Consider the following 228,773-nt stretch of genomic DNA (forward strand, 5'->3'; position numbering starts at 1 on the left):
TCAGCGCAGCAACGATATCGCGCCGCTCCTCATAGGCAATCATCGCCTTCTTGCCCTTGAGCGCGTTGAACTCATCCGTGGAAACCCCAACGATGAGCCGATCACTCATGCCGCGTATGCGTTCGAGTAGGCGCAAGTGGCCAATGTGGAACATGTCGAAGGTGCCGTACGTAATAGCCGTCAAAGGCATACCATTCTCCCAGTCAGGATTGAGCCTTCAACTCGCTTGGCAGCCATGCTCGCCACCCTCGATATCGGTCCAGTCAGTAGGCTCACCCAACAAGGCGGCGCGGGCTGCCCGTTTACCGATAAGCGCATCAAGATGCTGAGGCGGCAAGCCATGCCCCGGTCGCAGAGAACGCAGATGCTCGGCGGTGATAATGTCGCCCTTAGCGATGGCCTTGACCCAGAACAGCGACCTGCGCCGAAGCCGGTCTTTTTCACTGACGCGGTAATCCACCACACCCAGCGCTTGCTCGGTCGCCCTCACCTGCTCGACCATTTGCGCAAACTCCAGAGGCTCCATGGAGAACGCCGAGTCCGGGCCTCCCTGAGCACGATCAAGAATGAAATGCTTCTCCACCATGGTCGCCCCAAGCGCAACGGCTAACGTGGGTACCAGGCTACCCATGGTGTGATCGGATATACCAACCGGCAGGCCAAAACGCGCTCGCATATCCGCAATCATGCTCAGGTTGGCCTGAGCAATTCGCGCGGGATACTCCGACGTACATTTGAGCAAGGTGATGTCATCGTTACCGACAGCGCGACAGGCGGCGATGGCAGCCCGAATATCGGACTCATCCGCGACCCCTGTAGACATGATCATCGGCTTTCCCATGCTCGCAGCCTTTTGAATCAGGGGAATATCGGTGATTTCAAACGAGGCAATCTTGTAACAGGGCACTTGTAAGCCCGAGAGAAAGTCCACCGCGTGCAAATCGAAGGGACTGGAGAAGAACAGCAGTCCGACTTCATCGGCAATGTCCTTGAGCCGGGGCTGCCACTCGTAGGGCATGGCCGCTTCGCGGTAGAGATCCCAGGGCCTGATGCCTTTCCAGGCCCCCTCGCGTTTGGGGCCGAAATATTCATTATCGACATCCAGGCACAGCGACTCGGGCTTGTAGGTCTGCACCTTGACGGCATCGGCACCGGCGTCCGCAATGGCCCTAACGGTTTTGGCTGCCACCTCGAATGAGCTGCCATGGTTGGCAGATATTTCGGCGATTATAAATGTGCTGCCATTGCGGCTTTTCATGGGGATCAGGACTTGAAGTAATTCAGGATCGCCGCCGTACTGTCCAGTAACGGTACATCCTTATCCGGCACCTCTCGCCCGGTTTCGGCTTGCAGCTCGATCAATAGGTTGAACACATCCAGGCTATCGAGCCCGTGATCACGAAACTTATCGTTCAGCCCGATCGCATCAATATCGACACTGATACCGGCTGCCCGCATGGCCGCTTTTACCTGTTCTTCAGTCAACATAATTTTTACCTTTTCAACAGCGCGGAGGCCCAGGAAAGACCCACACCGAATCCACTGATGGCCACATTCTTCCACTCGTTGCCGAACGCGTGTTTCTCCAGCAGCAAGGGTATGGATGACGAAACGGTATTACCTGTTTTCTCGATGTCCAGAATGAAACGAGAGGAGACAGTGGGGAAGCGCCTTGCAATCGCCTCGACAATGGCTGCACTGCCCTGATGCACACAAAAGGCATCGACCTGATCGGCCGTCAAACCGGCACGCTCCAGCACCTTGTTCAAATGAGGCGCCACTTGCAAGGCGGCAAAATTGAAGACCTGGCGGCCGTTCATCTGCAAGGTCTGGCCTTCTACTCGCAGGTGCTCAGCGCCTGAGCCATCAGTACCAAAGGCCACATCGCCCAATGCCCAATAAGGGTCAGTGCCCAACCAGGTCGCTGTAGCCGCATCACCGAACAATAGCGAGGTCACTCGGTCCTCAGGGTCAACGATCTTCGAATAAGGGTCGGCTGTTATCAGCACGCCGTTGGCAAGGCCGCTAGCCTGCATAAAGCCTTTCAGCACATAGAGTCCATAAACGTAGCCTGAGCAGCCCAGCGAAATATCAAACGCTGCGACGGTCTTAGGTAGGCCCAGCTTTTCCTGCACAATGGCTGACGTATGCGGCAGGCCGCTGCCATCACCGTTCTGAGTCACTACAACGAGCGCATCCACACTCGCCAAATCGAAAGCGGGCTGTTTCAGCATCAACGCGTTCACCGCGGCTGCGGCCAGATCAGATGTATCTTCAGCCTCGCCTTTACGGGGCAATTGCAGCGCCCCAATCTTGCTACGCATAAATGCCTCGTCCTCACCGAACTTGGCACCCTGCTGCAGGTTATCGATGGAAGCACTAGGTAAATAGCTGGCTATAGCCTTGATACCGATCATTAGGGTTTCCCGACGATGAAGCGAATATTGCCAACCCGCTGGTCGCCATAATAAATATCGTTGACGCTGAAGCGGTTAGCCAGCAACGAGCGCATCACGATACGTAAAGGACGTCCCGCCCTCTGCAAGGGCATTTCAAGCTGGAGCTGCCCGAACAACCAGTTCCCAGCCACCTCGGGTGAAATCGCATAGTTGAGCTGTTTGGTCAGGGCGACCACCTCACTGAGCTCATAATCACTTACAGTGCTTAACCTAATCGTGCGTTTCTCTATATCCATGCTGGAGGTAGCGACGATCTGCTCTTCATCAAATGCATATCGCTCAATGACTGGTTCTTTGCTTTCCATTAACCAAAAAAAATGCTGATTATCGGCAATTAATATTGCCCCCTCGCCGACCAGAGAGTCTGAGTTAGGAGGTTGCCTAACGACATAACAAACATTTTTTGCAAGACGCCGAAAAGACAGTCTATTCACGTATGCGTTGCTACCAAACTCGACAAGGCACCACTGCGCGAGGGCCTGATAGATATCACTCCCGCGTAGATAGGACCTAGAGCCTTTAAAAGCCAGCACTAAAGGCACACTCATTCAGATAGCTCCACTATAAAATCAAACAGCACGTCTAGCCGGGTTACCGATCCAGGTCGAATGTGGCTCGATATCCTTGAAGGCGACAGCCCCTGCCGCCAGTACGGCGTACTCACCCATTTCCGTTCGATCCCTCAATACCGCATTCGGCGCCACATAGCCTCCCTTACCCACAGTCGCATACCCACAAAGGGTCGCATTGGGCCCTACATAAGCATAGTCACCCAAGGTCGCATCATGGCCAATGTTCGCGCCAGCGCGAATACTGCCCAGCCGGCCAATGCGCGCACCAGGCTGGCACGTCACGAATGAACAGATCATCACACCCCGCCCTATCACCACATCATCAGCAATGCAGGTTGTGGGGTGAATAAGCGTGGCAAGGCGCTCCTCGGGGATTTCCAGACTTTCAAACAGCGCGGCGCGCGCTTGTACATTACCGACACCGAGCAAGCTGCAATGAAACAGCACATCTTCGGCTAATGAGGCCCACTCACGGGTAGTCCCCAGAATGGGATAACCGCCAATGTGCTCGTCTTGCCCTTGGTGGTCATTGAGAAAACCGAGCATCTCGACTGCCTGGCCGGCACGCTGCATATCCTTGATAACTTGCGCGGCTACCAGGCCATTACCGGTTCCGCCCAGAATCACAATCGGCACGGGCTTCTGCTGTGCAGTTTCGTTCATAGACACTTTTCAACAGCCTCTCGAATGCGTTGCGCGCCTTGATTATCGGCCAGACCACGACCGCTCTCGCGCATAGCCTGGCGCGTCGCTACAGGCTGTATTTTTTCCCAGTGAGTCCGAAACGCTTCCTGGTTCAACGAACGGCCCAGCCCCATATGGATGCTAACGCCACGAGCATGCCAGGCGTGACAGAGTTCGACCTGGTTGTCCGCCATGGCCACAGAAAGAAAGGGCACCCCCTGACTAACCAGCTCGAACGTCGTTGTGCCCCCTGCACAGATGGCGAGGTCAGCGCTACGCATCAACGCGGCAATATTCTTCGGCTCAACCAACACCTCGACCTGTGCTAGTGCGGTAGCGCGCGCCATCAGCCTTGGCATGCCCGGATTTGACCTTGTGGTGACCACACAGACAGTGATGGTCACGTCACTCAACCAGTCGATAAGTTTCTCGGCGAGACCCGCGTCATCGCCCCCACCCAGCATGATCAACACCCGGCGTAGCGGCCCTACGGCCAAGGGCTCAGGGTTGATGAACTCCGCTCGTAAAATGGCGAAACGAGGCCCCAGCAACAGCGTACAGGCAGGTTCCGTGAGTGGGGCATAGTCCGCCTCACGGGCACAGGGGGTGATATTGACGACCCAGCGTGCCTGAATAGCAAACGCATGCCGGTAATCGAATTGCAGCCAGGGCACGCCCAAAGACTGCAGCATCTGCTGATAAGCGGGTGTGGCACGGTAGTGATCGATCACCAATAGGTTCGCGCCGATGTAGGCAACCCACTCGACCAGTTCCTGTCGCTCCTGCTCTGGGGAGAGCTCCAAAACTCGCAACTCGATTGATAGCGGCTGAAAAAGCGTCAGGTCGACGTGGCCATTGCACAGGATAAATGCCCGCCCGCCTCCGTCGACAAAGGTTTTGGCCAGCACCATGCAACGCTGCAAATGCCCCAGGCCTTTCTGCGCAGACGCATCGCAACACAACAGAACGGCGGGCAAACTCATTGCAACTCGCCCATTTCCAGGAGCACACGCATCATCAGCTCGGCGCGTGCCCAGTCTTCCTCAGTGTCGATATCCTGAACCAGGTGGCCCGGCAAAACGATCGGTAAGCTCCCCTCGCCGAGGTAAGGTGCGTCGTCTGCGTCATGCCCCCATAGCTTGCTCAAATAGAGCTGACCCGCATCATGGTAGACAGGCTCAAGGTCCTGCGAGCGAGTACTCAGGTGCTCTGCAAACAGCATTTCTGGAGAGCCATCGCGGCTCAGGCGAAATCCACGTTGCACCGGGTAATTGAAGGCGCAGACCAGAAATGCACGCTGCTTATCGCAGGCTTCAAGCATTTCGATCGCCTTACGAATGCGCTGCGCGCTGATAAAGGGTGAGGTGGCCAAGAGCGCACCGATCAGCTGATGGGAGTTGCTGTCGTTCGCTTGCAGCCACAGGCGCGCATGGCGAAGCACGTCTCGCATTCCCGTATAGTCCCCGCTCAGTTCGGCAGGGCGTACAAAAGGCACTTCAGCCCCCCACGCCTTGGCCACGGCGGCGATTTCCGGGCTGTCCGTAGAGACGATAACTCGGTCAAAGCATTGGCTACCAAGCGCGGCCTCAATGGACCAGGCGATGATTGGCTTACCGCAAAAGGGGCGGATGTTCTTGCCCGGGATTCGCTTGCTACCGCCCCGGGCGGGGATCACCAGGACACTCATTGGCCGAGCGCCTCACGCAGGGCATTGACGACTCGATCCTGCTGCGCCTCTTCGAGCGTTTGATACAGGGGCAGGCTGATCGCCTCGTGGTAATAACGCAGCGCCTCAGGGAAATCAGTCGCGGCAAAACCCATCCGCTGATAATAGGGCTGTATATGAATAGGGATGTAGTGCAGGTTTACCCCTATACCGGCAGCACGTAACGCCTCGAATACCTCGAGGTGAGTACGTTCAACCTCGTTGAGTTTCAGGCGCACCACATACAAGTGCCGACCAGAATAACTATCAGGGTGCTGCCAAGGCAGCGTCAGCGGAAGATCCGACAACAGCTCATCGTAACGTGCAGCAAGCGTATGCCGGCGCGCAACATAGTCGTCGAGTCGCGTCATCTGGCTTACGCCCAACGCGGCTTGCAATTCTGTCATGCGATAGTTGAAACCCAGCTCGACCTGCTCGTAATACCACGGGCCGTGAGCGAGGCCCTGCATGTGCTCAGGATCACGGGTAATGCCATGACTGCGCAGCAGGTTCATGCGCTGAAAGAGCTCAGGGTTATTGGTTACTGCCAGGCCGCCTTCGGCGGTGGTGATGATTTTCACAGGGTGAAAACTAAACACGGTGATATCGCTGTAACGCCCATCACCGATGAATGAGCCCTGATACTTGCCCCCCACGGCATGGGACGCATCTTCAATCACCCTGAAGCCGTATCGCTGGGCAAGCGCGTGGATGGCCTGCATGTCACATGGCTGACCAGCCAAGTGCACAGGTACCAAGACTTTGGGTAAGTGGCCACTCAGTTCGGCAGCCTGCAGTTTGCGCGCCAGCGCCAATGGACACAGGTTATAGGTACGCGGATCAATATCGACGAAATCCACACGAGCGCCACAGTAGAGGGCGCAGTTGGCTGACGCCACGAAGGAAATTGGCGTCGTCCAGAGACTGTCTCCAGGCCCTAATCCGAGCGCCAGGCACGCGATGTGAAGGGCGGATGTGGCGCTATTGACGGCTACTGCATGGGTCGCCCCCACATGCTCGGCCACGCTTAGCTCAAACCGAGGCACCATTGGCCCCTGAGTCAGAAAGTCAGATTGCAGAACCTCGACGACAGCATCGATATCCGCCGTTGTAATGTCCTGCCGCCCGTACGGGATAATAGCCATTATTCATAACACATCAGAATGGCGTCTTTTTCTCGCAACAACGGCATACCGTTGATCTTCGGGTAGGCATACCCCGCGGCGCTCCACAGATAGCCACCTCGATCATCGAGCACGCTCCCTGAGACGGGACAGATGAAGCGAGTGGAGGCAATTGTCGAGCTGCTCTGGCACTCAGCTTTCTGTATGACATAACAAAACGTCGGGTTTAACGGGTTGGCAATATTTTGCATGGCAACCTTATCAAGCAGAACACCACCCGCCGCTGCGACATGCTCTGCCAGCCCACGAATATAACCGAGCTCGCGCATTCGCTGCTGCCCCTGCGCAGAGTTATCTTCGAACGATGGCTCGAACAGAATCAGTTTTCGCCGGCTAACGCGCAGCATCTCGCGCAACAACTGCACCTCTCGCCCAAAGTTCGGCTCAAGCGCATGATTGCTGGTAATGATATCCACGGCATTATCGGGTAACGGGATGCGCTCCATGGCAGCGACAAAGACTTCCAGACCTGCGAAGAGATCGCTTCGCATGGCCCGCGCAGCAAAGCGTCGGCCGATATTCAAACGGCTGGGTGACAGATCGAATGCCATGAGCTTGATACTGGCGGGTAGTTTCTGGCTGGCACATGACAGCGTTGTCATTTCACCTGTACCGCAGTCAAGGACTACATCAAGCGGACGAAGGTGGTTGCACAGATGCAGCGCAAGCTCTTGCGCACGCAGTGAAAGCTGGGCGTAATTGTTAAGCGCACCCTGACTATAACTGCCTGCCTGTAATTCGTAAGCGATTTCAATGGTGTCAATATCATTGACGCCCTGAGGACTTTCATAGGCATCCCTGAGTAGCTTTGTAATGTTTTCACCACGCTCATAGGCTTCTTTGAGAAGCCGCAAATCAAACTTAGCTTTCCCTGAAAACATCTTGCCCGACATACGTTCGCTCACAGCGAGGTCTCACCACGAGCTGCCTCGTACTTACTCAGCCAGCCTTTTAGTGCCTCTGTGCTCATCCATTCGCTATTGGTTTCACTCGAATAAACGAACCCTTCAGGCACCTTTCGACCATCCTTGATCCGTTTTTTACAGGTATTCCAACTATTGATTGCCGGAAGAATTTTATAGAAGCCGTCGTACTCGTAAGTATTATAAGAGTCCTCAGTGCCAATCATCTGCTCATGCAGCTTTTCACCCGGACGAATGCCGATGATTTCATGACGAGCACCTGGCGCCAGGGTATCCGCAATATCCGTCACTCTCATTGAGGCAATTTTCTTTACATAGATCTCGCCGCCTTCCATATCATTGAAGGCCTGCCATACCAACTCGACCCCTTCTTCCAGCGAGATCATGAAGCGTGTCATGCGCTCATCGGTAATGGGCAATACACCACTGCCTTTCAGCGACAGGAAAAGCGGAATAATGGAGCCTCTTGAGCCCATGACATTGCCATAGCGCACGACGGAAAAGCGGCAACCATGCTCACCCGAATAAGAGTTGCCCGCTACGAACAACTTATCCGACGCCAACTTCGTGGCCCCATACAGGTTAATCGGGCTACTGGCTTTATCAGTAGAGAGTGCAACCACACCTTTGACACCTTTATCAATGCAGGCATCAATAAGGTTCATCGCGCCGATGATATTGGTTTTGACGCACTCGAAGGGATTGTACTCCGCCGTCGGAACTATTTTGGTAGCGGCCGCATGCACCACATAATCAACGCCATCCAAGGCCCTGTAAAGGCGTTCCTTGTCGCGAACATCACCAATGAAGAAGCGTACCCGCGGATCTCGATCGAAGCCCTTTGCCATCTCCCACTGTTTCATCTCATCACGGGACAAGATGATAATTTTCTTGGGGTTGTAGCGCGCTAGCGTCATAGGGACGAACGTGCGTCCAAAGGAACCTGTGCCGCCGGTTATGAGGATGGTCTTGTCATTGAACATTCGAGTCTCTTTATGTCTTCTGTATAAAGAAGCAGACCGAGCATTAGCAGGGCGATCTGGGGCAATACTGAGTTTAGAGTAACCTGATCGCCCACCCGCACAGCAGATAAAAAATCACATCTTGCTGAACAAATTCAAACTGGCAATCTTCACATAACTCTGCTGTGACGCTTCCAGGATGATCGACTGGAAAGACAGTCGTGACAAGGCTTCAGGATAGTCCAGCTCACGCAGGTCGGCCTGGATGCCTTTGTTCACCAGAGCAACGTCCTCGTTGTCAGTGAGGGTGGTATCGATCACATTGCGCCGCGCACCGATTTCACCGCGTACGCTGTCAACGTTGACCATGCCGTTATCCAGGTTGGTGAGCCCCACCGCAACGCTATCGCGGATCTGCGCTTCGGTGCTGGCGGGATCTTCCAGGGTGCGGCGCAGGGTGGCGATGGTATCGAGAATGCCTTGCTTCTGCCGCGTCGGGTCGACCGTGACCTGCAGGCTCTCGCCCCCCACAGCGGTGCCGTCAAACAGAATGCTAACGCCACGAAAGACCAGTTGATCACTGGTGTCCGGGTCATCGTCGAGGGAACCACTGGCCAGCACCGGCGCCGGTGCGGGCGCACCGATTTCGAAGACCTCATAGCTATTGGCATCGGGGTTGCCGAAGATGATTTCGACACCGGCTTCCGGAAACGGCGGTGTACTGCCAAAAGCCACTTCATCCTGTACGAGGGGTGCCGAGGCGCTAAGCGTAGAGCCGGGTGCGCCAGTAAGATCCAGCGCGCCGTCGAGGCGGCCGGCATTGACGATGTCTTCGAAAATAGCCTTGCCGCTGTCGCTGATGGCCACCTGCAGGGAGCTGGCGATTTGCAGCTTGCGCTGGCCTTCGTCGCCCTGGTAGCTGTAGAAGCCGTCTGCATCTCGCACGAAGGCCTGTGTCTTGCCCTGAAACCCCGAGAACAGGTATTCGCCTCGCGCGTTGCGCGTGTTGACCAGCGCGAACAGCTCCTCTTCACGCTCACCCAGCTCCGCGGCGATGGATTCTCGGTCCTCCTTACTCAGCGCCCCGTTACCTGCCTGCACCGCCAGCTCGCGCACTTGCTGCAGGATAGTGTTGACCGAGTTGAGCGTGACCTCCTCCTGGGTCAGGCTGCTGTCGGCCGCAACCAGATTCTCGTTGTACTGCCCCAATACGCTCTGCTGCTGCTCGAGTTGCAGCAGACGCACGGACGCTACCGGATCGTCGGCAGGCGTGAGAACACGATTGCCGGTGCTGATCTGCTCCTGCGTGCGCGTCACGTCGGCATAGTTGCGCTGCAGGCCGCTGACGCCATTGTTGAATGCCTGGATCGTGGAGATGCGCATGAAACCTTACCTCATGGATATGCGGGCAACGCCCGCCGTCCGTTAGCTGACCATCAGTGAACTGCCGCCTTTGCCGTTACCTGAAGGCACCAATCAGGGTATCGAACAACGAGCGCGCAACTTGAATGACCTGCGCCGACGCGTTGTAGTACTGCTCGAACTTGATCAGATTAGCGGCTTCCTCATCAAGGTTGACGGCCGACAGCGAGTCGCGGTTATCGGTCGCCTGCTTGAGAATCGAGGTAGTCGCCAGGCTGTCCTGTCGCGCCTGAGCGGTCAGGGTGCCGACACGTTCGACCGTATCGCCATAGCTGTCGACAAAGCTGCTCCCCGTGCTTATACCGGTAATCGTTGGGTCAACGCCAACTGTTGCCTTACTCTGCAAGTCCGCCAGGGCCAAGGCATTGCGGTTATCCGAGACACCATTCTGGTTGAACGACAGGTTAAAGGTATCGCCGTTTTCCGGACGTCCACTCAGGGACATACGCACCCGGCTGCCGTCGCTCAGCTCCAGCTCATAGGTATTCTGCTGCCCAGACTGGAAGGTGGCCGGTGTCGCCGGCGTACCATCATTGGGGTTGATGCGTGTCAGCGTGGCGCCGGCAGGTACGGTAAAGTCAGCGGCGACGGCATCGTACGTCAGGGTAACCGGTAACGCTGCCTGCAACGTGGTGGGGTTAATGTTGCTGCCGGTGCTTTGCAAGGCAGGCTGGCCAATAGTCGCGGTCCCGCGGTTCTGCACGTTGGCGTCAGATCTCACTGGCGCAGCGAAGGCCAACTGGTCGGGCTGATCGAGCACCGCGGTAATCGCGGTCGCCCCACGCCGGGTGGGCTGCAGCAAGTAGCGATCATCGGCTGCTGGCGCAGAATCCAGAGCGATCTGAAAACCTTGGTCACGGCCGCTGGAATCGGTGAAGCTCAGCGCTGCCGGATAGGTCGCTGGAGGGTTGGGGTTGACGGTCAGGGTTGCGCCATCACTCAGGCGCCGGGCCGAATATTGGGTGCCATCGAACTCCAAGCGGTAGTCGCTGGTCGTCAGAATGCTCGTATCGGTGATATTCAAGGCCGGTTGTACGTTGCTGGTGTTGGTGCTGAACGCACGTACCCGCAGTTGCGCCGTCGCCGGATCGTTGTAATCGCCGAACAGTGCTGCGCCCACCTGGCCTTTCAAGTCCAGCCCCTGCCCCAGCTGGCTATTGACCTGATCCGAGACACCCAGGGCCAGGCGGCCGATGGAGTTGAGTGTTGGGTCGAGGGTTTCGCTGCGGTAGCGGATCAGGCCGCCCAGTTCACCGCCGGTCAGCAACGAGGTTACGCCCTGCCGCGAGCCGCCACTGACGAACTCAATCTCGAAACGCGTGGGGTCATCGCTGCCGGCGACAGCCTCAAGGCGACTTGCCGCACTACCGACAACCAGTGGCTGGCCAGAGCCGACAAACACGTTGATCGCGTTATCGTCCTGCGCCACGACCGTCACACCCACATAGGTAGACAGCTGTCGAACGGCCTCGTCACGCGCATCGAGCAGGTCATTGGGCTGCTTGCCGTTGGCCGCTGCAATGGAAATGGCATCGTTGTAGCTGGCGATCGAGGTGGCCAGGCGATTGACCTGCTCGGTCACGGCCGTCATCTGCTTGTTGATGAACTCGTTCTGCTCGCTGACGCGGTCGTACACCACGTTGAAGCGCTTGGCCAAACCTTCGGCCTCGGAGAGCACCAACTGCCGCGCCGGAATGTTGGCAGGATCTTCGGCAGCGGTCTGCAGGGCCGAGAAAAACGACTGCAGCGACGGTGTAATACCGGTGGTCGTCCCTGCCAGCAAGGAGTCGAGCTGTTCGATCTGCGCTTTGTAGGCTTCTACATCGGCACTCAGTGCTGTACTGCTGCGCACCTGGGTGCTGAGAAACTCACTGTAAGTGCGGCGGATATCAACCAGGGTGGTGCCGGAGCCAATATAGCCCACACCGCTGAACTGCGGCACGCGCGTGGCCTGCACGGCATCCTGGCGCGAGTAACCCGGCGTGTTGACGTTGGTGATGTTGTGGCCGGTGACCGCCAGCGAAGTCTTGTTCGCGGCCAGCCCGGACAGGCCAATATTGAGAAGGTCAGCCATGATTCATGTCATCCCTGGGTAGCGGCCACGCCGTTGGCGGCGATAGTCTGGTAGGTCGACATCTGCCGGGCGATCTGCGCGACCTTGCGGGCGTACTGCGGATCGGTGGCGTAACCGGCCTTCTGCAGTTCACGAGCGAACTGTTCGGGGTTTTCGGTGCTGGCCAGCGCTTTCTCATAGCGCCCGTTACCCTGCAGGAAGCTGACGTAGTCATCGAAACTGTGGGCGTAGGACTCATAGGCGCGGAAGGAGGCGGCCTCTTTTACCGGTTTGCCGTCCTTGTACTCAGTGGTGAGCACCCGAGCGGAGTCACCGTCCCAGCTGTTATGGGTCTTGATGCCGAACAGGTTGTGGCTGCTGGAGCCGTCCTGCTGACGAATGATCGACTTGCCCCAGCCAGTTTCCAGCGCCGCTTGTGCCACCAGATAGCGCGGGTCAACGCCGATCTTCTCGGCTGCCTGCTCAGCCATCGGCAACATCGCCGCGATGAAGTCATCCTTGGAGGTGAACGCGGATTTGCCCGGAGCCAGAGGTGGCTGCGCCACGCGACGACCGGTTATGGCGTCGCTGTCGGCCAGGCTTAGCGCCTTGTCACTCGGTGCGGCATACGTTTTGGCAGGCACCCAGTCAGCTTGGGCGAGGCCTGATGGCGATGTTGTGGCCTCCGCAGAGGGCACGATACCGGCCAGCAGACGGTCAGTGAGCTTGCCCGGCAGAGCCAAGCGCCGCTGATTGATCACACCGCTGTCATCACGCGAGGCATCGACCTTGGCCAGAGGCTTGCTCGGTGCCCGCGGTGCTGCTTCATCAACCTGGGCAAAAGGATTCGCACGCGGAGCGGCTTCAGTCATCTTGGACATCTGCCGGGCCAGCACCTCAGCCAGACCGATGCCGTTACCATTGTTCGACAGGGTCACCGACAGCTGCTGGTCATACATGTCCTGGTAGGTCTTGCTCTCGTTGCTGTTCATGAAGTTGCCTTCACCGAACACTTCGTTGGCCGAGCGCATGGCCTTGAGCATTTCGTTGAGAAACAGCGACTCGAACTCCTTGGCGACCTTGCCAATGTTGCCTTCGCTGTCACCGCCAACCTTGAGTTGGTTAAGGCGATTGAGGTCACTGTAGGCGCCGCTGTCCAGGGTGCTGGTACCGGCAAGGCCTGCGGAGAGTCGAGAGTCCATGATGGCGGCTCCTTAAATCACAATCAGGTCGGCCTGCAGAGCGCCGGCTTGCTTGAGCGCCTCCAGGATGGCCATGAGGTCCGAGGGGGCTGCGCCCACCTGGTTAACCGCGCGTACGATCTCGTCCAGCGTGGTGCCTGGGCCAAACTTGAACATGGGTTTAGCCTCCTCATCGGCATTGACCCGCGAACGCGGCACCACTGCGGTATCGCCGCCAGCGAGCGCATTCGGCTGGCTGACGATAGGATCTTCAGTGATGGTCACGGTCAGGCTGCCATGGGTCACTGCAGCCGGCTGCACGCGAACGTTCTGGCCGATGACGATGGTGCCGGTACGCGAGTTGATGATGACCTTGGCGACTGCCTGGCCGATTTCTACTTCGAGGTTTTCCAGGATCGACAGGTAGTCGACCCGCTGGTTGGGGTCCAACGGTGCGCTGACCCGAATCGAGCCGCCATCGACGGCCTGGGCGACGCCCGGGCCGAGCAGGCCATTGATCTGGTCGACGATATTCTTGGCCGTGGTGAAATCCGGGCGATTGAGGTTCAGGGTCAGGGTATTGCCCTGATCGAAACCGCTCGGCACTGGCCGTTCGACCATGGCGCCACCGGGAATACGACCTGCCGACGGCACGTTGACGGTGATACGCGAACCATCAGCGCCACTGGCATCGAACCCGCCCACCACCAGGTTGCCCTGGGCGACAGCATAGACATTGCCATCGATGCCCTTGAGCGGCGACATCAGCAAGCTGCCACCGCGCAGGCTCTTGGCGTTACCGATCGATGAGATGGTCACATCAATGGTCTGTCCAGGCTTGGCAAACGCGGGCAAGTCGGCATGGATGGAGACGGCCGCGACGTTCTTCAACTGCACGTTGCCGCCCGCCGGGACCTTGATGCCGAACTGCGCCATCATATTGTTGAAGGTCTGTACGGTGAACGGCGTTTGGGTGGTCTGGTCACCGGTGCCGTTGAGCCCCACCACCAGGCCATAACCGATCAACTGGTTGCTGCGCACGCCTTGAATCGAGGCGAGGTCTTTCAGACGCTCGGCCTGAGCAGCAGCGCTCAGCAGCAAGGTCAGGGCAGCGATAAGCCAAGTGCGAAAAGTCATGGGGTCAGCCTCAGAATGGCCACAGCGGGCTGATGAAGAAACGGTCGAGCCATCCCGGCTGACTGGCGTCGGCGAAGGCGCCGGTACCGGAGTAGGTAATACGGGCATCGGCGATACGTGTCGAGGCTACAGTGTTATCGGTGGCGACATCATCAGCTCGCACCAGGCCGGCAATGCGTACCAGCTCATCGCCGGTATTGAGGGTCATCCACTTCTCACCGCGCACGGCAAGAATGCCGTTAGGCAGTACTTCGGCCACAGTCACGGTGATCGAGCCGGTGAGGCTGTTGCTCTGGTCCGCCTGGCTGTTGCCCTGGGTATCACGCGAGGCGTCGTACTCGGCGCCCAAAGACAATTTGTTGTCGGAGAACGGGTTGGCCGCCGAAACCGCGCCACCGAACAGCGATGTCAGGCCAATATTGGCGGTACTGTCTTTCTGGATTTGCGAGCCGGCATTCTTGCTGGCCTGGGTACGCTCGTTGAGGGTGATGGTAATCATGTCGCCCACCCGGTAGGCCTTGCGGTCACCAAACAGGTTGTTCTCGAACCCGGCCTGATAAATCGAGCCGTTGTTCTGCGCCGCCGGCAACGGCGTACGCGGCAGTACAGGCGCGTAATAAGGGTCATTGGGTTTGGCCGCCGGGGCCACGCAACCGCTCAGGGCGATCAGGCCGGACAACAACAACAACGGATAGACGAGCCGGTTCATAACCACACCCTCACAGCGTTACAGGTTCTGCGTCACGAAAGCCAACATCTGGTCGGCCGTCGAAATCACTTTCGAATTCATTTCGTAAGCGCGCTGGGTCGTGATCATGTTGACCATTTCCTCGACCACGCTGACGTTGGAGTTTTCCAGGGTGTTCTGCAGCGTCGGGCCCAAACCATTGAGACCCGGGGTGCCGACCTGCGGCGCACCGCTGGAGGCGGTTTCCAGGAACAGGTTATTACCGATCGCTTCCAGGCCACCCGGGTTGATGAAGTCAGCGGTCTGCAGGTTGCCGATAATCTGCGGCTGCGGATTGCCAGCCGTGGTGACGGAGACCGTACCGTCTTCACCCACGGTGAAGGTACGCACCTCGTTCGGCAGCACGATGGCCGGCTCCAGAGCGAAACCCTGAGAGGTCACCACCTGACCGTCGGAGTTGAGGTGGAAGCTGCCGTCACGGGTATAGGACACCGTGCCGTCCGGCATCAGCACCTGGAAGAAGCCGCGACCATTGATGGCCATGTCCATGGGCTGCTCGGTGGTCTGCAGGCTGCCGGCGGTGAAAATCTTCTGCGTGCCGACCACCCGCACACCGGTACCCAGCTGCAGACCGGAAGGCAGTTGGCTGTCCTGAGTGGTTTGGCCACCCGGCTGACGACGGATCTGGTACAGCAGGTCCTCGAACTCGGCGCGATCGCGCTTGAAGCCGGTGGTGGACACGTTGGCCAGGTTGTTGGAAATGGTCGTCAGGTTCATGTCCTGGGCGGACAGACCGGTCTTGCTGACCCATAGTGCCGGAAGCATAGTTAGTCTCCTGTGGCGTCGTTTTCACGGCGCGACGTGGTGGTAATCAGCTCATCTGCAAGACACGCGCCATGGCAGAGGAGTTGTCCTCGGCGGTGCGCATCATCTTCACTTGCAGCTCGAACTGACGGGACAGCGAGAGGATGGCGGTCATCTCCTCAACGGCGTTGACGTTACTGGCTTCGAGAAAGCCCGAGGTGACCTGGACAGTCGCATCGGCCAGCAATGGCTCCGCCCCCTTGAAGCGAATCAGGCCATCGGTGCCCTTCTCCATCTGCTTGAGATCGGGATTGACCAGCTTGATCCGGTCCACTTCGGCCAACACGTTTGGGGCTTCACCGAGGGCACGAATACTGATGGTGCCGTCCTGGCCGATTTCGATTTTCTGCTCCGGCGGCACGGCAATCGGCCCGGCATTGCCAATGACCGGCAAGCCATTGCCGGTACGCAGCACACCCAGGGCATCGACATTAAGGCTCGCCGTGCGCACATAGGCTTCACCGCCATCCGGCGCCTGTACCGCAACCCACCCCTCACCCCCAATCGCGACATCAAGATCACGACCGGTTTCCTGCATGGCGCCCGGGGTGAAATCCGTACCAGGACGCTCGCTCATCGCGTAGACCCGTGCCGGGAAACCATCACCGAAAATCGGCATCGAACGCGCCTGCTCAAAATCACGACGAAAGCCTGAGGTGGAAATGTTCGCCAGGTTGTTGGCGTGGGCACGCTGGGCCAGGGTGTTGTTGTGGGCACCAGTCATGGAGACGTACAGCATCTTGTCCATGGTTCTCTCCGCGATGCCTAGGCATCTGCTTGCTCTATTGCAGGTAATAAAGCAAGCCCTGTGCCAGCGCTCAAAAAAACACTCAAGATATTGATTTAATTGAAATTAATAAAACAAAAAGGCTCCCGGAGGAGCCTTTTTGAAAGGGTGCTGGCGAGTTATTGCCGCTGCCGGCAATAGCCCGGCAAGGGTTACGCCAATGTTCCGGCGTTAACGCAGGTTGATGATGGTCTGGGTCACCGCACTCTCGGTTTCAATGGTCTTGGCGTTGGCCTGGTAGTTGCGCTGGGCCACAATCAGGTTGACCAACTGGTCCGACAACTCGACGTTGGAGTCTTCCAGCGCACCAGCTTGCAACGAGCCCAGCGTGCCACTGCCAGGCGGGTTGCGCACCGGCTCACCGGACTCGAACGACTGTACCCACTGGGTCTTGCCGACCGGAGTCAGCCCCTGGACGTTGGCAAAATTCGCCAGAATCACCTGCCCTTGCACCTTGGATTGGCCGTTGGTGTAACGCGCAAAGATCACACCGGTCTCATCGATCTCCAAGCCCGCCAGCTCACCTGTGGTGTAGCCATCCTGGCTGACACGATCGACTGCAAAGGCACTCGCGACCTGTGTCGAGCCGCGAATATCAAAGGTGAAACCACCTGGAGCACTTTCGGCGCCGTTAAGCGACCAACCGGTTGCAGAGCCCGTATCCGGCGCGGCCGGGTTCCAGTTTGCGATAGTGAACTGACCAGCCGGGGTGATGGGAGCACCCACGGTGGGCGGAACGGTGGTTATGTCAGTGATCTGCGCCAGCGAGCTGATTTTACCCGCAGCATCGAAGTCCAGTTGATAACGGTCCGGCTCGGTGCCTGCCGGCGCTGCGGATGCCGGATCGGAAGGACTGCGGCCATCAATCAGGATATTCATCTGCCATTCGTTCGGACCACTCTTGACGAAATACTGCGTCAGAACGTGAGCATTACCCTGAGTGTCATAGATATTGGTGGATGTCGACGCGTTGTACGTGGTCGGATCTGTCGGATCGAACGGCGTATTAGTTGGCACTTGGTTGGTCGAATTCAGCTTGAACCCCTGGCTGACAGTCGTCGTTGCTTTGGGCTCCTGACTGGCAGTCTGCACCTGCAAATTACCCACCACGCCCTGCTGCAACACGCCATTGGCATCGGTCGTGTAACCCTGCAGGTTGTAGCCGAAGTTGTCGACGATAAAGCCGTCGCGATCCGTACCGAAATAACCGGCGCGGGTGTAGCTCAGGGCGCCGTTGTTGTTCACCTGGAAAAAACCATTGCCATTGATCGCCAGGTCCAGTGCGTTCTGCGTGTAATTGATGTTGCCCTGGTTGAACAGCTGCGACACATCCCCCAGCAATACACCGCTACCCTGGGGGTTGCTGCCGGTACCCAGCACCGAAGAGGCGTACACGTCTGCGAACTCGGCGCGCGACTGCTTGAAGCCCGCAGTGCCGGCGTTGGCGATGTTGTTACCTGTCACGTTTAGATCATTGGTCGCTGCACGCAGGCCGCTAAGACCGATATTGAACGCCATGGATGTCTCCTTTGCCGGCACACCGGCGGCTAAGCCTGTAAGTTATTGACCAATGACCTGCACTTGAGACAACGGCACACTGCCGAGCCCAGCCAGGTTGAGCATCAGCTCGCTACCACCGAGAACCACACTGTCGACGTTGGCAGGCAACAGGGTGTAAAGCCCTTTGGGCTTGGCCTCACCTTCGTAAGTCGCCTGCGCTTCAAACTTGTAGGTACCGGGCGGCATCAGGTTGCCGCTGCTGTCTTTGCCGTCCCAGATGAAGCTAACGTTACCGGCCTTCTGCTCACCCAGGTTGACCCGCGAAACCACTGCCCCAGCACTGTCGTAAACATTGACGTAGACGTTGCTGCTACTGGTAGGCAGAACCAGGCTCGCCTTGAAGCTCTCACTGGTATCGACCACTGCCTTGTCAGTCGGCACGATGACCTTGCGACCCACCAATGACGAGGCCTGCAGCGCCTGGGACGACTGATAGCCGGTCAACAGGGACGACATACTGGTATTGAGCTTTTCAATGCCTTCAACTTGGCTGAACTGCGCCAGCTGAGCGATGAATTCGCCGTTACCCTGGGGCTCCAGCGGGTTCTGGTTGTTCAACTGCGCAACCAACAGGTTGAGGAACTCATTCTTGCCAAGCTCCTTGTTCTGCGTCGTGCTGCCTTGCTGCATCTGGTACTGATCCAGAACCGAGCTGGTGCCGCTTACTGTACTCATCGTCATCGTCCTCGCTGGGTTACTGGCCCAGGGTCAGCACACGCTGCAGCATCTGCTTGGCGGTGTTCATCATTTCCACGTTGGTCTGGAAGGCACGACTGGCGGAAATCATGTCGGCCATCTCCTCGACCACGTTGACGTTGGGGTAATACACGTAACCCTGCTCATCGGCCGCCGGATGATTGGGCTCATAACGCGGCATCAACGTGCTGTCGTCCTCAACGATGCCGCGCACCTCTACGCCACGCCCGGCTTCGTCCTGCTCGGCGAATAGCGACCCGCCACCACCCTGGGCCTGTTGGAACACCGTGGCGAACACCGGGTGGCGCGCCCGATAGGTCTGGTCGAGGCTCGACGAGACGGTTTCGGCGTTGGCGATGTTGCTGGAGATAGTGTTCAGGCGAGTGCTCTGGGCGCTCATCCCGCTACCGGCAATATGAAAGACACTGGCTAACGACATGATCGAGCTCCTTATTCGCCGCGCAGGGCACTGACAAGCCCTTTGAACTTGCTGTTGAGCAGAGTGAAACTGGCCTGGAACTGCACTGCGTTCTCTGCATAGTTCGATTGCTCGATCTGCAGGTCGACGGTGTTCTGGTCAATCGAGGCATGCAATGGGTTGCGGTACTCGAGGCTGGCATCACCCGTGGACATACCCTCGGCAGCAATGTGCCGGGTGTCGGTGAGTTTTAAATTCACCGGCCCACGCTGAGACTTGGCGCTCTGCTCAGCCAGAACATTGGCAAAGCTGAGATCACGCGACTTGAAATTCGGGGTATCGGCGTTAGCGATATTGTTGGCCAGCACCTCGGCGCGCTGTGCGCGAAAGCCGAGGGCCTGTTCGTGAATGCCGAGTGCGTTTGCGAAACTGATGCTCATGAGCAGGAACCTTTGCCAAGTGGCTTGCCTGTTTGCCGTGCAAGACATTTAGCAAAGTGCATGCCACTAAATTTATCTCAATAATTTCAATTAGTTAGAGATAAATAAAAGCCCTAGACGGCAAAAGCGGCAAGGCCTTACCGCAAGATGGCAAAGCAAAGCGGCAAGCTTGACCTGACCTTGCCGCCTGCCGCGACGACATCGGTGACTTAGACAAAGGCCATGCCCCCATTGGCTGCTGCCCCTGTAGGAGCGAATCTATTCGCGATAATCACGACGCAATCGCGAATAAAAGCTAGGCGCCCCCCTTCACGGCTGCACACGCCTTATCAGCGTAGTAACAACCAATTGCTAGATAAAAAGCGATGAATAGGCGCGGGACAAGGCAGCGAGACACTGCCAGAAAGAAGGACCAACGGCTCATGCAGAGCCGTTGTCAGGCCGCTTACTTGGCCTTGTAGATAATGCCCGGACTGCACTGCACCATCTGATAATGGTTGGGCAGCCCATTGAGCGCCTCGGACGCCCCGAGAAACAAGTAGCCGCCTGGCTTGAGCATGGCGTGCATGCGCGTGAGGATGTCCTTCTTCACATCGGCGGAGAAGTAGATCAACACGTTGCGGCAAAAGATGATGTCGAATTTGCCCAGGCTCGCATAGCTGTCGAGCAGATTCAGCGGACGAAACTCAACCCGATTCTTGATCGGCGTCTTGACCACCCAACGGCCCGGCCCCTTGGGGTCAAAGTAACGCTGCAGGCGCTCCTGCGAGAGCCCACGACCCATCGCCAGACTGTCATATTCGCCCGACTTGCAGTTGGCCAGCATCGAAGGTGACAGGTCTGTCGCGACGATCTGGATACCCGCCTTGAGCTGCCCCAGGTTGCTTTTCTCGAACTCGTCGATGCTCATCGACAGCGAATAGGGTTCCTGACCCGACGAGCAGGCAGCCGACCAGATGCGCAAGCGCTGAGCAGGGTAGGCCTTGATCAATTCCGGCAATACGCGAGTCTTGAGCACTTCGAAGGGGTAGGTATCACGAAACCACAAGGTTTCGTTGGTGGTCATGGCATCCACGACCTGCTCACGCAAGCCACTGCGCGGCTGGTTCTGCATGCGCTGCACCAACTCACCCAGACTCTTGATGCCGTTCTGTTCCATAAGCTTGTTCAAACGGCTGGAAACCAGATACTGCTTGTTGGCCCCCAGCAGGATGCCACAGGCCTTTTCCAGGAATGTGCGAAATTGCTCGAAATCCAAATTGCCTGAAGACACTACTGAGGCCTCACCCGCCATAATCATTACCTAGGGACCTGCCATCAGCCCCTGTCAGTTTCCTTGATCCGCTCGACGACACGCGAGGCTAGGTCATCGGGCCTAAATTTGGCGAGGAAGTCATTGGCACCGACCTTCTTCACCATCGCCTGGTTAAACACCCCCGAGAGCGAAGTATGCAGCAGGATGTGCAGTTTCTGCATGCGAACATCGCCACGAATTTCTGCCGTGAGGGTATAGCCATCCATTTCCGGCATCTCGATATCGGAAATGATCATCAGCAGCTCCTGCTCCACGGCTTTGCCTTCATCAGCCATCTGGCGCAGATAATCGAGCGCCTGGCGTCCGTCGTTAAGCGCAGTCACCTCCACGCCAACCGTCTCCAGGCAGCGAGAAACCTGCTTGCGCGCAACCGAGGAGTCATCAACGATCAGCACACGCTTGCTGACCGCCTTGCCCTGGGTTTCAACGTCGATCACGCCTTCAGAAATGACTTCCGACATGGGCGCCACCTCGGCGAGGATCTTCTCCACGTCGATGATTTCTACCAACTGCTGATCGAGCCGCGTCACTGCCGTTAGGTAATGATCGCGCCCGGTCCCCTTGGGTGGCGGGTGAATCTCTTCCCAGTTCATGTTGACGATACGTTCGACCGAGTGCACCAAAAAACCCTGCACCTTGGTGTTGTACTCAGTAATGATCACGAAGCTGTTCTTCAGGTCACTGAGGGGCATTCTGCCGGTGGCCATGGACAAGTCGAGGATGGGAATAGTCCCCCCACGAATGTTCGCCACCCCGCGCACCACTGGACTGGAGCGCGGCATGATGGTGAGTTTGGGGCATTGCAGCACCTCCTTCACCTTGAATACGTTGATCCCGTAGAGCTGCTTGCCCTCGAGACGGAACAACAGCAATTCGAGACGATTCTGCCCCACCAGCTGCGTGCGCTGGTTCACCGAATCCATTACACCTGCCATGCCCAAACTCCTCTGTTTGAGTAGCGCATCTTTTGTTCAAGCGTAGCAGGCGGCACGGGCCTTGCTATTTACTCGACATGAACGCAAAAACGACAATATCCCACCGCCTACTAGCAAAACGCCGCCTGTTAACGGCTGTTCTACCCGCTTTGCTCGCATTCGGCTATAGCACCAACGCATCGGCCGTTGCCACGCTGCCCGAACAGCTTATCGGCGCCAGCCAGGAGTTTCTTGAGCAGGCCGTTGCAGAGTATCTGCAACGCGGCGACATTCAGGGCCGAGAAGAGATCCAGATTAGCCAACTCGACCCGCGCCTACGCATGCCGTTATGTGATCAAGAGTTGATCGTAGCACTGGAAAGCCCAGCCCAACCGATTGGCCGCGTGACCTTGCGTGTGCGCTGCGCCGGTAGCGCACCCTGGACAGTATTCGTACCCGCTCAAGTCAGGCTGTTTCGCGAAGTGGTAACCGCCAGCCGACCACTCAAACGCGCAGCCGTACTCGGCGAAGCCGATCTGACCATGGCTGAACGCGATGTCGGGCAACTCAATCAGGGCTACCTATCCGCCCTCCCCCAGGCCATCGGCAAAAAATTGACGCGCCCCCTGATGCCTGATCAGGTACTGGCTCCACAGCACGTCGAACAAGCCGAGCTAATCCGCCGCGGCGACCAAGTCGTGATCACTGCGCGAACGGCTGGTATAAACGTACGCATGCCCGGTGAGGCCTTGTCGGATGGGGCTTTAGGCCGGCAGATCAGCGTACGCAACCAACGCTCACAACGCGTGGTCAGAGCTAGAGTAACCGGCCCAGGTCAAGTAGAAGTGGCCATGTAAGAGGCGCGCCTGGTTTATCATTGCCCCGGCAAAGAACGACCGTTCATCAGCACTGACTTAGCGATATAAATTTGTTCTAAAGTTTTTTTGACGATGGCCGAAAAGCTAGGCAAGCGTCCACATACCGTCAGAGGTTTTCACCATGGTTATCGACTTCAACCGGCTCAACAACGCCGCCACGCCCGCTAACACGGGACGTACCGGCAATGCTCAGTCGAGCGGCAAGGCTGAGACCATCGCCCCGCAGACCAAGCAGCCCACCGAGGTTGCAGCAGAACAATCAGCCAATACCGGCAAGAGCGGTGAATCCGTTCAGCTGAGCCGGGAGGCACAGCAATTGCAGAAGGTTGGTGAGAAGCTGCGCGATGTACCAACCGTTGACAAGGAGCGCGTCGCCCAGCTCAAGCAAGCGATTGCCGACGGCTCCTACCAAGTGGATGCCAACCGCGTCGCCAGCAAACTGCTCAACTTCGAATCCCAGCGTTAGTCCACGGGCTACGCTGGGGGTGTTGGACGCCTGACGGCCTACGGCTGTCGCCCCCAGAAGAGCCCAGACCATGCACGATGCAACGCTGCTTGACCTTTTCTCCCAAGATATCGGCCACGCCACCCGGCTACTTGAGCTGATCGACCTCGAATACCAAGCGCTCGGCGAGCGCGACCTCGAACGCTTGCAGTCTTTTCTCGCCGACAAACAACCGCTACTTGCTCAACTTTCCCAGCATGGCAGCCAGCGCAGTCAGTTACTCGGCAGCCTGCAACTGAGTGTCGACCAGGCCGGGCTTGAGCAACTGGCGCAGCGCTCCCCCTTGGGCGCCGAACTTCTGGCGCGAGGGGACGAATTGAACAAACTGCTTGAGCGCTGCCAGGCTGCAAATCTGCGCAATGGTCGCCTGATCCGCTCCAGCCAGGTCGCGACCGGCAGCATGCTGAGCATCCTGCGCGGTGGCGAAACGCCAAGCCTCTATGACAGCCGCGGCAGTGCAGCTAGAATCGGCGGCCAGCGCCCCCTCAGCCAGGCCTGATACCGACAACACTACGCGCACGGACATACCGGCTGCAGGCCAGTATGCTAGCGCACTGCCCATGCTCGGAGAGTGACGGACCGTGTCCAACCCCTTCATCCCGGACGAAGGTCCACAACCACCCAGGGTGCTTAAGGCGCCACTGGAGATTTTTGCCAACCTGCGCCTGCTGCAACAAGGCCATGACCCGCTGGTGATCGCCTTTCATGAGCGCAGCCAGCGTTTCCAGAGCTACCTGATCGATATCGATCGCACCACCAATCGGGTGATTCTCGACGAGATGATTCCCAGCGACGGTGAACGCTTCCTGCAAAATGGCGAACCGTTCCGCGTCGAGGCATTTCATGACGGTATTCGCATCGCCTGGGACTGCCTGAACCCGGTGACGATTACCGATCATGACGGCGCCCGCAGCTATATCAGTGCAATCCCGCAGGAAGTGCATTATCACCAGCGGCGTAACGCCTTCCGCGCGCCACTCAAGCAAAGCGAACTGATCAAGGCCGAATTGGCAGGCGACAAGCTGCGCACTGCCCTGCAGGGCCAGATGCTCGATATTTCGGCTACCGGTTGCAAATTACGCTTCCAGGGCGATATCACGCAGGGGCTGCAATCTGGTCAAGTGTATGAGCGCCTGTCTCTCCACCTGCCGTTCGGGCAGATCACCACACCAGTCGAAGCCCGGCATATTCAGTATGTCGAGAAGCTCGACATCACGTTTATCGGCGCGCGCTTTCATCGTATGACCGGCCTGGTGCAGCGTCAGGTTGAACGCTTCGTCTATCAGGTCCAGCGTGAAGCCAGACGCATGGAAGGAGACGGCTTCTTCTGAGGTTGGCCCATAATCGCGGCCGCTAGCTGTCGAGCGTGATGCCCAGACTGGCTAGCCGCGACAGGTCCTCAGGACGGTCCACATCCCAAAGCTCACTGAGCAACTGCAGGCCCCAGCCCAGTTGCTCGACCCGCTGACGCGTCAGCGCCAGCACCTGATCGGTCCCCCAAGGCAGGTGGCTGAATAGCGTGGGATCGATCTGACGCAGGCCCAGCAACACATAGCCACCATCCTCAGCCGGACCGATCACCACTGGCTGCAGGTGCAACGCCTCTCGAGCGGCTTGCAGGTAGGCACCATCCAATGCGGGGCAATCGTTGCCAATCAGCACCACCGCATCGCTTGCGACCAGCCCCAGGGTGGCGATGCGCCGCATACGTTCCCCCAGGTCACCGGCTGGCTGCTCCACCAAGGTCCAGCCATGTCGTTCGGCCTGCTCCTCCAGCTCCGGATCAGGCAAGTCATCCAACCAGACGAAGCGTTGGCTGAAACCGGTAGCCGGTAATGCCAGGGCGCGGGCCAAGAGACGACGCTGCATATCGCAGGCACCCTCCTCGCCCAAAGCCGGAATCAACCGCGTCTTGACCCGCCCGGGAATTGGCGAACGAGCCAGCATGTGCAGGGAAATCGACAGAGTCATGAGGAGGATCCTCCGCTGTAGCGGCGCGCCAGTTCTGCTGGATCGGCACCGCAGTAGTAGGCGAGCCGCAAGCGCCACATGAGCCAGACAGTACGCCAGATGCCATGGCGCTCCCAGCGTCGACTGGAGGTCAACAGCGGCGGACGCAGGCAGCGAGGACGAGCCTTGAGTTTGAGCCGGCGGCACAGCTCGATATCTTCCATCAGGGGCAGATTCGCATAACCACCCAGCGCCTCGAATACCCGCCGCGCGACGAAGATACCCTGATCGCCCGTGGCGATACCAGTGACACGCGAGCGCAGGCTGATCATGCCCCCGATCAGGCGCAGCGCCAATCCACGCCCGGATAGACGGACATCGAAACGCCCCCACAGCGGCGCCTGATCCAGCACCGCCAGCAGACGGCGCAGGGCAGGCTCACCGACGCGGGTGTCGGCGTGAACAAACCACAAGTATTCGCCTTGCGCCTGGGCAGCGCCGGCATTCATTTGCCGAGCACGGCCGCTACCTGCCTGCAATACGTGATCAGCCTGCAGCAGGGCCAGTTCAACCGTAGCGTCACCACTGCCGCCATCCACCACAATCAGCTCGGCCCCCGCCTGCCGCAGAGGCGCGAGGTCAGCCAACAGCAGCGGCAAGGCCTGAGCTTCATTGAGCGCAGGGATAACCACGCTCAAGCGCATGCTCATGCCGCAGGTGCCTTCTCATCCGGTGCTGCGGGCTCGTCACTGGCGGGCAGTGGGTCGACCATCTGTTCTTGCACCACTTGCTCGTCGACTCGCGGATCGAGCGCGGCCACCAATGGCGAGCTGGTCATGTTCACCGGCATGGCGATGTGATGCAGCGGCGCGTCATCGACCTGGTGCAAATGGGTCACATTGGCCGGCCGCACACGCCATACCAAAATCAACCCGCAGACACAGGCGAAGGCATACAGCATGTTCGCACCCAGCAGGCGCATGAGCACGCCTGCCAGCAACGGACCGATACTTGCGCCCACCCCGAAGGTGACCAGCAAGGTCGCCGTCAGCGATACACGTCGATCACCCTCGACATGGTCATTGGCAAAGGCCACAGCCAAGGGATAGAGACTGAACATCAGCAAACTGACCAGAAAACCGCCACCGACCAACACTTCCAGCGGCGCCACCGGCATCAGCGCCAGCGGCAATGCAGCAATCGCCAGCAGTGCCGCGCAGCCACGGATCAACCAGACCCGATCATAGCGATCAGACAGCCAACCCAGCGGCCACTGGCCAACCAGCCCTGCCAGAATGCAACAGCCCATAAACAGACCAACCTGCTCGGTCGTCAGCCCCATACGCGTGGCGTACAACGGTGCCAGGCCATAGAACGAACCAATCAACAGACCAGCCACGACAATGGTGGTCAGCGACAAAGGCACCCGCTTGATAAAAAAGCGCAACTCCATCGGTGCTGGATGCAGAGGCGCCGGGTGCAGGCGCCGCGTCAGCGCGACAGGCACCAGGCACAAGGCAAAACACAGGGCAACCAGCATCAGCAGCTCAAGTCCCAGGGTCGGATGGATCACCAGCACCAACTGGCCAAGAATCAGGCCCAGGTAAGACGCCCCCATGTAACCGGCGAAGACCTTGCCACGCTGGCGGGACTCAGCCTGCTCGTTGAGCCAGCTTTCGATGACCATGTACTGACTCATCATGCCCAGACCAACCAGCATGCGCAGAAACAGCCAGCCCGGTAACCACTCGGTCAAACCGTGCCCAAGCACCGCCGCAGTCACCACGCCAGCGCAGGCAACATAAGCGCGGATATGCCCCACTCGGGCAATCAGCCGGTGTCCGACCTTGCCACCCAACACCAGACCCAGATAGTTGGCGGCCATCAAGGCACCCACCCACAAGCCATCGACCGTATCCGCCAGACGCAGTGCCAGGTAGGTACTCAACAGCCCGGACCCTAGCAACATCAGCAGAGTGGCAACATACAGCGAACTAAAGGATTTCCAGATCATGCGCATGGGATAGCGGAGGGCTCCTTGAAATAAAAGAGGCCGCCTTGCGCGAGCATGGCGGCCCTTGACCTAATTGAGATGAAACAGGCGGGCAGTCTGACCTCGCATCGCGTACTTGTCGCCCCTTGTGTGCGACAACCCAGACCCGTTTATGGTCACGTTGCAGCCTCAGTCTGCACTGCGAGCACTACAAGAGAATGACCTCACCGGCACATCATTGGGCGTCAGAGCATTGCTGGTGACCTAGCATTCGAGGAGTCCGACACCTAACAGTTCCAATACCCCTATCAGGCCCTTACTCACTCAGCGCAGCAGGCAAGTTACAGGGTAGCTGCAGTCCTCGGGTACTTCGAGCCTGTACGGCAGCAGGCCAGTTGTCTGTCTGGCGCTACGCCAGGCCGGGTGTGGAGTACCCACGAATTTGCCCCATGCACACAAACCAACCGAGTATCCAAAATTCCAAGTAAAGGGCGATCAACCGCCGCTCGATGACATATCCCGACACATCAATCAATTTAATCGATAGTTAGAATCGAGAAACCCAGTGTCATCGCAATATGGAATCAACCTGAAAAACCAGCCAAACCCCTTATCTAAAGCGGCTCAAGCCACTATCGACAGCATCGATTATTACCATTATCTATCAGAACTTCTTCATCGAATTTTCATGAGTAACATGGGCCCCGTACTCACTAATCGCCCCCACGAGGAGCCCGAGATGAAAAAGCAAATTCTGACCAGCCTGATCCTGGCCACCCTGTCCGCAAGTGCCCTGTCCTTCTCCCTGACTGCAGCAGCAGAAGACGGCTTCGATCGCACCAACATCAACCGTGTTGCTGAAGATGGCTACGACCGCACCAACATCAACCGCGTTGCTGAAGACGGCTACGACCGCACCAACATCAATCGCGTTGCTGAAGACGGCTACGACCGCACCAACATCAATCGCGTTGCTGAAGACGGCTACGACCGCACCAACATCAATCGCGTTGCTGAAGACGGCTACGAGCGCACCAATATCAACCGCGTTGCTGAAGATGGCTACGAGCGCACCAACATCAATCGCGTTGCTGAAGACGGCTACGAGCGCACCAACATCAATCGCGTTGCTGAAGACGGCTACGAGCGCACCAACATCAATCGTGTTGCTGAAGATGGCTACGACCGTACCAACATCAACCGTGTTGCTGAAGATGGCGCTGACCGTGTAGGTGCTAACCGCACCAGCTAAGGGTTTGCACACGGCAGTAAAAAAACAGGCGCCCGTTGAGGCGCCTTTTTCGTGCCTGGAATTCAGCGACCGCCCGCTTCCAACTCGGCGATGCGCGCCTCGAGCGCAGCAAGGCGTGCATCCAGAGCTGCGAAGCGCTCATCATCCACGGCTGGCACGGCAACGCGCTCAGGCTGCGCCGCACGAGCCTCAAGCAGCGCCTGCAGCTCGGCCGGATCACCCAGGGCATGGGTGTAACGATCCTCACGCTGACCGGCCTGGCGTCCCAGGTGTTGCGCAAGACCGCGACTGATAAGGCGTTCAAGGCTATGCTGAACAGCATCCAGGTCTTCGAACTCATGCAGCCTGGCGCTGCGGCTGAGCAGCTCACTGAGCGTCTGCGGGCCGCGTAACAGCAGCAGGCCGACCAGTACGACCTGCCCGGCAACCAACTCCAACGTCTTGTCTGCGCGCTGTTCCCAGCGATCCGCGCGGCTGCCCATCATCAAGCGCGCCAGGCCGCGCCCTTCGAGGCTGCGCAAGGCCTGGCCAACCGCCCCAGGCGCTAGGCTCATCAGCGGTTCGCGGCTGGTTTTCTGGTTACAGGCCAGTACCAGAGCGTTGAGGGTCAAGGGATAGACCTCTGGCGTGGCGAACTGCTTTTCGATCAAGCAGCCCAGCACCCGTCCCTCGATGGCCGACAGGGGAGATTCGCTGAATACACTGGCAGGGAGATCGGACATGGGTATTTCCTGATAGTAAGAACGCGTCTGCCATTCTGGCCCACAACTGGCTCGCTGTGCAGCCGAAGCTCTGTGACGCCACGCCCCATGCTCCACCTGCTGCCATGTGCTAGAGTCGCGCGCTGTTTTTGCCGGGCCAAGCCACTGCGCCATACCCGGCCTCGCTGCACCGCCAGCCCAGTCGTCGTTTACGACCCGCAATCCGGGCCACGTTACCGTGCAAATCACCCAGAATGATTTCACGGGCACCGGTTGCCGGGCTATTTCGCACACCTGCCGAGACACCTGTCATGCCCACTATTGCACGCCCGCTGATTGATCTACTCAACCGCACCAGCCTGGTTCTGCAGATCCTTATCGGCTTGCTCGCCGGTATCGCCCTGGCACTGTTTCTCCCAGCTGCCGCACAGTCCGTCGCCTTCCTCGGCACGGTATTCGTGTCGGCGCTCAAGGCCGTGGCGCCGATCCTGGTATTCGTGCTGGTCGCCGCCTCCATTGCCAACCACCAACGCGGCGAACAGAGCCATATCCGCCCGATTCTGATGCTGTACCTGCTGGGCACCTTCAGTGCTGCGCTGGTCGCAGTAATTGCCAGTCACCTCTTCCCCTCCAGCCTCACGCTGGCGAGTAACAGCGCCGCACTATCGCCCCCTGGCGGTATCGCCGACGTGCTCAAGACCCTGTTGCTGAATATCGTCGACAACCCAGTCAACGCCCTGCTGACCGGCAACTTCATCGGCATTCTGGCCTGGGCCATCGGCCTGGGTATCGCCCTGCGCCATGCCAGTGACGGCACCCGGCAGATGCTTGGCGACCTGTCGCAGGCGGTGACCTCGATCGTCAAGCTGGTGATTCGCCTGGCCCCCCTGGGTATCTTCGGCCTGGTCGCCGCGACCCTGGCCGAATCCGGCATGGGCGCCCTGCTCGACTACGCCCACCTGCTCGCCGTACTGGTCGGCTGCATGCTGTTCGTCGCATTGGTCGTCAACCCGCTGATCGTGTTCAGCAAGCTGCGCCGCAACCCGTATCCGCTGGTGTTTATGTGCCTGCGCGAGAGCGGCCTGACCGCCTTCTTCACGCGCAGCTCGGCGGCCAATATCCCGGTCAACCTGCAGCTGTGCCAGCGCCTGGGCCTGCACAAGGAAACCTATTCGGTCTCCATCCCGCTGGGGGCCACCATCAACATGGCCGGCGCCGCCATCACCATCACCGTGCTGACCCTGGCCGCTGTCGAAACTCTGGGTATCGCCGTGGACCTGCCCACCGCCCTGCTGCTCAGCCTGCTGGCCTCGATCAGCGCCTGCGGTGCATCCGGCGTGGCCGGTGGCTCGCTGCTGTTGATTCCACTGGCGTGCAGCCTGTTCGGCATCCCTAATGAAGTGGCCATGCAGGTAGTCGCAGTCGGCTTTATCATCGGCATCGTCCAGGACTCGGCAGAAACCGCCCTGAACTCCTCCACCGACGTGCTCTTCACAGCGGCCGTCTGCCTGGACGAGGCGCGTACACAAAACGACTGAGGTCATACGCAAAACGAAAAAAGGCTTACGCAGTGCGTAAGCCTTTTTTGGTTATGCCGTAGCTGGGAGCTGGCCTGTGTAGGAGCGAATTTATTCGCGATTGGGTCGCGAACATCGCGAATAAATTCGCTCCTACAGAGTGTTCAACAGTTAGCTCAGACATAACCTTTATGTGTGGTGTCCCCTGCTGGAGTCGAACCAGCATCTAGCCCTTAGGAGGGGCTTGTTCTATCCATTGAACTAAGGAGACAAAGGGCAGGACGCGCTTCGGCGTCAGCCGGGCGGCATGTTACCCAGCCGCGCTGGATTTGTCATGCCATCGCCCCTTCGATCCGTTGGCAGTTGCCAGGGCAGCGCCAGGCTGTTATCTGTATATAAAACCAGTACTCGACCCCGCTATGCACCCGACGCTCGACCCGGCCTTTTATTACCTCACCAACTTCCACAAGGTCCTTGCCTGGCTCACCGGCCACCATGCCGACCTGCTGGCGGCTGACGAGCAGGCGTTCGTGGCGGCCTTCCAGACCCAGCCCGTAGTGTCCCAGGCATTGCTGGTGCGCCTGATCATGCGCAAAGGGCCACACTTTCGCCTGAGCAAGCTGCAGTATCCGGAGATTGGCTGTTGCGCCGCCGCGGCCGAGCCACTGATCGCCGCCGGCTGGCTGAGCACCCAGGCACCCCTCGAGATCGAAACGCTGTGCAAGCTGCTGCGTAAAGAGGAGCTGCTGAGCACTTTTGCCGAGCAACTCGACAGCCCGCGCGCCAGCAAATCACAGGCGCAGGCCCTGCTGGTCGAGCAATACCCTGAATCGCGTTCGTTTTCTAACTGGTGCCCAGGCATCGACGAGCAGTTACTGAGCCTGACCATCGAGGCGCTGTGTGAGCGCCTGCGCCTGATGTTCTTTGGCAACCTGCGCCAGGACTGGAGCGAATTTATCCTCGCCGACCTCGGCATCCTGCGCTACGAGCCGGTCGAGTTGACCGCCGGCACCCGCGCCCTGGTCTGCCGCCAGGACCTGGACGACTACCTGTACCTGCAGCGTTGCCGGGAAGCGTTCGAGGCCGGTCAGCCGCTCGATACGCTGCTGGATGCCATCTTCGCGTGCCAAACGAACAGCACCTACGTGCTCCAGCGCCGTGCCAAACTGCTGTTTCGCGTGGGCCAGCAACTCGAGCGCGAGGCACGCCTGGAGGCGGCGCTGGCGGTGTACCAGGCCTGTGGTTATGCCGCAGCACGCCCGCGCCAGGTGCGGGTACTCGAACGTGCCGGGCACTACCATGACGCCTATAACTTGGCCTGTGCGCTGCTGGCAGAGCCTCATAACGAAGCCGAGGTGCAGGCGCTGCAGCCGGCCATCACCCGCCTGCAACGCCAACTTGGCCTGACCAGCGCCGCTCGGCGGCGGCGCGAAGCCAGCAGCCGTATCGACCTCAGCCTGCCCTACGCTGAAAACCAGCGGGTGGAGTACGCCGTGCGCGCCCACCTGAATGAGCCCCACGCGCCGGTGTATTACGTGGAAAACAGCCTGATCTGCAGCCTGTTCGGCCTGCTCTGCTGGCCGGCGATCTTCGCGCCGCTGCCCGGAGCGTTTTTTCACCCCTTCCAGAGCGGCCCGGCCGATTTGCTCAATAGCGACTTCTACAGCCGCCGCGCGGACTTGTTCGACAACTGCCTGGCCTTGCTCGACAGCGATGTCTACCAAGCCCGCATCCGCCAGACCTACGCCGAAAAATTCGCCATCCAATCGCCTTTCGTCTACTGGGGCGCGCTCAGCGAAACTTTGCTCGACCAAGCCCTGACCTGCTTACCGGCGGCGCACCTGCGCGCCTGGTTTCGCCGCCTGCTGAGCGATATCGCGGCCAACCGATGCGGCATGCCCGACCTGATCCAGTTCTACCCGGCGCAACACCGCTATCGGATGATCGAGGTCAAGGGGCCAGGCGACCGCCTGCAAGACAACCAGCGGCGCTGGTTGGCCTTCTGTGCCGAACACGGCATGCCGGTCGACGTCTGTTACGTGCAATGGGCCGAGTGCGCCAAGCAGGCCGAGGCGTGAGTTACCAGGTTGCAGTGCGCGCGCTGTGCGAGTTCACCGCCAAAGTCGGCGATCTCGACCTGCGCTTTACCCCTTCGCCAACCGCCCAGGAGGGCATGGCCGGGCACGCCATCGTGGTTGCCCGGCGCGGCCCCGAGTACCTTGCTGAGGTGCCCCTGAGCGGCGAATACCGTAGCTTGCGTGTACGCGGTCGGGCTGATGGCTATGACCCCCAGGCCAATCTGCTGGAGGAGATCAAAACCCACCGGGGCGACATCAGCCGCATTCCCGACAACCACCGCCAGTTGCACTGGGCTCAGGCCAAGGTCTACGGCTGGCTGCTGTGCAACGAACTGCAGCTGACGGAAATCGACCTGGCGGTGGTCTACTTCAATGTGCTGAGCCAGAAGGAAAGCGTGTTTCACGAGCACCACCAGGCCCAGGACCTGCAGCGGTTCTTCAACCAATTGTGCGAGCGCTTTATCGTCTGGGCCGAGCAGGAAGTCGCCCACCGCCAGGTCCGCGACCAGGCCCTGGCTGCCCTGACCTTCCCTCACGCACAGTTCCGCCTGGGCCAGCGACAACTGGCCGAGGCGGTGTACCGCGCAGCCCGTGACGGCCATAGCCTGATGGCCCAGGCCACCACCGGCATCGGTAAAACCCTGGGTACGCTGTTCCCGCAGCTCAAGGCCTTTGCCGAACAGGGCTTGGACCGTCTGTTCTTCCTCACTGCCAAAACCCCTGGCCGGCGCCTGGCCCTGGAGGCGCTGCAGACCTTGCGCCGCAGCGCCGGGGAAGCACAGCCGGTGCGCATCCTTGAACACGTCGCCCGCGACAAAGCCTGCGAGCACCCGGACAAAGCCTGCCATGGCGAATCCTGCCCGTTGGCCAAGGGTTTCTATGATCGCCTGCCCGCGGCGCGCCAGGCCGCCCTCGACCGCCAGTGGCTGGACCAGCAGGCAGTGCGCGAGACCGCCCTGGCCCATCAGGTCTGCCCCTATTACCTGAGTCAGGAGCTAAGCCGCTGGGCCGATGTGGTGGTCTGCGACTACAACTATTATTTCGACCTCAATGCCCTGCTCTACAGCCTCACCCAGATCAACGAGTGGCGCGTTACGGTACTGGTCGATGAGGCCCACAACCTGGTTGAGCGGGCGCGCAGCATGTACACCGCCGAACTGAGCCAGGCCAGCTTCGGCGCCTTACGCCGCATTGCACCGGGCGGACTGAAAGGCGTGCTGGAGCGAGTCAACCGCCACTGGAACCAGCTACATGCCGACCAGCAACTGCCCTACCAGGTCTACCCGGCGGCGCCGGATCTATTTCTTATGGCGCTGCAAAAAGCCGTCAGCGCTATCACTGACCACCTGACCGACCAGCCCACCGGCAACCACGGAGAACTGCTGCGCTTCTACCTCGACGCCATGCTGTTCTGCCGCCTGGCCGAAGCCTTCGGCCCGCACTCGCTGTTCGATATCAGCCGGCATGACAGCGAACAGGGCCGTCCGCTCTCGACCCTGTGCATACGCAACCTGGTGCCGGCGCCGTTTCTCGCCCCGCGCTTCGAGGCGGCCCACAGCACCACGCTGTTTTCCGCCACCCTGAGCCCGGCGCGCTACTACGCCGATCTGCTCGGCTTGCCGGCAGGTACGCCCTGGCTGGACGTGCAGTCGCCATTCAGCGCCGAGCAACTGCAGGTGCAAGCGGTGCGCAACCTGTCCACCCGCTACGCGCACCGCGAGCAGTCGCTGGGACCAATCGCCAGCCTGATGGCCCGCCAGTACAGCGAGCAGCCTGGCAACTACCTGGCGTTTTTCAGCAGCTACACCTACCTGGAGCAAGTGCTGGCGGTGTTTCGCGCGCGTAATCCGGGGGTGCCGGTCTGGGTGCAGTCGCGGCAGATGGATGAAAGCCAGCGCCAGCAGTTTCTCGAGCAATTCGTCCGCGGAGGTCGTGGCATCGGCTTTGCCGTGCTCGGCGGTGCTTTTGGGGAGGGTATCGACCTGCCGGGAGACCGCCTGATCGGCGCTTTTATCGCAACCCTCGGCTTGCCGCAGATCAACCCGATCAACCAGCAGGTGCGCGAACGCATGCAGACCATGTTCGGCAGCGGCTACGACTACACCTACCTGTATCCGGGTTTACAGAAAGTGGTACAGGCGGCCGGACGGGTCATCCGCACCCTGGATGACCGCGGCGTGGTCTACCTGATGGACGACCGTTTTACCCTGCCCGACGTGCAACGCCTGCTGCCGAGCTGGTGGACGGTGGATAGCTGCAACCTGCCGGCCGAGCCACCCGAACAACGCGCCACGAAAGTGCTCAGCGCGTTGCCGGGGCAGTTGTTCTAGTGACGCATCACAGGTCATCTGTCGCTCTCTGTAGGAGCGAATTTATTCGCGATAATCCTTGAAAGCGCCGACAGCATCGCCGCCCGGCCCTCCCACAGGCCTGGAGCTCACCGATGGGTTAGGCGTGACGAGGCACTAGACCGGTTTCGAGGCGTGCATCGAAGGCCGCTGGGCAAACCCCTCGTAGAACGCCGCCAGGTTCGGACGGCCTTCACGCCAGGCCAGGTCGGCAAAGCGAAAATCCAGATAACCCAGGGCGCAAGCGACGCCGATCTGGGCGATATCCAGCGGCCCGTGCAAGCGCGCATGCTGCTGCTCCAGATGGTCCAGTGCGCGCTCGATCTTGCTCAGTTGCCCCTCCAGCCAGGCAGGCCATTGCAGCTCGGCGGGTCGTGCGCTGCCTTCGTAGCGCGCCAGCAAGGCCGCGTCCATCAGCCCATCCGCCAAGGCTGCCAGCTGCAATACCGGCCAGCGCTTGGACGGCTCCAGCGGTAACAGACGCTCACCGTGGTGCAGGTTGTCCAGGTATTCGCAGATCACCCGGCTGTCGTACAGCGCACCGGCGTCGCTGGTCAGCAGCACGGGGATCTTGGTCAGCGGGTTGGCCTGGCTGACCTCGGGGTTATCACGCGTTGGCAGCACGCTGCTATCGATCAGCACGATGGCATCGAGCAAACCCAGCTCGCTGGCCATGACGCGGACCTTGCGGGCAAAGGGGGAAGCGGCGGCATAGAGCAGTTGCATGGAGATCTCCAGGGTGGGCAAACGCGCTCAACGAGTCGGGCGCAGGGAATCGGCCATGGCCAGGGCGACGTTCAGCACCTGCCGGCCTAGCAGCGCAGCGCGGGCGCCGTTCCAGCCGGTCGCAGGTTCGGGGGCGTCGTCATGGTCCTTGAACGGCATTTCGAGGGTGAAGGCCAGGCAATCATGGGCCTGACCCACGGCATTGCAGGCCAGCGTCAGGTTGGCTTGCCCTGGCGCGCTGATCGGGTAGCCATGGCGCGTCTGATAAGCCGCGCCGCTGGCCAGCAGGCGCTGCTTGAAGTCTGCATCCAAGGCGGCCAGGCGCGGGCTGTAGCCGGGGTTGCCTTCGCAACCGGCGGTGAATACCTGGGGGATGGCTTCATCACCATGAATGTCGAGAAACAGATCAACGCCATGGGCCAGCATCTGCTGCTGGACGAACCACACCTCTGGCGTTTGCGCCTCGCTGGCCGACTGCCAGGCGCGGTTCAGGTCGTGACCGGCGGCATTGGTGCGCAGATGGCCGTGGTAGGCGCCATCGGGGTTCATGTTCGGCACCAGGTAGAGGTTGGCCTGTTGCAGCAGCGCGGCCAACTCCTCATCCGGCGCAGCGACAGCCTCGATCAGCCCTTCCATAAACCACTCAGCCATATGCTCGCCGGGATGCTGCTGGGCGATGATCCACAGATTGCGGGTGGCCTGGGGATTACGCTGTACACGCAGCAGTTCGATGGCGCGCCCTTCCAGGCTGCGGCCGACGGCCAGGCACTCGATGCCGGCCGCTTGAGCACGGCCGATCAGCCTGTCATGGCGCGCCCGGCTATAGGGCTCGAAATAGGCAAACCACACCTGCGCCTGCTGCACCTGCAGGCTAAAGCGCAGGGCGCCGTCCTCGAAGCGGCTGGGCACGCGAAACCAGGTCTGCTGATCGTAGGAGGCTACGGCGTGGTAACCCTCCCAGGCATGCGGATAGGACGACTGCGCGGCATTGTCCAGACTAAAGCCGTAGGTCTGTCCCGGCGTCAGGTCCTGCACCTGGAAATGAAACCACTGAAAATGCCCGCTGCGGCTGTCGGGGCGAATAGCCAGGCGAACGTGGCCAGGATCACGGGCGTCAAGCACCTCGATATTGCCACTGTCGAAATCTGCATTGATCTTCATGGAGTACCATCTGGGCCACTGAAACGAGTCGCCGAGCATCGCAGGTTTGCCCCTGCTCCCGCCAGCCATCCACGGATGCCATTTGCAGCACGAAGGCAACTCCCTGACACTGTCGCTCTGCACGTATGCCCTATAAGGAGACCGCAATGCCGTCCGAACATTCCCTGCAACACCTGCACGCCCGCGCTGCCCTGCTGGCCGACCCACAGGCCCAGGACTGCACCTTATACCGCCCCGACGAGCAGGACCCCGAAGCCGAGGAAGTCGACCTGGGCGATGCCAAGGTTGTGTTCACCGGGACATTCGAGCCGCCCCAGGACTGGGACGCACCAACCCGTGAGGCCTATTACGACGACCTCGACCCCGCACTGTTCGTGATCGCCTATGTCGAGAGTGAAGCCGCGCCGGGCAACCGCGGCTACTTCGAGCCGGCCGAGGGCGATTACCTGGCCGCACAGCCCGGCCTGGGCGAGGTGGTGATGTACTACGTCAGCGAATGCGAGCGGGACGAGCGCGGCCTGCGCTGCGTGCTGATCCGCGACGAGGAAGAGCTGGACTGAGCGCCACGCTCTCAGCTCTTGGCAATCCCGGTAATGGTCACGCCAAAGCGGGTCAGCAGGCGCACCGCGGGGATACTCGGGTCGTCCTGACTGTCGCCGAACTCGCCGCGCTCCAGGTGCGTTTCAGCCCAGTCGAGGAGGAAGGCCACCGCCTCGTCCATGCTGGGTTGTTCGGCCGACTTCATGTCGACGGTGGTGGTGGTGTTGTCCCGGTTGTAAGTCAATGTCCAGTGCGCCATGAGCGACTCTCCTGTGCTGGGCAAAATGCTGAGTTACCTGTTAGACAGGCGCAGGTCTCGGCGTTCGAGAAGTTTTCGCCGTTTCACACAGCAGGCAGCCCAATCACTTAACTCGCCAGCAAGTGCGCCATACCCGCGAAGATCTGTGTCATGGCCTGCGGGTCACGTCCTGGCCCGCCGGCGCAATGGCCCCAGTCCGACTGCAGCACACGCAACTCGGCGCCTCTGATCAGGCTGGCCTCGTGGCGCGCATCGTCAACGGTAAAGTACAGATCACTGCTGCCCGGCATGATCAACGTGCGCGCCTCAATGCAGCCCAGCGTGCCCGCCAGCTCATCGCCCAGCCAAGCCCTCTGCCAGGCGTGCAATACGCAGAGCAGGTCATTGGCATCCTGTTGCAAGTGGTCGTCTTCCCAATAAGCCAGTAACGCCTCGATCGTGTCGAAACCCAGCTCACGGTAGAGGCCGTTGCGGTAGAACGCCTGGGAATAGGCCCAGCCAGCGTACACCCGGGCGAAGGCGCGCAGACCGGCGACGGGCGGTTGCTGGTAGCGCCCCTGCTGCCAGGCGGCATCGGCGCAAAGCGCAGCTTTTACGCCATCGAGGAATACACGGTTGTGCGGCCAGCACTGCGCCGTGGCGCAGATCGGCAGAATCCGCGCGACCCGCTGCGGGTGGGCCATGGCCCAGGCAAAGGCCTGCATGCCGCCCATCGACCAGCCTGCCACCAGAGCCAGGTGCCACTCACCGAACAGCGCATCAAGCAGGCGACGCTGCGCCTCGACATTGTCCACCAGAGCGATCTGCGGGAAGTCCGCCCCACCCTGCCCCGCGCCGGCCGTACTCGGTGAGCTGGACCAGCCAGCGCCGAGCATACTGGTCAGCACCACGCAGTAGTCGCCGCTGGCCAGGGGGCTGCCCGCACCAAGCAGGGGCAGGTTGCCCCAATGTGTACCACCGTAGTAGCTGGGCAGCAGCGCGATATTGTCCCGCGCCGCGTTCGCCTGGCCGACCACCTGGTAACAAAGCTGCGCATCACGCAGCACCTGGCCATTCTGCAGCGGCAGGTCGCCGAGCTGCATAAAGTTTTTTTCTTTAATCAATTCAATCATCTAGCAAACCCTCGCAAAACCTCGAGAAGAACCGCGTGTCTCGCCCACAGCGTCGCGGCGCCATTTTATATACACGCTGGCATGTATGTTGAATGAAGGATTCGTGCCAGGGCGCCCCGCGCCACGACCTAATCCATGGAGACGCCAGTCATGAGTCACAACCCCGCAGCCGAGAACCTGAAACACAGCCTGCAGGCCAAAGGTGTGAAATACGCCATGGCCAGCTACGTCGATATCCACGGCGTGATCAAGGGCAAGTTCGTGCCCCTGTCGCACCTTGGGCAGATGCTGGGTGGCTCCGAGCTGTACACCGGCGCAGCCCTGGACGGCGTGCCCCAGGACATCAGCGACAACGAAGTGGCCGCCATGCCCGACCCGGCCAGCGTTATCCAGTGCGCCTGGAACAAGGACCTGGCCTGGTTCGCCAGCGACCTGTACCTGGATGGCAAGCCCTTCGCCGCCTGTTCACGGGGCGCACTGAAGCGCCAGACCGATGCCGCCGCCGCCATGGGCTACACCTTCAACCTGGGTATCGAAACCGAGTTCTTTATCTACAAAGACAGCGCCGATGGCGGCTTCGAGCCGATCAGCGCCCGCGACGACCTGGCCAAGCCCTGTTACGACCCGCGCGGCTTGATGGACAACATGCACATCATCGGCGAGCTGGTCGAGGCGCTGAACGACATCGGCATGGACGTCTACTCCTTCGACCATGAAGACGCCAATGGCCAGTTCGAGACCGACTTCAAATACGCCGACGCCCTGACCATGGCCGACCGCTTCGTGTTCTTCCGCATGCTGGCCAACGAAATCGCCCGCAAACACGGCGCCTTCGCCAGCTTTATGCCCAAGCCCTCGGCCAAACGTACCGGCAGCGGCGCGCACTACAACATGTCGCTGGCCGACCGCGAGACCGGGCGCAACCTGTTCGAGCCCGACGGCGACGACCTGCACGACTGCGGCGTGAGCAAGCTCGGCTACCACTTCATCGCCGGCGTGCTCAAGCATGCCCAGGCGATCTGCGCGGTGATCGCACCGACCGTCAACAGCTACAAGCGCCTGGTGCGCAAGGGCAGCATGTCCGGCTCCACCTGGGCGCCGGTGTTCGTCTGCTACGGCAACAACAACCGCACCAACATGCTGCGCATCCCCTCCCAGGGCGGCCGGGTGGAATGCCGCGCTGCCGACATCGCCAGCAACCCCTACCTGGGCGCGGCGATGATCCTCGCCGCCGGCCTGGAAGGCGTGCGCGAGCAGTTGGAGCCCGGCTTGCCGCACCGCGAGAACATGTACAACTACAGCGAAAAGCAGGTCGCCGAGATGAACATCGAGTGCCTGCCACGCACCCTGAGCGAAGCCATCGATGCCTTCGAGAAAGACCCACTGAGCCGCGAAGTCTTCGGCGACAGCCTGTTCCAGGCCTTCGTCGACTTCAAACGCGACGAATGGAATGCCTACCACACCCACGTTTCCGACTGGGAAATCCAGCGCTACCTGAAATTCTTCTGATGCTTTTCTCGATTGCACAAGGAGCCACCCCATGCCGTTCAAGACGCTGAAAACCCTGCTCTGCGCCACCAGCCTGGCCTGCGCCAGTTTGCTGCCAATCGCCGCGCACGCCGAGCAAAAGCAACAGTTCAACCTGGCCTGGACCATCTACGCCGGCTGGATGCCGTGGAAGTACGCCGATGAGTCGGGAATCATGAAGAAGTGGGCCGACAAGTACGGGATCGAGGTGAAAATCACCCAGATCAACGACTACGTCGAGTCGATCAACCAGTTCAGCGCTGGGCAGTTCGACGCCGTGGTGCTGACCAGCATGGACGCCCTGTCGATTCCCGCTGCCGGTGGTGTCGACAGCACCGCGCTGATCGTCGGCGATTACTCCAACGGCAACGACGGCATGGTGATGAAGGACAGCGCCGACCTGAAAACCCTCAAGGGGCAGAAGGTCAACCTGGTCGAGCTGTCGGTTTCGCATTACCTGCTGGCCCATGCGCTGGACAGCGTCGGCCTCAGCGAGCGCGACGTGCAGGTGGTCAACACCTCGGACGCCGACATTGTCGGCGCCTTCGCCAGCCCGGACGTGCGCAATGTAGTGACCTGGAACCCGCTGCTCGATGAGGTCGCGGCCATGCCCGGCAGCCACCGGGTCTTCGACTCCAGCCAGATCCCTGGCCATATCAAGGACCTGACCCTGGCCAATACCCAGACCCTGGCCGACAACCCGGCCTTCGGCAAAGCCGTGGTCGGCGCCTGGTACGAAGTCATGGGCATTCTCGCCAGCAACACCGAAGCCGGGGCCAAGGCCCGCGCGTTTCTCGGCGAAGCCTCGGGCACCGACCAGGCTGGCTACGAGTCGCAGCTCAAGGGCATGAAGATGTTCTGGACCCCCGCCGACTCCCTGGCCTTTATCGAAAGCCCGGAGGCGCTCAGCGCCATGGACAGCGTACGCCAGTTCTCCTTCGCCCACGGCCTGCTCGGCGAGGGTGCTTCGAGTGTCGATTTCATCGGCATCAGCCTGCCCAAGGGCAAGTTGCTGGGCGATGCTGATAACGTCAAACTGCGCTTCGACACCACCTATATGCAGATGGCCCACGACGGCAAACTCTAACGTCAGGCCCGCGGCGTAAACCTCGCGGGCCACCATCGCCGACTGAAGATCCGCATGCGCAGAACCAAAGAAGACGCCGAAAAAACCCGCCTGAAAGTCATCGAAGCAGCCCTTGAGCTGTTCAGCAAACATGGCTACTCGCACACCACCCTGGCGATGATCGCCAGTGCCGCCGGTTTTAGCCGTGGCCCCATCTACTGGCACTTCAAGAACAAGGACGAACTCTACGAGGCCGTTCTGCACTACTCCCAGGAACCGCTGGAGCAACTGGTGGCGCAGAGCATGGCGCTGCAGGCCACACCTGTGCAGGCCATCCAGTACCTGTGCCAGCACTGGTTCAGCCTGCTGCTGGAAAATCCCTGGCACCGCCAATCGTTCGAGATTCTGCTGAACAAGACCGAGCTGACCGCCGAAATGGCCGGCACGGTGCGCCGCGAACGCAAACTCACGCGGCTGATCGTGCGCAGCCTGAGCAGCCTTATCGATCAGGGCAAAACCCTCGGCGAACTCCCCGAACAGGACAGCGAGCAGAGCGCGATCCTGCTCTATACCGCACTGATGGGCGTCACCCACACCTGGCTGCTCGACCCCAAACTGTTCAGCCTGAAAAAAACTGCCGACGCCTTCAGCGCGCGCCTGATCAAACTGCTGGCTTAGCCGCCTGGGCCTGCTGGAGCAGATCGCACACCCTGTGTAGCAGCGCGTCGGGCGCATAAGGTTTGGCTAACAAATTGACCTCAGGGGCCAACTGACGGTTATGCGAAAGCATGTCGCGGGTGTGCCCCGAGGTAAACAGCACCGGAATTGGCGGCGTCTGCAGACGCGCCCACTGCGCCAGGTTGGCGCTCTTCAGATGGCCGGGCATGACCACATCGGTAAAGATCAGGTCGACCGCCAGGCCTCTGTCGAGCAGCGCCATGGCCTCATCGGCATTGCCCGCCACCTGTACCTGATAGCCCGCGTGCTGGAGCAGCTCGACCACGGTCGTGCGCACGCTCACATCGTCTTCCACCACCAGAATCATCGCCTGCTCGCACAGCGGCTCCACACACGCAGACGGCCCGTCGGGCTGCTCGCTGGCCAGGCTGCGCGGGAAATACAAATCGACCCGGGTTCCCACACCGAGCTGACTATCGATCTCGATATGCCCGCCACTCTGTTTGACGAAGCCGAACACCATGCTCAGCCCCAGACCCGTGCCGTGGCCATCGGCCTTGGTGGTGAAGAATGGCTCGAAGGCGTGCTCCAGCACCTGTGGCGACATGCCCTGGCCACGGTCGCACACCGACAGCCGCACGTACTCGCCAGGTGCCAACTCGCGCCCCTTGCAGGCCGGCTCATCCAGGCAAATGTTTTCACCGCTCAACAGGATGATGCCCTCGCCCTGCAAGGCATCGCGAGCATTGAGCACCAGGTTGAGCACGGCATTTTCCAGCTGGTTGCGGTCGACCCGAATATTCCACGGGGCCGGCGGCAACTGCACCTGAACTTCGATGGTTTCGCCCAGAGCGCGCTGCAGCAGCTCGCCCACGCCGTCGTACAGCCGTTGCAGGCTGTATACCCGGGGCGACAATTGTTGGCGCCGGGCGAAGGCCAGCAGCTGCGCCGACAACTTGGCGCCGCGCTCGACGCCGGCGATGGCCGCGTCCACCCGCCGCTGCACGGCAGGATTATCGGCTTGCTGACGCTTGAGCATGTGCAGATTGCCGCCGATCACCTGCAGCACATTATTGAAGTCATGGGCCACCCCACCTGTCAGGCCGCCGATGGCTTCGAGTTTCTGCGACTGGCGCAGGCGCTCTTCGGCCAGCGAACGAGCCTGCACTTCGTCCTCCACGCGCTGCTCCAGAGTGCGAGTCAGTTGCAGCAGGGCGGTTTCGGCCACTTTGCGTTCGTGAATGTCGATCAATACACCGGGAAAGCGCAGAGCCTGGCCATGCCCGTCGTACTCGCAACGACCACTGGCCAGGACCCACAGGTAAGCGCCATCTTCACGACGAATGCGGTATTCAGCGCTGTAGGGCTCACCGGTACGGATGGTCAGATCCACCAGGCGAGCGACCCGCTCGCGGTCGTCCGGGTGAATCGCCTCGGCCTTGCGGGCCATAGGTACACCATTCTGCGCGTCGGCCAGGACAAAGCCGAAGGTGCGAGCGAAGCGCTCATCACCTGTCAGCAAACCCGATTCGATGTCCCAGACGAAACAACCGAGCAAGGCACCGGCATTGAGTGCGAGTTGCAGGCGCTCATTCGCTACCCGGTAGGCCGTCTCGGCCAGTTGCTTCTGACGCTCGGCGATCACGTGATCAGTGGTTTCGACAACAATCGCCAGCACTCCGCCTGGCGCACCATCGTCGTCGGCAAGCGGGCTGTAGAACAGATCAAGCCAGACCGTTTCCGCCTCGCCATGGCGAAACAGCACCAGCTCCTTGCTGCGATAGACCAGCGTCCCGCCAGCTAAACAGGTATCCACTACTTCACGGTTGAAGTCCGCCACCTCGGGCCAACCCAGCTCAACCGGTTTGCCAAGCAACTGCGGGTGACGTCCGCCGGCAAATACCGCGTAAGCATCGTTATAGATCATGTAACCAGCCGGGCCCCAGAGCATCACCATCGGCTGGGGTGAGCCCAACAGCAATTGCACGGCAGCACGCAGGCTTGCGGACCAGGTGCCCAGCGGCCCTAAATCCGTGGTCGACCAATCGAAAGCGCGAATACGCTCGGACATTTCGCCACGCCAACCCTGGCAGCCGTGACTTTGGGAAAGAAAAGGCATCACTGAATACTCTGCAAGAACGGAGCTGTCATCGCCGGCTCAATCTGCCTTTGAAGGGTAGTAGCGCAAATGGTTGCAGTGATCATTCTGGCATGACGGCAAAATGCGACCCAGCACAGAAAATACCGGCGATGCGTAGAGGCTGCACAAATATCGCCAGCTCTCAGGGTGCCTAGGAGCCTGTCGGACTTGACCGTTCGTAGCGAGGGAAAGACCGGTTTGCGACAGTTTTGCTGCTTTACCGAGGCGAATAGCGAGCTATTTAACGAGGGAAGGCAGCAAAAATGGCCAAATCCGGCTTTTCCGCAGTAGAACAGTGTTAAGTCCGACAGGCTCCTAGAGCACAGCGCCCTCCTGCGTCCTGCTCCTGGAAAGCCCGCAAAGGCCCACTACAGCAGGCCCGGAGCGCTTTACCGCTTCGCTAAGCATCTGACTAATCAACACTTTTTCAAAAACAAAGGTTGACACAAGCCCGCCAATGCATAGAATGGGCGCCGCGGGATGGAGCAGTCTGGTAGCTCGTCGGGCTCATAACCCGAAGGTCGTCGGTTCAAATCCGGCTCCCGCAACCAGATTCAAACAATCAAGGCTACTCGAAAGAGTGGCCTTTTTTGTGCGCGCTTGTTTTTCGCTATTTAAGTATTTGATTAAAAAGCAGAAATTCATTGACAACATAACCGAGATGCATAGAATGGGCGTCGCGGGATGGAGCAGTCTGGTAGCTCGTCGGGCTCATAACCCGAAGGTCGTCGGTTCAAATCCGGCTCCCGCAACCAGATTCAAACAATCAAGGCTACTCGAAAGAGTGGCCTTTTTTGTGCCTGGGATTTGTCGATCATCCAGACAGCCCCCACTTCCCGAGAACCCAGCGCCCCACTATGCTGAGCCGCACTGCCCACGAGGTATCCGATGCGCGCCCGCTCTGCTGAAACCCCGCCCCCTGCTGCGCCCCTCACACCACTGCCCACTTCCACACGCTGGCGAGACATCCTCAGCCGCTACCGACAGCCACTCGGTGTGGCGGTCGCTTTACTGCTGTTCGCCATCGCCCTGCTGGCCTGTCGGCATCTACTCGATGAACTGGACCCAGCGGCATTAGGTGACGCACTGATATCCATTGCACCCAGCAACCTGCTGGCAGCTATCGGCATGACTGCCGTGGGCTTCGCCGCCTTGCTGACTTATGAATGGTCTGCCAGTCGCTACGCCGCTGTTCAGCTCCCCAGGCCAACCCTGGCGCTGGGCGGTTTCTGCGCATTCGCCATCGGCAATGCGGTCGGCCTGTCGATGCTCTCTGGCGGCTCGGTGCGCTATCGCCTCTACAGCCGCCATGGCCTGGGCGCTGGCGATATTACCCGGATGACCCTGTTCGCCAGCCTGTCACTGGGTTGCAGCCTGCCGCTGCTGGCCGCCATCGCGGCTTTGGTCGACTTGCCCGATGCGGCCGCCGCCCTGCGCCTGCCCGAGCCACTGCTGGCTGGCGTGGCGGTGGCCATTCTGCTGGCGGCTAGCGGTATGCTCGCCTGGCTTTATCATGGCCGCCTGGCTGAACAGCCGTTTCCCCATAGCCTGCTGACGCGCCTGCGCGGGCGCCTGCTGCGCCTGCCCAGTACCCGTCTGAGCGCCTTGCAATTGCTGATCAGCGCCATCGATGTCAGCGCCGCCGCCGCCGTGCTCTACCTGCTGCTGCCAGAAGCCCCGCCGTTCGGCGCCTTCCTGGTGGTCTATCTGCTCGCCCTGGCCGCCGGCGTGCTCAGCCATGTCCCCGGCGGTGTTGGGGTGTTCGAAGCGGTGCTGCTGGCCGCGTTCGCCGGGCAACTGGGCACCGCGCCCCTGGCGGCGGCATTGCTGCTGTACCGCCTGATTTATATCGTTGCCCCCTTGCTGCTGGCGTGCCTGCTGCTGCTCGCCGTCGAACTGCGCCGCGTGCTCGCTACTCACCAGGCGGTGCGTGCCGCCTCGGGGCTGGCGGCGCCGGTGCTGGCGCTGCTGGTGTTTATCTCCGGCATGGTGCTGCTGTTTTCCGGCACCACCCCGAGCGCCGACAGCCGCCTGGCAGATCTGGGTTTTCTGATTCCCCATCGTCTGATTGATGCCTCGCACTTCGGCGCCAGCCTGGTCGGCATGCTCTGCCTGCTGCTGGCCCAGGGCCTGCGTCGACGCCTGTCAGCAGCCTGGGCATTGACCCTGGCCTTGTTGCTGGCCGGCAGCCTGCTCTCCCTGCTCAAGGGCTTCGACTGGGAAGAGGCCAGCCTGCTGGCAATCACCGCAGCACTGCTGGCGCTGTTCCGGCCGTACTTCTATCGCCCCAGCCGCCTGACCGAGCTGCCCTTCTCACCCTGGCACCTGGCCGCCAGTGCCAGCGTCCTCGCAGCGTCGGTGTGGCTACTGCTATTCGCCTATCAGGATGTGCCCTACGGCCACGAACTCTGGTGGCAGTTCGCCCTGGACGCCGACGCTCCCCGCGGCCTGCGCGCCGCACTGGGCAGTGCCCTGTTGCTGATTATTGTGGTGCTGTCCTGGCTGCTGCGCGCCGCGCCGCCGGCCATCACCCTGCCCGACACCGCCGCCCTGGACCAGGCCGCGCAGATCCTCCGGGCCTCGAGTCAGCCCGATGGCGGCCTGGCCCTGACCGGTGACAAAGCGCTGCTGTTCCACAGTACGGGCGAGGCCTTCCTGATGTACGCCCGCCACGGCCGCAGCATGATCGCGCTGTTCGACCCCATCGGCCCCGCACTGCAGCGCGCCGAACTGATCTGGCAGTTTCGCGACCTCTGCGACCGCCACCACACCCGTCCGGTGTTCTACCAGGTACGCGCGGAGAGCCTGCCGTACTACATGGACATCGGCCTGACTGCCCTCAAGCTCGGCGAAGAAGCGCGGGTCGACCTGCAACGCTTTGACCTGGACAGCCCTGGCAAGGCCATGAAAGACCTGCGCTACACCTGGAACCGCGGCCAGCGCGACGGTCTGCAGCTGGATGTGCACGCCCCCGGCGAAGCCCCGCTGGAAGAGCTGCGCGGCATTTCCGATGCGTGGCTGGAAGGCAAGAATGTGCGCGAAAAAGGCTTCTCCCTCGGGCGCTTCGACAGCGCTTACCTGGCCCGCTTCTCGATTGCGGTGATTCGCTTCCAGGGGCGCGCGGTGGCCTTCGCCAACCTGCTGGAGACCGACAGCCTGGAGCTGGCCAGCCTGGACCTGATGCGCGTGCTACCGGATGCACCCAAGCTGACCATGGAGTTCCTTATGCTCGGCCTGCTGCAGCATTACAAAGCCCGCGGGGTGGCGCGCTTCAGCCTGGGCATGGTGCCGCTCTCCGGCTTGCAACCACGGCGCGGCGCCCCCATGACCCAACGCCTGGGCGCGATGCTGTTCCAGCGCGGCGAAAGCTTCTACAACTTCCAGGGCCTGCGCCGCTTCAAGGACAAGTTCCAGCCGGACTGGGAGCCACGCTATATGGCCGTACCGGCGGGCCTTGATCCATTGGTGGCGCTGGCCGACACCGCCGCACTGATTGCCGGTGGTTATACCGGCCTGGTCAAACGCTGAGGTTTTCCATGCAGACACGTACACCGCGCGCCGTTCTGTTGCTGCTGATCGCCCTCCTGCTCGGCGGCGCCCTGGCGGCCTGGCTACTGACCCGCAGCCCGGCACAGGCCGAACTGCGCAGCCTGCAGCTTGCCGATGGTAGCCAGTTGACTGTCGCCGAACCGGCCGGCACGCCCCGCCAGCGTGTACTGCTGGCCCTTACCGCCGAGCAAGCCATGACACCTACCGCGTTGATGGCGCTGGCCGAATCAAGCGGCGCGCGCCTGGCGCAACTGCAGTTGCCAGCCAACGACTGCGCCCTGCAAGCCCAGCGCCTGCAGCAAGCCAGCACAGCCTTGGATGGCCCGGTCGATCTAATCGCCGGTATCGGCCCTGGCGCCGCATTGGCCTGGCGCTGGCTGGCCGAGCAAAGCAGCGATCAGGCCCAGGCGCTGTCCATCGGTTTCAGCCTGCAACAGCCGGACTGCGCCACGCCACTGCCCGAGCAGGCCGCGCATGGCCGCTGGCATGTGGCCTGGAACAACAACCCGGACGACGCCAGCGCCCGTTTCGCCCGCGAGCAGGCGAACGCCGATACGCAGATCAGCGATTACAGCACCAGCCTCGAACAACTGCTGCAAAGCCAACTGCAGCGTCTGCTGAACGGCCAGGCCGCCGACTTACCCGTGGTCGAAGTCGTCGCAAAACCCGCATCGGCCGACGTCGCCCTGTTCTATTCCGGCGACGGCGGCTGGCGCGACCTGGACCGCGACCTGGCGGCCGAACTGGCCAAACGCGGCCAATCAGTGGTCGGCATCGACTCGTTGCGCTACTTCTGGCAGCACAAGAGCCCCGAACAGGGCGCCCAGGACCTCAGCCGTCTGATGCACGACTATCAAGCCAAATGGGGCGCCACGCGCTTTACCCTGATTGGCTTCTCCTTTGGCGCCGACGCCCTGCCCGCCTTCTACAACCGCCTGCCCGCTGAAGACCAGCAACGCGTCGAACACATCATCCTGATCGCCGCGGCACGCAGCGGCAGTTTCGAGATAGAGGTACAAGGTTGGCTGGGCAAGGCAGGCAGCGAAGCCGCCACCGGCCCCGAACTGCGCAAACTGCCGGCGGACAAACTGCTGTGCATCTATGGCAGCGAAGAGGCCCCGCAAAGCGGCTGTACCCTGCCCAACCTGCCCGGCGAACAGCTGCAGATCAGCGGCGGCCACCACCTCGACGGCAACTACGCCGCCCTGGCCGAGCATCTGCTAAGCCTGCCTTAAACCAGACGACCGGGCGCTGCACAGGCGATTGCAGCGCTGGGTAACGGTAAAGCTGGAAAAGGCGCAGGTACGCCGCTAGAATTGCGCACTTTTTGATCAGAGGCGTCCCAGCGCCCGCTCCGTCTTAGCCCTGAGGTTCGCCCGCATGACCACCGCCACCACGCCGAAAGTCGGCTTTGTCTCCCTTGGCTGCCCAAAGGCCTTGGTCGATTCCGAACGCATCCTGACCCAGCTGCGCATGGAGGGCTACGACGTGGTCTCCAGCTACCAGGACGCTGACGTGGTGGTGGTCAATACCTGTGGCTTTATCGACAGCGCCAAGGCCGAGTCGCTGGAGGTGATCGGTGAAGCGATCAAAGAAAACGGCAAGGTCATCGTCACCGGCTGCATGGGCGTAGAGGAAGGCACTATCCGTGATGTGCACCCCAGCGTGCTGTCGGTCACCGGCCCGCAGCAGTATGAGCAGGTGGTCAATGCCGTGCACGACGTGGTGCCGCCACGCCAGGACCATAACCCGCTGATCGACCTGGTACCGCCCCAGGGCATCAAGCTGACCCCGCGCCACTACGCCTACCTGAAGATTTCCGAAGGCTGCAACCACAGCTGCAGCTTCTGCATCATCCCCTCGATGCGCGGCAAGCTGGTCAGCCGTCCCGTGGGTGAAGTGCTGAATGAGGCCGAGCGCCTGGTCAAATCGGGCGTCAAAGAGCTGCTGGTGATCAGTCAGGACACCAGCGCCTACGGCGTGGACATGAAATACAAGACCGACTTCTGGAACGGCCAGCCGGTGAAAACCCGTATGACCGAACTCTGCCAGGCGCTCTCGACCCTGGGCGTGTGGGTGCGCCTGCACTACGTTTACCCCTACCCGCACGTCGATGAGCTGATCCCGCTGATGGCCGCCGGCAAGATCCTGCCGTACCTCGACATCCCCTTCCAGCATGCCAGCCCGAAAGTGCTCAAGGCGATGAAGCGCCCGGCGTTCGAGGACAAGACCCTGGCGCGGATCAAGAGCTGGCGCGAGATCTGCCCCGAGCTGACCATCCGCTCGACCTTTATCGTCGGTTTCCCCGGCGAGACCGAAGAAGACTTCCAGTACCTGCTCAACTGGCTGACCGAAGCCCAGCTCGACCGCGTCGGCTGCTTCCAGTACAGCCCGGTCGAAGGCGCACCAGCCAATGACCTGGATCTGGATGTGGTGCCGGACGAGGTCAAACAGGACCGTTGGGACCGCTTTATGGCCCACCAGCAGGCCATCAGCACGGCCCGCCTGCAGCTCAAGGTCGGCAAGGAGATGGAGGTACTGATCGATGAAGTCGACGATCAGGGCGCCGTGGCCCGCTGCTACGCCGATGCCCCGGAAATCGACGGCAGCGTGTTTATCGCCAGCACCGCCGTCAGCCCCGGCGACAAGGTGCGCGTGCGCATTGTCGACGCTGACGAATACGACATGTGGGCTGAACTGGTGTAAACACCGCGCCTGGTCCGCCAACTGAATGCAAAAACGCCCCGCACTGCGGGGCGTTTTGCATTAACCATCTGCGGCCTGGTCACGCTCGGGAGCGGCTAGAACCTGTGCACCAGGAACCAGCCGCCGGCGTTGGTGCGCACGGCGCACCCTACGTGATGCGTCAGCACACGCCAGCCTAGGCCAGCGCGGGTTACAGGCGGAAGCGGCTGACCATCATCTGCAACTGATTGCCCAGGCGCGCCAGTTCGACCGTGGCGCGAGCGGTTTCGTCGCTGGCATTGGCGGTCTGCTCGGAGACATCGCGTACGCTGAGAATGCTGCGACTGATCTCTTCAGCCACTGCGCTCTGCTGCTCCGCAGCGGCGGCAATCTGCTGGTTCATCGACTGGATGTTGGACACGGTGCGGGTGATGCTTTCCAGCGAGCCACCGGCACGTCGGGTCAGCTCGACACTGCTTTCGGTCAGAGTACGGCTGCTATTGAGGATGCCGGCCACCTGCTGGGTGCCACTCTGCAAGCCTGCCACCAGGCCTTCGATCTCCTCGGTGGATTTCTGCGTCCGCTGGGCCAACCCGCGCACCTCATCGGCCACCACGGCAAAACCGCGCCCTGCCTCACCGGCACGGGCCGCTTCGATGGCGGCGTTGAGCGCCAGCAGGTTGGTCTGCTCGGCCACCGCCTTGATCACGTCCATGACACTGCCGATCTTGTTGCTTTCCTTCTGCAACGCACCCATGGCCTCGGTGGAGCGACCCACTTCAGCGGCCAGCCGCTCGATCTGCGCGATGGCTTCGGCGACCACCTTATCGCCGCTGCGCGCTTCATGATCGGCATCCGTGGCCGCGCGCGAGGCCTCTTCGGCATTGCGCGCCACTTCCTGCACGGTGGCCGACATTTCGTGCATGGCCGTGGCGACCTGGTCGGTCTCGCTCTTCTGGTTATTGGCGCCGGCGCTGGTCTGCGCCGTTACCGCCGAGAGCTCCTCAGCAGCGCTGCTGATCTGGCTGACGCCATCACGAATACCGCCAATCAGCTCGCGCAAAGTGCTGCCCATACGCTGCACGCCCTGCTGCAGTACGCCCAACTCATCGCGACGGGGCACCGGCATACCGGGGGTCAGGTCACCCGCGGCAATGCGTTCGACTTCTGCCAGGGTTGCCTGCAATGGGCGGGTGATCTGCCGGGTGATCAGCCAAGCCGCGAGTACGCCCAGCAACAGCGCCAACAAGGTGGCACCGAGTTGCAAGGTGCGCGCATTGGCACTTTCAATGGCCAGACGCTCAGTCTGAAAGCTGTACAGCTGCTCGCTGATCTTGACGATATCAGTGCCCTGCACCGTCATTTCCTGACGTGCCCGAGCAATGGCCTGGGTCGCATCACGCAGCGCCACGACCGCGTCGCGGTATTGAGCGAGTGTGCGTTCGATCTGCGCAACCGCGCTTTGCTGAGCGCCGCTGAAGGCGCGATCCAGATCAGCCATGCCATCAATGATGGCAGTGGCCCCCTGCATCATGGCCCGTTCATTATCGGCGCTGGGATTGTCGTTATAGACACTCACCAGGTGCTGCAACTCCAACAGGTCAGCACGGCTGTCGCTAATCGCCTGATATTGAGCGAAGCGCTGCGGGTCGAACTCGGGCAACTGGACCACGGCAGCGGAAATCTGACGAATTTGCGCCGCACCGTCGACAGCGCTCTGCTCCAGTGTGGCCTCAGCGGCGTTGGCCGACTTGTAGGCCTCACGCATAGCATTGAGAGACACCTGGTAGGCGTCATTAATCGCCCCCTGCTGCTTGAGCAGAGCTACGTTGACCGGATTCTTGAAGGAAGCCTGTAACGCCTCCTGCCGAGCGATATAGGTATCCAGCGTCGACTGCAAACGCTCGGCACTGGACAGGTCGCCACCAGCAATCATGTACTGCAAACGCGCCACGCGCAGGTTGGTCAGACTGCTGTTGAGGTGGGTGATATCGGTCATCCAGCCGGCCCGCTGGATCAGGCTGCCGAGGCTGTTCCAGCCGGTCCAGGCCATTACAACAGTGAGCGCGAGAACAACGCCAAAGCCCAGCAGAAGCTTACGGGTGACACTGATATTGCCAAACCAGGTATTCATGAACCTACATCTCCAACTTACTTTTTAGGGCCAATTCAGCAGCTGGAGTTGTTGTTGTAACAGCGCGTCTGGGCAAGGCTGCCGAGTGCTCGGCAGAGGTGCAATAGCTAGATCGGTACTACCAATGGGTAGTTCCAACTTGTAACGCTTGCAGTGTAAACGATGAATCGTTTCACCTGAATGCTCCAGCGTAGCAATGCGCCATATTTCAAGCGCCAAATTACCACCTCCCGACAGACGGACTGCTGCGACTCACGTGATGCAACGAGCTTGTGATCGGCCTGACGGCTGGTTAACGTGGCCGGCTTAGCCAGGAGATCCCCCATGCGCTTGTACCGCCCCATGCTGTTTGCCCTGCTGCCCTTGTTCGCCAGTTGCCAGGTGTTTACCGAGCGCAGCGTCGACCCAGGCGCTCACCACACACGCCTGCAGGGCGAGATCAGCCGTCAGGGTGATCAGTTGCTGCTGCGGCCTTGCCAGGAGCAACGCCGCTTCGTTATCGAGGGGAGCCAGAGCGACCTGGCCCGCGAGGCCGCGCCGCTGTTCGCCGCGGGTGCCACGCAGTTGTTTGCCGATGTGCGCGGGCAACTCGGCGGCACGCCCCAGGCTGGGGTGGACGGCTCGCTTGACGTCAGTCGCCTGTACCAACTGAACCATGAAGGACCGGGCTGCGAAGACCCCAACTTCAAGCGCCTGCTGATCCAGGCCAGCGGCCATGAGCCAGACTGGCAGCTAAACGCCAGCGGCCGTGGTCTGGTCCTCAATCGTCCCGGCCAAGCACCCCTGGCCCTGCCCTACCTGGAAGAACAGCTGCCGGACGGGCGCCTCAATCTCACCAGCGAAGCCAACGGCCAGCGCCTGGAGCTCTGGGCCGCCCCCGGCCGCTGCGTGGACAGCATGAGTGGTAACGTCCAGCACCTGACGGCCGAACTGCGCCTGGACGGCCAGGTAATGCGCGGTTGCGCGCATTTTGGCGGCGCCCGCAACGACTGAAGCTGACGGTTCGATTGGCCAGTGATCGCAGGTATAATCGCCAGCTATCACCTTGCCGGGTTGCCTCCGGCCCATTCAGGACCGTCACCATGTTGCGCATCACCGAACTCAAGCTGCCCCTCGACCACCCCGAGGAGGCGCTGCGCCCTGCCATTGTCCAGCGTCTGGGAATTGCCGAGCACGAGCTACTGGCCTTTAGCCTGTTCAAGCGCAGCTACGATGCCCGGAAGAAATCCAGCGAAATCCTGTTTATCTACACTGTCGACTGCGAAGTGGTCGACGAAGCCGGCGTGCTCACGCGCCTGGCCGCTGACGTGCATGTCGGCCCCGCCCCGGATATTGCCTACAAACCAGTCGGCCAAGCGTCTGCCGACCTGAGCGAACGACCGCTGGTAGTGGGCTTTGGCCCCTGCGGCATCTTCGCCGCGCTGATCCTCGCCCAGGCCGGCCTCAAGCCCATCGTGCTTGAGCGCGGCCAGGAAGTGCGTCAGCGCACCAAGGACACCTGGGGCCTGTGGCGCAAGAATGTGCTCAACCCGGAATCCAACGTGCAGTTCGGTGAGGGCGGCGCCGGCACCTTTTCCGACGGCAAGCTGTACAGCCAGATCAAGGACCCCAAGCACTACGGTCGCAAGGTCCTGCAGGAATTCGTCAAAGCCGGTGCGCCCGAGGAAATCCTCTACGTCAGCAAGCCGCATATCGGCACCTTCCGCCTGACCGGCGTGGTCGCGACCATGCGCGAGGAGATCAAGGCCCTGGGCGGCGAAGTGCGCTTCCAGCAGCGCGTCAGCGATGTGCTGATCAACGATGGACAGGTGCAAGGCGTGGTACTGGAGAGCGGCGAAACCCTGCACAGCCGCCATGTCGTGCTGGCGCTGGGGCACAGTTCGCGGGATACCTTCCGCATGCTGCACAAGCGCGAGGTGTTTATGGAGGCCAAGCCGTTCTCGGTGGGCTTTCGCATCGAGCATCCCCAGGGCCTGATTGACCGAGCACGCCTGGGCAAGTACGCCGGCCACCCGAAACTTGGCGCCGCCGATTACAAACTGGTGCACCACGCCAAGAATGGCCGTTCGGTTTACAGCTTCTGCATGTGCCCGGGCGGCACCGTGGTGGCGGCCACCTCCGAAACGGGGCGCGTGGTCACCAACGGCATGAGCCAATACTCGCGCAACGAGCGCAATGCCAATGCCGGCATCGTCGTCGGCATCACCCCGGAGCAGGATTACCCCGGCGGCCCGCTGGCCGGCGTGGAGCTGCAGGAGCGCCTGGAATCCCAGGCCTACCTGCTCGGCGGCAGCACCTACGAGGCCCCGGCGCAACTGGTCGGCGACTTTATCGCCGGCACCGCGTCCAGCGCCCTGGGCAGTGTCGAGCCGTCCTACAAGCCGGGGGTGAAACTCGGCGATCTGGCGGCGGCGCTGCCGGCGTTCGCCATTGAGGCGATCCGCGAGGCGCTGCCGGCATTCGGCAAACAGATCAAGGGCTTCGACCTGCACGATGCGGTGCTGACCGGCATCGAAACGCGCACTTCCTCGCCCCTGCGCATCACCCGCGGCGATGACATGCAGAGCCTCAACGTCAAAGGCCTGTACCCGGCCGGCGAAGGCGCAGGCTATGCCGGCGGCATTCTCTCGGCAGGCGTCGACGGTATCCGCGTGGCCGAGGCCGTGGCCCAGAGCATGCTTCAGGGTTAACCCAGGCGCAGGCAACAGAGCGTGGTACGCCCCGATCCCTGGGGCCGCCGCGCCGGGTCGGCGTAGCTCAGCAACTCGCTAAAGCCGGCTTTGCGCATCATCCCCGCCGAGGCCGCGTTTTCCTCGTGACGCTCGATATAAATATCCTGCAGTCCCTGCTCTGCCAGTGCGGCAATCACCTGTTTCAGCAGCGTTGAACCAAGGCCACGCCCAGCAAGCGCCCGATGGGTAACGGCCTCGCAGATATAGGCGTGGGTCAGGTCCAGGCGGGACTGGGGTTGATAGCGGGCGAACGAGTCCGTACGGATATAACTGACAAAGCCAACCACCTCACCGTCGCAGTCGGCCAGCAAGGCGGCGACCTCACCGCTGGCAATGCCATTGAGGTGCGCAACCACCTCGTCATGCGGCAGGTGATTCCAGGGGTTGGGGCCGTGCTCGAAAAGCAGCGCGCACAAGGTCGCGATATCCTCAGCAGCGGCCGGTCTGATCAGCACATCCCTCATCGCATCCCTCCCGATCAGTCGAGCACACCCGCCGGCAACGGCGTGCGGCTACGCCACTGGCTCAGCGCCAACCCGGCGAATACCAGCGCCACCGCGAGCAACTGCTCGCCCACCAGGCGCTCGCCTAAAAACAACGCGGCGAACACCAGGGTGAACACCGGGATCAGGTTGATAAACCCGGATGCCTGGCTGGCCGGCAAGCGGCTGACGCCCCAGTTGTACAGCCCATAGGCCAGCACCGTGACCAGCACACCCAGATAAACCACCGCCCCCAGGCCACGCGCACTCACTGTTTCGGGCACGGGGGCGGAAACCAGCGCCAGGGGCAAAAAGAACAGGCTGCCGACGAAGGCCACCAGGGCCGTGAGAAAGAACGCCGAATAGCGTGACGACAGGTGCTTGAGCAGCAGCGTGTAGCCCATGGCGCAGAGCATCGCGAGAAACTCGTAGAAGTTGCCCAGCAGCGCATTGCTCGCATGGACGTCGCGCTCACCCACCAGGCTCAGCCAGACAGCGCCGACCACGGCCAGGAGAAAGCCGGCCAGGGTGGTCCGGCTGATGCGCTCACGCAAAAACACAAAGGCACCCATAGCCACCAGCAGTGGCAACAAGGCGGTGATCATGCCGGCCTGGGAAGCACTGGTGTGCTGCAGCGCCAGGGCCTCGAAGATAAAGTACAGGCAGGGTTCGCAGGCGGTCATGGCCAGCAGGTATTTCCAGTCACCGGCGCGGTACTGGATGCGCCCCCGCCAGCGCCAGGCCAGTAGAAAAACCAGGCTGCCGCAGAGCATGCGGCCGAAGATCACCCACATCGCCGGTAGTTCGGCAAAGGCCAGCTTCAGGGCAATAAACGAACTGCCCCACAGCGCCATCGCGACTACCAGGCACACTACCGCGCCTACCCTGCCCCCGAACGCCATACCCAGCTCCTTTTATAGGTCGCCAGTGTAAGAGCGTCCCAAAAAGGTGCATAGATACAGCCAGGCTGCAGAAGTGTTTAGCAGGCCGTTGAAAAACTACCTGCGTTGGCAATACTGCGTTAAAAACGGCCTCGGAATGCTCATTTACAACTCGTAAACTCCGCTTCCTCGGCCGTTTTTGCCTTGTCTTGCCTGCCTCGCCTACGTTTTTCAACAGCCTGTTAGCCGGCGATCACTGCTCCCAGGGGCGACCGCGGGTGCGCTCGCTCAGGCGCAGCTTCTGCTGCAATGCGGCCTTGGCCAGCATATGGGCGCTGACTGGCGCGGTGATAAACAGGAACAGGGCGATCAACAGTTCGTGCAAGCTCAGGGTGCCATCGCCTGCGCCGAAATAGATCAGCGAAGCGATGACCATGCCACCCACCCCGAGTGTGGTGGCTTTGGTCGGGCCATGCAGGCGCATAAAGAAGTCCGGCAGACGGTACAAACCAATGGCACCGATCAGGGCGAATAGGCTGCCCAGCAGCAAAAACAGCGCAATCAGTGCTTCGATCCAGAAATTCATCGGGCATTCCTCATTCGATGATGTCGCCGCGCAACAGATACTTGGCCACCGCCACGGTGCCGACGAAGCCCATCACCGCGATCAGCAGCGCAGCCTCGAAGTACAAATCAGACCCCAGCCAGATACCCAGCAGCACCAGCAAAGCGATGGCGTTGATGTACAGGGTATCCAGCGCCAGGATACGGTCCGGCATATCCGGACCTTTGATCAGCCGTGCCAGGGTCAGCACCAGAGCCAGACCGATGATCATCGAGCACAGTGGAATTACGTAGACGAGCATGTGAATACCTCCAGCAACGGGGCTTCGTAGCGCTGTTTGATTTCGGCCACGGCAGCCGCCTCATCAACCACATTGAGCCCGTGCACGAGCAGGGTCTTGCGGTCATCGCTGAGATCGGCCGAGACCGTGCCAGGGGTCAGCGAGATCACGCTGGCGAGCATGGTCAGGGCGAGCTCGTCTTCCAGCAGCATGGGTACCTCGAAGAATGCCGGCTGCAGTTTGTCCGGCGAACCCAGGATCAATTTCGCCACCTCCAGGTTGGCGGTGACGATGTCACCCAACACCCGCAGAAAGAACAGGCACAGCTTCACCGGCTTGTGGATGCGCGGCGGGTGATCCCAGAACACCTGGGTGACCAGGGGAATCAGCACACCGAGCAGCGCACCGAGCAGCCAATGGCCCAGGCCGAAGTTGTTCATCAGCAGCAACCAGACCACCAGCAACAGCAGGCTCAACATCGGCTGGGGCAACCAGCGACGCGTGCTCATTGCGCACCTCCATTAAGCGTCTGGCGATACTGCGCCAGATCATGGACCTGAAGGGCTGCGGCATCGACGAACTCGATGATTGGCGCGGCAAAGACCACCAGCAGCGGGCTGAGCAGCAGCAACCCGAGACAGGCCAGCAGGCGCCCGCGGTCGAGTTCGGCACTGTCCAACTGATCGCGCCCGACCCGCCAGAACAGCGTGCTGCCGGCGCGGCTCAGGGCAATCAGCATACCCAGGCCACCCACCAGCACCACCGGCCAGAGGAACAGCGCCTGTACGCACGGCTCCAGCGCCCGCAGCAGCAGCAATTTGCCGATAAACCCGGAAAGTGGCGGCAAACCGGCCACGGCAATGGCGCCGAGGAAGAACAGCGCGCCCAGTACATGGGGGTTCTGCAACGCCGGCCCTTGGACCAGGTCACCGTGTTTTTCCCCACGCTGCCGGCTGATCAGGTCTGCGAGCAGGAACAACCCGCCAGCCACCCAGGTGCTGTGCACCAGATAGAACAAGGCTGCCGACAATGCCTGGGGCGTACCGATGGCTACGCCCGCGAGCAAGGTGCCGACTGACACCACCATCAGGTAGGCGACCAGGCCTTGTAGCGTCACCGCCGCCAGCGCACCGATCACCCCCAATCCCAGGGTTAGCAGGGCCAAGGGCCACAGCCAATCCTGCACCATATTGGCCAGGGAACCGGCCTCGTCACCGAAGATCAGCGTATAGACGCGGATGATCGAATACAGGCCGACCTTGGTCATGATCGCGAACAGCGCCGCCACCGGCGCCGTCGACGCCGCGTAGGCCCGCGGCAGCCAGAAGTACAGCGGCAACACCGCCGCTTTAAGGCCGAACACCACCAGCAGCAGTAAACCTGCAGCGCCCAGCAGCGGTGCCTGGTCGGCATCGGCGGCGGCAACCCGCTGAGCCATATCAGCCATGTTCAGGGTGCCGGTAATGCCATACAGCACGCCGACCGCAATCAGGAAGAACGCCGAGCCCACCAGGTTGAGCACCACATAGTGCAGGCCCGCCCGCACCCGCTGCGCCCCGCCACCGTGAACCAGCAGCGAGTAGGAAGCGATCAGCAGGATCTCGAAGAACACGAACAGGTTGAACAGATCGCCCGTGAGGAAAGCGCCGTTGATGCCCATCAACTGGAACTGGAACAGGGCATGGAAGTTATGACCGCGCTCATCGTCACCGCGTACCGCGTAGGCCAGGGCAAAGAAGCCGAGCACGGCAGTCACCACCAGCATCAGCGCGCTAAGGCGGTCGAGCAGCAGGACGATACCGAACGGCGCCTGCCAGTTACCCAGGGCATAGCTCTGCAGCAGACCCTGGTCGGCCTGCAGCAGCAGCCACAGGCTCAGCGGCACCAGCAAGCCGGCGCTGGCCAGCGACAGCAGACGCTTGAACTTCAACCGCAGGTGCGCGCCACACAGCAGCAGGCTGCCGACGAACATCGGCAACAGAATCGGCAGAATCAACGCATGGTTCATCAAGCGGACTCCCGGCCATCGACGTGGTCGGTCTGGGTTTCACCGACACTGCGCAAGGCCAGCACCACCAGAAAGGCGGTCATGGCAAAGCCGATGACGATCGCGGTCAGCACCAGGGCTTGCGGCAAGGGATCGCCATACACGTCGCTGCGCCCGATCACCGAGGCAGCACCGGTCTGCAGGCGGCCCATGGCGAAGAGGAACAGGTTGACGGCGTAGGAGATCAGCGTGAGCCCCATGACCACCGGAAAGGTCCGCGCGCGCAGCAGCAGGTAAACGCCGCTGGCAGTCAGGATACCCAGGGTTACGGCAAACAATGCTTCCATTTCAGACTACCTCGTGTCCGGCCTTTTCCTGGGTCAACTTGCCCAGGTTGGCGAGAATCAGCAGGGTCGCACCGACAACCGTCAGGTACACGCCCAGGTCAAACAGCATGGCGCTGGCCAGTTCGATCTCGCCGATCAGCGGGATATTGAAATGCCCGAAGGTCGAGGTCAGGAACGGCCGCTCGAAGACGAAACTGGCCAGGCCGGTGACCCCGGCGACCATAACCCCGGCGCCCGCCATGCGGTGGTAGTTCATCGGCAGACGCTGCTGGGTCCAGACGATACCGCTGGCCACGTACTGCAGGATCAGCGCCACAGCTGTCACCAACCCGGCAATGAAGCCGCCACCCGGCAGGTTGTGCCCGCGCAAGAAGATGAATACCGAGATCAGCAACGCCATCGGCAACAACACCCGCGACAGGGTTTCGAGGATCAGCGGATGGCGATCCCGCGCCCAACTACGGCCTTGGGCATCGGTGCTCGGGTGGACCAGGCGCAGGCCGTCGAGCATGGCGTAAATACCTACCCCGGCAATGGCCAGTACGCTGATCTCGCCGAGGGTATCGAAGCCGCGGAAGTCCACCAGAATCACGTTGACCACGTTGGTCCCGCCGCCGCCACTGACACTGTTGGCCAGGAAGAACGCCGAGATGCTCTCGTAGGGCCGCGTCAGCACAGCGAATACCAGCATCGCCACCATTACCCCGCAACCGATGGCCAGGATGAAATCGCGCAGGCCACGGATGCTGCTCGACTCACCGCGGGTCTGTGCCGGCAGGAAGAACAGCGCCAGCATCAGCAGCACGATGGTCACCACCTCGACCGACAACTGGGTCAGCGCCAGATCCGGTGCCGAGTAGCGGGCAAAGGCCAGGGCCACCAGCAGGCCGACCACGCTGAGCATCAGCAAGGCAACCAGGCGCTGACGATGGAAAACCACCGTGGTCATCGCCGCCAGAGCCAGCATCACCATGCCCAGACCGGTAATGGGATCAATCGGCGACAAGGCCACCGAGCCTGACATCTGCGGCAACGGCGCCAGGCCAACGGCCACTACCACCAGCCCCGAGCCCAGTAAAAATGCCTGGTAACGCTGCAGTGAACCGTCTTCCAACCAGTTGGTGAGTCGTGCACAACCGCGCACCAGGCCGAGCATGGCGCGCTCGAACAGCAAGCTCGCATCCAACGTCGGCAGGCCCGCGTACCAGCGGAACAGCGGCTGGCGACAGAGGTAAACCAGGATACCGCCCAGCAACGCGATCACGCTCATCAGCAACGGCAGGTTGAGGCCATGCCAGATCGACAGGCTGTACTCCGGCAAATTGCCGCCCAGGCTCGCCGACGCGGCGGCGGCCAGCAGCGGCGCCACGGTATAAGCCGGCACAACCCCCACCAGCAGGCAGAGGAACACCAGTATCTCCACCGGCACCTTCATATAGCGCGGCGGCTCATGGGGTGGGTACTTGGGCAGGTTGATCGGCTCGCCGTTGAAGAACACATCGTGGATAAAGCGCAGCGAATAGGCCACCGAGAACACCCCGGCCAGGGTCGCGGCCGCCGGGATAACCCAGTTGAAGCTGCCCAGCAGATGCTGGTTGAGGGTTTCGGTAAAGAACATTTCCTTGCTCAGGAAGCCATTGAGCAAGGGCACCCCGGCCATGGCCGAGGCGGCGACCATGGCCAGCAACGCGGTGTGCGGCATGTACTTCCACATGCCGTTTATTCGCCGCATGTCGCGGCTACCGGTTTCGTGGTCGATGATCCCCGCCGCCATAAACAGCGAGGCCTTGAAGGTCGCGTGGTTGATGATGTGAAACACCGCAGCCACTGCAGCCAGGCGGGTATCCAAACCAAACAGCAGGGTGATCAGACCAAGGTGGCTGATAGTCGAGTAGGCCAGCAGCCCCTTGAGGTCATGCTGGAACAACGCCATACCGGCGCCCACCAGCAGGGTAATCAGGCCCGTGATACTGACCAGATAGAACCACCACTCCGAACCCGCCAGCGCCGGATACAGCCGCGCCAGCAAAAACACCCCGGCCTTGACCATGGTCGCCGAGTGCAGATACGCCGACACCGGTGTCGGCGCCGCCATGGCGTGGGGCAACCAGAAGTGGAACGGGAACTGCGCGGACTTGGTGAACACGCCCAATAGCACCAGCACCAGCACCACCGGATAGAGCTCATGGGCACGAATCGCATACCCGGCAGCCAGCACCTGGGACAGCTCGAAGCTGCCAGCGATATGGCCGAGCAGCAGCACCCCGGCGAGCAGCGCCAGGCCACCGCCACCGGTGATCGCCAGGGCCATGCGCGCGCCCTTGCGTGCATCGGAGCGGGCGCTCCAGAAACCGATCAACAGGAACGACGACAGACTCGTCAGCTCCCAGAACATCAGCATCAGCAGCAGGTTTTCCGATAGCACCACGCCGAGCATCGCGCCCATGAACAGCAGCAGGAAGGCGTAGAAACGCCCCGCTGCCTCCTGCTTGGACAGGTAATAGCGCGCGTAGATGATGACCAGAATGCCAATACCCAGAATCAGCAAGGCAAACAGGAAGCCCAGGCCATCGAGGCGCAGGCTGAGGTTGAGCCCCAGCGCCGGCAACCACTCGAGTTTGACCCGCGTCACTTCACCGGCGAACACACCGCCCTGTTGCGACAGCAGCAGGATCAGCGCAGCCAGCGGGGCTATCCCAGCGGCCACGGAACAGGCCGAACGCCCCAGCCGCTCGGTGAGCAGCGGCAGAATCACGCCCAGAAACGGCAAGGCGATAATCAGCGCAAGCACCATAAAAGAACCCCTTGTGCAAGCCAGCCGCGCAATATGCAGCCGTCAATAGCGTCCAGAATATACAAGGCCGCGTAACGTTGTACGCGGCCAGTGGGACCTCAAATTAGGCAGGTCTGCGCCTGCTGTGTGGCCTAACCCCTTGTCGGCACAGCACAATCTTCCGATTATCCATACCTATCGACAAGTCGTCTTGGATAGAAGTATTACAAAACTCTCGGCAAAGGCCGAGCCCATGCGACCCTCTGTCTCACCCTGCCAACGCAAAGTTGGCACAGCCAATCACCAGGCAAGAAAAAGCCGGATCAGCCTGCACTGATCCGGCTTGTTTTACTCACTTAGTGAGAAACGCGACTGGTGCCATTGACGGTGAGAATACGTACCCGCTCACCGACGCGGAAAATCTGGTTCTCTTCCACCGCCTGGACATAGGCACGCATGCTGCCGTCGTCCTCACGCACGGTGATTTCCACACCCTGGGTACGGGTGATCCCTTCTTCAGTCGCCGCCCCCAGCAGGCCACCGGCGACTGCACCAATCACCGCAGCCACGGCGCTGCCACGTCCGCCACCAATGCCACTGCCGGCAACACCGCCGACAACCGCACCAGCACCCGCGCCAATTGGCGTCTTGGTACCCTCGATCTTGACCGGGCGCAGCGACTCGATAGTGCCCATACGCACGGTTTGCACGGTGCGTGCTTCGTCTCGCGAGTAAGTGTCACCCGTCAGGCTGGAGGCGCAACCGCCGAGGGTCAGCGCCAGGGCCGTGAACGTGGTGACGAGTAATGTAGGTTTACGCATGGAGCAACCCTCCGGGTGATTTGCCTTATTAGACAGCGCCCGCTCCGACACTGTCACGACTGTTAGACGAATAAACCGCGATGCCCCTACCCTATCAACGCTTGGCAGCCTGGGCCAAGCGCCACACCCGAGCGATGTCGCCGGCCCGGGCTCGCAGCTGCGCGGCGGCATCGGCGCAAGCCTGTTCCAGCGTGATAGGGCCAGGCGTCAGGCTGAATGCCGCATCGATACCCGCGGCATACAACTGCTCATAACCCTCGCCCAGGCTACCGGCCAACGCCACCACCGGAACACCCGCGGCTTGGGCCTGACGGGCAACGCCTACCGGCGTCTTGCCATGCAGACTCTGCTCATCCAGACGACCTTCGCCCGTGATCACCAGATCGGCACCGCGCAACGCATCTGCCAGTTCAGACAACTCGGCCACCAGTTCGATCCCTGGGCGAAAGCGCGCACGCAAAAATGCTTTGGCGGCAAAGCCCAGGCCGCCAGCGGCGCCCACCCCAGGAAACTGACTGAAGTCTTCCCCCAGCGTGCCGGACACGACCCATGCCAGGCGACTTAGCGCAGCATCGAGCTGTGCAACCTGCGCAGGCGTGGCGCCCTTCTGCGGTCCGAAAACCGCGGAAGCGCCCTTGTCGCCACACAAGGGGTTGTCGACATCCGCCGCCACCTCAACCTGGACGTCGAGCAAACGCGGATCAAGCCCGGTCAGGTCGATCTGATCAAGTTGCGCCAGGGCCGCGCCGCCGGGTGCCAGGTCGCGCCCTGCCGCATCCAGGAAACGCACGCCCAACGCCTGCAGCAAACCGGCACCGCCATCGTTGGTGGCACTGCCGCCGAGGCCGAGGATGATGCGCTGGGCGCCAGCGTCCAAGGCCGCGCAGATCAGCTCACCAGTCCCCCGGCTGCTGGCCACAGTGGCATCGCGCTGCTCGCGCGCCACCCAGTGCAAGCCACTGGCCGCCGCCATCTCGATCACCGCAGTGGCATTCTCCAGCCAGCCCCAGTGGGCCAGCACCGGCGCCCCCATTGGGCCGCTGACCTCACATTCACGGCGCTCGCCCCCGGTGGCCGCCAGCACCGCATCCACTGTCCCCTCGCCACCGTCAGCCATCGGCCGCAGGCACAACTCGGCCTGCGGGTAGACATCCGCCCAGCCGGCGGCGATAGCCTCGGCCACCTGGGGGGCGCTGAGGCTTTCTTTGAAGGAATCGGGGGCAATAACGATTTTCATGGATCAAACCTCGAAGGCAGCGACGTCGCACAACCCTCAGTCACGCTTGAGGGGCGACGGACACAGGACGAACGCGCAGCCCGTAGGCCGCGCGTCGGTTATGAGAGGGTTAGCAGGCCGTTGAAAAACGTAGGCGAGGCAGCCAGCGCAAGGCAAAAACAGGCGAAAAAGCGCAGTTTACAAGTTGTAAATGAGCATTTTGAGCCTGTTTTTAACGCAGCGATGGCAACGTAGGTAGTTTTTCAACAGCCTGTTACAGCAGCACCAGGCTCAGCAGCCATACAGTGATAATCCCGGTAACACCCTGGATCAGGGTGGCAACGGTTTGCGCACGGTAGGCCGTGGCAACCGTCATGCGGCTGAACTGGGTGACTACCCAGAAGAAGCTGTCATTGGCATGGGACACCGTCATCGCCCCTGCGCCGATGGCCATCACCGTCAGCACCCGGCCCATTTCGCTGTCCAGGCCAAGCTGGCCGAGCAGCGGCGCAACCAAGGCCGAGGTGGTGACCAGCGCCACCGTGGTCGAGCCCTGGGCGCTTTTCAGCGCGGCCGCCACCAGAAATGGCATGAACAGACCGATGCCCAGAGCCGACAGCGTGGTGCCCAGGTAATCGCCCAGCGGGGTAATCTTCAGCACCGCACCAAAGGCACCACCGGCACCGGTAATCAGCAGGATCGGCGCCGCTGCGAGAATCCCTTCGGCAACCCGATCATGCAGTTGCTGACGCTTACCGGTGCCGCGCAGCAGCGTGCAAGCCAGCGCCAGACCCACCAGTAACGCGACCACAGGCTGGCCGAGGAAACCCAGCACACTGAACAGCGCGCCCTCACCCAGCGGCTTGCTCGGGAACGCCGCCACTGAGCCCAGACAGATCAGCAGGATCGGGATAAAGATCGGTGCAAAGGCCTGGAACGGCGTCGGCAGCGTACCGTAGCGTGCCTTCAGCTCGGCGAAGTCCTGTTCGGCCGGCAGCGGCAGGCCATCGTCTTCGAGCGCGATATCCTTGCCGATAAAGCGGTTGGCCCAGAACATCCCCGCCAGCGCGGTAACCAGGGAAACCAGCAGGCCAACGGCGATCACCAGGCCCAGGCTCGATTCCAGCCCCAGGTTACCGGCCGCGGCGATCGGCCCCGGCGTCGGCGGGACGAACGTATGGCTGGCATACAGACCGGTGGCCAGGGCCACGCTCATGGCGATGACCGACACCTTCATACGTGCGGCCAGGGCATTCTTCAGCGAGTTGAGGATCACGTAGCCGGAATCGCAGAACACCGGGATCGACACCAGATAACCGATGATCGACACGGTCAGCGTGGGAAAGCGCTCGCCGAGCAGGCGAATAACCGTTTCGGCCATGGTAATGGCGGCGCCGCTGCGCTCCAGGATCACCCCGATGATGGTGCCCAGGGCAATCACGATACCGATATAACCGAGAATGCCGCCAAAGCCACTGGTGATGGTTTTGACGATTTCACCGCTGGGCACTTGGTAGGCGAACCCCGCGAGGAGAGCGGCGCCGAGCAGAGCGAGGAAGGGATGCAGTTTCAAGCGTGTGGTGGAGAGGACGATGAATGCGATCAACGCCACCAGAATCAGGACCAGGACCATGCCGAGGTCTCCTCATTGTTGTTATGGGTACGGGGTGCCCGTGGGCGAAGCATTGTCACTCTGCCTAACCCGACAACGCCTGAGACAGCCGCACAAGAAAATTACGTCTGAAGGCAGCTGTTATTGTGCAAACGCCCAGTGAAACGATTTAGTGGGTAATACCAACACCGCAACCGCTTCAGTCCACCAATCCCAGTCCAAGGGACAGCTGCAGGCGCTGATCCAGGCGCATGACCTCTACGCCACTGAGCTCGGCAATCCGCTCCAGGCGATAACGCAAGGTGTTGCGATGAATGCCCAGAGCCTGGGCGCAGGCCTGCACCTGTCCATCGTGGGCACACCAGGCTTCCAGGGTCTCGCGCAAGGTACCGTTGCCATCCTGCGCCAGCAGGCGCTTGAGCGGCGCCAGCCAGCCCTGCAGCAGCCAGCTGTGGCGCTGGGCATAGAGCAGCGTTGGCAGGCGCTGCTCTTCCAGGCGCAGCACGCGCAAAGCGGGGAAACGTGCGCGGGCATAGGCTTGCAGATCGCGCAGTGCCGCGCAGGCCTGGCGCAGCTCATTGAGGTCATGCAGCGGATCGCTGATCACCAGGCGCCTGACCGCCCACTCGCGCTCATCGGCATGGCGGAGCCAGGCCTCATCGTCCCGCACCGCCAGGGATCGACACCAGAGCAGCTCGCGGCTGCCCAGCGGCGCGCAAAGGTAATCGGTCTTGTGGTTGAGCGCGGCCAGCAGCTTGTCCTGACGTGGCAGGGGGTCGCCCTCCTCACTCAGCTCGACCAGGCACACCTGGCACGGCCAGACCAGCGTCAAGCCGATACGCTCGGCCTCGGCACGCAGGCTGCTGAGCGCCTGGGTGGGATCGAACAGCTGACGCAACCAGGCTTCCAGCTGATGCCGCTGCCAATGCCGCTCGGCCTGCAACTGACGCTGCTCGACCAGCATTTCAGCAGCCATACGCACCAGCTCGGCGTAAGGCCGGACGGTTTCAGGGTCACCGGTAATGCCTAGCACGCCGATCAACTGATCGGCATGCAACAGCGGCAAGTTCACGCCTGGCCGTACGCCGCGCAAACAGGCAGCGGCCTGCTGATCAATCTCCACCACACGCCGATTCGCCAGCACCAGCTGCGCGCCTTCATGGCGCGTGTGCAGCCGCGCCGGATCACCGCTGCCGATGATCATGCCCTGGGCATCCATGACATTGATGTTGTGCGGCAGGATGGCCATGGCGCGATCAACGATATGTTGCGCCAGGGCAGAATCGAGTTCGAGCATGGAGTGTTCAGCCTGCACGAGAGAAAAACTGCAGCAAAACCACGGATCGCCGCGCGACCCGCAGCTATCAGGGCGCCAGCCGCTCGCGCACCCAGCGCTCTGCATCAAGGCGGTAATTGAGGCGGTCATGCAGGCGACTGGAGCGCCCTTGCCAGAACTCGATACGCTCGGGCAGCAGGCGGTAACCGCCCCAGTGCGGCGGACAATGCGGCGCCTGATCGAGAAAGCGCTGCTCGGTCTGCAGCAGCAGATTTTCCAGCTCGCCGCGATCAGCGATCACCCGGCTCTGCGGCGATGCCCAGGCGCCCAGGCGGCTGCCCAGCGGGCGTACCTGAAAGTAGGCATCCGAATCGCTCGGACTGACCTTTTCCACCCGCCCTTCGATGCGCACCTGGCGCTCCAGGCTCGGCCAGAAAAACGTCATGGCAGCGAACGGCCGAGCAGCCAGTTGCTCGCCCTTGGCGCTGTCGTAGTTGGTGAAGAAGGTGAAACCGCTGGCATCCAGCCCCTTGAGCAGCAGCACGCGGCAGTGCGGGCGGCCATCGGCATCCACGGTAGCCAGGGTCATGGCATTGGGCTCGACCGGCGGTTGCTCGGTCTTGACCGCATCGGCAAACCACTGGCTGAACAACGCCAGGGGTTCGTCGGGGGCCTGCGCTTCGGTCAGGCCATCTCGGGTGTAATCGCGGCGCATGTCCGCCAGGGTCTGGGTCACGGCGAAACCCTCACATTAAGGAAGGTGCCTAGCTTACCCGCCCCACTCTTACTTGGCTTGATCCACAGCAACCACTTTGGCACCCGCTGCCGCTTTGGCCTTGGTGCCCTCGTCCTTGGCTGGCTCGGCTGCAGCGACGGCGACCGCTGCGGGTTCGGGGGTGCTGTACTTGGCAACCAGCGCTTTCATGGTCGGCTGTGCGGTCATCAGCATCTCGACACGGCGGTTGAGGGCACGACCGGTGACGCTGTCATTGGCGGCGCGCGGCATGTCCGGGCCCATGCCCTTGACCATCAGGCGGTCCTGCTTGAGGCCGCTAAGGCGGAAGATCGCCGTGAAAGCGCGAGCGCGCTCATGGCTCAACTCGCGGTTACGCTCCAAGGAGCCACTGCTGTCGGCATGACCCAGGACCAACAGGGCTACTTTGTTGTCTTTCTCCATCAGCTTGGCGATGCGGGTGATCGGCCCCAGGGTCGCCGGCAGCAACATGCCTGGACGGTCAGGGTTGAACGAAGCATCGACCGGCGCGGTGACCACCAGCAGGTTCTCGCGGCGCTCCATTTCAAAGGTGCTGCCCTTGATCGCCTCGCGCACCAGCGGCTCGTACTCGTCGAGCCAGGCCTGGGTCACTTCCGGCGGTGGCATGGGTACCGCGGCCTTTTTCGGCTCCTGCTTATCGAACAGCGAGCAGCCAGTGAGCAGGACGCACAGCGAGAGCGCAGCAATCTTGTTATCGAACATCAGTCATCCACATTCAGAGTCGGTCGGAGGAACCGGCGCAGACCTGCACCGCAGCCAAAAAAGCCAGATTGCGCGGGAGTTTAGCCGAGCTTGCAGCAAACAGGCAGCAGACCGTCAGCGAAGTTTCGCACCCATAGAGCACGGCGTGACGAACGGTTAGAGAACATTGGTAACAATACCAACCTGCACACCCTGGCCTGGGTAGCCCACGCTGCACTCAGGTCAGTGCTGACAGGCGCTTGCGCCCAACCACCGCGCCAGGCAGTTGGCAGTATTTCAACCTATCCTGACTCGGCTCGTAACGTTATGAAACTGCTGGGGAATAGCACAACGCCAGACGGATTTTCTATGCTTTTTGGGTCTGCTTCCTGTGCATGGCCAGGAGCAGTTACGAAGGTTGTCGGGAATGGCAGCCGGGGTGGCTACCGCCATAAGTGGCCCCCATGACTCGAAACAGGAGATGCGCGTGTTTTATCTGTTGTCCGTGATTGCGCTGACTGGCGTGTTGGCGCCCTGGGTGACGCGAACACTGCCGCAACGTGCCGGCTGGGTGTTGATGCTGGCGCCGCTGAGCGTGTTTATCTGGTTCGTCGCGCAGATTCCCGCCATCGGTGAAGGGGCAGTGCTCAGCACCTCGGTGAGCTGGGTGCCGGCACTGGGTATCGAGCTGGCCCTGCGCCTGGATGGCCTGTCGCTGTTGTTTGGTCTGCTGATCAGCGGCATCGGCAGCCTGATCGTGCTCTACGCCGGTGCTTACCTGCACGGCCACCATCACCTTGGCCGCTTCCACGCCTACCTGCTGCTGTTCATGCTGGCCATGCTCGGGCTGGTGCTGGCCGACGACTTTATCGCGATGTTCGTGTTCTGGGAGCTGACCAGCATCACCTCCTTCCTGCTGATCACCTTCAATCACCAGAAGGGCGAATCACGCCGCGCGGCGCTGCAGGCCCTGCTGATCACCGGCGGCGGTGGTCTGGCCCTGCTTGCCGGCCTGATCCTGCTCGGCGGGGTCAGTGACACCTGGCGCTTCTCCGAACTGCAAGCGCACCTGGTCGAAGGCCATGTGTTGCTGCCAGCGATCATCGGCCTGGTGCTATTGGGCTGCTTCACCAAGTCTGCACAAATCCCCTTCCACCTGTGGCTGCCTAACGCCATGAATGCGCCGACCCCGGTGTCGGCCTACCTGCACTCGGCGACCATGGTCAAAGCCGGCATTTACCTGCTCGCGCGCCTAAACCCGGTACTGGGCGGCTCGGTCGGCTGGGGCACCCTGTTGATTACCTTTGGCGCGGCCACTGCCGTGCTCGGCGCCTTCCTGGCGTTCCGCCAGACCGACCTCAAGCGGCTGCTGGCCTACACCACGGTCACGGTGCTGGGCCAACTGACCATGCTGATCGGCACCAATACCAGCTACGGGCTGCAGGCCTTTGTGCTCTACCTGGTCGCCCACTCGCTGTACAAGGGCGCGCTGTTTATGGCCGTGGGCGCCATCGACCACGCCACCGGCACCCGCGAGATCGCCCGCCTGGGCGGGTTGATCAAACTCATGCCACTGACCGGCGCCGCGGTGGCCCTGGCGGCGTTTTCCAACGCCGGGCTGCCACCGTTTTTCGGCTTTATCGCCAAGGAGTTCAAATACACCGGGCTGATCGAGATGGGCACAATCGGCTGGGCCGTGACCCTGGTGATGATCCTGACCAACGCACTGCTGTTTGCCGCCGCCTGCCTGGTTTTCATCAGCACCTTTCTCGGTCGCCGCGGCGACTACCCCAAAACGCCCCATGAAGTCTCGCTGGCGATGTGGATCGGCCCGATGTGCCTGGCCATCGGCGGCTTCCTGCTCGGCGCCTGGAATGCCTGGCCGGAGACCTGGCTGGTCAACACTGCCGTACAGGCGGTGGCCAGCGGCCCGGTGGACGTGCGCCTGTATCTGTGGGGCGGGCTGACCCCGGCGGTACTGGCCAGCTTGCTGACCATCGGTTTGGGCATCGCCTTCTACTGCGTCCGCGACCGCTTGCGCGCCCTGCTCAACCGCATCAATAGCGCCTGGAACATCAGCGGCGATCTGCTCTGGGATCGCCTGCTCAAGCGTGTCTTCCTGTTCGCTGGGTTGCTTGCTGCACGCTTCCAGCACGGCTCCCTGCGCCAGCATCTGGTGCTGCTCAGCCTGACCATCGGCGCGGTGCTGCTGTTCAGCCTCTGGCCCGCGACCCAGACCATTGCCGATGCACAGTTCAGCCCGCCGACCCTGCTCGGCGTAATCGGCTGCCTGATCGCCCTCGCCGGCGCGGCCGCAGCAGCTTTCCTGCCAGGGCGCCTGACTCTGGTGGGCGCGCTCAGCGCCTGCGGCCTGGGCCTGGCGCTGTTCTTCGTCTCGGTGAATGCGCCCGACGTGGCCATGACCCAGTTGATGGTCGAAACCCTCAGCGTGATCTTCCTCGCTCTGGTCTTCCGGCGCATGCCCAGCATTCCCGCCAGCGGCGCGCGGGCGCCCTGGAAACGCCGCCTGCATGCCGGCGCGGCGATCCTCTTCGGCGCCAGCGTGACCGGTGCACTGCTGTTCGCCGTCAGCCAGCCGCTGCCGGGCAACCTGGCGGACTGGTACCTGGCCAATAGCCTGGAGGGCGGCCACGGCGCCAATGTGGTCAACGTGATCCTGGTGGACTTCCGCGCCTTCGACACCCTCGGTGAGATTCTTGTGGTCGCCCTCTCGGCCCTGGCCGCCGCCACCCTGCTGGCAGGCAGCCCGCGCCGCGCCGCGCAAAGCGGCGAGCCGGAATTCGCCTCGGTATTGCTGCGCCAGGGCCTGCGCCCACTGGCCCTGCTGATGCTGGGGATTGCTGTGCTGGTGCTCTGGCGCGGGCATAACCTGCCAGGTGGCGGCTTTATCGGCGGCCTGGTCGCCGCCTGCGCGATGACCGTGCTGATGCTGACGTTCGGCAGTGCCAATCAATCGCGCCTGGCCGCCTTCAAACCCACATACCTGATCGGGATCGGGCTGGCCTGCGCCGCCCTGGCGGGCATCCTCGCGCTGCTCGCCGGGCAGCCGTTTCTCACCGGCCTCTGGGCCTTTCCGGGGGGGCTGCCGCTGGGCACCCCGCTGCTCTTCGACGTGGGGGTATTTTTGACCGTGTTCGGTTCGGCCATGCACATGCTGACGCAACTGACGGGGGCACGCCGCTAATGGAATGGATTGCCGCCATCACCACAGGGGGCATGGCCGGCTTCGGCCTGTGGATGCTCCTGGACCGTAACCTCAAGCGCGTGGTGCTGGGCGTAGCGGTACTGGGCAACGCGATCAACCTGGGGGTGCTCACCGCCGGGCGCTTTGGCGCCCAGCAGGCGGCGTTCGTCAGCGCCGGCAGCGGCGCTGATGACCTCGCTAACCCGCTGCCCCAGGCCCTGGTGCTGACAGCGATCGTCATCGGCTTCAGCCTGTTCATCTTCGCCCTGGCGCTGCTCAAGCGCACCCGCGAACTGCATGGCGACCACTCCACCGACCTGATCAGTTCGATGACCGAGCAACCGGCACCCGATTGGCACGCCGGCGAACATGGCGCCGCGCCCGAGCGTGAACACAAGGAAACGCGCCCATGATGGCCTTGCTGGTAGCACCGGTACTGGTGCCCCTGCTGACCTTGGTGCTGTGCATCCTCTTGCGCGGTGCGCCGCTGCGCCTGCTGCAAGCCGTCAGCCTCAGCGGTGCCCTAGCGCTGCTCGCCGTCGGCGGCTACCTGGTCTGGCTGGCGGCCGGCGGTACCATCCTCAGCGGGCAGATGGGCAACTGGCAGGCGCCGTTTGGCATCAGCCTGGTGATCGACCGCCTGTCCGCCGCGATGATCGCCATCAGCGCCCTGACGGGCCTGGCGACCCTTGTCTACGGCATCAGCCGTGATGAAGACGCGCCGCTGACCGGCGACTTTCACCTGTTCGTGCATGGCCTGCTGGCTGGCATCGGCGGCGCCTTTATCACCGCGGACATCTTCAACCTGTATGTCTGGTTCGAGGTCCTGCTGATCGCCTCCTTCGCCCTGATGGCCTTGGGCGGCGGCAAACGCCGGCTCTCCGGAACCATCACCTACGTGGTGCTCAACCTGTTCGCCACGTTGCTGTTCCTGCTCGCCGCCGGGCTGATCTACGGCTCCAGCGGCACCCTGAACATGGGCGAGTTGGCGGTGCTGGTGCGCGCCGGCGAAGCGCCACCGGGCACCACCCCGGCACTGTTGCTGATGCTGCTGTCGTTCTCGATCAAGGCGGCGCTGTTCCCGGTGTTCGGCTGGCTGCCGGCTACCTACCATGTGGCTTACACCGCGGTGTCGGCGATGTTTGCCGGCCTGCTGACCAAGGTCGGCGTCTATGCCCTGATCCGCCTGGTCACGCTGCTGTGGCCGGAGTACGGGCTGATCCACGAGGGCCTGTTGTGGATCGCCTGCGCGACCATGCTGGTCGGCGTGCTGGGCGCCGCAGCGCAGACCGAGGTGCGGCGCATCCTGTCGTTCCATATCGTCAGCCAGGTCGGCTACATGATTCTCGGCCTGGCCCTGTCGACACCGCTGGCGCTGACCGGCGCGGTGTTCTACCTGATCCACCATATCGTGGTGAAGGCCAACCTGTTCTTTATCGGCGGGCTGGCCGCGCGCCTGTGCGGCTCCGAACGCCTGGCGGCGATGGGTGGCCTGTATGCGCGCTGGCCCATGCTCGCACTGCTGTTCGCCATTCCAGCGTTGTCGCTGGCGGGCATCCCGCCGCTATCAGGGTTCTGGGCCAAGTTTCTGCTGGTCAAGGCCAGCCTCGACAGTGCAGCCTGGATCGCCACCGCTATTGCGCTGATCACCGGTGTGTTCACCCTGCTGTCGATGAACAAGATCTGGAACGAGGCCTTCCTCAAGCCTCACCCCCAGGGCGACGAGCAGCTACCGCAACGCCTGGGCCTGCGCTCGGCCTGGTTCAGCGTCGCCGGCCTGGCCCTGCTGACCGTGGTGATCGGCCTGGCCGCCGGCCCGGTGATCGACTACGCCGCCGCTGCAGCCGCCCAGCTGGGCGACCCGCAGGTGTATATCCAGGGTTTTCTGCCGCAGGAGGGTGACTGAATGCTTGTGTTGCATCTCGCACTCAGCGTCGCTGCCGCCGCCTACTTCGGCCTGCTGCATGGTGCCGGCATCCTCCTGGCGTTTATCGCGCTGCATCTGCTGCTGCGCCTGCTGCCCATCGCCCGCAGCCGACGCCATACGGTATGGGTCGAGCGTGGCAGCCTGTTCAGCCTGTGGTTTATTGGCCAGGTGCTGCTGGCCAGTGTGCAGGTCGCTCGCCTGGTGCTGGCGCGTCGGGTACAGGTGGAGCCGGCCATCGTCGCCCTGCGCCTGCAGACCCGCGACGAGCGCATGGTCACCCTGATCGGTGGCTTGCTGACCCTTACCCCAGGCACCCTGGCGCTGGACTACCGCGCCGAGGATGACACCCTGTTTATCCATGCCCTCGACGCCCGTCACGAAGACGAAGTGACCGGCATGATTCGCGAACTGGAGCGCCGCCTGCTGCACTGGCTGCGCCCCGCCCCGGAGGCATCCAACCATGACCGTTGAACTCGCTGGCGCCGCCTGGGTAATCCCCATCGCGGCGGTACTTCTGGCCATCAGTGGCCTGCTGATTCTCTACCGTCTGCTGCGCGGCCCGAGCCGGCCTGATCGCGCCGTGGCGGTGGACGCCCTGACCCTGCTGGCCGTCGCCGCCATCGCCCTGAGTGCATTAGCCAGCGCCCAGGCAGTACTGGTGGATGTCGCCGTGCTGCTGACGTTGGTGTCATTCCTCAGTACGGCCGCGTTCGCCTTTCTGTTCCGCGACGTGGCACCCGGCAAGTCGCCCGACAAGGAGGCGCCATGAGCAGCCCGATCTTCGCCTGGCTGGCCTCGGCACTGGTACTCGCCGGCGCACTGGTATCGTTGCTGGGAGCCGTGGGCGTGCTGCGCCTGCCCGACAGTTACAGCCGCATGCATGCGGCAAGCAAGACCGGCGTGCTGGGCGCGGTGCTGGTGCTATTGGGCGTAGCAGTGGCAAGCAATGCCGAGGTCGCCCTGGAGGTACTGCTGGGCGTACTGGTGCTGCTGGCCACCGCCCCGCTGGCCGCCCATGTGCTGTCGCGCTCCGCCTACCACGAAGGCATTCGCCCGCACCTCGGGCGGCTCGGCGATGCTCTGCGCAGGGAAAAGCCGCCGCGCTGAATGGGCTATAAACAGGCTCTTCGCATTTCTGTGGGGATGTTGAGCTTGATACCGGACTGGCAAATTTGTGTGCAGTTCGGCAAATGACGTGGCATGGCCCATTCTCGCGTGTACTGAACGCTTGGGTTGCGCCCCTCACGGGCGCCACACCTTTCTTGCTTGCCCAAGAAAGGTGTGCCAAAGAAGGGCACCCCGACATCCGGGTTTCGCTACGCGAAACTTCCCTCGCTCCGGTGCTGCTCCGGGGGTCGGCGTACATGGGCCATCCCTGGCCCATTACGCCTCTCGCCGCATCCATGCGGCTCGTCCCCCTACGCAACACCTACGCTCGGCCTCCTGACGGGACCCGGTCGCGAGCTTGCAAGATTTCCACAAGATCAAGCACGGCGGCGTCTGGCTTTTGCCCTTGAATCGCGATCGTGCAGACGACACCCAAAGCCCCTTCAGGAGGCCGAGTGGAATCGCCGCGTAAGGGGTTGAGCGACATGGATGTCGCGAGAGCCACGCTGGGCCATGGATGGCCCTTCGTGGCGTACCCCTGGAGTGGTGATGGAAGGAGGGAACCCCGGCGCAGCCGGGGCCGGATGGTGGGGTGCCCTTCTCTTTGGTTACTTTCTCTTGGGCAAGCAAGAGAAAGTGACTCGCCCGTAAGGGGCGAAACAAGAAGCCTGAATCGACGCGCTAATGAATCTGTGGCAGCAGTAAAGAGCGCTGCTATCAGAAAACACAAATTTGCCAGTCAGGTGCCAGCCAGCACGCTCCCAACACTATGCGGAGAACCTATAAACAGCCCATCAGGCAGCGCGCCAGCCCTTGGGCACGCGGGTCCATCAGCACGTAGGGCCCGAGGTTGTTGGTGACGAAGCCGAAGGCCACATCGCGCTCCGGGTCGGCAAAGCCGATCGAACCACCGGCCCCCGGATGGCCGAACGCCCGCGACCCCATGCCATAAGTGGCGTTGGCCACCTGCGGCTGGTCGAGCATGCAACCCAGGCCAAACCGCGTAGCAGTCAGCAGGGTTTTGTCATCGCCCACGGCGTGCTCACGGGTCAGCTCGCTGAGCAGCTCGCTTTCCAGCAACTGGCCGTCGAGCAAGCCGGCATAGAAGCCCGCCAGGCTGCGCGCATTGCCATGGCCATTGGCGGCGGGCTGCTGCATGCGCCGCCACTCGGGTTTGTTGGTACTGGTCATGATCGACGGCGGGTTGGTGAACGCCCGCGTGCTCATGGCACTGGCATCATTCATCATGGTTTTCAACAGGCGCTGAGCGGCGGCGTCGCCCAGGTTGCCCTTACCGCGGCTGATAAATGCGACACGATCGAACTCGCTGTCCGCCAAGCCGACATGAAAATCCAGCCCCAGCGGTGTGGCGGTGCGCGCCACGATGGACTCACCCGGCCCACGTCCCTCAACCCGTCGTAGCACCTCACCCACCAGCCAGCCGTAGGTAATGGGCGCGTAACCGTGCCCCTCACCCAGGGCCCACCAGGGCTGCTCGGCAGCCAACGCAGTAGTCATGGTCGACCAGTCGTAAAGCGCTTCGGCCGGCAGGCTCTGGCGAATAGCAGGCAACCCAGCCTGGTGGCTGAGCAGGTGTCGCAGGGTGATGCGCTCTTTGCCTGCCGCGGCGAACTCCGGCCAGTAACGCGCCACAGGGGCATCCAGGTCCAGCTTGCCTTCGCCCACCAGTTGCAAGGCGGTAACGGCGGTAAAGGTCTTGGTGCAGGAGAACAGGTTAAGCAGGGTGTCGCTGTGCCAGGCCTGCTGGCCATCCTTGTCGGCTACACCGGCCCAGAGGTCGACTACGGTTTCGCCGCCCACCTGAATGCACAAGGCCATACCGCGCGCCTGCGGATCGTCGAACAGGGCTGCAAAGGCGTCCCTGACAGCCTCGAACTGAAGATCGAAATAACCCTGGATCTGCACGCGTTACTCCTTCGGTTTAGCGGGTGCCAACAGCGTCTTGGGTACCGCCAGGTTAGCGTCACGTACCGCTTTGACGAAGCCGTCCCAAGGGCGATCAGTGATGCCTACCAGGCCGAAGTGGCCGTTCTCGCCGTCGAGCAGACGCCCGGTCACCGGCTGGTCGAGATACTGGAACCAGTGCAACCCGACGATCTGCGGCTCTTCCAGGGCGCGCTGCAGGAAGTGCGCATAGGCCGGGCCGCGCTCCTCCTCCTTGTACACTTCGGCCACGCCACCCCAGAACGGCCCACGATCACGGGAACCGAAATGGAACTCGGTGACCATCAGCGGTTTGTCCAGCGCGCGCAATACCGCGAAGTCATAGCCGTGCTGCGGCTCGCGGGTATAGAAGTTGAAGCTCAGCACATCGCAATAGGTGGCGCAGGCGCTGACCGCCTCGGGAATACTGCTGGCGAAACGTCCGCCCAGCAGCATGTGGTTGGGCGCATGCCAGGCCAGCGAATCGGCGATGGTCTTGAAATAGGTGTCGGCGAACAGCCGCAGGAAAGCCTGCATATCACGCTCGATCGCCGGGAACTCCGGGTTCGGCAGCGGCGCCTGGAAGCCCGGGTCTTCCATCAGCTCCCAGGCATCAAGCTGGATACCCCAGGCACGCGACAGCCCCGCCTGGTTGCGGTACTGGTCACGCAGCATCTTCAGGAACGCGCGCTTGGCCGGCACGTCGGTGGTCAGGCGCAGGGTCGCGTAGGCCAGGGCATAACGCGCCTGCGGGTCCTCGGCGCGACCGGCCCAGGCCAGTTCGTTGTCGGCGAAGTAGCCCATCAGCCAGGGGTCCTCGCGGTGATCGCGCGAAGCGATGGCGATGGCGCGCTCGGCTGCCATGGCAAAACGTGGATCGAACGGATCGGGCATGCCGCCCCACCAGTCCACACCGGTGCTGATGGTCGCGTAGTCGCCATGAATCGACAGCGGGATGCTGTAAGGCATGCGCGCATCATCGGCAAAGCCGGGCTCACTCCAGTTGCCCAGGGTATTGAAACCCCAAGCCTGCAGACGGTCCTGGCTGCGGCCGCGCCATTGTTCGAGGGTCTGGCCGTCGTAAGTGCGCATCAGGTTGGCGCCGTAAAAATCGAACCAGCGGCCACTGGCAAAGGCCCGACCGCGGTTGGCGCCGGTGTCACTCTGGTTATTGCTACTGCCGTAGTTGACGGCCAGGGGATCGCCGTCAGCCGGCAGCGCGGTGAACATCGATTCGCGCCCTTCGACATAGGTGCGGCTGTTGTCGCGGGCGACGGTATTGACCCCCAGGGAATAGAACGGATTGCCTTCCGGGGTCACCAGGTACCAGCGCCCCTCATGCTTCTCGGTGCGGAAGAAGCCGGTTGCCTCGAACTGCTGAGCACCGGTCCAGCCGCCAAAGCGATCCTGGGCTGGTCGCTCGGCCAGCCAGGTCTGCAACTGCTTGTCTTCCTGACGAGCACCCTGTTTTAGCTGCTCATCCTGTTTTATCTTGTGTGGCCAATCAGCGCGCACATACTGGCCGTAGGTGTCGATGATGCCAGCGTAAACCTCGCTGAGCTGATCACCAGCGCGCACGCCGAAACGCCCCAACAGCAAATGCTGCACGGCCTGAGGCGCGGGCATCGACAGGGTCACGGAACGCACCTGGGTCGCATCCAGCTCGCCCAGCACGGTTTCGGCCAGCAACAGGCGGCGGCCGTTCTGGTTCCACGGCATCGGCGCACCAGCACGCATGCCCTGCTCCCGCGGCGAAGTGGCCCGCAGCGGGATCAGCAGGGTCTGCGCAGGCCCCGCCGGAATGGCGACGCGGGTGCTCAGGCGCTTGCCGTCCAGGCTCTCGATCTGTACATCCAGGGTCAGCGCCCAATCCATCGCACTCTGCACGCGCAGGCTCATCAGGCCCTGTTGCGACCAGTCCCAACTGCCGCTCTGTGGCAACAGGCTCAGACTGGGCTGCTCACCCGGATTGAAGGTGACTCGCCGCAGGACCTCGCCCTCCGGCGTGGCTTCGGCCGTGGTGCTGGGCAAAAAGGCACCCTCGGTCTGCACCTGGACCGCATCCAGCGGACGGACGAAATTGAACAGCACCTCTTTGTCATCCGCCTGCGCGCCGGCCGACAAGCCCAGCGCGATCAGCAACAAGGAACGACGCAGACGAAGCAGTTGCAGCCTGGCGTTGAGCATTACGACCCGCACTCCTGAAAAATAGTTGTTTGCCTGACACAGGCGGTCCCCCGAGAACGCTTCTCGGCTGGTCTACCGCCATTTAAGGGCGCCATAGTGCACCGGTTCAATGCAGCGGAACAGCCCCGCACGCAGGCTGTTGTTAGATGCAGGTTAAGGTGCCGGGGTTCAGTACAGCTCAGCTGATTTCCCGGCGAAACGGCGGCAGAGCATTGAGGATCGCCTTGCCGTAACGCTGGGTCACCACCCGTCGGTCGAGCAGCGTGATGATGCCGCGGTCCGCCTCGGTGCGCAGCAGTCGGCCGCAGGCCTGGACCAGGCGCAGCGAGGCGTCTGGCACTGCGATTTCCATAAATGGATTGCCGCCGCGCGCCTCGATCCATTCGGCCAAGGCGGCTTCGATCGGGTCATCCGGGACGGCGAAAGGAATCTTCGCGATCACCACATGCTCGCAGTAGGCGCCCGGCAGGTCGACGCCCTCGGCGAAACTGGCCAGGCCAAACAGCACGCTTTCCTCACCGCTGTCGACCCGCGCCTTGTGCTTGTTCAGGGTTTCCTGCTTGGACAGGTTGCCCTGAATAAACACGCGTTTGCGCCAGTCGCGCTCCAGGCCGTCGAAGACTTCCTGCATCTGCTTGCGCGAAGAGAACAGCACCAGGGTACCGCGACTGCCGGCCACCAGGCCTGGCAACTCGCGGATGATCGCTGCGGTATGCACCGCTGCCTCGCGTGGGTCGGCCTTGAGGTCGGGCACCCGCAGCACCCCCGCATCGGCGTGATGGAACGGGCTGGGCACCACGGCACTGACCGCCACCTTGGGCAGGCCGGCACGCATGCGGTAACGGTCGAAGGTGCCCAGCGCCGTCAGCGTCGCCGAGGTCACCAGGGCGCCATAGGCGACGTTCCACAGGTTGCGCCGCAGGGTCTCGGCCGCCAGGATCGGGCTGGCATTGACCTCGATATCGAACAGCGCGCCGCTGTCGGCCAGGGTCAGCCAGCGGGCCATCGGCGGGCTGTCCTCCGGATCATCCGCGGTGAACGCCAACCACAGCTCCCAGGTGCCCTGGGCGCGCGCCAGCAGGCTGCCGAACAGCGGGTACCATTCCTCGGCCTGATGGCTGGCGATGCCCACGGTCGCCTCACCGTCCATGGCCTCTTTAAGCTTCTCGGTCACACCAGTGAACAGCTCAGTCAGCTTGGAAAAACCTTTCTTCAACTCCAGGCCCAACTCCACCATGTGCTCGGGCACCACGCCACCGACGAAACGATGGCGCGGCCGCTCGCGGCCCTCCATGTCCTCGCCCGGCCTGAAGTCGGCGACCTGCTCGCAGGCAGTGAACATGAACTGCTGATGGGTCTTGAGCTCGCGGGCCAGCTCCGGCACCTGCTCGATCAGCCGCCCCAGGTCACCCGGCAACGGATGCTGGGCCAGCAGTTTAGTAAGGTTCTTGGCCGTCTGTTCGAGCCAGTCGGCAGTCGAGCGCAGGCGGGTGAAGTGGGCGAAATGGCCGATGGCCTTGTCCGGCAGGTGGTGGCCTTCGTCGAACACATAGAGGGTCTCGCGCGGGTCCGGCAACACCGCACCGCCGCCCAGGGCCAAGTCGGCCAGGACCATGTCATGGTTGGTGACGATCACATCGACCTTGCCCATGCCTTCGCGCGCCTTGTAGAAGGTGCACTGCTGGAAGTTCGGGCAATGCCGCCCGGTGCACTGACTGTGGTCGGTGGTCAGGCGCGACCAGGTGCTGTCCTCCAGCTCATTGGGCCAGCTATCACGGTCACCGTCCCATTTGCCGCCGGCCAGCTTCTCGATCATGCCGGTAAAGAGTTTCTGGCTCTGCTCATCGACATCGATGCGAAAGCCTTCCTCTTCGAACAGTTGCGCCGTGGCGCTTTGTGCGTGGCCCTCCTGCAGCAGCAGGTCGAGCTTGGACAGGCACAGGTAACGCCCGCGGCCTTTGGCCAGGGCGAAGCTGAAGCTCAGGCCGCTGTTGCGCATCAGGTCCGGCAGGTCCTTATGCACGATCTGCTCTTGCAGCGCCACGGTCGCCGTGGCGATCACCAGGCGTTTGCCCGCCGCCTTGGCGATGGGAATGGTCGCCAGGCTATAGGCGACCGTCTTGCCCGTACCGGTGCCCGCCTCCACCGCGACCACGGCAGGCTCGCCGACCCGCTTGCCTTCATCGTCAGTGGCGATGGTGCCCAGCACCTTGGCGATTTCCGCGATCATCAGGCGCTGGCCATAGCGCGGTTTGAGCTGCTTGGCCTCGAGAAAGCGAGAATAGGCGCCCTGGATCTGGGACTTGAGTTCGGTGCTGAGCATGGAAATCTGCGCGAAGACTGGGTAAGTTTTTCAGAAGCGGCGGCTATCATAACGCGCTAACCAGCCTCGCGCCGAACAGGGCTAGCAGCGCAAGCCCGGCTGGCGCGAAACCAGTGGCGCGACACAAATAATTGGTCGCTATCTGTAGGAGCGAATTTATTCGCGATAATCCTTGAAAGCGCTGAAGACGTCGCGGCTAAAGCGGAGCGCCGCCCGGCCCCTCCCACGCAGCCAGGCATTGACCGACATTTGCTGAATGACGCGGCACTAAAAGCGAATCACATCCACCGCGCCCGGCACACCCGCGCGCCCAGGCTGGCCGACCGTGCCGGCACGGCCATCGCGACCGCCTTCGGTGCTGTACAGCCAACAGCCTTTGCTAGCGCCACCCTCACCCGCATCTCCCGCCTGGCCCGGTGCACCACCTTCGCCACCCTCGACCCGTACGTCGATACGTTCGATCGGGAAGGCATGGGGTACTTCCAGACGCACCTGACCGCCCGGCGCACCATAAAGACCATCAGTGCCATCACGGCCATCGAAACCATGGCTGGCCTGCCCCAAGACGCAGCCACCGGACCTGCCATCGGCCCCCGCCAGGCCATCGTAGCCAGGCGCGCCACGGCCGCCGCGCACATCCACAACCAGTGTCTCGGTCACCACCTCTTCCAGCCGCAGGTGCAGGGTTCGACCGGCGCTGGCTGCTCGCTGAGCGGTGCCAGGTGCACCGCGCGCAACCAGCCTGGCGCCCTCGGCGATCTCACCCTGACGCACATGCAGGCGCAACGCCTGCTCACCGGGCGCCACACTGATGCGGGCCTCACGACCCAGGCGCAGCTCACCGATCTGCAACTCGGTCACCCCCGCGGGGATCAACAAGGTGCCGTGATCAGCCACCACCAGACGCTCGAGCACCAGCACTTGGCTGCTCACCGGGAGGCGCAGCATGCTGTGTTCATCGACATGCAATGCGTTCTGCGCCAACGCCGTGGCACTGGCAAACCAGGCCAGGAGTAGAAAATTACGCATGCTGCACCTCCCCGGCCTTTACCTCAGCAACGGCCCTAGGCAGCGTCAACAGGTGAAAAACGCCAAATATCAGTACTTGCAGGCGCGCCATGCGCGGACGTGGCAATGCGCTCAGACGCCCTCGAAACAGCAACAACTCAAGACTGTGCAGTACCAGCACCAGAACAGCGGCCAGACCGATCAGGCTGGCAAATGGATGGGCGAACGGCGTCGTAAGGTTAAGCCCCACTATTGCCCAGAACACCATCATCAGCGCCTTGCCTGCCCCCGAAACAACCCTCATGCCCATGCTCCCCTTCTCATTATTGTGCAGTGCAGCACCATACTGCCAAGGCGCGGCAGGCACCAGTGGCGTGCCTCACGCGTGCAGATACACAACGCGCTACGCCAGGCATACGCTGCAAAAAGGAAGGGGGGATTAACAGAAGAAACAGGCAGGGATAAACCACGCAACAGCCGGAAGATTCCGGCTGTTGCGCTCACACACGTCAACGCTTACGGACGGGCTTCGACCTCGGCCTCTACGCGACGGTTGATCGCACGACCAGCCTCGGTCGCGTTATCGGCAACCGGACGGGACTCGCCATAGCCAACGGCATTGACGCGATCGCCGGCAACACCATACTGGTCGACCAGTACGGAACGTACGGCGGCAGCACGACGCTCGGACAGACGCTGGTTATAGGCGTCGGTGCCCACGGAGTCGGTATGGCCTTCCACCACGGTGGAGGTTTGCGGATACTGGCTCATGAAATCAGCCAGGTTCTTGATGTCGCCGTAGCTGGCTTCCTTGACCTGTGCTTTGTCGAAGTCGAACTTGACGTCCAGCTCAACACGCACGGCTTCGGCGACCGGCTCGGCCATTACCGGCTCCTCGACCACAACCACTTCTTCAACTTCGACCAACTGCTCGCCACCGGCGCCATGCACCCAGCAGTAAGCTGCAGCCATACCAGCACCAACAACGGCGCCACCACCAGCCCAGGACGAACTTTCGATTGCGCCCAGTGCCGCACCACCTACGCCACCCACAGCAGCGCAGGTCGGCCAATCAGTTTTTTGTACACCCGCACAACCGGACAACACACCGGCTGCGAGGATCAGAGGTACCGCTTTCCTTGTGACGCTCATAGACAAGTCTCCTAATGGGATCGGTGCAAATCCGACACCTAATTATTAAAGACGGCTGTTTTAGAAACCGCCACATTGGATTTACACAGGTTTGCAGGCTACATGTCTAGGCTATATGGCCGCGCCACGCTAGTTTTTTCCGCCTTTTTCAAGGATTTTCCATGAGCCTATCGCTGTCTTCACGCACCCCTCAACAGGCCTTGGCGGCCCTGCTGGAGCTTTATGCCCCGCAGCGACTGCTGCTGATCGGAGCCCAGCAACTGCCTGCCGTCGATGCCTTTGCCGCTGCGCACCCGGCTTGCGAGATCGAATTCAGTCCGGCCGGGGCGCTCAGCGCTGATCTGGCAGCGCAGCGTTTCGACCTCGCGCTGGCGGTCGATTGCCTTGAGCACCTGCCGAAACGGGTGGGGCTGGAACTGCTGGGGGGTATCCGCAACCTCAATGCCAGCCGTATCGCCGTCCTGGTCGATCTCAAGGCCAGCCAGTGGCAGGAAACCGACTTCTTTTCTCTGGCACTGCAAGCCAGCGAATGCTTCGGCCGCGACGAGCAAGTCCTGCACCTGTTCACCTACGACCTGCTCGACTACAAGCAAGTACCGGACTGGCTCAACGCCAAGTTCTGGGCCAACCCGGAAAACTACGGCAAGTACTGGTGGTAAACATGCTGACGCCACACCCGACACCCTGCCCCTGCGGCAGCGGCGATTCGCTCGAGACCTGCTGCGGTCGCTGCCATAGCGGCCAAGCCGCAGCCGACGCCACGCAGCTGATGCGTTCGCGCTACAGCGCCTATGCACTCGGTCATATTGATTACCTGATCGACACCACCCTGCCAGCCCAGCAGAGCGACCTGGATCGCGCCGCCATCAGCGCCTGGAGCCTGCACAGCACCTGGCTGGGGCTGGAGGTGCAAGCCAGCGAGCTGATCGGCGGCCAACCCGAGCACGCCTGGGTCAGCTTCACCGCGCGTTGGCATGATGCCCAAGGCGAACATGCCCATAGCGAGCGCTCGGCGTTTGTTCAATGCGAGGGTCGCTGGTACTTCCTCGACCCCACGGTGAAGCTGCGCGCTAGCCGCAACGACCCCTGCCCTTGCGGCAGCGGCCAGAAATTCAAGAAGTGCTGCTCGGGTTACCTGTAAGCGGCACCGAGATTTACTCGGCCAGACGCAGATGGGATATGTCAGGGGCAGGGCCGGCCGACTCAGTCTTGCGCTCGCCCATGTCACTGCCCACAGGCGCCAGGCTGAACTGGCTCAGATCAAGGGCCGGTGTGGTCATCTCGGGCGGCGCATCCTGCAGATCGTCGCCAAGCGGGGCAATGCCGAAATCAGGCGCCTGCACATCGACGAACGCAGCCATGTACTCATCCCGCGGCGCCACCTGCAGGCGCCCCGGGCTCGTAGTTTGAGCGGCGGCAACAGGCGGTGGCGGGGCCAGTTCGATTTCCTCGACCTCGGCCTCCATCGCGGTGACTTCGACCAGCGCGCCAGCACGCGCCAGAGTGGCGCGGTACTTCTCAGCTCCGGCTGCGTCCAGGTTCTGCTTGATCACGATACGCCGACCGGAAAACAGCGCCTCGATGCGTGGCGCATCGGCCTGGAACAGCTTCGCCAGATTGGCCTTCACCGTCTCGATCTGCGCCCCATCCACCAGCTTGGCGGCAAAGGCTATCTCGTACAGCATGGTCATACTCCTGTCCTCAAAGTCCGTTAGGGTCCCTTGCCGATTGATGCGAAGCAGCATCAGGATCGTTATCTAGCTGTCGGCTTCACCGCAGACCGCGGGCAACGCCCGTGCAAATCTCACGCTGCGTGCGCAACCAGACGATTTCTATAGCTGCAGTATGGCGCAGGTTTTTTTCAGCTCACAACAGTGGCAGCCAAGCACTTGCTTGTTACACTGACTCGGTCCGACGGAGTATGAAATGTTTTCTCAGGCGCTAACGATAAGAATTCTCAGCCTACTGTTATGTGTTGGCCTCATTACCAGTATGAGCGGCTGCTCCACCTGGACGAGTGGAGGGTTCAAGGACCCTGACGTGCGTCTGATCAAGGTAGACGTCATTCGCGCCAAACTGCTTGAACAGCAATTCACGCTGCGCTTTCGCATCGACAACCCCAACGCCATGAGCCTGCCCATCCGCGGCCTTGACTACAACGTGCACCTCAACGAAATGAAGCTGGCCGAAGGCTCATCCGACGTATGGTTCACGGTGCCAGCCAACGGTCACTATGTCTTCGAGGTTCCGGTGCGTACCAACCTCTGGCGGCATGTTCGACAGATCGTAAAAATGCTCGAAGAGCCGGATGAACCGATCCGCTACCGCCTCGAAGGCGCCGTCAAGACCGGGTTGATGTTCGGCCGCAGCGTGCACATGGCGCGCAATGGCGAGATAATCCCCGGCGAATTTCTTCCGGAGTAGCTGTACATGACCCAACAACCCCACGTCCACGGCCCAGACTGCAACCATGACCATGACCACGCTCATGACGATCATGGCCACGTGCACGGCCCGCACTGTAACCACGGTCATCAGGAGCCCGTGCGCAACGCCCTGAAAGACGTTGGCCGCAACGACCCGTGCCCGTGCGGTAGCGACAAGAAGTTCAAGAAGTGTCACGGCGCCTGACGTGCAAATGAGCGCCTGGGGCTGGGCCCTTATCCTTATTGGCGGCGCCCTGCTGCTGGCCCTCGCTGGTTATGCGCTGATGCTCTGGCGTCGGGTTTGGCGCCTGCAGCGCGAACAGGCAGCGGCGCTGGCTGAACGCCGGGAACGTCTGGGCAACGACCTGCAGATTCTCGCGGGCAGCCTGCTCGACGGGCAGTTGCCGCTGATCGAAGGCGCCATCCGCATCAAGGTGCTGCTCGACAACTACGACACAGCCCTTAGCCTGAACCCCAACTGCACGGTGTTCCACCTGCTGTATGAGGCCACTGCTCACGTGCCCACCCATACGGACTGGAAGGCACTGGAGAAGACCGAGCGGCGCCGCCACGAAAAGCACTTCAACGAGTTGGAGCTGCAGCACAAGGCTTCTGCCCGCACGGCAGCGCGCTGGCTGCTCGACGAAGGTCTGCGCCACTGACGGCCGCCCCTTGCCAGGGGCGGTTGCGCTCTCTACCTTTAGCAGGCTGTTGAGAAACTACCTGCGTTGCCGATACGGCGTTAAAAACAGACTCGGCTGCCTAGTTTTTTCAACGGACTGCTACCCTACCCGATCAGCCCTTGCGCCTCGCCGCCTGCTGGCCGCCCTACCCTGCTCGCCTTACCCTGCGCATCTCAAGGAGTTCGCTGCATGTCATCGCCTGCCTTCCGCCCCCTGGCCAAAGTGGGCCTGCTCGCCGCCTTGAGTACCTGCCTGTTTATCAGTGGCTGCCAATCGTTTCTCAACAGCCGCTACAGCGACAGCCTGCCGCCTGAGCAAGGCATCGTGGCGATCAAGGGGCTGGCCAGCAGCGTCTCGGTCAGGCGTAACAGCCTCGGCATGCCACTGATCGAAACCAACAGTTTCCACGATGCCCTGTTTACCCTGGGCTATGTACACGCCGGCGACCGCCTCAGCCAGATGGTCAGCCTGCGCCTGATGGCCGAAGGACGCCTGGCCGAAATGGCCGGCCCTGGTGTGTTGGAAATGGACCGTTTCATGCGCGCGGTGAACCTGCGGCAGAGCGCCGAGGTGCTGTACAAAGCCGCCTCGCCGCGCATGAAGACCTTCTTCGAAGTCTATGCCCGCGGCGTCAACGCCTACCTGTTCCGCTACCGCGACAAGCTGCCGATGGACCTCGCCCAAGCGGGCTATCGTCCGGCCTACTGGAAGCCGGAAGATTCGGTGCTGGTGTTCTGCCTGCTCAACTTCGGTCTGTCGGTCAACCTGCAAGAAGAGATCGCCGCACTGGTCATGGCGCAGAAAGTCGGCAGCGACAACCTCGCCTGGCTGCTGCCGACCTACCCGGACGAGCCACTGCCGTTCGAGGAAAGCGACAAGCTCAAGGGCCTCAAGCTCGACGGACAGATTGCCGGGCTGCAGGCCGTGGCGGGTGCCAGCGCCCAATTTGCCGAGGCACACATGCTCGGCGTGGCCGCCTCGAACAACTGGGCCATCGCGCCGCAGAACAGCCGCAGTGGCAAGAGCCTGCTGGCCAACGACACGCACCTGCCACTGTCCATGCCCTCGGCGTGGAACTTCGTGCAGATCCGCGCGCCGAAATTCCAGGCCGCTGGCGTCTCCATCGCCGGCGTCCCGGCTATTGTCGCCGGCTTCAACGGCAAGCTCGGCTGGGGCATGACCATGGTCATGGGCGACAACCAGGACCTGTTCCTGGAACGGGTCAAGCGTGAAGGCAATCGCCTGCTGTACCAGGCCGATGGCAAATGGGTCGCCGCTCGCGAACGCCAGGAAACCTTCTTTATCAAAGGTGAGCGGCCGATTCGCGAAACCCTTTACGAAACCCGCAACGGCCCTTTGCTCAACTCGGTACTCGGCGCGCGCAAGCACCCGCTGCAACCCTTGCAGATGCAGAGCGGCTATGGCCTGGCGCTGAAAACCACACAGTTCGAGGCCGACAGCAGCCTCGATGCGTTTTTCGACCTGTCCCGTGCGCAATCGGTGGACGAGGCCTTTGAGGCCACCCGCGAAGTGCGCGCCATGCCACTGAACATTGTCTTCGCCGACGCCCAGCATATCGGCTGGCAAGTCACCGGACGCTTCCCCAACCGCAAGGCTGGCCTGGGCCTGGTGCCGTCGCCAGGCTGGGATGGCCAATACGGCTGGGACGGTTTTGCCGACCCGATGCTGCACCCTTACGACCAGGACCCCCAGCAAGGCTGGCTGGGCACCGCCAACCACCGCACAGCGCCGCGCGGCTACGGCATGCAGCTGTCCAACTCCTGGTTCTACCCTGATCGTTACGAGCGCCTGGCAGAGCTGGCCGGCAGCGGCAAACACGACACCCGCAGCATGATTGCCATGCAGTACGACCAGACCTCGCCGTTCGTGGCCAAACTGCAGGCCATGCTCAACGCCCCCGGCATGGCCGAGCCACTGCGCGCGGCTATCGATGCCCTGCCTGCTGCAGAGCGCAGCAAGGCGCGCGAAGCCCTCGACCGTCTGCTGGCATTCGATGGCAAGTTAGCCGCAACCTCCGCAGACGCTGCGCTCTATGGCGCCTTCCTGCATGAAAGTGCGCGGCAGATCTTCCTCGACGAGCTCGGTCCCGATAGCAGCCCCGCCTGGCAGGCCCTGGTCGCCACAGCCAACAGCTCCTACTCGGCCCAGGCCGACCACCTGCTCGGCCGCGAAGACAGCCCGTTCTGGAACGACACCCGCACCGCGATGAAGGAAGACAAGCCAGCCATCCTCGCCCGCAGCCTGGCAGGAGCCGTGACCTATGCCGAACAACGCCTGGGCAGCGAGCGCAGCGCCTGGCAATGGGGCAAGCTGCACACCTACAGCTGGACTACCGAGACCAGCAAGCTGGCGCCTTACCTGAGCAGCAGCCAGCGCGCCGGTATCCAGTCGCTCAAGGGCTACCTGGACCGTGGCCCCTACCCGGCCGGCGGCGACCACAGCACGCTCAACGTCTCGGCCTACAACTGGGGCCAGGACTTCGACACCTGGCTGATCCCGGCCATGCGCCTGGTTATCGACTTTGGCCGCGAGGAGCCAATGATCGGCCTGAACAGCTCGGGACAATCGGGCAACCCGGCCAGCCGCCACTATGCCGATGGCATCGAGGCCTGGCGCCAGGGCCAGTACATGAGTTTCCCGTTCCAGAGCCAGAACCTGGACAAGGTCTACGGCACCCGCCGATTGCTGCTGACACCGACGAAATAGCACCAGCAGGGAACTTCACCAAGGCCCTGCAATCAGAGCAGATGGACTTACTCCATCGATCATTTTCAGGGCACCTACGGGTGCCCTTTCTTTTGCCCGACAGTCGACGAGCATCATGCCTTGGCGAACTTTATCGACTCAGCAAACTCACACCTTATGCATCGATTGATTCTCCGGGCGCCCACGTGGCGCCTATTTTTTTGTCCGTCATCCCCATAAAACACCAGGCGAAAAAAAGCCGGGCAGCAAACCCGGCTTTCCATGCATCGCTGTCAGGCCCTTGGCAGGGTTACCCCCAGTTGCCCCTGGTACTTGCCGCCACGATCCTTGTACGACACCTCACAGGCTTCGTCGGACTGCAGGAACAGCATCTGCGCCACACCCTCATTGGCGTAGATCTTCGCCGGTAGCGTGGTGGTATTGGAGAATTCCAGGGTCACGTGGCCTTCCCACTCCGGCTCCAGCGGCGTGACGTTGACAATGATGCCGCAGCGCGCATAAGTGCTCTTGCCCAGGCAAATGGTCAGCACGTCACGGGGGATGCGAAAGAACTCCACGGTACGCGCCAGGGCGAAGGAGTTCGGCGGGATGATGCAGACATCGCTTTTCACGTCGACGAAGCTCTTCTCGTCGAAGTTCTTCGGGTCCACGGTCGCCGAGTTGATGTTGGTGAACACCTTGAATTCGTCAGCGCAGCGCACGTCGTACCCGTAGCTGGAGACCCCGTAGGAAATCAGCCGCTCGGCCCCGTCATTGCGCACCTGGCGCTCGACGAACGGCTCGATCATGCCGTGCTCCTGGGCCATGCGGCGAATCCATTTATCCGATTTGATGCTCATGGCGGGTTCCTGATCTGCGGGTGGTGAAAATGTGAGCGCATCTTACCGGTCCACGCGGGTCCGTTCAAAGGCTCTCGCGTCCGGTGTGGTGATCGCGACAGTGAACCAACACGCGATAATTTTGCAGAAAGCTGCACGCAGGCATCGCACTACGCGATAAAAACGAGTATGGTGATTCCACTGTGCTGCATGTGTCACCGCGAATCGCTACTTGATGCCTAGATTTCGATCCAAACATCGTCCGACTCCTAGTACTCGTTGCACTCAGTCCCGGCCTGGGCTTTTCCAGGGCTGTTAATAAAATTGTTAGGAGACATAACATGTCGAATCGTCAAACTGGCACCGTCAAGTGGTTCAACGATGAAAAAGGCTACGGCTTCATCACTCCGCAATCCGGTGACGATCTGTTCGTACACTTCAAAGCTATCCAGAGCGATGGCTTCAAGAGCCTGAAAGAAGGCCAGCAAGTGACTTTCGTGGCCACCCGTGGTCAGAAAGGCATGCAAGCAGAAGAAGTTCAGGTTGTATAACCTGCTTTAACTGTTTAGAAAGAGCCCCGCCTAGTGCGGGGCTTTTTTATGCCTGCGATTTACCACCACCTGGCCAATGATCACGCAACGGATTGGCCGTGAAGCGCCTGACACCAGGCACTTCAACGCCTTCGCCTGAACTCAGTCGTCGCTGATTTCAATGCTCGGCATGCCGGCATTCAATGAGCCGCTCTGGGCAATTCGCGCACCGACGCAGCGTGCGATCTCTTGGTAAATCATGGCGATCTGGCTTTGCGGATCGGCAATGGTGGTGGGCTTGCCGCCATCGGACTGCATGCGAATGGCCATCGACAAGGGCAGTGACGCCAGCAGATCAACGCCGAACTGCGCCGCCAGCTTCTCGCCACCACCTTCGCCGAACAGGTGCTCGGCGTGGCCGCAGCTCGAGCAGATATGCACGGCCATATTCTCCACGACGCCCAGCACCGGGATATGGACCTTACGGAACATCTCCACGCCTTTTTTCGCATCCAGCAGCGCCAGGTCCTGCGGCGTGGTCACGATCACCGCGCCGGCCACCGGTACTTTCTGCGCCAAGGTCAGCTGGATATCGCCCGTGCCTGGCGGCATATCAACCACCAGATAATCCAGATCATCCCAGGCGGTCTGGGTGATCAACTGCAGCAACGCGCCGGAGACCATCGGCCCGCGCCACACCACCGGGGTGTTTTCGTCGGTGAGAAAGGCCATGGACATCACCTGTACGCCATGGGCCTCCAGCGGCACAAACCACTTCTGATCGCGCACCTCGGGCCGCGTACCTTCAGGGATACCAAACATGATGCCCTGGCTCGGCCCATAGATATCCGCATCGAGAATACCAACCTTGGCGCCTTCACGAGCCAACGCCAGGGCCAGGTTGGCCGCGGTGGTCGACTTGCCCACGCCGCCCTTGCCCGAGGCCACGGCAATCACGTTCTTCACATTGGCCAGCGCCGGTACCTGGGCCTGAGCCTTGTGCGCCTCGATCACGCAATCGACCTGCACCTGCGCCCTGCCCACGCCTTCGAGGTTTTCCAGGGCCATCTGCAGCATCTGTGCCCAGCCACTCTTGAACAGACCCGCGGCATAGCCCAGCTCCAAGCGCACCTTGACCTGGCCACCCTGGATATCCACCTCACGCAGGCAACCGGCGCTGACCGGGTCCTGATTCAGATGTGGGTCGGTGTATTGCGACAGGGCAGCTTCGACTGCGGCGCGGGTAACGGCACTCATGGTGGGCTCCGAAAGGCTGATTCAAGCAGGCCGGCATCATAACAGCAGCGGCAAGCCACAGGCTGCAAGTGAGGACACCCGGCAGTGGCTCGTGCTTGCCGCTGGTGGCTTGCCGCTTGCCGCTGCTTTATAGTTACCGGCTTCCCTGAGTTACCAGTGCAGCCGATTCCCATGAGCGAAGCCCGCAAGATTCTCGTCACCAGTGCCCTGCCCTACGCCAACGGTTCGATCCACCTTGGCCACATGCTCGAGTACATCCAGACTGACATGTGGGTGCGCTTCCAGAAGCTGCGCGGCAACCAGGCGATCTACGTCTGCGCCGACGACGCCCATGGCTCGGCGATCATGTTGCGCGCCGAGAAAGAAGGCATCACCCCGGAACAGCTGATCGCCAATGTACAGGCCGAACACACCGCCGACTTTGCCGACTTCGGGGTCAACTTCGACAACTACCACTCCACCCACTCGGATGAGAACCGCGAGCTGTCGGCGGCCATCTACCTGAAGCTGCGCGACGCTGGGCATATCGCCACCCGTTCGGTGACCCAGTACTTCGATCCCGAGAAGGGCATGTTCCTCGCCGACCGTTTTATCAAGGGCACCTGTCCCAAGTGCGCGGCCGAGGACCAGTACGGCGACAACTGCGAAAAATGCGGCGCCACCTACGAGCCGACCGAGCTGAAAAATCCACGCTCGGCGATTTCCGGCGCGGTGCCGGAGCTGCGCGACTCCAAGCACTTCTTCTTCAAGCTGCCGGACTTCGAGGCCATGCTGAAAAGCTGGACCCGCGGCGGCGCACTGCAAGACGCGGTGGCCAACAAGATCGCCGAATGGCTGGATTCCGGTCTGCAGGAATGGGACATCTCGCGCGATGCGCCCTACTTCGGCTTCGAGATTCCCGACGAGCCGGGCAAGTACTTCTACGTCTGGCTGGATGCGCCCATCGGCTATATGGCCAGCTTCAAAAACCTCTGCGCACGCACGCCTGAGCTGGACTTCGATGCGTTCTGGGGCAAGGACTCGACTGCCGAGCTGTACCACTTTATCGGCAAGGACATTGTCAACTTCCACGCCCTGTTCTGGCCAGCGATGCTCGAAGGCGCCGGCTACCGCAAGCCGACCGCGGTCAACGTGCACGGCTACCTGACGGTCAACGGGCAGAAAATGTCCAAGTCGCGCGGCACCTTTATCAAGGCGCGCACCTACCTGGATCACCTCAACCCCGAGTATCTGCGTTACTACTACGCGGCCAAACTCGGCCGTGGCGTGGATGACCTGGACCTGAACCTGGAAGACTTCGTGCAGAAGGTTAACTCGGACCTGGTCGGCAAGGTGGTCAACATCGCCAGCCGTTGCGCCGGCTTTATCCACAAGGGTAATAACGGCCTGCTAGTGGCCGGCAATGCCGCGCCTGACCTGACCGAGGCCTTCCAGGCCGCTGCGCCGAGCATTGCTGAAGCCTATGAGGCCCGCGACTTTGCCCGCGCCATGCGCGAGATCATGGCCCTGGCCGACCGCGCCAACGCCTGGATCGCCGACAAGGCGCCCTGGTCGCTGAACAAGGTCGAAGGCAAGCAGGACGAAGTGCAGGCCATCTGCGCCCTGGGCGTGAACCTGTTCCGCCAGTTGGTGATCTTCTTGAAGCCCGTGCTGCCCAAGCTGGCCAGCGATGCCGAGGCCTTCCTTAATGTCGCGCCGCTGAGCTGGAACGACCACCAAACGCTGCTGGCCAACCATCAATTGAACCCGTTCAGCGCCCTGCTGACCCGTATCGAGCCTGCGAAAATCGACGCCATGATCGAAGCCTCCAAAGAAGACCTGGCCGCCAGCGAAGCCGCCCCAGCAGCCACCGGCAATGGCGAGCTGACGAAAGACCCACTGGCCACCGAGATCGCCTTCGACGCCTTTGCTGCAGTCGACCTGCGTATCGCCCTGATCGAGAAGTGCGAATTCGTCGAAGGCGCCGACAAACTGCTGCGCCTGACCCTGGATATTGGCGATGCCAAGCGCAACGTATTCAGCGGCATCAAGAGCGCCTACCCGGACCCAAGCAAGCTGGAAGGCCGCCTGACCCTGTACGTGGCCAACCTGGCCGCGCGCAAGATGAAGTTCGGCATCAGCGAAGGCATGGTCCTGGCCGCTGGCCCTGGCGGTGAAGAAATCTACCTGCTCAGCCCCGACAGCGGCGCCAAGCCGGGTCAGCGGGTCAAGTAAGCCTGCGACCCAATAGCGCAGCCTCTCTGATCAGGCTGCGCTAGCCTTATGGCAACACCTCAGGAAGGCTGATCCAGCTTGTATGGCGGGATCGGCTTACCGATAATAGCCAGCCTTTTCCTGCGGCCTTTGCCCGTCCATCCATGGAACCCGCAATGACCGAACTCGCCCTGATCATGGTAAGCGCCATCCTGGTCAACAACTTCGTGTTGGTGCAGTTCCTTGGCCTGTGCCCGTTTATGGGTGTCTCGAAAAAGATCGAGACCGCCATCGGCCTATCCCTGGCCACGACCTTTGTGCTGACCCTGGCGGCGATGTGCAGTTACCTGGTCCAGCAGTACATTCTGCGCCCGCTGGATATCGAGTTCCTGCGCACCATCAGCTTTATTCTGGTGATCGCCGTGGTCGTGCAGTTCACCGAAATGGTGGTGAACAAGACCAGCCCGCTGCTGTACCGGGTACTGGGCATCTTCCTGCCGCTGATCACCACCAATTGCATCGTTCTGGGCGTGGCCCTGCTCAATGCCAACAAGGCCGAGTTCACCTTTATCACCGCCACGGCCAACGGCTTTGCCGCCGGCCTGGGGTTCTCCCTGGTGCTGGTGCTGTTCGCCGCCATGCGTGAACGCATCGCCATCGCCGACGTGCCCAAGTCCTTCCAGGGTGCCGCCATCGGCATGGTCACGGCCGGCCTGATGTCATTGGCATTTATGGGCTTTACCGGGCTGATCAAGCTATGAGCCTGGTGTTGATTGCCGTGCTCGCCCTGCTCGGCCTGTGCCTGGTGTGCGGCGCGATTCTCGGCTTTGCCGCCGTGCGTTTCAAAGTCGAAGGCGACCCCATCGCCGAGCAGATCAACGCCCTGCTGCCGCAGACCCAGTGTGGCCAATGCGGTTATCCGGGCTGCAAGCCCTACGCCGAGGCAATTGCCGGCGGCGACAAGATCAATAAATGCCCCCCCGGCGGCGAAGCCACCATCCAGGCCTTGGCCGACTTGCTCGATGTCGAAGCCGAACCGCTGGACGCCGTCGAAGGCGAGAAGCCGCAGATGGTCGCCTACATTCGCGAAGCCGAGTGCATCGGCTGCACCAAGTGCATCCAGGCCTGCCCGGTGGACGCCATCCTCGGCGCGGCCAAGCAGATGCACACGGTGATCGTCTCCGAATGTACCGGCTGCGACCTGTGCGTCGAGCCCTGCCCGGTGGACTGCATCGACATGATCGAAGTGGGCAGCAACGTGCAGAGCTGGAAGTGGGAGAAGCCCCTGCCCCCCGGCCAGCTAATCGCTAGCGACCGGGAGCAGGCCGCATGAATGCACCGGTGAGCATCTGGGACATCCCGGGCGGTATCCACCCGGCCGAACGTAAAGAACTCTCCAACCACGCGCCGATTGCGCCCGCCCCCGTGCCTAAGCGCCTGGTGCTGCCGCTCAATCAGCATATTGGCGCGCCGGCCGAGCCGGTGGTCAGCGTGGGCGAGTATGTGCTCAAGGGCCAACTGATCGCCGCCGCCACCGGCGTGGTCAGCGTGCCCGTGCATGCACCGACGTCCGGCACCGTCAGCTTTATCGGCGCCCAGCCCTACCCGCACGTTTCGGGCATGCTGATGCCAGCCATCGTCATCGACAGCGACGGCCTGGACCAGTGGGGGTCGCTGACGCCCTGCCCCGATTACCGCGAGCTGGAAGGCAGCGCCCTGGTCGAACGTATTCGCCAGGCCGGTATCAGTGGCCTGGGCGGCGCGGGTTTCCCGACCTCGGTCAAGCTCAACGCCCGGCCGACGCAGAAGATCCACACGCTGATCATCAACGGTACCGAGTGCGAGCCCTACATCACCGCCGATGACCTGCTGATGCGCGAGCGCGCCGAAGCGCTGGTATCGGGTATCGAAGTACTCGCCCAGCTGATCCAGCCCGAACAGGTGCTGATCGGTATCGAGGACAACAAACCCGAGGCCATTGCCGCCGTGCAGGCCGCAGTCGGCGAACGGCCGTTTGCCGTGCGCGTGTTCCCCACCAAATACCCCTCGGGCGGGGAAAAGCAGCTGATCCAGATTCTCACCGGTGTCGAAGTACCCAGCGGTGGGCTGCCCGCCGACATTGGCATGCTCTGCCAGAACGTCGGCACCTGCGTGGCCATCCATGACGCCGTGCTGCTCGGCAAGCCGCTGATTTCGCGCGTCACCACCCTGACTGGCGAAGCACTGGCACGCCCCGGCAACGTCGAGGCGCTGATCGGCACGCCGGTGGGCGAGCTGCTGGCCTTTGCCGGGCTGGACCAGGCCAAGCTGAATCGCCTGATCATGGGCGGCCCGATGATGGGCTTTACCCTGCCGTCGCTCGATGTGCCGCTGATCAAGACCAGCAACTGCCTGCTGGCCTCGACCAAGGCCGAACTGCCGCCACCACCGCCGGCCATGCCGTGCATCCGCTGCGGCGAGTGCGCCGAAGCCTGCCCGGCCAGCCTGTTGCCGCAGCAGCTGCATTTTTTCGCCCTCGGCCAGGAGCACGAGCAGCTCAAGGCGCACAACCTGTTCGACTGCATCGAGTGCGGCGCCTGCGCCTATGTCTGCCCGTCGAGCATCCCGCTGGTGCAGTATTACCGCGCGGCAAAAGCAGAGATCCGCGACCTGGAGCACAAGCAACTCAAGGCCGAGCACTCCAAGCAACGCTTCGAGCAGCGTCAGGAGCGCCTGCGCCGCGCTGAAGAACAGAAAGAAGCCGAGCGCCAGGCCCGCGCCGAGCGCGCCGCCCAGGCCAAGGCCGCACAAGCCGATGCAGCGCCAGCCGCTGTTACGGCGCCAGCCGACGATGCGCTGAAAAAGCTCAAGATCGCCGCCAGCATGGCCCAGGTCGCCCTGAAAAAGGCCGAGAAACAACTGGCAACCCACGACACCGCCGAACTGCAGGCCCAGGTCGACGAGCTGCGCAGCGCCGCCGAGGCCGCGCAACAAGCCCTGGAAACCGCCCAGGCCGCAGCACCTGCACCCGCCGCCAAACCCGTCGGCGACGATGCGCTGAAAAAGGCCAAGATCGACGCTGCCATGCTTAAGGCTCAGCTGCGCAAGCTGGAAAAACTCGAAGCCCCCGACGCCGACCAGCAGGCCGAACTGGCGAGCCTGCGCCAGCAACTGGAAGCGGCCGAGACAGTCCTCGCCAGCCTGCAAGAACAGGCCCCTGCTGCCGCCGCTAAACCCGCCGGCGACGAAGCACTGAAAAAAGCCAAGATCGACGCCGCCATGCTCAAGGCCCAGTTGCGCAAACTGGAAAAACTCGAAGCCCCTGACGCCGACCAGCAAGCCGAGCTGGCCCGTCTGCGCCAGCAACTCGAAGACGCCGAGAAAGTCCTCGCCAGCCTGCAAGAACAGGCCCCCACTGCCGCCGCCAAGCCGGCCGGTGACGACGCGCTGAAAAAAGCCAAGATCGAGCTGGCGATGAAACGCGCCGAGCTGAAGAAAGCCGAAAAGGCCGCTGCCGACGAAGCCAGCCTGCAGCCGCTGCGCGATGCCCTGGCAAGCGCCGAGCAGGCGCTGCACGCTGCTGAAGCGGCCTCAGGCAAGCCGGCACCGGAGCTGGTACGCCGCGAGCAGCCAGGCGTGGACGACACGCTGAAAGCCCTGAAAACCGAAGTCGCCTTCGCCCGCGCCGATCTGCGCAAGCTGGAGCGTGACGCGCAGGCGGCGCCCGACGCGCTGGAGCAGGTCCGTCAGCGCCTGGCCAACGCCGAAGGGCAACTGGCCGAGCACAGCAACACACAGCCCCCCATCAGCTAATGCAGCCCGTGCCGCGCGAACACTGCGCGGACGATACCCACAACCGGAGCGTCAATGGCCCTGCCCCGCATCACATCGCCCCATGCCACGGGCAGCAACCGCACCCAGCAGGTCATGCTGCAGGTGCTGTTGGCCACGCTGCCGGGCATCTTCGCCCTGACCTGGCTGTTCGGCGCCGGCACCCTGTTCAACCTGCTGTGGGCCAGCCTCTGTGCCCTGGGCTTCGAGGCCGCGCTGCTGGCGGCGCGCAAGCGGCCGGTGCAGTTCTTTCTCAAGGACTGCAGCGCCCTGCTCACCGCCGTACTCCTGGCCCTGGCCCTGCCGCCCTACTCGCCCTGGTGGCTGACCCTGGTTGCCTGCGGCTTTGCCATCGGTTTCGGCAAGCAACTCTACGGCGGCCTGGGGCAGAACCCGTTCAACCCGGCCATGCTCGGCTATGTGGTGGTGCTGATTTCCTTCCCGCTGGAGATGACCAGCTGGCCGGCGCCGCATAGCATCGGCCTGGTCGAAGGGCTGGGGCACATCCTGGGCATTGCCAGCCTGCCCGATGGCTGGGTGCAAGCCACGGCGCTGGATGCCCTGAAGATCAATAAGAGCCTGACCATCAATGAGCTGCACGCCACCAGCCCAGCCTTTGGCTACCTCGGCGGCGCTGGCAGCGAGGCGGTCAACCTGGCGTTTCTCGCCGGCGGCCTGTACCTGCTGCACAAGCGCCTGTTCAGTTGGCACGCGCCAGTCGGCATGCTCGCCGCGCTGTTCGTCATGAGCCTGCTGTTCTGGAATGGCAGCGGCTCGGACTCCAACGGCTCGCCGCTGTTTCACCTGCTCACCGGCGCGACCATGCTCGGCGCCTTCTTTATCGTCACCGACCCGGTCAGCGGCGCCACCAGCAACCGCGGCCGGCTGATCTTCGGCGCTGGCGTGGGCATCCTGGCCTACGTGATCCGCGCCTGGGGCGGCTACCCCGATGGCGTCGCTTTCGCCGTGCTGCTGATGAACCTGGCCGCCCCGACCATCGACTACTACACGCGGCCACGCACCTACGGGCACCGCAAACCCACAAACGGCTTCAAGGTGGGGGACTGAATATGCTGCCGGAAATCAGCCGCTCGATGCTCAAAAACGCCCTGGTCCTCGGCCTGTTTGCCGTGGTCACGGTCGGCGGGGTCACCCTGATCCAGCAAGCCACTGCAGGGCGCATCGAGGCCGCCGCCCGCGCCGCCCAGGTGCGCGCCCTGGGCGAGATCCTGCCACCGGGCAGTTATGACAACGACCTGCTCGACGCCAGCATGAGCCTGCAGGACCCACTGCTTGGCGGTCGAGGCGCCCAACCGGCGTACCGGGCGTACAAAGACGGCCAGCCCAGCGCAGTGATCCTGCAGGCCACCGCGCCGGATGGCTACAGCGGCGCCATCGAGCTGCTGGTGGGCATCCGTACCGACGGCCAGGTCGCTGGTGTGCGCGTGCTCAAGCACCGCGAAACGCCCGGCCTGGGCGACAAGATCGAGCTGGCCAAGAGTGCCTGGATCCACAGTTTCGCGGGCAAGTCGCTGAACAACCCCGATGAATCGGGCTGGGCGGTGAAAAAGGACCGTGGCGACTTCGATCAGTTTGCCGGCGCCACCATCACCCCGCGCGCCGTGGTCAAGGCGGTGCACAATGCCCTGCTGTACTTCCAGGCCCATCGCGCCAGCCTGCTCGGCTTGCCGGAGACACAGCCATGACCCGTTACCGCGACATCACCGTAAATGGCCTGTGGAAGAACAACCCGGCCCTGGTGCAACTGCTCGGTCTCTGCCCCCTGCTGGGTGTGAGCAACTCCACGGTCAACGCCCTCGGCCTGGCGCTGGCCAGCGCGGTGGTGCTGATCTGCTCCAACACCGCAGTCTCGCTGGTGCGCGGGGTGGTCAATACGGCAGTTCGCCTGCCGGCCTTCGTGATGATCATCGCCGCCCTGACCACCTGCATCGAGTTACTGATGCAGGCCTTTACCTACGAGCTGTACCAGATCCTCGGCATCTTTATTCCGCTGATCACCACCAACTGCGTGATCCTCGGCCGCGCCGACGGCTTTGCCGCCAAGCACGACCCGGCGCGCGCCGCCTACGACGGCCTGATGATGGGCATTGGCTTCGGCCTGGTGCTGGTGCTGATCGGTGCCGCGCGCGAACTGCTTGGCACAGGCGCGCTATTTGCCAATATGCACCTGCTGTTCGGCCCCATCGCCAATGACTGGCAACTGACCCTGATCGCGGACTACAAGGGCTTTTTGCTGGCGATTCTGCCGCCCGGCGCCTTTATCGTTCTGGGCCTGCTGATCGCCGGCAAGAACCGCATCGACCAGGCCCTGGCCGAGCGCGCCAAGGCCGCCGCCCCTGAAGCACCCGCGCAAAGCCGCCGGGTACGGGTCACCGGGGTGATCGAATGAACGCAGCCAAACGCCTGGAAATCTTCCGCCGCCTGCACGAAGACAACCCTGAGCCCAAGACCGAGCTGGCCTACAGCACGCCGTTCGAGCTGCTGGTGGCGGTGACCCTGTCGGCCCAGGCCACCGATGTCAGCGTCAACAAGGCCACCGCCAAGCTGTTCCCCGTGGCCAACACCCCGGAGGCCATCTACGCCCTCGGCGTCGACGGCCTGTCGGCATACATCAAGACCATCGGCCTGTACAACAGCAAGGCGAAGAACGTCATCGAAGCCTGCCGCCTGCTGATCGAAAAGCACGGCAGTCAGGTACCGGACAACCGCGAAGACCTCGAAGCCCTGCCCGGCGTCGGCCGCAAGACCGCCAACGTGGTGCTCAACACCGCTTTTCGCCAGTTGGCCATGGCGGTGGACACGCATATCTTCCGCGTCAGCAACCGCACCGGCATCGCCCCAGGCAAGAATGTGGTGGAAGTGGAAAAGAAGCTGCTCAAGTTCGTGCCCAAGGACTATCTGCTCGACGCTCACCACTGGCTGATCCTGCACGGGCGCTACGTCTGTGTGGCGCGCAAGCCGCGCTGTGGCAGTTGCCGTATCGAAGATTTGTGCGAATACCGCGAGAAAACCTCGAACGATTGAGCGTCAGAGGTTTTTCCATGCCAGTCGATTGAAAAAATCTTTTTTACCCGCCCGCTGTTTCTCTATATAAGGTGCGCAATCGCCCCCGTAGCCTGGAGTGAATGCAATGAGCACCGGCAAAGAGAATCTTGAACTCGAAGACGACTTCGTCGCGGAAGACGCGGATGATGCCGAAGCACCGGTCGAAGTGGCGAAAACCAACCTGACCAAGCGCCGCATCATCGACAACTTCCTCGAAGAACGTCGCCTGCACAAACAACTGGCCGAGTACGACTTCGATATTTGAAGCCCCTCACCAACAAAAAGCCCCGTCCAGGTAGCCTGGCCGGGGCTTTTTTGTTGGCTGTGTTGCACGGCGTCAATGCTTTTCGTGAGAGCCGCGCCCCGCGGCGAATGCCATGGGCAACGCCGAAATAACTGAATGGCTGCAATCGATTCGCCCCGAGGCGGGGCTCCTACGCGCGTTCGCGGGTTCACACAGGTGCTGCGTTATGACCTGCATAGCCTTAAACAGGAGCCGATTCACTCGACTAAGTGCTGGCCGCATTCAACAACGTCAACTCATCGGCGCTCAGCACAAGATCTGCCGCCTCAACCAGCATAGGCAATTGCGCAGGGCTGGTGATGCTTGCGATAGGCGCACTGATGCCGGGTTGCTGCCTCAGCCAGGCCAGGGCAACACTGGCTTGGCTGACTGCACGCTGCTGAGCAACGCTCAGCAGGGCTGCCAGGATCCGCTGCCCGCGTGGGGTGAAGTAACGCTGCAGATCTTCAGCACGCGGGTGCCCCTGAATATCTGCGACATCTCGGTACTTACCCGTGAGAAAACCGGACGCCAAGCTGAAGTAGCTGACTACTCCGATGTGATTATCCAAGGCAAAGCCCTGGATGCTCTGCTCAAAATCGGCACGATCATGCAGGTTGTACTCTAGCTGCAGCACATCGTAGCGAGGCAGCCCCTCGCGCTCACAGGCACGTGCTGCTTGCAGTTGCTCCAGGCTGTAATTGGACGCCCCGATCGCCCTGACCTTGCCCGCGCTAATCAATGCTTGATACGCGCTCAGGGTCTCTTCGTGGGGTGTTTGCGTGTCGGGAAAATGGGAAAAGTACAGGTCGATGTAATCGGTATTCAGTCTGCGCAGCGAATCCTCCACCGCCTTGGTTATGCAGCCGCGGGACAAGCCGCCTGTACCGTCGCCTATGTCTGCACCTACTTTGGTAAATAACGTGAGTCGGTCACGCAGGCTGCGATTACGCGCGATCCAGGCACCAATCACTCGCTCCGACTCGCCCCCAACATGGCCGTCAACCCAAACGGAATACATATCCGCCGTGTCGATGGTGGTGATACCCGCCTCGAAGGCGGCGCTCAGCACCGACAGCGAGGTGCGCTCGTCAATCGTCCAACCGAATACATTGCCGCCTAGAACGACCGGCGAGATAGTGAGGCCCGTCTGGCCCAGAACCTTGGAATGCATGGCCCCTCTCCTCTTAGCAAACCGCGATATGAGAGTCGGCGCGGGGCTCGCAACCGCCACAGAGCACGCCGCTGTGCGGATCGCGAAGAATGATCTGCCCGCGCCCGTAGTCAGTAAGGTCATGGGCAATCTGCACGGCATGGCCACGGCGCGACAAGGCCATCGCCAGGTCACGTGAGGCCGCCTGTTCGATGCCCACTTGCTGGCCACCGAGCCACTGCCAGCGCGGTGCATCCAGCGCCGCCTGAGGGTTGAGGCCGAAGTCGACCAGGTTCATGACCATCTGCACATGCCCCTGGGGCTGCATGTAGCCGCCCATCACACCAAACGGCCCAAGCGGTGTATCGCCGCGACTGAGAAAACCCGGAATGATCGTGTGGAAGGTTTTTTTACCCGGTTCGAGGCTGTTGACATGCCCCTGGTCGAGCCTGAACTCCGCGCCCCGGTTTTGCAGGGCAATACCGCTGTTCGGCAGGACCACACCGGAGCCGAAACCGTGGTAATTGCTTTGGATGAACGAGACCATATTGCCGTCGTCGTCAGCGGTCGCCAGGTAAACCGTGCCGCTGGCTTGAGGATCGCCGTATTGCGGTTCACGGGCAGTGTCGCCAATCAAAGCACGGCGCTGTTCGAGATAAGCAGGGCTGAGCAACGCCTCTACTGCCACGCGCATGTGCTCAGGATCAGTGATGTGTTGAAAGCCATCGGCATAGGCCAGCTTCATCGCTTCGAGCTGGCGGTGCCAGGTCTGGGCACTGTCGCGCTGGTCGAACTCGAAGCCCTCGAGCATCTTGAGGGTCATCAGAGCGATCAGGCCCTGGCCACTCGGCGGAATCTCCCAGACATCAACACCTCGATAGTTGACGCTGATCGGCTCAACCCAGCGAGCCCGATAATCGTTCAGGTCTGTGGCGCGCAGGTAACCGCCAGTGGCACGGGCATGAGCGTCAAGACGCTCAGCCAGGGCGCCGCGATAGAAACTCTCACAATTGCTGGCTGCAAGCTCAGCCAACGTCTGTGCCTGGGCTGGATTGCGAAACAGCTCACCCGCCTTGGGGGCACGGCCATTGATCAGAAAGGTTTCGAACCAGGCCTCCAAAGCAGGGCTGCGATGCGCCGTGAACTCCTGCAAGGCTATCTGCCATTGGTGAGCGACCACCGGCGATACCGGAAAACCCTCGCGCGCCAACTCGAACGCCGGCTGTAGAAGTTCGGCAAACGGCAGACGACCAAACCGCGCGGACAACTCTGCCCAGGCCGAGGGGCACCCTGGAACCGTTACCGGCGTCCACCCGTAAATCGGCATTTGCGCGTGCCCTGCAGACACGACTGCCTCGCGACTCAACTGCGCAGGCGCATAGCCGCTGCCATCCAACCCGTACAGACGGCCCTTGACCCAGACCAGTGCAAAGGCATCGCCACCGATACCGCAACCTGTTGGCTCCACCACCGTCAACGCGGCCGCTGTCGCAATAGCCGCATCGATAGCGTTACCGCCACGACGCAGCATACTGATACCCACTTCGGCCGCCAGCGGCTGTGAAGTAGCGACCATCCCGCGCCGGGCAAAAACTGCCTGACGCTGGGACGCATAGGGGTATTGATGAGCAGAGAAATCGAACATGGACAGGTACTCAAAATAAAAAACCTGCGTGCTGCTCAGAGCACGCGACTGAGGAAAGCACGGGTGCGTGGATGTTGTGGCTGGCTGAAAATCTGTTCCGGCGGGCCTTGTTCAATCAACTCGCCCTGATCGAGGACCACCACACGGTCAGCGACCTCGCGGGCAAAGCCCATTTCATGGGTCACCACGACCATGGTCATGCCCTCCTCTGCAAGCTCCTTCATTACCTGCAGGACTTCACCCACAGTCTCAGGGTCAAGGGCACTGGTAGGCTCGTCGAACAACATTGCCTGCGGCTTCATTGCCAGCGCCCGGGCGATGGCAACCCGCTGTTGCTGCCCGCCGGAGAGCTGCGCGGGGTAATGATCGGCCTTATCGGTCAACCCCACCCGCCCCAACAATCGCCTGGCATCCTCCAACGCAGCTGCGCGACTCACACCCAGTACCTGGATGGGCGCCTCGATGATGTTTTCCAACGCGGTCATGTGCGGGAACAGGTTGAAGCGCTGGAAGACCATGCCGATATCACGCCGTTGTCGGGCGATATTGCGCTCGGTATCGCGAACCAGGCTTCCGTCAGGGCGCTCGCGATAGCCCATGGCCTGGCCATTGACGCGGATACGCCCGGCCTGGATGTCTTCGAGCAGGTTGATACAGCGAATAAAGGTGGTCTTGCCGGAACCAGACGCGCCGATCAGTACCACCACCTCCCCCCGCCGTACCTGCAAGGAGATGCCTTTGAGAATCTGCAGCTCACCAAACGACTTGTGGATACCTGAGGCTTCGATAACAAATTCATCATTCAGAGATGTCATTTCAACGCCCCCTCAACAACTTCATGGCCTGCCGACCAAACATCCGACTGCTGGCAGGAGGTGCTGACTGACTGAATCGCACCTCCAGCCAACGCTGGAAGAATCCCCACAGGGTGGTCAGAAGCAGGAAGTAAATCGCCACGACCAGGTACAGCTCGAACACCCGGAACGTCGCCGAGGTCACCATCTGGGTGCTCAGCAGCAACTCCTGCACGCCGATCACACTCACCAGCGTGGTGTTCTTGAGCATCACGTTGAACTCGTTGCCAATCGGCGGCACGATCACCCGGAACGCTTGCGGCAGGACAATGCGGCGCATCAGTTTGCCAAACGTCATACCCAGGGAGCGGGATGCTTCGTATTGGCCCTTATCAACCGCGCCAATACCGGCGCGGATGATCTCAGCCATGTAAGCCCCCTCGTTGAGGCCCAGGGCAATGATTGCCGCCTGGATATTGCCCGGCAGAATGAACCAGCCCAGATCGATATCCTCGAAACGAAAGATGCCGCCCGCAGCAAGGGCGGTATAGAGGAAAACGATCTGCACCAGCAGCGGCGTACCTCGCATCAGCCACACGTAGAAGCGCACGGGATACTGCAGCAAGGGGTTAGTCGACAAACGCATCAACGCCGCCGCCAATCCAAGGGCACACCCCAGGACCATGGCCGACACGCTGATCACGCAGGTCAGCCATAAGCCATACAAGTAGACGTCGCTAGGTTGCAGCAGGTACTGCCAGAAAATATCCCAATTGAAATCCACTGCTCAGCCCTCAATCCAGCTTGTCGCTTTCGACATGCCACTTGCGCAGCAGGGCCATATAGCTGCCGTCTTCACGCATATCCTCAAGGGCCTGTGCAACGGCAGCACTCAACAGGGCATCGTCCTTGCGGATACCAAAACCGGTCAGAATCCGGCTGAAGGCCGGGACCGCCTCCTGAAACAGATCAGGTGCCATGCCTTGGTAGTAACCAGCGGTCTCCACCGTGGTGCCATACGCATCGGCCTGGCCAATGCGCAGCGCCTGGAAGGCATCTGTATCGGTGTTGTAAGCCACCAGTTTCATGGGTGGACTGCCGGCCTCGGCAAGCTTCTTATTTTCTTCCTCGAGCAGCGTTCTGATCGTCGAGCCGTTGAGCACGGCCACCTTCAAACCCGAGAGATCAGCCAGCGCATTGACCCCCTTAGGATTACCTTTGGGCACAACCACTGACTGGCTGGAGTACATGTAATTGACGATGTCGATCACTTCACGCCGTTCAGGCTTGTCGAAAAGCTGATCGGCAATCATGTCGCACTGACCTGCCAACAACGCGGGCAGCAACCCGGAGAAAGGAATAACGCGCCAGGTTACTTGCTTGTTACCCAGATGCTCGGCCAGCGCAGTACCAAGGTCGACCGTCAACCCGGTGGGTTGTTGAGTGGCATCGAAAAATACCAGCGGTGGTGAATCCATGCCCGAGCAGTAGGTTAGTTTTGCGGCGTCCTGCAGACGCTCGGGCAGCTCAGGCGCTGCAAACACTGAAGGAACGGTTAGAGCAAGTACAAAGGCGCCGAGCGTTTTTCTGTAGTGGGGCATGACGACACTCCGATTGCGATCAGGGACTGGCAGTATTTGAATAGCGAGGAGCAAGCAGACGGGTCAGACGCCCGTTTCGAGAAAGCGCACTAGCTCAGGGACAGTGCCCTCAATGTGTTCACGGACCACACGCTCGGCTTGGTCAGGATCGCCATTGCGCAAGGCGTCGAGGATGACCGCGTGTTCCTGACGGGCACTCAGGGGTTTGTCGGCATGCTGCAACCAGAGGCGCATATGCGGCTCAATCACCGAGTACAACGCGGTGATCTGGCGCATCAGCCGAGGGCGCCCGCTCAGACTGCAGAGGTATTCATGGAAAGCCCGGTGGCGGCTGACCCATTCGGCGCTGTCGTCGCGAAAGTCATCCATGTCATCCAGCAGGCGCTCAAGCATGCTCAGGTGTCGGGCAGTGATTTTTCCGACCGCGACCCGGATCGCCAGCCCTTCGAGCGCACTGCGCATCTCGAAGACCTCATGCATTTCATCGATATTCAGGCCACTGACGATGGCGCCTCGGTTGGGTCGCAGGGTTATCAACCCCTCTGCCGCCAGCCTGCGAAACGCTTCGCGCACCGGCATACGGCTCATGCCGACTTCACCGGCGATGTCATCGGCGATTAAACGATCACCTTTGCGGTACTGGCCTTTGCAGATGGCATCGAGCAGATAGCCATAGGCTTCTTCCTCGGCGGTCATCGGTTGCTGAGCAGTATGTGCAGGTACTATTCGCATAAAGAATCCTCTTTGGATTTTTGTATCCAATTATCCAAAGTGAATGCAGAGGGCATGCCAGAAAATTAAAAGCCCTTCTAACATTCTGTTTTCAATAGAAATCGTGCTGCGAGGTCGCGCTGTGAGTACAAAGGTAGAGAGGTCTTAATGTCATAAAACGGGGCACAACACCCCAAAATGAAGCGCGGGGTTACGGCAGGTAACGCGCCAACATCCGCTCAATCAGCGAGGACGCGACGGTGCCGGTCGGCAACTACTCGGCTTGGGGCCAAAGAGGTGTCATCAAGACGCGTGATGGGGCGGGAGATACATGCTGCTGCGGGATAACCGCAGCGCAGGAGAAAGGTCCAGCACGGAGCTGGACCTTGAAGGGTTTTACTTACCGGTACGTATGGCGTTCCAGGTACGCATGCGAATGCGCTCAACGTTCTGCGGCAATGCTTTGAGCACAAACAGCGAAGGCAGCCTGTCAGCCGGTATATACATGTTCGGGTTATCGCGGACGCTGGGGTCAACCAGGGCGGTGGCATCCTTGTTGGCGTTGGGGTAGCCAATCGCGTTGCTGGCCTTGGCAATGACGTCGGGGCGCATCATGTAATCGAGAAACGCATGCGCTTCGTCACGATTCACCGCGCCCTTGGGGATGGTCATCACATCCGACCAAAGCGGAGCGCCTTCTTTGGGCAGGATCATGTCGATTTTGACGCCCTTACCGGCAGCGTCAGCCAGACGCGTTGCCAGCGCAACACCACCGGACCAACCTATACCGACGCAGATATCACCGTTCGCCAGGTCCATGCCATAACGTGACGAGCTGAAGTAGTTGATATAGGGGCGAATCGAGATCATCAGCTCTTGGGCTTTGCGGTAGTCCTCTGCACTGGTGGAGTGTGAAGGCAAACCCAGGTAGTGCAGCGTAATGGGTAAAATCTCATTGGCCGCATCGATAAAGCCGACGCCACACTTGGCCAGTTTGGCGATATTTTCTTCCTTGAAGATCAGGTCCCAGCTGTCCAGCTTCGCATCCGGACCAAGCGCCTTGCGAACCATATCGACGTTATAGCCGATCAGTGTCGTGCCCCACATATAAGGGATCGCATATTGGTTACCCTGATCACCCGTGGCCGCCAAGTTGGTCATAAAGGACTCATCCAGGTGCGACCAATTGTTTAACTTGCTGCGATCCAACGGCTCGAAGGCGCCCGCCTGAATAAATTTGGCCAGGTTGGCTGCACTGGGGAACACCACGTCATACCCGGAGTTACCCGTGAGCAGCTTGGATTCAAGCATTTCAATGCTGTCGAATACGTCGTAGACCGGACGAATACCGGTCTCGGCTTCAAAGTCCTTGAGAATGTCCCCAGGCAAGTATTCCAGCCAGTTGTAAATTCGCACCGTGCGTTGTTCTGCAACTACCGAACTGCTGACGACAGTAAGGGCTATTGCTGCCGTGATAAAACGTACCAAAGAATTCATGTGACTCTCCCGATGCACCAGCCAGACTGGTGCAGCTTCATTAATAACGATAAGTGAAATACATTTCGACAGCGGAGAAATCTTTGTCCGCCAGCAGTTGTTTGGCGGCTGCCTTGGGCTGTACCCAGTTATACGAGAACGAGGTGTACAAGCGCGGGGTAGGCGTCCAGTCGAGGTAGATCACACTTTCGTCGGCAAAGCGTCGGTCGCTGACCGGTGCGCCGAACAGATTTTTTTCATCGAGAGAGAACTGATAATGCATGGCACCCACGGTAACCGTAGGGTGTACATGGGTTTTGAGAGACCAGGTGTGAACAGTCTGGTTGCTGTTGTTGAGCAGGTAGTTACCCACCACATCGCCAATCAGCCAGGTGCCCCAGTCGATAAAGCCCTTGCTCAGCGAGTCCCAGGCTTCGCGCTTGTTATCGCCCAGGGTTTCATCGCCGGAGAAATAGGCATAGCGGTAGCCAAGCACCGGCTGCAGCGGTAGATCACTGAACGCGTACTCGGCCTTGGCATACCAGGCTTTGGCGTCATACTCGACCCCACTGCCCTCGCCGCCCTGGATCGCGTATTCGGCGTTCAGGGTCAGGTCATCAATGCCCGGCAACTTGGCGTTCAACGCACGCAGGTTGTAGACCTCCATGCCCTCGCGCGGGATCGCCAGGTTGGATGAGCGCTCCTCAGAGTCGAGTTTCATCGCCATTGCGCCAAAGGTTGCTACCTCGGGCACTGTGTAATCGACGTTTACCCCGTTCATGCGGTAATCACCGAGGTGGTCATCGGTGCGCAGGCTGAATGCCTGTACAGCCAGCGCGTCGCGCGACCAGGCGAGTACCGCTGAGTCACGAAAGGCCGTGCGCGGGCCTAACCAAAAAGCGCCATCGTTGTGAAAATCGAGGTTGCCATCCATGACGATAAAGCCAGTACCAATCATGTAATCCTGGCGCCCGGCAGTGAAGCGCCAGTTACCGGCGCGAAAGCCCGCATACGCCTCCTCTACCGAGACACGGCCATCGGAGCTGCGCGTAAAGCCGCCCGCATCACCGTCACCAAAAGTCGAAGCCGCGACGACCGAGCCCTTGGCCAGCCAATCGAAATCCGGATTCAGCGCGTAGTTGAAGCTGACCGCTGGCTTGACATAGACCTCCTGCCAGTCGGCCCGTTTACCGGTGTTTTCACCGCTGCGCGTGTCAACCCGGCCTGCGCCGAAGTTGACGTTACGCGTGCTGATGGACGCGCCACCGGCAGTAAGGTTGACCTCGCCAGAAAGGTCGCCTTCCTCGAAGGTGTAGCCGGCCATGGCGGCGGGGCTGACCAATATGGCAACAGTCAGCAATGAGGGAACATAGGGGACTCGCATCATGGGTTGCTCCTGGTTGATTGTTTTTGTGTCACAGGGCAGTTTTCAGGCGACAACCGTCGCCACCGCGCTTACAGCGCAAGGCCGACAGGCAGTGCCTGTCGGTGACTTTTTCTTGTAATAGGGCTCAGCCGGCGTAATGACGGGCCAGGGCGCGCAGCGCACGCACGTTGTCGGGGTCAAACACGCTGACGGCTTCCGGCAGCGACGACTGCTTGACGATCACCACATCGGCGTCACGATCGACAAACAGGTATTGCCCACTGATGCCGCAGGCCATTAGCGCCTGGCTGTGGTCGTTGAACACGTACCACTGGCTGCGGTACGAGGCGCCAGGCGTCCAGTTGCTGAACTCTTCGTTAGCGGCGTAGATCGCTGGGTCGCTGCCCTGCGCAATGGCGTCGACAACACGCGAATCAAGCACTCGACGCCCGTCACACAGGCCGTCATTGGCCAGCATCAGGCCAAACCGGGCGATGTCTCGTGCGGTGGCGCTGTAGCCTGCGCCGGCCACACCCCGGCCCCAGGGATCGGCCATGAAATAACCGTCACGCTGGCAGCCCAGTTGCTGCCAAACGTCGGCCAGCATCTGCGCGCACGCCTTGCCGCTTGCACGCTCCATCACCCAGGCCAGAGCTTCTGTGGTGGCGGTGACGTAATGGAAGAAGCCGCCGTGTTCGCCTTTTTTAAGCAGCGACGGCAGGTACTGATAAAGCGAGGCGTGCTTGGCGTAAGCCGCTGGCGCGGGCTGGAAGCCGCAGGCGTAGCCGAACTGGGAGCTCTCCGAGGTGGGGTCGTCGTAACGCTCGGTGTAGGCGATGCCCACGGCCATATCCAGAAGCTGGCGGACCGTTGCATCGGCAAACGCACTGCCGGCGAATTCAGGCACATAGTGGTCAGCCCGCAGCTGCGGGTTCATCACCCCCTCGCAAATGAGCTGCTCTGCCAGCACACCGATCAGCGACTTGGTCACCGAAAACATGATGTGACGGTCGCTGGGCGTCTGGCCATTGAAGTAACGCTCGTACTTGACCTGCCCACGGTGCAGCACGATGAACGCATCGCAGTGGCTGGCCAGCAGGTGCTCATCCAGGCGAACCGTCAGCCCGCAGATGCTTTCAAAGCTGAACCCATCCAGGTCCTCTGCGGCCACCGGCAACCTGCTCGGCGCGCCCTCGCCTGCCGCGACGGTGATGCTGGGGCGCAGCCTGGCGAGGTGGCGGAAGCCCCATTTGTTGAACGGCGGGCTCATCCAGTTTGCCCAGGTCACGCGTTGCGCCTCAGCGGGCGGGAAGCCCGTCATGAAGGTGTCAGGGCGAACGTCACTCAGCAGCGCCTCGTGAGCATCGGCGTAGTGCCGGGCGAGTTTTCGAGCGGTAGGCGAATCAGTGTGAAGCGACATAGAACAGGTTCCTGTCTGGAGCTCTGCGCTTGGCAGATGTGACAGAATAATTAATCGACTAAATTGCTTTAGTCAATAAAATATTTTTACAAGAAAGCGTTAGCCGTTATGCTGGCCGTCACGCACCCATGAGCTTCAGGAGCACGCCTTGACCGGACTGCGAGAACGACAGAAAAAAATGCGCCGCCAGGCCATCAGCCGGGCTGGGGTCAAGCTGTTCGAGCGCAAGGGTTTTCAGAGCACGACGATTGAGCAGATTGCTCAGGAAGCTGGGGTCTCAGCGCCAACAGTCTTCAAATACTTTGGCTCGAAACATGAAATTCTGGTGGAGATGCTGCAAGAAGGTGATCAGCGCGCCATCAGTGAGGCCCGCGCACATATTGCCGAGATGGATGACCCGCTCGACGCCCTCTGCTACCTTGAAAAAGTTCTTGTTGATCAAGCACTTGCAATGCTTCCAGCGCCTATCTGGCGTGAACTTTTGCTGCACGTACTCAGTGGCGGCCTCAACGGTTTGCCAGGCAGTTACAAGCGCATGAATGACGTCTTGCGCGGAGAGATCGCCGGGCTTTTACGCGAGTTACAAAATGCTGGAAAACTACGCGCTGACCTGGATGTTGACCTGGCCGCCTTTCTGCTCAATGACTACTCGCACTTGCAACTGCTGCGGCTGACAAGTAGCGAGCCCCTCGACCTGGAAACCCATCGCCAACAGGTTCGTCAGACCTCTGGCTTGATTCTCTATGGGATGGCCGCGCATGGCCCAGCCAAGGCCGACTAAGCCTTGCCCTGGGCGCGAGCAGCCTGGCACCGCTCAACGCCTGCCGCCTCACACGCGAAAGCGGCTCAACAACCGCACCTGAGTCGCTACCTGTTCGTCGATGGCACGGGTCTGCTGGGCCGATACACGGGCCGAGCGGGTCAGCTCATCACTGACACTCCGGATACGCTCGACAGCAGTGTTTATATGCTCAGCAACCGCACTTTGCTCCTCCGCGGCGCTGGCGATCTGCCCATTCATCTCGGCAATGGTCACCACGGCGCTGCCAACGCTGTAGAGCGACTCCACCAGTTCGGCAAACAGTTGGCCGGTCTCGCTGACCTGCTGCTGATTGATGGCCATTGAGCGCACCACCGCATGCATGTCACCCTGTAGCGCCTCGATAATGCTGTGGATCTCCTGGATCGAGTTCTGCGTACGCTGCGCCAGGCCACGCACTTCGTCCGCGACAACCGCAAAACCTCGTCCCTGATCCCCAGCCCGTGCGGCCTCAATGGCCGCATTCAAGGCTAGCAAATTGGTCTGCTCGGCAATCCCGCGGATCAGGCTTAACACCACACCAATGCGCTCGCTCTTTAGGGAAAGGGCCTTGACCTGCTCATTGGTTGCCGCCAACTCCACGCCTTGCAGGGCCACGATAGCGGTCGTTCGGTCAATCAGGTCGGTGCCGTCTTCAATGGTCCGCAAAATACCGTCAGTGGCTGACGATGCAGAAGCGGTATTGCGGGCAACTTCGTGGGCCGACAAGCGCATTTGCTGCATGGCGGTGGCCACATGGTCAATATCGCCGCGCTGCTGCTCCGTGGCGGCAAGGTTGGCGTGCACGCCCTGCACAGAATCAACCGCAGCGGTATTGAGCACCTGCATGGCTGCTTTGATGCTGGCGATGATCGGCTGCAACACATCCAAAAAGTGATTAATGCCACGACTCAACGCGCCCAGTTCGTCTTGCCGGACGTAGTTTATCCGGCGCGACAGATCACCCTCTCCCGCCCCCAACTCATCGACCATTGCGGCCATGCCACGCAGCGGGTTGACGATTGCGCGCGAGGCAAATGCCATCAAGGCCAAGCCCAAAAGACTGGCAACAACCCCCAGCACCAGCTCGAAGCGGATCGACCGCTGCAACTGCGTGTTCAAGCGGCGCTGCAAGCTGGTGATCGGTTCGAATGCCTGCTCTGCCGGGACCTGCACACGAACGTTCCAGGGCTGTGCCCCGGTAATCGGCTGAAACGCCTGCTCGGCATGAATATCCTGCAAGCCATCTGCTCGCACGGTCTTGTCCGGCGCTTGCCAGGGCTGACCAAGAACACTGGCGTCAGCCGTAGTAGCCGCCACCAGATTGGCCGAACTAAGCAGCCAGACAACGCTGTCTTGCCCTGGCAAGGCCCGTTGCGCACGCTGCGCCAGAACCTGCAACTGTTCGAGCAGGATATCCACGCCCAGAACGGCGACGACCTTGCCATCGATGCGCACTGGCACCGTGAGGCTTGTCAGCAGCAACGCTTGCCCCGATGCACTGTCGAGGTAAGGACTGAGCAGGCAGGCGGCTTGCGTACGCAGGGGGCAGTCAAACCAGGTTCGGGCCGGGCGACCGTCGGTCATCGGGGTCTCATCGACCAAGGTCTTTTCGGCCGCCGCCACCTGTTCAAGCGTCTGCGGGCCCTGACGAAACCACACGGGGGCAAAACGCCCCTGCTCATTGCTGCCGCTTTGCGTCAGGCCAACAAAGGCTGCATCACGACCGTCCAGCGCATCGGGTAAAAACACCACATAGCTGCTGAGCAGCGCCGGGTTGGCATCGAGAAGTGAGCGTACCTGGGCCGTGAGGTGCTCACGCACGACCCCCTCCTCCTGCGGCAACTTGCGCGCCAGCGTCACCACACGTTCAATTTCTGCAGCGGCCTGTTCACCGGCACGCAACGTGTCGGCAAAAAACGCCTGCACACTGGCTGTTTGCGAGCGCACCGATTCCTCTACCCGCGCGTTGATCGAAGCGCCCAGGCTCGCTGATGCCTGCAGCTCAGCCTGGCGACTTAACGCCCGCATTTCGTACACGGAGGCGACGATGACCGTCAGTGCCAGCCCTGCGAGACAGACCCCCACCAACAGAATAACTTTGGCGCGCAACGTCATCAGCGATACCCCCTCACTTAACAATAAGAAAGCCTATGTCCCGGTTCTGTGGTGCACGGCGTCGATGTTTCTCGCAGCAGCTGTACCTGGCGGCGAATAGAGGTCATTGAGCGGTATATCAGCCAGTCCCAAAGCTTCGCATCGAGGGCTTCTGCCATACATGCGTTATGGTCGGCATGCGGCTGCGCCAGCCAGGGGCACCGGCAACAAAAAAGGCAACATCCTTGTTGCCAACCCAAAGGATCTGGCTTGTCGAAGATCGAAATACTCAGGTGCGGGCCGTATTAGGGGTTGACGTTGTTCTCGTCGGTACTCAGCGCAGCCAGGCTGTAACAGTGAATGAGCACTTCACTCGTAGTGGGGTAATGCACCTGACCAAAAAAGGCGTGCTGCGTCAGCCAGCCAAGCGGCCCCTCTGCCACCTGAAAACGTGGGGTACACGTACAGCTGTACTCAGCCTCAGGGATAGGCCAGACACCGAGCGCCTCCAACTCCCGCCCACGCGCTGTCAGCGTGAGCAACCCGATATTGTGGATGTTGATCAGCACGCCATCATCGGTGCGCAATTGGTAGCGCGCATCCAGGTCACCGACGCCGTCCTGACGCAGCAAGAACCAGTCGGCCCCACCGGGCAGGACCTCGCCGCGCAGAAGCGGGCCGCTGAAATGACCGCCAATGATCGGATAGTTGACGCGGTAGCCGTCGGCACATTTACCGACAACCTCACCCTCTGCGATTTGCGCAGTAATAGTCATCACCGGATGCGGGAAAGGATTCGGCATACCACGCATGATCGATACTCCAAATGGCCGCTGGCGCTCGCCGTGACAGTCAGAGGCATCACAGCCTCCTCACCGTTTGTTGTTATGGGCAGGTGAAATGCTGGAAGCACACCTTGATTAAATATTTAATTTATTAAAAATATTAAGTCAATAAAAATAAATATCTAGCCGTCAGCGCACCGACTCAGGCGCCTTACCAGCGAACAAGCAATGGTCAAAGGGTGTTTTAAATCAGTCGCTCCAGGCCGAGAGGGGCTGGCCTGGATGCGCTGTAGCAGTCGCTGGAGGGCGCGACCAGAGAGGGGGTCAGGACATGCGAGCGAGGTATTCGTCTGTAGAAAGGACTTCGGCGTAAGCGAATGCCAGTGCAGCCATAAATGCGGCATGTACCTGTGCCGCCGGCACAGTGATTTCGCCAAACGTCTGCTCATGGGTCGCGCAAGCATCGGCAATGACGGTATTGGCATAACCATAGTCCGCAGCCGCCCGCGTGAGCGCGTCCACACACATATGGCTCATGCTGCCGACGATGGTGAGTTGCTCAATGCCCTGCTCGTCAAGGATCGACTTCAGTGGGGTATCCAGAAACCCATTGATCTGGTGCTTCACCACCACAGGTTCGCCGGCAAGGCTGGCAACGCTGCTGTGAGTCTGTGCGCCCTCACTTCCAGACTGGAAAAACGGTGCATTCTCTTCAGTGGACTCATGCCGAATGTGCACCACAAACTGACCACTGGCGCGTGCGTGCGCCAGGATGCGTGCGGCATTGTCAGCGGCAGCCTCGACACCATCAAGAGGCCATTTACCGGCGGCAAAGTAGTCGTTCTGAATATCCACCAACACAAGGGCTCGCTTACTCATGACACACTCCATCAGTTGATTGCGGCTAAGAATAAGTAGACAGCCTATGGGCTGAGCAGGTGATTCGTGGATTGGCAAAACCGACATTCTTGGTGGAAGAACTGACAATGACTGACCCAGAGCCCGCGGTGCAGGTTGGCATCCTGCTTTACCCGGGCGCTCAGCGCGCAGCCGTTTACGGCCTCAGCGACATTTTCACGGTCGCCAACCAACTGCGGCGTGAGCACGCGGCCACACACCTGCCCGAGATTCATGTTAGCCAGTGGCAACTCGACGCCCAGGAGCTTGTGGCCTGTGCCGATGCACCCACTGGAGCACATTGCCCTGCCATGGTGATCGTGCCGCCGTGCCTGGGCGATCATCTCGACGCACTGACAGCACGTCCGTTCATTGCGACGATAAAGGCCTGGCACAACAGCGGGACGCTCATCTCCTCGGTATGTGCTGGCGTCTACCTGCTGGCGGAGGCCGGCCTGCTCAATGGCCGCTCGGCGACGACGCACTGGAGCCTGGCAAGCGATCTGGCAAACTATTATCCCGCCATAACGGTCGACGCCGACAAGATGATCATCGACCACGGCGATGTCATTACCGCCGGCGGCCTCATGGCCTGGACTGACTTGGGCCTGACCCTGGTCGAGCGCCTACTCGGCCCCAGCCTCGCAGCCGAAACAGCGCGTTTTCTGGTGTTGGATCAGCCCCGTCACTCACAACAATGCTTCAAGCGCTTCGTGCCCAACCTGGCCCATGGCGATGAGGTAATTGTTAAGGCCCAGCACTGGCTGCACGCCCATGATGGGCAAATTGGCGGTATCAGTCAGTTGGCGGCATACACCCATCTGGGCGAGCGCACCTTGCTGCGGCGCTTTCGCCACGCAACCGGACTGACACCAACCGAGTACTGCCAGGCGCTGCGCATCGGCAAAGCCTGTGAACTTCTGGAGTTGACAAACCGTTCCATTGAGCACGTTGCCTGGACGGTTGGTTACCGTGATACAGGCGCGTTTCGCAGGCTATTCAACAAGGCCACCGGATTAGCGCCTGCCCACTATCGCAGGCGCTTTGGCGTGGGGCACAAAACCTGATACCCGGCTAGCGCCCATGCTTGATGCACAGGCATCCGGGCAATTGCGCAGATTTGCTGGGCAATCAGATCTGCTACTGAGGGCGCTTAGGCGGCGCCCTGGCCAGCAGTTACTTGCCTGAGGCCGCGCAATCTATTCCCGCCATACTGGATCCAAGCGAACCGGGAAATTGCTCCCTCCTCCCCCCATATAAAACCGCAGGCCGTGCCGCTGGCCTCGGCCAATGTGCTTCAGCACGAACTGATCGTGCACGGCCAGGTCAGTCTCGGGCTGTGCTAGCGGAACAATGTCTGTTCGATTACCGAACGAAGGCGGCCCTGACTTATTGAGTAATGGATCCATTAATGAAAAGTTAGTCCCGTCTTACAAAAATAATTACGAGGACTGATCGCCATGCCCTGTCTTACACCTGCTTTCTCCTGTCCACCCACTCCGCTGGTTTCTCCGTGTCGCGCCCCTGCCTCGACCCTCTGACGGAGAACCACCCATGAACAATCAACTGCGCCACGCCGTGGATGCCGGTTCGATGACCCCTTTCCAGTGGACGGCCATCGGCATCTGTATCGTCTTGAATATGATCGACGGCTTTGATGTGCTGGTCATGGCATTCACCGCAGCCTCGGTGTCCGCCGAGTGGGGCCTCAACGGTTCGCAAATCGGCATGCTGCTCAGTGCCGGGCTGTTCGGCATGGCGGGGGGCTCATTATTTATCGCCCCCTGGGCCGATCGCGTCGGCCGCCGCCCCCTAATTCTGGGCTGTCTCGCCTTGTCGGGTGTCAGCATGATCCTGTCCGCGTACAGCCAGAGCCCGACCCAGCTGGGTCTGCTGCGCATGATCACCGGCTTGGGCATTGGCGGCATTCTGGCCAGCAGTAACGTCATCGCCAGCGAGTATTCGAACACCCGTTGGCGTGGGCTGGCGGTGAGCCTGCAGTCGACCGGCTACGCGCTGGGTGCCACCCTCGGCGGCATGATCGCCATTTACCTGCTCGGCCAGTTCGGGTGGCGCGCGGTGTTTCTCTTCGGCGGTCTGGCCACCCTCATCGCCATTCCGCTGACGATCGTCTATCTGCCCGAATCCATCGATTATCTGATCGCCCGTCGCCCCGCTGACGCACTGTCACGCCTGAACAAGCTAGCCCTGCGCCTCGGGCAGGCTCCGCTCAGCGCGATACCGGTCGGCAGTGCGTCCCCGGCCAACGCTGCAGGCACCTTCAAGCGCTTGTTCGCGCCGGACCTGCGCAACAGTACCCTGCTGTTGTGGATGGCCTTTTTCCTGGTCATGTTCGGTTTCTACTTTGTCATGAGCTGGACGCCGAAACTGTTGGTCTCCGCCGGGCTGTCGGCAGAGCAAGGTGTGACGGGGGGCGTGCTCCTGAGTGTCGGTGGCATCTTCGGCTCCACCCTGCTCGGCCTCGGCTCAGCCCGTTTCAAGCTCCACCACATCCTGGCCCTGTTCATGGTGGTCACAGCCGTGCTGCTGGCTCTGTTCGTCGGCACGACATCCAACCTGACAGCGGCATTTGTCATCGGCGCCCTGATCGGTCTGTTCGCCAATGGTTGCGTAGCCGGGTTGTATGCCAGCTCACCACTGATCTATGACGCCTCGGTGAGGGCCACCGGGGTAGGCTGGGGGATCGGTATCGGCCGCATCGGCGCAATCATCTCGCCGCTGGTTGCAGGCCATCTGATTGATGCCAACTGGCACCCCAGCCAGCTGTATATCGCCTATGGCATGGTATTCCTGGCTGCCGCCTGCATCGTAATGCTCTTCCGTCTACCCGCATCCCGGCCTACGGCTGAGTTCGCCTGACGGCCAAGGTCAGGCCCCAAGCGGTTCGCGTATCGATTTGCGCTGCCGGAACGAGGTCTGAGCCGGAATGCTGCAAAGCAAAGGGCCTGCCTGATGGAACCGGGGGATCACTCTCCCGACACGACCAGGCAGACCTCGGTCATAGCTCACGACGAATGGCTTACACGCTAAACCCGTACAGATCCCACTCGACCTCAGTGACATGCAACGCAAGGCGCTGGTACTCCGCACGTTTGACGGCGACAAAGGCCTGATGCAGCGGCAGCCCTAACACCTCCCGCATGAAGGAGGAGTCTTCCAGGCGGTCGATTGCCTCCAGCCAGCTTCTGGGCAAGTCACTGATCTGGGCATCGTTGTAGCTGTTGCCCTCTGCCGCCGGCCCTGGATCGCATCTCTCCTCAATCCCCCGGAGCGCACCCGCCAGGGTGACGGCCGCCACCAGATAAGGGTTGGCATCCACCCCCGCCACCCGGTGCTCGAAATGCCGCGCCTTGCCGGATGTATTGGGCACCCGGATGGCCACCGTACGGTTCTCGAACCCCCAGGTATCGGAGGCTGGAGAATAGAGCACCGAGGCAAAACGCCGCCAAGAGTTGAGGAAGGGAGCCAACACCAGCATGGTATCGCCGATGGTCCGGCGCACACCGCCAATCGACTGCAGCATCAACGTACTCAGTGCGCCCTCTGCTGTATCGGCGTAGAGGTTTTCACCTGCCGGGTTTTCCAGCGAGAGATGCAGATGCATCCCGGAGCCCGCCTCCTGGCCAAAGGGTTTGGCCATAAAGCAGGCCTCCATGCCGAAACGCCTGGCTGCCGAACGTACCAAACGCTTGGCGATCACCAGGTCGTCGGCGGCGCGCATCAGATCACGGTAGCGGATAGTGAGTTCGTACTGGCCAACCGCGTACTCGGAGATCACCGACTCCAGCGGTATGCCCAGATGTTCGGCACCTTCGTAGATCATCTCGAAGAAGGGTGCCATTTCATCCAGCTCATCGACCGACATGGTGTTGCGATTCAGCGAACGTCGACCGGTCAAGGCATAGCGTGCAGGCTGGTAGGCACCTCGCGCATCGCGCTCACGATCAACCAGGTAGAACTCCAGCTCGAAAGCCCCCATGGGCGAGAAACCCAACGCCTGTGCAGCCTCAACATGACGCACCAGCGCCTGACGCGGATCGGCAGTGAACGGTGAGCCATCCGCCTCGAACATACTGACCAGAACCTGCCCCCGCTTGGCATGGGGCAACACCCCAAGCGTGCCGGGTATCGGCCAGCAGCGCTTGTCACCGCCGCCGTCATGCAATACCTGGCCCGTATCGCCCACATCATCTCCCGCCACGTCCTGCCCGAACATCGAAGCGGGGATGGGGCGACCGCTGAGATAGAGCGCATCAAGCTCATGCCGGCGAATGGTTTTGCCACGCCCGATGCCATGGCAGTCGGTCAGTACCACATCGATACCCTGCACATCCGGGTACTTCGCGAGGAACGCATGCACCTCGCGCAGCTCTGCCCCTGTGGGCGATTTAACGTTCATTCGAACTAACCCTGAAGAGTGGATTAAAACAGCGCCTTACTTCGCCAACCCCAGGCTACGCACATGGGCGTAAGTCAGATCGAGCACCTTGTACACCGTGGCCATCAGTTCGTCTGCCTCGGCATGAGTCAGGGAGAACGGTGGCGCAATGACCATGCGATCACCGACAGCGCGCATGATCAAACCGTTGTTAAAGGAAAAATCACGGGCCACCAGACCAATCTTGGCCGCCTCGGGGAAGGTAGTGCGGGCAGCCTTGTCGGCGGCAAACTGGAATGAACCAATCAGACCTTCCATCACCGCTTCGCCTACCAGTGGATGATCGCTGAGGGCTTTCCACTTGCTCTGCAGGTATGGCCCGATATCGTCGTGCACACGCTCTACCAGCTTCTCGTTTTGCAGAATGCGCAGGTTGGCAATGGCTGCCGCGCAGGCTGCCGGATGACCGGAGTAGGTAAAGCCGTGGGCGAACTCATCGCCAAGCTCCAACAGCACAGAAGCCACACGATCAGAGACCGCCACCGCACCCATTGGCACGTAGCCCGAGGTAATGCCCTTGGCCAGGGTCATGAAATCCGGCTGGGTGCCCATCAGCTCACAACCGAACCAGTGCCCGGTACGGCCAAAGCCACAAATGACCTCATCGGAAATCAGCAGGATGTCGCGCTGTTTGAGGCCTGCAGCAAGCTCCGGCCAATAGGTGCTTGGCGGGATGATGACACCGCCTGCGCCCTGGATCGGCTCAGCAATCATCGCCGCCACCTTGTCAGTGCCAAGCTGATCAATCAGCTCAAGGGTCTGCCTGGCGACATGGCGACCGAAGGTGTCCGGGTCCATATCGCCACCGTTCGCCCACCAGAAGGGTTGTGGCCCGTGCACCACACCCGGGAGCATGCCCTGCTGCTGCATGGCCCCGAAACCGCCCAGGGAAGCCGCTGCGATGGTAGAGCCGTGGTAACCGTTAGTGCGCCCGATGATGACCTGCTTTTCCGGCTTGCCAAGCAGTTGCCAGTAATAACGCACCAGACGAATGATGGTGTCGTTCGATTCAGAGCCAGAGCCGGTGTAGAAAAACCGCTTGAACTGGGGCGGCGTCAGCTCGGCGAGCATCTGCGACAGCTCGACCACGGGCGGGTGGGTGGTATTGAAGAAGGTGTTGTAAAACGTCAGATCCTTCAGCTGTTGCGCGACCGCATCGGCGATGTCGGTGCGGCCATGGCCAACCGCAACACACCACAGCCCGCTCATGCCGTCGAGGATGCGGTTGCCATCGGTATCGCGCAGGTAAACCCCCTGAGCCGACTCAATAACTCGAGCACCGCGTTCATTCAACGCGCGGGTATTGGTGAAGGGGTGCAGGTGATGCTGGGCATCCAGGGATTTAAGCGCTTGGGTGTTCAGAGAAGTGCTCATTGATCTACTCACTGTTCAATAAGGGGCCGTGCGATTGACGGTTTTAACGACTGAAGTGTTTACGGCTGCAACCTGTGAAACGGCATCAGCCCGGGGGCGCAGGGCCTGCATAACGTTCCGTCGGCATGTCCATCACCCGGCAAACACGTAGGAGGTTTTACTCGATGTATAGAACTCGGCCGCGGCGCGCCCTTGTTCTCGGGGGCCGAAACTGCTGCCTTTGCTGCCACCGAATGGCACGTGGTAATCCACCCCAGCCGTTGGCACATTGACCATCACCATGCCGCTCTGTACGCGACGGCGGAATTCACGGGCGTAACGCAGGCTGCGGGTACAAATGCCTGCGGAAAGACCAAACGCGGTGTCGTTGGCGACATGCAAGGCCTCGTCGAAGTCCGAGACCTTGATGACACTGGCACAAGGGCCGAAGATCTCTTCCTGACAGACCCGCATCTCGGAGCGCGCACCCAGAAATAACGCCGGGCGTTGAAAAAATCCCTGGGTCGATAGCGCCAGTCGTTCGCCCCCACGCACCTCGCAGCCTTCCGCAGCCGCCAGATCGACATACGCCAGGTTGCTGGCCAATTGTTCGGCCGACACCACAGGACCGATCTGGCTGTCAGGTGCCAGTGCATGGCCAACTTTCAGGGCGGCGACCTGCCGTGACAACTCATCGACAAAGGCATCATGGATCGAGGCATGCACGATCAGTCGCGAGGACGCGGTGCAGCGCTGGCCGGTAGAAAAGAACGAGCCATTCAGCGAGGCCGATACGGCAACCTCAAGGTCGGCATCCTCCATGATCACCATGGGGTTCTTGCCACCCATCTCCAGTTGCACCCGCTTCATGCCAGCAGCAGCGCTCTGGGCTATTCGTCTACCTGTGGGCACCGAGCCAGTGAAGGACAGCGCCTTGACATGTGGATCATCCACCAGCGCGGCACCGACACTGGTACCCGGCCCCATGACCAGGTTGAACACTCCAACAGGGCAACCCGCATCCGCAATGATGCGTGCCAGAAGACGCGCCGTACCGGGCGTCAGCTCAGCGGGTTTGAGTACCACGCTGTTGCCGTAGGCCAGAGCTGGGGCCACCTTCCAGGCAGGAATGGCGATCGGGAAATTCCAGGGTGTGATGAGCCCAACCACCCCGAGCGGCTCGCGGACCACCTCGATATCGATACCCTGGCGTACCGAGGCAATCGCATCGCCGGCAACCCTCAATGCCTCGCCGGCATAGAAGCGGAAAACCTGGGCGGCACGGCGCGTTTCGGCAATCGCCTCGGCGAGAATTTTCCCCTCCTCACGCGCCAGCATCGTGGCGACCTCGGTTTCCCGTTTGGCAATGCCTCGCGCGATTCGGTGCAGCAAATCGGCGCGCACCTGCGGCCCCGCCACAGCCCAGGCGCGTTGTGCCTCCGCAGCGGCGGCACAGGCATCGGCTACATCCTCGGGGCTGGCGATCGCATAGAGGCCGATCAGGTCATCGAGATCGGAGGGGTTACGGTTCTCCATGACCCCTGCCCCTTCCCACCAGGCACCCGCTACAAAATTACGCTGAATACGCGACATTTCAGATTGCTTCTCCCTGATATAAGCGCACCGATTCACTGTGCGGAGGTGCCGCCATCTACGGGCACCAAAGCCCCGGTCATAAAGCTGGCATCGCTGGAAGCGACGAACGCCACAGCCTTGGCCACCTCACCGACATGGGCCACACGGCCCATGGGAATGCTCGCGGCCAGGGCCTGAACCTTCCACTCGCGGTCATCGCCTTCGTAAGCCAGATCGAGCATGGGTGTGTCGGTATCGGATGGGCACACCGCATTCACCCGCACCCCTTGGGTGGCGTAATCCAGGGCCATGCAGCGCGTCAATTGAGTCAGGGCTGCCTTGGATACGCAGTAGGCCGTTGCGCCTTTGGCGCCCATCAACGCCCAGTCCGAGGCCACGTTGACGATCGAACCGGATGCCTGCTTGAGCATGCTCGGCAACACTTCGCGTGATAGACGAAACGCCGCTGACACGTTGAGATCCAACACCTGGTCCCATTGCTCGTCGGTGCACTCCAAGGCGCTGCCGTTAATCAGCATGCCGGCATTGTTGACCAGTACGTCGATGCGCCCGAAGGACTCGAGCGTGGCCTGAACGATGCCCCGCGGTGCGTGCGGATCGGTAAGGTCCGCAGCGAAAAAGAGTGCCCGTGCGCCCCGTTCAGCGAGCGCCATGGCGAGCGCATCGCCCTTCGCTTGGTCACGTCCGACCAGCACCAGCACGGCACCCTTGCTCGCCAGTTCCTCGGCAACCGCTCGGCCGATACCCGACGTGGCGCCGGTAACAATGCACACCTGATCCTGAAACAACATCGGCAACTCTCCTGGTGAAATGAATACGTCAAACCCCAAGCAATGCATCCAGCTCCGGCCGCGCGCTGTCGAGCGCCCTGGCATAGGCCTCGACGCCACGGTCAATTTGCGCACGGGTGATACTCAGGGGCGGCGAGAAGGAATTGACGTGCCCGAACGGCAACGCGCGGGTCAGCACACCCGCCGCTTTGGCATGCCGGGCGACGATACGATGGGGAGCTTGATGTGCTGCGAACGGCGTGCGGGTGGCGCGGTCTGCGATGAACTCCACCCCGACCATCAGACCGATACCGCGGATATCGCCGACATAGGGGTTGTCCCCAAGACGAGTCTGCAACGCGTCCAGTAGATAAGGCCCCAGGCATGCCGCATTCTCGACCAGCGACTCACGCTCCATCAGATCAAGATTGGCCAAGGCCACCGCACACCCCACGGGATGACCGGAATAAGTGAAGCCGTGCATAAAGGTGCCGACCGTTGGCGATGCCGCCTCGAACACGGACCACATGCGCTGCGAAACAATCGAGGCAGAAAGCGGGAAGTAGGCGCTGGTCAGCCCCTTGGCGAGGGAGACGATGTCCGGGCGCAACTGATAGGCCCCGGTGCCAAACCAATGACCCGTGCGGCCAAAACCGGTAATCACTTCATCGACAATCAGCAAGATGTCGTGCTGGTCCAGCAATGCCTGCACTTTCTCAAAATACCCGGCAGGCGGCAGCAGCACGCCGCCGGTGCCCATCACCGGTTCGGCGATAAAGGCCGCGATGCTGTCGGCACCCTCGCGCACGATTAGCGCCTCAAGATCAGCGACCATACGACTGCAGAAGTCCGCTTCACTCTCCCCGGCCTGGGCGAAGGCGTAATGATGCGGGCAGGAGGTATGCAACACCCCTGAAAGGGGCAAATCGAATGCCTTGTGATAGGACTCGATTCCGGTGAGGCTGCCACTGGCCAACGTGACCCCGTGGTAGCTGCCGATACGCGAAATGATCTTCTTCTTGGCCGGCCGGCCCCGCAGGTTGTTGTAGTAACGCACCATTTTCACCGCCGTGTCATTGGCATCCGACCCCGACGTGCCAAAGAACACCCGCGCCATCTGCGGGGCATTGGCCTTTTCCCGAAACAGGTTCAGCAGGCGGTCGGCCAGGCGGATGCTCGGCTCCGATGCAGCAGAGCCAAACAGGTGCTGGAAGCTCAATTGCTTCATTGCCTGAGAGGCCGCATCGGCCAACTCGGTACGGCCGTAGCCGACGTTCACACACCACAGGCCTGCGCCCATATCGAGCAACTCACGGCCCTGATCGTCGGTGATCAAAGCGCCCTCGGCATGGGCATAAATCGCCGGACCATCGCGCAGGTGATCGGCAATTGACGTCAGGGGATGGAACAGGCTCTGGCGATCCATCTCGGCAAGGTCGGGCGTATTAGCGAAGGGCATGGCGAAGTCCTGTCTGGATCGAGTCAAAGAGAGCCGCACACGGCTGATGATTGAAGAAGCGCACGCAGGCTGCGGATCGCGCAGCCGGGCGTGGTCAACACCGGAACACTGACCACGGTTTGCACCGCCGCAGCAGCGCGAGCCAGGGAGAACTGTCCCAGCACCAGCGCATCCACAGCACCCAGCCCGCGACAGGCCTGGGTCGCGAGCAGGTCATGACGCTCACCGTCACCGGCCTTGAGCGCAGCAAGGGCGCCTTCCGCCAGAATCGGCACCACGCTGATCGTGCGGCCACGGGCACGCCCCATCGCCAGCAGCTCATGGCGCAGAGCGTCCAGTGAAGGACCGTAGGTGACGAGCAAAGCAATCCGGTCGCCATGCTCAAGGGCTTCGTCAAAAGCGGCTTCATTCGGGCGCAATACCGGTACCGGCAAGCTCGCTTTGAGCGCATCAATGGCTGGGCCGAAGGCCGAGCAGGTGAAGAGGATCGCCTGGGTTTTGCCCGCCCGGCCATCGTGGCTCAGGCAGTAGCGGGCCAGAGTCTCAAAACGCGTCATCATTGAAGGCTCAAGTTGGCCCGCGTGTGCCAGGTCGATGGCCAGCGAGGTATCCAGCACATCGAAGCAGAAGGCTTCAGGCCAGCTCTCGGCGAACGCCTTGCGCGCCGGCAATACCGACTCTTCAAGTGCATGGATCAGCGCGATACGTACAGTCTCGGGAGCCGACATCAGCCTCTCCCCCGAGCCTGTAGCGCCTTGATCAGCAGCGCATCACGCTCGGCTTCCAACTCGCTGACCGAACGCCCCGCCGCTTCTTCATTAACGCCATGTATCAACGCCTCACACACCGCCTCCGTCAGCTGCGGCGTACCCAGCGATGCCCAGCGCCGCGCCTGGCTTGGTCCCAGGTGGCGCAGATAATGAGCCATGCCTCCCTGACCACCGCCAAGGTGATAGGTCATATGTGCGCCCATCACCGACCAGCGCAGACCTGGGCCGTGCATCAAGGCGGCATCCACGTCGCCTACCTCGGCGATCCCTTCGGCAACGATATGAACAGCCTCACGCCACAAAGCAGAAGCAAGACGATTGGCAATATGGCCAACCGCATCCTTTTTCAGGCGAACAGGCTTACGCCCAAGCGAGCGATAGAAAATCTCCGCCTGCTCGAGAGAGCGCTCGGAAATACCGTAGAGCTCGACCAATGGCACCAAGTGCGGCGGGTTGAATGGGTGAGCGGTGAGCAAACGCTCCGGGGAGCACATGCCGGGAGACAGCTCAGACCATGTGAGGGCAGATGTGCTGGAGGCGATTAGCGTATCGGCAGGAGCCTCAGCCTCAATCTCGGCATAAAGCGCTCGCTTGAGTGGAATGTTCTCGGGCGCGTTTTCCTGCACGAAGGCCGTGCCGCTTACCGCTTCACGCACAGACCCAGCCAACAGAAGACGGCCCCGAGCGCCCGGATCACAGCCCAGTTCAGCCAACTGGCTCAAAGGACGCTCAAGCTTGGCGGCAAAACCGGCCAGCACCTCAGGGGAAGGATCCCATGCCCTGACGTCATAACCATGCGCCATGAACAGAGCCGCCCAGCTCTCGCCGATCAGCCCGCAACCCAGAACCGCAATTGGACGACGTTGCTCCATCCCCGACTCCTCCAACGCCCTCTATCGGCTTGCTTCGCTCGAAAGGCGTTTTGCCAATTTCAATTTTGCGATCGCAGATCACAAATCTCATGCTAGGGTTAAATTCGTACCGATGCAAGCCCCAGGTCGCCGCTCGCCAGGTAGTCATAAACGGATGGATGACGCAGATCGGGCATTAACCTAGGCGTAGAGCGGTGAGCCACTGACTCAATAGGCAGGAATACCTTCTGCTAAACTCGCGGCTCGCCAGAAATCCCAACCGGAGCACGCATTGAAAGAGCCGAATACGCTGGGGCTGGACGCCATTGAAGCGATCCCTCTGCATGAGATCGTCTACCAGCGCCTGACATATGCCCTGATGGCTGGGCAGATCAGGCCAGGACAGAAGCTGACATCGCGCAAGATTGCCCAAGAACTCGGGACCAGCGACATGCCGGTGCGCGCGGCACTGATGAAGCTCCAGTCGCTGCGAGCCCTGGCGCAATTACCCAATGGATCGATGACCCTGCCATCGATGACCCGCGAGCGCTTTCGTGACCTCATGAACACTCGCCAACTGTGCGAGGGCGCCGCTACCGAACTGGCCTCGACACACCTGAGCAGCACCGAGCTGGAAACGATCAAGGCGGGGGCGTCTGCCCTGACACTGGCAGCTCGCAACAAGGACATTGACGATTACTTGCTACGTAATTACGAGTTCAAGTTTCTTATTTACCGGGCGAGCCACTCGGAGTCGCTGATCTTTCTTATCGAAACACTCTGGCTGCAAATCGGCCCATTCCTGCGCCAGTTCGGTAGCCATTTCAATGGCGATCTAGGGCAAATCCTTGACATCGACTTTCACGAAGAGACGGTGGAGGCCTTGGAGCGTGGAGACGGTATTGCTGCGGCTAACGCCATTCGCCGCGATATCGCAGAGGGGGCTAAGTTCCTATTGGAAAATGGCAGATTTGCCAATAACTAAAACTGGGCAAGCTCTTGCGCCCACCTGGTTGCACATTAAAAGTATGCCTAATCGCCGAGGAAAGCAGGCACCACTATTTAATACAGCCCAAAGCAAGCTCCAAGAACCACTTCCTGACCGCGCTCCCCGATGACCTCCGGTGCCAGCCTATTGAAACCTCGAACGCTTTAGGCATAGTTTCAAAAGACAGAACCTTCATTTGGCTTGCCTCGGCTACAGCTAAGGGGACAAAGGCAACCACATCGTTTAGCGCCAAGAAATTACTGAGTGCCGTGTAACATGGCAGCGTGGCTATCACGTTGCGGTTAATTTTTTGCTCTTCCAGAAAAGAGTCTACTGACGTACCAAGATGAGCAGCAGCATTTGCAAAATCAACGTGCGCAAGACCTGACAGGTCACTGATCTTTGTTATTTTCTCTGCGACCTTAGATCCCATACCGACAACGCAGCAATAATAATCAGTTCTTAACGGCACACTCAAAACACAATCATCCATGAATCCAGAAAAGCCGATCACCATATCAGCCTCGCCACTCGCTAGCTGGCGCTCATGAGCGCTTTCGTCAAAATCAACAACCGTGACGGTAACGCCAGGCGCAGCAAGCCTAAGTGCTTGAAAAAGCCTAGGCATTATCGCCAGTTGCGCATATTCATTGGCAATCACGACTATTGATCTGTGCGCCGACAATGGATCAAATGGCGCCTCCTCGAAGATCCCATCGACCTCCGTGAGTACCCGCTCAAAACGATCAGCAAGTTCCAAGGCAAAGTCCGTCGGCTGCAAACCATTGCTTTGACGTATGAAAAGCTCATTTGGAAAAATAGCTCTTAAACGCTTCAGGTAATTACTGACTGCCTGCTGAGAGATACCGGTCTCATGCGCCACTTTGGTTGCACTGCCATAGCGCACCAACTGCAAAAAGATTCGCATGTGTTTAAGGTCTATATCGTCACTCATAAAAATTGTATCCCATACAATCTATACATTATTTACATTGTACCATGCGAATCCTATGATCCCGTCTCTTTGCTTAACGAGGTCATCCCATGAAAACGGTTATCCTGATCGGCGCACAAGGAAAAATGGGCCAGGCCGCCTTGAGTGGATTGAAGCAACACAGGGTTATTACGGCTAGTCGCTCTGGAGACAGCTGTGACTTCCAGGTCGATATCACCGACAAAGACTCAATCAAACAGCTGTTCAAGAACGTGGGGGACTTTGACGCCGTCGTGAATACGGTCGGCCATTGTGAATACGCACCGTTTCAAACAATGACAGATGATCAGTGGCATACAACAATTCAGAGCAAGCTCATCGGGCAGATTAACGTGGTCAAGGTCGGAATTGACTACATCAAAGACAGTGGCAGTTTTACGTTGATTTCGGGAATCCTCAACGTAAAGCCAATCCCCCAAGCCATTGCAGACGCAACCACGAGCGGAGCAATCGATACCTTTGTTAAGTGCGTAGCCAATGAGTTACCCCGTGGTATCCGTATCAATGTTGTAAACCCGACCGTGCTTGAAGAAGCCTGGGATATATACGGTGAGATGATGCCCGGTTTTCAACCTGTACCCGGGCAACTTGTTGGAAAAGCGTTCGAGCGCTCGGTCGATGGTTTCATAACCGGACAGGTACTTTTTGTTGATGCCTAGATTGCTTACCTACCGCTCGTTCGCAGTCAGTCAGTGATCACTTTTAGTCTGCGCTAAGTCAGGCGCATTTATGGCTAGAGAAAGGCTTAGCAACTGCAAGTGCGACGAGTCGTTTGTAGATGTCTTTTTATGGCGCTCACCAACAAAGCTTAAGAGCGCACTGTGCGTCAGCTACGCAAACGGCTCTCGCCGTATCATGGCGCAGGGGTCTGTTACCGTTTCGTGGTGAGCCGCGGTGCTGTGCAAAATCTCGCCCGGCCGGGCGGCGTTCTGCTATGCGGAAGCCCCAAGGGATGGTTACGCCCTTTCCAACGCCTTCATGAACGCATTGCGAGGCTGTTCTCGAAATCTAAGCGGCCTCAAGTTTTAGCGCGACGATACGGAAACAGACCCTGGCTTTCACCCTCCAACCTAGCCCGCCACTGAAGTAGGTTCTCGGCCAATCCGCGGCCCTAATCGTTCTCGTGAAACATCAGCAGCGCCCTCGCCTTACCGATCGAAGACGTTTTTTACTACACAGGTAATAAAAACAGCGTCAGAAAAGCCCAAAAAAGCGAAGCAGATAGTCGCTCATCTGCATGATCCAAACCTGGTTGCCAGCGCCTACGAGAAGATGGCGATACATCCCAGAGAACAAGGTGCACGTGCGATCTGAGCACTGGAATGTTAAGTATCGGACTGACTTGAATGGCAACACCCGGCCTGGCCATCACCCATCTGATACGCATCACTCTCGGCTTTCTGAGTCTGTTTCGTTTTGGCCTTTCTTTCTAGAGTACCGACACTCTCGCGGCTAACGTCGCGGCCACCTGCAGAAAGGTTATGTCGATGCCAAACGCTGCCTCTCAACCGGCCTATAACTACAAGGTCGTTCGCCAATTCACATTGATGACCATCGTTTGGGGGGTGCTGGGCATGTGTACCGGCGTGCTCATCGCCGCCCAGCTGGTGTGGCCGGCGCTCAATTTCGACACCCCCTGGCTCAGCTTCGGTCGGCTGCGCCCCCTGCACACCAGCCTGGTAATCTTCGGTTTTGCCGGCAGCGCGCAATTCGCCGCCAGCTACTACGCCGTACAACGCACGTGCCAGACAAGACTGTTCTCGGAAGGGCTTACCGCTTTCACTTTCTGGGGTTGGCAGCTGACCATCCTGATCATGCTGGTAACGCTGCCCATGGGGCTGACCACGACCAAGGAATATGCCGAGATTGAGTTCACCGGCGCCGTGTGGATGGCGATTGTCTGGGTGGTTTATGCGATCGTCTTCTTCACCACCCTGACCCGGCGCAAAACACGTCACATCTATGTGGGTAACTGGTTCTTCGGCGCGTTCATTCTGGTTATTGCGATGCTGCACGTCGTCAACCACCTGGCCATTCCAGTCAGTTGGTTCAAGTCATACCCCATCTATTCCGGTGCCACCGACGCCATGGTCCAGTGGTGGTACGGCCACAATGCTGTTGGCTTTTTCCTCACCACCGGTTTTCTCGGGATGATGTACTACTTCGTGCCCAAGCAGGTGAACCGACCGGTTTACTCCTATCGCCTATCCATCGTGCATTTCTGGGCATTGATCACCCTGTACATCTGGGCCGGCCCGCATCACCTGCATTACACCGCGCTGCCGGATTGGGCCCAGAGCCTCGGCATGGTGATGTCGATCATCCTTTTGGCACCCAGCTGGGGCGGCATGATCAACGGCATGATGACCCTGTCCGGCGCGTGGCACCTGCTGCGTAGCGATCCTATATTGCGCTTTCTGGTGGTGTCCTTGGCGTTCTACGGCATGTCCACCTTTGAAGGCCCGATGATGGCTATCAAGACCGTCAACGCACTGTCGCACTACACCGACTGGACCATCGGCCATGTGCATGCCGGCGCCCTGGGCTGGGTGGCGATGATTACCTTTGGCGCGCTCTATCACCTGATTCCAAAGGTGTTCAACCGCGCGAGCATGTATAGCAATCGCCTGATTAACATCCACTTTTGGCTGGCGACAATCGGCACCGTGCTCTACATCGCCTCGATGTGGGTCAACGGGATCACGCAAGGCTTGATGTGGCGTGCGATCAACGAGGACGGCACCCTGACCTACTCCTTCGTTGAGTCGCTGGAGGCCAGCCATCCAGGCTATGTAGTTCGCCTCGTCGGAGGGTTGTTCTTCCTTGCGGGCATGTTGCTCATGGCTGCCAATACCTGGCTCACCCTGCGCAACCAGCAAGTACAAGCTATCGAAGACCGAGAACCCAGCCATGCCCACTGAACTCTGGGGGCTTATCGTTCTTGCGCTGTTCTATGTTGGCGTACAAGCCTGCCTCGCGCAGAGCGGCGCAGACTCACTCGATGAAGCGGCTATGCTTCCCTTCGCCGATGACCCCGAAGTCGCGCGTCGTGTCGAACTAGAAACAGGCCGCAGCACCACCGGATGCAGCTGCCCAGGTACTTGCACTGGAGCCTGCAAGCACTACGGTGAGCAGGTGTTCTGATTGCGCTGATACTTAATGACGCATCAGTCAAACCCATAGCATGCTGCCAAGCCCTGCTTCAGCGGGACCAAGGCAGCCCATTGGCGCGCCTGCTCAGGTAACACAGCCTGGATAAACACAAACCCCGGCGCATGGCCGGGGCTTGTGGGTCTTACCGGAGCGCTGTGGCGCTTTACAGCATCTTGCGGCCTTTGCCAGCGGCGATGCGCATGCGCAGGGCATTGAGCTTGATAAAGCCGGCTGCGTCCTGCTGGTTGTAAGCGCCACCGTCTTCTTCAAAGGTCGCGATGTTGGCGTCGAACAGCGAGTCGTCGGACTTGCGGCCGGTGACGATGACGTTGCCCTTGTACAGCTTCAGACGGACCACGCCGTTCACATTGGCCTGGGAAGCGTCGATCATCTGTTGCAGCATCAGACGCTCCGGGCTCCACCAGAAACCGTTGTAGATCAGGCTGGCGTACTTGGGCATCAGCTCGTCTTTCAGGTGAGCGACTTCGCGGTCCAGGGTGATCGACTCGATGGCGCGGTGGGCCTTGAGCATGATGGTGCCGCCGGGGGTCTCGTAGCAGCCACGGGACTTCATGCCGACAAAGCGGTTCTCGACGATATCCAGACGGCCGATGCCGTTCTCGCCGCCGATACGGTTCAGCTCAGCCAACACGGTGGCCGGGCTCATGTCCTTGCCGTCGATGGCAACGATGTCGCCCTTGCGGTAGGTCAGTTCGATATAGGTCGCGGCGTCCGGCGCTGCCTCGGGGGAGACAGTCCATTTCCACATGTCTTCTTCGTGCTCGGTCCAGGTGTCTTCCAGCACACCGCCTTCATAGGAGATGTGCAGCAGGTTGGCATCCATGGAGTACGGCGACTTCTTCTTGCCGTGACGCTCGATCGGGATCGCATGCTTCTCGGCATAGTCCATCAGCTTCTCGCGCGACAGCAGGTCCCACTCACGCCACGGAGCAATCACTTTGACGCCGGGCTTGAGGGCATAGGCACCGAGCTCGAAACGCACCTGGTCGTTGCCCTTGCCGGTAGCGCCGTGGGAGATGGCGTCGGCGCCGGTCTCGTTGGCGATCTCGATCAGGCGCTTGGCGATCAGCGGACGGGCGATGGAGGTGCCCAGCAGGTATTCGCCTTCGTAGACGGTGTTGGCGCGGAACATCGGGTAGACGAAATCACGCACGAACTCTTCGCGCAGGTCATCGATGTAGATTTCCTTGACGCCCATGGCCTTGGCCTTGGCGCGAGCCGGCTCGACTTCTTCGCCCTGGCCGAGGTCAGCGGTGAAGGTCACCACTTCACAGTTATAGGTGTCTTGCAGCCACTTCAGGATCACTGAAGTGTCCAGGCCACCGGAATACGCCAGGACTACCTTGTTTACGTCGGCCATGCCATCAACTCCAGGGTTGTTCGGAAAGCCGCTGATTCTACTGGCCCTGGCCGATGATTTACAGAGGCGCGACACGCGCGGGTCATAAGGCGACAGCCTGCAGCGTCAAGACATGGCCTGCGGCCCGCTCGGCGCTGGGGCCGGTGCTGGAGCGGCAGGTGCTTCAGCCGGTGCACTGGCGGGTTCGCGCTCCAGACTCAGGCTCACCCGCCGGTTCTTCGCCCGGTTCGCCTCACTGTTATTCGGCACCAGTGGGTAACGCTCACCATGAAAGCGTACGGTGATCTGCTCCTCCGGTATGCCATTGGCCTTGAGGTATTCCATCACCGCCAGGGCGCGGCGGCGTGACAGGTCGCGGTTGGTCAGGCGATTGCCGCTGTTGTCGGCATGCCCGTCCAACTGGATGCGATTGACGCTTGGGTCGGCCTTGAGAAAGCTGAGGATAATGTCCAGCTTGGCCTGGGCCATCGGATCGAGGTCCACACCGCCGCCCGGGAAGCCGACCTGGCTACGCCGCACCTGGTCGAAGTTGACCGGTAACAGCTTGGCCGTGCAGGCCAGGTAGTCCTCGTAGGCTTTGCGAAAACGCACCGGCAGCAGGCGCACTTCCAGCGGATCACCGCCGCGCAGGGTGCGGTGGCGCACCACCGGGCTGCGCCCTTCGAGCAGACCGGTGAGCAGACGCCCGGCCTGTTCCTGGTTGCTGTGCAGCGGCATCTCGCCGGGTGAGACGGCCACGGCGCCCAGGTTGATATCACCGCGTCCGGGCTGCCAGGGCGCGGCCGCGGCCAACAATGTCGCTGAACCGCTCCCCAGCCATTGCTCGCGCGCCTGCAGACGGAATGTGGCTTGCTCGCCGGCACGGCGCACAAATTCCCCGGCGCCAAAGTCGGTGACCGCCTGGGTCAGCCGACACTCGAACTGATCGCCGGCAACACTCCACTGAACCTGTTCCAGACGGGTCTGAAAACTGATGGCCGCGGCAGGCCCGCACAGCGACAGGCCAACGAACAGGCTGGAGAGGATAAACACTGGCTGGCGCACGGCGAGCTCCACAGGGAAAAACAGGCTTCCCTGGGGCTATCGGTGATACGCCGGAAAACTTGAGCGGCCGACCATCGGCAGGCGTGTCAGAGCGAATCTGCGGCGTGCCCTGTGGGGGCTTTTCCGGTAGCATTCGCGGCACGTTTGACCCGCCTGGAAGCTTCCATGACCGACCGTATCACCCTCCTGCGCCCCGACGACTGGCATATCCACCTGCGTGACGGTGCCATGCTGCCGCATACGGTCGCGGATGTCGCTCGCACGTTCGGCCGCGCCATCATCATGCCCAACCTGGTACCGCCGGTACGCAATGCCGAAGAAGCCGACGCCTACCGCCAGCGCATCCTCGCCGCCCGCCCTGCCGGCAGCCGCTTCGAGCCGCTGATGGTGCTCTACCTCACCGACAACACCAGTGCCGACGACATCCGCGCGGCCAAGGCGTCGGGCTTTGTCCATGCCGCCAAGCTTTATCCGGCCGGCGCGACCACCAACTCCGACTCTGGTGTGACCAGCATCGACAAGATCGCGCCAGCCCTCGAAGCCATGGCCGAGGTCGGCATGCTGTTGCTGGTGCATGGCGAAGTCACCCGCGCCGAGATCGACGTATTCGACCGTGAAAAGGTCTTTATCGACGAACACCTGACCCGGGTGGTCGAGCGCTACCCAACCCTGCGCGTGGTCTTCGAGCACATCACCACCCGCGATGCGGTGGAGTTCGTGCAAGGCGCCCCGGCCAATGTCGGCGCGACCATCACCGCTCATCACCTGCTGTACAACCGCAACCATATGCTGGTCGGCGGGATTCGCCCGCACTTCTATTGCCTGCCGATCCTCAAGCGCAACACCCACCAGGGTGCCTTGCTGGATGCGGCCACCAGCGGCAACGCCAAGTTCTTCCTCGGCACCGACTCGGCGCCCCACGCCACCCATGCCAAGGAAGCGGCCTGCGGCTGCGCCGGTTGCTACAGCGCCTACGCGGCAATCGAGCTGTATGCCGAGGCTTTCGAGCAGCGTAATGCGCTGGACCAGCTGGAAGCCTTCGCCAGCCTCAACGGCCCGGACTTCTATGGCCTGCCGCGCAACAGCGAGAGCATCACCCTGGTCCGTGAAGACTGGACAGCCCCGGCCAGCCTGCCGCTGGGCGACCACACCGTAACCCCGCTGCGCGCCGGTGAAACATTGCGCTGGCGCCTGCTGGAGAACCACGCGTGAGCGAAGATTACCTGGACGACGAAAACGAATCCGGCAACAGCGGCAGCGGCGCACGCCACCCGATGGCGGCGCGTTTTCGCGGCTACCTGCCGGTGGTCGTGGATGTCGAGACCGGCGGTTTCAACAGTGCCACCGATGCCCTGCTGGAAATCGCTGCGACCACCGTGGCGATGGATGAAGAGGGCTTCCTCTACCCGGATCACACGCACTTCTTTCGGGTCGAGCCGTTCGCCGGCGCCAATATCGAACAGGCCGCGCTGGAGTTCACCGGCATCAAGCTCGATCACCCGCTGCGCATGGCGGTCAGCGAGGAGCACGCGCTCACGGAAATCTTCCGTGGCCTGCGCAAGTCGCTGAAGGCCAACGGCTGCAAACGCGCCATTCTGGTGGGCCACAACAGCAGCTTCGACCTGGGCTTTCTGAATGCCGCTGTCGCCCGCTGCGACCTCAAGCGCAACCCCTTCCATCCCTTCTCCAGCTTCGACACCGCCACCCTCGCCGGCCTCGCCTATGGCCAGACCGTACTGGCCAAGGCCTGCCAGGCGGCGGGTATCGAATTCGACGGCCGCGAAGCCCACTCCGCACGCTACGACACCGAGAAGACCGCCGAGCTGTTCTGCGGCATCGTCAACCGCTGGAAGGAAATGGGCGGCTGGATGGAATTCGGCGACTGATCCAACCTCGCTATAGAGCCGGTGCCGAGGGCTATCCTCGGCACCTGGTTATCGCCCCGCCTTCTTTGTCATAACCGCTCGTCTCCTCAAAGCAGCGGCGATGTAAAAAAGCCTATTTCGTCTTTGACACGCATTCTCATTAACATTAGTATCCTTCGCATCAGCCATTGTCTGCGACGAGATACGCTATGTATGTCTGCCTCTGCGAAGGTGTTACCGACGGCCAAATCCGCGAAGCCATCTATGAAGGATGCTGCAGTTATCGCGACGTGCGCCAGACGCTCGGCGTTGCCAGCCAGTGTGGCAAATGTGCCTGCCTGGCCAAACAGGTGGTACGCGAAACCCTGAGCGATGTGCAAAACAGCCAGAGCGCCCTCGCCTACCCGGCCACATTCGTCGCCGCCTGAATCATCTTTTTAATCAAGCCGAGCCCTGAGCTCGGCTTTTTTATGTCCAAAATTCAAGTGCTTAGCGCCCAACCGCAGAACGCAACTACTCGTATTTATATTTATTTTCACTTAAATTTCAATAACTTAGGTTTGACAGCCAGAAAATGCCGGCCCACACTCGCCCATCGACATTTTTTGCAGGGCAGGCACATCACATGAAAGGCGACAAGAAAGTCATCCAGCATCTGAACAAGATCCTCGGTAACGAGCTGGTCGCGATCAACCAGTACTTTCTGCATGCACGCATGTACGAAGACTGGGGCTTGAAGAAACTCGGCGAGCACGAGTATCACGAGTCCATCGATGAGATGAAGCATGCCGACAAACTGATCAAGCGCATCCTGTTCCTTGAAGGCCTGCCCAACCTGCAGGACCTGGGTAAGATCCTGATCGGTGAAAACACCAAGGAAATGCTCGAATGCGACCTGAAGATCGAGCACAAGGCGCACATCGATCTGAAAGCGGCGATTGCCTACTGTGAAAGCATCGGCGACTACGCCAGCCGCGAACTGCTCGAAGACATCCTCTGCTCCGAGGAAGAGCACATTGACTGGCTGGAAACCCAGCTGAGCCTGATCGAGAAGATCGGCCTGCAGAACTACCTGCAGTCGCAGATGGACGAATAAGCGTCCACGACTGACCAGAACGGGCGCCTCGGCGCCCGTTTTGCGTTGTGCGCATTTAGCCCAAGGCGGTGCGCACGGCGCACCCTACGGGCGTGCGATAACCATGAGAAGGGCTATGCCTGAGTGGGTTGCTACAACCCTGCGCAGGCAAACCACCGAACACGCGCAGGAGCCCCGCCTCGGGGCGAATCGATTGCAGCCATTACGCTAAATCGGCGTTGTGCACGACATTCGCCGCGAGGCGCGGCTCCCACGAAAAACATTGTCGCCATGCAACCCAGCACGGGCACACAGCCATTAAAAAACCCGCCGGCAGGGCCTTGAACTTAGGTTCAGGGCACCACCAGGCGGGTTTGGCTGACGCTGTTGCGGCCCGAGAGCCGCAGGATCAGGCGTCGGTTTTCTGCGTCGCGGTCTTGATCAGGGTTTGCAGCTCACCGTTGTCGAACATCTCGACCATGATATCGCTGCCGCCGACCAGCTCACCGCCAACCCAGAGTTGCGGGAAGGTCGGCCAATTGGCGTACTTGGGCAGATTGGCGCGGATTTCCGGGTTTTGCAGGATGTCGACATAGGCGAACTTCTCGCCACAGGCCATCACCACTTGCGCCGCCTTGGAGGAGAAGCCGCACTGCGGCGCATTCGGCGAGCCTTTCATATACAGCAGAACGGTATTGTTGGCGATCTGCTCTTTGATGGTTTCGATGATATCCATTGGGCACCTCAGGGCTGGTCTTTCCCGACGCTTGGGTCGGCACGGTGGCGGCATTGTAGCGAAAAGCCGAGCGCAATGCTCGGCCTTGCCTAGGCAGCGCGCACCTGCACCGGTACACCGTTGAGCGCGGCGTTACCCGAGAGCGCATCGAGCTGGCGCTCATCGGTCAGGTCATTGGCGCTGGCGCCGGGCTGCGCCTGGGCAATGCCCATCTGCACGCCCTCGCGGCCATGGCCCCAACCGTGAGGCAGGCTGACCACGCCGGCCATCATCTCGTCACTGGCCGCGACCTCGACTTCGATCTGCCCAATACGTGACTGCACCTGCACCCGCTGCCCATCGCTGAGGCCAAGTCGCGCCAGGTCGTTCGGGTTCATCAGCAATTGATGACGCGGCTTGCCCTTCACCAGGCGGTGGTAGTTGTGCATCCATGAGTTGTTGCTGCGCACATGGCGCCGACCGATCAACAGCAGCTCATCGCTGCCGGGCACAGGCTGCGCAGCAAAGCGCGCCAGGTCACCGAGCAACAGTGAGGGGGCCGCCTGCACCGCCTGGTTGGCGGTTTTCAGGCGCACTGCCAGGTTGGGCTGCAGCGGCCCCAGGTCGAGCCCATGGGGATGTTCACGCAGCGTGGCGAGCGACAGCTTGTGCGCCGAGGCGTCGCCGTAGGCGCCATGGCGCAGGCCAAGGTCGATCATCTGCTCCGGCGCCAGTGTCGGCTTGAGGCTGGCCCCCGTGCGCGCGGCAAAGGCCTGGGCCAGGCCAACGAAGATCTCCCAGTCGTGCAGCGCACCCTCGGGCCGTGCCAACACCGCTTCATTGAAGCGGGTGACATTGCGCACGGCGAACACGTTGAAGGTGGTGTCGTAGTGATCGTGCTCCAGCGGCGCGGTAGGCGGCAGGATCAGATCCGCATGGCGGGTGGTTTCGTTGATGTAGAAATCCAGGCTGACCATAAAGTCCAGGCCGCTGAGGGCCTTGTCCAGTTGCCTGCCGTTGGGTGTGGACAGCACCGGATTACCCGCCACCGTGATCAGCCCACGAATCTGCCCCTCGCCCTCGCTGAGCATTTCTTCGGCCAATGCCGAAACCGGCAGCTCGCCGCCGTACTCCGGCAAGCCGGACACGCGGCTCTGCCAGCGGTTGAAATGCCCGCCCGAGGTGCTCGCCACCAGGTCCACCGCCGGGCTGGTGCAAAGCACGCCACCGACCCGGTCGAGGTTGCCGCTGACCAGGTTGATCAGTTGCACCAGCCACTGGCACAGGGTGCCGAACGCCTGGGTGGAGACGCCCATCCGTCCGTAACACACTGCCTTGTCGGCCGCGGCAAAGTCGCGGGCCAACTGGCGGATGCTGGCCGCCGGTACACCGCAGCGCACGGCCATGGCCTCGGCGGTAAAGCCGGCAATGGCCTGGCGCACCTCATCCAGCCCCTCGATCGCGAGGTGGCTGGTGCGCGTCAGATTCTCTTCAAATAGGGTATTGAGCAGACCGAAGAGCAGCGCGGCATCCTGCCCCGGGCGGATAAACAGGTGCTGGTCGGCAATGGCCGCGGTTTCACTGCGCCGCGGGTCGACCACCACCAGTTTGCCGCCACGGGCCTGGATCGCCTTGAGGCGTTTCTCCACGTCCGGCACGGTCATGATGCTGCCGTTGGAGGCCAGCGGATTGCCGCCCAGGATCAGCATAAAGTCGGTGTGATCGATATCCGGGATCGGGATCAGCAGGCCATGGCCGTACATCAGGTGGCTGGTCAGGTGATGGGGCAACTGATCGACCGAGGTTGCCGAGAAGCGATTGCGGGTTTTCAGCAGACCGAGAAAGTAATTGCTGTGGGTCATCAAGCCATAATTGTGCACGCTGGGGTTGCCCTGGTAGACCGCCACGGCGTTCTGCCCATGCTCCGCCTGGATGGCAGCGAAGCGCTCGGCAACCAAATCGAAGGCCGCCTGCCAACTGATCGGCAACCACTGCTCGCCCACCCGCTGCATAGGCTGGCGCAGGCGATCGGGGTCGTTCTGGATGTCCTGCAGGGCGACGGCCTTGGGGCAGATATGGCCCCGACTGAACGTATCCTGGGCATCGCCCTTGATCGAGCGGATGGCCACCTGACCATCGTCCTGGGTTTCAGTCTCGATGCTCAGACCGCAGATGGCTTCGCACAGGTGGCACGCACGGTGGTGGAGGGTCTTGCTCATGGCCGGCCTCGTTATTCTTGTGGGTCATACGCCACTTAAGGGCACCTCTAAAAACTACCTGCGTGGTCATCGCTGCGTTAAAAACAGGCCGGGACGCGGCGTCTCAAAATGCTCATTTACAACAGTAAACTGCGCTTTTTCGCCTGTTTTTGCCTTGCGCTGACTGCCTCGCCTACGTTTCTAGAGGCGCCCTGATGCGGATTGTTCGACTATGGCCACCCCGCGCGATCAGCGCCAGCAGCGTTCGTCGTGTGAATCGCCCTCCATCATGCCAGCCGATAGCGTCTGCCCTTGTGCATGTGCACACCGCCTTCTTGACCCGTGTCAATACATCGACGCCTGTCGCCTGGCACGCTATGGCCGAATGCCATTATCTGACTGTGAAAACTTGCCATGGGCCGCTGGATCCGCAATCTCTCGCTTAAATACAAGTTCTGGGGCGTCAACCTGGTTGCCCTGGTCACCACCCTGTTGCTGGTGCTGTTCGCCATGCACCTGGAGCAGCAGTCCCGCGCCCAGAGCGCCCGTGAGCAGGCCAAGATACTGATCGACGTACTGGCCGATTGGCCCGCCGCCGAGCCCCTGCCTGCGGCGAGCCGCCCGATGCTTGCAGCGGCCGAGGCCGCCCTGCTTGAGCTGCCCACGGAGGCCCGCTCCGCCCGTGGTTGGATTGCGCTCAACAGCGACCCGCTATGGGGCGAGAATCCGCTGTATGGCGTGTGGCGCAGCCCCGCGACCGAAGGGCGCGAGCTGGCTATTGCAGTCACCGCGCCAAGCCTGTGGCAGGTTTTCAGGGAGCGTGCCGGCACCTATGCACTGGCTGTCAGCCTGCTGATGCTGTTGCTGATGGCCGCGTCGCAGTTGCTGATCCGTTTTATCCTCAGCCACCTCAATAACCTCAAGGACAGCATGCTGCATGCCGCCCACAGTGGCGACCTGTCGGCCCGCGCAAGCTGTGACAGTGACGATGAAGTCGGCCAGATGGCGGGCGCCTTCAATGCCATGCAAGCGGGCTACCAGCGGGTGGTCGGTACCGTGGCCGAAGCAGCGGCACGCCTGGACGAAGGTGCCCAGCGCCTGGCCAGCGGCATGGCTCAGGTACGCAGCGGCATGCTCGGCCAGCAGAGCGAGACCGACCAGACCGCCACCGCGATCAACGAGATGTCGGCCACCGTGTTTCATATCGCCGAGCACGCCGCCGCCACCCGCGACCAGTCGACCGAAGCCGATCGCCTCAGCGGCGATGGCCGGCAGGCCGTCGAACGCACGGGCGAGGCCATCGCCGGTCTGTCCCGCGACGTACAGCAGGCCGCCGAGCGCATCCAGCGCCTGGCCGAGGACAGCCAGACCATCGCCAGCATGGTCAGCGTGATCCACGGGATTGCCGAACAGACCAACCTGCTGGCCTTGAATGCTGCCATCGAGGCCGCCCGCGCCGGCGATATGGGCCGCGGCTTTGCCGTGGTGGCCGATGAGGTGCGCAACCTGGCGCGGCGCGTGCAGACCTCCACCGACTCGATCACCCAGATGATCACCACCCTGCAGGGCAGTAGCCGCGAGGCGGTGCAATTCATGCAGGACAGCTCGGCCCGCGCTGATCAATGCGTGCAGCAAGCCGAGCACGCCGCCACCGCCCTGGGGCATATCGCCCAGGCCGTGGCGCAGATGCGCCAGAGCAATATCCAGATCGCCGTGGCCGCCGAGCAGCAGAGCCAGGTCGCCGAAGAAATGACCCGCTCAGTGGTCGGCATCCGTGACGTCACCGAGCAGACAGTGCAGCAGACCCTGATTTCCGCCGGCACCAGCGCCGAACTGGTGGAGTTAGCCGCCAACCTCAACCAGGCGGTGGGCCGCCTGAAGCTCTAAACCGCTTCCGCAGAATGCACAAAACCCCGCCGAGGCGGGGTTTTGTCTGGCTGTGTCCCTGTTGCCGCACGCAGCCCATAGCGCAAAGCCCGTAGGAGCGCCGCCCCGGCGCGAAGCGTTTGGGCTATCTGCAATACCGCTGAACGGCCGCTATTCGCCGCGAGGCGCGGCTCCTACGAGAAGCCGCGACGGCGTGCAACAACACACTGGGACATAGCCTTTTGAGCAGGCCGACTCAGGCCTTGGCCAGTTTCTTCAGCTCCTCGTCACGCAGCTCGCGGCGCAGGATCTTGCCCACGTTGGTGGTCGGCAGGGTGTCGCGGAACTCCACAGCCTTGGGCACCTTGTAGCCGGTCACGTTGGCACGCATGTGCTCCATGACCTGCTCCTTGGTCAGGGTCACGCCAGGCTTGGCGACCACGAAGATCTTGATCGCCTCACCGGAACGCTCGTCCGGCACACCGATAGCCGCGCACTGCAACACGCCCGGCAGGGTCACCAGCACGTCTTCCAGTTCGTTCGGGTAAACGTTGAAGCCGGAGACCAGAATCATGTCCTTCTTGCGGTCGACGATGCGCGTGTAGCCATCGTCCTGGATCACCGCGATGTCACCACTCTTGAACCAGCCGTCAGCATCAATCACTTCATCAGTGGCTTCCTGGCGCTGCCAGTAGCCCTTCATCACCTGCGGGCCTTTGATACACAGCTCGCCGACCTGCCCCAGGGGCAGGTCGTTACCGGCATCGTCGATGACCTTGAACAGGGTCGAGGGAACCGGAATACCGATGGTGCCAATCTGGTTGTTCTGCACGGAGTTGACCGAGGCCACCGGGCTGGTCTCGGTCAGCCCGTAGCCTTCGCAGATGGCGCAGCCGGTGACCTGTTTCCAGCGTTCGGCCGTGGCCAGTTGCAACGCCATGCCGCCGGACAGGGTGATCTTCAAGGCCGAGAAGTCGAGCTTCTGGAATTCCGGGTTATTGCACAGCGCGACGAACAGCGTGTTGAGACCGACAAAACCGCTGAAGCGATAGGTGCGCAGGTCCTTGAGCATTGCCGGCAGGTCACGCGGGTTGCTGATCAGCACGTTGTGGTTGCCGATCAGCATCATCGCCATGCAATGAAAGGTGAACGCATAGATATGATACAGCGGCAGCGGCGCGATCACGGTTTCCGCGCCCTCCTCCATATTGGAGGCCATCATTGCGCGCGACTGCAGCATATTGGCGATCAGGTTGCGGTGCGTGAGCATGGCGCCCTTGGCCACGCCGGTCGTACCGCCGGTGTACTGCAGCACCGCCACATCACCATTTACCGGGTTGGCTTCGCGTACCGCATGACCGCGACCCTGGGCCAGGGCGGCGTTGAGCTTGACCGCCTGCGGCAGGTTGTAGGCCGGCACCATCTTCTTCACGTACTTGACGACGCTGTTGACCAGCAGGCGCTTGAACGGCGACAGCATGTCGCCCACCTCGGTGATGATGACGGTCTTGATGCCGGTCTTGGGCACGACCTGCTCGGCCAGGTGGGCCATATTGGCCAGGCTGACCAGCGCCTTGGCACCGGAATCGTTGAACTGGTGTTCCATTTCCCGCGCGGTGTACAGCGGGTTGGTGTTGACCACGACCAGGCCGGCCCGCATGGCGCCGAAGACCACCACTGGGTACTGCAGCACGTTGGGCAGTTGCACGGCGATGCGGTCGCCGGGCTGCAGGTCGGTGTGCTGCTGCAGGTAGGCAGCGAATTGCCCGGACAGCTGGTACAGCTCGCCGTAGGTCAGGGTCTTGCCGAGGCTGCTGAAGGCAGGCTTGTCGGCGAAGCGTTGGCAGGACTGTTTGAGTACCGCCTGAATATTGGGGTACAGATCAGGATCGATCTCGGCAGCAATCCCGACGGGATACTTGTCCTTCCAGAAATTTTCGGCCATGCAAGCCCACTCCTAAGCAACAGCTGATCTTCACCGCGTGTGTGCGGTTGTTTGTTGTATGTTTGCTCATCTTTCGCGCAGGCGGCAGCGCGAAAACGGGCCGAGAGTAGCAGCTTTGCCAAAGAGCGACCAGCACCAAACATAGCCTTGCCGGTCATAAAAATGACCAGAAAATGGCACTCCGGTCACATTTAGAACACTCCCGACTGCGGGCTGCGAATCGCCGCCCGCAGCCGCGTATCAGGCGATGTCGCGCAGCTCGCGACGAAGGATCTTGCCCACCGGGGTCATCGGCAACGAATCGCGGAAGACAATATGCTTGGGCACCTTGTAGCCGGTGAAATTCTCCTTGCAGTAGGCCTTCAGCTCTTCAGCACTCACCCCGCCTTCGCGGGCGACGACGAACAGCTTGACCGCCTCGCCGGACTTCTCGTCGGGCACCCCGATGGCGGCGCAGCTCGCTACCTTCGGGTGCGCCATGACCACGTCCTCGATCTCGTTGGGGTACACGTTGAAACCAGAGACGATGATCATGTCCTTCTTGCGGTCGACGATGCGCACGAAACCGTCCGGGTCGATCACGGCGATATCGCCGGTCTTGAACCAACCTTCGCTATCGAGCACTTCGGCCGTGGCGTCCTCGCGGTTCCAGTAGCCCTTCATCACCTGCGGGCCCTTGATGCATAGCTCGCCACGCTCACCCAGGGCCAGCTCGTTGCCGTCGTCGTCGATGATTTTGAATGCCGTATCCGGCAAAGGAATGCCGACGGTACCCAGGCGCGCCTGCTTGCCGTAGGGGTTGGTGCTGGCCACCGGCGAGGTCTCGGTCAGGCCGTAGCCTTCGACCACCGTGCAGCCAGTCATGGCCTGCCAACGCTCAGCGGTGGCCTTGACCAGGGCAGTGCCACCGGAGTTGGTGACCTTGAGATGAGAAAAATCGAGGTTCTTGAATTCGGGGTTGTCCATCAGTGCAACGAACAGCGTGTTGAGCCCCAACAGCGCGGAGAACTGCCACTTGCCCAACTCCTTGACGAAGCCGGGGATGTCGCGCGGGTTGGTGATCAGCACGTTGTGGTTGCCGTTGACCATCATGCACATGCAGTTCGCGGTGAAGGCATAGATATGGTACAGCGGCAGCGGCGCGATCATGATCTCCTGGCCCTGCTTCATCAGCGGCGTGCCATCCTCGCCGAGTTGCGACAGGCAAGCGTCGACCTGCAGCATATTGGCCACCAGGTTGCCGTGGGTGAGCATCGCGCCCTTGGCCACACCCGTGGTGCCACCGGTGTACTGCAGTACCGCGATATCCTCCTGGCTCGCCGTCACGCGCTTGAACCCCTGGTTCTGCTTGAGCGTGGCCTTGAACGGCAGCGCCTGGGGCAGGTGATAGTCAGGCACCATCTTCTTCACCTGCTTCACCACGGTATTGACCAGCCAGCCTTTCAGGCTAGGCAGCATGTCGCCCATCTTGGCTTCGATCAGGTAGTCGATCTCGGTGTCTGGCAGCACTTCATGCACCAGCTTGCCGAACATGTTCAGGTAGACCAGCGCGCGCACGCCGGCATCCTTGAACTGATGACGCATCTCGCGGGCGGTGTACAGCGGGTTGGTGTTGACCACGATCAGCCCGGCGCGCATGGCACCGAACACGGCAATCGGGTACTGCAACACGTTGGGCATCTGCACGGCGATACGGTCGCCGGGCTTGAGATCAGTGTGTTTCTGCAGGTAACCGGCGAAGGCAGCGGACAGGCGATCCAGCTCGGCGTACGTCAGGGTCACGCCCAGGTTGCTGAACGCCGGGCGGTCGGCGAAGCGCTTGCACGAGCGCTCGAATACTTCGATGACCGATTTATAGGTGCTCAGATCGATGCTGTCCGGCACACCGGCCGGGCGTTTGTCGCTCCAGAAATCAGGTTGCATTATTTTTATTCCTCTTCCCCTGAATGGATGGGCCCGCTGCGTTGAACAGGCTGTGGCCAGAGGATTTCTGACCACAGCAGGGCTGAGCCGAACTTAGCAGTTCTGGCCCAGTGCGCAAACAGCCGCGGTAGCGTCATTGACCGCGTGAATTTCGATGCACGCGTCATACTGGGAAAACCGCCGCACCAAGCCCTACAATGCGGCACTTTCGCCGGCTCAAGGATCTGCCATGCCCCTCGCTACGCTCTGGCTGGACCGCCCCGATGGCACCGCGCTGTACGTACGCCACTGGCAGGGCGACGCAGCGCCGCGCGCGGTGCTGATGCTGGCCCACGGCATGGCGGAACACGCCGGGCGCTACGCCCGCCTGGCCGAGGCGCTGGTCGCTGCTGGCTTCGCCGTGTATGCCCACGATCAGCGTGGCCATGGCCTGACGGGCGAGCGCAGCGTGCTCGGCCACTTCGCCGACCACGACGGCTGGGCGCGGGTGGTCGATGACCTGGCCGGGCTCAACCACCACATTCGCCAGGCCCACCCGCAGTTGCCGATCATCCTGCTCGGCCACAGCATGGGCAGCTACATTGCCACCGCCTACCTGATGCAGCACAGCTGCAGCGTGCAGGGCGCCGTCCTCAGCGGCTCCAACTACCAGCCACGCACGCTGTACCGTGTCGCCCGGCTGATCGCGCGCCTGGAAAGCTGGCGCCAGGGCCCACTGGGGCGCAGCGCCCTGCTCGCCTGGCTGTCGTTCGGCTCGTTCAACCGCGCCTTTACTCCGGCGCGTACCGCCTACGACTGGCTCAGTCGCGACGCGGACGAGGTCGACCGCTATATCGCCGACCCGCTGTGCGGTGCGCGCTGCACTAACCAGTTATGGCTCGACCTGCTCGCCGGCCTGCAACAGATCACCCCCGTAGCAAGCCTGGCGCAGATCGACCAGGCGCTGCCGCTGCTGATCATCGGCGGCGCCTGCGACCCGGTGAGCCAGGGCACCCGCCTGCAACACCTGGCCGATGCCCTGCGCAGCGCCGGGCACACCCGCACCGATTTGCGGGTGTACCCCGAGGCACGCCACGAACTGTTCAACGAACTCAACCGGGACGCCGTCACGGCCGACCTGATCGCCTGGCTGGAGCATATTCTGCCCGCGCCAGCGCAACCCACCCCCCAAGGAAATGCACAATGACGCAAAGCAGCAATACCCCCTACGAAGCCCTCGAAGTTGGCCAGACCGCCCGTTACACGCGCACCGTCGGCGAGCGTGACATCCAGCTGTTCGCCGAGGTGTCCGGCGACCGCAACCCGGTGCACCTGGATGCTGCATACGCTGCCACCAGCATGTTCAAAGAACGCATCGCCCACGGCATGTTCAGCGGTGCGCTGATCAGCGCTGCCGTGGCCTGCGAACTGCCCGGCCCGGGCACCATCTATGTCGGCCAGAGCATGCGCTTCACCGCGCCGGTGAAACTCGGTGACACCCTTACCGTGCGCCTGGAAATCCTGGAAAAACTACCGAAGTTCCGCGTGCGCGTGGCCACCCAGGTGTTCAACCAGCGCGACGAAATGGTGGTCGACGGTGAAGCGGAAATCATCGCCCCGCGCAAAGCCCTGACCGTCGAACTGGCCGAACTGCCGACCATCACCATCGGCTGAGCCATCGCGTCACCCGGAGCGCGCCCATGCAAGCCTGGAACAGCGTCAGCCTGTGGATGCAGCAACTCGACGAGCCCCTGACCCCGCGCCCTGCGCTGGGCAGCGAGATCGAGGCCGACGTGGCGATCATCGGCGCCGGCTACACCGGCCTGTGGACCGCCTACTACCTCAAGCGCCAGGCGCCGCACCTGCGTGTGCTGATCTTGGAAGCCGAGATGGCCGGCTACGGCGCCTCCGGGCGCAATGGCGGCTGGCTGATGGGCAACCTGCTCGGCGAAGACCGCCTGCTCGCCCCGCTCTCGCCGACCGAACGACGCGCCAGCTAAGACCTGCTGCACGGCATCCCCGACGAAGTCGCCCAGGTGCTCGAACGCGAACGTATCGCCTGCGACTACCGCAAAGGCGGCGTGCTCTATTGCGCCGCACGCTACCCCGAACAACGCGAGCGACTGCTCACCCACCTCAAGCACCTGCGCAGCGAAGGTCTGGGCGAAGACGACTACCGCTGGCTCGACACCCCGGCGCTCAATCAGCAGTTGCGGGTCGCCTCGCCCTACGGCGCGCTCTACTCGCCGCACTGCGCCACTTTGCAACCGGCGCGCCTGGCCCGTGGCCTGGCGCAGGCGGTCGAGCGCCTGGGCGTAATGCTGTATGAGCAAAGCGCGGTGCTGGACTGGCAACCTGGCGTGCTGCGTACCGCTCAGGGTCGGGTGCGTGCCGACTGGATCGTGCCGGCGGTGGAAGGCTACGCCGCCAGTCTGCCGCCCCTGGGCCGCAATCAATTGCCGGTGCAGAGCCTGATCGTCGCCAGCGAGCCGCTGCCCGCCAGCACCTGGGCGGAGATCGGTCTGGCCCGTGGTGAAGCCTTCAGCGAGGCGAGCCGCCAGGTCACCTACGGCCAGCGCAGCGCCGATGATCGCTTGGTGTTCGGCGCCCGTGGCGGCTATCGCTTCGGCGGGCGCCTGCGCCAGGACTTCAACCTGAACGAGGCCGAACGCAACCTGCGCCGTTACCTGCTCGGCGAACTCTTCCCGCAGTTGCGCAAGGTGCGCCTTACCCACGCCTGGGGCGGCAACCTCGCCGTGGCGCGGCGCTTCCGACCACACATGCTGCGCGATCGACGCAACGGCATCGCCCTGGCCGGCGGCTATGGCGGTGAGGGCGTAGGCGCCAGCAACCTCGGTGGGCGCACTCTGGCCGACCTGATCCTCGACCGCGAAACCGCCCTCACCGCCCAGCCTTGGGTCGCCCGTGATGGCGGCCTCGACCAACTGGCGCGCTGGGAACCCGAGCCACTGCGCTGGCTGGGCTACAACGCCATCATCCGCAGCTTCGCCTATGAAGACCGCGTCCTCGCCGACCCACGCAGCCCCCGCTGGCGACGGCGCCTGGCCGAGCGTTTGGCCGATCTGATGGAAGGGTTTATGCGGTAGGGTCGGTGGGAGTGGCCGGGCGGCGTTCCACTGTCGCGTGGGAGGGGCTTTAGCCGCGACGTTTTCAGCGCGCTCAAGGATTATCGCGAATAAATTCGCTCCTACAGGCAATTGATCGCTCCCACGTCGAGGCGTCGAAGCGTCCGCGTGGGCATGCATCCGGAGACGCTCCGCGCCTCGCAACAGCGGACGCAGAGCGTCCACAGCGTGGTTAACACGCAGAGCGTGTGAACCATCAGAATTATTTGTGTTGCCCCCCTAACCCCGCCCTGGTGCACGCTGGGCTGCGCCCGCACCAAGCCTGTGCTTGAATAGTCGTACCTCACAACGAAAGCCGCTTAAAAGCGCTCTTTAACCGTGATTCATTGTGCACTATGCACAACAGGCCTTGTCAGGCTCGTGCGCGGCAGATAAATCGCCGACCTGGCACGCCCCCTGCTATCGCCGTGTGTCCTCAACCTGCGGAGCCGCGCGCCATGTCACAGCCTACCCTCGATAGCGATTACCCCTTGAGCGAGGTGCCCAGCAGCGCCCGCAAAGGCCTGTTTTCCACCGCCATCCTGCTGTTCGGTTTCACTTTCTTTACCGCCACCATGTTTGCCGGCGGCAAGATCGGCATGGCCTTCGACTTCACCACCCTGATCTGGGCCGCGGTGATCGGCAACCTGCTGCTTGGCCTGTACGCCGCCGTGCTCGGCCTGATTGCCTGCCGCAGCGGCCTGAACTCGGTGCTGATGGGCCGCTTCTGCTTTGGCGAAGTCGGCAGCAAGCTCTCCGACGTGCTCCTCGGCTTCACCCAGATTGGCTGGTACGCCTGGGGTACGGCGACCATCGCCATCGTCCTGGTAAAAATCCTCGGCCTGCCGCAAGGCCTGACCATGCCGCTGATGGTGCTGTTCGGTTTCGGTTTCTGCCTGACCGCCTTCGTCGGCTACAAGGGCCTCGACCTGCTCTCGCGCATCGCCGTGCCAGCCATGCTGGTGCTGCTGGTGGTGTCGCTGTGGATCGCCACCCGTGATATCGGCGGCCTCGCTGGCCTGCTGGCGGTGGAGCCCAAGGAGAGCATGAGCCTGAGCGTGGCCATCACCCTGGTTTTCGGCACCTTCGTCAGCGGCGCGACCCAGGCCACCAACTGGACACGCTTCGCCAAAAGCGGTCGAGTTGCGGTGCTGGCCAGCCTGTTCGGCTTCTTTATCGGTAACGGCCTGATGATCGTCGCCGGGGCCTACGGCGCCATCGTCTACCAGCAACCGGACGTGGTCGAAGTGCTGGTGCTGCAGGGCCTGTCCATGGCCGCGGTGATCATGCTGTTTCTCAATCTGTGGACCACCCAGGACAACACCATCTACAACTTCGCCGCCGCCGGCTGCAACCTGCTGCGCACCGGCAAGCGCAAAACCGTGACCCTGGCCGGCGCCGCTATCGGCACCCTGCTGGCCATCGGCGGCATGTACGAAATGCTGATTCCCTTCCTGATCCTGCTCGGCTCGATCATCCCGCCGATTGGTGGGGTGATCATGGCCGATTACTTCTACGGCCACCGCGCGCGCTACCCAACGCTGGCCGACGCGCGCTTGCCGACGTTCAACTGGGTCGGCCTCGGCGCCTACTTTATCGGTGCGCTGAGTGCCTACGCCTCGCCCTGGGTCGCGCCCCTGGTCGGCATCGCCGTCGCCGCGCTGGCCTATGTTGCCCTGTTCGAGCTGCGCAAAGCCCTGGCCGGGCGCCGTCTGGTCGTCGGTGCATGAGCCTGACCGTCGCCGATGTGCTCGCCCTGCCCGGCCTTGCCAGCATGCGCCTGCGCGCCGGGCAACGGGCGCAGGACAACCCGGTGCGTTGGCCCTACGTCGCCGAGAACGCGACCATCGCGGAATGGGTGATGGGCGGCGAACTGGTGTTCGTCACCGGCATCAACCACCCGCGCGACGAAGCCAACTTGCTTCTGCTGGTTCGTCAGGCCCATGAGCGCGCCACCGCCGGCCTGGTGATCCTCACCGGCGCCGAGTACATCCAGGCGATTCCTGACAGCGTCATCGCCGAGGCCGAACGCATCGGCGTGCCGCTGCTCGAACAGCCCTACGACCTGAAGATGGTGGTGGTCACCCAGGCCATCGGCACGGCGCTGGTGCAAGCGCAGATGCTCGGCCGCTCGCGCCAGCATGTGCTGGAGCAATTGCTCGACGGGGATTATCAGTCCCTGGAAGCTCTGCTGCAGCGCGCCGACAGCCTGCGCCTGCCGCTGCAGGTGCCGCGTCAGGTGGCGTTGTTCAAATTGCAGGGCAGCGAACGGCTGTTTCTCGAGCAAACGCCCGAGCAGGCCGAACAGACGCTGCAAACCAACCGCCAACGCCTGCAGCAACAGCTGGAGCAGGTGCTGGCCGAACGTGGCGAAGTGCTGCCGCTGGTCAGCCAGGGCGAACACTGGATCGCCCTGTTGCCGGCAGCCGAGCACGCCGACGAGGCGCACAACCGGCGCAGCCTGATGCAACTGCTGGAGGCCCTTAACCCGCATCTGGCACCGCAACGCCTGTTTCTCGGCCTCAGCGTGGGCGGCCATGGCCCGGCGCAGTTTGCCCAGGCCCTCGGCGAGGCGCGCCAGGCGCTGGTCGCCGCACAATCCTTCCCCGAGCGCCTGGGGCTGTGCTGCTTCAACGAACTCGGGGTGATCGAACTGCTCGGCGCCATCCGTGACCGCAGCCTGCTCGACCGCTTTGTCGCCGATGTGCTGGGCGCGCTGATCGGCGATGATTCGCGCCACGAACCCGTTCTGATGCCGACCCTGGAGGCCTGGTTTCAGGAGAACGGCAACCTGGCCTTGGCCGCCCAGCGCCTCAACGTCCACCGCAACACCCTGAGCCACCGCCTGCAGCGCATCGAAGCGCTGAGCGGCTGCTCGTTCACCGATCCCCACGACCGCCTGAACATCAGCATTGCCTTGCTGATCTGGCGCCTGTCGTCCCCAAGGAGTCCCGCATGATCATCCACAACGCCCGCCTGCGCGGCCGCGACGGCCTGCACTGCATCACCCTGAATGGCGAGCGCATTGCTGCCATCGAACCGCAAAACACCGCACAGCCACTCGTCGATGGCGACCTGGACGCCGCCGGCAACCTCGTGGTGCCGCCCTTCGTCGAGCCGCATATCCACCTCGACGCCACCCTCACCGCCGGCGAGCCGGCCTGGAACATGAGCGGCACGCTGTTCGAGGGCATCGAGCGCTGGGCCGAGCGCAAGGCCCTGGTCACCCATGAAGACACCAAGACCCGCGCGCGCAAAACCATCGACATGCTGGTCGACCACGGCATCCAGCACGTGCGCACCCACGTCGACGTCACCGACCCGACCCTGGGCGCGCTCAAGGCCATGCTCGAAGTGCGCGAAGAAACCCGCCACCTGATCGACATGCAGATCGTCGCCTTCCCCCAGGAAGGCATCGAGTCCTATGCCAATGGCCGCGCGCTGATGGAGCAGGCAGTCGAGCTGGGCGCTGACGTGGTCGGCGGCATCCCGCATTTTGAGAACACCCGCGATCAGGGCGTCTCGTCGATCAAGTTCCTTATGGACCTGGCCGAGCGCACTGGCTGCCTGGTGGACGTGCACTGCGACGAGACCGACGACCCGCAGTCGCGCTTTCTTGAAGTGCTGGCCGAGGAAGCCCGTGTGCGCGGCATGGGCGCGCGGGTCACCGCCAGCCACACCACGGCCATGGGCTCCTATGACAACGCCTACTGCTCCAAGCTGTTCCGCCTGCTGAAGATGAGCGGCATCAGCTTTATCTCCTGCCCCACCGAAAGCATCCACCTGCAGGGCCGCTTCGACACCTACCCGAAACGCCGCGGCCTGACCCGCGTGGCCGAGATCGACCGCGCCGGGATGAACGTCTGCTTCGGCCAGGACTCCATCGTCGACCCCTGGTACCCCCTGGGCAACGGCAACATCCTGCGCATCCTCGAAGCCGGCCTGCACATCTGCCACATGCTCGGCTACGAAGACCTCAAACGCAGCCTGGACCTGATCACCGACAACTCCGCCCGCGCCTTGGCGCTCGGCGAGCGTTACGGGTTAGAGGTGGGTCGCCCAGCCAACCTGCTGATCCTCTCGGCGCCGGACGATTACGAAATGGTCCGCCGCCAGGGCTACGCGCTGGTATCGATACGCCACGGCAAACTGCTGATGCGCCGCACGCCTGCCAGCATAGAGCGCGCCTGATCACGTTCATTTCGTCGTAGGGTGGATGACGCTTTTTTCATCCACCATTGCTTCAGTCCAAGCGGTGGACAAGCTTCGCGTTGTCCACCCTACGAACTGATGCGCCGCACGCTGGCACAGATCGAGCGCGCTTGCGCAATTTGTAGGAGCCCCGCCCCGGGGCGAACAGTGGGCGCAGCTCAATATCGATGTTGCCTGAGCCATTCGCCGCGAGGCGCGGCTCCTACAAGTCAGTTGTAGCCTGGGTCGAGCGCAGCGACACCCGGGAAGCCACTCCCCGACAGCGCAGCACCCCGCCTGCGCAACTACCAACAACCCCACATATCTCGTGGAAGGGGCCGGGCGGCGATCCCCTTTAGCCTCGACAACCTGTGCAGGGGTCGCGGCTAAAGCCCCTCCCACAAAAGCCACTCTCACAGCCCCTACCTACTCCACCACCCGCACACTGGCGGTCATCCCGGCGCTGAGCGTCAGCCCTGCGGGAAGCTCGTTCAATTTGATCCGCACCGGAATGCGCTGGGCCAAACGCACCCAGTTAAAGGTCGGCTCGACATTGGCCAGCAACTGCCCGTCCGGGCTGGCGTTGCGGTCGGTGATGCCGCGGCTGATGCTCTCGACCTCGCCGCTGATCGCCTGCCCGGCGCTCATCAGCCAGACCTCGACCGGCGCGCCGATACGCAGGCGCGGCAGTTTGGTTTCCTCGAAATACGCCACCACGTAAAACGACTCATCGGCCACCAGCGCCATCAGCGCCTGGCCGCTTTCAACGTGGTTACCCTGGGCCAGGGTCAGGTTGGTGACTTGGCCACTGCGCGGCGCCCGCAGCTCGGTACGGGCCAGGTTCAGCTCAGCCAGCTTCAGCGCAGCCTCGGCTTCCAGATACTCGCCACGGGCAATCTGCGTATTGATCTGCGCGTTGTCGAGCAACTCCGCGCTGATCGCCTGTGGCCCCAGGCGCGTGCGCCGCGAAGCTTCGTGCTCACGCAGCCTGAGCTGCTGGTGGCGGGTCTCGGCGACGGCCCGCGCCTGCTCAACCGCCGCCTGATAGCGCTCGGCATCCAGGCGCAGCAGCAGGTCGCCGGCGCGCACCTGCTGGTTGTCATGCACCGCCAGGTCGACCACCCAGCCCGAGACATCGGGCGCCATGGTGATTACATCCGCGCGCACCCGCGCATCGCGGGTCCAGGGTGAATACAGGTAGTGCTGCCATAACCAGCTACCGGCCAGCAGAGCTGCCAGCACCAGTGTCAGGGTAATGCCGACACGCAGGGTCGAACGCATGCCTTTCTCCTCGATTAACGTCCCAGCGCGGCCACCACGGCCGCCAATACACAGACATACAGAGCGCAGTCGAACAGCGCCTCGTGCCAGATCCAGCGCGCCGCGCCCACCCGCTGCAAGGCCAGGCGCACCACGCCAGTCAGCAGCAACGCCAGCAGCGCGTACAGCAACAAGGGGCTGAGCAGCACGCCGCCCAGCGCCCATTCACGCAATCCCATTGGGTTCTCCTTCGTGCAGGGCGCACCACTGCTGCCAGCCCCTCTGTACATGGGCCAGGGCCGCCAGTGCCAGGCGCCGGTCGATACTCGGCGGCGCCTGCTCCAGCGCCTGCTGCAACTGCGCCGCCACCTCATCGAGCGCCGTCGCTTGGGCCGCGCCTGCGGGCGCGCGCACCAGTTGCTCCAGACGTGCCATAAAGCGCTGCTCAGCAACGCCAAGCGGCGCATCCCCGGCGGCCAAACAGGCACGCAGGTGTAGCAGCTCATCACCCAGATCGAGGCTGAGCAGACCATCGTCCCAGCGGCTGGCGGTGCCGCCCGGCGCCACCGGATAGTGCCGCGCCAGAAGCAGCAAGCGGTCAGCCATGCGCCCACCAAACCAGTTTTCCGCACCGCCCAGGCTCTGCCGGGTCAGCCGCGCCAGGTCCCGGCGTATCGCATGCAGCACCCGCCGGCCATGCCAGGACGGGCTGCGCAGCAATACCAGGCGGAACGCCAGCACCGCGCAACCGACGCCAATCACAATCGCCAGGGCCTCGTTAAGAAACAACGCAACGTCGTAGCGCATGCTGTTTTGTGGCGCGCAGAGCACGATAAAGTGCAGGCAGAACGAGGTGGCACTCGCCCCGGTGGCAGGCGATGCCATGCCCAGCGCGCCGAAAAACAGCGGCACACCCAGCACCAGACACAACATGACAAAGCCGCTGACCTGCGGCAGCAGCACCTGGCCAGCAATAAAGGCAACCGGCAACGCGACCGCGATACCCTGCAAAAACATCACACCAATCTGCGGGGCGTTGTCGCGGCTGGCGAACAGGCTGCACACCACCGCCGCCAGCAGCAAGGCACCGGATGCCGCAGGCCAGCCGGTGGCCACCCAGAAAACCGCCAGCACGCCGAACGCCAGGGCACTGCGCAGGCCATACACCGCCGCACTCTGCCAATCCCGGTGCCAGGACAGCGCCGGCGGTGCGCGACGCGGCGCCTGCCCGGCCGCCAGCGCCTGCACGCTCTGTTCGGCCTGCGCTACGCGCTGGGCCAGCAACGCCAAACGCTCCAGGTACACCTGCTGCACACCCACCCGCGCAGGCTCAGCAGCCGCCTCGGCCAAGCGTGCGGCAAGCCCGCTCAGATCAACCGACGCCTCAGCATCCAAAGCGTGTAGCAGGATTTCCCGCCACGGCCGTAGCGCCTCGGCTTCCGTCGTATCGAGCAATTGCCACTGGCGCGCCGCCCCTCGTGCCAGACGCAGCATATTCAGCAGATCGCGGCTGAGCACCCGTACCGCCACCGCCCGCTGCCGCCCGCGCGCACCTTCAAACCAGGCATGCTCACGCTGGGCATCGACCGCCACAATACGCCCCATCACCTCCAGCAAACCCTGGCGCGCCTCGGCCTCACCAAGAATCGCCAGCCGCGCCGCCTGGCGCCCTGCCTGCCAAGCCTGCTGCGCCTGGCCGACCAGTTGCCGCTCGACCCGTTGTGGCCACAGCAGCGCGCTGACCAGGGTGGCGCAAAGAATGCCCAGGGAAATTTCACTGCAGCGCGCCACCGCCTGATCGAACACCGTCAGCGGTGCGGCAATCGCCGGCAAGCCGATAATCGCCACCGTGTAACCCGCCAGCACAAAGGCATAGGCCCAGGCACTGCGCAGCAGCGTCGAGGCCGCCGTACACAACCCCAGCCAGAGCGCCAGCACCAGCAAAAACAGCTCCGGCGCCTGGCCAAACAGCGCCATAAACACCACCGCCATCACCGTCCCGACCACCGTGCCCAGCAACCGCGCCAAACCCTTTTGCACCACCATGCCGGACAACGGCTGGGCGACGATAAACACGGTCATCAGCGCCCACTGCGGCTGCTCCAGACCAAAACGCATCGCGCACCACAACGCCAACCCGCCACCGAGCAGGGTCTTGAGAGCAAATTGAACAGCCGCCACAGAGGGCGCGAAAAAGGCGGTAAGCAAAGCAGGCATGGGATTTCACAGGCCGAGAACAATAACCCTAGCGTCCCTGCGGCAGATTGCGCAGGTAGATAGGCGAGCTAATTATTAGCGACCTATCGATATTCGTCCAGTTCCGATTTTCTTGTGCCTCAGGGGAAGGCCGCTGCCCACGGAAGGTTGCCCCCGAGCGTGCTTGAGGTGTAGGAGAAAATTTATTCGCGAAATTAGCGATCCCAATCGCGAATAAATTCGCGCCTATAACGCGGCAATCGCTAATTCAGCACGTAGCCTGGGTCGAGCGAAGCGACACCCGGGAACGACATTCGCGGATATCAGCGTGACCAGCCATTAGTGAGAGGGACGATAGGACGATTTCTGCCCGCCGCTTTTTCGGGAGAGCGCTGACCTACCTTTCTCAATCACAAACAGCACTCAAACCTGCCATTCATTCCAGGATTACTCACAAGCCAACGCTGCAAAAGCCCGCAACACCGCAAACAAAATCCCAACAGCTCCCCAAATCCCACCCACAAAAAAAGGCGACCGAAGTCGCCCAAATTGCCTTGCGTGCCTGTTGCCTGCGGACTCAGCGCAGCTTGTTGCGCTTGTGCGAGTCTTTCCAGATGAAGTAACCAACACCCGCGAAGAACGCGACCATCAGCCCGACTGTGCCGATGCCGGCCAGTACGACAGTATCGATAAACATGGGGTGCCTCCTGCTGTTGAGTCCGCTAGGGATGGCTGTAGATTAACAAGCGGCGGGCGGGCGATATTGATCTGGGTCAATGCCCTACAGGAGTCACCCGCGAGTCGCTCGCAGGGTTGATCCAGGTCAATTTTCAGAGGTGGACGCGGGCAAAACCTGCAGCGCCAGAGTCCATCCGGAAATGTCGGTGCATGGACGGGGTCGGGCTGCGCTCATCACTGAGCAGTAAGCAAGGCATTGAAAACTCGTATCGATGCGCAGTGAACGCTTGAGAAATACGAGTTTTCTTTATATAGATCAAATGATTAGGTAAAAACAAACAGCCCTATAGCAATTCGCCTAACGCAGCGGGATTAAACCCTTCCAACGCCGCATAGTTGCCATTTTCGACCTTAGCCACCCAATCCGGGTCACTCATCAGGGCGCGACCGACTGCGATCAGGTCAAATTCTTCGCGCTCCATCCGCTCAATGAGTCGGTCGAGGCTTGCAGGAGCCGAGCCTTTGCCGGCAAAGGCGTTCGTTACATCGTTATCAAGGCCAACTGAACCCACACTAATGGTGGCGGCCCCTGTCACTTTCTTCGCCCAGCCGGCACAGTTCAGACCGTTGCTGCCGTCAATTTCAGGAAACTCGGGCTCCCAGAAACGTCGTTGTGAACAATGCAGAACATCCACACCCGCCTCGACTAGCGGCAGCAGCCAGTCTTCCATCTGCTGAGGCGTTTCCGCGACGCGCACCCCATAGTCTTGCTGCTTCCATTGGCTGACTCGCATGATGATGGGAAATTCAGGGCCGACCGCAAGGCGGACGGCAGACACAATCTCGCTGGCAAAGCGAGAACGCTCCTTGATGGTCGCGCCACCGTAGCGATCGGTGCGTTGATTGGTGCCGGCCCAAAAGAACTGATCAATCAGATAGCCATGAGCGCCGTGAATCTCAACGGTGTCGAAACCCAGTCGTTTGGCATCCGCCGCAGCCTTGGCGAATGCTGAGATCGTGTCTGCAATATTTTCCTCACTCATCGCGACACCGCGCGGGTCTCCTGGCGAATCGAGACCAGATGGGCTTTCCACGGGAGCATCAGGCTCCCAGCCGTTGATATAACGCGCAGCGCCTGTATGCCAGATCTGCGGGGCCATAAGGCCGCCCGCGCTGTGGACCGCGTCGATCACGTTCTTCCAACCGGCTAACGCCGCATCGCCGTGGAAAAAAGGAATAGCGGAATCGTTACGCGAGGCAGGCCGATCAATAACGGTCCCTTCGGATAGGATCAGCCCAACGCGCCCTTCTGCCCTGCGCCGGTAATAGGCAGCACTCGCTTCGCCAGGTATGCCTTCGGGTGAGAAAAGACGGGTCATGGGTGCCATGACAATCCGGTTTTTCAGTTCCAATGAGCGGATGGAAAAAGGTCGGAATAAGATGCGGGTATCAAGGTTTGACATTGAGATGAACTCCATTGTGATTGGAGGCCATATAAATATACTTTGTAAACCTAGTGTCAATTAGGCACCTTATGTAGCCTAGGTATATCCGAGGAAACTCCAATGCTCGAACTGCAACCTCAATGCTTCTCATCGGACTGCCCTAGCCGGGCGCTTTTTGATCAAATCGCAGATAAATGGTCGATGATGGTTCTTGCTGTACTCGACAGCGGACCTCAGCGCTTCAACGCCATCAAGCGCCGACTGGAGGGGGTGACGCAGAAAGCGCTCACGCAGAGCCTGCGCAGGCTTGAACGCAATGGGCTGATATCGCGGGAGGTCATCTCATTCTCGCCCGTGGCGGTGCAATATGAGATCACTGCGCTTGGCAGGACCTTGCAAAACCCGTTTAGAGAGCTGCACGAATGGACGCTTGCCAAGTTGCCCGAGGTCGAAATCGCTCGAGCGCATTTTGACGAGATGTCGCGGCGGGATGGTGGTGGAACATGAGGCGCCTGTATGCGCTCAACGCCTGCAATCGCCCTCTGAACTGCGATTAGTTGGTTGCCACTGCCTGAGGGGCATTCCAACCGCCAGAAGGCCGAGCCGCTTCATGCCGGCAGAGCTGAGTGAAAATGCCGTCTACGCGGGAGGTGGGAGGTTTTGGGTGGTGTCGCGTTTTAGCCGGGACGTTCGCGATTTATCGCGAATAAATTCGCTCCTACAACAGCACCTAAAGCCTTGTGACGGCAGCAAACAGCCGCCGTCAGCGCTTTTTCGGCTTTTTCTTCTTGCCCTTGGTCAGGGGGAAGACTTGCTCGAAGACCTGGCGCATCTCGTTGAGCTTTTTGTCGTGCAGGTCGTGGATGCGCTTGCCGCGTTCGGCGTTGAAGTCGATCAGGTTGTCATCGTTACTCATGCGGGCGACCGGATTAGGCGGAATGTCAGGTTAAGGCGCGGCGCGCACTGGCTGCGCGTCTTCGCCACTTGGTGTTGCCAATAATGCTGCGTCGGCCCGCGCATGACCAGTAGGGAGCCGTGGGCCAGGGACAGTGAATGGGCGATGCGCGTCTGACCTTTGCGGCGCAGGTCGAAGCGCCGGGTGCCGCCGAGGTTGAGCGAGGCGATCAGCGGCTCGGGGCCTAGCTCGGTTTCGTCGTCGCTGTGCCAGCCCATGGAGTCCTGGCCGTCGCGGTAGTAGTTGAGCAGGCAACCGTTGAGCGGCTGGCCGACGGCGGCCGCTACCTGGTCGCGAATCTGTTGCAGCAGCGGCGTCCAGGGCAGCGGTTGGTGCACCAGGCCGGAGTAGCGGTAGCGCGCCTCGGGGTCGCCATACCAGGCCACCAGCCGCGGCACGGGATGCAAGCGACCATAGAGGCGCACCTGCGGCTGCTCCCAGAGCGTCTGCTCAAGCAACTGCGCCAGCCAGGTATCGGCCACGTCTGCTGACTGCCAAGCGGGCAGCAGGCACAGGTCGGCATCGGGAAGGCTCAGCGGGGCTTCGGCAAACAGGCTCACGGGGGCTCTCGTGACAGGGATGGAGGCTTATTGTGCGCGGCTCAGACTTCGACATCCACCCACAGGCCCTGGCGCGGTAGTGCCTCAAGTACGGCGGCGTCTTCTTCGCTGACTTCGCCTTCGGCCAACTCCTCGGCACTGTAGCCGCGCCGCTGCCGGCGGCGTTGCTCCTCGCGCAGGCTCTCGGCTTCTTGCGGGTGCTTGCGCGCCAGATTCACCGCACTCTCCTGCGCGCTCTCGGCGGCGGGCGTGACGGGGGGAATGGCGGGCGCCGGTTTGATCACATCCTGCTGGACGGTCACCGGCGCAACGTTGTGGGGGATCGGCGGTAGCACGAAAGCGCCTCCTGTTCTGCTCAGGCTGTCGGCAAAGTTAGCGACGACTTGAATCCAGCCTGCAGGGCTTGGACTGCGGTTATGGCGCTAAGTGCCGGCTAGGGTCTGTTCCCGCTTCGTCGCTAGCCGCGTTGCCGCGAAAAATCTCGCCAGGCTAGGCGGAGGACGCAGGGAATGGTCGTTCCCTTGCCAAGTCCTCCAACACCGCATGGCGAGATTTTGCGCGCAACCCGAAGGGCCGGGCCCGTTTTAGCGCGATGCGGCGTTTCTCGATGGCTCATTTAGCCGGCTAAACTTCGCATCTCGTGCCTTGCCTCGCGCTAAAACTGGCTCCGGCGCGGCCGCGAACGAAACGGGAACAGACCCTAAGACGAATGCGCCTTTGGCCCGGCCTGGCCTTTCCGTTAACATAGCCGGCTTTTCACGCGGGAGACACGCAGGCATGGCGCAATACGAACCGGGGCAACGCTGGATCAGTGACAGCGAGGCTGAGTTGGGTCTGGGTACCGTCCTTATGCAGGATGGCCGCATGCTCACCGTGCTTTACCCCGCGACGGGAGAAACCCGTCAATACGCCACGCGCAATGCGCCGTTGACCCGGGTGCGTTTCTCCCCAGGCGACGAGATCACCCACTTTGAAGGCTGGAAACTCACCGTTCAGGAAGTCGAAGACGTCGACGGCCTGCTGGTCTATCACGGCCTCAACGCCCAGCACCAGAATGTCACCCTGCCGGAAACCCAGCTGTCGAACTTTATCCAGTTCCGCCTGGCCAGCGACCGCCTGTTCGCCGGGCAGATCGACCCGCTGAACTGGTTCGCCCTGCGCTACCGCACCCTGGAGTTCACCAGCAAGCAGCTGCAGTCCTCGCTGTGGGGCCTGGGCGGCGTCCGTGCGCAGCCGATTGCGCACCAGTTGCACATTGCCCGTGAAGTGGCCGACCGCATCGCCCCGCGCGTACTGCTGGCCGACGAAGTGGGCCTGGGCAAGACCATCGAAGCCGGTCTGGTGATCCACCGCCAGCTGCTCTCCGGGCGCGCCAACCGCGTGCTGATTCTGGTGCCGGAAAACCTCCAGCACCAGTGGCTGGTGGAGATGCGCCGCCGCTTCAACCTGGATGTGGCGCTGTTCGACGCCGAACGCTTTATCGAAAGCGACGCCAGCAACCCCTTCGAGGACTGCCAGTTGGCGCTGGTCGCCCTGGAGTGGCTGTGCGAGGACGAAAAGGCCCAGAACGCGCTGTTCGCCGCCGGCTGGGACCTAATGGTGGTCGACGAAGCTCACCACTTGGTCTGGCACCCGGAAAAGGCCAGCCGCGAGTACAGCCTGGTTGAGCAGCTGGCCGAAGTGATCCCCGGCGTGCTGCTGCTCACCGCGACCCCGGAGCAGCTCGGCCAGGACAGCCACTTCGCCCGTCTGCGCCTGCTCGACCCGCATCGCTTCCACGACCTGGAAGCCTTCCGCGCCGAAAGTGCCCACTACCAGCCGGTGGCTGAAGCCGTACAGGAACTGCTAGACCAGGGCCGCCTGTCGCCGGCCGCACACCAGACTATCCATGACTTCCTCGGTGCCGCAGGCGAAGCGCTGCTGGCCGCGGTGAATGACGGCGACAGCGAAGCCTCGGCACGCCTGGTGCGCGAGCTGCTCGACCGCCACGGCACCGGCCGCCTGTTGTTCCGCAACACCCGCGCCGCCGTGCAGGGCTTCCCCGAGCGCGAGCTGCATGCCTACCCGCTGGCCAGCCCCGACGAATACCTGGAACTGCCGATTGGCGAGCATGCCGACCTCTACCCGGAAGTCAGCTACCAGGCCCAGGCGGATGTCGACGAAGACCAGCGCTGGTGGCGCTTCGACCCGCGCGTCGAATGGCTGATCGACACTCTGAAGATGCTCAAGAAGTTCAAGGTGCTGGTGATCTGCGCCCACGCCGAAACCGCCATGGACCTGGAAGATGCCCTGCGCGTGCGCTCCGGCATCCCAGCCACGGTGTTCCATGAAGGCATGAGCATCCTTGAGCGCGACCGCGCTGCGGCCTACTTCGCCGACGAAGAGTTTGGCGCCCAGGTGCTGATCTGCTCCGAGATCGGCTCCGAAGGCCGTAACTTCCAGTTCGCCCACCACCTGGTGCTGTTCGACCTGCCGGCCCACCCGGACCTGCTCGAACAGCGCATCGGCCGCCTCGACCGGATCGGCCAGAAGCATCGTATTCAGTTGCACGTGCCCTACCTGGAAAACAGCCCGCAGGAACGTCTGTTCCAGTGGTATCACCAGGCGCTCAACGCCTTTTTGGCCACCTGCCCCACCGGCAACGCCCTGCAGCACCAGTTCGGCAGCCGCTTGCTGCCGCTGCTGGAGGCCGGCGACGATGGCGAATGGCAAGAGTTGGTCGACGCCGCCACGGCCGAGCGCCAGCGCCTGGAAAGCGAACTGCACGCTGGCCGTGACCGCCTGCTGGAACTCAACTCCGGCGGCGCCGGCGAAGGTGAAGCGCTGGTTGAGGCGATCCTCGAACAGGACGACCAGTTCGCCCTGCCGATCTATATGGAGCAGTTGTTCGACGCCTTCGGCATCGACAGCGAGGACCATTCCGAGAACGCCCTGATCCTGCGTCCCAGCGAAAAGATGCTGGATGCCAGCTTCCCCCTGGGCGACGACGAAGGCGTAACCATCACCTACGACCGCAACCTGGCCCTGGCCCGCGAGGACATGCAGTTCCTCACCTGGGAACACCCCATGGTACAAGGCGGCATGGACCTGGTGCGCTCCGGTTCCATGGGCAACACCGGCGTGGCGCTGATCAAGAACAAGGCGCTCAAGCCCGGCACCGTGCTGCTGGAACTGCTCTACGTCAGCGAAGTGGTGGCGCCCCGCGCCCTGCAGCTGGGCCGTTATCTGCCGCCGGCCGCCCTGCGCTGCCTGCTCGATGCCAACGGCAATGACCTGGCACACAAGGTGGCGTTCGAGACGCTCAACGACCAGCTCGAAAGCGTGCCGCGCGCCAGCGCCAACAAGTTTGTGCAAGCCCAGCGTGAAGCGCTCAACACCACCATCGGTGCCGGCGAAGAGAAGATCGCGCCGCGCCATGCCGAGCGTGTGGCCGAAGCCAAACGCCGCCTGGCCGCCGACACCGACGAAGAACTGGCCCGCCTGACCGCCCTGCAAGCCGTCAACCCCAGCGTGCGCGACAGCGAGCTGGAGGCCCTGCGCCAACAGCGCGAGCAAGGCCTGGCCATGCTCGACAAAGCAGCCCTGCGCCTGGAAGCGATCCGCGTGTTGGTGGCGGGGTAAGGTAAAGCGCGGGGGAAGCACGCCGCTCCTACGGTGGCCTTGGTTAACCCCCGAAGCCCCCAGCGATACCAGGCAGAAATGCCCCGGGTGTCGCTGCGCTCGACCCAGGCTACAAGGCTGGGCTACATGCGATTTCTTTGTAGGAGCGAATTTATTCGCGATGCTTTCGAGCTGATCGCGATATTCGCGATCCAATCGCGAATAAATTCGCTCCTACAGGTGCTGCGCCTGACTCCACCTCCTCACCAAGGAGACGCCGATGTTTCCGCCTGCCGATTTCCGCCCTCGCCTGCGCGATGGCGTGCTCGAATTCCCTGTGCATCACGTGCGCGGCGGTACCTCCACCGGCCTGGTGCTCTGGGAGCCGTTTGCGCCGCGCGAGGCGCACCTGCGTGAGGAGCTATTGCGCCATCTGATGGGTGTGCCTTTGGCGGGCTCGCAGCCGGGCAATCGGCAAATCACCGGCCTGGGCCGTGGCACGCCGATCAGCAACAAGGTGTTTTTCGTCGACTGGCACAGGCATGTGGACGGCGAGCGTTTGACCAGCACCCTGGCACAGCTAGCCAGTGACCACGCGGCCATCGACTGGAGCGTCAATTGCGGCAACCTGTCCAGTGCCCTGCCACTGTGGGCGCTGGATGTCGGACTGGTCACGGTTGCCCGGGGGGCGACTCGTACTGTCGTTATTCGCAATACCAACACTGGGGTGATCAGCACCGGGCGTATCGGCCGGGGCAGCGATGAGGCCTTGCTTACGGCGTCGATTCCCGGGGTCGCGGGGGAGTTTCCCGCTGTCGATCTGTTCCTGCACGAGCCGGTGGGCGCCAAGACCGGGCAGTTGCTGCCGACCGGCCAGGTGATCGAGCACATCGACGGCTACGCCCTGTCCTGTGTAGATGTCGCGGTGCCGATGGTTATCGCGCGGGCCAGCGACTTCGGCAAGACCGCCGCTGAACCGCTCGCCGAACTGCAAAACGATCAGGCGTTTATGGCCAACCTGCGCCACCTCTGGGTGCAGGCCGGCCTGCGCATGGGCCTGCGCCGTGGTGACGGTGAGTTGATGACGGCAGATGAGCTGGCGCGCAGCGAAACCCAGCCCAAGGCGTGCATCGTCGGGCCGCCCCATGCGGGCGGCAACCTCTCGGTGCGCTACTTCACGCCGCAGGCCGTGCACCCCTCGATGGCGGTGTCGGGCGGTTGTTGCCTGGCGGCAGCTGCGTTGATTCCCGGCTCGGTGGCCTGGCAGGTGGCCGAAGGGCTCAAGGCGCCCTCAGGCGAATTTGCCGATATCGAGGTGGCCCTCGAGAACCCTGCCGGCCTCCTCGCAACCACGGTGGTGGCGCGTGAGCACCAGGGCACGCTGCAGATCCGCAGCGCGGCCTATCGGCGAACCGCGCAGGTACTGCTGCGCGGGCATATGCCGCTGTACCGCGCCTCTCCAGCGTTGATCGCGGCGCTAACCGACACCTGAGTGCCGGCCAGCGGGGGGACGTCCCGTACCGCAACACGAATCGCTTATTGCGTTATTCAGGAGGGGCCGGGCAGCGCTCCGCTTCAGCCTCGAAGCGTTGGCGATAGCGCCAAAAAGCTCGCGGCTAAAGCCCCTCCCACAAACCGAGATTTCATCGCCCCGTTCACGGCCTTACTTGGCGACAGGCGACAGCGCCATATCGGCCGCGTCTGCGTCCATCCCGGCATGCATGCGCGCGGCATCGGCGACAAAGCTGCGCGAGGCCTGGATCAGCGCCAGCATGGTCAGGACCAGGGCCACCGGGATCAGGTACATGGCGTCGTGCAGGCCAACGGCCTTGAACGCCTCGCTCATTTCACTGGCGCCAGCCGCGAGCATCGCCGCCTGGGCGTAGTGGTCCGAGAGCAGGCCGACTGCCAATGGGCCAAGGCCACCGCCAAGCAGGTACAGGCCGGCAAAGAACAGCGCCATGGCCGTGGCCCGCAGGCGCGGCTCGATCACGTCCTGAATCGCCGTGTAGACGCAGGTGTAGAAGTTGTAGGCGAACAGCCAGCCAATGCTGAACACCGCGACGAACACGCCAATCTCGATACGACCGGCCATCAGCGCGTAGCCGGTGGCGACACTGGCCACCAGCATGCTCAGGGCGGCAAACAGCAGGCGGCCACGGGCCCAGCGCTGTTGAATACGGTCGGCCAACCAGCCGCCCAGGGTCAGACCAACCAGGCCGGTAAGGCCGACGATCACCCCGGTGGCCACCGCTGCCTGCTCCAGCGGCAGCAGGAAGTAACGCTGCAGCATCGGCACCATAAAGGAGTTACACGCGTAGGTGGCGAAGTTGAATGCCAGGCCCGCCAGCACCAGCCACCAGAAGGTGCGAATCGCCAGGACCTTGCGCAACGGTTTTTCGACCGCTGCAGTGGACACGGCTACCGCCTCGGCGGCGCCGCGCTTAGGCTCGCGAATAAAGAACATAAACAGCGCGAGGATCAGCCCCGGCACAGCAGCAATAAAGAAGGGCGCGCGCCAGCTGTCGAACGCCGTGACCATGGCGCCGATGGTGAAGAACGCCAGCAACAGGCCCAGCGGCAGGCCGAGCATAAAGATGCCCATGGCCCGGGCGCGCTTGTGCGGTGGGAACAGGTCGCCAATCAGCGAGTTGGCCGCCGGCGCGTAGCTGGCCTCGCCAATGCCCACGCCCATGCGAATCAGCAGGAAACTCCAGAAATTCCAGGCCAGTCCATTGACCGCCGTCAACCCGCTCCAGGCCGCCAGGCCCCAGCCCATTATCTTGCGCCGCGAACCGGTGTCGGCCATGCGCCCCAACGGCAACCCGGCAATCGCATAGACCAGGGTAAAGGCGGTGCCGATCATGCCCAGCTGAAAGTCGCTCAGGCTCCATTCCATACGGATCGGCTCGATGATGATCGCCGGAATGGTGCGGTCGAAGAAGTTGAACAGGTTGGCGAGAAAAAGCAGAAACAGGACACGCCAGGCATTTGCCGCTTGCTGGTTTTGCTGCATGGGGCGGTTCTCTTGTTGTTATGACCGTTAGGGAGCGCGACGAACCCTGCTCCCGGCCGTCAATCTAGGGCCTTGCGCTGGTTCTGTCTGCGACTATTCGCCCAGGTTATGGCAACCGATGCACACTCCGCGGCGCATCTGCCGATCAAACCGGCGGAGCTGCGGTCGAACGCATTCGAGCAGCCATCAGGACGATCCTTCACCAGGCTGCCAGAGATGACGGGAGAAGGCCGGTGGCCGCGACACACAAGGAACATTTCATCGGTCTGGAATGGCTGCGCTTCGCCCTCGGGCTGTACATCGTGGTGTTTCATACGCTGCACAACTACCGCATTGAGGGCCAGGACAGCTGGTTGCAGGACCTAGCCGGCGTGGGCTTCTTCGCCACCAGCAGCTTCTTCGTGTTGTCGGGTTTCTTGCTGGCGCATGTTTACTGTTGGCGCGGGCAACTGCGTGAACCGGCGCTGAGTTTCTGGAGCCGGCGCTTCGCCAACCTCTACCCGCTGCACCTGTTTTCCCTGGCATTGACGGTCACGGTCATTGGTCTGATCAGCTACCTGGGTATCCCGCCGGACGACACCAAAGCGAGCCTGCGCTTTGTGGTCTACGACACCAACGAAGTCGACGGAAGGGCCTCACGCGAGCTACTGGAGCACTGGATGAGCAATGCCGAGCTGGCGTTCAACGCCCTGCTGCAACTGCTTATGCTGCACGCCTGGAACCCCTACTACCTGACGTTCAACCCGCCGCTGTGGTCGGTCTCCACGCTGTTTTTCTTTTACCTGTGCTTCCCGTTCGTCGCGCCGCGCCTGGTGCAGATCCGCCATCCGCTGCGCTGGCTCGGCCTGCTGATGCTGCTGTACCTGCTGCCGCCGTTGTGGATGATCGCCAACCAGGCCTACGGCATGCCCTTTACCGGCATGCTGCACCGTATGCCGCTGCTGCGTTTGCCGGAGTTTCTCGCCGGCATCGTGCTCTACGGCCTGTTTCGCCAGCAGCGCGACAGCGCCGCGCAACCGATTATGGGCCAACCGCTGCTGCTCGGTGTCTTTGCCCTGGCCTGTTTTCTGGCCGCGGCCTGGTTGGTCAAGGGCGCGCAGTTCTGGTACTTCCTGCTGCACAACGGCCTGCTGCTGCCGGCACAGCTGGCGCTGATCTACGCCTGCGCACAGGTCGGCGAGCCTCCACGGGCGGGGCTGGAAAAATGGGCCAAGCGCCTGGGTACCGCCTCATTGCCACTATTCATCCTGCATGTGCCGGCCTTTACCCTGTTCTCGCGCGGCGAAAAACTCCTCGCCAGCCTATGGAGCGGCTGCGACAGCGGCTGGTCGGCCTGCATTGCTCAGGCCGGCGAGTACAGCCTCTCACCCTGGCTCTACCCGCTGTTTTTGCTGCTGACCGTCGCCCTCTGCCTATGGGCCCAGCGCAATGCTGTAGTGCCGATGCGCACCTGGCTGCTGCGCCGCTTACCCGTGCAGCGCAAGCAACCTTCGGCGGCATAAGCCCGGCACAGACCGTCTGCGCGGCCTATTGCCGCAGGAATCATTTGTGCCGCGGGCGGTCGGAAAACTGATGCCGGCAGCCAACCTGCCGGACTTTTCTGACTGTTTTTAGGAGATTCGAGGCCTTGAACCCGTTCGACACCTCTGTGCACAACCGTCTGCGACAAGGCCTGCTAGGCCTGAGCCTAGCCGCTTCGCTTATGGCTGCTGGGTACGCCAACGCGTTCTCGCTTGACGATGTGGCCACCCAGGCCAAAGACCTCGCCGACCAGGCCTATGTCGCCCCCACCAGCAACTTGCCGCGCGAATTCAGCGAGATGCAGTTCGCCGACTACCAGAAAATCCAACCGCGCCCGGAGAAATTCGAGTGGCGCGAGCGCGATACCCCTTTCCAATTGAGCTTCTATCACCAGGGCATGCACTTCAACACGCCGGTGAAGATCAACGAAGTCACTGCGAGCACCGTCAAAGAGATCAAATACGACCCGCAGCGCTTCGACTTCGGCGACCTAAAATTTGATAAGGAAGCCACGCAGAATCTCGGCTACGCCGGTTTTCGGGTGATGTACCCGATCAACCAGAAGGACAAGCAGGACGAGATCATGAGCGTGCTCGGCGCCAGCTACTTCCGGGTAATCGGCAAGGATCAGGTGTATGGCCTCTCGGCCCGCGGCCTGGCCCTGGATACCGCGCTGCCCAGCGGCGAGGAGTTTCCCTATTTCCGCGAGTTCTGGATCGAGCGGCCGAAACCCGAAGACCGTCATCTGGTGATCTTCGCCCTGCTCGACTCGCCACGGGCCACCGGCGCCTACCGGTTTATTCTGCGCCCGGGTGAGGACGCAGTGGTCGATGTGCAGTCCAAGGTTTACTTCCGCGAGGCGGTAAGCAAGGTCGGCGTCGCCGCCCTGACCAGCATGTTCCTCTTCGATCCGCGCCAGCCGCCGAACGTCGCCAGCTTCCGCCCGTCGCTGCATGACTCCAACGGCCTGGCCATCCATACCGGCGATGACGAGTGGTTGTGGCGCCCGCTAAACAACCCGAAAAACCTCGCGGTGAGCACCTACCAGGTGACCAACCCGAAAGGCTTCGGCCTGCTCCAGCGCGGCCGCGAGTTCGCCCGCTATGAAGACCTCGACGACCGCTACGAGCTGCGCCCAAGCGCCTGGATCGAGCCCAAGGGCGACTGGGGCAAGGGCCATGTCGAGCTGGTGGAAATCCCCACCCCGGACGAAACCAACGACAACATCGTGGCGTTCTGGACGCCGGAGACCCTGCCGGAAAAAGGCCAGCCCCTGGAGCTTGCCTACCGCATGCACTGGACCCTCGACGAGCCGGCCCTGCACGACCCGGCCAACGCCTGGGTGGCGCAGACCCTGCGCAGCGCCGGGGAAGACAAGCAGGCCAACCTGATCCGCCAGCTCGATGACAGCGTCGCCTTGTCCATCGACTTCGAAGGCCCGGCCTTGGCCGACCTGCCAGCCGACACAGCGCTGGCCAGCCAGGTCAGCGCCAACGACAACGCCGAGCTGCTCGACACGCAACTGCGCCATAACCCGGCCACCAACGGCTGGCGCCTGACCCTGCGCCTGAAGGTCAAGGACCCGGCCCAGCCGGTCGAGCTGCGCGCTGCCCTGACCCGTGACGACGCGCCGATCAGCGAGACCTGGAGCTACCAGATCCCGCCGCACGCGGAGAGCGCACCATGAGCACCTCGACACCTGCCAGTGCGTCGCAGGTCGAGCAGTACCTCGACAGCCTCGACCTGCCCGCCGCGCAGCGGGCAGAGCTGGCCGACGCCCATGACCTGGACGAGTTGCACCGGCGCCTGGCCGGGCTGCAGGCCGCTGACGATAGCAGCGCCGACGCCGCGGTGGCGGCCTCGGCCAGCGCACGCCTGAGCCTGGATGCTGGCGCCGCCCTGCGCAGCAGCGGCCTGCTCGGCTGCGACGCGGCGGGGCGGATCAAGCTGCAGGCCACCCCGCCGCTGCGCCGCACCGCGGTGATCCCCGAACCCTGGCGCACCAACATCCTGGTGCGCGCCTGGCGCCGCCTGCGCGGCCAGCGCAACCCGCCACAGGCGCCGCGGCGGGAGTTGCCGGCCGCACGCTGGCGACAGGTCGGTTCGCTGCGGCGGATGATCCTCCTGGCGTTGATGCTCGGGCAAACCGGCATGGCCACCTGGTACATGAACAGCATCCTGCCCTACCAGGGCTGGAACCTGATCAACCTGCAGGAGCTCACCCAGCAGGGCTGGCAGCAGAGCCTGGTGCAGCTTTTGCCCTATGTCGTACAGGGCAGCATTCTGCTGCTGTTCTCGATTCTCTTCTGCTGGGTCTCGGCCGGTTTCTGGACGGCGCTGATGGGCTTCTGGGAGCTGCGCCGCGGTTACGACCGCTATGGCATTTCCGGGCGCAGCGCCGGCAAGCAACCCATCCCGACTAACGCACGCACGGCGATCATCATGCCGATCTGCAACGAGGATGTGCCGCGGGTGTTCGCCGGCCTGCGCGCCACCTACGAGTCGGTGGCGGCCAGCGGCGAGCTGGCGCAGTTCGACTTCTTCGTCCTCAGCGACACCGGCGACACCGACATTGCCGTGGCCGAGCAGCAGGCCTGGCTGGAGCTGTGCGAAGAAACCGAAGGTTTCGGGCGCATCTTCTACCGCCGCCGTCGGCGCCGGGTGAAACGCAAGAGCGGCAATATCGACGACTTCTGCCGGCGCTGGGGCAGCGACTACCGCTATATGGTGGTGCTCGATGCCGACAGCGTGATGAGCGGCGAAAGCCTGACCAGCCTGGTGCGCCTGATGGAGCAGAACCCCCAGGCCGGGATCATCCAGACCGCACCGGTGGCCGCCGGGATGAACACCCTGTACGCGCGCCTGCAGCAGTTCGCCACCCGCGCCTACGGCCCGCTGTTCACCGCCGGGCTGCATTTCTGGCAACTCGGCGAGTCGCACTACTGGGGCCACAACGCGATCATTCGCATGCAGCCCTTTATCGATCACTGCGCCCTGGCGCCACTGCCGGGCAAGGGCGCGTTCGCCGGGGCGATTCTCTCCCACGATTTCGTCGAAGCCTCGCTGATGCGCCGCGCCGGCTGGGGCGTGTGGATCGCCTACGACCTGCCGGGCAGCTACGAAGAACTGCCGCCCAACCTGATTGACGAGTTGCAGCGCGACCGCCGCTGGTGCCACGGCAACCTGATGAACTTCCGCCTGTTTCTGGTCAAAGGCATGCACCCGGTACACCGCGCGGTGTTCCTCACCGGGGTGATGTCCTACCTGTCGGCGCCGCTGTGGTTTCTGTTTCTGGTGCTGTCTACCGCGCTGCTGGCGATTCACACGTTGATGGAGCCGCAGTATTTTCTGGTGCCGGGGCAGTTGTTCCCGGTCTGGCCGCGCTGGAACCCTGAGCGCGCCATTGCCCTGTTCTCCACCACCCTGACCCTGCTGTTTCTGCCCAAGCTGCTCAGCGTGCTGCTGATCTGGCTCAAGGGCGCCCGCGACTTCGGCGGCGCGCTCAAGGTCAACCTGAGCATGCTGCTGGAGATGCTCTTCTCGGTGCTGCTGGCGCCGGTGCGCATGCTGTTTCACACTCAGTTCGTTTGCGCGGCCTTTCTCGGCTGGTCGGTGAGCTGGAACTCGCCACAACGCGACAACGGCCTGACCACCTGGGGCGATGCCGTGCGCCGCCACGGCTGGCAGAGCGCGATTGGCCTGGGCTGGACGCTGCTGGTGGCCTGGCTCGACCCGACCTTCCTGTGGTGGCTGCTGCCAATTGTCGGCTCGCTGATGCTGGTGATCCCGGTGTCGGTGTTCTCCAGCCGCCTGAGCCTGGGCCTGAAAAGCCGCCAGGCCAGCCTGTTCCTGATTCCCGAGGAATCGGACCCGCCCCTGGAGCTGCTCAATACCTACGCCTACACCCGCCATAACCGCAGCCACGCGCTGGAGGACGGTTTTATCGAAGCGGTGCTGCACCCACGGCGCAACGCCCTGGCCTGCGCCCTGGCTACCGCCCGCCACGGGCAATCGGCGCTGCTGGAACAGGCACGCGCACGGCTGCTCGACGACGCACTGCGCCTGGGCCCGAAAAAACTCGATGACGCACAGAAGCGCCAGATCCTCGACGACCCCGTGCTACTCAGCCGCCTGCACCGGCAACTGTGGCTGGCCGGCGCCCAACACCCACTGTGGCGCCACGGCTATGTACCTGGGCCACGCCCGGTCAATCCGCCGTTCCTGCCTAGTCCGGTCGTGGCACCCATGGTGCAGGCTTGAGGGCTGCGGCCATTTCGCTTGTGGCCCCGAGGTGGCGGATTCTTGGTTGGTGCGCACGGCGCACCCTACGGTGTGCGGCGTGAGATGCGTCCAGTAGGGTGCGCCGCGCGCACCGGCATCGGTCTCGGATCATTGACCCGCGCGCTCGGTGCCACGCCCACTCCCCTGCTAACGCGCTTCGATCCACCCCCGCTGCCGCCACTCGGGCAACCACGCCAAGGTGTCCTGGGTGGTCGCATCGCCGGGGCGGTATTCGGCGCTTAGCCAACCCTGGTAACCGCTGCTGCGCAGGGCGGCGATGGCGGTGGCGAAGTCCAGCTTGCCACTGCCCGGCATGCCCCGGCCTGGGCAATCGGCAAATTGCACATGACCAATACGCCCGGCCAGACGGGCGATCCCGGCCGGCAGATCAATACCTTGGCGCGCCATGTGATAAAGGTCGAACTGCGCCCGGCAGTTCGGGTGATCGACCGCATCGAGCAAGGCGGCCAGGTCATCCGGCGTGTTGATCAAAAAGCCCGGCATATACAACGGATTGATCGCCTCCACCAGCACCCCGATACCCAGCACGGCAAACGCTTCGGCGGCGCGGCGCAGATTGGCGGTCAAGGTCGCCAGCGCCTGGGCCCGCTCGACGCCCTCAGCCAGGCGCCCCGGCAATACGTTGACGGCAAGCGGGCGCACCATCGCGGCATAGCTCAGGGCCTGCTCCAGCGCTTTATCGAATGCTGCCTGGCGCGCGGGCACGGCGGCCAGACCAGGGCCGCCATCGGTCAGGTCCGCCGCCGGCAGATTGATCAGCACCAGCGGCAAGCCGGCGGCGTCCAGCGCCTCCTTGAGTACGATGGCCGGTACCTCGTAGGGAAACTGGATTTCCACCCCGGCAAAGCCGGCGGCACAGGCGGCCTGCACGCGCTCGCGCAGTGGTCGTTCGACAAACAGCATGGACAGGTTGGCGGCAATCTTCATGGTTGCTCCTCACGCAGCATTTCAATCAGGGTGGCAGGGTCACGGCCCAGGTTGCCCTGGCTGCCGTGCAGGCGCAGCAGTTGCGCAGCCAGGCCGCTCATCGGCGTGGCGCTGCCTTGTTCATGGGACAATTTCACCGCCGTATCGAGGTCTTTGAGCAGCGTGCGCACATGCCATTTGATCGGCTCGAAGGTGCTCTCGGCCATCTGCGGCGCGAGGATCTGCAGCGGTTTGGAATCGGCAAAGCCACCGGCCAGCGCCGGCGCGATCAGCCGCGCATCGACTCCTGCGCGTTCTGCCAGGGCCACCACCTCAGCAATCACCAGGGCGTTGCAGGCGACGATCATCTGGTTACACACCTTGGTAACCTGGCCGGCACCCACCTCGCCCATGCGCGTCAGGCGCTGGCCCAGGTGCGCGAGAATCGGCCGCACCTGCTCGACATCCGCCTCGCGGCCACCGGCCATAATCGCCAACGTGCCCGCCTCGGCGCCCGGCGTGCCGCCCGACACCGGCGCATCGACCCAGCGCATGCCCGTGCGCGCCAGCAGCTCGGCGGCCATGCTGCGGGTGGCGGCTGGGTCAAGACTGGAGAAATCCACCAACACCTGCCCCGGCAGCGCCCCCTCGACAATGCCGCCGGCGCCAAACACCACTTCACGCACTGCCGCGGTATCGGCCAGGCACAGCATTACCACCTGAGCCTGGACACAGAGTTCGGCAGGGCTCTGGACACGCTCGGCGCCGAGGGCCTGCAGCGGCTGGCATTTGTCCGGGTTGCGGTTCCACACCGTCAGCGGGTAACCGGCAGCGATCAGCCGGCGGCTCATGGGCAAGCCCATCAGGCCGATCCCGGCAAAGGCAAGGCGAGGCATCGAGGCAGACATCAGGCAACTCCCGATCAAGGGGTAAAAATAGGCAGGGCATGTAGGCGCGAAGGGGGCGCCCAGCCTTTATTCGCGATTGTGTCGTGAATATCGCGAATAAATTCGCTCCTACAGAGTTCTCAACAGTTAACTCATGCAAGCTGAGAAATACCGGTCAATGTTACGCAGAAAGCTGCACAGCGCCGAGCGCGTCACTATACTGCGCCCCGCTTTCCCCGCTATTGAACCGGAGAACCCACCATGTCCCGTCCTACCCTGGCGCTTGCCGCCGGTTTTGCCCTGTCCCTGTGCGCTGTATTTGCCCAGGCCGCCGACGTACTGCGCGTGTCCGCCATCCCGGACGAAGCGCCCACCGAACTGCTGCGTAAATTCAAGCCCCTGGGCGAGTACCTGGAACAGCAAACCGGCATGCAGGTCGAGTTCATCCCGGTGGCCGACTACGCTGCGGTAGTCGAATCCCTCGCCTCGGACCGCCTGGACATGGCCTGGCTAGGCGGCTTCACCTTCGTCCAGACCCGCCTGAAAACCGGCAACGCCGTACCCCTGGTACAACGCGCCGAGGACGAAAAGTTCACCAGCAAGTTCATCAGCGCCGACCCGGCGGTCAAATCCGTGCAGGACCTCAAGGGCAAGACCTTCGCCTTCGGCTCGGTGTCGTCCACCTCGGGCAGCCTGATGCCGCGCTACTTCATGATCCAGGACGGCATCCAGCCGGACACCTTCTTCAGCCGCATTGCCTTCTCCGGCGCCCATGACGCCACCGTGGCCTGGGTCCAGGCCGGCAAGGCCGATGGCGGCGTGCTCAACGCCAGTGTGTGGGACAAGCTGGTCGCGGCCGGCAAGGTCGACACCGACAAGGTCAAGGTGATCGCCACCACCCCGCCCTACTACGACTACAACTGGACCGTGCGCGGCAACCTCGACCCGGCCCTGCAAGCCAAGATCAAGGCCGCGTTCCTCGCCCTCGACCCGGCTAACCCGGAGCACAAGGCGATCCTCGACCTGCAAGCGGCCAGCCGTTTCATCGAGACCAAGCCGGAAAACTACGCCGGTATCGAGGAAGCAGCCCGCGCGGCCGGCCTACTGAAGTGAGCCTGCGCCTGGCTGGCGTGGGCCTGACCCACGCCAACGGGCAGGTGGCACTCAGCGAGATCGACCTGCAGGTGGCGCGCGGCGAACGCGTCGCCATCATCGGGCCGTCTGGCGCCGGCAAGACCAGCCTGCTGCGCCTGCTCGCCACCAGCCTGCAGCCCACCGGCGGCAGCGTGCAACTGCTCGATTGCCAGCCCTGGCAGTTGGGCAATCGCGCCCGCCAGACCCTGCGTGCGCGCATCGGCTTGATCCACCAGGCGCCGCCGCTGCCCGCGCGGCAACGGGTGGTCACGGCGGTATTGGCCGGTCGCCTGGGCCAGTGGTCGTGGCCCAAGGGCCTGCTCAATCTGCTTTACCCCCTGGACATCGACGGCGCCCGCGCCGCCCTGCAGCGTCTGGACCTGGGTGAGAAATGCTTCGAGCGTTGTGATCAGCTCTCCGGCGGCCAACTGCAGCGCGTCGGCATCGCTCGCGTGCTGTATCAAGCACCCGAGCTGATGCTCGCCGACGAGCCGGTGTCGGCCATGGACCCGGTGCTCGCCGCGCACACCCTCAAGGTGCTTAACGACGACGCCCAGCAGCGCGGCGCGACCCTGCTCGCCAGCCTGCATGCGGTCGACCTGGCCCTGGCGCACTTCCCGCGGATTATCGGCGTGCGCGAGGGCCGCGTGGTCTTCGACCTGCCGCGCGAGGCGGTCGAGCCGGCAGCCCTGGAGGCGCTGTACGCCAACGAGCAGTTGCAGCCCAGCCACAGCGAAGCGCCGACCACCGGCAGCGTGCAGATCCCACGATGCTGACCCACCTGCAGCGCGACCCGGCCACCCTGCCGCGCCTGCTGCTCACCGCGCTGGTGCTGCTGGTGCTGTGGCCCGGTATCCAGATCAGCGAGCTGAACCTGGGCGTACTGCTGCAAGCCGACAACGCCGCCAATATGGGGCGTTTTCTTGCTGACTTCTGGCCCCTGGCCCATAGCGCTGAGTTTCTCCAGCTACTCGGCCGCGCCACCCTGGAAACCCTGGCCATCGCTACCGCCGGCATGGCCCTGGCGCTGCTGCTCGCCGTGCCCGCCTCACTACTGGCCAGCCGCGCGCTGTCGCTCAGCGCCGCGCATCGCCAGGGCAACCCCAGCGCCTGGTCCAAGGCCTTGCGCTGGCCGGCACGCGGGCTGCTGATCGTGCTGCGCAGCGTGCCGGAAATCGTCTGGGCGCTGCTGTTCGTACGCGCCGTCGGCCTTGGCCCCACGGCCGGCGTGCTGGCCATCGCCATCACCTACAGCGGCATGCTCGGCAAGGTCTATGCCGAGATTTACGAATCGGTCGACCCACGCCCGGCCCGCGCCCTGCTGATCGCCGGCAGCCCGCGCCTGGCCGCGTTCGCTTACGGCGTGCTGCCCAATGCCGCGGCCGAGATGCTGTCCTACAGCGTCTACCGCTGGGAGTGCGCCATCCGCGCCTCGGTGATCATGGGCTTCGTCGGCGCCGGCGGCTTGGGCCAGCAGATTGATCTGTCGATGCGCATGTTTGCCGGTGGCGAAGTGGCGAGCATGCTGCTGACGTTCTTGCTCTTGGTACTGCTGGCCGACCAGCTCAGCCGCGTACTGCGCGAGCGTCTGCTATGAACCGCACGCTCAATTTGCTGTTGGTGCTGGCCCTGCTCGGTGCGGTGGTGCTCTCGTTTGTCTATCTCGGCATCGACCTCACACGCCTGGTCAGCGGCGACAGCCTGAGCCAGATGGGCCGCTATGCCGGCAACTTCCTCAACCCGGACTTCTCCGCCGCGCACCTGCAGGCGATAGGTAAAGGTGCCCTGGAAACCCTGGCCATGTCAGCCATGGGCACCCTCCTGGCCGCCCTGCTCGGCTTGCTCCTGGCCCTGCCCGCCGCCGGCCGCTGTGGCTGGTTTGCGCTGCAGGGCGCACGCCTGCTGCTCAACGCCCTGCGCGCCATCCCCGAACTGGTCTGGGCCGCGCTGGTGGTCCTGGCCGCCGGCCTCGGCCCCAACGCCGGCACCCTGGCCCTGGCCCTGCACACCAGCGGCGTGCTCGGCCGGCTATTCGCCGAAGCCCTGGAAAACATCCCACGCGAACCCGCCGACGCCATCCGCCTCAGCGGCGGCGGCCGTCTCGCCGCGTTCTGCTACGGCACCCTGCCCGGCGTCTGGCCACAACTGATGGCCTATTCGCTGTACCGCTGGGAAAACAACATCCGCATGGCCAGCGTGCTCGGCTTCGTCGGCGCCGGCGGGCTGGGGCAAATGCTCTATGTATCGCTCAGCCTGTTTCAGGAAGCCCAGGCGGCCACGGTGATCCTGGCGATGCTGGTACTGGTATTGGCCGTGGATGCTCTGAGCGGCTGGGCGCGACAGCGTTGGGTCAATGCGGGGTAGGTGCCCCAGCTCTGAATAGGCACTTTCCGTATGCCGCACCCATGTAGCGTGAGCAGGCGCGTAGAAGGCACCGGCCTTTATCCGCGATTTGTGCGGCAAATTTCGCGAATAAATTCGCTCCTACAGCCCGTAGCCTGGGTCGAGCGAAGCGACACCCGGGGACCGTTATCAGCCCGAATAACCACCAACCCAATGGTGGATGAAAAAGCGCCATCCACCCTACTGACTGCATTGTGCTAAAGCCCTCTAGGTCGGCGCCCTACTTTAGTGCGTAACTTAAGCACTCGCCCGTTCTTGGACCAGCACCCAGGGCGCTACCACTACGGCCCATAGCGAAGGCTGGCGCTCCGCCAGGTCTGCTGCGGTGGCATCGTCCAGCTTGCCGAGCACGCCGGCTTGCAGCCAGCGCTGGACCTGCGCCTGGTCGTTTTCGGCCAGGCCCGCGGCCATGGCGACAAGGTCTTGGGCGCCCTCGACCCACAGCACTGCGCCGCGAGCAAAGAAGGGTTGTAGCTCCTGCCAGGTAATTGAGGCGGTTTCGCCAAGCAGCTTGGCATAGAGGGTGCTAAGTTGTTCGCTCATGGTGTGCCCTGCATGAATGCGCGTTTTTTTGCGGCCGCCATGATAGCGTCACGTTGCGTTCAGGCAAGGCTGCCTGACGCTGCCGGGACCCCGCAAGACACGCCGTTTTTCTATACGTTCCTTGCAGTTAAGCGACACCTACCCGTTTTGCCCCCTGCCGCCGGCTTTCCAAGACGCAAATCCGCGCTCTACACTGTACCGGTACAGTTGCCGGGGGTATGACCGGGGGAATTGACCCCGTTCTGCTGCTTCAAGGCCGCAAGAACTACAACAACTCAAACATAAGAGTGGAGCACTATGAACAAGGCTACTAAGCAGATTTCCAAACTGTTTGCCGCCATGGCCATGGCCGGCGTTGCCAGCTACTCGGTAGCGGCTGACACCATCAAGATCGGCCTGGCGGGCCCGGTTACCGGCGCTGTTGCGCAATACGGGGAGATGCAGTTCATCGGCGCCAAGATGGCGATCGAGCAGATCAACAAGGCCGGCGGCGTCAACGGTTCCCAGCTCGAAGGCGTGGTGTACGACGATGCCTGCGACCCGAAACAAGCCGTGGCCGTGGCCAACAAGATCGTCAACGACGAAGTCAAATTCGTGGTTGGCCACCTGTGCTCCAGCTCCACTCAGCCAGCATCCGACATTTACGAAGACGAAGGCATCCTGATGATTACCGCGGCGTCGACCAGCCCGGAAATCACCGCCCGTGGCTATGAGCTGGTGTTCCGCACCATCGGCCTCGACAGCCTGCAAGGCCCGACCGCTGGCAACTTCATTGCCGACATGGTCAAGCCCAAAGCTGTTGCCGTGCTCCACGACAAGCAGCAGTACGGCGAAGGTATCGCCACTGCGGTCAAGCAGACCCTGGAAAGCAAAGGCACCAAGGTCGTCCTGTTCGAAGGCATCAACGCCGGCGACAAGGACTTCTCCGCGATGATCGCCAAGCTCAAGCAAGCCGGTGTGGACTTCGTCTACTACGGCGGCTACCACCCGGAGCTGGGCCTGCTGCTGCGTCAATCGAAAGAGAAAGGCCTGGACGTCAAGTTCATGGGCCCGGAAGGCGTGGGTAACAAGGAAATCTCGGCCATCGCAGGCCCAGCTTCCGAAGGCCTGTTGGTAACCCTGCCGCGCTCCTTCGACCAGGACCCGAAAAACCAGGCGCTGGTTGAGGCCTTCAAAGCCAAGAACGAAGACCCGAGCGGTCCGTTCGTATTCCCGGCTTACGCTGCCGTGCAAGTGATTGCCGAAGGCATCGAGAAAGCTGGCGATACCGACACCGCCAAAGTGGCCGCTGCTCTGCGCGCCAACACCTTCGACACCCCGACCGGCGCCCTGGCGTTCGACGAAAAGGGTGACCTGAAGGACTTCAGCTTCGTGGTTTACGAGTGGCACGAAGACGGCACCAAGTCCGAAGCCAAGTAACTCCCGCCTGAACCCAAAGCCCACGGTTTGCACCGTGGGCTTTGTTTATTAGAAGAACCCCGGTCTTACGCTGCGCCACGAGCGCTGTCGTGCGTGCGGACCCAGGAGTTAGGCAATGCCTGATCTTTATCACTACCTGCAACAGCTGGTTAACGGGCTGACCGTTGGCAGCACTTATGCCCTGATCGCCATTGGCTACACCATGGTCTACGGCATCATTGGCATGATCAATTTCGCCCACGGCGAGGTTTACATGATTGGCTCGTATGTGGCCTTCATCGTAATCGCCGGGCTGACCCTGATGGGCCTCGACAGCCTGCCCATCGTGATGATCGCCGCGTTCGCCGGCAGCATCATCATCGCCAGCGCTTACGGTTACAGCATCGAACGGGTGGCTTATCGTCCCCTGCGCGGTGGCAACCGTCTGATCCCGCTGATCTCGGCCATCGGCATGTCGATCTTCCTGCAGAACGAGATCCTGTTGTCCCAGGACTCCAAGGACAAGGCCATCCCCAACCTGCTGCCGGGCAACTTTGTGATTGGTGAAAGCGCCATGAACGGGGTGGTGATTTCCTATATGCAGGTGCTGATCTTCATCGTCACCTTCGTGGTGATGCTCGCGCTGACCTACTTCATCTCGCGTTCGCGCCTGGGCCGCGCCTGCCGCGCCTGCGCCGAAGACTTGAAGATGGCCAACCTGCTGGGCATCAACACCAACAACATCATCGCCCTGACGTTCGTCATCGGTGCCGCCCTGGCCGGTGTCGCGGCCGTGCTGCTGGGCCTGCAATATGGCGTGATCAACCCGCACCTGGGCTTCCTCGCCGGCATCAAGGCCTTCACCGCGGCTGTGCTCGGCGGTATCGGCAGCATCCCGGGCGCCGTGCTCGGCGGCCTGCTGCTCGGTCTGGCTGAAGCCTTCGGCGCTGACATTTTTGGCGATCAGTACAAGGATGTGGTGGCGTTCAGCCTGCTGATCCTGGTGCTGTTGTTCCGTCCGACCGGCATCCTCGGCCGTCCGGAGGTTGAAAAAGTATGATGACCAAGAACCTCAAAACCGCATTTTTCAGCGCCCTGCTGGTGATCGCCGTGGCCTATCCGGTGATCGGCCTGAAGCTGACCACCGTGGGCATCGGCCTGGAAGTCCATGGCGCCAGCCCGGCTGTGCTCTGGACCATCGCTGGCGCTGCCATCGTGATGTTCTTCTGGCAACTGTTTCGTGATCGCCTCGGCGCCGCCATGGCCAGTGCCCCACGCCTGCCCAAAGTGCCTGCCAGCGCGAGCAACTTCCTCACCCTGCCCTCGACCCAGCGCTGGATCATCCTCGGCCTGGTGCTGGTGGCCCTGGCCTGGCCGTTCTTCGGCAGCCGCGGTGCGGTGGACATCGCCACCCTGATCCTGATCTACGTGATGCTGGGCCTGGGCCTGAACATCGTCGTCGGTCTAGCGGGCCTGCTCGACCTGGGCTACGTCGGTTTCTATGCCGTCGGCGCTTACAGCTACGCCCTGCTCTCACACTACTACGGCCTGAGCTTCTGGATGTGCCTGCCGATTGCCGGCATGATCGCCGCGCTCTTCGGTTACCTGCTGGGCTTCCCGGTATTGCGCCTGCGCGGTGACTACCTGGCCATCGTGACCCTGGGCTTCGGTGAGATCATCCGTATCCTGCTGCGCAACATGACCGACATCACCGGCGGCCCCAACGGCATCAGCATCGCCAACGAGTACAAGCCGACCCTGTTCGGCCTGTCCTTCGAGCGCCGCGTGCCTGAGCACGTGCAGACCTTCCACGAGTACTTCGGCTTCGCCTACAACTCGCAGTACAAGGTGATCTTCCTCTACCTGCTGGCCCTGACCCTGGTGCTGCTGACCCTGTTCCTGGTCAACCGCCTGCTGCGCATGCCCATCGGCCGCGCCTGGGAAGCCTTGCGTGAGGACGAAACCGCCTGCCGCGCCCTGGGCTTGAACCCCACCGCGATCAAGCTCTCGGCCTTCACCATCGGCGCCAGCCTGGCCGGTTTCGCCGGCAGCTTCTTCGCCGCGCGCCAGGGCCTGGTCACGCCGGAATCGTTCACCTTCATCGAGTCGGCGATCATCCTCGCCATCGTCGTGCTGGGTGGGATGGGCTCGCAACTGGGGATCATCCTCGCCGCTATCGTGATGATCCTGCTGCCTGAGCTGATGCGCGAGTTCAGCGAGTACCGCATGCTGATGTTCGGCGCCTTGATGGTGCTGATGATGATCTGGCGTCCGCAGGGCCTGCTGCCCATGCAGCGCCCGCACCTGGAGCTGAAACCATGAGCCGCGCCATTCTTGAAGTAAGCGGCCTGTCCATGCGTTTCGGCGGCCTGCTGGCCGTCAACGGGGTCGCGCTGAGCGTGAAGGAAAAACAGGTGGTGTCGATGATCGGCCCGAACGGCGCCGGCAAGACCACCGTGTTCAACTGTCTGACCGGCTTCTACCAGCCCACCAGCGGCAGCATTCGCCTAAACGGTGAAGCGATCGAAGGCCTGCCCGGGCACAAGATCGCCCGCAAGGGGGTGGTACGTACATTCCAAAACGTGCGTCTGTTCAAGGACATGACTGCGGTGGAAAACCTGCTGGTGGCCCAGCACCGTCACCTCAATACCAGCTACCTGGCGGGCCTGTTCAAGACCCCGGCCTTCCGCAAGAGCGAGCGCGAAGCCATGGAGTTCGCCGCGCACTGGCTGGAGCAGGTCAACCTCACCGAGTTCGCCAACCGCCCGGCCGGCACCCTGGCCTACGGTCAGCAGCGCCGCCTGGAAATCGCCCGCTGCATGATGACCCGGCCGAGCATCCTGATGCTCGACGAGCCAGCTGCTGGCCTCAACCCGCGCGAAACCGAAGACCTCAAGGCGCTGATCGGCGTGCTGCGTGACCAGCACAATGTCACCGTGCTGCTGATCGAGCACGACATGAAGCTGGTGATGAGCATTTCCGACTACATCTATGTGATCAACCAGGGCACGCCCCTGGCAGACGGCACACCGGAGCAGATCCGCGAAAACCCGGATGTGATCAAAGCCTACCTGGGAGAAGCGTGATGCTGTATTTCGACAATGTCTGCACCTTCTACGGCAAGATCCAGGCGCTGCACAACGTCAGCGTCGAGGTTCGCCAGGGCGAGATCGTCACCCTGATCGGTGCCAACGGCGCCGGTAAATCGACCCTGCTGATGACGCTCTGCGGCACGCCCCAGGCCACCAGTGGCAGCATCCGCTACCAGGGTGAAGAGCTGGTCGGTCAGGAAACCCCGGCGATCATGCGCAAGAGCATTGCGGTGGTGCCCGAGGGTCGCCGCGTGTTCGCCCGCCTGACCGTGGAAGAGAACCTGGCCATGGGCGGGTTCTTTACCGACAAGGCCGATTTCCAGGAGCAACTGGACAAGGTGCTGCACCTGTTCCCGCGGCTCAAGGAGCGTTTCGACCAGCGTGCCGGCACCATGTCCGGCGGTGAACAGCAGATGCTCGCCATCGGCCGTGCGCTGATGAGCAAGCCCAAGCTGTTGCTGCTCGACGAACCCTCCCTGGGCCTGGCGCCGATCATCATCCAGCAGATCTTCGACATCATCGAACAGCTGCGCAAGGACGGTGTGACGGTGTTTCTGGTCGAGCAGAACGCCAACCAGGCGCTCAAGCTGGCTGACCGTGGCTACGTGCTGGAGAACGGCCGGATCGTCATGCAGGGCAGCGGCCAGGAGCTGCTCAACGACCCCAAGGTCCGCGACGCCTACCTCGGCGGATGAGACCCGCAATACCAAGAGCCGCCCAACCGGGCGGCTTTTTTATTCATGTGGGCTCAGGTCAGTAGCCTGGGTTGAGCACCGCGATACCCGGGAATTGATGTCCCGGGTGTCGCTTCGCTCGACCCAGGCTACGCGCTGCTACATCATCGCGAATAAATTCGCTCCTACAATGGCCGTAGCGTGCGCCGCGCGCACCAGGCATCCACCATCCCATACGGCCTTACCCGCCCGCCCCCACAATATTGACCTGAACAAAAGCGCGCGCAGCTCAGTCGGACATAAGGAACCCCTTAACCAGAGGCCTTCCTCATGTTGAAATTTCTTGGCAGCACCATCGGCATCATCTTTCTGATCGGCCTGCTGGTCGTGATCGGCTTGTTCAGTCTGATTTTCTGACACAGGCACTGATACGCCTTTGCTTCCCAAGACCTGGCCGCTCATTCGAGCGGCTTTTTCATGGCCATTGCCGCAAAGCGAGCACGCCCGAGCGCCATGGCGGTTACAATGGCGCCACTTTTTTCTGCCGATGACCTGCCATGACCGAACCCGTCCGCCTGTCCAAACGCCTGATCGAACTGGTGGGCTGCTCGCGCCGCGAAGCCGAACTCTATATCGAAGGCGGCTGGGTGCTGGTCGATGGCGAAGTGGTCGATGCGCCGCAGTTCAAGGTCAGCGAGCAACGCGTCGAACTGTTACCGGGTGCCCAGGCCACACCGCTAGAGCCCATCACCCTGCTGCTCAACGTGCCGACCGGGCATAACGTCGAGCGCACCGTCGAAGCCCTCGCCCTGCCCCAGCACTGGGCTGACGATAGCGCCGGCATTCGCCCACTGGCCAGCCATCTCAAGCGCCTCGTGCCCTGCCTGCCGTTGCAAGCCGGCGCCGACGGCTTGCATGTACTGACCCAGGACTGGCGCATTGAGCGCAAGCTCAAGGATGACCAGGCCAAGCTGGAGCAGGAGTATGTGGTCGAGGTCAGTGGCAGCCTTACCCCAGCCCAGTTGAAGCGCCTCAACCATGGCCTGGTGTTCAATGGCAGCGCCCTGGCGCCGTGCAAAGTCAGTTGGCAAAACGAAACCCGCCTGCGCTTCGCCTTGAAGAACCCCCTCCCCGGCCAGTTGGTGTTTATGTGCAACAGCGTCGACCTCACCGTGCTCAGCCTCAAGCGCATCCGCATCGGCGGCGTGCCCATGGGCAAGGTGCCGGGCGGCGAATGGCGCTACCTGGCCAGCCGCGAACGCTTCTAATCTTTTTACTGGCGCCTGCCTGCAGCAGCCCAACCTCACCCAGGAAACCCTTACATGCTCACTAACGACGTGCTGCGCAGCCTGCGCTACCTGCTCGACATCAGCGATGCCGAGCTGGCCGAACTGATCACCCTCGGCGGCCATCCTACTGGCGCCGACGACCTCACCGACCTGCTGAAAAAAGAGGACGAAGAAGGCTTCGTCGCCTGCCCGGACGAAGTGCTGGCCCATGCGCTCGATGGCCTGGTCTACCAGCGCCGCGGCAAGGATGACAGCCGCGCACCGCAACCGCTGGAGCTGCCGATCAGCAATAACCAGGTACTGAAAAAGCTGCGCGTGGCCTTCGAGCTCAAGGAAGACGACATGCACGCGATCATGAACAGCGTTGACTGCCCGGTTTCCAAGCCGGAAATGAGCGCGCTGTTTCGCAAGGTCGGCCACAGCAACTACCGCCCCTGCGGCGACCAGTTCCTGCGCAACTTCCTCAAGGGCCTGACCCTGCGCGAGCGCGGCTGACAGACGGGCTACACACTGCCGCGCCGCTCATACCCGCGGCGCCCGATAAGCGCCCATTTACGCCGACAATAGTGACTGCGTCACTGCTGCCAGCGGTTTAGGGTGCAGGCATCCCTCTGACAGGACGCTTGCCATGCACCCTTACTTCTCCCTACAGGGCCGCACCGCCCTGGTTACCGGCGGCACCCGCGGCATCGGCAAGATGATTGCCAAAGGCTTTGCCGAAGCAGGCGCCAGCGTATACATCTGCGCCCGCGACGCGGCGGCCTGCGCGGCCACTGCGCAAGAACTGTCCGCCTATGGCGTGTGCCACGGCATCGCGGCCGATCTCGCCAGCGAGGAAGGGGCAAAAGCCCTGGCAGAGGCGCTTCAGGGGCGTATTGATCAGCTCGATATCCTGGTCAACAACGCCGGCACCACCTGGGGCGCACCGCTGGAGAGCTACCCGGTCAAGGGCTGGGAAAAGGTCATGCAACTCAACGTCACGGCGGTATTCAGTTGCATCCAGCAGTTGTTACCGCTGCTGCGCCAGGCCGGCTGTGAGGCGAACCCGGCGCGGGTAATCAATATCGGCTCGGTCGCCGGGCTCACGTCCCACGGCGAAGACGCCTACGCCTATGGGCCGAGCAAGGCCGCCCTGCATCAGCTGTCGCGGATGCTGGCCCGCGAACTGGTAAGCGAACACATCAACGTCAATGTGATCGCCCCAGGGCGCTTCCCCAGCAAGATGACCCGACATATCGCCAATGACGAGGCCGCATTAGCCAGCGACAGTGCGCTGATCCCCATGAAACGCTGGGGCCGCGAAGCGGAAATGGCCGCCCTGGCCATTAGCCTGGCGAGCACCGCTGGGGCCTATATGACCGGCGCGATTATTCCCATTGATGGCGGCTTTCATCTCTGAGGCCAATGCGCGGAGCATGACCTGAACAGGCGCGCCGGTTACCATGGCGCGCATCTCTGCCGATGACCCGCCCATGTCCCATACCGTCACGCCTGTTGGTTTCGTCCGCGCCTGCTTCAAGGAAAAGTTCGCCATCCCGCGACAGCCACACCTGGCGCCAGCAGCACGCGGCGTGCTGGAACTGGTGCCGCCGTTCGACAGCGGCGAGGCCGTGCAAGGGCTCGAGCAGGTCAGCCATGTCTGGCTGCTGTTTCTTTTCCATCAGGCGCTGGAGGAGAAGCCGCGGCTCAAGGTGCGCCCACCACGCCTGGGCGGCAACCAGTCGGTCGGTGTCTTCAGCACCCGCGCCACGCACCGGCCCAACGGCATCGGCCAATCAGTGGTCACCCTGGAACGGGTGGAGCCGGGACGCCTGTGGTTGTCCGGCATCGACCTGCTCGACGGCACGCCGGTGATCGATATCAAACCCTACGTACCTTATGCCGACAGCCTGCCGGCTGCCCGCAACGACCTGGCCAGTGCCGCGCCCGCCTTGATCGAGGTGCACTGGCAGGCCAGCGCGCGTCTGCAGGCACACACCCACGGTGAGCGCCTGGGCGAACCCCTGGAGGCACTGATTGAGCAATGCCTGGCCCAAGACCCGCGCCCGGCCTACCAGCAGCCGACCCCGGAGCGACGTTACGGTGTGCGCCTGTGGGATGTCGAGGTCAAGTGGCACTACCCGCAGGCGGGGATCATTTGCGTCCTGCAGGTGCTGGACGCTTGAATGGCCTATGCTCGCAAGCAGTTGACAGCCAGCCCTGCATCAGTGACAGAGTGCCCTATCCTTATGGTGCAGCAGGCCTGCCCGGATGAACGCATGCCTTTAACCCACTCGATGCCCCATGTACTGGACCTGTTGCTCGACGCCGTCTGCGTGGTCGACAAGGACGGACGCTTCGTGTTCGTCAGTGCGGCTGCCGAGCGCATCTTCGGCTACACCCCTGAAGAGCTGATAGGCAAGCCACTCATTGACCTGGTGCTGCCCGAGGATCGGGCCGCCACCCAGCAGGTGGCTGAAGAGGTGATGTCCGGCACACTCAAGCCGTACTTCGAGAACCGCTATGTGCGCAAGGACGGCCAGGTGGCGCACATCATGTGGTCCGCACGCTGGTCGGACGACCACCAGTTGCGTATCGGTGTGGCCCGCGACATCACCGAGCGCAAGCGCAGCGAGTCCCTGCAGGCCGCGCTCTATGCGATTTCCGAGGCAGCCCACGCAGCCGGCGATATCAGCGAACTGTGTCGCCAGATCCACGGCATCATCGCTCAGTTATTACCGGCGCATAACTTCTGCGTGGCACTCTACGAGCCCGATACGGCGCACCTGAGTTTCCCCTACCACAGCGACCAGCGTTACCCGGACAGCCCGCCTACCAGCCTCGACGCCTTGCCGTTGAGCACACGGGTGATCCTCGGCGGCGAGCCCATGCTGGTAACCCCGACAACACGCTCGGCTGCACTCGAACAGGCTGCATCCCTGGAAGCCGAGGCGCTGTATTGGCTCGGAGTACCGCTGCCCACACAGGATGGCACCCAGGGCGCGTTGATCATCAAGAGCTACCAGGAGAGCGAGCGCTACAGTGAGGCCGATCTGGAGCTGCTGCAGTTCGTCTCGACCCAGGTGGCCGTGGCCATCGAACGCCAGCAACTGCTCACCCGCCTGCACTTCATGGCGCAATACGACCAGTTGACCCAGCTGCCCAACCGGCGCTTGTTCAACGACCGCCTGGAGACGGCCCTGGCCCGTGCACGGCGCGAGCAGACGCAATTGGCCCTGCTGTTTCTCGACCTGGACAAATTCAAGCAGGTCAACGACAGCTACGGGCACGCGGCCGGTGATCTACTGCTACAGCAGGTCGCCCAGCGTCTGCGCGACAGCGTGCGCGAAAGCGACACTGTAGCGCGCCTGAGCGGTGACGAATTCGTCGTATTGCTCGAACGCGGGCATGCCCTCGACGACATCACGGCCGTCGCGGAAAAGATCCGTGCCGCGCTGGACCAGCCATTCGACCTCAACGGCCAGCCCCAGCTGATACGCACCAGCATCGGCATTGCCTTGTATCCCACACACGGCGATACACCGCAGCAACTGCTGAGCCTGGCGGACCAGGCCATGTACAAGGCCAAGCACAGCGGCGGTAACCGCGTTCTGCTCAGCGAATAGATAGGCTATGTCCCAAAATCGTGTTGCATCCCGTGTAAGCCATCACGCAGCACCAGGGTGAACTACCGAACACGCGTAGGAGCCGCGCCTCGGGGCGAATCGATTGCAGCCATTCAGTTATTTCAGCGTTGCCCCTGGCATTCGCCGCGGGGCGCGGCTCCCACAAAAGCATCGTCGCCGTGCAACAGGTTACTGGGACATCGCCAATAAATAACCCCAGAATGCAAGAACCCGCCAATTGGCGGGTTCTTGCGGGTGCGGCAGGCGCTTATTTTTCGACGAAGGCACGTTCGATCAGGTAGTCACCTGGCTCGCCCATGCGCGCGGAAATGGTCAGGCCAAAGCTGTCGAGTACGGCGCTGGTTTCGTCGAGCATGCTCGGGCTGCCGCAGATCATCGCGCGGTCGTCCTGCGGGTTGATCGGCGGCAGACCGATATCGCTGAACAGCTTGCCGCTGCGCATCAGGTCCGTCAGGCGGCCCTGGTTCTCGAACTCTTCACGGGTCACCGTGGGGTAATAGATCAGCTTCTGCTTGAGCGCGTCGCCGAAGTACTCGTTCTGCGGCAGGTGCTCGGTGATGAACTCGCGGTAGGCGACTTCATTGACGTAACGCACGCCGTGTACCAGCACCACTTTCTCGAAACGCTCGTAGGTTTCCGGGTCCTGGATCACGCTCATGAACGGCGCCAAGCCGGTACCGGTGCTGAGCAGGTACAGGTGTTTGCCCGGCAGCAGGTCGTCCAGCACCAGGGTGCCGGTAGGTTTCTTGCTGATGACGATCTCGTCACCTTCCTTGAGGTGCTGCAGCTGCGAGGTCAGCGGGCCGTCTGGCACCTTGATGCTGAAGAACTCCAGATGCTCCTCGTAGTTGGGGCTGGCGATCGAGTAGGCACGCATCAGCGGTCGGCCGTTGGGTTGCTGCAGGCCAATCATCACGAACTGGCCGTTTTCAAAGCGCAGGCCCGGGTCGCGGGTGCACTTGAAGCTGAACAGGGTATCGTTCCAATGGTGGACGCTGAGCACACGCTCGACGTTCAGATTGCTCATGCAGGCATACCTCAAGGGACTAAAGGGTCGATTGCGCTGCATTCTAGGGACGCGCACAATATCTGTTAAGTGGATTATTACGATATAGGTTATCGGTTATATAGATATGCGATTTACCCTCAGACAACTTCAGGTATTCGTCGCCGTAGCCCAGCAGGAAAGCGTCTCGCGCGCCGCGCAATCGTTGTCGCTGTCGCAATCGGCCACCAGCACCGCGCTCACCGAACTGGAGCGCCAGACCGATTGCCAGTTGTTCGACCGCGCCGGTAAGCGCCTGAGCCTCAATGCCCTGGGCCACCAACTGGTGCCCCAGGCCGTGGCGCTGATCGACCAGGCCAAGGAAATAGAGCGTCTACTCGGGGGCAAGAGCGGTTTTGGCTCGCTCAACGTGGGCGCCACCCTGACCGTGGGCAACTACCTGGCCACCCTGCTGATCGGCAGTTTCATGCAGCGCCACCCGGAATGCCGGGTCAAGCTACAGGTGCATAACACCGCCCATGTGGTGCAGCAGATCGCCCATTACGAACTCGACCTGGGCCTGATCGAAGGCGACTGCCATCACCCGGACATCGAGGTTCAGCCCTGGGTAGAGGATGAGCTGGTGGTTTTCTGCGCGCCCAGCCACCCATTGGCTGCCGCTGGCCAGGCGGACCTGCAGGCGCTCAGCGAAGAGGCCTGGATCCTCCGCGAGCAGGGTTCGGGAACGCGGCTGACCTTCGACCAGGCCATGCGTCATCACCCGCGCGCGCTGAATATTCGCCTCGAACTGGAGCATACCGAAGCGATCAAGCGCGCCGTGGAATCTGGGCTGGGCATCGGCTGCATCTCGCGCCTGGCCCTGCGTGATGCCTTCCGCCGTGGCAGCCTGGTTGCGGTGGAAACTCCGGACCTGGACCTGCGCCGGCAGTTCTACTTCATCTGGCACAAACAGAAGTACCAGACTGCCGCGATGCGCGAGTTTCTCGAACTGTGCCGGGCCATGACGGCGGGCGTCAGGCGCAGTGACGAGATCGTGTTGCCGCCAGTGAATTAGCCACCTGACCATTGCGCGACTCAGCCCAGCAGAATCACCAGCCAGACACTGCCAATCAGGGTCAGCGAGACAAACTGCGCGGCGCTGCCCATATCTTTGGCGTTTTTCGACAGTGGGTGCAGTTCGAGGGAAATCCGGTCGATCGCCGCCTCAACTGCCGAGTTGAGCAGCTCCACGATCAGCGCCAGCAGGCACACGCCAATCATCAACGCGCGCTCACCACGGCTGACATCGACGAAGAAGGCCAGCGGGATCAATACGGCGTTGAGCCAGACCAATTGACGAAACGCAGCCTCACCAGTAAACGCGGCGCGCAGGCCGTCCATCGAATAGCCGGTTGCATTAAGGATACGTCGCAGGCCGGTGTGGCCCTTGAATGGGGACATGAAAGGATCATCGCAACGAGAAAGGACAGACCGCTCACGCAGCCTGCCGAAGGAAGATTAACCGACGCTTAAGCGTTCGCAGGTGCAGGAATCGACTCAAGCTGTTGCAGCAGCAGCGCCGCCTGGGTGCGGGTACGCACGCCTAGCTTGCGGAAGATCGCCGTGACATGGGCCTTGACCGTCGCTTCGGAGACGCTCAGCTCGTAGGCGATCTGCTTATTCAGCAGGCCATCACAGACCATGGTCAGCACCCGGAACTGCTGGGGCGTCAGGCTCGCCAGGCCAGCGCTGGCAGCTTTGGCCTCGGCCGACACAGTCGCCGCGGCCTCGGTCTGCACGGGCCACCAGGCATCGCCATCGAGCACCTGACGGACAGCCTGCTGGATAACCTCGAGCGAACTCGACTTGGGGATAAAACCGCTGGCGCCGAACTCCCGGGAACGGGCGACCACGGCCACATCCTCCTGGGCCGAGATCATCACCACCGGAACCTGCGGATACTGCCCGCGCAACAGCACCAGACCGGAGAAGCCGTAGGCACCCGGCATATTCAGGTCGAGCAGCACCAGATCCCAGTCCTGCTTGTCTGCCAGGCAGCTCTCCAGCTCGGCAATGCTGGCGGCCTCGACCAGACGCGTATCGGCGCCCAGGCCGAGCATCAGGGCCTGCTGCAGCGCACTGCGAAACAAGGGGTGGTCATCGGCGATGAGGATGTCGTAAGCGGCCATGGCAGGTCCTGTTCTTGTTATACGGGCAATCATCTATGGGCTGCGATCCTGCAGCCGGTGACGATCTGCACGATTATGGCACGCTGCGCACGGGAATGCGCCGCAGGCGCTATCAGCATGTGCAGCGCTGGTGGGGTGGTCAAGCGCTGTGCTTTGCGGCACAGTCTGCGCCCCTTTCACGAGAACTGCTGCATGCACCATACCGCCCTCAGAGCTGACCTGTTGATGTTGCTCACTGCAGCGATCTGGGGATTTTCCTTTGTTGCACAGCGACTCGGTATGGATGCGATTGGCCCCTTCCTCTATACCGGGCTGCGCTTTCTGTTGGCGACGCTGGCACTGCTGCTGGTGCTGCCCCTGCTCCGTGGGCGCGCCCAGCGTCCGGCAATTGAGCGCTCGTTGCTGCTATCAGGTGGCCTGATGGGGCTGGTACTGGCGCTGGGCATCAACCTGCAGCAAGTCGGTCTGCTGTTCACCAGCGTGACCAATGCCGGCTTCATTACCGGCCTCTATGTGATTGTGGTACCGCTGCTGGGGTTATTGCTTGGCCAGCGAACCGGCCTCGGCATCTGGCTCGGCGCAAGCCTTGCGGTAATCGGCATGTTCCTGCTCAGCGTAGGCGATGGTTTCAGCGTGGCAGCAGGTGACTGGTTACAACTGATAGGTGCGTTCGTCTGGGGCGTGCACGTATTGCTGGTGGGGGCCTTCGCCAGCCGTCATAACCCTTTGCACCTGGCAGTGGTGCAGTTTGCCGTATGCGCCCTGATCAGCCTGCTGCTGGCGGTCGCGCTGGAAGATATTCGCTGGGACGCCATCCTCGCCGCCGCACCGGCCATTCTGTATGGCGGACTCTTCGGCGTGGCCGTGGGTTTCACCCTGCAGGTTGTCGCACAGCAAGATGCCATCGCCTCCCATGCAGCCATCATCCTCTCGCTGGAAGCGGTATTCGCAGCCATCGCCGGAGCCTGGCTGCTCGGCGAAACCCTGCACCTGAAAGGCTACCTGGGCTGCGCCCTGATGTTTTGCGGCATGCTCCTGGCGCAACTCTGGCCACGCCCGGCGAGCGTACTCAAGGCCTCATAGAAAGGTGCGCAGTTGCTGGTGCAGTGCATCATCCAGATCGACGGCGCGGGGCGCCTTGGCTGCCAGGTAATGCTGGCTGAAAACATCCAGGTACGCATCCAGCGCCCCGGCAGCCTTTGTATCCCCTGCCAGTTCCAGGCACAGCGCCGCCACCTCGGCGGTACACAAATGATCATCGCGCTTGGAGCGGCGCAGCCGGTAACGCGAGAGCTGCTCGGGCGATAGGCTCAACACCGGCAAGCTGTCCAGATACGGGCTTTTGCGAAACATCTTGCGTGCCTCGGTCCAGGTCGCATCCAGCAAGATGAACAGTGGCCGCTTACCGTCAACCGCCTGAACCTGATTGACCACCCGCTCAGGCGCTGCATATTCACCCGGGAAGACCACAAAAGGTTGCCACTGCGGGTCGGCCAGGACGGCCAGCAGCGCCTCCTCCACCGCAGTCCGCGACCAGCCGAAAGCGCTGGTATCGGCAACAACGTCGGCGATCAGCCAACCGGTATTGCTCGGCTTGAGCGCTTCGACATCATGCATGACCAGACAGAACCCGGACTGGGTGGCGATCCGCGGCCGCCAGTCGCACAGGCAGTGTGTCACGGCCAGACGACAGCTCGCACAGCGTATGGCCCGCGAACCACGGGCCAGAAACGGTTTTTCACTGCGCGCCAGGCGCGCCTCCCGCAAACGGGCTACTGCGTGGCTCATCGCACGTTAACCGAGCAAACGGGCACGTCATACAAAACAAACATCGCAACGCCGCCAAATAGAAGGTCGCCAAGTCTACCAGTAGAGACTGCCCGGCAAGCGTTCAAGCAGTTCCCGTAAACGCATGACCGGACAAGCAGCGCCGCGCTCGGTACCATGTAGCACTGCTCGCAGCCGGCGAACGTACAGCGCGCCAGGCGGTCGAACCGAGTCAATTGCTTTCAGGAGTGTCCCATGCTGCGCCTTATTCTCCCCACGCTTGCCCTTGCCTTGGTGCTGCCTAGCGCCCATGCCGTGTCCCTGAAAGAAAACGAACTGACCCAGTTACTCGAGCAGGTCGCACGTGAAAGCAGCGTGGGCACACCACGAGCCATCAACGCCGACATTCTCGACCAGGGCTATACGGTCCAGGGCAAAGAGTTGGTCAACCATCTCAGCGTACGTGAAGGCCATGCCACACAAATGCGCGCCAACCCCGATACAGTCAGGGCGCAACTGTCCAATAGCGTCTGCACCAATCCGGGGTATCGCAAGCTGCTTAGCCAGGGCGCCGTGTTGCGTTATGAGTTCAGCGAGTACAAGAGCAATCGCCCGGTAATCAACGAGCGCTTCAGCCAGGCCGATTGCGGGCTCTGAGCCTCGCCGCCTGAACGTAAAGCGGGCTGCCATACTAGGATCTATTGTCGAATAAGGAGCCTGCCATGCCTGACACCCCTGACGACTACCTGTCCCGGCATTTCCAGACCAGCGAAATCGACCTGGGCGAGCGGATCACCGCGCTTGCCACCCAGGTCACGCCACCCGGCAGTGCCAACGTGATGCTCTACCGCGACATGCTCGCCACCGTGGCGCGCATGGCACAGGCTGACCGCAATCGCTGGGACGCCAAGATCATGCTGCAGACCCTGCGCGAGCTGGAGCAGGCCTTCAGTCTGCTCGAACGCTTCAAGCGCCGGCGCAAGGTCACTGTTTTCGGTTCGGCCCGCACGCCGCCGGAGCACCCGATCTATGCCCTGGCCCGTGAATTGGGCAGCGCATTGGCGCGCCATGACCTGATGGTCATCACCGGCGCCGGTGGTGGGGTGATGGCGGCCGCCCATGAAGGGGCGGGAGCCGACAACAGCCTGGGCTTCAATATTGCCCTGCCCTTCGAACAACGGCCCAATGCCACGCTGGCCGGCAGTAGCAACTTGCTGCCGTTCCACTTCTTCTTTTTGCGCAAACTGTTTTTCGTCAAGGAGGCTGACGGACTGGTGCTCTGCCCTGGTGGCTTCGGCACCCTGGACGAAGCGCTCGAAGTGCTGACACTGGTGCAGACGGGTAAAAGCCCGTTGGTGCCTATCGTGCTGCTCGATCAGCCCGGTGGGACCTTCTGGCAGGACGCGCTGACATTTATCAGGCATCACCTCGAAGACAACGGCTATATCCTCAGCAACGACCTGAATTTGCTGCGCCTGGTCTACAGCGCCGAGGAGGCGACCGAAGAAATTACCGCCTTCTACCGCAACTACCATTCCAGTCGCCGACTGAACGGCCGTTTCGTGGTGCGCCTGCGCCATGCACTGAGCGACCGCACGCTGCAACAGCTCGATAACGAGTTCCGCGACCTGTGCCGAGAGGACGGTTTCAGCCAATGCGCCAGTGCCGCAGACGAAGTGGACGAACCGGAGCTGCGCCACCTGACGCGCCTGGCGTTCACCTTCAACGGCCGTGATTATGGCCGTTTGCGCCAACTGATCGACCTGATCAACCGCCCCGAAAACTGGTACGACCCCACAGCCGTTGCGCTAACGGACAGCCACTGAAACGACTGAACAGCGATTGCGCAGCATGTCTAGCGGTGCGCACAGCGCACCCGACCGATGGCCCCCGCTATTGGGGCTTGTATAAGCGGTGTCACTGCTCGTGTAGGAGCGAAGGAGCGCCTAGTCTTTATTCGCGACTGCGCAGCGAATTTCGCGAATAAGTTCGTTCCAGGCGTTTATATAGTTAGCGTGTAGATCCCAAAAAACGCCCCGCTCTCTTAGAGGGCGGGGCGTTTTTATTCATCGCTGGCGCCCCGAAGAAGGCGCCCGATCAAGTCCAGTGGATAGCCGCGATAGCTAAGAAACCGTCCTTGCTGGGCCTGCTCTCGCGGGGTTTGTGGCAACTGGCCGGCGAACTTGCGCTGCCAGGTGGCTTGCAGTTGCGCCCGCCAATCGATGCTGCTGTCACGCAGCGCCTGCTCGATATCACCCCGAGCGAGGCCACGCTGGCCAAGCTCTTCGCGAATGCGCAGCGGCCCATACCCGGCCCGAGCGCGGTAGCTGATAAAGCTCTCCAGATAACGCGCTTCGCAGAGCAACCCTTCCTGGGTAAGACGCTCGAGGGCTTCATCTATCAGCGTATCGGGGGCACCACGCTTGCGCAGTTTTCGGGTCAGCTCGACCCGACCATGCTCACGGCGGGCCAGCAAATCCATCGCGACCCGCCGCACTGCAACGGGCGTATCCAGAGGCTCAGGCATAACGCGTGCGATCAGAGATCGGCGTCAGCAAGGTCATCGGCAGTCGCACCCGAGTTAGCCTTGACCGTCGGGCTCACTACCAGCAACTTCTCACGGATCAGGCCTTCAACCGTGCGGGCGACTTCCGGGTTGTCTTCCAGGTACTTGGCCGAGTTGGCTTTACCCTGACCGATCTTGTTGCCCTGGTAGCTGTACCAGGCGCCGGATTTCTCCAGCAACCCGAGTTGCACACCAAGGTCGATGATCTCGCCATTGCGGTAGATACCCTTGCCGTAGAGAATCTGGAACTCGGCCTGACGGAAAGGCGGTGCTACCTTGTTCTTCACGACCTTGACGCGGGTTTCGCTACCGACCACCTCGTCACCTTCTTTCACCGCACCTGTGCGGCGAATGTCCAGGCGTACCGAGGCGTAGAACTTCAGCGCGTTACCACCGGTGGTGGTTTCCGGGCTGCCGAACATCACGCCAATCTTCATCCGGATCTGGTTGATGAAAATCACCAGGCAGTTGGCGTTCTTGATGTTACCGGTGATTTTGCGCAGCGCCTGGGACATCAGGCGGGCCTGCAGGCCGACGTGCATGTCACCCATCTCGCCTTCAATTTCCGCCTTGGGCACCAGCGCAGCAACGGAGTCGACCACGATCACGTCGACGGCATTGGAACGCACCAGCATGTCGGTGATTTCCAGGGCCTGCTCACCGGTGTCCGGCTGGGAAACCAGCAGGTCATCGACATTCACGCCCAGCTTGCCGGCATATTCCGGGTCGAGTGCGTGCTCGGCGTCGACGAACGCACAGGTCGCGCCGAGCTTTTGCGCCTCGGCAATCACGGACAGGGTCAGCGTGGTCTTACCCGACGACTCCGGGCCGTAGATTTCGACGATGCGCCCCTTGGGCAGGCCGCCAATGCCCAGGGCGATGTCCAGCCCCAGCGAACCGGTCGAGATGGCCGGAATTGCCTGGCGATCGTGATCGCCCATGCGCATGACTGCGCCCTTGCCGAATTGCTTTTCAATCTGGCCCAGGGCAGCCGCCAATGCGCGCTTCTTATTCTCGTCCATTACAATCCTCACGTGATCAAGAGGGCCTGACGGCCGCCAACAACTGTATAAGTAGCCAGTATTATTCCACAGGGCAAGTCCCTCGCCTACCCCGCCGTGTCTTTTTCTTCGCCCATGACCCGCAATAGCCCGCGCAGCGCGGCCTCCACCGTCTGTCGCCGGACCGCCGAGCGATCCCCGGCAAACTGATGTCTCTGACTGTAGAGCCTTTCCCCGTCGGCAATTGCCAGCCAGACGGTGCCTACAGGCTTCTCCGGGGAGCCGCCGCCCGGCCCTGCCACACCGCTGACAGCAACGGCATAACGCGCACCACTATGCTGCTGCGCCCCGCGGGCCATGGCCTCGACTACCTCACGACTGACCGCGCCAACCTGTTCGAAAAGCTCCGCCGGCACGCCCAGCTGCCGGGTTTTCTGGGCATTCGAGTAGGTGATGTAACCGGCCTCGAACCAGGCAGAGCTGCCGGCGATGGCGGTAATCGCCTGACCGATGCCGCCCCCCGTGCAGGACTCGGCGGTAGCCACTTGCGCACCCTGCGTCATCAAGGCCGTGCCTAGGGCTTGGGCCAGAGCTTCAAGCGCTGTATCCGTCATAAACGACCTCTTATCGCGTACATGCCAACCCTACCTCAGCACAGGTACAGATTTCAGCAGTGCGGCCTGCATCAGTGCTGCTAGCAGTCGAGAACGGGAAAAAACTCTACTCAAGTGCGACCTAGATGCTTATTCTTTGCCCCAGAGTCAATACAACGACGCCTGCCAAAGGTTCGACATAGATCATGGACTGCCTAATCATCTATTCACGCGCGGGCGAACGCCGTGTCAGGCCCCTGAGAACCAAGCGCCTGCCCAACCTCAAGGCCGTGGAGTTCGCGGTCATCAGCGCCGAGCTGCCCGAAGGCTTGCCCGATTTCAGCCAGAACGACGCGCCCACCCTGGGCCAGTTGCTGGCGCAGCTGGATATTCAGATCATCGATGTACAGCCCGTTCAGCCTAAGTAAGCCGCTTAACCACACGCCCATTGACCACCCACGCACACAGCGCCCGGCCGCTCCCGTGATACCCTTGCCGCCATTTCATGCTGCCACCGGCCCGCTCTGCGACCGAGCCTGATGCACAGGGCTCGCCTTCGACAGCCCGTTTAAGCCGGCAGCCACGACTCACACATTTGCGCATACCCACTGACCGAAGACTATGGCCAATCAGGATCTATCCGCTCACACACCGATGATGCAGCAGTACTGGCGACTGAAGAATCAGCACCCCGACCAGCTGATGTTCTACCGCATGGGCGACTTCTATGAAATCTTCTACGAAGACGCGAAAAAAGCCGCCAAGCTTCTGGATATCACCCTGACCGCCCGCGGCCAGTCCGCGGGGCAGGCGATTCCCATGTGCGGCATTCCGTTCCACGCGGCCGAGGCGTACCTGGCGAAGCTGGTCAAACTCGGTGAGTCCGTGGTGATCTGCGAGCAGATTGGCGATCCGGCCACCAGCAAAGGCCCGGTCGAGCGCCAGGTGGTGCGCATCATCACCCCCGGTACGGTGAGCGATGAGGCCCTGCTCGATGAGCGCCGCGACAACCTGTTGGCCGCCGTGCTGGGTGATGAACGCCTGTTTGGCCTGGCGGTGCTGGACATTACCAGCGGGCGTTTTAGCGTGCTGGAAATCGCCGGCTGGGAAAATCTGCTGGCCGAGCTCGAACGCCTCAACCCGGTCGAGCTGCTGATTCCCGATGATTGGCCCCAGGGTCTGCCTGCCGAAAAACGCCGCGGCGCCCGCCGGCGCGCGCCCTGGGATTTCGAGCGCGACTCGGCGCACAAGAGCCTGTGCCAGCAGTTCTCCACCCAGGACCTCAAAGGCTTTGGCTGCGAAGGCCTGACCCTGGCCATCGGCGCCGCCGGCTGCCTGCTCGCCTATGCCAAGGAAACCCAGCGCACCGCCCTGCCGCACCTGCGTAGCCTGCGCCACGAGCGCCTCGACGATACCGTGATTCTGGACGGCGCCAGCCGGCGCAATCTGGAGCTGGACATCAACCTGGCCGGTGGGCGCGATAACACCCTGCAATCGGTGGTCGACCGCTGCCAGACCGCCATGGGCAGCCGCCTGCTGGGCCGCTGGCTGAACCGCCCGCTGCGTGATCGCCAAGTGCTGGAAGCACGCCAGGCCTCCATCAGTTGCCTGCTCGAACGCTACCGCTTCGAGACGCTGCAGCCGCAGCTCAAGGAAATCGGCGACCTGGAACGCATCCTTGCACGCATCGGCCTGCGCAATGCGCGCCCGCGGGACCTGGCGCGCCTGCGTGACGCGCTGGCGGCCCTGCCCGAGCTGCAGCAAGCGATGGCCAGTCTCGATGCCCCCCATCTGAGCGAATTGGCTCAGATCGTCAGCACCTACCCTGAGCTGGCCGAATTGCTGGCGCGCGCCATCATCGACAATCCGCCGGCGGTGATCCGCGACGGCGGCGTGCTGAAAACCGGTTATGACGCCGAACTGGACGAGTTGCAGTCGCTTAGCGAAAACGCCGGTCAGTACCTGATGGACTTGGAAACCCGCGAGAAGGCCCGCACCGGCCTGGCCAACCTCAAGGTCGGCTACAACCGCGTGCACGGCTATTTCATCGAACTGCCGAGCAAGCAGGCCGAATCTGCACCCGCTGATTACATCCGTCGGCAAACCCTCAAAGGTGCCGAGCGCTTCATCACCCCCGAACTCAAGGAATTCGAAGACAAGGCGCTGTCAGCCAAGAGCCGCGCCCTGGCGCGGGAAAAGATGCTCTATGACGCCTTGCTCGAAGACCTGATCAGCCACCTCGGCCCGCTGCAGGACAGCGCCGCGGCCTTGGCCGAACTCGATGTGCTGAGCAACCTGGCCGAACGCGCCCTGACCCTGGACCTCAACTGCCCGCACTTCGTCGACGAACCCTGTATGCGCATTGAGCAGGGGCGCCACCCGGTGGTCGAGCAGGTACTGACCACGCCGTTCGTTGCCAACGACCTGAGCCTGGATGACGACACCCGCATGTTAGTCATCACCGGCCCGAACATGGGCGGTAAATCGACCTATATGCGGCAAACCGCGCTGATCGTCCTGCTGGCGCATATCGGCAGCTTCGTGCCGGCCAAGCGCTGCGAATTGTCACTGGTTGATCGCATCTTCACCCGGATAGGCTCGAGCGACGACCTGGCTGGCGGACGCTCGACCTTTATGGTGGAGATGAGCGAAACCGCCAACATCCTGCATAACGCCAGCGACCGCAGCCTGGTACTGATGGACGAAGTCGGGCGCGGCACCAGCACCTTCGATGGCCTGTCACTGGCCTGGGCAGCAGCTGAACAACTGGCCGCGCTACGCGCCTATACGCTGTTCGCCACCCATTACTTCGAGCTGACCGTGCTGCCTGAAAGCCAGCCTGCGGTGGCCAACGTGCACCTCAATGCCACGGAGCACAACGAACGCATCGTGTTCCTCCACCACGTCTTGCCAGGCCCGGCGAGCCAGAGCTACGGCCTGGCCGTGGCGCAATTGGCGGGGGTGCCGACCCCGGTTATCCTGCGTGCTCGCGAGCACCTGGCACGCCTGGAAACCACCAGCCTGCCCCATGAGCTGCCACGCACCAGCACCAATAAAACCCAGACACCCCAGCAGAGCGACATGTTCGCCAGCCTGCCACACCCGGTGCTGGAGGAATTGACGACCATCAATCCCGATGATCTGACGCCCCGAAAAGCGCTGGAGCTGTTATACAGCTGGAAAGCACGGGTCTAACGCGCATGGACACAAGCTGTTAGAATCGCGCGCGCTTTGGGAGGTGGCGGCCTATTAGCCTGGGACCGCCGCCATTGTTCCCGAGCCGAGGAACCACTCATAAAGGGTGGTTCCCCTGCCGCCTGAGGAGAGAACTAGAATGACCTTCGTCGTCACCGACAACTGCATCAAGTGCAAGTACACCGACTGCGTGGAAGTCTGTCCGGTGGACTGCTTCTACGAAGGCCCGAACTTCCTGGTAATCCACCCGGACGAGTGCATCGACTGCGCCCTGTGCGAACCGGAGTGTCCGGCCCAGGCGATCTTCTCTGAAGACGAGGTGCCGGAAGACCAGCAGGAATTTATCGAGCTCAATGCCGATCTGGCCGAGGTCTGGCCGAACATTACCGAGAAGAAAGACGCACTGCCTGACGCTGAAGAGTGGGACGGCGTGAAGGACAAGTTGCCGCACCTGGAGCGCTAAGCCCTTCGGGCTAGCGACTAAAGACCCGCCTTGCGCGGGTCTTTTGCTTTGGCACATCCGCAGTGCCTGTGCATGTGCTTGCGAGGTACCCCCAGCGAAATCACTGACGGCTGAGTCGCATCCGTGAAAAGCATCACCCGCCTACTCTCACGTGGGCGAGCACTTTTCTACAGGCAAAAAAAAGGGGCGGTTTTACCCGCCCATTCTTTTGTCCCTACTCCCTTTATTTCCTATTTCATCGTCCTGATGAAACCACTTCCTGCGGTTTTCCTGGCTACCATCCTGGCGGCCTGTGTCTATCCCTCGACACAGTTCCAATGATAGTGATTTAGCTGATCCGCACAACGTCCCCACTGAGTGCAGATCAGCGCTCCGAGAGGCGCTACGGAAAAACTAATTCTTTAAAATCATTTAGTTGAAAACAGTCGCACTAGAGAAAGAGGGGATCTTTAGCGTATTTCTCCCGTAAACACTTACAGCATCTGTAAGCAATGGCTTACACCGCAGATGTAAAAAACCCGGCCGAAGCCGGGTTTTCCATGGGTTTCCAGCAGCTATTGAAACAGCGAGTCGCTGGACAGCCCATTTTTCTCGAGTATTTCACGCAACCGCTTGAGGGCCTCGACCTGGATCTGTCGGACCCGCTCACGGGTTAGGCCAATTTCCTGGCCCACTTCCTCCAAAGTGCAACTCTCGTGACCGCGCAGGCCAAATCGCCTCACCACCACTTCGCGCTGCTTTTCGGTCAGCTCGGACAACCACTGGTCGATGCTTTGCGAAAGGTCATCATCCTGGAGTAGCTCGCAGGGGTCGGTCGGGCGGTCATCGGTCAGGGTATCGAGTAGAGTCTTGTCGGAGTCTGGCCCGAGCGAGACATCGACAGAAGACACCCGCTCGTTGAGCCCAAGCATGCGCTTGACCTCGCCCACCGGCTTCTCCAGCAGGTTGGCGATCTCTTCGGCGGAGGGTTCGTGATCGAGTTTCTGAGTCAGCTCGCGCGCTGCGCGCAGGTAGACGTTCAATTCCTTGACCACATGAATGGGCAAGCGAATGGTGCGGGTCTGGTTCATGATCGCCCGCTCGATCGTTTGCCGGATCCACCAGGTTGCGTAGGTTGAAAAACGGAAGCCACGCTCAGGATCGAACTTTTCTACCGCACGAATCAGACCGAGATTGCCCTCTTCGATCAGATCGAGCAGTGACAGCCCGCGGTTAACGTAGCGGCGAGCGATCTTCACAACCAGACGCAGGTTGCTTTCGATCATACGTTTGCGACCCGCAGGGTCGCCCTTCTGCGCAAGGCGCGCGAAGTGAACTTCTTCTTCAGGGGTTAGGAGGGGGGAGAAACCGATTTCGTTGAGATAAAGCTGAGTGGCGTCTAGCGCCCGGGTGTAATCGATGTACTTATGCTGCTTGCTGCTTGTGGAGTGTTTGGCCTTGTTGCGAGTGGGTGGCGTTTCGGCCTCGTCACGTTGCAACTCATCCAGGACGATACCAGGCTCCATCAGGAGTACCTCATCGTCGACGTCAAACTCCGGCTCTTCTTTTTTATTGAGTGCCATTGTCGTTGTCCCTTGCTGAGTTCGACAGCAAGCTCCGGCAGCGCCCATTCCATGGCAATACCCGAGCCCGTCCTCCTATGGATGGGACAGGCTGGATACAGATCAACGGCGCGGCAGGTACTGCAGAGGATCGACGGGCTTGCCCTGTCGGCGAATCTCAAAGTGGAGTTTCACCCGGTCGGTGCCTGTAGAACCCATCTCGGCAATGGCCTGCCCAGCTTTGACCTGTTGACCCTCCTGCACCAGCAACCTGCGGTTATGGCCGTAGGCGCTTACATAGGTATCGCTGTGTTTGATGATCACCAACTCGCCGTAGCCCCGTAGACCACTCCCGGCGTATACCACTGACCCATCAGACGCAGCTAAAACAGGCTGTCCCAAATCGCCGGCGATATCAATGCCTTTATTCAAACTGCCGTTTGAGGAAAATCGCCCGATAATCGAACCATTCGCCGGCCATGACCAGCCTGACGCAGAACGCTGAACAGGCTGTACCGGCGTAGTGGCTGGTTTGTTAACAATGGGTGTAGCAGGCCGCGCCTGAGTAGGTGCCGGCACCGCTGCGCTGGGGCGCTGCGTCGGGGCGGAGGGCGCAGTCACTGGACGTGCCACTGAAGCAGACGCAGTCGAACCCTGGCCGTCGAAGCGAATGATCTGCCCAACCCGAATCAGGTAAGGCGCCACGATACCATTGCGCGCTGCAAGTGCTTTCCAGTCCCAGCCGAATCGAAAGGCGATGGAATACAAGGTGTCGCCGCGCTGCACTCGATACTGGCCGCTGGTAACCGGTTGGCGCTGCACAGCGGTAGCACGGCTGCGATCCACTACCTGTACACCACCAGAAGGCGAGCTGGCGCAGCCGGAAAGAACGGCGAAGATGACCAAACCACTCAACCAGCGCTGAGGACGGCTCCAGCAGTTACGATGTTGAATGGCGGTGAATCTCACCCGTTTCTCCCTTGGGTAGCGGTGCAGTGCGGCGTATTGTGCCGGATTTATTCGCAGCGGCCAGCGCTTTGCGCGCGCCGTGCGGCGATCCATTCCAAACCGAGCACCAGAGCGATACCAGCCAGCGTACAGAGAATAGCCAGCAGCAACTGTGGATCCTGGCCGTTAATCTGGGCGAACTGTGCAGGCAGGACATTCGCCTGCACGAACGGTACCGTCTCCCCATGTCGATCAGTTTGCCAGCTTAAGGTTTCCTTCCACGGCCAGAGTTTGTTCAGCGAGCCCAGCATCAGACCGGTAAGCAAGGCCAGGGTCAGGTCACGCCAGCGCTGTAACAGCCAGCGCAGTACGCCAGCGAAAGAGACAATCCCCACCAATGCCCCCGCGGCAAAGACGCCGAGCACAGCAAGGTCGAGTTGCTTCACTGCCGCCAGAACAAAAGGGTAGAGACCCAGCAGCAGCAGGATGAAGCTGCCTGAGATGCCAGGCAGGATCATCGCGCAAATGGCGATCGAGCCCGCGAGAAACAGCGTGGGCAGGTCGGTGCCCCACTGCAACGGTGACGCCACGGTAATCCAGTAAGCGAAACCCGCACCGCAGGCGAAACCGACTAGTCGGCTCAAGCCCCAACGCTTGATCTCACGCGCAACCAGGTGGGTGGACACGAGAATCAGGCCGAAAAAGAACGACCAGACCGGAATCGGATGGTGTTCGAGCAGGTAACTGATCAGCCGTGCAAGGCTCAGGATACTGGTCAGGATACCCAGCAGCAGGACCAGCAGAAATGTAGCATTAGCCGTCCGCCAGGCTGCCGCCACCCGCCCACGCAAAAGCTGAGTCGCGGCTTTCGGGATGCTGGCAATCGAGGCGAGCAGTTCATCGTAGATACCGCTGATGAAAGCGATGGTGCCACCGGACACGCCAGGCACCACGTCAGCGGCACCCATGGCGATGCCCTTGGCGTAGAGCAGAAGATACTTTTTCATGACAGCCTTCCAGGGCAGTGTAGGCTCAGGCCAGCGGCCCGTTGAGCAGAGGAACGAAGCGCACAGCATCAAGTACGTGGCGCGAGAAGCCGTTGTCTTCACGCACGATCAGCAGCAACTGCTGCTCATCACCGGCACCGACAGGGATCACCATACGACCGCCCGGCGCCAGTTGGTCCAGCAATGCCTGGGGCACTTCGGCGGCAGCCGCGGTAACGATGATGCCGTTGTAGGGCGCCAGCGCTGGCCAGCCTTCCCAGCCATCGCCCCAGCGAAACACCACATTGCGCAGGTTGAGCGCGGTCATGCGCTCCTTGGCGCGATCCTGCAACACCTGAATGCGCTCAACGCTGAATACGCGCTCGACCAATTGCGAGAGGATCGCCGTCTGATAGCCCGAGCCGGTGCCGATTTCCAGCACCTTGTCGAGTGGTCCGGCAGCGAGCAGCAGCTCGCTCATGCGCGCGACCATATAGGGCTGGGAGATGGTCTGGTTATGCCCGATGGGCAGCGCGGTGTCCTCATAGGCACGGTGCGCCAACGCTTCATCAACGAACAAATGACGCGGGGTCCGACGAATGGCTTCCAGTACACGGGCGTTGGACAGGCCCTCGTCGTAGAGCCGCTGGATCAAGCGCTCACGGGTGCGCTGCGAGGTCATGCCGATGCCGCGGTGCTGGGGGTCCTGTTCACGCATCATCAGAACAGCGCCTCCAGCCAGGGCGCTAGGCGCTCGGCACCGGCCAGAAAGGTGCGATCGAGCTGCAGCGGAGTAATCGATACATAGCCCTGCAGTACCGCATGAAAGTCCGTTCCCGGCCCGCCGTCCTCGGCGTCGCCAGCCACAGAAATCCAGTAGCCTTCCTTGCCACGTGGGTTGACCACCTTGACCGGTGCGGCGGCGCGGGCGCGATGGCCGAGCCGGGTGAGCTGCACGCCGCGAATGTGTTCGAGCGGCAGGTTCGGCACGTTGACGCTCAGCACCGTGCGTGGAGGCAGGTCGAGCTGCTCGTGTGCCTCGACCAGTTTGCGGGCGAAATAAGCCGCCGTGGGCAGGTTCTCCGGCGAACGCGAGAGCAGCGAGAAGGCAAAGGCCGGACGCGCCAGGAAGCGTCCTTCAAGCGCTGCGGCGACGGTGCCGGAATAGAGCACATCATCGCCGAGGTTGGCGCCCAGGTTAATACCAGACACCACCAGGTCCGTCTCGTGCGGCAACAGACCATTGAGGCCCAGGTGCACGCAGTCGGTCGGCGTACCGTTGAGGCTGATAAAGCCATTATCGAGGGTCTGCGCATGCAGAGGCCGATCCAGGGTCAGCGAGCTGCTGGCACCGCTACGGTCCTGATCGGGCGCCACGACCGTGCAATGGGCATAGTCGGCGAGCGCAGCGTGGAGCGCGGCGAGGCCTGGCGATGCCACGCCGTCATCGTTTGAAATCAGAATACGCATGGGTTATCCGTCTGCCCTGCCGGCAACAGATCGACGAGCTCACGCACCAATGCGGTGGCAAAGCATCCAGCCGGCAGGACGAATTCCAGTTGCAGAATGTCAGGCTCGGGATAATGCCACGTCAACCCGCCAATGGGGAGGCGCAGTATTCGCCGTTCGTGCGCCAGGCCCGCTTCTGCCAGCCAGGTAGCCAGTTCGGTCTCGGTTTCGCCAATCCGCTGCTCCAGGACAAAAGTCGCCTCACCGGTCGGTGACGGTCCCTCACCCCAGAGCGGCCCTGTGGGGTGCAGGTCCAGCGCAGCCAGACGCGGGTCACTGCATTCGGCCTCGCCAGCGGCAAAGAAACTGCGGCTGTCGGTGAAGGCCAGCAGGTCGCCCGGCTGGGCGCGCTGCCAGCTGCCATCGGCGACACGCGCTGCCAAGACCTGGTTGAACAGGTAGCTGCGCGCGGCCGAGAGCACTCGCGAGCGGGCGTTGCGCTGCTCAGGCAGTGTGCCGCGTTCGACGCAGTGCCGGGCATGGGCCAGGTTGCCGCCCTCGAAGCCAAAGCGTTGCAGACCGAAGTAGTTGGGAATGCCCTGGGCGGCGATGCTCTGCAGGCGTGCGTCGAGCCGCTCGCGATCAGCCTGCAAACCGGTCAGGCGCAAGGTGAAGCCGTTGGCGGCATGGGCGCCGCGCTGCAGTTTGCGCGAATGGCGGGTGCGCGAAAGGATACGCAGCTGTTCGCTTTCGGCCGCACCCAGCTCAGGGTCGGCCTTGCCCGGCAGGTGCAGGCTGAACCACTGGCGGGTCAGCGCCTGGCGGTCCTTGAGCCCGGCATAGCTGATCGCCCGCAGCGGCACGCCGGCCGCACGGGCCAAACGACGGGCCGCATCTTCGGTATTCAGCTCACGCTTTTCCACCCACAACCAGAGGTGCTCGCCGGCGCCCGACAAGTCGATATCAAGCACCTCATCGACCTGAAAGTCTTCGGCGATGGCCTTCAGCACGGCATGCCCACAGGGTTCACCATGGGCACGCGGGCCGAGCAGTTCGAGCTCGGTCATGCGCGCACGACCAGGGCCACAGCGTGCACGGCAATGCCCTCTTCGCGCCCGGTAAAGCCCAGTTTCTCGGTGGTGGTGGCCTTGACGTTGACCTGATCGAGATCGACCTGCAGGTCTTCGGCAATCAGCTCGCGCATGCGCGTGATATGCGGCGCCATCTTCGGCGCCTGGGCGACGATGGTGGCGTCGACGTTGCCAACCTGCCAGCCACGCGCCTGCAACAGCCCCAGCACATGGCGCAGCAAGGCGCGGCTATCAGCGCCTTTGTAGGCTGGGTCGGTATCGGGGAAATGTTTGCCGATATCCCCCAGGGCAACCGCCCCAAGCAGAGCATCACTGAGCGCATGCAGCAGCACGTCGCCATCAGAATGAGCAACCAGCCCGGCGGAGTGAGCAATGCGCACGCCGCCCAAGGTGATGAAATCACCCTCGCCGAAGCGGTGTACGTCGTAACCATGACCGATACGCATAAAAGAACAACGCCCTGAAAAAGTCAGGGCGTGATTCTAACCGAAAGCAGCAGGCTGCAAGCTTATGGCGTACTGCTCGACGCTGACGTCAAGGCGGCCGCATGATGACGCAAGTGGTCGTCAATAAAGCTGGCGATGAAATAGTAGCTGTGGTCATACCCGGGCTGCAGACGCAGGGTCAGCGGATGCCCCGCTGCCTGGGCAGCACTCTTGAGCGCCTGCGGCTTGAGCTGGCCGTCGAGAAAGTCGTCGCGGTCACCCTGATCGACCAGAATCGGCAAACGCTCCTGGGCCTCGGCCAACAGCGCGCAGCTGTCCCACTCGCGCCAGCGTGAGCGGTCTTCTCCCAGATAATTGGAAAAAGCCTTCTCGCCCCACGGGCAGTTGAGCGGATTGCTGACCGGGGCGAACGCCGAGACCGACTGGTAGCGACCGGGATTCTTCAGCGCACAGATCAAGGCACCGTGCCCACCCATGGAATGGCCGCTGATACCGCGCTTGTCCGATACCGGGAAGTTCGCCTCGATCAGCGCCGGCAGCTCCTGCACCACGTAATCGTACATGCGGTAATTGCGCGCCCAGGGTTCCTGGGTGGCGTTGACGTAAAAGCCGGCGCCCAAGCCGAAGTCCCAGGCTTTTTCCGGGTCATCCGGCACATCCGCGCCACGCGGGCTGGTATCCGGGGCGACGATGATCAGCCCGAGCTCGGCCGCCAGCTTCTGCGCGCCGGCCTTCTGCATAAAGTTCTCATCGCTGCAGGTCAGACCGCTGAGCCAGTACAGCACCGGCAGTTTGGCACCCTGCTCCGACTGCGGAGGCAGGTAAACGGCGAATACCATGTCGCAGTTGAGTGTGCTGGAACGGTGCCGGTAACGCTTGTGCCAGCCGCCAAAAGTTTTGTTGCTGGAAACGATTTCCAAGGTCATGAGCACTCCGTTGGGTGCGCCATGCGCACCAAGGGTTTGCGGTGCGCATGGCCTGGGCGGCCCCGCGCACCCTACGAAAAACCGTACGGCCATGAGGCCGCATGGTTTTGCCTCAGAAGTGAATGACGGTACGAATGCTCTTGCCTTCGTGCATCAGGTCGAATGCCTTGTTGATGTCTTCCAGCGGCATATTGTGGGTGATGAAGGTGTCCAGCGGGATTTCACCGGTTTGTGCCTTGGCCACATAACCCGGCAGCTCGGTACGGCCCTTTACGCCACCGAAGGCACTGCCGCGCCAGACGCGACCGGTCACCAGTTGGAACGGACGGGTGGAGATTTCCTGACCGGCACCGGCCACGCCGATAATCACCGACTCACCCCAGCCCTTGTGCGCGCACTCAAGCGCGGCACGCATCAGTTGCACATTGCCGACGCACTCGAAGGAGTAGTCCACACCGCCGTCGGTCATCTCGACGATGACTTCCTGGATCGGCTTGGCGAAGTCCTTCGGGTTGACGAAATCGGTCGCACCCAGCTCGCGGGCCACATCGAACTTGGCTGGGTTGATGTCGACGGCGATGATCCGCGAAGCCTTGGCCATTTTTGCGCCGATAATCGCCGCCAGGCCGATGCCCCCCAGACCGAAGATCGCCACGGTGGCGCCCTCCTCCACCTTGGCAGTGTTGAGCACGGCGCCGATGCCGGTAGTCACGCCACAGCCGAGCAGGCAGACCTTCTCCAGCGGCGCGTCCTTGGGGATGACCGCCAGGGAGACTTCCGGCAATACGGTGTACTCGGAGAAGGTCGAGCAGCCCATGTAGTGATAGATCGGCTCGCCCTTATAGGAGAAGCGGCTGGTGCCATCGGGCATCAGGCCCTTGCCCTGGGTGGCGCGCACCGAGCTGCACAGGTTGGTCTTGCCTGAGGTGCAGAACTTACAGGTGCGGCATTCGGCGGTGTACAGCGGAATCACGTGGTCACCGACCTGCACCGAGGTTACGCCTTCACCAATGGCTTCGACGATGCCACCGCCTTCGTGGCCAAGAATCGCCGGGAACACCCCTTCGGAATCTTCACCCGAGAGCGTGTAGGCATCGGTGTGGCAAACGCCGCTGGCAACAATACGCACCAACACCTCGCCCGCCTTGGGCGGTGCGACATCGACTTCGACAATTTGCAGGGGTTGGTTGGCAGCGAAAGCAACGGCCGCGCGCGACTTGATCATGGATGTGCTCCAGGGTTGGCGGAAATGACCACCAGTGTAGAGGACTCCTCACCAGTAAATAATCCGGCTACTTGCAAAACATTATTGCCATACAGGGATAATGCTTAACCTATTGCGAGGATACCGCCATGAACCAGTGGGATGGCCTGGACGAATTCGTTGCCGTCGCCGAGACCGGGCAATTCACCGCTGCGGCCGTGCGCCTGGGCCTGTCGTCTTCCCAGGTCAGCCGGCAGATCGCTCGTTTGGAGGAGCGCCTGCAGGCTCGCCTGTTCCACCGCAGCACCCGCCGCGTGGCGCTGACCGAAGCCGGACAGACGTTTTTGCAGCACTGTCAGCGCCTGCAGGATGCTCGCGAAGAAGCGCTGCGCGCGGTCAGCGACCTCGGCAGCGAACCCAAGGGGCTGCTGCGCCTGACCTGCGCAGTGGCTTATGGCGAGCGCTTTATCGTGCCGCTGGTCACCGACTTTATGAGCCGCCACCCACAGCTGCGCGTCGAGATCGAACTGAGCAATCGCCCCCTGGACCTGGTGCATGAAAGCCTGGATGTGGCGATTCGCCTGGGTCGCCTGCAGGACTCGCGGCTGGTCGCCACACGCCTGGCACCCCGGCAGATGTTTCTCTGCGCCGCACCGGACTACCTGCAACGCTATGGCCGTCCGCACAGCCTCTCGGAACTCAGCCGGCACAATTGCCTGATCGGCAGTTCGGACATCTGGAGTTTTCAGATTGACGGTCGCGAGGCCTCGCCACGGGTCCACGGCAACTGGCGCTGCAACAGCGGTCAGGCAGTACTGGAGGCTGCCCTGCGCGGTCTTGGTTTATGCCAGTTACCGGACTATTACGTGCTCGAACACCTGCGCAGCGGCGCCCTGATCTCCCTGCTGGACAACCAGCAACCGCCGGATACGGCGGTCTGGGCGCTGTATCCCCAACAACGCCACCTGTCACCCAAGGTGCGTCAGTTGGTGGACTGCCTCAAGGCCGGCCTGGCCCTGCGCCCGGAGTACCGCACGCAACAGATTGTCACAGGCTAAGCAGGCAAACGCCGCCGAGAATGGGCCATAGTGAGAGCGCTTCTCACTGCAGGACAACGCCTGCAAGGCGCCCTGCTAACCCAAGCAACATGAGGAAGACGACGATGCAAGTACTGGTTAACAGTGACAACCATATCGACACCTCCAGCAGCCAGGCGAGCGGTATTCGCGAGCACGTGCAGCACAAACTACAGCGCTTTGAAGATCACCTGACCCGCATTGAGCTGCACCTGAGTGATGAAAATGGCCACAAAGGTGGCCAGGACAAGCGCTGCCAGATCGAGGCACGGCCCAAAGGGCGTGACCCGGTTTCGGTGTCCCACCAGGCTGAAACCCTCAACCAGGCCATCGAAGGCGCTATGGACAAGCTCGGCACCGTGCTTGAACGTGCCGTGGCGCGGACCCGCGTGCACTAATTCTTAGGGTCAGCGCCTGTGCCAGAGCCGGGACAGGCGCTGCAAATCCTCTGGCGTGGTGACCTTAAGGTTGTCGCTGCGCCCTTCCACCAGACGCGGCGCCTGGCCAGCCCATTCCACAGCCGAGGCTTCATCGGTCACCGCCACCTCAGCCAGCAAGGCTTCCGCCAGCGCCCGGTGTAACAGCCCCAAGCGAAACATCTGCGGCGTATAGGCCTGCCACATCGCGGCACGGTCCACGGTTTTAGCCACCCGCCCAGCACTGTCGGCGCGCTTCAAAGTGTCGCGGACCGGCACCGCGAGCAGCCCGCCCACCGGGTCATCGGCCAAGGTCAGCAGCAGGTTGTCGAGATCATCCTGGGACAGGTTGGGCCGCGCCGCATCATGCACCAGCACCCAGTCATCATCCTGAGCACCGAGTTCGATCAGACGTAACAGCCCGCCCAGTACCGAATCGGCGCGCTCGCGACCGCCATCCGCCCGACTGATGCGTGGGTCACCGGCACAGGCCAGCGCCGGCCAATAGGGATCATCCTGAGCCAGACTAACCACCAGACCGCGCAGTTGCGGGTGATCGAGAAAACAGCCCAGGGTGTGTTCGAGAATGCAGCGCCCCTCAAGCATCAAATACTGCTTGGGACGATCAGCGGCCATGCGACTGCCCACACCGGCAGCCGGAATCAGTGCCCAGAAGGGCGGCGGAGTCGACATCGTCACTCCGCCAGTTGATAGAGGGTTTCGCCCTCTTTGACCATGCCCAGCTCATGCCGGGCACGTTCTTCGACGGTTTCCATGCCGCGCTTGAGCTCCAGCACCTCGGCTTCGAGGATGCGGTTGCGCTCCAGCAACTGCTCGTTCTCGCCTTGCTGATCGGCGATTTGCTGCTTGAGGTCGGTGACCTGGGCCAGGCTACCGTCACCCACCCACAGGCGATACTGCAGGCCAGCCAGCAGCAAGAGCAGTACGACGAACAACCAGTAAGGGCTACGCATCACAGAAACGGTATCCGGACGAAAAAGGGGCGACTCGCGCCGCCCCTCTTTTACCATGCTTGCACTCAACCACGGAACTCGCCGCGACCACGGTACGGTGCCTTGGCACCCAGCTGCTCTTCGATACGCAGCAGCTGGTTGTACTTGGACACGCGGTCGGATCGGCACAGCGAACCGGTTTTGATCTGACCGGCGGCAGTGCCCACGGCCAGATCGGCGATGGTGCTGTCTTCGGTCTCGCCACTACGGTGCGAGATCACCGCGGTATAACCGGCAGCCTTGGCCATCTGGATGGCTTCCAGGGTTTCGGTCAGGGTGCCGATCTGGTTGAACTTGATCAGGATCGAGTTACCGATCGACTCGTCGATGCCGCGCTTGAGGATCTTGGTGTTAGTAACGAACAGGTCGTCGCCGACCAGTTGCACCTTGTCACCGATCTTGTCGGTAAGGATCTTCCAGCCAGCCCAGTCGGACTCGTCCATGCCGTCTTCGATGGAGATGATCGGATAACGCTCCGACAGGCCGGCCAGGTAGTCAGCGAAACCCGCCGCGTCGAAGACTTTGCCTTCGCCAGCCAGGTCGTACTTGCCATCCTTGAAGAACTCGCTGGAGGCGCAGTCCAGGGCCAGGGTGACATCGTCGCCCAGGGTGTAACCGGCGTTGGCCACAGCTTCGGCGATGGCAGCCAGGGCGTCTTCATTGGAGGCCAGGTTCGGGGCGAAACCGCCTTCATCACCCACCGAGGTGCTCAGGCCACGGGCCTTCAGCACGGCTTTAAGATGATGGAAGATTTCGGTGCCAATGCGCAGGCCGTCGGCGAAGGTCTTGGCACCTACCGGCTGGACCATGAACTCCTGGATGTCGACGTTGTTATCGGCATGCTCGCCACCGTTGATGATGTTCATCATCGGCACCGGCATCGAGTACTGGCCCGGAGTGCCATTGAGGTTGGCGATGTGCGCGTACAGCGGCAGGTCCTGGTCCTGGGCAGCGGCCTTGGCGGCGGCCAGGGATACGGCGAGGATCGCGTTGGCACCCAGGGAGCCTTTGTTCTCGGTACCGTCGAGGTCGATCATGGCCTGGTCGAGGGCGCGCTGCTCAACCGGGTCCTTGCCCAGCAGGGCCGAGCGGATCGGGCCATTGATGTTGGCCACGGCCTTGAGGACACCCTTGCCCAGGTAACGGCTCTTGTCGCCATCACGCAGCTCCAGCGCTTCGCGCGAGCCGGTGGAGGCGCCGGACGGCGCACAGGCGCTGCCCACGATACCATTGTCGAGGATTACATCGGCTTCCACAGTGGGGTTGCCACGGGAGTCGAGAACCTCACGACCCTTGATGTCGACGATCTTAGCCATTCTTGTTAGCACTCCAAAAGTTGACGAAACAGTACCGCTGGCCTCGCGTTCCGACCGCTCACCCGCACACAGGTTGCAGGCGAGACGACGACTGGTCAGCTCAGGTCGGCGGCACTTTACCGGAGAACGGCCTGGTCAGGCTGTCTCGATCGGCGAAAAACCCTTGATCAGATCATCCAGCTGCTTGAGCTGGGTGAGGAACGGCTCCAGCTTGTCAAGGCGCAAGGCACAGGGGCCGTCGCACTTGGCGTTGTCCGGGTCCGGGTGGGCTTCGAGGAACAGGCCAGCCAGGCCCTGGCTCATGCCGGCCTTGGCCAGATCGGTAACCTGAGCGCGGCGACCGCCGGCGGAGTCCGCGCGACCACCCGGCATCTGCAGGGCGTGGGTCACGTCGAAGAACACCGGGTAGCGGGTCTGCTTCATGATGCCGAAGCCGAGCATGTCCACCACCAGGTTGTTGTAGCCGAAGCTCGAACCACGCTCGCAGAGGATCAACTGGTCATTACCGGCCTCTTCACACTTGGCCAGGATGTGCTTCATCTCCTGGGGCGCGAGGAACTGAGCCTTCTTGATATTGATCACCGCACCGGTCTTGGCCATGGCCACGACCAGATCGGTCTGCCGCGAAAGAAAGGCTGGCAATTGGATGATGTCGCAGACATCGGCCACCGGCTGCGCCTGGTGCGGCTCGTGCACGTCGGTAATCACCGGCACACCGAAGGTCTTTTTGATTTCTTCAAAGACCTTCATACCCTCTTCCAGGCCTGGGCCACGGAAGGAGGCCACCGAAGAACGGTTGGCCTTGTCAAAGCTGGCCTTGAATACGTAGGGAATGCCAAGTTTCTCGGTCACCCGCACGTACTCTTCACAGGCACGCATGGCCAAGTCGCGGGACTCGATCACATTGATGCCGCCGAACAGCACGAAAGGCTTGTCGTTGGCGATCTCGATGCTGCCGACCTTGATGATTTTCTGCGTCACGTTAGTCATGCCTTCTTCGCTTTCTGGGCCAGGGCCGCCTTGACGAAACCGCTGAACAGCGGATGGCCGTCACGTGGGGTCGAGGTGAATTCCGGGTGGAACTGACAGGCCACGAACCACGGGTGATCCGGCGCTTCGACCACTTCGACCAGCGCGCCGTCGCCGGAGCGACCGGTAATTTTGAGGCCGGCGTCGATCAGTTGCGGCAGCAGGTTGTTGTTGACCTCGTAGCGGTGACGATGACGCTCAACGATCACGTCCTTGCCGTAGCAGGCGTGCACTTGCGAGCCATCCAGCAACTGACAGTCCTGCGCACCCAGACGCATGGTGCCGCCCAGGTCGGAGGCATCGCTGCGCTTTTCCACTTCGCCGGTCGCATCCTGCCACTCGGTGATCAGACCTACGACAGGATGACCACTGGAGGTGTCGAACTCGCTGGAGTTCGCGTCCTTCCAGCCCAGCACGTTACGGGCGAACTCGATAACCGCGACCTGCATGCCGAGGCAGATACCCAGGTAGGGAATCTTGTTCTCACGGGCGTATTGCACCGTGGTGATCTTGCCTTCCACGCCGCGCAGACCAAAGCCGCCCGGCACCAGAATGGCATCCACGCCTTCAAGCAGCGCGGTACCTTTGTTCTCGATATCTTCAGAGTCGATATAGCGCAGGTTGACCTTGGTGCGGTTCTCGATGCCAGCGTGGCTCATGGCCTCGATCAGCGATTTGTACGCATCGAGCAGCTCCATGTACTTGCCGACCATGGCAATGGTCACTTCTTTTTCCGGATTCAGCTTGGCATCGACCACGCGATCCCACTCGGACAGATCAGCACTGCCGCATTCCAGACCAAAGCGCTCGACGACGAAGTCATCCAGGCCCTGGGCATGCAGCACACCCGGGATCTTGTAGATGGTGTCGACGTCTTCCAGGGAAATCACCGCACGCTCTTCAACGTTGGTGAACAGCGCGATCTTGCGCCGCGAAGAAACGTCCACCGGGTGGTCGGAGCGGCAGATCAGCACGTCCGGCTGCAGGCCGATAGAGCGCAGCTCTTTCACCGAGTGCTGGGTCGGCTTGGTCTTGGTCTCGCCGGCGGTGGCGATGTAAGGCACCAGTGTCAGGTGCATCAGCATCGCGCGCTTGGCGCCGACTTCCACACGCAATTGGCGAATGGCTTCGAGGAACGGCTGCGACTCGATGTCACCCACGGTGCCGCCGATCTCGACCATGGCCACATCGGCATCGCCCGCACCCTTGATGATGCGGCGCTTGATCTCGTCAGTGATATGCGGGATCACCTGGATGGTGGCACCCAGGTAATCACCACGACGCTCACGGCGCAACACGTCTTCGTAGACGCGGCCGGTGGTGAAGTTGTTGTTCTGGGTCATGGTCGTGCGGATAAACCGCTCGTAATGGCCCAGGTCGAGGTCGGTCTCGGCGCCGTCGTGGGTGACGAACACCTCACCGTGCTGGAACGGACTCATGGTGCCCGGATCGACGTTGATATAAGGGTCCAGCTTGAGCATCGTGACCTTCAGGCCCCGCGCCTCCAGGATGGCCGCCAATGAAGCCGAAGCGATGCCTTTCCCCAATGAAGAAACAACACCACCCGTGACGAATATGTAGCGCGTCATGAAAAACCCTAGAAGTCTGCGTTAGGCGGCCAGTGCCGCTGGGGAAAGCGATGGAAGGCCGGAGCCATCAGTTGTCAGATTGCAGCAACTGCAAGCCATTACCGGCTCCTGATCGCAATGCGAGGGGGAGGCGATAAAAGCTCATGTAAGACGGGAGCGTAGTCTACCGGAAAGGCCCTATCAGCTCAAACCTTGATCCTGACTCGCTGGCGTCCAGATCAGCCGCCAATCGTCACCCTGACTATCGAACCCCGGTAGATTGGCCAGTGCCCGCGGCTCATTGCCGCACAACAGCAAAGGCCAGCGCGCCCGCAGAAACGCTGGCACCTGGGCCTCATTGAAAATCCGCTTGAGATCGCGCGAACCGCGCCCCGCCCGGCTTATGCGCTCACCGCCCTGGCGGTAGGCCAGCTGCCACTGCCCTTCGGGCAAGACACCCTCAATGCGCACACTGCCATTTTCCGGGAGCGCCAACACCTGCCCCGCAAGCGGTGCAGGCAAAGGACCAGGCGGTGCTGTCTGCCAGCTGGCCGGGCACCACCAAAGCCGACCAGCGGCGCGCAGCAACGCCCCACCGTGCAACTGCCAGCGCGGCTCGGCATCCGCCCGCGCATCGCGCAGGGTCTGCCAACCAGCCCAGTGCCGGGTGTCCGGCATCAGGGTCAACGGGCGCAGCCAGTGACGCAGCGCGTTACGCTGGCGCGCCTCGCTCAGACTACGCAGCACATCCATGGACAAGTTGGGCAGCCCCAGCCAGGGCCAGGGTGCCTGCGCCGCAGCGCTGCTCAGGTCTTCCTGGGCCAGCTCATCGAGCAAGCCGGCGGCCTCCTGCAGATGCTCGGCCGTCCGCGTCGCCAGCTCGGCGGCCTGGGGCCAGCGTGCCAGCAGTGGCGGCAGCACCTGATAGCGCAAGTAGTTGCGCGAGAAACGCTGATCCTGATTGCTCGGATCCTCGACCCAGTCCAAGCCATGCGCCTGGGCGTAAGCCAGCAGTTGCGTGCGACGCACGCCCAGCAGCGGCCGCACCAACTGCCCCACCCCGAGCCCACGGCTGCGCGGCATACCCGCCAGGCCCTGCACACCGGTACCGCGCAACAGACGAAATAACAGCGTCTCGAGCTGGTCATCGCAGTGCTGCGCGCTAAGGATCACATCACCCGGTGCCAGCGCCTCAGCGAAAGCAGCATGCCGCGCCTCGCGCGCCGCCCGCTCGAGGCTGGCGCCTGGCGCGACCTGCACCCGAATGATCCGCAGCGGCACACCCAAGGCGTCACACAGACGCTGACAATGCGCCGGCCAGGCGTCTGCCGCAGGCTGTAGACCATGATGAATGTGCAAAGCGCAAAGGAGCGGCAAGGCCTCGCGTTGCGCGAGGCGCGCCAGCAGGTGCACAAGCACCGTGGAATCCAGACCACCGGACAGGGCAACCTGCCAGGCGCGGGCCTCACGCCAGGGTGCCAGGCTGTCCAGCACCTCGGCGTCCAGCCCCATGTCAGGCGATACCGTAGCTCATCAGGCGCGCGTAGCGACGCTCCAACAGGGCATCCATGCTCAGCGGCTTGAGCATTTCCAACTGCTGAGTCAACGACTGACGAACCGACTCGGCTGCTGCGGCTGGGTCGCGGTGTGCGCCACCCAACGGCTCATCGATCACCTGATCGACAATGCCCAGGCCTTTCAGACGCTCAGCCGTGATGCCCATGGCTTCGGCCGCATCCGGGGCCTTCTCGGCAGTTTTCCAGAGGATCGAGGCGCAACCTTCCGGCGAGATTACTGAATAGGTGGAGTACTGCAGCATGTTCAGCTGATCGCACACGCCAATCGCCAAGGCCCCGCCGGAACCACCCTCACCAATCACGGTGGCGATGATCGGGGTTTTCAGGCGCGCCATCACGCGCAGGTTCCAGGCGATTGCCTCGCTCTGGTTGCGCTCTTCGGCGTCGATACCCGGGTAGGCGCCCGGGGTGTCGATAAAGGTCAGGATCGGCATTTTGAAACGTTCGGCCATTTCCATCAGGCGACAGGCCTTACGGTAGCCTTCCGGACGCGGCATGCCGAAGTTGCGGCGAACTTTCTCGCGCACTTCACGGCCCTTCTGATGGCCGATAACCATGACCGGCTGATCATTCAGACGAGCAACACCACCCACCAGGGCAGCGTCGTCGGAGAAGTGTCGATCGCCGTGCAGCTCATCGAACTCGGTGAAGATGTGCTGCAGGTAATCCAGCGTGTACGGGCGCCGCGGGTGGCGCGCGAGCTGGGCGATCTGCCAGCTGCTCAGATTGCTGAAGATGCTTTCGGTCAGGGCGCTGCTCTTGTCCTGCAGGCGGGCGATCTCGTCGCCGATATTCAGCGCATTGTCGTTACCGACCAGGCGAAGCTCTTCGATCTTGGCTTGCAGGTCGGCGATCGGCTGTTCGAAATCGAGAAAATTCGGGTTCATAGGCATCCGTCTTGCGTCGACGGCCAAGCGGCCGGGGTGCGCCCTACCTTAATGGAGGGGCGCAGTCAGGTCGACACCCAAAGTGTCGAAGCTGTATCAGGCACGGTGCGTGCCCAAAATCAGCGGTAGTGCAGAAAGACGTTGTCTCGCCCGAACTGGTCACGCAAAGCTTGAATCAAGCTGTCAGCCGGGTCGATGCGCCACTGCTCGCCAAACTGCAACAACGCCTTGGCGTCGTCGCTACTGTAGTCCAAGGTAATCGGGCAGGCGCCCTTGTGCTTGCTGCAGACGTCAGCCAACCAGCGCAAGCGGTCGCCCTTGAGCGCGGCGTTGTTGATCTTCAGTCGCAGGCTGTCGGCCAGGCCAGTACGCGCTTCTTCCAGGCTCATGACCCGTTTGGCGCGCAGGCGCAGACCACCGGAGAAGTCATCGTTGCTGACCTCGCCTTCCACCACCACCAGGGCATCGCTCTGCAGCAACGCCTGGTTACTGGCGAACGCTTCGGCAAACAGTGATGCCTCGATGCGCCCCGAGCGGTCGTCGAGGGTGATGAAACCCATCTTGTCGCCCTTCTTGTTCTTCATCACCCGCAGGTTGACGATCAGACCGGCAATCGTCTGATCACCACGCGCCGGCTTGAGGTCAACGATACGCTGGCGGGCAAACCGGCGTACTTCGCTTTCATATTCGTCGATAGGGTGCCCGGTGAGGTACAGCCCCAGGGTGTCCTTCTCGCCCTTCAAGCGCTCTTTAAGCGACAGCTCGCGGGCACGACGGTGGTTGCCGTAGACGTCGGTGGTCTCGGCAAACACCCCGCCGAACAGGTCCATGTGGCCGCTGTCGTGGCTGCGCGCAGTCTGCTCGGCGGCCTGCACCGCTTCCTCCATGGCCGCCAGCAGCACCGCGCGGTTGTTGTCGATATTGGCCTTGTAGGCTTTGAGTTCTTCATGGAAGTACGGCCCAAGGCGGTCCAGGGCGCCGCTGCGAATCAAGGCTTCGAGGGTGCGCTTGTTGATGCGCTTGAGGTCGACCCGCGAGCAGAAGTCGAACAAGTCCTTGAACGGGCCGTCACGCCGCGATTCGACGATGGCCTCCACCGGCCCCTCGCCCACGCCCTTGATCGCGCCTAGGCCGTAGACGATCCAGCCTTCTTCGTTGACGGTGAACTTGAACTCCGAGGTATTCACATCCGGCGCGTCGATGCGCAGCTTCATGCTGCGGCATTCTTCGATCAGCGTGACCACCTTGTCGGTGTTGTGCATATCCGCCGAGAGCACCGCGGCCATAAACGGCGCCGAATGGTGCGCCTTGAGCCAGGCAGTCTGATACGACAGCAAGCCATAGGCTGCCGAGTGGGATTTGTTGAAACCGTAACCAGCGAACTTCTCTACCAGGTCGAAGATGTTACCCGCCAGGTTGGCGTCGATACCGTTGTTGGCACAACCTTCGATAAAGCCGCCGCGTTGCTTGGCCATCTCCTCGGGCTTTTTCTTGCCCATGGCGCGGCGCAGCATGTCCGCCCCACCCAGGGTGTAACCGGCCATCACCTGGGCGATCTGCATCACCTGTTCCTGGTACAGGATGATGCCGTAGGTGGGCTTGAGCACCGGCTCCAGGCCCGCGTACTGATAGTCCTGATGCGGGTAGGAAATCGGTTCACGACCGTGTTTACGGTTGATGAAGTCGTCCACCATGCCGGACTGCAACGGGCCCGGACGGAACAGCGCCACCAGAGCGATCATGTCTTCCAGACAGTCGGGTTTGAGCTTCTTGATCAGCTCCTTCATGCCGCGCGATTCAAGCTGGAACACTGCAGTGGTCTCGGCCTTCTGCAGCATGGCGAAGGTCGGCTTGTCGTCCAGCGGGATGAAGTCGATATTCAGGTCCGGCAGGCCCTGCTTGGCCTGCTCGCGGTTGATCGTCTCCATCGCCCATTTGATGATGGTCAGGGTGCGCAGACCGAGGAAGTCGAACTTGACCAGGCCGGCGGACTCTACGTCGTCCTTGTCGAACTGAGTCACCAGGCCGCCGCCCTCCTCGTCACAGGCAATCGGCGAGAAGTCGGTGAGCTTGGTCGGTGCGATAACCACACCACCGGCGTGTTTGCCGGTGCCGCGGCAGATGCCTTCGAGTTTGAGCGACATTTCCCAGATTTCCCGGGCGTCCTCGTCAACCTTGAGGAAGTCGCGCAGCGCCTCCTCCATCTCGTAGGCCTTCTCCAGGGTCATGCCGACCTCGAAGGGAATCATCTTCGACAGACGATCGGCCAGGCCGTAAGACTTGCCCTGGGCCCGCGCCACGTCGCGCACCACGGCCTTGGCCGCCATGGTGCCGAAGGTGATGATCTGGCTGACCGCATTGCGCCCGTATTTCTCGGCCACGTAGTCGATCACCCGGTCGCGGCCGTCCATGCAGAAGTCGACGTCGAAGTCGGGCATGGAGACCCGTTCCGGGTTGAGGAAACGTTCGAACAGCAGGTCATAAGCCAGGGGATCGAGGTCGGTGATCTTCTGCACATAGGCCACCAGCGAACCGGCACCTGACCCCCGGCCTGGGCCGACCGGCACGCCGTTGTTCTTGGCCCACTTGATGAAGTCCATCACGATCAGGAAGTAACCGGGGAAGCCCATCTGGATAATGATATCCAGCTCGAAATTCAGGCGATCGACGTACACCTGCTTCTTCGCGTCGTAATCGGGCGTGTCCTTGGGCAGCAGCACCGCCAGGCGCTCATCGAGCCCCTCGAAGGAAACCTGGCGGAAGTACTCGTCCATGGTCATGCCGGCCGGCACCGGGAAGTCGGGGAGGAAGTACTTGCCCAGCTGCACGTCGATATTGCAGCGCTTGGCGATCTCCAGGGTGTTTTCCAGGGCTTCCGGCAGGTCGCTGAACAGCTCGGCCATTTCTTCCGGGGTCTTCAGGTACTGCTGGTCGGAATAGGTGCGCGGCCGGCGCGGGTCATCCAGGCTGCGGCCTTCGCCGATGCATACGCGGGTCTCGTGGGCGGCGAAGTCTTCCTGCTTGAGAAAGCGCACATCGTTGGTCGCCACCAGGGGCGCGCCAACCCGGTCCGCCAGCTCCACCGCGAGGTGCAGGTGCTCTTCGTCGTTCACCCGGCTGGTGCGCTGCACCTCCAGGTAGAAGCGCTCAGGGAACACCGCCAGCCATTCGCGCAGCAGCGCCTCGGCCTCACCGCGGTCGCCGTTGAGCAGGGCATGACCGACCTCGCCCTCTTTGGCGCCGGACAGGGCGATCAAGCCCTCGGCGGCCTCCTTGACCCACTCGCGCTGGATGATCACCAGATCATTGCTCTGGCCGTCGGTCCAGCCGCGCGACACCAGTTCGGTGAGGTTGCGATAGCCCTTGGGGTTCATCGCCAGCAGGGTCATGCGGCTCAGCGCGCCATCTTCATCGGCGCTGGCCATCCAGATATCCGCCCCGCAGATCGGCTTGATGCCTGCGCCCATGGAGGCCTTGTAGAACTTCACCAGCGAGCACATGTTGCTCTGATCGGTGACGGCGACCGCCGGCATGCCCGCCCCTGCGACCGTCTTGACCAGGGGTTTGACCCGGACCAGGCCGTCGACCAGGGAGAATTCGGTGTGCAGACGCAGGTGGACAAATGAAGCGGTCATGGCAGTCCCATACAGACACGTAAAACAACAAGGCCCGGATTGTACCGGGCCTTGGATCAAACATCAGCCTGCACTGCAGGTGATCAGTCGCCCTTGCGGTGATCCCAGATGCCCGGCTCGATCATCGCCTGGATATCCGGGTGGGCGCTGGCATCGAAGGTCGGCACCTGGCCTGCTCGGCGCTGACGGTCGTAGTCCTGGCTCAGGCGGATCACCAAGCCAGAGAGCAGAAGAATAGCCACCAGGTTAGTGATCGCCATCAAGCCCATGGAGACATCCGCCAGGTTCCACACGAACGGCAGCGAGGCGAGCGCGCCGAACATCACCATGCCCAGTACCGCCAGACGGAACAGCAACAGGCCGCGGGCACCGTTGCGCTCGAGAAACACCAGGCAGTTTTCCGCGTAGAAGTAGTTGGCCACGATGGAGGTGAACGCGAAGAACAGGATGACCACCGCGAGGAAATACTTCGCCCAACTGCCCACCTCACTGGTCAGCGCCTGCTGTACGAGCATGATGCCCTCGGCATCGCCCGCCGGCACACCGGCCAGCAGAATGATCGCCGCCGATGCCGTGCAAATCAGCAGGGTGTCGATAAATACCCCGGCCATCTGCACGTACCCCTGAGACACCGGATGGGGTGGATAAGGCGTCGCGGAAGCGGCGGCATTGGGCGCTGAACCCATACCGGCCTCGTTGGAAAACAGTCCACGCTTGAAGCCATTGAGAATGGCCGCACCAATGCCCCCGGCGGCGGCCTCATGCAAACCGAAGGCACTCTTGACGATGAGCATCAGCACTTCAGGCACCTGCCCCAGGTTGCTCAGGATGATACCGAGCGCGACCAGCAGATAAGCGCCGGCCATAAAGGGCACGGCAATCTCGGAAAAGCGCGCAATAGAACGCAGGCCGCCGAAGATGATCAGCGCAGTGAGCAGCACCACAACCACGCCACTGAGCCAGTTCGGCAAACCGAAAGCGCCCTGCATCGCCCCACTGATGGTATTGGCCTGCACCGAATTGAAGACAAAACCAAAGGCGATGATCAGGAATATCGAAAACAGCACGCCCATCCAGCGTGCATTCAGGCCGCGCGCCATGTAGTACGCCGGGCCGCCACGGAACTGACCATTGCCATCACGCACCTTGAACAACTGGGCCAGGGTCGCTTCGACGAAGCCGGTTGCCATGCCGACCAGGGCAATCACCCACATCCAGAAAATCGCCCCTGGGCCGCCCAAAGTAATAGCCACCGCCACGCCGGCAATATTGCCCGTACCCACACGCGCAGCCAGCGATGTACAGAGCGCCTGAAACGATGAGATTCCCGCGTCATCGCTATTACGGCTGCCGCGCAGTACGGTGAATACATGGGTAAACCGGCGCACCTGGACAAACCCAAGGCGCACACTGAAATACACACCGCTGCCGACCAGCAACCAGATCAGCACCTTGCCCCAGATCAGGCCGTTGAGCAGATCGACGACCTGCGTGGCGATATCCTGCATATAGACTCCCCTGCCGCTTGTGACGGCGTAGTGGTCGGGCCCTGCAGAGAGCCCTGACAAAACGGCTGTGCATGCGGGTGGCACACCTGACCGTCATTAGAAAAAGCACGAACGGCACGGCCTGACCCGCGCGCGGGCCATCTGGGGTCAGCGTTAAGCCTCAGACCCCGAGCGGTGCGAGCTGTTCGAGCAGGTTGCGCACCGGCGCGAAGGAGCGCCGATGAATAGGGGTGGGGCCCAGACGACGCAGGGCCTCAAGGTGCACAGGGGTTGGGTAACCCTTGTGCTGGGCGAACCCGTAGCCCGGATATTGGGCATCGAGTTGCAGCATTTCACGGTCACGGCTGACCTTGGCCAGAATCGAGGCCGCAGCAATCGCCGGTACCTGGCTGTCGCCTTTGACCACTGCCGCACTGGGCACGGCCAGGTGCGGACAGCGGTTACCGTCGATCAGCGCCAGCCTGGGCGTAACGCTTAGCCCTTCGACGGCACGCTGCATAGCCAGCATGGTGGCGTGCAGGATATTCAGGCGGTCGATTTCCTCGACATCTGCCCTGGCAATACACCAGGCCAACGCCTTCTCGCGGATCTCATCGAACAACGCCTCACGGCGCGCTTCGCTGAGTTTTTTCGAGTCATTGAGCCCCAGGATCGGCCGCAGCGGGTCGAGGATCACCGCCGCGGTGACCACCGCCCCACACAAGGGCCCGCGGCCGACTTCGTCGACACCGGCGACCAGCTCCTGGACCAAGGTGAAATCAAGCCCCAGTTGCATGCCTGACTCCAATCAGCGTCAGCACCGCATCCGCGGCCTGGGCCGAGGCATCGCGGCGCAAGGCTCGGTGAATCACGTCGAAACCTTCGGTCTGGATCGCCCCATCGACCAGCAACGGCGCCACGGCATCGGCCAGGGCATCGGGCGTCGCCGCATCCTGAATCAACTCAGGCACCAGCAGACGCGCCGCCAACAGGTTAGGCAGCGATATATAAGGGCTTTTCACCAGACGCTTGAGGATGCGGTAGGTCAATGGCGCGACCTTGTAGGCCACCACCATCGGCCGCTTGTACAGCAGCGCTTCCAGGGTGGCGGTGCCGGAGGCGATCAGCACCGCATCACAGGCCGCCAGAGCCTTGTGGGACTGTCCATCGAGCAGGGTCAAGGGCAGATCGCGGCCAACCAGCAACTGCTCGATCTGCGCACGCCGCTGCGGGCTGGCGCAGGGCAGCACGAAGTGAATGCCCGGACGACGCGCCCGCAACCGCTCGGCGGCATCGAGAAACAACGTACCCAAACGCCCGACTTCGCCACCGCGGCTGCCAGGCATCAAGGCCAGCAAGGGCACACCCTGGGGCAGGCCTAACGCCTCGCGCGCCGCCGCCCGGTCCGCCTGCAGCTCGATGGTGTCGGCCAGCGGATGGCCGACAAAGCGCACCGGCACCTGATGCGCATCGTAGAACTGCGCTTCGAAGGGAAACAGGGTCAGCATCAGGTCGCAGGCGTCGCGAATTTTCAGGACACGCTTCTGCCGCCAGGCCCAGACCGAGGGGCTGACGTAATGCACGGTGCGAATGCCGGCGCGGCGCAGCTTCAATTCGAGGTCGAGATTGAAATCCGGCGCATCGATGCCGATGAACACATCCGGCTTGGCCTCGATCAGGCTACGCAACAGACGCTTGCGCCGGGCCAGCAGCTCGGGCAAACGGCCCAGCACTTCGACCAAGCCCATGACCGACAAGCGCTCCATGGGGAAATAAGAGGTCAGACCCTGGGCTTCCATCAGCGGACCACCGACACCGATAAACTCGACGTCGGGGTACTGCGCCTTGAGGGCCTGCATCAGGCCGGAGCCCAGAATATCGCCGGACGCTTCGCCAGCGACCAGCGCGACACGTATCACCTGAGCCATGCCTTAGCGGGTAATGCCGCGTTTGGAGGCCAGGATCGAGTCGCGAAAGACCGCTACTTCAGGGAACTGCTCGGATGGCTCGGCCAATTCGGTGAGCGCTTCCTCGATGGTCAGGCCCTGGCGGTAAACCGTCTTGTAGGCCCGACGCAGGGCCTGAATCGACTCGGCGCTGAAGCCGCGACGACGCAAACCTTCGAAGTTCATGCTGCGCGCTTCGGCCGGGTTGCCGGAGACGGTCACATAGGCGGGAACATCCTTGCCAATCGCAGTGCCCATGGCCGCAAAGGAATGGGCGCCGATATGGCAGAACTGGTGCACCAGCGTGTAGCCGGAGAGAATCGCCCAGTCGCCAATGTGCACATGCCCAGCGAGGGCGACGTTATTGACCAGAATGCAGTGGTTGCCCACCACACTGTCGTGACCGATATGGGCATAGGCCATGATCAGGTTATGGTCACCGACGGTCGTCTCGTCACGGTCCTGGATGGTGCCACGGTGCATGGTCACGCCTTCGCGGATGATGTTGTGGTCACCAATCACCAGGCGAGTCGGCTCGCCTTTGTACTTACGGTCCGGCGTGTCCTCGCCCAGCGAGGAAAACTGGTAGACACGGTTGTGCTTACCAATGCGCGTCGGCCCCTTGATGATGACATTGGGGCCCAGCACTGTACCCTCGCCAATTTCCACATCGGGCCCAATAATCGACCAGGGGCCGACGACGACGTCGTCAGCCAGCCTGGCGTTGGGATCGATGATGGCGCGAGGGTCAATCAAACTCATAGTTTGCGTTCCGCACAAATGATTTCAGCCGAACAGACTTCCTTGCCGTCTACGCTGGCTTTGCAAGCGAACTTCCAGATACTGCGCTTGCTGCTCAAGAACTGCGCTTCGAGGATCAACTGATCACCCGGCACGACCGGCTGACGGAAACGCAGCTTGTCGGAACCGACGAAGTAATACAACGTGCCGTCAGCAGGTTTGATATCCATCATCTTGAAACCAAGGATACCCGCCGCCTGGGCCATCGCCTCGATGATCAGCACGCCCGGCATGATCGGATGCTCGGGAAAGTGACCGTTGAAGAAGGGCTCGTTGACACTGACGTTCTTATAGGCACGAATCGACTTGCCTTCAAGGTCGAGCTCCGCGACCCGGTCCACCAACAGGAACGGATAACGGTGCGGCAAGTATTCGCGAATTTCGTTGATGTCCATCATGTGCAGAGAAAGCCCGTAATAAAAGGAAGAGAGACGGCGGTGCCGACTCAGGCATCAGATGAGGCGTTACCGCTCGAGGTCACGGCAGCGAGCTGTTTTTCCAGCTCGCGCAAGCGCCGCGCCATGTCGTCGAGCTGACGGATACGCGCCGCGCTCTTCTTCCATTCGCCAGCGGGCTGCATGGCCGTGCCGGACGAATAGGCGCCCGGCTCGGTAATGGAGCGTGTCACCATGGTCATACCGGTGACGAACACGTTGTCACACACCTCGATGTGCCCAACCATGCCCACGCCACCGGCGATCATGCAGTTGCGGCCAATCTTGGTGCTGCCGGAAATCCCGACGCAGCCCGCCATGGCCGTGTTGTCACCGATCTGCACGTTGTGCGCGATCATGATCTGGTTATCCAGCTTAACGCCGTTGCCGATCAGCGTATCGGCGAGGGCGCCGCGGTCGATGGTGGTATTCGCACCGATTTCCACATCGTCGCCAATTACCACACCACCAA

Annotated in this window: 208 protein-coding genes, 3 tRNA genes and 6 pseudogenes (2 of these 217 cut by a window edge); 89 read left to right on the forward strand and 128 right to left on the reverse strand. The window is 61.9% G+C overall.

Annotated elements, in window-relative coordinates; all coding sequences use genetic code 11:
* The 24 genes from BMW49_RS03405 to BMW49_RS03520 all read right to left on the reverse strand — a co-directional run.
* On the reverse strand, positions 1-190 hold the 5' end (the start) of the coding sequence (locus BMW49_RS03405) for an adenylyltransferase/cytidyltransferase family protein (RefSeq protein ID WP_069515896.1). The gene continues 269 nt to the left of window position 1, outside the view; the window shows 190 of its 459 coding nt (coding positions 1-190); its start codon is at positions 188-190; its stop codon lies off the left edge, out of view.
* A 27-nt stretch (positions 191-217) separates the two neighbouring features.
* Positions 218-1,258, reverse strand: a complete 1,041-nt coding sequence (pseI, locus tag BMW49_RS03410; RefSeq protein ID WP_069515897.1) for a pseudaminic acid synthase — start codon at positions 1,256-1,258, stop codon at positions 218-220.
* A 5-nt stretch (positions 1,259-1,263) separates the two neighbouring features.
* A complete protein-coding gene (locus BMW49_RS03415; RefSeq protein WP_069515898.1) occupies positions 1,264-1,488 on the reverse strand; it encodes an acyl carrier protein in 225 nt (74 codons plus the stop codon).
* A gap of 5 nt (positions 1,489-1,493) precedes the next feature.
* Entirely contained in the window at positions 1,494-2,417 is a 924-nt protein-coding gene (locus BMW49_RS03420) for a ketoacyl-ACP synthase III (RefSeq protein ID WP_069515899.1), read from the reverse strand.
* The gene (locus tag BMW49_RS03425) at positions 2,417-3,007 is read right to left on the reverse strand and encodes a hypothetical protein (RefSeq protein ID WP_069515900.1); all 591 of its coding nucleotides are present in this window, start codon (positions 3,005-3,007) and stop codon (positions 2,417-2,419) included. The genes BMW49_RS03420 and BMW49_RS03425 overlap by 1 nt, the downstream gene beginning before the upstream one ends.
* Positions 3,008-3,028: 21 nt before the next feature.
* The gene (locus tag BMW49_RS03430) at positions 3,029-3,694 is read right to left on the reverse strand and encodes a PglD-related sugar-binding protein (protein ID WP_069515901.1); all 666 of its coding nucleotides are present in this window, start codon (positions 3,692-3,694) and stop codon (positions 3,029-3,031) included.
* Positions 3,691-4,698 (reverse strand): UDP-2,4-diacetamido-2,4,6-trideoxy-beta-L-altropyranose hydrolase, encoded by a 1,008-nt coding sequence (gene pseG, locus BMW49_RS03435; RefSeq protein ID WP_069515902.1) that lies wholly within the window; start codon positions 4,696-4,698, stop codon positions 3,691-3,693. The genes BMW49_RS03430 and pseG overlap by 4 nt, the downstream gene beginning before the upstream one ends.
* A complete protein-coding gene (pseF, locus tag BMW49_RS03440; RefSeq protein ID WP_069515903.1) occupies positions 4,695-5,402 on the reverse strand; it encodes a pseudaminic acid cytidylyltransferase in 708 nt (235 codons plus the stop codon). The genes pseG and pseF overlap by 4 nt, the downstream gene beginning before the upstream one ends.
* The gene (gene pseC / locus BMW49_RS03445; RefSeq protein ID WP_069516214.1) at positions 5,399-6,559 is read right to left on the reverse strand and encodes a UDP-4-amino-4,6-dideoxy-N-acetyl-beta-L-altrosamine transaminase; all 1,161 of its coding nucleotides are present in this window, start codon (positions 6,557-6,559) and stop codon (positions 5,399-5,401) included. Before pseC ends, pseF begins: the two co-directional genes overlap by 4 nt.
* Positions 6,560-6,564: 5 nt before the next feature.
* A complete protein-coding gene (locus BMW49_RS03450) occupies positions 6,565-7,509 on the reverse strand; it encodes a class I SAM-dependent methyltransferase (RefSeq protein ID WP_139133780.1) in 945 nt (314 codons plus the stop codon).
* Positions 7,506-8,510 (reverse strand): UDP-N-acetylglucosamine 4,6-dehydratase (inverting), encoded by a 1,005-nt coding sequence (gene pseB, locus BMW49_RS03455; RefSeq protein WP_069515905.1) that lies wholly within the window; start codon positions 8,508-8,510, stop codon positions 7,506-7,508. Before pseB ends, BMW49_RS03450 begins: the two co-directional genes overlap by 4 nt.
* 114 nt (positions 8,511-8,624) lie before the next feature.
* The gene (gene flgL, locus BMW49_RS03460; protein WP_069515906.1) at positions 8,625-9,872 is read right to left on the reverse strand and encodes a flagellar hook-associated protein FlgL; all 1,248 of its coding nucleotides are present in this window, start codon (positions 9,870-9,872) and stop codon (positions 8,625-8,627) included.
* A gap of 76 nt (positions 9,873-9,948) precedes the next feature.
* Entirely contained in the window at positions 9,949-11,985 is a 2,037-nt protein-coding gene (gene flgK, locus BMW49_RS03465) for a flagellar hook-associated protein FlgK (protein ID WP_069515907.1), read from the reverse strand.
* An 8-nt stretch (positions 11,986-11,993) separates the two neighbouring features.
* A complete protein-coding gene (gene flgJ / locus BMW49_RS03470) occupies positions 11,994-13,166 on the reverse strand; it encodes a flagellar assembly peptidoglycan hydrolase FlgJ (protein WP_069515908.1) in 1,173 nt (390 codons plus the stop codon).
* Between the two features lie 12 nt (positions 13,167-13,178).
* A complete protein-coding gene (locus tag BMW49_RS03475) occupies positions 13,179-14,282 on the reverse strand; it encodes a flagellar basal body P-ring protein FlgI (protein WP_069515909.1) in 1,104 nt (367 codons plus the stop codon).
* A gap of 10 nt (positions 14,283-14,292) precedes the next feature.
* Entirely contained in the window at positions 14,293-14,991 is a 699-nt protein-coding gene (gene flgH / locus BMW49_RS03480; RefSeq protein ID WP_069515910.1) for a flagellar basal body L-ring protein FlgH, read from the reverse strand.
* An 18-nt stretch (positions 14,992-15,009) separates the two neighbouring features.
* Positions 15,010-15,795, reverse strand: coding sequence for a flagellar basal-body rod protein FlgG (flgG, locus tag BMW49_RS03485; RefSeq protein WP_069515911.1), 786 nt, complete (start codon positions 15,793-15,795; stop codon positions 15,010-15,012).
* Positions 15,796-15,841: 46 nt separating this feature from the next.
* Complete coding sequence (locus BMW49_RS03490) at positions 15,842-16,582, reverse strand: flagellar basal body rod protein FlgF (RefSeq protein WP_069515912.1); 741 nt, start codon at positions 16,580-16,582, stop codon at positions 15,842-15,844.
* A 210-nt stretch (positions 16,583-16,792) separates the two neighbouring features.
* Positions 16,793-18,139: a flagellar hook protein FlgE gene (gene flgE, locus BMW49_RS03495; RefSeq protein ID WP_069515913.1), complete on the reverse strand. Its 1,347-nt coding sequence runs from the start codon at positions 18,137-18,139 to the stop codon at positions 16,793-16,795.
* A 42-nt stretch (positions 18,140-18,181) separates the two neighbouring features.
* A complete protein-coding gene (flgD, locus tag BMW49_RS03500) occupies positions 18,182-18,856 on the reverse strand; it encodes a flagellar hook assembly protein FlgD (protein ID WP_069515914.1) in 675 nt (224 codons plus the stop codon).
* A gap of 19 nt (positions 18,857-18,875) precedes the next feature.
* Positions 18,876-19,316, reverse strand: coding sequence for a flagellar basal body rod protein FlgC (gene flgC, locus BMW49_RS03505; RefSeq protein ID WP_069515915.1), 441 nt, complete (start codon positions 19,314-19,316; stop codon positions 18,876-18,878).
* An 11-nt stretch (positions 19,317-19,327) separates the two neighbouring features.
* Entirely contained in the window at positions 19,328-19,735 is a 408-nt protein-coding gene (flgB, locus tag BMW49_RS03510) for a flagellar basal body rod protein FlgB (RefSeq protein ID WP_069515916.1), read from the reverse strand.
* Positions 19,736-20,180: 445 nt separating this feature from the next.
* A complete protein-coding gene (gene cheR, locus BMW49_RS03515; protein WP_069516216.1) occupies positions 20,181-21,008 on the reverse strand; it encodes a protein-glutamate O-methyltransferase CheR in 828 nt (275 codons plus the stop codon).
* Positions 21,009-21,052: 44 nt separating this feature from the next.
* A complete protein-coding gene (locus tag BMW49_RS03520; protein ID WP_069515917.1) occupies positions 21,053-21,985 on the reverse strand; it encodes a chemotaxis protein CheV in 933 nt (310 codons plus the stop codon).
* Positions 21,986-22,062: 77 nt separating this feature from the next.
* Between BMW49_RS03520 and flgA the strand changes: the two genes are divergently transcribed.
* The 4 genes from flgA (at position 22,063) to BMW49_RS03540 (ending at position 24,678) form a co-directional block, all read left to right on the forward strand.
* Positions 22,063-22,821: a flagellar basal body P-ring formation chaperone FlgA gene (gene flgA / locus BMW49_RS03525; RefSeq protein ID WP_069515918.1), complete on the forward strand. Its 759-nt coding sequence runs from the start codon at positions 22,063-22,065 to the stop codon at positions 22,819-22,821.
* Between the two features lie 142 nt (positions 22,822-22,963).
* Positions 22,964-23,308: a flagellar biosynthesis anti-sigma factor FlgM gene (gene flgM, locus BMW49_RS03530; protein WP_069515919.1), complete on the forward strand. Its 345-nt coding sequence runs from the start codon at positions 22,964-22,966 to the stop codon at positions 23,306-23,308.
* Positions 23,309-23,378: 70 nt separating this feature from the next.
* On the forward strand, positions 23,379-23,846 hold the full coding sequence (locus BMW49_RS03535) for a flagella synthesis protein FlgN (protein WP_069515920.1): 468 nt from the start codon (positions 23,379-23,381) through the stop codon (positions 23,844-23,846).
* A gap of 82 nt (positions 23,847-23,928) precedes the next feature.
* A complete protein-coding gene (locus BMW49_RS03540; protein WP_069515921.1) occupies positions 23,929-24,678 on the forward strand; it encodes a flagellar brake protein in 750 nt (249 codons plus the stop codon).
* Between the two features lie 22 nt (positions 24,679-24,700).
* On the opposite strand, the gene BMW49_RS03545 is transcribed toward BMW49_RS03540, so the two are convergent.
* Genes BMW49_RS03545 through BMW49_RS03555 form a run of 3 tightly spaced genes read right to left on the reverse strand, consistent with a single transcriptional unit; the run spans position 24,701 to position 27,317 of the window.
* Entirely contained in the window at positions 24,701-25,318 is a 618-nt protein-coding gene (locus BMW49_RS03545) for a TIGR04282 family arsenosugar biosynthesis glycosyltransferase (protein ID WP_069515922.1), read from the reverse strand.
* Positions 25,315-26,007 carry a TIGR04283 family arsenosugar biosynthesis glycosyltransferase gene (locus tag BMW49_RS03550; protein ID WP_069515923.1) on the reverse strand — a complete coding sequence of 231 codons (693 nt, stop codon included), beginning with the start codon at positions 26,005-26,007 and terminating at the stop codon, positions 25,315-25,317. Before BMW49_RS03550 ends, BMW49_RS03545 begins: the two co-directional genes overlap by 4 nt.
* On the reverse strand, positions 26,004-27,317 hold the full coding sequence (locus tag BMW49_RS03555; protein ID WP_069515924.1) for an MFS transporter: 1,314 nt from the start codon (positions 27,315-27,317) through the stop codon (positions 26,004-26,006). Before BMW49_RS03555 ends, BMW49_RS03550 begins: the two co-directional genes overlap by 4 nt.
* Before the next feature lie 538 nt (positions 27,318-27,855).
* Here BMW49_RS03555 and BMW49_RS03560 point away from each other — a divergent pair.
* Entirely contained in the window at positions 27,856-28,542 is a 687-nt protein-coding gene (locus BMW49_RS03560; protein ID WP_279627076.1) for a phage infection protein, read from the forward strand.
* A 62-nt stretch (positions 28,543-28,604) separates the two neighbouring features.
* Here the strand turns inward: BMW49_RS03560 and BMW49_RS03565 are convergent, their stop codons facing one another.
* Positions 28,605-29,264 (reverse strand): YceH family protein, encoded by a 660-nt coding sequence (locus BMW49_RS03565; RefSeq protein ID WP_069515926.1) that lies wholly within the window; start codon positions 29,262-29,264, stop codon positions 28,605-28,607.
* A gap of 290 nt (positions 29,265-29,554) precedes the next feature.
* On the opposite strand from BMW49_RS03565, the gene sstT reads away from it, so the two are divergent.
* The gene (gene sstT / locus BMW49_RS03570; protein ID WP_069515927.1) at positions 29,555-30,781 is read left to right on the forward strand and encodes a serine/threonine transporter SstT; all 1,227 of its coding nucleotides are present in this window, start codon (positions 29,555-29,557) and stop codon (positions 30,779-30,781) included.
* Between the two features lie 175 nt (positions 30,782-30,956).
* On the opposite strand, the gene BMW49_RS03575 is transcribed toward sstT, so the two are convergent.
* Positions 30,957-31,031, reverse strand: a tRNA-Arg gene (locus BMW49_RS03575).
* Positions 31,032-31,179: 148 nt separating this feature from the next.
* Between BMW49_RS03575 and BMW49_RS03580 the strand changes: the two genes are divergently transcribed.
* Both BMW49_RS03580 and BMW49_RS03585 read left to right on the forward strand, forming a co-directional pair.
* Entirely contained in the window at positions 31,180-32,838 is a 1,659-nt protein-coding gene (locus tag BMW49_RS03580; protein ID WP_069515928.1) for a VRR-NUC domain-containing protein, read from the forward strand.
* A complete protein-coding gene (locus BMW49_RS03585) occupies positions 32,835-35,168 on the forward strand; it encodes an ATP-dependent DNA helicase (protein ID WP_069515929.1) in 2,334 nt (777 codons plus the stop codon). Before BMW49_RS03580 ends, BMW49_RS03585 begins: the two co-directional genes overlap by 4 nt.
* 135 nt (positions 35,169-35,303) lie before the next feature.
* Here the strand turns inward: BMW49_RS03585 and BMW49_RS03590 are convergent, their stop codons facing one another.
* The gene (locus BMW49_RS03590) at positions 35,304-35,912 is read right to left on the reverse strand and encodes a glutathione S-transferase family protein (protein WP_069515930.1); all 609 of its coding nucleotides are present in this window, start codon (positions 35,910-35,912) and stop codon (positions 35,304-35,306) included.
* A 27-nt stretch (positions 35,913-35,939) separates the two neighbouring features.
* A complete protein-coding gene (locus BMW49_RS03595; RefSeq protein WP_069515931.1) occupies positions 35,940-37,073 on the reverse strand; it encodes a M14 family metallopeptidase in 1,134 nt (377 codons plus the stop codon).
* 146 nt (positions 37,074-37,219) lie between these two features.
* Here BMW49_RS03595 and BMW49_RS03600 point away from each other — a divergent pair, with 146 nt between their 5' ends.
* Positions 37,220-37,633: a hypothetical protein gene (locus BMW49_RS03600; RefSeq protein ID WP_069515932.1), complete on the forward strand. Its 414-nt coding sequence runs from the start codon at positions 37,220-37,222 to the stop codon at positions 37,631-37,633.
* Between the two features lie 11 nt (positions 37,634-37,644).
* Here the strand turns inward: BMW49_RS03600 and BMW49_RS03605 are convergent, their stop codons facing one another.
* Positions 37,645-37,872 carry a hypothetical protein gene (locus BMW49_RS03605; RefSeq protein WP_069515933.1) on the reverse strand — a complete coding sequence of 76 codons (228 nt, stop codon included), beginning with the start codon at positions 37,870-37,872 and terminating at the stop codon, positions 37,645-37,647.
* Between the two features lie 107 nt (positions 37,873-37,979).
* The gene (locus BMW49_RS03610) at positions 37,980-38,984 is read right to left on the reverse strand and encodes an alpha/beta fold hydrolase (protein WP_069515934.1); all 1,005 of its coding nucleotides are present in this window, start codon (positions 38,982-38,984) and stop codon (positions 37,980-37,982) included.
* Between the two features lie 150 nt (positions 38,985-39,134).
* Between BMW49_RS03610 and glnT the strand changes: the two genes are divergently transcribed.
* Genes glnT through BMW49_RS03625 form a run of 3 tightly spaced genes read left to right on the forward strand, consistent with a single transcriptional unit; the run spans position 39,135 to position 42,255 of the window.
* On the forward strand, positions 39,135-40,493 hold the full coding sequence (glnT, locus tag BMW49_RS03615) for a type III glutamate--ammonia ligase (RefSeq protein ID WP_069515935.1): 1,359 nt from the start codon (positions 39,135-39,137) through the stop codon (positions 40,491-40,493).
* A gap of 31 nt (positions 40,494-40,524) precedes the next feature.
* Complete coding sequence (locus tag BMW49_RS03620) at positions 40,525-41,598, forward strand: putative urea ABC transporter substrate-binding protein (RefSeq protein ID WP_069515936.1); 1,074 nt, start codon at positions 40,525-40,527, stop codon at positions 41,596-41,598.
* 54 nt (positions 41,599-41,652) lie between these two features.
* On the forward strand, positions 41,653-42,255 hold the full coding sequence (locus BMW49_RS03625) for a TetR family transcriptional regulator (RefSeq protein WP_069515937.1): 603 nt from the start codon (positions 41,653-41,655) through the stop codon (positions 42,253-42,255).
* Here BMW49_RS03625 and BMW49_RS03630 read toward each other — a convergent pair.
* Positions 42,239-44,374 carry a hybrid sensor histidine kinase/response regulator gene (locus BMW49_RS03630; protein WP_083251638.1) on the reverse strand — a complete coding sequence of 712 codons (2,136 nt, stop codon included), beginning with the start codon at positions 44,372-44,374 and terminating at the stop codon, positions 42,239-42,241. The two genes, BMW49_RS03625 and BMW49_RS03630, sit on opposite strands and share 17 nt — an antisense overlap.
* 495 nt (positions 44,375-44,869) lie before the next feature.
* On the opposite strand from BMW49_RS03630, the gene BMW49_RS03635 reads away from it, so the two are divergent.
* The 5 genes from BMW49_RS03635 to rimO all read left to right on the forward strand — a co-directional run bounded on the left by BMW49_RS03635 (position 44,870) and on the right by rimO (position 50,650).
* Positions 44,870-44,946 (forward strand) — tRNA-Met (locus BMW49_RS03635).
* Positions 44,947-45,073: 127 nt separating this feature from the next.
* Positions 45,074-45,150: transfer RNA gene (locus BMW49_RS03640), tRNA-Met, on the forward strand.
* A 133-nt stretch (positions 45,151-45,283) separates the two neighbouring features.
* Positions 45,284-47,923, forward strand: a complete 2,640-nt coding sequence (gene mprF / locus BMW49_RS03645) for a bifunctional lysylphosphatidylglycerol flippase/synthetase MprF (protein WP_069515939.1) — start codon at positions 45,284-45,286, stop codon at positions 47,921-47,923.
* An 8-nt stretch (positions 47,924-47,931) separates the two neighbouring features.
* On the forward strand, positions 47,932-49,179 hold the full coding sequence (locus tag BMW49_RS03650) for a virulence factor family protein (RefSeq protein WP_069515940.1): 1,248 nt from the start codon (positions 47,932-47,934) through the stop codon (positions 49,177-49,179).
* Positions 49,180-49,324: 145 nt separating this feature from the next.
* Entirely contained in the window at positions 49,325-50,650 is a 1,326-nt protein-coding gene (rimO, locus tag BMW49_RS03655) for a 30S ribosomal protein S12 methylthiotransferase RimO (RefSeq protein ID WP_069515941.1), read from the forward strand.
* A 190-nt stretch (positions 50,651-50,840) separates the two neighbouring features.
* Here the strand turns inward: rimO and BMW49_RS25500 are convergent, their stop codons facing one another.
* Positions 50,841-51,758, reverse strand: a complete 918-nt coding sequence (locus tag BMW49_RS25500) for a methyl-accepting chemotaxis protein (protein WP_371850847.1) — start codon at positions 51,756-51,758, stop codon at positions 50,841-50,843.
* Positions 51,744-52,763: pseudogene (locus BMW49_RS25505) on the reverse strand (methyl-accepting chemotaxis protein); the annotation flags it as partial. The gene BMW49_RS25500 and the pseudogene BMW49_RS25505, both read right to left, overlap by 15 nt.
* A gap of 324 nt (positions 52,764-53,087) precedes the next feature.
* Between BMW49_RS25505 and BMW49_RS03665 the strand changes: the two are divergent.
* Both BMW49_RS03665 and BMW49_RS03670 read left to right on the forward strand, forming a co-directional pair.
* The gene (locus BMW49_RS03665) at positions 53,088-53,756 is read left to right on the forward strand and encodes a COG3650 family protein (protein WP_069515943.1); all 669 of its coding nucleotides are present in this window, start codon (positions 53,088-53,090) and stop codon (positions 53,754-53,756) included.
* An 89-nt stretch (positions 53,757-53,845) separates the two neighbouring features.
* Positions 53,846-55,453, forward strand: a complete 1,608-nt coding sequence (locus BMW49_RS03670; protein WP_069515944.1) for an NAD(P)/FAD-dependent oxidoreductase — start codon at positions 53,846-53,848, stop codon at positions 55,451-55,453.
* Here the strand turns inward: BMW49_RS03670 and BMW49_RS03675 are convergent.
* From BMW49_RS03675 to BMW49_RS03740, 14 genes and pseudogenes are all read right to left on the reverse strand, one after another.
* Positions 55,450-55,959, reverse strand: a complete 510-nt coding sequence (locus BMW49_RS03675) for a GNAT family N-acetyltransferase (protein WP_090390850.1) — start codon at positions 55,957-55,959, stop codon at positions 55,450-55,452. The two genes, BMW49_RS03670 and BMW49_RS03675, sit on opposite strands and share 4 nt — an antisense overlap.
* A gap of 14 nt (positions 55,960-55,973) precedes the next feature.
* Positions 55,974-56,879, reverse strand: a complete 906-nt coding sequence (locus BMW49_RS03680; protein ID WP_069515945.1) for a DMT family transporter — start codon at positions 56,877-56,879, stop codon at positions 55,974-55,976.
* A 232-nt stretch (positions 56,880-57,111) separates the two neighbouring features.
* Positions 57,112-57,444 carry a Na+/H+ antiporter subunit G gene (locus BMW49_RS03685; RefSeq protein WP_069515946.1) on the reverse strand — a complete coding sequence of 111 codons (333 nt, stop codon included), beginning with the start codon at positions 57,442-57,444 and terminating at the stop codon, positions 57,112-57,114.
* A 10-nt stretch (positions 57,445-57,454) separates the two neighbouring features.
* Entirely contained in the window at positions 57,455-57,724 is a 270-nt protein-coding gene (locus tag BMW49_RS03690) for a K+/H+ antiporter subunit F (protein ID WP_069515947.1), read from the reverse strand.
* The gene (locus BMW49_RS03695) at positions 57,709-58,212 is read right to left on the reverse strand and encodes a Na+/H+ antiporter subunit E (protein WP_069515948.1); all 504 of its coding nucleotides are present in this window, start codon (positions 58,210-58,212) and stop codon (positions 57,709-57,711) included. Before BMW49_RS03695 ends, BMW49_RS03690 begins: the two co-directional genes overlap by 16 nt.
* On the reverse strand, positions 58,209-59,711 hold the full coding sequence (locus BMW49_RS03700; protein ID WP_069515949.1) for a monovalent cation/H+ antiporter subunit D: 1,503 nt from the start codon (positions 59,709-59,711) through the stop codon (positions 58,209-58,211). The genes BMW49_RS03695 and BMW49_RS03700 overlap by 4 nt, the downstream gene beginning before the upstream one ends.
* On the reverse strand, positions 59,711-60,037 hold the full coding sequence (locus BMW49_RS03705; protein WP_069515950.1) for a Na+/H+ antiporter subunit C: 327 nt from the start codon (positions 60,035-60,037) through the stop codon (positions 59,711-59,713). Before BMW49_RS03705 ends, BMW49_RS03700 begins: the two co-directional genes overlap by 1 nt.
* Position 60,038: 1 nt before the next feature.
* Complete coding sequence (locus BMW49_RS03710; RefSeq protein WP_069515951.1) at positions 60,039-62,831, reverse strand: monovalent cation/H+ antiporter subunit A; 2,793 nt, start codon at positions 62,829-62,831, stop codon at positions 60,039-60,041.
* Positions 62,832-63,166: 335 nt separating this feature from the next.
* The gene (locus BMW49_RS03715; protein ID WP_069515952.1) at positions 63,167-63,631 is read right to left on the reverse strand and encodes an outer membrane lipoprotein; all 465 of its coding nucleotides are present in this window, start codon (positions 63,629-63,631) and stop codon (positions 63,167-63,169) included.
* Positions 63,632-63,725: 94 nt separating this feature from the next.
* A complete protein-coding gene (locus tag BMW49_RS03720; RefSeq protein WP_069515953.1) occupies positions 63,726-64,868 on the reverse strand; it encodes a glycerate kinase in 1,143 nt (380 codons plus the stop codon).
* 253 nt (positions 64,869-65,121) lie between these two features.
* Positions 65,122-66,480, reverse strand: a complete 1,359-nt coding sequence (locus BMW49_RS03725; protein WP_069515954.1) for a GntP family permease — start codon at positions 66,478-66,480, stop codon at positions 65,122-65,124.
* 178 nt (positions 66,481-66,658) lie between these two features.
* Positions 66,659-67,756 (reverse strand): sugar diacid recognition domain-containing protein, encoded by a 1,098-nt coding sequence (locus tag BMW49_RS03730; RefSeq protein WP_069515955.1) that lies wholly within the window; start codon positions 67,754-67,756, stop codon positions 66,659-66,661.
* A gap of 67 nt (positions 67,757-67,823) precedes the next feature.
* Positions 67,824-68,471 carry a pyridoxamine 5'-phosphate oxidase gene (gene pdxH / locus BMW49_RS03735; protein WP_069515956.1) on the reverse strand — a complete coding sequence of 216 codons (648 nt, stop codon included), beginning with the start codon at positions 68,469-68,471 and terminating at the stop codon, positions 67,824-67,826.
* 51 nt (positions 68,472-68,522) lie between these two features.
* Positions 68,523-69,212 (reverse strand): annotated as a pseudogene (locus tag BMW49_RS03740) (OmpA family protein); the annotation flags it as partial.
* A gap of 466 nt (positions 69,213-69,678) precedes the next feature.
* Here BMW49_RS03740 and mbhE point away from each other — a divergent pair.
* From mbhE to mnhG, 6 genes are read left to right on the forward strand one after another with little or no spacing between them, the layout of a single operon-like run.
* On the forward strand, positions 69,679-72,396 hold the full coding sequence (gene mbhE / locus BMW49_RS03745) for a hydrogen gas-evolving membrane-bound hydrogenase subunit E (protein WP_069516219.1): 2,718 nt from the start codon (positions 69,679-69,681) through the stop codon (positions 72,394-72,396).
* Positions 72,396-72,809, forward strand: coding sequence for a sodium:proton antiporter (locus BMW49_RS03750; RefSeq protein ID WP_069515958.1), 414 nt, complete (start codon positions 72,396-72,398; stop codon positions 72,807-72,809). Before mbhE ends, BMW49_RS03750 begins: the two co-directional genes overlap by 1 nt.
* Positions 72,806-74,302, forward strand: a complete 1,497-nt coding sequence (locus BMW49_RS03755) for a proton-conducting transporter transmembrane domain-containing protein (RefSeq protein ID WP_069515959.1) — start codon at positions 72,806-72,808, stop codon at positions 74,300-74,302. Before BMW49_RS03750 ends, BMW49_RS03755 begins: the two co-directional genes overlap by 4 nt.
* Positions 74,303-74,794: a Na+/H+ antiporter subunit E gene (locus tag BMW49_RS03760; RefSeq protein WP_069515960.1), complete on the forward strand. Its 492-nt coding sequence runs from the start codon at positions 74,303-74,305 to the stop codon at positions 74,792-74,794.
* Positions 74,784-75,092: an MrpF/PhaF family protein gene (locus BMW49_RS03765; RefSeq protein WP_069515961.1), complete on the forward strand. Its 309-nt coding sequence runs from the start codon at positions 74,784-74,786 to the stop codon at positions 75,090-75,092. The genes BMW49_RS03760 and BMW49_RS03765 overlap by 11 nt, the downstream gene beginning before the upstream one ends.
* Positions 75,089-75,430 (forward strand): monovalent cation/H(+) antiporter subunit G, encoded by a 342-nt coding sequence (mnhG, locus tag BMW49_RS03770; protein ID WP_069515962.1) that lies wholly within the window; start codon positions 75,089-75,091, stop codon positions 75,428-75,430. The genes BMW49_RS03765 and mnhG overlap by 4 nt, the downstream gene beginning before the upstream one ends.
* Positions 75,431-76,210: 780 nt before the next feature.
* Here mnhG and BMW49_RS03775 read toward each other — a convergent pair.
* From BMW49_RS03775 to BMW49_RS25060, 6 genes and pseudogenes are all read right to left on the reverse strand, one after another.
* The gene (locus tag BMW49_RS03775; RefSeq protein ID WP_069515963.1) at positions 76,211-77,356 is read right to left on the reverse strand and encodes a serine hydrolase domain-containing protein; all 1,146 of its coding nucleotides are present in this window, start codon (positions 77,354-77,356) and stop codon (positions 76,211-76,213) included.
* A 3-nt stretch (positions 77,357-77,359) separates the two neighbouring features.
* Positions 77,360-79,561: a beta-agarase gene (locus tag BMW49_RS03780; RefSeq protein ID WP_244168304.1), complete on the reverse strand. Its 2,202-nt coding sequence runs from the start codon at positions 79,559-79,561 to the stop codon at positions 77,360-77,362.
* A 178-nt stretch (positions 79,562-79,739) separates the two neighbouring features.
* Entirely contained in the window at positions 79,740-81,884 is a 2,145-nt protein-coding gene (dinG, locus tag BMW49_RS03785; protein ID WP_069515964.1) for an ATP-dependent DNA helicase DinG, read from the reverse strand.
* A 267-nt stretch (positions 81,885-82,151) separates the two neighbouring features.
* Entirely contained in the window at positions 82,152-82,913 is a 762-nt protein-coding gene (locus BMW49_RS03790) for a collagen-like triple helix repeat-containing protein (protein ID WP_069515965.1), read from the reverse strand.
* Entirely contained in the window at positions 82,906-83,196 is a 291-nt protein-coding gene (locus tag BMW49_RS03795; RefSeq protein ID WP_069516221.1) for a DUF1145 domain-containing protein, read from the reverse strand. Before BMW49_RS03795 ends, BMW49_RS03790 begins: the two co-directional genes overlap by 8 nt.
* 212 nt (positions 83,197-83,408) lie before the next feature.
* Positions 83,409-83,765: pseudogene (locus BMW49_RS25060) on the reverse strand (OmpA family protein); the annotation flags it as partial.
* Between the two features lie 440 nt (positions 83,766-84,205).
* On the opposite strand from BMW49_RS25060, the gene BMW49_RS03805 reads away from it, so the two are divergent.
* Positions 84,206-84,703, forward strand: a complete 498-nt coding sequence (locus BMW49_RS03805) for a DUF6231 family protein (RefSeq protein WP_069515967.1) — start codon at positions 84,206-84,208, stop codon at positions 84,701-84,703.
* Positions 84,704-84,705: 2 nt separating this feature from the next.
* Entirely contained in the window at positions 84,706-85,185 is a 480-nt protein-coding gene (locus BMW49_RS03810; RefSeq protein WP_069515968.1) for a YchJ family protein, read from the forward strand.
* Positions 85,186-85,198: 13 nt separating this feature from the next.
* Here BMW49_RS03810 and BMW49_RS03815 read toward each other — a convergent pair whose 3' ends face one another.
* Positions 85,199-85,735, reverse strand: coding sequence for a hypothetical protein (locus BMW49_RS03815; RefSeq protein WP_069515969.1), 537 nt, complete (start codon positions 85,733-85,735; stop codon positions 85,199-85,201).
* Between the two features lie 235 nt (positions 85,736-85,970).
* On the opposite strand from BMW49_RS03815, the gene BMW49_RS03820 reads away from it, so the two are divergent.
* The 4 genes from BMW49_RS03820 to BMW49_RS03835 all read left to right on the forward strand — a co-directional run bounded on the left by BMW49_RS03820 (position 85,971) and on the right by BMW49_RS03835 (position 89,880).
* Positions 85,971-86,468 (forward strand): LEA/WHy family protein, encoded by a 498-nt coding sequence (locus BMW49_RS03820; RefSeq protein WP_069515970.1) that lies wholly within the window; start codon positions 85,971-85,973, stop codon positions 86,466-86,468.
* A 6-nt stretch (positions 86,469-86,474) separates the two neighbouring features.
* Positions 86,475-86,675: an SEC-C metal-binding domain-containing protein gene (locus BMW49_RS03825; protein WP_083251639.1), complete on the forward strand. Its 201-nt coding sequence runs from the start codon at positions 86,475-86,477 to the stop codon at positions 86,673-86,675.
* A gap of 7 nt (positions 86,676-86,682) precedes the next feature.
* A complete protein-coding gene (locus BMW49_RS03830) occupies positions 86,683-87,132 on the forward strand; it encodes a DUF2489 domain-containing protein (RefSeq protein ID WP_069515971.1) in 450 nt (149 codons plus the stop codon).
* A 210-nt stretch (positions 87,133-87,342) separates the two neighbouring features.
* Entirely contained in the window at positions 87,343-89,880 is a 2,538-nt protein-coding gene (locus BMW49_RS03835) for a penicillin acylase family protein (RefSeq protein WP_069515972.1), read from the forward strand.
* A gap of 272 nt (positions 89,881-90,152) precedes the next feature.
* Here BMW49_RS03835 and dcd read toward each other — a convergent pair whose 3' ends face one another.
* The gene (gene dcd, locus BMW49_RS03840; protein WP_069515973.1) at positions 90,153-90,719 is read right to left on the reverse strand and encodes a dCTP deaminase; all 567 of its coding nucleotides are present in this window, start codon (positions 90,717-90,719) and stop codon (positions 90,153-90,155) included.
* Between the two features lie 320 nt (positions 90,720-91,039).
* On the opposite strand from dcd, the gene BMW49_RS03845 reads away from it, so the two are divergent.
* The gene (locus tag BMW49_RS03845) at positions 91,040-91,249 is read left to right on the forward strand and encodes a cold-shock protein (protein ID WP_004423761.1); all 210 of its coding nucleotides are present in this window, start codon (positions 91,040-91,042) and stop codon (positions 91,247-91,249) included.
* Between the two features lie 141 nt (positions 91,250-91,390).
* Here BMW49_RS03845 and apbC read toward each other — a convergent pair whose 3' ends face one another.
* The gene (apbC, locus tag BMW49_RS03850) at positions 91,391-92,485 is read right to left on the reverse strand and encodes an iron-sulfur cluster carrier protein ApbC (protein ID WP_069515974.1); all 1,095 of its coding nucleotides are present in this window, start codon (positions 92,483-92,485) and stop codon (positions 91,391-91,393) included.
* Positions 92,486-92,656: 171 nt separating this feature from the next.
* Between apbC and metG the strand changes: the two genes are divergently transcribed.
* From metG to BMW49_RS03895, 9 genes are all read left to right on the forward strand, one after another.
* Positions 92,657-94,699 (forward strand): methionine--tRNA ligase, encoded by a 2,043-nt coding sequence (gene metG / locus BMW49_RS03855; RefSeq protein WP_069515975.1) that lies wholly within the window; start codon positions 92,657-92,659, stop codon positions 94,697-94,699.
* 155 nt (positions 94,700-94,854) lie between these two features.
* Positions 94,855-95,439, forward strand: coding sequence for an electron transport complex subunit RsxA (gene rsxA, locus BMW49_RS03860; protein ID WP_069515976.1), 585 nt, complete (start codon positions 94,855-94,857; stop codon positions 95,437-95,439).
* Entirely contained in the window at positions 95,436-96,011 is a 576-nt protein-coding gene (rsxB, locus tag BMW49_RS03865; protein WP_069515977.1) for an electron transport complex subunit RsxB, read from the forward strand. Before rsxA ends, rsxB begins: the two co-directional genes overlap by 4 nt.
* Positions 96,008-98,470 (forward strand): electron transport complex subunit RsxC, encoded by a 2,463-nt coding sequence (gene rsxC, locus BMW49_RS03870; protein ID WP_069515978.1) that lies wholly within the window; start codon positions 96,008-96,010, stop codon positions 98,468-98,470. The genes rsxB and rsxC overlap by 4 nt, the downstream gene beginning before the upstream one ends.
* A 54-nt stretch (positions 98,471-98,524) precedes the next feature.
* The gene (locus BMW49_RS03875; protein WP_069515979.1) at positions 98,525-99,556 is read left to right on the forward strand and encodes an RnfABCDGE type electron transport complex subunit D; all 1,032 of its coding nucleotides are present in this window, start codon (positions 98,525-98,527) and stop codon (positions 99,554-99,556) included.
* Positions 99,557-99,558: 2 nt separating this feature from the next.
* Positions 99,559-100,194 carry an electron transport complex subunit RsxG gene (gene rsxG, locus BMW49_RS03880; RefSeq protein WP_069515980.1) on the forward strand — a complete coding sequence of 212 codons (636 nt, stop codon included), beginning with the start codon at positions 99,559-99,561 and terminating at the stop codon, positions 100,192-100,194.
* A complete protein-coding gene (locus BMW49_RS03885) occupies positions 100,191-100,898 on the forward strand; it encodes an electron transport complex subunit E (protein WP_069515981.1) in 708 nt (235 codons plus the stop codon). Before rsxG ends, BMW49_RS03885 begins: the two co-directional genes overlap by 4 nt.
* Positions 100,895-101,533, forward strand: a complete 639-nt coding sequence (nth, locus tag BMW49_RS03890; protein WP_069515982.1) for an endonuclease III — start codon at positions 100,895-100,897, stop codon at positions 101,531-101,533. The genes BMW49_RS03885 and nth overlap by 4 nt, the downstream gene beginning before the upstream one ends.
* A 106-nt stretch (positions 101,534-101,639) precedes the next feature.
* Positions 101,640-101,819, forward strand: coding sequence for a PA3496 family putative envelope integrity protein (locus BMW49_RS03895; protein ID WP_069515983.1), 180 nt, complete (start codon positions 101,640-101,642; stop codon positions 101,817-101,819).
* Between the two features lie 244 nt (positions 101,820-102,063).
* Here the strand turns inward: BMW49_RS03895 and BMW49_RS03900 are convergent, their stop codons facing one another.
* The 9 genes from BMW49_RS03900 to BMW49_RS03940 all read right to left on the reverse strand — a co-directional run bounded on the left by BMW49_RS03900 (position 102,064) and on the right by BMW49_RS03940 (position 112,003).
* On the reverse strand, positions 102,064-103,011 hold the full coding sequence (locus BMW49_RS03900; protein WP_069515984.1) for an aldo/keto reductase: 948 nt from the start codon (positions 103,009-103,011) through the stop codon (positions 102,064-102,066).
* A gap of 13 nt (positions 103,012-103,024) precedes the next feature.
* Positions 103,025-104,635, reverse strand: coding sequence for a gamma-glutamyltransferase family protein (locus tag BMW49_RS03905; protein ID WP_069515985.1), 1,611 nt, complete (start codon positions 104,633-104,635; stop codon positions 103,025-103,027).
* Positions 104,636-104,670: 35 nt separating this feature from the next.
* Positions 104,671-105,450 carry an amino acid ABC transporter ATP-binding protein gene (locus BMW49_RS03910; protein ID WP_069515986.1) on the reverse strand — a complete coding sequence of 260 codons (780 nt, stop codon included), beginning with the start codon at positions 105,448-105,450 and terminating at the stop codon, positions 104,671-104,673.
* A gap of 1 nt (position 105,451) precedes the next feature.
* The gene (locus BMW49_RS03915; RefSeq protein ID WP_069515987.1) at positions 105,452-106,213 is read right to left on the reverse strand and encodes an amino acid ABC transporter permease; all 762 of its coding nucleotides are present in this window, start codon (positions 106,211-106,213) and stop codon (positions 105,452-105,454) included.
* Positions 106,214-106,223: 10 nt separating this feature from the next.
* Complete coding sequence (locus tag BMW49_RS03920) at positions 106,224-107,030, reverse strand: ABC transporter substrate-binding protein (protein WP_069515988.1); 807 nt, start codon at positions 107,028-107,030, stop codon at positions 106,224-106,226.
* Positions 107,031-107,093: 63 nt separating this feature from the next.
* On the reverse strand, positions 107,094-107,762 hold the full coding sequence (locus BMW49_RS03925) for a GntR family transcriptional regulator (RefSeq protein WP_069515989.1): 669 nt from the start codon (positions 107,760-107,762) through the stop codon (positions 107,094-107,096).
* Between the two features lie 375 nt (positions 107,763-108,137).
* Entirely contained in the window at positions 108,138-109,238 is a 1,101-nt protein-coding gene (locus tag BMW49_RS03930) for a polyamine ABC transporter substrate-binding protein (protein WP_069515990.1), read from the reverse strand.
* A 40-nt stretch (positions 109,239-109,278) separates the two neighbouring features.
* On the reverse strand, positions 109,279-110,604 hold the full coding sequence (locus BMW49_RS03935; protein WP_069515991.1) for an alginate export family protein: 1,326 nt from the start codon (positions 110,602-110,604) through the stop codon (positions 109,279-109,281).
* A 124-nt stretch (positions 110,605-110,728) separates the two neighbouring features.
* Positions 110,729-112,003, reverse strand: a complete 1,275-nt coding sequence (locus BMW49_RS03940; RefSeq protein WP_069515992.1) for a serine hydrolase domain-containing protein — start codon at positions 112,001-112,003, stop codon at positions 110,729-110,731.
* 148 nt (positions 112,004-112,151) lie between these two features.
* Here BMW49_RS03940 and BMW49_RS03945 point away from each other — a divergent pair, with 148 nt between their 5' ends.
* On the forward strand, positions 112,152-112,784 hold the full coding sequence (locus BMW49_RS03945; RefSeq protein WP_069515993.1) for a TetR/AcrR family transcriptional regulator: 633 nt from the start codon (positions 112,152-112,154) through the stop codon (positions 112,782-112,784).
* Positions 112,785-112,832: 48 nt separating this feature from the next.
* Here the strand turns inward: BMW49_RS03945 and BMW49_RS25510 are convergent.
* The 4 genes and pseudogenes from BMW49_RS25510 to BMW49_RS03960 form a co-directional block, all read right to left on the reverse strand.
* Positions 112,833-113,360: pseudogene (locus BMW49_RS25510) on the reverse strand (methyl-accepting chemotaxis protein); the annotation flags it as partial.
* Positions 113,361-113,690: 330 nt separating this feature from the next.
* A pseudogene (locus tag BMW49_RS25515) lies at positions 113,691-114,920 on the reverse strand (methyl-accepting chemotaxis protein); the annotation flags it as partial.
* Between the two features lie 284 nt (positions 114,921-115,204).
* Entirely contained in the window at positions 115,205-115,711 is a 507-nt protein-coding gene (locus tag BMW49_RS03955) for a DUF3237 domain-containing protein (protein ID WP_069515995.1), read from the reverse strand.
* Between the two features lie 297 nt (positions 115,712-116,008).
* Positions 116,009-116,563, reverse strand: a complete 555-nt coding sequence (locus BMW49_RS03960; RefSeq protein WP_069515996.1) for a cysteine hydrolase family protein — start codon at positions 116,561-116,563, stop codon at positions 116,009-116,011.
* A gap of 107 nt (positions 116,564-116,670) precedes the next feature.
* Between BMW49_RS03960 and BMW49_RS03965 the strand changes: the two genes are divergently transcribed.
* Both BMW49_RS03965 and BMW49_RS03970 read left to right on the forward strand, forming a co-directional pair.
* A complete protein-coding gene (locus BMW49_RS03965; RefSeq protein WP_069515997.1) occupies positions 116,671-117,648 on the forward strand; it encodes a GlxA family transcriptional regulator in 978 nt (325 codons plus the stop codon).
* 487 nt (positions 117,649-118,135) lie between these two features.
* Complete coding sequence (locus BMW49_RS03970; protein ID WP_069515998.1) at positions 118,136-119,461, forward strand: MFS transporter; 1,326 nt, start codon at positions 118,136-118,138, stop codon at positions 119,459-119,461.
* Between the two features lie 160 nt (positions 119,462-119,621).
* Here the strand turns inward: BMW49_RS03970 and BMW49_RS03975 are convergent, their stop codons facing one another.
* The 7 genes from BMW49_RS03975 to BMW49_RS04005 form a co-directional block, all read right to left on the reverse strand.
* Positions 119,622-121,001: a glutamine synthetase family protein gene (locus tag BMW49_RS03975; RefSeq protein WP_069515999.1), complete on the reverse strand. Its 1,380-nt coding sequence runs from the start codon at positions 120,999-121,001 to the stop codon at positions 119,622-119,624.
* 36 nt (positions 121,002-121,037) lie between these two features.
* The gene (locus tag BMW49_RS03980; RefSeq protein ID WP_069516000.1) at positions 121,038-122,414 is read right to left on the reverse strand and encodes an aspartate aminotransferase family protein; all 1,377 of its coding nucleotides are present in this window, start codon (positions 122,412-122,414) and stop codon (positions 121,038-121,040) included.
* Positions 122,415-122,546: 132 nt separating this feature from the next.
* Positions 122,547-123,986, reverse strand: coding sequence for an aldehyde dehydrogenase family protein (locus BMW49_RS03985; protein WP_069516001.1), 1,440 nt, complete (start codon positions 123,984-123,986; stop codon positions 122,547-122,549).
* Between the two features lie 35 nt (positions 123,987-124,021).
* Positions 124,022-124,780: an SDR family NAD(P)-dependent oxidoreductase gene (locus tag BMW49_RS03990; RefSeq protein WP_069516002.1), complete on the reverse strand. Its 759-nt coding sequence runs from the start codon at positions 124,778-124,780 to the stop codon at positions 124,022-124,024.
* Between the two features lie 28 nt (positions 124,781-124,808).
* A complete protein-coding gene (locus BMW49_RS03995) occupies positions 124,809-126,218 on the reverse strand; it encodes an aminotransferase family protein (RefSeq protein WP_208600954.1) in 1,410 nt (469 codons plus the stop codon).
* A gap of 23 nt (positions 126,219-126,241) precedes the next feature.
* Entirely contained in the window at positions 126,242-126,946 is a 705-nt protein-coding gene (locus BMW49_RS04000) for an aspartate/glutamate racemase family protein (protein WP_069516003.1), read from the reverse strand.
* Positions 126,946-127,860, reverse strand: coding sequence for a 3-hydroxyacyl-CoA dehydrogenase NAD-binding domain-containing protein (locus tag BMW49_RS04005; RefSeq protein ID WP_069516004.1), 915 nt, complete (start codon positions 127,858-127,860; stop codon positions 126,946-126,948). The genes BMW49_RS04000 and BMW49_RS04005 overlap by 1 nt, the downstream gene beginning before the upstream one ends.
* 271 nt (positions 127,861-128,131) lie before the next feature.
* On the opposite strand from BMW49_RS04005, the gene BMW49_RS04010 reads away from it, so the two are divergent.
* Entirely contained in the window at positions 128,132-128,824 is a 693-nt protein-coding gene (locus BMW49_RS04010; protein WP_208600955.1) for a GntR family transcriptional regulator, read from the forward strand.
* Between the two features lie 73 nt (positions 128,825-128,897).
* Here the strand turns inward: BMW49_RS04010 and BMW49_RS04015 are convergent, their stop codons facing one another.
* Positions 128,898-129,782 (reverse strand): LysR family transcriptional regulator, encoded by an 885-nt coding sequence (locus tag BMW49_RS04015; RefSeq protein ID WP_069516005.1) that lies wholly within the window; start codon positions 129,780-129,782, stop codon positions 128,898-128,900.
* Between the two features lie 89 nt (positions 129,783-129,871).
* On the opposite strand from BMW49_RS04015, the gene BMW49_RS04020 reads away from it, so the two are divergent.
* The 3 genes from BMW49_RS04020 (at position 129,872) to BMW49_RS04030 (ending at position 132,965) form a co-directional block, all read left to right on the forward strand.
* Positions 129,872-130,480 (forward strand): short chain dehydrogenase, encoded by a 609-nt coding sequence (locus tag BMW49_RS04020; RefSeq protein ID WP_069516006.1) that lies wholly within the window; start codon positions 129,872-129,874, stop codon positions 130,478-130,480.
* Positions 130,481-131,308: 828 nt separating this feature from the next.
* A complete protein-coding gene (gene ccoN / locus BMW49_RS04025) occupies positions 131,309-132,742 on the forward strand; it encodes a cytochrome-c oxidase, cbb3-type subunit I (RefSeq protein WP_069516226.1) in 1,434 nt (477 codons plus the stop codon).
* Positions 132,732-132,965, forward strand: coding sequence for a cytochrome Cbb oxidase CcoQ (locus BMW49_RS04030; RefSeq protein ID WP_083251640.1), 234 nt, complete (start codon positions 132,732-132,734; stop codon positions 132,963-132,965). Before ccoN ends, BMW49_RS04030 begins: the two co-directional genes overlap by 11 nt.
* Before the next feature lie 172 nt (positions 132,966-133,137).
* On the opposite strand, the gene BMW49_RS04035 is transcribed toward BMW49_RS04030, so the two are convergent.
* Positions 133,138-134,355, reverse strand: coding sequence for an argininosuccinate synthase (locus BMW49_RS04035; RefSeq protein WP_069516007.1), 1,218 nt, complete (start codon positions 134,353-134,355; stop codon positions 133,138-133,140).
* 105 nt (positions 134,356-134,460) lie between these two features.
* Positions 134,461-135,399, reverse strand: a complete 939-nt coding sequence (locus BMW49_RS04040) for a flagellar protein MotY (protein WP_069516008.1) — start codon at positions 135,397-135,399, stop codon at positions 134,461-134,463.
* A gap of 165 nt (positions 135,400-135,564) precedes the next feature.
* On the opposite strand from BMW49_RS04040, the gene pyrC reads away from it, so the two are divergent.
* From pyrC to bfr, 4 genes are all read left to right on the forward strand, one after another.
* Complete coding sequence (gene pyrC, locus BMW49_RS04045; RefSeq protein ID WP_069516009.1) at positions 135,565-136,611, forward strand: dihydroorotase; 1,047 nt, start codon at positions 135,565-135,567, stop codon at positions 136,609-136,611.
* Positions 136,608-137,285, forward strand: coding sequence for a ribonuclease T (gene rnt, locus BMW49_RS04050; protein ID WP_069516010.1), 678 nt, complete (start codon positions 136,608-136,610; stop codon positions 137,283-137,285). Before pyrC ends, rnt begins: the two co-directional genes overlap by 4 nt.
* Before the next feature lie 188 nt (positions 137,286-137,473).
* A complete protein-coding gene (locus BMW49_RS04055) occupies positions 137,474-137,692 on the forward strand; it encodes a bacterioferritin-associated ferredoxin (protein WP_069516011.1) in 219 nt (72 codons plus the stop codon).
* Positions 137,693-137,889: 197 nt separating this feature from the next.
* Entirely contained in the window at positions 137,890-138,360 is a 471-nt protein-coding gene (gene bfr / locus BMW49_RS04060; RefSeq protein WP_069516012.1) for a bacterioferritin, read from the forward strand.
* A gap of 388 nt (positions 138,361-138,748) precedes the next feature.
* Here bfr and grxD read toward each other — a convergent pair whose 3' ends face one another.
* Together grxD and BMW49_RS04070 are read right to left on the reverse strand one after the other, a co-directional pair.
* Positions 138,749-139,075: a Grx4 family monothiol glutaredoxin gene (gene grxD, locus BMW49_RS04065; RefSeq protein WP_069516013.1), complete on the reverse strand. Its 327-nt coding sequence runs from the start codon at positions 139,073-139,075 to the stop codon at positions 138,749-138,751.
* 89 nt (positions 139,076-139,164) lie between these two features.
* Positions 139,165-141,273, reverse strand: coding sequence for a molybdopterin oxidoreductase family protein (locus tag BMW49_RS04070; RefSeq protein WP_069516014.1), 2,109 nt, complete (start codon positions 141,271-141,273; stop codon positions 139,165-139,167).
* Positions 141,274-141,666: 393 nt separating this feature from the next.
* On the opposite strand from BMW49_RS04070, the gene BMW49_RS25765 reads away from it, so the two are divergent.
* Entirely contained in the window at positions 141,667-143,139 is a 1,473-nt protein-coding gene (locus BMW49_RS25765; protein ID WP_069516015.1) for a methyl-accepting chemotaxis protein, read from the forward strand.
* Positions 143,140-143,374: 235 nt separating this feature from the next.
* On the opposite strand, the gene fadD1 is transcribed toward BMW49_RS25765, so the two are convergent.
* Both fadD1 and fadD2 read right to left on the reverse strand, forming a co-directional pair.
* Positions 143,375-145,063, reverse strand: coding sequence for a long-chain-fatty-acid--CoA ligase FadD1 (gene fadD1, locus BMW49_RS04080; RefSeq protein ID WP_069516016.1), 1,689 nt, complete (start codon positions 145,061-145,063; stop codon positions 143,375-143,377).
* Between the two features lie 240 nt (positions 145,064-145,303).
* Positions 145,304-146,986: a long-chain-fatty-acid--CoA ligase FadD2 gene (fadD2, locus tag BMW49_RS04085; RefSeq protein WP_069516017.1), complete on the reverse strand. Its 1,683-nt coding sequence runs from the start codon at positions 146,984-146,986 to the stop codon at positions 145,304-145,306.
* A gap of 229 nt (positions 146,987-147,215) precedes the next feature.
* On the opposite strand from fadD2, the gene BMW49_RS04090 reads away from it, so the two are divergent.
* The 6 genes and pseudogenes from BMW49_RS04090 (at position 147,216) to codA (ending at position 154,281) form a co-directional block, all read left to right on the forward strand.
* Positions 147,216-148,172, forward strand: coding sequence for an alpha/beta hydrolase (locus BMW49_RS04090; RefSeq protein WP_069516018.1), 957 nt, complete (start codon positions 147,216-147,218; stop codon positions 148,170-148,172).
* Complete coding sequence (locus BMW49_RS04095) at positions 148,169-148,639, forward strand: MaoC family dehydratase (protein WP_069516019.1); 471 nt, start codon at positions 148,169-148,171, stop codon at positions 148,637-148,639. Before BMW49_RS04090 ends, BMW49_RS04095 begins: the two co-directional genes overlap by 4 nt.
* Positions 148,640-148,665: 26 nt before the next feature.
* Positions 148,666-150,072: pseudogene (locus tag BMW49_RS04100) on the forward strand (NAD(P)/FAD-dependent oxidoreductase).
* 476 nt (positions 150,073-150,548) lie between these two features.
* Entirely contained in the window at positions 150,549-151,820 is a 1,272-nt protein-coding gene (gene codB / locus BMW49_RS04105; RefSeq protein WP_069516020.1) for a cytosine permease, read from the forward strand.
* Positions 151,817-153,049 (forward strand): PucR family transcriptional regulator, encoded by a 1,233-nt coding sequence (locus BMW49_RS04110; RefSeq protein WP_069516021.1) that lies wholly within the window; start codon positions 151,817-151,819, stop codon positions 153,047-153,049. The genes codB and BMW49_RS04110 overlap by 4 nt, the downstream gene beginning before the upstream one ends.
* Entirely contained in the window at positions 153,046-154,281 is a 1,236-nt protein-coding gene (gene codA / locus BMW49_RS04115; protein ID WP_069516022.1) for a cytosine deaminase, read from the forward strand. The genes BMW49_RS04110 and codA overlap by 4 nt, the downstream gene beginning before the upstream one ends.
* Positions 154,282-154,707: 426 nt before the next feature.
* Here codA and BMW49_RS04120 read toward each other — a convergent pair whose 3' ends face one another.
* The 5 genes from BMW49_RS04120 to BMW49_RS04135 form a co-directional block, all read right to left on the reverse strand.
* The gene (locus BMW49_RS04120; protein ID WP_069516023.1) at positions 154,708-155,562 is read right to left on the reverse strand and encodes an efflux RND transporter periplasmic adaptor subunit; all 855 of its coding nucleotides are present in this window, start codon (positions 155,560-155,562) and stop codon (positions 154,708-154,710) included.
* A gap of 14 nt (positions 155,563-155,576) precedes the next feature.
* Positions 155,577-155,780, reverse strand: a complete 204-nt coding sequence (locus BMW49_RS04125) for a DUF1656 domain-containing protein (protein ID WP_069516024.1) — start codon at positions 155,778-155,780, stop codon at positions 155,577-155,579.
* Positions 155,767-157,758, reverse strand: a complete 1,992-nt coding sequence (locus BMW49_RS04130; RefSeq protein ID WP_069516025.1) for an FUSC family protein — start codon at positions 157,756-157,758, stop codon at positions 155,767-155,769. Before BMW49_RS04130 ends, BMW49_RS04125 begins: the two co-directional genes overlap by 14 nt.
* 556 nt (positions 157,759-158,314) lie before the next feature.
* Positions 158,315-158,434, reverse strand: a complete 120-nt coding sequence (ccoM, locus tag BMW49_RS25305) for a cytochrome c oxidase subunit CcoM (protein ID WP_279627077.1) — start codon at positions 158,432-158,434, stop codon at positions 158,315-158,317.
* 325 nt (positions 158,435-158,759) lie between these two features.
* Positions 158,760-159,878, reverse strand: a complete 1,119-nt coding sequence (locus tag BMW49_RS04135) for an NADH:flavin oxidoreductase (protein WP_069516026.1) — start codon at positions 159,876-159,878, stop codon at positions 158,760-158,762.
* A gap of 102 nt (positions 159,879-159,980) precedes the next feature.
* Between BMW49_RS04135 and BMW49_RS04140 the strand changes: the two genes are divergently transcribed.
* Complete coding sequence (locus BMW49_RS04140; protein WP_069516027.1) at positions 159,981-160,367, forward strand: winged helix-turn-helix transcriptional regulator; 387 nt, start codon at positions 159,981-159,983, stop codon at positions 160,365-160,367.
* Positions 160,368-160,623: 256 nt separating this feature from the next.
* Here BMW49_RS04140 and BMW49_RS24765 read toward each other — a convergent pair whose 3' ends face one another.
* Genes BMW49_RS24765 through BMW49_RS04155 form a run of 3 tightly spaced genes read right to left on the reverse strand, consistent with a single transcriptional unit; the run spans position 160,624 to position 161,710 of the window.
* Complete coding sequence (locus BMW49_RS24765) at positions 160,624-160,776, reverse strand: hypothetical protein (protein WP_090390852.1); 153 nt, start codon at positions 160,774-160,776, stop codon at positions 160,624-160,626.
* Positions 160,773-161,375 carry an alpha-ketoglutarate-dependent dioxygenase AlkB family protein gene (locus tag BMW49_RS04150; protein ID WP_069516028.1) on the reverse strand — a complete coding sequence of 201 codons (603 nt, stop codon included), beginning with the start codon at positions 161,373-161,375 and terminating at the stop codon, positions 160,773-160,775. The genes BMW49_RS24765 and BMW49_RS04150 overlap by 4 nt, the downstream gene beginning before the upstream one ends.
* A 41-nt stretch (positions 161,376-161,416) precedes the next feature.
* On the reverse strand, positions 161,417-161,710 hold the full coding sequence (locus BMW49_RS04155; protein WP_069516029.1) for an aspartate-semialdehyde dehydrogenase: 294 nt from the start codon (positions 161,708-161,710) through the stop codon (positions 161,417-161,419).
* A 442-nt stretch (positions 161,711-162,152) separates the two neighbouring features.
* Here BMW49_RS04155 and rapA point away from each other — a divergent pair, with 442 nt between their 5' ends.
* Both rapA and BMW49_RS04165 read left to right on the forward strand, forming a co-directional pair.
* Positions 162,153-164,996: an RNA polymerase-associated protein RapA gene (gene rapA / locus BMW49_RS04160; RefSeq protein WP_069516030.1), complete on the forward strand. Its 2,844-nt coding sequence runs from the start codon at positions 162,153-162,155 to the stop codon at positions 164,994-164,996.
* A 259-nt stretch (positions 164,997-165,255) separates the two neighbouring features.
* Entirely contained in the window at positions 165,256-166,467 is a 1,212-nt protein-coding gene (locus BMW49_RS04165) for a PrpF domain-containing protein (protein ID WP_069516031.1), read from the forward strand.
* 171 nt (positions 166,468-166,638) lie between these two features.
* Here the strand turns inward: BMW49_RS04165 and BMW49_RS04170 are convergent, their stop codons facing one another.
* Positions 166,639-167,991, reverse strand: a complete 1,353-nt coding sequence (locus BMW49_RS04170) for a spinster family MFS transporter (protein ID WP_069516032.1) — start codon at positions 167,989-167,991, stop codon at positions 166,639-166,641.
* A gap of 233 nt (positions 167,992-168,224) precedes the next feature.
* Between BMW49_RS04170 and BMW49_RS04175 the strand changes: the two genes are divergently transcribed.
* The 3 genes from BMW49_RS04175 to mdoH all read left to right on the forward strand — a co-directional run bounded on the left by BMW49_RS04175 (position 168,225) and on the right by mdoH (position 173,772).
* Positions 168,225-169,493, forward strand: a complete 1,269-nt coding sequence (locus BMW49_RS04175; protein WP_069516033.1) for an acyltransferase family protein — start codon at positions 168,225-168,227, stop codon at positions 169,491-169,493.
* Between the two features lie 125 nt (positions 169,494-169,618).
* Positions 169,619-171,199 (forward strand): glucan biosynthesis protein G, encoded by a 1,581-nt coding sequence (locus BMW49_RS04180; protein ID WP_069516034.1) that lies wholly within the window; start codon positions 169,619-169,621, stop codon positions 171,197-171,199.
* A complete protein-coding gene (gene mdoH / locus BMW49_RS04185; RefSeq protein WP_069516035.1) occupies positions 171,196-173,772 on the forward strand; it encodes a glucans biosynthesis glucosyltransferase MdoH in 2,577 nt (858 codons plus the stop codon). The genes BMW49_RS04180 and mdoH overlap by 4 nt, the downstream gene beginning before the upstream one ends.
* Before the next feature lie 168 nt (positions 173,773-173,940).
* Here mdoH and BMW49_RS04190 read toward each other — a convergent pair whose 3' ends face one another.
* A complete protein-coding gene (locus tag BMW49_RS04190) occupies positions 173,941-174,741 on the reverse strand; it encodes a hydroxypyruvate isomerase family protein (protein WP_069516036.1) in 801 nt (266 codons plus the stop codon).
* The gene (locus BMW49_RS04195) at positions 174,738-175,628 is read right to left on the reverse strand and encodes an NAD(P)-dependent oxidoreductase (protein WP_069516037.1); all 891 of its coding nucleotides are present in this window, start codon (positions 175,626-175,628) and stop codon (positions 174,738-174,740) included. Before BMW49_RS04195 ends, BMW49_RS04190 begins: the two co-directional genes overlap by 4 nt.
* Before the next feature lie 240 nt (positions 175,629-175,868).
* Here BMW49_RS04195 and BMW49_RS04200 point away from each other — a divergent pair, with 240 nt between their 5' ends.
* From BMW49_RS04200 to phnE, 4 genes are read left to right on the forward strand one after another with little or no spacing between them, the layout of a single operon-like run.
* The gene (locus BMW49_RS04200) at positions 175,869-176,720 is read left to right on the forward strand and encodes a putative selenate ABC transporter substrate-binding protein (protein WP_069516038.1); all 852 of its coding nucleotides are present in this window, start codon (positions 175,869-175,871) and stop codon (positions 176,718-176,720) included.
* Positions 176,717-177,517 (forward strand): phosphonate ABC transporter ATP-binding protein, encoded by an 801-nt coding sequence (locus tag BMW49_RS04205; protein WP_069516039.1) that lies wholly within the window; start codon positions 176,717-176,719, stop codon positions 177,515-177,517. The genes BMW49_RS04200 and BMW49_RS04205 overlap by 4 nt, the downstream gene beginning before the upstream one ends.
* A complete protein-coding gene (locus BMW49_RS04210) occupies positions 177,511-178,338 on the forward strand; it encodes a PhnE/PtxC family ABC transporter permease (RefSeq protein WP_069516040.1) in 828 nt (275 codons plus the stop codon). The genes BMW49_RS04205 and BMW49_RS04210 overlap by 7 nt, the downstream gene beginning before the upstream one ends.
* Positions 178,335-179,105, forward strand: coding sequence for a phosphonate ABC transporter, permease protein PhnE (phnE, locus tag BMW49_RS04215; protein ID WP_069516041.1), 771 nt, complete (start codon positions 178,335-178,337; stop codon positions 179,103-179,105). Before BMW49_RS04210 ends, phnE begins: the two co-directional genes overlap by 4 nt.
* A gap of 276 nt (positions 179,106-179,381) precedes the next feature.
* Here the strand turns inward: phnE and BMW49_RS04220 are convergent, their stop codons facing one another.
* Entirely contained in the window at positions 179,382-179,687 is a 306-nt protein-coding gene (locus BMW49_RS04220) for a DUF2288 domain-containing protein (RefSeq protein ID WP_069516042.1), read from the reverse strand.
* Between the two features lie 297 nt (positions 179,688-179,984).
* Between BMW49_RS04220 and BMW49_RS04225 the strand changes: the two genes are divergently transcribed.
* The 11 genes from BMW49_RS04225 (at position 179,985) to BMW49_RS04270 (ending at position 189,745) form a co-directional block, all read left to right on the forward strand.
* Positions 179,985-181,106, forward strand: coding sequence for a branched-chain amino acid ABC transporter substrate-binding protein (locus BMW49_RS04225; protein ID WP_069516043.1), 1,122 nt, complete (start codon positions 179,985-179,987; stop codon positions 181,104-181,106).
* A gap of 115 nt (positions 181,107-181,221) precedes the next feature.
* Positions 181,222-182,145 (forward strand): high-affinity branched-chain amino acid ABC transporter permease LivH, encoded by a 924-nt coding sequence (livH, locus tag BMW49_RS04230; protein ID WP_069516044.1) that lies wholly within the window; start codon positions 181,222-181,224, stop codon positions 182,143-182,145.
* Positions 182,145-183,407: a high-affinity branched-chain amino acid ABC transporter permease LivM gene (locus tag BMW49_RS04235; RefSeq protein WP_069516228.1), complete on the forward strand. Its 1,263-nt coding sequence runs from the start codon at positions 182,145-182,147 to the stop codon at positions 183,405-183,407. Before livH ends, BMW49_RS04235 begins: the two co-directional genes overlap by 1 nt.
* A complete protein-coding gene (gene livG, locus BMW49_RS04240; protein ID WP_069516045.1) occupies positions 183,404-184,171 on the forward strand; it encodes a high-affinity branched-chain amino acid ABC transporter ATP-binding protein LivG in 768 nt (255 codons plus the stop codon). Before BMW49_RS04235 ends, livG begins: the two co-directional genes overlap by 4 nt.
* Entirely contained in the window at positions 184,171-184,872 is a 702-nt protein-coding gene (locus BMW49_RS04245) for an ABC transporter ATP-binding protein (protein WP_069516046.1), read from the forward strand. Before livG ends, BMW49_RS04245 begins: the two co-directional genes overlap by 1 nt.
* A 309-nt stretch (positions 184,873-185,181) precedes the next feature.
* Complete coding sequence (locus BMW49_RS25770) at positions 185,182-185,268, forward strand: small membrane protein YohP (protein WP_482822333.1); 87 nt, start codon at positions 185,182-185,184, stop codon at positions 185,266-185,268.
* A gap of 140 nt (positions 185,269-185,408) precedes the next feature.
* Complete coding sequence (locus BMW49_RS04250) at positions 185,409-186,119, forward strand: rRNA pseudouridine synthase (protein ID WP_069516047.1); 711 nt, start codon at positions 185,409-185,411, stop codon at positions 186,117-186,119.
* A 54-nt stretch (positions 186,120-186,173) separates the two neighbouring features.
* Positions 186,174-186,635 (forward strand): YehS family protein, encoded by a 462-nt coding sequence (locus BMW49_RS04255; protein WP_069516048.1) that lies wholly within the window; start codon positions 186,174-186,176, stop codon positions 186,633-186,635.
* A gap of 133 nt (positions 186,636-186,768) precedes the next feature.
* Positions 186,769-187,539, forward strand: a complete 771-nt coding sequence (locus tag BMW49_RS04260) for an SDR family oxidoreductase (RefSeq protein ID WP_069516049.1) — start codon at positions 186,769-186,771, stop codon at positions 187,537-187,539.
* A 73-nt stretch (positions 187,540-187,612) separates the two neighbouring features.
* Positions 187,613-188,305, forward strand: a complete 693-nt coding sequence (gene tsaA, locus BMW49_RS04265; RefSeq protein WP_069516230.1) for a tRNA (N6-threonylcarbamoyladenosine(37)-N6)-methyltransferase TrmO — start codon at positions 187,613-187,615, stop codon at positions 188,303-188,305.
* Positions 188,306-188,398: 93 nt separating this feature from the next.
* Positions 188,399-189,745 carry a GGDEF domain-containing protein gene (locus tag BMW49_RS04270; RefSeq protein WP_090390858.1) on the forward strand — a complete coding sequence of 449 codons (1,347 nt, stop codon included), beginning with the start codon at positions 188,399-188,401 and terminating at the stop codon, positions 189,743-189,745.
* A gap of 268 nt (positions 189,746-190,013) precedes the next feature.
* Here the strand turns inward: BMW49_RS04270 and fpr are convergent, their stop codons facing one another.
* Complete coding sequence (gene fpr / locus BMW49_RS04275) at positions 190,014-190,793, reverse strand: ferredoxin-NADP reductase (protein WP_069516051.1); 780 nt, start codon at positions 190,791-190,793, stop codon at positions 190,014-190,016.
* A 106-nt stretch (positions 190,794-190,899) separates the two neighbouring features.
* On the opposite strand from fpr, the gene BMW49_RS04280 reads away from it, so the two are divergent.
* Complete coding sequence (locus BMW49_RS04280) at positions 190,900-191,826, forward strand: LysR family transcriptional regulator (RefSeq protein ID WP_069516052.1); 927 nt, start codon at positions 190,900-190,902, stop codon at positions 191,824-191,826.
* Positions 191,827-191,846: 20 nt separating this feature from the next.
* On the opposite strand, the gene BMW49_RS04285 is transcribed toward BMW49_RS04280, so the two are convergent.
* The gene (locus BMW49_RS04285; RefSeq protein WP_069516053.1) at positions 191,847-192,212 is read right to left on the reverse strand and encodes a diacylglycerol kinase; all 366 of its coding nucleotides are present in this window, start codon (positions 192,210-192,212) and stop codon (positions 191,847-191,849) included.
* Positions 192,213-192,280: 68 nt separating this feature from the next.
* A complete protein-coding gene (gene erdR / locus BMW49_RS04290) occupies positions 192,281-192,940 on the reverse strand; it encodes a response regulator transcription factor ErdR (protein WP_069516054.1) in 660 nt (219 codons plus the stop codon).
* A gap of 192 nt (positions 192,941-193,132) precedes the next feature.
* Between erdR and BMW49_RS04295 the strand changes: the two genes are divergently transcribed.
* Positions 193,133-194,023, forward strand: a complete 891-nt coding sequence (locus tag BMW49_RS04295; RefSeq protein WP_069516232.1) for a DMT family transporter — start codon at positions 193,133-193,135, stop codon at positions 194,021-194,023.
* Here BMW49_RS04295 and BMW49_RS04300 read toward each other — a convergent pair.
* Complete coding sequence (locus BMW49_RS04300) at positions 194,018-194,728, reverse strand: tRNA-uridine aminocarboxypropyltransferase (protein WP_069516055.1); 711 nt, start codon at positions 194,726-194,728, stop codon at positions 194,018-194,020. The genes BMW49_RS04295 and BMW49_RS04300 overlap by 6 nt on opposite strands.
* A gap of 234 nt (positions 194,729-194,962) precedes the next feature.
* On the opposite strand from BMW49_RS04300, the gene BMW49_RS04305 reads away from it, so the two are divergent.
* Together BMW49_RS04305 and BMW49_RS04310 are read left to right on the forward strand one after the other, a co-directional pair.
* Entirely contained in the window at positions 194,963-195,364 is a 402-nt protein-coding gene (locus tag BMW49_RS04305) for a quorum-sensing-regulated virulence factor family protein (protein WP_069516056.1), read from the forward strand.
* Between the two features lie 65 nt (positions 195,365-195,429).
* Positions 195,430-196,533, forward strand: coding sequence for an LOG family protein (locus BMW49_RS04310; RefSeq protein ID WP_069516057.1), 1,104 nt, complete (start codon positions 195,430-195,432; stop codon positions 196,531-196,533).
* Positions 196,534-196,769: 236 nt separating this feature from the next.
* Here the strand turns inward: BMW49_RS04310 and recX are convergent, their stop codons facing one another.
* From recX to BMW49_RS04325, 3 genes are all read right to left on the reverse strand, one after another.
* A complete protein-coding gene (gene recX, locus BMW49_RS04315; protein ID WP_069516058.1) occupies positions 196,770-197,234 on the reverse strand; it encodes a recombination regulator RecX in 465 nt (154 codons plus the stop codon).
* A gap of 11 nt (positions 197,235-197,245) precedes the next feature.
* Positions 197,246-198,295, reverse strand: coding sequence for a recombinase RecA (gene recA / locus BMW49_RS04320; protein ID WP_069516059.1), 1,050 nt, complete (start codon positions 198,293-198,295; stop codon positions 197,246-197,248).
* 86 nt (positions 198,296-198,381) lie between these two features.
* A complete protein-coding gene (locus BMW49_RS04325; RefSeq protein ID WP_069516060.1) occupies positions 198,382-198,888 on the reverse strand; it encodes a CinA family protein in 507 nt (168 codons plus the stop codon).
* A gap of 185 nt (positions 198,889-199,073) precedes the next feature.
* Between BMW49_RS04325 and BMW49_RS04330 the strand changes: the two genes are divergently transcribed.
* From BMW49_RS04330 to fdxA, 3 genes are all read left to right on the forward strand, one after another.
* Positions 199,074-199,295 carry a hypothetical protein gene (locus BMW49_RS04330; protein ID WP_069516061.1) on the forward strand — a complete coding sequence of 74 codons (222 nt, stop codon included), beginning with the start codon at positions 199,074-199,076 and terminating at the stop codon, positions 199,293-199,295.
* A 193-nt stretch (positions 199,296-199,488) separates the two neighbouring features.
* Positions 199,489-202,062, forward strand: a complete 2,574-nt coding sequence (gene mutS, locus BMW49_RS04335) for a DNA mismatch repair protein MutS (RefSeq protein WP_069516062.1) — start codon at positions 199,489-199,491, stop codon at positions 202,060-202,062.
* Positions 202,063-202,201: 139 nt separating this feature from the next.
* Positions 202,202-202,525: a ferredoxin FdxA gene (gene fdxA, locus BMW49_RS04340; RefSeq protein WP_069516063.1), complete on the forward strand. Its 324-nt coding sequence runs from the start codon at positions 202,202-202,204 to the stop codon at positions 202,523-202,525.
* Positions 202,526-203,079: 554 nt separating this feature from the next.
* On the opposite strand, the gene rpoS is transcribed toward fdxA, so the two are convergent.
* From rpoS to BMW49_RS04385, 9 genes are all read right to left on the reverse strand, one after another.
* Positions 203,080-204,087 carry an RNA polymerase sigma factor RpoS gene (gene rpoS / locus BMW49_RS04345; RefSeq protein ID WP_069516064.1) on the reverse strand — a complete coding sequence of 336 codons (1,008 nt, stop codon included), beginning with the start codon at positions 204,085-204,087 and terminating at the stop codon, positions 203,080-203,082.
* A gap of 102 nt (positions 204,088-204,189) precedes the next feature.
* Entirely contained in the window at positions 204,190-205,035 is an 846-nt protein-coding gene (locus BMW49_RS04350) for a peptidoglycan DD-metalloendopeptidase family protein (protein WP_371850846.1), read from the reverse strand.
* A gap of 47 nt (positions 205,036-205,082) precedes the next feature.
* Entirely contained in the window at positions 205,083-206,021 is a 939-nt protein-coding gene (locus BMW49_RS04355; RefSeq protein WP_069516066.1) for a polyprenyl-phosphate transporter, read from the reverse strand.
* A 25-nt stretch (positions 206,022-206,046) separates the two neighbouring features.
* Positions 206,047-206,682, reverse strand: coding sequence for a protein-L-isoaspartate(D-aspartate) O-methyltransferase (locus tag BMW49_RS04360; protein ID WP_170829027.1), 636 nt, complete (start codon positions 206,680-206,682; stop codon positions 206,047-206,049).
* Positions 206,683-206,720: 38 nt separating this feature from the next.
* Positions 206,721-207,470 carry a 5'/3'-nucleotidase SurE gene (gene surE / locus BMW49_RS04365; RefSeq protein WP_069516068.1) on the reverse strand — a complete coding sequence of 250 codons (750 nt, stop codon included), beginning with the start codon at positions 207,468-207,470 and terminating at the stop codon, positions 206,721-206,723.
* The gene (gene truD / locus BMW49_RS04370) at positions 207,458-208,516 is read right to left on the reverse strand and encodes a tRNA pseudouridine(13) synthase TruD (protein WP_069516069.1); all 1,059 of its coding nucleotides are present in this window, start codon (positions 208,514-208,516) and stop codon (positions 207,458-207,460) included. Before truD ends, surE begins: the two co-directional genes overlap by 13 nt.
* Positions 208,513-208,986 (reverse strand): 2-C-methyl-D-erythritol 2,4-cyclodiphosphate synthase, encoded by a 474-nt coding sequence (ispF, locus tag BMW49_RS04375; RefSeq protein ID WP_069516070.1) that lies wholly within the window; start codon positions 208,984-208,986, stop codon positions 208,513-208,515. Before ispF ends, truD begins: the two co-directional genes overlap by 4 nt.
* 62 nt (positions 208,987-209,048) lie before the next feature.
* On the reverse strand, positions 209,049-209,912 hold the full coding sequence (gene fghA, locus BMW49_RS04380; protein ID WP_069516071.1) for an S-formylglutathione hydrolase: 864 nt from the start codon (positions 209,910-209,912) through the stop codon (positions 209,049-209,051).
* 112 nt (positions 209,913-210,024) lie between these two features.
* The gene (locus BMW49_RS04385; RefSeq protein WP_069516072.1) at positions 210,025-211,137 is read right to left on the reverse strand and encodes an S-(hydroxymethyl)glutathione dehydrogenase/class III alcohol dehydrogenase; all 1,113 of its coding nucleotides are present in this window, start codon (positions 211,135-211,137) and stop codon (positions 210,025-210,027) included.
* Between the two features lie 128 nt (positions 211,138-211,265).
* On the opposite strand from BMW49_RS04385, the gene BMW49_RS04390 reads away from it, so the two are divergent.
* Together BMW49_RS04390 and BMW49_RS04395 are read left to right on the forward strand one after the other, a co-directional pair.
* Positions 211,266-212,174: a LysR family transcriptional regulator gene (locus BMW49_RS04390; RefSeq protein WP_069516073.1), complete on the forward strand. Its 909-nt coding sequence runs from the start codon at positions 211,266-211,268 to the stop codon at positions 212,172-212,174.
* 104 nt (positions 212,175-212,278) lie between these two features.
* Complete coding sequence (locus BMW49_RS04395; RefSeq protein ID WP_069516074.1) at positions 212,279-212,590, forward strand: HPF/RaiA family ribosome-associated protein; 312 nt, start codon at positions 212,279-212,281, stop codon at positions 212,588-212,590.
* Between the two features lie 9 nt (positions 212,591-212,599).
* Here the strand turns inward: BMW49_RS04395 and ispD are convergent, their stop codons facing one another.
* From ispD to lpxD, 14 genes are all read right to left on the reverse strand, one after another.
* The gene (gene ispD / locus BMW49_RS04400; protein WP_069516075.1) at positions 212,600-213,301 is read right to left on the reverse strand and encodes a 2-C-methyl-D-erythritol 4-phosphate cytidylyltransferase; all 702 of its coding nucleotides are present in this window, start codon (positions 213,299-213,301) and stop codon (positions 212,600-212,602) included.
* Positions 213,302-213,303: 2 nt separating this feature from the next.
* Complete coding sequence (ftsB, locus tag BMW49_RS04405) at positions 213,304-213,582, reverse strand: cell division protein FtsB (protein WP_069516076.1); 279 nt, start codon at positions 213,580-213,582, stop codon at positions 213,304-213,306.
* 65 nt (positions 213,583-213,647) lie between these two features.
* Entirely contained in the window at positions 213,648-214,937 is a 1,290-nt protein-coding gene (eno, locus tag BMW49_RS04410; protein WP_069516077.1) for a phosphopyruvate hydratase, read from the reverse strand.
* A 135-nt stretch (positions 214,938-215,072) separates the two neighbouring features.
* Complete coding sequence (kdsA, locus tag BMW49_RS04415; protein ID WP_069516234.1) at positions 215,073-215,918, reverse strand: 3-deoxy-8-phosphooctulonate synthase; 846 nt, start codon at positions 215,916-215,918, stop codon at positions 215,073-215,075.
* Between the two features lie 5 nt (positions 215,919-215,923).
* The gene (locus BMW49_RS04420; protein WP_069516078.1) at positions 215,924-217,555 is read right to left on the reverse strand and encodes a CTP synthase; all 1,632 of its coding nucleotides are present in this window, start codon (positions 217,553-217,555) and stop codon (positions 215,924-215,926) included.
* A 180-nt stretch (positions 217,556-217,735) separates the two neighbouring features.
* Positions 217,736-219,046: a tRNA lysidine(34) synthetase TilS gene (gene tilS, locus BMW49_RS04425; RefSeq protein ID WP_069516079.1), complete on the reverse strand. Its 1,311-nt coding sequence runs from the start codon at positions 219,044-219,046 to the stop codon at positions 217,736-217,738.
* Position 219,047: 1 nt separating this feature from the next.
* Positions 219,048-219,998 (reverse strand): acetyl-CoA carboxylase carboxyltransferase subunit alpha, encoded by a 951-nt coding sequence (locus tag BMW49_RS04430; RefSeq protein WP_069516080.1) that lies wholly within the window; start codon positions 219,996-219,998, stop codon positions 219,048-219,050.
* A 119-nt stretch (positions 219,999-220,117) separates the two neighbouring features.
* Entirely contained in the window at positions 220,118-223,633 is a 3,516-nt protein-coding gene (gene dnaE, locus BMW49_RS04435; protein WP_069516081.1) for a DNA polymerase III subunit alpha, read from the reverse strand.
* 83 nt (positions 223,634-223,716) lie between these two features.
* The gene (locus tag BMW49_RS04440) at positions 223,717-225,141 is read right to left on the reverse strand and encodes an alanine/glycine:cation symporter family protein (RefSeq protein ID WP_069516082.1); all 1,425 of its coding nucleotides are present in this window, start codon (positions 225,139-225,141) and stop codon (positions 223,717-223,719) included.
* Positions 225,142-225,301: 160 nt separating this feature from the next.
* Complete coding sequence (gene rnhB / locus BMW49_RS04445) at positions 225,302-225,916, reverse strand: ribonuclease HII (protein WP_069516083.1); 615 nt, start codon at positions 225,914-225,916, stop codon at positions 225,302-225,304.
* The gene (gene lpxB, locus BMW49_RS04450) at positions 225,900-227,048 is read right to left on the reverse strand and encodes a lipid-A-disaccharide synthase (RefSeq protein ID WP_069516084.1); all 1,149 of its coding nucleotides are present in this window, start codon (positions 227,046-227,048) and stop codon (positions 225,900-225,902) included. Before lpxB ends, rnhB begins: the two co-directional genes overlap by 17 nt.
* A 3-nt stretch (positions 227,049-227,051) precedes the next feature.
* On the reverse strand, positions 227,052-227,828 hold the full coding sequence (gene lpxA, locus BMW49_RS04455; RefSeq protein WP_069516085.1) for an acyl-ACP--UDP-N-acetylglucosamine O-acyltransferase: 777 nt from the start codon (positions 227,826-227,828) through the stop codon (positions 227,052-227,054).
* A complete protein-coding gene (gene fabZ / locus BMW49_RS04460) occupies positions 227,825-228,265 on the reverse strand; it encodes a 3-hydroxyacyl-ACP dehydratase FabZ (protein WP_069516086.1) in 441 nt (146 codons plus the stop codon). Before fabZ ends, lpxA begins: the two co-directional genes overlap by 4 nt.
* 47 nt (positions 228,266-228,312) lie before the next feature.
* A protein-coding gene (gene lpxD / locus BMW49_RS04465) for a UDP-3-O-(3-hydroxymyristoyl)glucosamine N-acyltransferase (RefSeq protein ID WP_083251642.1) crosses the window boundary here: on the reverse strand, positions 228,313-228,773 show its end. The gene runs 598 nt beyond the window's last position; only the last 461 of its 1,059 coding nucleotides appear in the window; the start codon falls outside the window, past its right edge; the stop codon is at positions 228,313-228,315.

Source organism: Pseudomonas cuatrocienegasensis (assembly GCF_900110925.1).
Classification (GTDB): Bacteria; Pseudomonadota; Gammaproteobacteria; order Pseudomonadales; family Pseudomonadaceae; genus Aquipseudomonas; species Aquipseudomonas cuatrocienegasensis.

Coding starts and splice junctions, on each gene's coding strand:
- pseI (WP_069515897.1), bottom strand. CDS start 1,258: ATGAAAAGCCGCAATGGCAGCACATTTATAATCGCCGAAATATCTGCC.
- BMW49_RS03415 (WP_069515898.1), bottom strand. CDS start 1,488: ATGTTGACTGAAGAACAGGTAAAAGCGGCCATGCGGGCAGCCGGTATC.
- BMW49_RS03420 (WP_069515899.1), bottom strand. CDS start 2,417: ATGATCGGTATCAAGGCTATAGCCAGCTATTTACCTAGTGCTTCCATC.
- BMW49_RS03425 (WP_069515900.1), bottom strand. CDS start 3,007: ATGAGTGTGCCTTTAGTGCTGGCTTTTAAAGGCTCTAGGTCCTATCTA.
- BMW49_RS03430 (WP_069515901.1), bottom strand. CDS start 3,694: ATGAACGAAACTGCACAGCAGAAGCCCGTGCCGATTGTGATTCTGGGC.
- pseG (WP_069515902.1), bottom strand. CDS start 4,698: ATGAGTTTGCCCGCCGTTCTGTTGTGTTGCGATGCGTCTGCGCAGAAA.
- pseF (WP_069515903.1), bottom strand. CDS start 5,402: ATGAGTGTCCTGGTGATCCCCGCCCGGGGCGGTAGCAAGCGAATCCCG.
- pseB (WP_069515905.1), bottom strand. CDS start 8,510: ATGTTCAATGACAAGACCATCCTCATAACCGGCGGCACAGGTTCCTTT.
- flgL (WP_069515906.1), bottom strand. CDS start 9,872: ATGCGCATCTCCACGATCCAGGCATTCAACAATGGCGTCAGCGGCCTG.
- flgK (WP_069515907.1), bottom strand. CDS start 11,985: ATGGCTGACCTTCTCAATATTGGCCTGTCCGGGCTGGCCGCGAACAAG.
- flgJ (WP_069515908.1), bottom strand. CDS start 13,166: ATGGACTCTCGACTCTCCGCAGGCCTTGCCGGTACCAGCACCCTGGAC.
- BMW49_RS03475 (WP_069515909.1), bottom strand. CDS start 14,282: ATGACTTTTCGCACTTGGCTTATCGCTGCCCTGACCTTGCTGCTGAGC.
- flgH (WP_069515910.1), bottom strand. CDS start 14,991: ATGAACCGGCTCGTCTATCCGTTGTTGTTGTTGTCCGGCCTGATCGCC.
- flgG (WP_069515911.1), bottom strand. CDS start 15,795: ATGCTTCCGGCACTATGGGTCAGCAAGACCGGTCTGTCCGCCCAGGAC.
- BMW49_RS03490 (WP_069515912.1), bottom strand. CDS start 16,582: ATGGACAAGATGCTGTACGTCTCCATGACTGGTGCCCACAACAACACC.
- flgE (WP_069515913.1), bottom strand. CDS start 18,139: ATGGCGTTCAATATCGGTCTTAGCGGCCTGCGTGCAGCGACCAATGAT.
- flgD (WP_069515914.1), bottom strand. CDS start 18,856: ATGAGTACAGTAAGCGGCACCAGCTCGGTTCTGGATCAGTACCAGATG.
- flgC (WP_069515915.1), bottom strand. CDS start 19,316: ATGTCGTTAGCCAGTGTCTTTCATATTGCCGGTAGCGGGATGAGCGCC.
- flgB (WP_069515916.1), bottom strand. CDS start 19,735: ATGAGCATCAGTTTCGCAAACGCACTCGGCATTCACGAACAGGCCCTC.
- BMW49_RS03520 (WP_069515917.1), bottom strand. CDS start 21,985: ATGGCAGGTGTAATGGATTCGGTGAACCAGCGCACGCAGCTGGTGGGG.
- flgA (WP_069515918.1), top strand. CDS start 22,063: ATGAACGCAAAAACGACAATATCCCACCGCCTACTAGCAAAACGCCGC.
- flgM (WP_069515919.1), top strand. CDS start 22,964: ATGGTTATCGACTTCAACCGGCTCAACAACGCCGCCACGCCCGCTAAC.
- BMW49_RS03535 (WP_069515920.1), top strand. CDS start 23,379: ATGCACGATGCAACGCTGCTTGACCTTTTCTCCCAAGATATCGGCCAC.
- BMW49_RS03545 (WP_069515922.1), bottom strand. CDS start 25,318: ATGACTCTGTCGATTTCCCTGCACATGCTGGCTCGTTCGCCAATTCCC.
- BMW49_RS03550 (WP_069515923.1), bottom strand. CDS start 26,007: ATGAGCATGCGCTTGAGCGTGGTTATCCCTGCGCTCAATGAAGCTCAG.
- BMW49_RS03555 (WP_069515924.1), bottom strand. CDS start 27,317: ATGCGCATGATCTGGAAATCCTTTAGTTCGCTGTATGTTGCCACTCTG.
- BMW49_RS03565 (WP_069515926.1), bottom strand. CDS start 29,264: ATGTCCGATCTCCCTGCCAGTGTATTCAGCGAATCTCCCCTGTCGGCC.
- sstT (WP_069515927.1), top strand. CDS start 29,555: ATGCCCACTATTGCACGCCCGCTGATTGATCTACTCAACCGCACCAGC.
- BMW49_RS03580 (WP_069515928.1), top strand. CDS start 31,180: ATGCACCCGACGCTCGACCCGGCCTTTTATTACCTCACCAACTTCCAC.
- BMW49_RS03590 (WP_069515930.1), bottom strand. CDS start 35,912: ATGCAACTGCTCTATGCCGCCGCTTCCCCCTTTGCCCGCAAGGTCCGC.
- BMW49_RS03595 (WP_069515931.1), bottom strand. CDS start 37,073: ATGAAGATCAATGCAGATTTCGACAGTGGCAATATCGAGGTGCTTGAC.
- BMW49_RS03600 (WP_069515932.1), top strand. CDS start 37,220: ATGCCGTCCGAACATTCCCTGCAACACCTGCACGCCCGCGCTGCCCTG.
- BMW49_RS03605 (WP_069515933.1), bottom strand. CDS start 37,872: ATGGCGCACTGGACATTGACTTACAACCGGGACAACACCACCACCACC.
- BMW49_RS03610 (WP_069515934.1), bottom strand. CDS start 38,984: ATGATTGAATTGATTAAAGAAAAAAACTTTATGCAGCTCGGCGACCTG.
- glnT (WP_069515935.1), top strand. CDS start 39,135: ATGAGTCACAACCCCGCAGCCGAGAACCTGAAACACAGCCTGCAGGCC.
- BMW49_RS03620 (WP_069515936.1), top strand. CDS start 40,525: ATGCCGTTCAAGACGCTGAAAACCCTGCTCTGCGCCACCAGCCTGGCC.
- BMW49_RS03625 (WP_069515937.1), top strand. CDS start 41,653: ATGCGCAGAACCAAAGAAGACGCCGAAAAAACCCGCCTGAAAGTCATC.
- BMW49_RS03630 (WP_083251638.1), bottom strand. CDS start 44,374: ATGCCTTTTCTTTCCCAAAGTCACGGCTGCCAGGGTTGGCGTGGCGAA.
- mprF (WP_069515939.1), top strand. CDS start 45,284: ATGCGCGCCCGCTCTGCTGAAACCCCGCCCCCTGCTGCGCCCCTCACA.
- BMW49_RS03650 (WP_069515940.1), top strand. CDS start 47,932: ATGCAGACACGTACACCGCGCGCCGTTCTGTTGCTGCTGATCGCCCTC.
- rimO (WP_069515941.1), top strand. CDS start 49,325: ATGACCACCGCCACCACGCCGAAAGTCGGCTTTGTCTCCCTTGGCTGC.
- BMW49_RS25500 (WP_371850847.1), bottom strand. CDS start 51,758: ATGCCGGTGCCCCGTCGCGATGAGTTGGGCGTACTGCAGCAGGGCGTG.
- BMW49_RS03665 (WP_069515943.1), top strand. CDS start 53,088: ATGCGCTTGTACCGCCCCATGCTGTTTGCCCTGCTGCCCTTGTTCGCC.
- BMW49_RS03670 (WP_069515944.1), top strand. CDS start 53,846: ATGTTGCGCATCACCGAACTCAAGCTGCCCCTCGACCACCCCGAGGAG.
- BMW49_RS03675 (WP_090390850.1), bottom strand. CDS start 55,959: ATGAGGGATGTGCTGATCAGACCGGCCGCTGCTGAGGATATCGCGACC.
- BMW49_RS03680 (WP_069515945.1), bottom strand. CDS start 56,879: ATGGCGTTCGGGGGCAGGGTAGGCGCGGTAGTGTGCCTGGTAGTCGCG.
- BMW49_RS03685 (WP_069515946.1), bottom strand. CDS start 57,444: ATGAATTTCTGGATCGAAGCACTGATTGCGCTGTTTTTGCTGCTGGGC.
- BMW49_RS03690 (WP_069515947.1), bottom strand. CDS start 57,724: ATGCTCGTCTACGTAATTCCACTGTGCTCGATGATCATCGGTCTGGCT.
- BMW49_RS03695 (WP_069515948.1), bottom strand. CDS start 58,212: ATGAGCACGCGTCGCTGGTTGCCCCAGCCGATGTTGAGCCTGCTGTTG.
- BMW49_RS03700 (WP_069515949.1), bottom strand. CDS start 59,711: ATGAACCATGCGTTGATTCTGCCGATTCTGTTGCCGATGTTCGTCGGC.
- BMW49_RS03705 (WP_069515950.1), bottom strand. CDS start 60,037: ATGGAAGCATTGTTTGCCGTAACCCTGGGTATCCTGACTGCCAGCGGC.
- BMW49_RS03710 (WP_069515951.1), bottom strand. CDS start 62,831: ATGGTGCTTGCGCTGATTATCGCCTTGCCGTTTCTGGGCGTGATTCTG.
- BMW49_RS03715 (WP_069515952.1), bottom strand. CDS start 63,631: ATGCGTAAACCTACATTACTCGTCACCACGTTCACGGCCCTGGCGCTG.
- BMW49_RS03720 (WP_069515953.1), bottom strand. CDS start 64,868: ATGAAAATCGTTATTGCCCCCGATTCCTTCAAAGAAAGCCTCAGCGCC.
- BMW49_RS03725 (WP_069515954.1), bottom strand. CDS start 66,480: ATGGTCCTGGTCCTGATTCTGGTGGCGTTGATCGCATTCATCGTCCTC.
- BMW49_RS03730 (WP_069515955.1), bottom strand. CDS start 67,756: ATGCTCGAACTCGATTCTGCCCTGGCGCAACATATCGTTGATCGCGCC.
- BMW49_RS03750 (WP_069515958.1), top strand. CDS start 72,396: ATGGAATGGATTGCCGCCATCACCACAGGGGGCATGGCCGGCTTCGGC.
- BMW49_RS03755 (WP_069515959.1), top strand. CDS start 72,806: ATGATGGCCTTGCTGGTAGCACCGGTACTGGTGCCCCTGCTGACCTTG.
- BMW49_RS03760 (WP_069515960.1), top strand. CDS start 74,303: ATGCTTGTGTTGCATCTCGCACTCAGCGTCGCTGCCGCCGCCTACTTC.
- BMW49_RS03765 (WP_069515961.1), top strand. CDS start 74,784: ATGACCGTTGAACTCGCTGGCGCCGCCTGGGTAATCCCCATCGCGGCG.
- mnhG (WP_069515962.1), top strand. CDS start 75,089: ATGAGCAGCCCGATCTTCGCCTGGCTGGCCTCGGCACTGGTACTCGCC.
- BMW49_RS03780 (WP_244168304.1), bottom strand. CDS start 79,561: ATGCTCAACGCCAGGCTGCAACTGCTTCGTCTGCGTCGTTCCTTGTTG.
- dinG (WP_069515964.1), bottom strand. CDS start 81,884: ATGCTCAGCACCGAACTCAAGTCCCAGATCCAGGGCGCCTATTCTCGC.
- BMW49_RS03790 (WP_069515965.1), bottom strand. CDS start 82,913: ATGCGTAATTTTCTACTCCTGGCCTGGTTTGCCAGTGCCACGGCGTTG.
- BMW49_RS03795 (WP_069516221.1), bottom strand. CDS start 83,196: ATGAGGGTTGTTTCGGGGGCAGGCAAGGCGCTGATGATGGTGTTCTGG.
- BMW49_RS03805 (WP_069515967.1), top strand. CDS start 84,206: ATGAGCCTATCGCTGTCTTCACGCACCCCTCAACAGGCCTTGGCGGCC.
- BMW49_RS03810 (WP_069515968.1), top strand. CDS start 84,706: ATGCTGACGCCACACCCGACACCCTGCCCCTGCGGCAGCGGCGATTCG.
- BMW49_RS03815 (WP_069515969.1), bottom strand. CDS start 85,735: ATGACCATGCTGTACGAGATAGCCTTTGCCGCCAAGCTGGTGGATGGG.
- BMW49_RS03820 (WP_069515970.1), top strand. CDS start 85,971: ATGTTTTCTCAGGCGCTAACGATAAGAATTCTCAGCCTACTGTTATGT.
- BMW49_RS03825 (WP_083251639.1), top strand. CDS start 86,475: ATGACCCAACAACCCCACGTCCACGGCCCAGACTGCAACCATGACCAT.
- BMW49_RS03830 (WP_069515971.1), top strand. CDS start 86,683: ATGAGCGCCTGGGGCTGGGCCCTTATCCTTATTGGCGGCGCCCTGCTG.
- BMW49_RS03835 (WP_069515972.1), top strand. CDS start 87,343: ATGTCATCGCCTGCCTTCCGCCCCCTGGCCAAAGTGGGCCTGCTCGCC.
- dcd (WP_069515973.1), bottom strand. CDS start 90,719: ATGAGCATCAAATCGGATAAATGGATTCGCCGCATGGCCCAGGAGCAC.
- BMW49_RS03845 (WP_004423761.1), top strand. CDS start 91,040: ATGTCGAATCGTCAAACTGGCACCGTCAAGTGGTTCAACGATGAAAAA.
- apbC (WP_069515974.1), bottom strand. CDS start 92,485: ATGAGTGCCGTTACCCGCGCCGCAGTCGAAGCTGCCCTGTCGCAATAC.
- metG (WP_069515975.1), top strand. CDS start 92,657: ATGAGCGAAGCCCGCAAGATTCTCGTCACCAGTGCCCTGCCCTACGCC.
- rsxA (WP_069515976.1), top strand. CDS start 94,855: ATGACCGAACTCGCCCTGATCATGGTAAGCGCCATCCTGGTCAACAAC.
- rsxB (WP_069515977.1), top strand. CDS start 95,436: ATGAGCCTGGTGTTGATTGCCGTGCTCGCCCTGCTCGGCCTGTGCCTG.
- rsxC (WP_069515978.1), top strand. CDS start 96,008: ATGAATGCACCGGTGAGCATCTGGGACATCCCGGGCGGTATCCACCCG.
- BMW49_RS03875 (WP_069515979.1), top strand. CDS start 98,525: ATGGCCCTGCCCCGCATCACATCGCCCCATGCCACGGGCAGCAACCGC.
- rsxG (WP_069515980.1), top strand. CDS start 99,559: ATGCTGCCGGAAATCAGCCGCTCGATGCTCAAAAACGCCCTGGTCCTC.
- BMW49_RS03885 (WP_069515981.1), top strand. CDS start 100,191: ATGACCCGTTACCGCGACATCACCGTAAATGGCCTGTGGAAGAACAAC.
- nth (WP_069515982.1), top strand. CDS start 100,895: ATGAACGCAGCCAAACGCCTGGAAATCTTCCGCCGCCTGCACGAAGAC.
- BMW49_RS03895 (WP_069515983.1), top strand. CDS start 101,640: ATGAGCACCGGCAAAGAGAATCTTGAACTCGAAGACGACTTCGTCGCG.
- BMW49_RS03900 (WP_069515984.1), bottom strand. CDS start 103,011: ATGCATTCCAAGGTTCTGGGCCAGACGGGCCTCACTATCTCGCCGGTC.
- BMW49_RS03905 (WP_069515985.1), bottom strand. CDS start 104,635: ATGTTCGATTTCTCTGCTCATCAATACCCCTATGCGTCCCAGCGTCAG.
- BMW49_RS03910 (WP_069515986.1), bottom strand. CDS start 105,450: ATGACATCTCTGAATGATGAATTTGTTATCGAAGCCTCAGGTATCCAC.
- BMW49_RS03920 (WP_069515988.1), bottom strand. CDS start 107,030: ATGCCCCACTACAGAAAAACGCTCGGCGCCTTTGTACTTGCTCTAACC.
- BMW49_RS03925 (WP_069515989.1), bottom strand. CDS start 107,762: ATGCGAATAGTACCTGCACATACTGCTCAGCAACCGATGACCGCCGAG.
- BMW49_RS03930 (WP_069515990.1), bottom strand. CDS start 109,238: ATGAATTCTTTGGTACGTTTTATCACGGCAGCAATAGCCCTTACTGTC.
- BMW49_RS03935 (WP_069515991.1), bottom strand. CDS start 110,604: ATGATGCGAGTCCCCTATGTTCCCTCATTGCTGACTGTTGCCATATTG.
- BMW49_RS03940 (WP_069515992.1), bottom strand. CDS start 112,003: ATGTCGCTTCACACTGATTCGCCTACCGCTCGAAAACTCGCCCGGCAC.
- BMW49_RS03955 (WP_069515995.1), bottom strand. CDS start 115,711: ATGCGTGGTATGCCGAATCCTTTCCCGCATCCGGTGATGACTATTACT.
- BMW49_RS03960 (WP_069515996.1), bottom strand. CDS start 116,563: ATGAGTAAGCGAGCCCTTGTGTTGGTGGATATTCAGAACGACTACTTT.
- BMW49_RS03965 (WP_069515997.1), top strand. CDS start 116,671: ATGACTGACCCAGAGCCCGCGGTGCAGGTTGGCATCCTGCTTTACCCG.
- BMW49_RS03970 (WP_069515998.1), top strand. CDS start 118,136: ATGAACAATCAACTGCGCCACGCCGTGGATGCCGGTTCGATGACCCCT.
- BMW49_RS03975 (WP_069515999.1), bottom strand. CDS start 121,001: ATGAACGTTAAATCGCCCACAGGGGCAGAGCTGCGCGAGGTGCATGCG.
- BMW49_RS03980 (WP_069516000.1), bottom strand. CDS start 122,414: ATGAGCACTTCTCTGAACACCCAAGCGCTTAAATCCCTGGATGCCCAG.
- BMW49_RS03985 (WP_069516001.1), bottom strand. CDS start 123,986: ATGTCGCGTATTCAGCGTAATTTTGTAGCGGGTGCCTGGTGGGAAGGG.
- BMW49_RS03990 (WP_069516002.1), bottom strand. CDS start 124,780: ATGTTGTTTCAGGATCAGGTGTGCATTGTTACCGGCGCCACGTCGGGT.
- BMW49_RS03995 (WP_208600954.1), bottom strand. CDS start 126,218: ATGCCCTTCGCTAATACGCCCGACCTTGCCGAGATGGATCGCCAGAGC.
- BMW49_RS04000 (WP_069516003.1), bottom strand. CDS start 126,946: ATGTCGGCTCCCGAGACTGTACGTATCGCGCTGATCCATGCACTTGAA.
- BMW49_RS04005 (WP_069516004.1), bottom strand. CDS start 127,860: ATGGAGCAACGTCGTCCAATTGCGGTTCTGGGTTGCGGGCTGATCGGC.
- BMW49_RS04015 (WP_069516005.1), bottom strand. CDS start 129,782: ATGAGTGACGATATAGACCTTAAACACATGCGAATCTTTTTGCAGTTG.
- BMW49_RS04020 (WP_069516006.1), top strand. CDS start 129,872: ATGAAAACGGTTATCCTGATCGGCGCACAAGGAAAAATGGGCCAGGCC.
- ccoN (WP_069516226.1), top strand. CDS start 131,309: ATGCCAAACGCTGCCTCTCAACCGGCCTATAACTACAAGGTCGTTCGC.
- BMW49_RS04030 (WP_083251640.1), top strand. CDS start 132,732: ATGCCCACTGAACTCTGGGGGCTTATCGTTCTTGCGCTGTTCTATGTT.
- BMW49_RS04035 (WP_069516007.1), bottom strand. CDS start 134,355: ATGGCCGACGTAAACAAGGTAGTCCTGGCGTATTCCGGTGGCCTGGAC.
- pyrC (WP_069516009.1), top strand. CDS start 135,565: ATGACCGACCGTATCACCCTCCTGCGCCCCGACGACTGGCATATCCAC.
- BMW49_RS04055 (WP_069516011.1), top strand. CDS start 137,474: ATGTATGTCTGCCTCTGCGAAGGTGTTACCGACGGCCAAATCCGCGAA.
- bfr (WP_069516012.1), top strand. CDS start 137,890: ATGAAAGGCGACAAGAAAGTCATCCAGCATCTGAACAAGATCCTCGGT.
- grxD (WP_069516013.1), bottom strand. CDS start 139,075: ATGGATATCATCGAAACCATCAAAGAGCAGATCGCCAACAATACCGTT.
- BMW49_RS04070 (WP_069516014.1), bottom strand. CDS start 141,273: ATGAGCAAGACCCTCCACCACCGTGCGTGCCACCTGTGCGAAGCCATC.
- BMW49_RS25765 (WP_069516015.1), top strand. CDS start 141,667: ATGGGCCGCTGGATCCGCAATCTCTCGCTTAAATACAAGTTCTGGGGC.
- fadD1 (WP_069516016.1), bottom strand. CDS start 145,063: ATGGCCGAAAATTTCTGGAAGGACAAGTATCCCGTCGGGATTGCTGCC.
- fadD2 (WP_069516017.1), bottom strand. CDS start 146,986: ATGCAACCTGATTTCTGGAGCGACAAACGCCCGGCCGGTGTGCCGGAC.
- BMW49_RS04090 (WP_069516018.1), top strand. CDS start 147,216: ATGCCCCTCGCTACGCTCTGGCTGGACCGCCCCGATGGCACCGCGCTG.
- BMW49_RS04095 (WP_069516019.1), top strand. CDS start 148,169: ATGACGCAAAGCAGCAATACCCCCTACGAAGCCCTCGAAGTTGGCCAG.
- codB (WP_069516020.1), top strand. CDS start 150,549: ATGTCACAGCCTACCCTCGATAGCGATTACCCCTTGAGCGAGGTGCCC.
- BMW49_RS04110 (WP_069516021.1), top strand. CDS start 151,817: ATGAGCCTGACCGTCGCCGATGTGCTCGCCCTGCCCGGCCTTGCCAGC.
- codA (WP_069516022.1), top strand. CDS start 153,046: ATGATCATCCACAACGCCCGCCTGCGCGGCCGCGACGGCCTGCACTGC.
- BMW49_RS04120 (WP_069516023.1), bottom strand. CDS start 155,562: ATGCGTTCGACCCTGCGTGTCGGCATTACCCTGACACTGGTGCTGGCA.
- BMW49_RS04125 (WP_069516024.1), bottom strand. CDS start 155,780: ATGGGATTGCGTGAATGGGCGCTGGGCGGCGTGCTGCTCAGCCCCTTG.
- BMW49_RS04130 (WP_069516025.1), bottom strand. CDS start 157,758: ATGCCTGCTTTGCTTACCGCCTTTTTCGCGCCCTCTGTGGCGGCTGTT.
- ccoM (WP_279627077.1), bottom strand. CDS start 158,434: ATGTTTATCGATACTGTCGTACTGGCCGGCATCGGCACAGTCGGGCTG.
- BMW49_RS04135 (WP_069516026.1), bottom strand. CDS start 159,878: ATGTCAAACCTTGATACCCGCATCTTATTCCGACCTTTTTCCATCCGC.
- BMW49_RS04140 (WP_069516027.1), top strand. CDS start 159,981: ATGCTCGAACTGCAACCTCAATGCTTCTCATCGGACTGCCCTAGCCGG.
- BMW49_RS24765 (WP_090390852.1), bottom strand. CDS start 160,776: ATGAGTAACGATGACAACCTGATCGACTTCAACGCCGAACGCGGCAAG.
- rapA (WP_069516030.1), top strand. CDS start 162,153: ATGGCGCAATACGAACCGGGGCAACGCTGGATCAGTGACAGCGAGGCT.
- BMW49_RS04165 (WP_069516031.1), top strand. CDS start 165,256: ATGTTTCCGCCTGCCGATTTCCGCCCTCGCCTGCGCGATGGCGTGCTC.
- BMW49_RS04170 (WP_069516032.1), bottom strand. CDS start 167,991: ATGCAGCAAAACCAGCAAGCGGCAAATGCCTGGCGTGTCCTGTTTCTG.
- mdoH (WP_069516035.1), top strand. CDS start 171,196: ATGAGCACCTCGACACCTGCCAGTGCGTCGCAGGTCGAGCAGTACCTC.
- BMW49_RS04190 (WP_069516036.1), bottom strand. CDS start 174,741: ATGAAGATTGCCGCCAACCTGTCCATGCTGTTTGTCGAACGACCACTG.
- BMW49_RS04195 (WP_069516037.1), bottom strand. CDS start 175,628: ATGTCTGCCTCGATGCCTCGCCTTGCCTTTGCCGGGATCGGCCTGATG.
- BMW49_RS04200 (WP_069516038.1), top strand. CDS start 175,869: ATGTCCCGTCCTACCCTGGCGCTTGCCGCCGGTTTTGCCCTGTCCCTG.
- BMW49_RS04210 (WP_069516040.1), top strand. CDS start 177,511: ATGCTGACCCACCTGCAGCGCGACCCGGCCACCCTGCCGCGCCTGCTG.
- phnE (WP_069516041.1), top strand. CDS start 178,335: ATGAACCGCACGCTCAATTTGCTGTTGGTGCTGGCCCTGCTCGGTGCG.
- BMW49_RS04220 (WP_069516042.1), bottom strand. CDS start 179,687: ATGAGCGAACAACTTAGCACCCTCTATGCCAAGCTGCTTGGCGAAACC.
- BMW49_RS04225 (WP_069516043.1), top strand. CDS start 179,985: ATGAACAAGGCTACTAAGCAGATTTCCAAACTGTTTGCCGCCATGGCC.
- livH (WP_069516044.1), top strand. CDS start 181,222: ATGCCTGATCTTTATCACTACCTGCAACAGCTGGTTAACGGGCTGACC.
- BMW49_RS04235 (WP_069516228.1), top strand. CDS start 182,145: ATGACCAAGAACCTCAAAACCGCATTTTTCAGCGCCCTGCTGGTGATC.
- livG (WP_069516045.1), top strand. CDS start 183,404: ATGAGCCGCGCCATTCTTGAAGTAAGCGGCCTGTCCATGCGTTTCGGC.
- BMW49_RS04245 (WP_069516046.1), top strand. CDS start 184,171: ATGCTGTATTTCGACAATGTCTGCACCTTCTACGGCAAGATCCAGGCG.
- BMW49_RS25770 (WP_482822333.1), top strand. CDS start 185,182: ATGTTGAAATTTCTTGGCAGCACCATCGGCATCATCTTTCTGATCGGC.
- BMW49_RS04250 (WP_069516047.1), top strand. CDS start 185,409: ATGACCGAACCCGTCCGCCTGTCCAAACGCCTGATCGAACTGGTGGGC.
- BMW49_RS04255 (WP_069516048.1), top strand. CDS start 186,174: ATGCTCACTAACGACGTGCTGCGCAGCCTGCGCTACCTGCTCGACATC.
- BMW49_RS04260 (WP_069516049.1), top strand. CDS start 186,769: ATGCACCCTTACTTCTCCCTACAGGGCCGCACCGCCCTGGTTACCGGC.
- tsaA (WP_069516230.1), top strand. CDS start 187,613: ATGTCCCATACCGTCACGCCTGTTGGTTTCGTCCGCGCCTGCTTCAAG.
- BMW49_RS04270 (WP_090390858.1), top strand. CDS start 188,399: ATGCCTTTAACCCACTCGATGCCCCATGTACTGGACCTGTTGCTCGAC.
- fpr (WP_069516051.1), bottom strand. CDS start 190,793: ATGAGCAATCTGAACGTCGAGCGTGTGCTCAGCGTCCACCATTGGAAC.
- BMW49_RS04280 (WP_069516052.1), top strand. CDS start 190,900: ATGCGATTTACCCTCAGACAACTTCAGGTATTCGTCGCCGTAGCCCAG.
- BMW49_RS04285 (WP_069516053.1), bottom strand. CDS start 192,212: ATGTCCCCATTCAAGGGCCACACCGGCCTGCGACGTATCCTTAATGCA.
- erdR (WP_069516054.1), bottom strand. CDS start 192,940: ATGGCCGCTTACGACATCCTCATCGCCGATGACCACCCCTTGTTTCGC.
- BMW49_RS04295 (WP_069516232.1), top strand. CDS start 193,133: ATGCACCATACCGCCCTCAGAGCTGACCTGTTGATGTTGCTCACTGCA.
- BMW49_RS04300 (WP_069516055.1), bottom strand. CDS start 194,728: ATGAGCCACGCAGTAGCCCGTTTGCGGGAGGCGCGCCTGGCGCGCAGT.
- BMW49_RS04305 (WP_069516056.1), top strand. CDS start 194,963: ATGCTGCGCCTTATTCTCCCCACGCTTGCCCTTGCCTTGGTGCTGCCT.
- BMW49_RS04310 (WP_069516057.1), top strand. CDS start 195,430: ATGCCTGACACCCCTGACGACTACCTGTCCCGGCATTTCCAGACCAGC.
- recX (WP_069516058.1), bottom strand. CDS start 197,234: ATGCCTGAGCCTCTGGATACGCCCGTTGCAGTGCGGCGGGTCGCGATG.
- recA (WP_069516059.1), bottom strand. CDS start 198,295: ATGGACGAGAATAAGAAGCGCGCATTGGCGGCTGCCCTGGGCCAGATT.
- BMW49_RS04325 (WP_069516060.1), bottom strand. CDS start 198,888: ATGACGGATACAGCGCTTGAAGCTCTGGCCCAAGCCCTAGGCACGGCC.
- BMW49_RS04330 (WP_069516061.1), top strand. CDS start 199,074: ATGGACTGCCTAATCATCTATTCACGCGCGGGCGAACGCCGTGTCAGG.
- mutS (WP_069516062.1), top strand. CDS start 199,489: ATGGCCAATCAGGATCTATCCGCTCACACACCGATGATGCAGCAGTAC.
- fdxA (WP_069516063.1), top strand. CDS start 202,202: ATGACCTTCGTCGTCACCGACAACTGCATCAAGTGCAAGTACACCGAC.
- rpoS (WP_069516064.1), bottom strand. CDS start 204,087: ATGGCACTCAATAAAAAAGAAGAGCCGGAGTTTGACGTCGACGATGAG.
- BMW49_RS04355 (WP_069516066.1), bottom strand. CDS start 206,021: ATGAAAAAGTATCTTCTGCTCTACGCCAAGGGCATCGCCATGGGTGCC.
- BMW49_RS04360 (WP_170829027.1), bottom strand. CDS start 206,682: ATGACCTCGCAGCGCACCCGTGAGCGCTTGATCCAGCGGCTCTACGAC.
- surE (WP_069516068.1), bottom strand. CDS start 207,470: ATGCGTATTCTGATTTCAAACGATGACGGCGTGGCATCGCCAGGCCTC.
- truD (WP_069516069.1), bottom strand. CDS start 208,516: ATGACCGAGCTCGAACTGCTCGGCCCGCGTGCCCATGGTGAACCCTGT.
- ispF (WP_069516070.1), bottom strand. CDS start 208,986: ATGCGTATCGGTCATGGTTACGACGTACACCGCTTCGGCGAGGGTGAT.
- fghA (WP_069516071.1), bottom strand. CDS start 209,912: ATGACCTTGGAAATCGTTTCCAGCAACAAAACTTTTGGCGGCTGGCAC.
- BMW49_RS04385 (WP_069516072.1), bottom strand. CDS start 211,137: ATGATCAAGTCGCGCGCGGCCGTTGCTTTCGCTGCCAACCAACCCCTG.
- BMW49_RS04390 (WP_069516073.1), top strand. CDS start 211,266: ATGAACCAGTGGGATGGCCTGGACGAATTCGTTGCCGTCGCCGAGACC.
- BMW49_RS04395 (WP_069516074.1), top strand. CDS start 212,279: ATGCAAGTACTGGTTAACAGTGACAACCATATCGACACCTCCAGCAGC.
- ispD (WP_069516075.1), bottom strand. CDS start 213,301: ATGTCGACTCCGCCGCCCTTCTGGGCACTGATTCCGGCTGCCGGTGTG.
- ftsB (WP_069516076.1), bottom strand. CDS start 213,582: ATGCGTAGCCCTTACTGGTTGTTCGTCGTACTGCTCTTGCTGCTGGCT.
- eno (WP_069516077.1), bottom strand. CDS start 214,937: ATGGCTAAGATCGTCGACATCAAGGGTCGTGAGGTTCTCGACTCCCGT.
- BMW49_RS04420 (WP_069516078.1), bottom strand. CDS start 217,555: ATGACGCGCTACATATTCGTCACGGGTGGTGTTGTTTCTTCATTGGGG.
- tilS (WP_069516079.1), bottom strand. CDS start 219,046: ATGGGGCTGGACGCCGAGGTGCTGGACAGCCTGGCACCCTGGCGTGAG.
- BMW49_RS04430 (WP_069516080.1), bottom strand. CDS start 219,998: ATGAACCCGAATTTTCTCGATTTCGAACAGCCGATCGCCGACCTGCAA.
- dnaE (WP_069516081.1), bottom strand. CDS start 223,633: ATGACCGCTTCATTTGTCCACCTGCGTCTGCACACCGAATTCTCCCTG.
- BMW49_RS04440 (WP_069516082.1), bottom strand. CDS start 225,141: ATGCAGGATATCGCCACGCAGGTCGTCGATCTGCTCAACGGCCTGATC.
- rnhB (WP_069516083.1), bottom strand. CDS start 225,916: ATGCAACTGGGGCTTGATTTCACCTTGGTCCAGGAGCTGGTCGCCGGT.
- lpxB (WP_069516084.1), bottom strand. CDS start 227,048: ATGGCTCAGGTGATACGTGTCGCGCTGGTCGCTGGCGAAGCGTCCGGC.
- lpxA (WP_069516085.1), bottom strand. CDS start 227,828: ATGAGTTTGATTGACCCTCGCGCCATCATCGATCCCAACGCCAGGCTG.
- fabZ (WP_069516086.1), bottom strand. CDS start 228,265: ATGATGGACATCAACGAAATTCGCGAATACTTGCCGCACCGTTATCCG.